Genomic DNA, 230,686 nt, shown 5'->3' with positions numbered 1-230,686 from the left:
CCGGCTGGAGCCGGGTCAACTGGTCATCTTCCCATCCTGGCTGCTGCACGAAGTGACGCCGTTCGAGCCGAAGGGCGATGGCCTGCGAATCACGGTAGCCTTCAACGCACGCTTCCGGATGCACGGCATCGAGCCGCAGAAGTCTCCATTCGCGGCATAAGCTCACAACCTCTTTCAGGATATTTCTTTGGACAAGCACGACCTGCCCGATCCGCGGCTGACCAACCCACGCCAACAGGTGTGGAGTTCATACTGGAAACAGGGGGCATTGCACTCGCTCACCGGCTCGTTCGACGGCAGCTACGGTGGCGCCATCCGCACGTTCTGGGAAGGTGAATTCGCCGCCCTGCAGGAAGACGACCGCGTGCTCGACATCGGCACCGGCAACGGCCCACTGCCGGCCCTGCTGTGCGAACTGCGCCATGACACAGGCATGCCCCGGGTCGATGCCATCGACCTGGCCTCGGTGGCCCCCGGGTGGCTTCAATCGTCACCGCCATCATGCCGCGGGAAGATCCACTTCCACAGCCATGTCTCGGCCGAAGCACTGCCGTTCGACGACGGGACCTTCAGCCTCGGTATCAGTCAGTACGGGCTGGAATACAGCCAGTTGGACCGGTCGATCGCCGAATTGGGACGCGTCATCCGGCCTGGCGGCCGGATCGCGTTGATCATGCATCATGCCGATTCAAGGCTGGCCGCAGTCGCTCGTGAGGAAATACGGCTGATCGGGACACTGCTAGGTCCCGATGGGCTGATGCAGGCGGCCGGAAAGCTCTTCCCCTACCTCGATCTGGCCGCACAGGGGCAACATGAACGCCTGGCCGCCGATCCCATGGCCAGCCAGGCACGTACCGGTTTCAATGTCGCGATGCGCTCGCTGGGCGCTCTCGCGGAGCAGAGCCCTTACCCGGATGTGCTGCTTGAAGTCCAAGAAGCGGTAGCCCGGCGTGTCGACGCGCTGCTTCAGAGGCATCTCACGCTGGACTCGGCCCTGCATGCCCACACCGAACATGTCCGGGCACTGCAAGATTCCGCCTTCCGCAGCGACGAGTTGTGCATGCACGCACTGACCAAGGCCGGGATATCGAACCTCATGCAGCAACTGCAAGCATGCGGATTCGGGGCAATCGATATTGCCCCGATCCACCATCAGTCGCTGCTGGTCGGCCGGACCCTGCTCGCACGCCGCGATTGACGGAGCCGCGATTGTGTCGGCGGCTGACAGCGCCGCCGATCCAGCTCAGAACCCGCCTCGATCCACGTGCTGGCGAGGCATGGTGCGCAGCTGGTCCTGGGTGCTCTCCCGAATCCGGCGGCGCTCGCCTGCCGTCAGGCAGACAGTGGTCTTGCGGTGGCTGCCCGTGGTCTGCTCGCGCCTGCAGACCATCCGGCTGTCCTCGGCGGCCTGGGTCAGGATCGCATTGACCTTTTCCTGATTGTTGAACAGATCGACCTTCTGCTGCTCCGGCATCGAATCAACGCCGCCAGTACGCTGCACCGAGGCCTCCATCCGATCGAGCAGGCCCAGTACCGTCCGCCGATCGTCGGAACTGATCTCCGCGTATTTCTCCGAGCCCAGTTCTTCGCGAATCTGGACAAACTGATCCGTTCCTGAAGCCGTCTGCAGATCCAGCGGCGCCTGCCCCGCATGGACAGCCCCACACAACATCACGGTCAACAGAGCGGGAAAGATGATGGTGCCATGCTTCATGTCACTACTCCTCCTTATGTCCAACACGTGTTCATCGCGATTACCGCAAGGGAGATCACCGGACGTTCCCATTATCGAACGAATACAACCCGTGGGACTTTGCACTGCAGTCAGATCGGCCCCAATCTCGGTTCTGGCTGACACCCTTTAAGCCTGCCCCTGCAGAGGCCGAAAGATTCTCCCAGGCCCCAGTATCCACCATGTCTGCACGTCCCTGCACGTCCGTGCCCCATGGCATGCCTTTTCATCCCTGAAGAAAGATTAACAGGACTTTAATTATCCTCGCCGCACGTCTACCATCGCCGTGAACTTTGCTGTTTCTGGCGGCCGGATATGCGTGCTCCAGCCAACCGGAAGCAGAGGGGAGGTTCAATCTTCTTTGGAGAGAGAGAACGCGCGATGAAAGCAACAACAAATTCCAGGGGCCCTCGAATCATGTCGATCCGTCACAGCCGTAGTCTGAAACGCAGTGCGCTGGCAAGCGCACTTTCCTCAGCCCTCATCTTGAGCGGCGCAGCGCTTGCTCAAGAGGCGCCGCAAGAGTCGCCAGAAACACCTCAGGCACGGCCAACGGCCCAGCAGGAAGCGACTGCACTCGACACCGTGGTGGTCACCGCACGCAAGCGCAGCGAATCCATCATGGAAGTGCCGATGAACATCACGGCCATCTCTGCCGAAGAACTTACCTCCAGGAACCTGACCAGCGTTGGCGAGATCTACCGCACGATCGCCGGCGGCGCCAGCGCGACCGGCCAGCTGATCCTGCGCGGCCTGAGCGGCAGCAACTCACCGTCCCCGGGCACGACCAGTCAGTTCGTCGACGGGATCCCGTTCGGCTCCTCGAATATCTTCGACGTGGAGCGGGTGGAAATTCTGCGCGGACCACAGGGGACTTTGTGGGGATCGAACGCCATTGGCGGCACGGTGCAGATCGTGACCAACAAGCCCAGGACCGACCGGTTCGAACTCTTCGGCAGTCTGCGTGCGAGCAGCGAAAACGATGTATCGGGCCTTGCCAGGCGCATTGAAGCCGGCATCAACGCGCCGTTGATCCAGGACACTTTGGCCCTGCGTGTGGTTGGCAGCACCTACGAGACCCCGGCAAGATCGTCAATGCAGCCACCGGCACCCGGAACAGCACCGGCGGCGAATTGCTGCGGATGCAGTTGCAGTGGGAGCCCAGCGAAGACACGCGTTTCAATCTGGGTTACATCAACCAGTATTCGCGCAGCGAAGGCACCCGTATCGCGGACCGTTCTCGTCCTGGCGGCTACTATGCGCCCAGCTTTACTCCGAACCCCGACTCACCGTGGGGCTACGATGTCGACTACGACGTGGTCCCATGCGATCCGACCTGGGAGCGCCCGGCCTGCTTCACCGGCGGCAACCCGGGCGTGAGCTCCCCGTCCCGCTACACCATCTACGAGATCATGGACCAGTGGTCCAAGGCCAGCACCGACCTGGCTTCGCTGTCGTTCGAACACGACGATCTGTTCGGCATTGCGTCGGTCAGTTATGTCGGCTCCTGGCGCGAGAACAAGGGCAACTCACTGGACAACTGGTCGCGCCTGGACATGGCCGACATGATGAAGACCTGGATCATCAACGAAGACAAAAGCAACCGGGTCACCCACGAGCTGCGCTTCCAGAGCAACGAGCGCCGCGGCGGCTTCGACTGGACCGTTGGCCTGTTTCAGGACCGCTACTGGGAGGGCTACAACCCGAACGCGCAGTGGCAGTATCACGAAGACAGCCCGCAGGGCATCGCGCTGTTCTCCGACTGGAACGACTGGGCCTGGGGACCGTGGTATGAAGAGCAAGGCATCTACAACGTGGGCGACCTTGGCCGCATCCTGTATGGCGACCAGAGCAAGAACTACAACCTGACCTACCACAGCGTCACTAGCAAGGAAGAAGCCGCGTTCGGTGAGCTGAACTACTCATTCGACGCAGGCGCAGGCAGGATCGAAATCACCGGCGGCATCCGCTACTTCCGGCTCGACGATGCCACCAGCTACACGCAGAGTGGCATATGGATCGGACCGGAAGCCACCTCCGCGACCACCGGCGGCCAGGAATCTGGCAACCGCAAGAAACTCAGCGTGGCCTGGATGCCGAACAGCGACATGAACATCTATGCGTTGTATTCGGAAGGTTATCGCCCGGGTGGCAACAATGGTCCGTTGCCCAATGCCTGCCTTGGAGACGAGTTCGCCCCGTCGCACCGCGACCGCTACACCAGCGACAAGATCGACAACTATGAGCTGGGCTTCAAGGCGAACCTGATGGACCGCCGCCTGCGCCTCGCGTCGGCGATCTACAACATCGACTGGACCGATGTCCGCACCAGCATCTACATGCCATCGTGCGGGTTCTCGTTCACCGCCAACGCCGCCAACGCCCGCTCGCGCGGCGTGGAGTTCGAGAGCCAGGTATGGTTGGGCATCAACACCACGCTGACCTTCAATGCGGCCTACACCGACTCGATCATGCTCAACGACGTGCCGGCACTGGGTGCTCAGAAGGGCGACGACATGACCATGGTGCCCAAGTACAACGGCTACCTGGCACTGGACCAAGGCTTCCGCCTGTTCGACCGTGATGCGTTTGCCCGCATCGATGTGGCGACCTACGGGCCATTCAAGTCGCACTTCAATGTCCGCGACGAGGATCGCGCCGAAGGCTACACCACGGTCAACCTGTCCGGCCGCCTCCACCTGTCCGACAGCATGACGCTGGGCCTGTTTGCGAACAACCTGCTGGACAAGGAGTACGTGACCTATCGCTCGGCGCGCAGCCGCACTTCGAGCAGCCAGCCGCTGAACGAAATCTACGGTGATGGGCGCACGATCGGCATGCGTCTGGACCTGCGTTTCGAGTAAGTCCCGCAGCCATTGCAGCACAACAAGAAGGGGCGGTGACTTCGGTCACCGCCCCTTCTGTTTTCCCGCCGATGCCATACTGCACACTGCTGGTCACGTTGATCCATGCAACCGGGCAGTCATCCATGCATGCTGCGACTGCGGCTCAACCTTTCTCCAGCGCGGCCACGATCCGCCGCTGCTCGTCCTTCAAGGCCTGCGGCATGCGCGGGCCGTAGCCGTCGAGATAATCGCCGATGCTGGCGAACTCGGCCTGCCAGCCTTCGCGCTCGAAGCCGAACAGTTTGGCTTCGGCCTCGTCCGACAGGTCGATGCCGTCGAGGTTGAGGTCGGCGCCGGTGGGCAGGTGGCCGATCGGGGTTTCGACCGCATGGGCCTCGCCCTTGACCCGGCCGATCATCCACTCGAGCACACGCAGGTTGTCGCCGAAGCCGGGCCACAGGAAGCTGCCATCGTCGCCTTTGCGGAACCAGTTGACGTGGAAGATCTTCGGAAGCTTCGCGCCGGACGTGTCGAACGACAGCCAGTGGCCAAAATAGTCGGCGAAGTTGTAGCCGCAGAACGGCTTCATCGCCATCGGGTCGCGGCGCATCACGCCTACCGCACCGGTCGCGGCGGCGGTGGTTTCCGAGCCCATCGCGGCGCCGATGAGCACGCCGTGGGTCCAGTCGCGGGCCTCGAACACCAGCGGCACCAGTGAAGGGCGGCGACCGCCGAACACGATCGCGCTGATCGGCACGCCCTGCGGGTCCTCGGCCATCGGCGAGTACGAAGGGCACTGCTTGGCCGAGACGGTGAAGCGCGAGTTCGGGTGCGCGGCGGGGCCTTTCTCCGGGTCGTACGGGTTGCCGCGCCAGTCGGTGGCCGGCTGCTGGCCGTTGCCGAGGCCCTCCCACCACGGCTGGTCGTCGGCGGTCAGGCCGACGTTGGTGAAGATGGTGTCGTGCTGGATCGTCGCCAGCGCGTTCGGGTTCGATTTCGCGGACGTGCCGGGGGCGACGCCGAAGAAGCCGGCCTCGGGATTGATCGCATACAGGCGGCCATCGGCGCCGGGACGCATCCAGCAGATGTCGTCGCCGACGGTCCAGACCTTCCAGCCGGCGTTGCGATAGCCCTCGGGCGGGATCAGCATCGCCAGGTTGGTCTTGCCGCAGGCGGACGGGAATGCGGCGGCGATGTAATGGGTCTCGCCCTGCGGGTTCTCGATGCCGAGGATCAGCATGTGCTCGGCCAGCCAGCCCTCGTTGCGGGCCTGGTGGCTGGCGATGCGCAGCGCGTGGCATTTCTTGCCGAGCAGCGCGTTGCCGCCGTAGCCGGAGCCATAGGACTTGATCGTCAGCTCCTCGGGGAAATGCATGATGAGGCGGCGGTCGGGGTCGAGCTCACCGATCGAATGCAGGCCCCTGACGAACGATCCCTCCTTCTCGATGCGGGCCAGCGCCGCCGCGCCCATGCGGGTCATGATGCGCATGTTGGCGACGACATAGGGGCTGTCGGTGATCTCGACGCCGCAGCGCGACAGCGGCGAGTCGATCGGCCCCATGCAGTACGGGATCACGTACAGCGTGCGCCCGGCCATGCAGCCGTCGAACAAGGCATCGACCTTGGCGTGGGCCTCGGCCGGGGCCATCCAGTGATTGTTGGGGCCGGCGTCATCCTGGGCGGTGGTGCAGACGAAGGTCAGGTGTTCGACGCGGGCGACGTCGTCCGGGTGCGAGCGGTGCAGCCAGCTGTCCGGATGGGTCTTCTCGTTGAGCTTGAGCAGGGTGCCGTCGGCCAGCATCTGCGCGATGAGCGCATCGTTCTCCGCGTCGCTGCCATCGCACCAGTGGATCGTATCGGGCCGGGTCAGCGCGGCGACTTCCGCCACCCAGGTATTCAGCGCCGCAAGCTTGCTATTGGCGGTGCCAGCCTGGTTCACGGGTTTCCGGGCGTCGGCGGACATGGCATTCACGGGCAACTCCTGATCTGTGTCGTACTTCAGTGACTACGGTTTCGATGCTCTAACAAGGCCGCCGGGCACGAATTCAGCCCGGGATGAGCGTGTCCATCATGTGCTCGACGTAGGCCTCGAACTCGTCCTGCTGCATGCGGGTCTGGTGCAGTTGCAGGTTCAGCTGCAGGAAGCCCACATAGGCGGCATACAGCAGCTGCGCGCGGTAGCGGGCATCGGTGCGGCTCAGGCCGACCTGGCGGAACGAGGCGGTCAGGTACTCGAGACGGCGGTCGGAGACACGGCCGATGACCGGCTGCACGGCGGGATGATCCAGCGCCTTGAGCAGCTCGGAGTAGACGATGTGCGACTTGACCTCGTGGGCGACCACGTTGAACAGCGCGCGCAGGCGTTCGCGCGGGTCAGAGATCGGTTCGAGCTGGCCGAACACTTCCTCCTCCTCGAACTTCTCCCAGCGCTCCAGTGCTGCCACCAGCAGGGCGTCGCGGGACGGGAAGTGCCAGTAGAAGCTGCCCTTGGTGACACCGAGACGGCGTGCGAGCGGCTCGACCGCGACCGCGGCCACCCCCTGTTCGGCGATCAGGTCGAGTGCGGCCTGGGCCCAGTCGTCGGCACTCAGGCGGCCACTCCTCTCGGGCTTGATGGGAGCGGGGGCATTCGGGGAAGTGGTCATGGTGTCAAGTGTAACCATACGGATAGGTCGGGGACAGTATGCGGGGCAAGTTTCCGGTTGACAGGTCCCGGGCCGGATCACCATACTCATCCGTATGTTGCTGCCGTGCAACGCTCGCACATCGCCCGGGTCACCGCATCTTCGCGTATGCCCCGGCAGGATGGAGTCCGAATGGCACGAAAGACCGCCACCAGGCGCACGGCCAACCATATGCGTTTCCGTGCATCGTCTTGACCGCCATAGCCGTACCGTTTCCGGAGTGTCGCCATGAGCATCGCGATTCCCTTCATTGTCCTGCTGGTCGTCGGCGTCATCGCCGCCTACCACCGCCTGCGCCTTGCGGTGTGGGTCGCGATCAGCGCCACCGCCCTGGTCGCAGCCTGGCTGCTGGGTGCCAGCCCCGTGGCCAGTATCGTCGCCGGCGTACTGCTGGCCCTGGCCTCGCTACCGCTGCTGATCCCTGCGATCCGCCTGCCGCTGATCACCGCTCCGCTGCTGAAGTTCTACACCAAGATCCTGCCGCCGTTGTCCGAGACTGAACGGGTGGCGCTGGAGGCCGGCACGGTCGGCTGGGAAGGCGAGCTGTTTTCCGGCAAGCCGGACTGGAAGGTGCTGCACGAGCAGCCGAAGCCGACCCTTCGCGAGGATGAGCAGGCCTTCCTCGACGGTCCGGTCGAGGAACTGTGCCGGATGGTCGACGACTGGGACATCACCCATGTCCGCGCCGACCTGCCGCCGGAAATGTGGGACTTCATCAAGAAGAACAAATTCTTCGGCATGATCGTGCCGAAGGAGTACGGCGGCCTCGGCTTCACCGCGCTGGGCAATCACAAGGTGATCCAGAAGCTGGCTTCGGTGTCGAGCGTGGTCAGCTCCACCGTCGGCGTACCGAACTCGCTGGGTCCGGCCGAGCTGCTGATGCACTACGGCACCCAGGAGCAGAAGGACCACTACCTGCCGCGCCTGGCCGACGGCCGCGAGGTGCCCTGCTTCGGCCTGACCGGGCCGTGGGCCGGCTCCGACGCGACCTCGATCCCGGACTTCGGCATCGTCTGCATGGGCGACTGGAACGGCGCCCGCGTGGTCGGCGTGAAGCTGACCTTCGACAAGCGCTACATCACCCTCGCCCCGGTCGCGAGCCTGATCGGCCTGGCCTTCCGCATGTACGATCCGGACGGCATCATCGGCGACAAAAAGGACATCGGCATCACCCTGGCATTGCTGCCGCGCGACACCCCGGGGGTGGAGGTCGGCCGCCGCGCGATGCCGCTCAACTGCACCTTCCAGAACGGCCCGATCCGCGGCATGGACGTGTTCATCCCGCTCAGCCAGCTGATCGGCGGCGAGGCCTATGCCGGCAAGGGCTGGCAGATGCTGGTCGAATGCCTGTCGATCGGCCGCTCGATCACCCTGCCTTCCTCCGCCAGTGGTGGCGCCAAGATGGGCGCGCGGGTGGTCGGCGCCTATGCGCGCATCCGCAAGCAGTTCGGCCTGTCGATCGGCCGCTTCGAGGGCGTCGAGGAAGCGCTCGCCCGCATCGGCGGCCACGCCTATACCATCAGCGCGCTGGCCGAGGCTTCGGCCGCGGCGGTCGCGCGCGGCGAGCTGCCGGCGGTGCCTTCCACCATCTCGAAATACCACTGCACCGAGATGGGCCGCGAGGTCGCCCGCGACACGATGGACATCCTCGGCGGCAAGGGCATCATCCTCGGCCCGCGCAACTTCGCCGGCCGCAACTGGCAGGCGGCGCCGATCATGATCACGGTGGAGGGCGCCAACATTATGACCCGCTCGCTGATGATCTTCGGCCAGGGCGCGATCCTCTGCCATCCATGGGTGCTGAAGGAGATGAAGTCGGCGATGCTGCCGGACGAGCGCGAGCGCCTGCGCGAGTTCGACCGCAACCTGTTCGGCCACATCGGCTTCGCGATCTCCAATGCCGTGCGCTCGTTCTGGTTCGGCCTGACCGCGGCCACAGTCGGCCGCGCGCCCGGCGACACCTACACCCGACGCTACTACCGAAAGCTCAACCGCTACTCGGCGGCACTGGCGCTGTGCGCGGACACCTCGATGCTGCTGCTGGGCGGCAAGCTGAAGTTCAAGGAATCGCTGTCCGGACGCCTGGGCGACGTGCTCAGCAACCTGTACATCGCCAGCAGCCTGCTCAAGCGCTACGAGGACGAGGGCCGCCCAGCCACCGACCAGCCGCTGCTGGCGTGGTCGATCCACAATGCGGTGTACAAGATCGAGAACTCGCTGTCGTCGGCGCTGCGGAACTTCCCGGTACGGCCGGTCGGCTGGTTGCTGTGGTCGCTGGTGTTCCCGCTCGGCCGCCGTGCGCAGTACCCGAGCGATCGCCTCTGCCACAAGGTCGCCTCGCTGCTGATGTCGCCGAACGAGGCCCGCGACCGGCTCGGCGTAGGCGTGTTCACCACCCCATGCGAGAACAATCCCGGCGGCCGCATCGACAGTTACCTGTCGCAGGTGGTGCTGGCCGAACCGGTGGAGCGCAAGTTCCTGAAGGCGCTGAAGAACAGCGACATCGAAGCGCTGGACTTCAGGTCGCAGCTCGACGAGGGCGTGGCCGAGGGCTGGATCACCGCCGAGGAGCGCAAGCAGCTGGAGGCGCTGCGCGAAGTCACCATCGACGCGATCTCGGTCGACGACTTCGATCCCGAGGAACTGCGCTCGGCCGGCTACCGGCGCGAGGCGGACAGCGGCCGCGCCGCGGCCTGACCGCGAAGGCTACGAAGAAGGACGGCGGGGCAACCCGCCGTTCCTGCGTCCGGAGGAGACACCGCATGACCCCTGTCCGGCCGGAACCGGTGGCACCTTTGCTCGCCACCTATCGCAGGATGGCGAAGTGGCCCGCGGGCCACTGGCTGTTCTCGCGTGCGATCTGCCTGAAGGCGCCGTATTTCTCGACCATCCGGCCACGCTTCGTCGCCCTCGAACCCGGCCGCTGCGACGTCCACATGCGCGATCGCCGCGCCGTGCACAACCATATCGGCACCGTGCATGCGATCGCACTGTGCAACCTGGCCGAACTCGCTGGCGGCGTGATGCTCGATGCCAGCCTGCCACGTGGCATGCGCTGGATTCCCAAGGGCATGACAGTCGAATACCTGGCCAAGGCACGCGGGCCGATGCGCGCGATGGCAACGCCGGAACGGCCGATCGAGGCGGCCGAAAGCGGCTACGAACTGCCGGTGAAGGTGGACGTGACCAACGTCGCCGGCGAGGCCGTGTTCCGCGCGCGCATCATGATGTGGGTCTCGCCGAAGCCCTCCGGGCGGTGAGTCACCGATCCGCTGGCAGCTTCTTCTCCTCGCGAATCAGTCCGAACGCGCCGAGGGTGAAGGCCGAGGCGATCACCAGGCCGCCAAGGAACACCGCGTTGGTGCCGGCCATCGACAGCAGCTTGTGCAGCCAGGCGAAGCTCAGGTCGGCGCCGCGATAGATCACCGTGTCGATGGCCGCACCGGCCTTGTAGCGCCATTCGCGGGCAACACGGGTGTAGATGGTCTCGCGCGCGGGCTTGGCCAGACAGAACTCGCTGCTGCGGGTGATGATCTGGACGATGGCGACGATCATCGGCAGCGGCGAGGCCGCCAGCACCGCGTAGCCGAGGATGATCGCGAAACCGGGGATCAGCAGCGCCGGGGCGATGCCGAAGCGCGACAGCAGCAGGCGGGTGATGAACAGCTGCACCAGCAGGGTCAGCGCATTGATCGCCAGGTCGATGGTGGCGTAGTACGCGGTCGCGGCCTGCGGGTCGGGATAGAAGCGGCGCACGATCGCCGCCTGCTCGTTGTACAGCAGGGTGCCGACGCCCACGCCCGTCACCACCAGCAGCGCCATCCAGCGCAGCAGCGGCTCCTGCACGACCAGCCGCAGGCCGGCCCACACCGTGCCACCCATCGGCCGCTCGCCGCTGGTCAGCCGGCGTTCGCGTTCGCGCAGCACCGCCCATCGGCGCAGGCGCAGGATGCAGACCATGCACACGACGAGGAACCCGGCCGAGATCAGCATCAGGTTGGCGATGCCGACACGATCGACCAGGGTGCGGGTCAGGATCGGGCCGAGGAAGGCGCCGACGGTGCCGGCCGCGCCGATGTAGCCGTAGAACTTGCGTGCCTCGGTATTGCTGTACACGTCGGCCATGAAGCTCCAGAACACCGCCACCGCGAACAGGTTGAACACCGTGACCCAGAGGAAGAAGGCCATGCCGCGCCCGGGCATGCCGCTGTCGAACAACACGTAGAACAGCAACAGGGTGGCGATGAAGAAGCCGTAGATGACCGGCAGGAACACCCGCCGTGGCCAGCGGCTGACCAGGGCGCCGTACACCGGCTGCAACACCAGCATGATCAGGAAGGCGCCGGTGAACAGCGCCTGCAGGGTGAACTCGCCCAGGGCGATGCCGCGCGCTGCGAAGAACTGGATCATCGCCGAAGGGAACACCGCGGCGACATCGCTCGACGCGGCCATCGCCTCGCGTACCGGGCGCAGCACGTAGTAGCCGCTGAGCAGGCAGAAGAAGTACAGGAACGACCACCACAGCGCCGGCGATTCGGACAGCGCCGCGCAGAAGCGTCGCAAGGCCGCGATCATGCCGCGGCGCCGGCCCTGCATCTCCGAATCGGTCATCTGCGGCTCCGTCAACACGAGCATGCCGGCGGTGGTCGGGCCGGCTCCGGCGCCGATGCTAGCAGGCCGCAACGTCCGGGATGGCGGCGGCGCCGACCCCGCGAGCATCTGCTCTAATCGAGACCCATACGGTCATCGGACCGTTCCCTGGACCCTCCCGTGTACGACTACATCATCATCGGCGCCGGTTCGGCCGGCTGCGTGCTCGCCAACCGGCTGTCCACCGACCCGGACGTGCGCGTGCTTCTGCTGGAGGCCGGTCCGCGCGACCGGCATCCCTTCATCCACATGCCCGCCGGCATCGCCAAACTGGTCAACAACAAACGCTTGAACTGGGACTACGCCACCGCGCCGGAGCCACGGCTCGACGGCCGCGTGCTGTGGTGGCCCCGCGGCAAGGTGCTGGGCGGGTCGAGCTCGATCAATGCGATGTGCTACACCCGCGGCGTGCCCGGCGACTACGACGAATGGGCCGCGCTCGGCGCCGAGGGCTGGGACTGGGCCGGCGTGCGGCCCTGGTTTCGCCATTCCGAGTGCAACCAGCGCGGTGGCGATGCGCTGCATGGAAGCACGGGCCCGCTGTACGTTTCCGACCTGCGCCACAGCAACCCCCTCTCACATGCCTTCATCGAGGCCGGGGTGCAGGCGGGCCATCCGCTCAACGACGACTTCAATGGCCCGTCGCAAACGGGCTTCGGCCTCTACCAGGTGACCCAGAAAAACGGTGCACGCTGTTCGAGCGCGGTCGCCTACCTCGATCCGGCGCGACCGCGCGGCAACCTCGATATCGTCACCGGCGCGATGGCCGCGCGAATCACCTTCGATCCTGGCCAGGGCGGCGTGCCACGGGCATCGGGGGTGATCTACCGCGCCGGTGGCAAGGCCTTCCACCAGCCGGCCGCACGCGAGGTACTGGTCTGCGGCGGGGCACTGAACTCGCCACAACTGTTGATGCTGTCCGGCATCGGTCCGGCGGACCAGCTTCGCCGGCACGGCATCGAGGTCGTTGCCGATGCACCGCAGGTCGGGGAAAACCTGCAGGACCACCTCGACATCTGCACCCTCTACGCGTGCACGCAGCCGGTCAGCTATGACCGCGCCAGCGACCTGCGGATCGCGTTCGACTATTACCTGCGCGGGCGCGCGGGCATGGGGACCAGCAATGTCGCCGAGGCCGGGGCATTCGTGCGCTCGGCGTTGGCTCTCGACGAACGCGCGGACATCCAGCTGCATTTCGTCCCCGCCCTGCTCGACGACCATGGGCGCAACCGCCTGCCCGGAGACGGCTTCACCGTGCACGCCTGCTTCCTCCGTCCGCGCAGCCGTGGCCGGGTCAGCCTTGTCGGCGCGAGCGCAGCGGACAAGGTGCGGATCGAGGCCAATTACCTGAGCGACCCCGACGGCTTCGACCTGCGGATGATGGTCGAGTGCGCGAAACTCGCGCGCGAACTGGTCGCCCAGCCCGCCTTCGACGGCTACCGCGGCGCGCCGATCTTCCCGGCCCGCGACGATCTCGACGACACCGGGCTGGAAGCCTTCATCCGCGCCAAGGCCGAAACCATCTATCACCCGGTCGGTACCTGCCGGATGGGCAGCGACGAAGCCTCGGTGGTCGATCCACGACTGCGCGTGCGAGGCGTCGATGGCTTGCGCGTGGTCGACGCCTCCGTGATGCCGAGGCTCATCGGCGGCAACACCAACGCGCCGACGATCATGATCGCGGAGCGCGCGGCGGATCTGATCAGGCGGATGTGATCAGAGGCAACCCGTAGCCCGGGTAAGCGGAGCGCACCCGGGACCTGCGTCTACGAACCCGGGTGCGCTCCGCTTACCCGGGCTACCGCCCGCTCCTACACCTACGGTTGACTACGCCAGTTGCCGACCGACATCCCGGGTGCGGCTTTGCCTTACCCGGACTACGTGCCTGCGGCTGGCTGCGCCAGCATCGGCGGCAGCGGGCAATGCAGCACGCCGCAGATGGTGCGAAGCAGTTCGGCTTCGGCCACGGACACGCGGCCGTCATGGCCAACCGCTTCGGTGATCGCCTCCACCAGCACCTGCTTGGCCAGCGGATCGAGGGTATCCAGCGGCTCCCAGACTTCGTCCAGCGCGGTCACCCCTCCTGCCGGCGGCATGTACGGCAGGTGATCGCGCTGAAGCACCCGGTTCAGGCCGGCATTGTAGGCGCGTCGTGCCTCGGCTTCGTCGGCATGGCCGGCGTGGGCGACCACGGCCAGCAAGGTGGCGAACTCTCGGCGGACGCTCTGCGGCTTGCGCCGCCCCATCCGGACGTAACGGGCCGGGTCCAACGACTCGCGTACCTGCACGGTCAGCAACCGCGCCAGGCAGTACTCGAACAGACTGACCTCTCCGTCGGCATAGATCATCGCGTTGGCCGCATCGAGGAAGTTGTCCAGCTCCGGACGCGGGCGCAGCCGCAGCACCGGGAAGGCCATCGACGCCAACGGCAGGCGCAGCATCGGGTGCAGGCCGGGCATCTGGGTGTGGTGGATGTGGCGGGCGCGCTCGGCAACCACCCGGCCCAGCCGCGCGGCGACCTCGTGGAACTGCTTGCTGGCGACCGTTTCGCGCTCGTCCATCAACAACGCCAGCAGCAACGGGACGACACTGTCGCGCTGCCGGGCCAGGTCGTGCAGGGGCTCGGGCATCGCGCTGACGATGGCATCGGCCTGCAGATAGTCGTCGGCATCGGGATGAGCGACCTGGTCGGCGACCTGCTCGGGCACCAGCGTCTGCTCGCTGCCGGCGACGGGCAAGGGAGCGTGCGGCGCAAAGCCCATCCGCACGTCCTCCTCCAGCCCGTTGGGGGGTGCCGCCATCCATTGCTGCGACAGGCCTTCGAGCTGGTCGGCACGAAAGCCGGGCTCCAGCGCCTGGATACGTTCGAGCAGCGGTGGATGGGTCGCGAACATTCCGCTCAGGCCGATACCGTCGCCGAACAGCATGTGGCTGACCTCCTCGGCCTCGCCGCGCGCGGCCAGTCGCGAGCCGTCCTGCAGGCCGCCGATCTTCTTGAGCGCTCCGGCCAGCCCCGCGGTCTGGCGGGTGAACTGCACCGCCGACGCATCGGCCAGGCGTTCCCGGCTGCGGCTGACGCCGGCCTTGATCATGCGGCCGAAGAACAGCCCGATCGAACCGATCACCATCGCGACCAGCGCCGCCACCATCACCGCCGCCACGCCACTGCCACGTCGACCGACGGCGAAACGCCCATGTATCAGCACCTTGCGGCCGATGATCGAGATCATCATGATCCCGAACAGCACCCCGATCAGGCGGATGTTCAACCGCATGTCGCCGTTGAGGATATGGCTGAACTCGTGCGCGATCACGCCCTGCAGCTCGTCGCGGTTGAGTCGCTCCAGTGCGCCCCGGGTCACCGCGACCACCGCATCGGAAGTGGTGTAGCCCGCGGCGAAGGCGTTGATGCCGGCCTCGTGCTCGAGCACATAGACCTTGGGCACCGGCACCCCGGAAGCGATCGCGATCTCCTCGACCACGTTGAGCAGGCGGCGCAGGTTGAGGTCGCGGGTATCCTCCGGCACCGGCACGCCGCCAAGCTGTTGCGCGACCCGCTCGCCACCCGAACCGAGGCTGGCAATGCGGAACAGCGAACCGAGCCCGATCACCGCCAGCGTAGCCACGGTCGCGAAGGCCAATACGCCGGGGGCGGTGCCGACGAACACCGCCACGGCCAGGTCGACCGCCAGCACGATGCCGAGCACCGCCAGCGCGAACAACACCACCAGCCGCGTCGAACTGCGGCGGGCGGCGGCCTGGCTTTCGAAGAAGTTCACTCGAAGTCGTTCACCCGAAGAAGTTCACCCCAGAAAATTCAGAACTGCACCTTCGGCGCCTCGCGGACCTCGGCCTTGTCGACCGGGATGTCCAGCAGCGCAGCCGGGGCGAAGTTGAACATGCCGGCCACCACGCTGGCCGGGAACACCTCGCGCCTGTTGTTGTAGGCCATCACGCTGTCGTTGAAGGCCTGCCGGGCGAACGCAACCTTGTTCTCGGTACTGGTCAGCTCCTCGGTGAGCTGCATCATGTTCTGGCTGGCCTTGAGCTCGGGATAGGCCTCGACCGTGACCAGCAACCGGCCCAGCGCGCCATCGAGCATGCCCTGGGTGCGGGCCAGTTCCGCCATGGCCGTCGGGTCGCCAGGCGCCGCCTTGGCCGCCGCCAGCCCCGACTGGGCCGCGTTGCGGGCCGCGGTGACCGCCTCCAGAGTGCCCTTCTCATGGGCGAGGTAGGCCTTGGCGGTCTCGACCAGATTGGGAATCAGGTCAAATCGCCGCTGCAACTGGACATCGATCTGGGCGAACGCATTCCTGAATGCGTTGCGCGCCATGACCAGGCCGTTGTAAATGCCCACGGCCCAGAACGCGAGCAGCGCAAGCAGACCCAGCAGTATCAGTAAACCCAACATGATCGTCCCTCCCGAACGTACTGGACCCCGGGGCGGGGTCGGCGCAGAATCGAACGCGTTCCAGCATACGCAGGCACTGCGCACGATGAAAGACAAAGCAAGCGGCCGCACCCGTGTTCCAGGACGGCTGGCGGCCCTTTCCGTCCTCCTCACCCTGGCCCTCGGCTCCGCTGCGCAGACGTCGCAATCCTCCCGGACCAGTCCGCTGGACCGCTTCATCGCCGACACGGTCTCGACCACCTCGTCCGCGCCACTGCCACCCGAGTTCGATGTCCAGCGTTTCGAGCGCATGGCCCAGCAGCTGGTCGCGGACCGCAACGTGCCGGCGCTGGCGATGGCGATCGTCCACGAGGGCAAGGTGCTCAGCGCCCGCGGCTACGGCGTCACCGACATGCAGAATGCCAGGCCGGTCGACAGCCACACGGTGTTCCGCCTCGCCTCGCTGTCGAAGGGGTTCGCTTCGACCATGGCCGGGCTGGTCGTCAATGACGGCGCCCTGCGCTGGGACAGCAGGGTCGACCAGTACCTGCCCGACTTCCGCCTCAGCGACCCGCACGCCTCCCAGCAGGTATCGGTGGCCGACCTGCTCAGCCACCGCCTCGGACTGCCGTACAACGCCTACGACCGGGATCTGGAGCGCTACGTCGACTACCGCACGCTGACCCGCAGACTTTCCACCCCCACGCTCAAGTGTCAGCCCGGTACCTGCTATGCCTACCAGAACGTCGCCTTCAGCCTGATCGGCGACATCGTGTTCGCCGCCACCGGCAATTTCTACAGCGAGGAAGTGCAGCGGCGGCTGTTCAAGCCGCTGGGCATGAACGACGCCAGCCTGGGCCTGGAAGGAATCGAGAGCAGCCCCAGCTGGGCGCGCCCGCACGTGCGCACGCGCGGTGGTTGGGTGTCGGTGTCGCCGAAGCCGACCTATTACCAGTTGCCGCCGGCGGCCGGTGTCAACGCCAGCGCCAGCGACATGGCGCAGTGGCTGATCGCGCAGACCGGTCATCGGCCGGACGTGATTGCGCGCCCCCTGCTGGCCACCCTGCATGAGCCACTGGTCGACACCCCCGGCGAAATGCGCGCGTCATGGCGGCGCGAAAGACTCAGCTCGGCCGGCTATGCGCTGGGCTGGCGCGTCTACGACTATGCCGGCCAGCGGATGATCTACCACGGCGGCGCCGTACAGGGCTATCGCGGCATGATCGCGATGCTGCCGCAGCGCGAGCTGGGCGTGGTGGTGGTGTGGAATTCGGAAAGCAGCCTGCCATCGGGCCTGGTGCCGACCATCCTCGATAGCGCGCTCGGACTGCCGGAAGGCAAGTGGCTGGGGATCGACCTGGGCGCGGTCGATCTTCCGGACGACGAACAACCGCAATCGGCCACGGCGGAGTCCCGCATCGCTCGCACCAGCCGTCCCCGCTGATCGCGATCAACATCCAGATCCGGACCCGATCCGGTGGTGACCCGCGCATTCCCGTTCAACGCCTGAAGGCGATCGCAGGGCCATGAAAAAACCCCCTCCCCGCCTGGGCTGCGGGAAGGGGGTCGGACAGCAGTACTACGGTATCGGGATTTTCAGATCATCGGCGCCGGCGTGGCCGGCATGGTGGCGGGAGCGGCCTTCTTGGCGGCGCGCTTCCGGGTCGCCTTCTTCGCGGTCTTCTTCACCGTCTTCTTTGCGGCCTTCTTCGCCGCCGGCTTCTTCGCGGCCTTCTTGGCCGCCTTCTTGGCTACGCGCTTCTTGGTGGCCTTCTTCGCCGGCTTCTTCGCGGCCTTCTTGACTACGCGCTTCTTGGTGGCCTTCTTCGCGGTCTTCTTGGCCGCCTTCTTGGCTACGCGCTTCTTGGTGGCCTTCTTCGCCGGCTTCTTGGCGGCCTTCTTGGCTACGCGCTTCTTGGTGGCCTTCTTCACCGTCTTCTTGGCGGCCTTCTTGGCTACGCGCTTCTTGGTGGCCTTCTTCACCGTCTTCTTGGCGGCTGCCTTGCGGACGGTCTTCTTGGCGGCCTTCTTCACCGTCTTGCGCGCCGTTGCCTTCTTGGCGGCCTTTTTCGCGGTCTTGCGGGCTGCCGGTTTGCGGGCAACTTTCTTGGCTGCCTTCTTGGCAGCAGGTTTCTTCTTCGCAGCTTTCTTGGTGGCCATGATGTGGCTCCTCGTCAGTGGTCGAACGTTGACCGATCGGAAATCGATCGGAGGTGTTGCCCAGTACGAACCAGTGCCGCGGCCGGATGGCCGGCGACAAACCGCCAGCACGCATGACGTGCCGGACGGATGCGTGACAGGCATACGCGCACGCGGCCATGGCCTGCGCGTGATGCCTGGATGAAGAACGGACGCAACCGACCTGTGGCCGATGCGGCCGGGGCATTGGTCGGGCGGGAAAGGACGGAGTGCAAGGTGCAATGCAACCGGGTGGACGATTCTTCGAAGGGCAGGAATCCGATATCCACCGTTTTGAATGTCCGGGCGGAGTTCGGTTGTGGACTGCACGTTGTCGTGATCGCTTTGCTCACTCGTGTTCGCAGGAACCGTCTGCTGGGCGAAACGTAATCACGGTTTTTGCAAGTGTCAACAGCCCCGCAGCGACGGTCACTGCATGTGGACCGCAGGCAGGCAGCCCGCTTCGTCGGCATCGCCTCGAACAAAACATGCTGCACACACGCGAGAAGGTGAAACTGCACGCTCGAATATCGCTGAAAGCAAGTAATTTCAAGGCTTTCACGCACGTGGACAAAAAATCGCCAACATTATTCTCGCGCGCGACGCAGTTCGAGCTGGTCAAATAATAGCCATCCTGGACGATCGAAAGTCGGCTGAACCTTTTCTTTCGACCGCGTTTTTTTTGGCATCGCACAAGTCCAAATGCGCAGGTTTTGCGCGAACTTTCCGACGGCCGCCGACACCTCCATCACCAGGGACAGGATGCATCCCCTCGCTCTTTGGGAAGCCGTCGTGCAATGAAAAGCGCCGGCCACCTTTCGGTGACCGGCGCGATGTTCGCACCCGGTCGGGCTACCGGAACCACCGGCAGCCGATTTTCCTTCTCTCAGTGATCGTCGTCTTCGAGCAGTTCGGCGTAGTCATCCGGGCCGAGCAGCTCGTTCAACTGTTCCGCCTCTTCGATCTCGACCGTGAACAACCAACCTTCGCCGTAGGCATCCTCGTTGATGGTCTCCGGCTTGTCGGCCAGTGCGGCATTGGTCTCGACCACGGTGCCGCTGACCGGCGCGTAGACGTCGGAGGCCGCCTTCACCGACTCGACCACTGCGCAGGCCGTACCGGCTTCTACGCGGTCGCCGACATTCGGCAGCTCGACATAGACCAGGTCGCCGAGCAGGCCCTGGGCGTGATCGGAAATGCCGACGGTGACCTTGCCGTCGCCTTCGACGCGGGCCCACTCGTGGGACTTCATGAACTTCAGATCGCCGGGGATTTCACTCATGACTGGCCTCTGTATATCGGGTGTGGCGGCTGGGGGTGTTGAAACTGGCGCCTAGTGTAGCGGCGCCATCATCTATACGACAGAGTGTGCAGTCCACTTCAGGCCAGGACGCCGTCCTGGGGCTGACCGTCCCTCACGAACGGGAACTTCACCACCCGCACCGGCACTTCTCGACCGCGGATGTCGACGCGCACCCCGCCTTCGACGCCGGCGGCGATCTCACCGGCCGGCACACGGGCGAAGGCGATCGCCTTGCCCAGCGTCGGCGAAAAAGTGCCCGACAGGATCTCGCCCTCGCCATGCGGGGTCAGTACCTTCTGACCGTGGCGCAGCACGCCCTTCTCGTCCATCACCAGGCCGATCATCTGCCGCGGTGCGCCGCTGGCCTTCTGTTGTTCGAGCACGTCGCGGCCGACGAAGTCGCGGTCGCCGTCGAGGGCGACGGTCCAGCCGAGTGCGGCTTCGTACGGGCTCACTCCGTCATCCATGTCCTGGCCGTACAGGTTCATCCCGGCCTCCAGGCGCAGGGTGTCGCGAGCCCCAAGGCCAGCCGGCTTCACGCCCGCCTCAAGCAGTGCGTTCCAGAACGCCACGGCGTCGGCCTCGGGCACGATCACCTCGAAGCCATCCTCGCCGGTGTAGCCGGTGCGGGCGACGAACAGGTCCACGCCGGTCTCGGTCTTCGCTTCGGCGGCAGCGAAACGGGTGAGTTTGCCAACGCGCCCACGATCCTCTTCGCGCAACAGGCCGATCACCCTGTCGCGGGCGGTCGGGCCCTGTACGGCGATCATGCCGAATTCGGGGCGCTCGACGACTTCGACATCGAATGCCGTCGCTTGTGCGGCGATCCAGGCCAGGTCCTTGTCGCGGGTCGCGGCGTTGACGACCAGGCGGAAGAAATCCTCCGACATGTAATAGACGATCAGATCGTCGACCACCCCACCCTGCGGGTTCAGCATGCAGGTATAGAGCGCCTTGCCCGGCTTCTTGAGCTTGTCGACCGAATTGGCGACCAGCCGGCGCAGGAACTCGCGCACCCTGGCGCCGCGCAGGTCGACCACGGTCATGTGGCTGACGTCGAACATGCCGGCATCACGGCGGACCTGGTGATGCTCCTCGATCTGCGAGCCGTAATGGATCGGCATGTCCCAGCCGCCGAAGTCGACCATCTTGGCGCCGAGGGCGCGGTGGGTGTCGTTGAGGATGGTCTTCTGGATCATGGCGGGGTCCGTACGGGAAAGGCGCCATTATCGCAGAGTGGAGCTGCTCCCCCGGCTTCCCCGGGGAAGCCGTTGCCCTTGAGATGACCAGCCTCCTTCCCCTGATCCGAGGAGGAGGCCGGGAAATCTCAAACCGCCTCGACCCGCAACGTCATCCCATCTGTGGCGACCACCTTGACCATCGTGCCGGCCGGCAGGTCGGGACCGGTGACGGTCCAGAACGCGTCGCCGATCTTGACCCGGCCCTCGCCGCCGACGATGTCCCGCTCCAGCGGCAGCGTGCGTCCGATATGGTGCTCGGCGCGCCGGTTCAATCCCGGCCGATCGCTCTGGCGCTCACGGCCCGGACCGCGGAACCACTTCCGGTAGACCTGGATGGAAGCGAAGCTGAGCGCCACGAACGCGGCCACCTGCGCCAGCACCGGCAGATCGAATACCCACACCAGCACGAACACCGCGGCGGCAGCCAAGCCGAGCCAGAGCATGAAGGCGCCCGGCGCAACCGCTTCGGCCGCGAACAGCAACAGCGCTGCCGCGGCCCAGATCACCATCGGCCAAGTCCATTGCATGGCTCAACCTCCGATGCGGGGCGGCGGACCGCCCGCGGCGCCGGATCCCGCTGTGCCAGACGTGTTGCCCAGCGCCTGCTTCGCCAACTCGGCAATGCCGCCGAGCGAGCCGATCATGCCGGCCGACTCCATCGGCATCAGGATGAACTTCTGGTTCGGCGCCTGCGCCAGGGTCTTGAACGCTTCCACGTACTTCTGCGCGACGAAGTAGTTGATCGCCTGCACGTTGCCACGGGCGATCGCGTCGGACACCATCTGCGTCGCCCTGGCTTCGGCCTCGGCCAGGCGCTCGCGGGCCTCGGCCTCCCGATACGCGGCTTCCTTCTCGCCTTCGGCTTCGAGAATCGCCGACTGCTTCTCGCCCTCGGCGCGCAGGATCGCCGACTGGCGATGACCCTCGGCCTCCAGGATCACAGCGCGGCGCTCGCGCTCGGCCTTCATCTGCCGCGCCATCGAATCGATCAGGTCGCGCGGCGGCTGGATGTCGCGGATCTCGATGCGGGTGACCTTGATGCCCCACGGATTGGTGGCCTGGTCGACCACGTTGAGCAGCTGCGCGTTGATGGTCTCGCGATTGCTCAGCGACTCGTCCAGGTCCATCGAACCGATCACGGTACGGATGTTGGTCTGCACCAGCGCGATCGAGGCGATTTCCAGGTTGGAGACCTCGTAGGCGGCCTTGGCCGCGTCGAGTACCTGGAAGAACACCACCCCGTCGACTTTCACCACGGCGTTGTCCTTGGTGATCACGTCCTGGCTCGGGACGTCGAGCACCTGTTCCATCATGTTGACCTTGCGGCCAACGCCGTAGACGACCGGGACCAGGAAGTGCAGCCCGGGCGTCATCGTGTGGGTGTACTTGCCGAACCGCTCAACCGTCCATTCAAAGCCCTGCGGCACCATCCGCACCGCCTTGAACAGGATCACGATACCGGCAAACAGCAGCACCACCGAAAGCAATGTACCGAGCTCCATGGCCCCCCTCCTCTGTATTTGACCGGCCGAGTATAGGGGAAGCCCCGGCCGGACCTGGCCGCCCACCTGCCGCTGCCAATGCTTGCCTGATCTGTCCGGATCTCTTGCCGCTCTTATTGATAATGGTTATCAAATTCACTAAAATTATCGGTCTCTTGCGCACCCGACGCCCACTTCCAAGAACGAAGTACACATATGGACCTCTGCAACCGATTCCCCAGCCGCAGCCTGCTCGCCCTCGCCATCGCCGCGTGCTGTGGCATGGCCCATGCCGAAACCGCCGCAGGCTACGACGACCAGGCCGTCACCCTCGACCACCTGACCGTGGTCGGCAGTGCCGGGAAGGCGCGTGAGGCCGCCGGTTCCGCCGCCTACCTCGATGCCGAAACGCTGGAGAAGCACGACTACCGCGACATCCAGCGCGTGCTGCGCCAGGTCAACGGCGTCTATGCGATCGACGAGGAAGGCTATGGTCTGCGCCCGAACATCGGCATCCGCGGCTCCGGCACCGACCGCAACAGCCGCATCACGGTACTGGAGGACGGCGTGCCGATCGCACCGGCGGTCTACGCCGCACCAGCCGCCTATTACTTCCCGACCGCCTCGCGCATGAACGCGGTGGAAGTGCGCAAGGGCTCGGCCACCATCCGCAGCGGCCCGCGCACCACCGGCGGCACGATCAACCTGATCTCCACCCCGATCCCGCAGCAGGCCTCCGGCCTGGTCGACTTCGCCTACGGCACCGACCAGACCGTGCAGGCGCACGCCTGGGCCGGCGGCAGCACCGACAACATCGGCTGGCTGCTGGAGACCGCGCAGCAGCAGAGCGACGGCTTCAAGCGTCTCGACGGCGGTGGCGACACTGGCTACACGCTGGAGGACTACCTCGGCAAGTTCCGCATCAACACCGGCGCCGACGCACGTTTCTACCAGTCGCTGGAACTGAAGCTGGGCAAGGTCGAGCAGGACAGCGACGAGACCTATCTGGGCCTGACCGAAGCCGATTTCGACGCAGATCCCAACCGTCGCTATGCCGCCTCGCAGAAGGACAACATCAAGACCGATCACGAGCAGGTCGAGCTGCGCCACTACATCGCATTCTCCGACAGTCTCGACCTGACCACGGTCGCCTACGAGAACGAGTTCTCGCGCAACTGGTACAAGCTGGCCAACACCAGCGCCCCCTATGAATGGCTCATCGGCGGCGACAGCCCGGACGATGCGCTGATAGTGCGCAACAACAACCGCAGCTACGTCAGCAAGGGCGTGCAGAGCGTGCTTGGCTGGAGCCTCGACCTGGGCGGTGCGCGGCACGCGCTCGAGTTCGGCGTGCGTTACCACGAGGATCAGGAAGATCGCTTCCAGAGCGACGATCTATACCGCATGGACAACGGCACCATGGTGCTGACCACGCGCAAACCCGCCGGCAGCCAGGACAACCGTATCGGCGACGCCAAGGCGATCGCGGTATACGTGCAGGACGAGATCCGCGCCGGCGACTGGATCGTCACCCCGGGTCTGCGCTACGAATCGATCGACCTGACCCGCACCGATTACGCCAAGCAGCCCGACGGCCGCGACCTGGGCCCGACCCGTGTGCGCAAGTCGTCGGTATCAGAATGGATGCCGGGCCTCGGCGTGACCTGGTTGCTCAGCGACAACTTCAACCTGTTCGCCAGCGCCCACAAGGGCTTCAACCCGCCTGGCCCGGGTTCCGACGCCGATCCGGAGGAAAGCCTCAACATCGAGACCGGCCTGCGCTGGGGCCGCGACAGCTTGCAGACCGAGCTGGTCGGGTTCTGGAACGACTACAGCAACCTGGTCGGCACCTGCACCGAATCGTCCGGCGGCGGCTGCGTGATCGGCGACCAGTTCGACGGCGGCAAGGCGCGGGTGCGCGGCATCGAGGCCAGCGTGGCCTACGACTTCGGCCAGGCCAACGACTGGGTCGTCAACGTGCCGGTACGGCTGGGCTACACCTGGACCGAGGCCGAGTTCCGCAACAGCTTCCAGAGCGGCTTCGAGGAATGGGACACGGTCACGTCCGGCGACAAGCTGCCGTACCTGCCGGAGCAGGCGCTGAACGTGCAGGTCGGCGTCGAGGGTGAGCGCTGGAGGGTGAACCTGGCCGGCAACTACATCGACGACATGCGCACCAATGCCGCCGATACCGATCCGCGCACGGAGTCGGCGTTCGTGGTCGACCTAGCCGCGGGCTACAGGCTGACGCAGCAGGCCGAGCTGTTCGCCCGGGTCGAGAACCTGACCGACGAGACCTGGATCGCCTCGCGCCGCCCGGCCGGAGTGCGCCCGGGGATGCCGCGGCAGACTTACCTGGGTGTGCGAGTCAAGTTCTGACCTGTCATCGCCATTGAAGTCGAGCGAAGGCCGGGAGGGATCCCGGCCTTTGTTTTTTGTCTCTTCTCCCAATCAAGGGAAGAGCGAGCCAGGTCTGTTGGATGAAGGGGCGCCGGGGGCGAAGGCCCTTGGATGCGAATGTCCCCCGGCACCGGCCAGGGCCGGCGCCTCCTCCTTGATTTCGCACCCAAGGGCCTTCGCCCCCGGCGGTCCGACATGACCGGTGGTTCCAGAAGCGCACTCCCAGGAAGGGTCTGCTTCGCGTTCCAGCGTGGCCGCGCGATCCCGACGTGGCCTGCCGGCCTTGACGGCGAAATCAAGGAGGAGGCCGCCGCCACGGGCGGCGGCCGGGGGACATTCGCCGGCAAGGCCGGCAGGTCGCGGCGGGACAGCCAGGTAGCGGCGAGAACTGGCGGGCAGACAAAAGGCTGCGACGCTTTCGCCACCGGGTGCATCCTATTGACCTGAATGCAGCCCGCCTCCTCCTTCGCGATCGACGTACCCGATGACCTGCTGGCCCGTGCCAGGAGCGGAGAACGGGCCGCGTTCGAGCAGCTCTATCGCTGGTTCGAACGCCCCGTGTTCACCCTCGCCCTGCGGATGTGCGGCGACCGCGAAGAGGCGGCCGAGGTACTGCAGGACACCATGCTCAAGGTACTCGGCCGGATCGCCGACTTCCGCGGCGACAACGGCAGCCCGTTCTGGGGCTGGTTGCGCCAGGTGGCGATCAACGAAGCACTGATGAGATTGAGGCACCAGCGGCGGTTCGCCCATGACGTCGCACTCGAAGATGACGGCTGGCTCGAGGACGACGGCCCGCCGCCACCGGCCGCGGCGGATGCCGCACGACTGCAGCGCGCGCTCGCCGGGTTGCCGGCGCTGACCCGCAGCGTGCTGTGGCTTTACCACGCCGAGGGCTACACCCATGAAGAAATCGCCACGCTGATGGATCGCACGGCGAGCTTCTCCAAGTCGCAGGTCGCCCGCGGAGGACGACGCCTGCGGCAACTACTGGAATCCGCGCCGGCGACACGCAGCGCGAACGAAATCAACCCGGAGCCCCACCATGCCTGACCTGGGCCGCCCACACGATCATGACAATGCGTCGCGGCACCCGCCCGGCGACTGGCGCGAGGCGCTGTCTGCCCTGCCGCTCGACACACCGGACGGGGATGGCTGGACACGGCTGGCCGCGCAGTTGCCGATCAGCGGCCATGCGACGCGGGACACCTGCCGCAATGTCGTGCCCGCCCGCCGACCTGCACGGCGACACCGGCGTCCAGTCGCCTGGCTGACCGCTGCCGCGGCACTCCTCGCGCTCGCCGTGGTCCCGCTGCAACTGCTCCGGCAGGCATCGCCGGACGAAACCGTACCCGCACCCGTCTCCGCCGCCGACGCCGACCTCGAGCGCCTGTACGCCGAATCCGCCCGACTCGAAGCGCTTGTAGCGATGGCCCGCGACGACAGCATGACCAGTGCGCAGGCGACATTGCTGACGGCGTCGCTCGACGAGCGCATCGGCGCCATCGACGGCACCCTCGCCCAGCCGGGACTCGATTCCGGACAGCGGATGCAGCTGTGGCAGGCGCGGGTCGAAACGCTGCGCGAACTGGCCGGGGTCGAGACCACGCAACTCTGGCTGTCCGCCCGCGGCGAACACTGGGACACCGCATTGGTCCAGATCGACTGAACCATCGACCCAACACATCCCAACACATCGACTTTCCGCTCATCACGAGGCGACCATGAAAATCACACTCCTGCACGCATTGGCCCTGGCCTGCTCCACCGCGCTGGCGGCAGCATCCGGTCCGGTCCTGGCCGCCGGGCCCGACCCGGCCAAGACACGCGAACTGGAAGCCGCACGCGAGGAACTGGCCAACGCCGCACGGCGAGTGGCCGAGCTGTCGCGCGAACTGGGCATCAACGCCAAGGCAATGGCCATCGAGCAGCGCACGAACGTCAAACCCATGCTTGGTGTGGTGCTGACGACCGACTCCAGTGCCGGCGCGCGCATCGCCGCGGTGACGCCCGACGGCGCCGCGGCTGAAGCCGGCCTGCGCAGCGGCGATCGCGTGGTCAGTGTCAACGGCACCGCGATCGGCGGCAGCGATGCCGGCCAGCGTCTGTCGCACGCCCGTGAGCTGCTGGCCGAGCCGTCCACCGACACGCCGGTGCTGCTCGGCTACGAACGCGACGGGAAACGCGACAGCGTCCGGATCACACCCAGGCCCGGCCGACGCCTGTTCGCCATCGGCGAGATCCCGGACATGAGGGCGACCGGCAATCGCCAGTTCACCCTTGTCCGCAACGGCCACGGCCGGGTGATCGATCTCGACGCCCCCGATTTCGACTTCGATTTCGACCGACACGGTCTTGATGGACTGGCCGCCGGAATCAAAGAACTGGCGATCGCCCCCGAGGTCCGCACGGAGGTCATCCGCCTCAGCCGCGAGGCGTGCAAGGACGGCAAGTGCGTGGCCCCGACGGTAATGGAGGCGTTCCGCTGGAACGGTCTGAACCTCGCCTCGGTGGACCAGGACCTCGGCCGTTACTTCGGCACCGAGGCCGGCGTGCTGGTACTGGGCACCGGACCGCTGCTGGACGGACTGCAGGCCGGCGACGTGATCCGCAAAGTCGACGGCAAGAGCGTCACCACCCCGCGCGAGGCGATGGAAGCACTGCGCGGCAGGGCGTCGGGCGACAAGGTGGCGGTGGAATACCTGCGCGACCGCAAACCCGCCACCGCGCAGATCACCGTGCCCGAACCGCGGGTATTGAACCTGCCGCCCATGCCGCCTGCGTCACCCGCACCGCCGAAGCCGCCCAAGGCGCCATCCGCACCCGATGCGCCTCCTGCTCCGCCATCGCCGCCCGCACCACCGCTTGCGCTGCTGTAACAGAACGATGTCCCGGGCACGATCGACGCCGTGCCCGGGCCACGAACTGCCGCTATCGGTTCCGCGTATCAGCCAGCGGCGATGGCGGTACCGGTTCCACCCACTGCGCGAACACCGCGTCGATCTCGGCGTCTCTCACCGGCTCGCCGTCCTGGACCCGTTGTGCCTGCTCGAACAGCGGCACGATCATCGCCATCCCGTCCACCTTGGTCTTCAGGTGCAGGCCCGGCGGCTGTGACAGCCACGCATCCCAACGTGCGCGGACCTTGGCCCAGTAGCCTTCGGTCGCCTTCCAGTAGGCGTAGGCCGGGGAGAAATCGGTGTCGCTGTCCCGGCGGTAATCGTTGAAACCGAATTCGCGCACGAGGGTGCGCGAGTCGCCATCCGCATCGCGCGCGACCTTGGTGTTGTCCTGCTCGTGAGTCCAGCCTTCGGGCACGATGGTGTGGCGGTTCTCGACGTTGAGTGCGTTGTAGTCCTCGCGCGTGGTGTACTCGCGGCGCGGAAGCGGGCGCCAGCTGCGATCGGAGGTCCAGGTCGCCACACCGTACTTGTGGTTCCAGCGGCCGGTGCCGCAGTAGCGCGGCGCATCGCTGACCTCGTACACACACTGGGTCCATGCGCCGGCGGTCTTCTCCGCCGGGATCGGCTGCACGGTCCAGGTCTGGTCGCCGCTGAACTCGAATCGTGCCGGCGCTTCGTAGATCCAGTCCTGGCGCCAGTGCTTGGTGACGTGGCCGCTCTTCGGCTCGACCAGCAGGTGCTGCAACACGATCCTGTCCGGGCTGTCCTCGACCACGATCACCACCTCGCTGGCGCCGCTGCGTTTGGCCGGCTTGCGTTCGTAACCGGGGGCGAGGATCACGGTCTCGTCGAAGCTGAAGTCGACGTCGTATTCGCCCTGCATGGCGAGGATGGCTTCGCGATCCTGTTCCGGGGCTTCGATGGCAGCTGCATTGGCAGCGGACAATGCGGTCGCGATCAGGATCGCGGCGCTCAGGTGGCTTGCTGTGATGGCGTGCTTCATGTCGATGTTCCAGATTCTGTGGGGGGCGAGGGCTGGCGTGGTGCAGCGCTTACCAGTTCACCGAGAGGCTGATGCCGAGGTTGCGGCCAGGTGCGGTGTAGCGGTCGAGCGAGGCGCTGCTGGCGGCCGCGCCGGCCGGCAGGTCGCCACTGGCCCAGTACTTGCGGTCGGCGAGGTTGAACACGCCGGCATTGACGGTCGCGCCCGGCGCGAAGTCCCAGTGCGCGAGCAGATCGAGCACGCCGTAACCCGGGGTCGCGAACCCGGCCTCCGTGGGCAGGTCGCGTTTGCGCGCGGCAAAGCGGCCGGCCAGCTCGACACCCCAGGCTTCGCGGTCGTAGCCCAGGCCCAGGGTCGCGCGCAATGGGTCGATGCCGGCCAGCGGTGTGCCGTCGGCGCGGTCCTCGCCCTTCGACCAGGCCGCCGCAGCACGCAGCGACCAGCCATCGAGCGCCGAGGCGAACGCATCGAGCATGAGTCCGCCACTGAACTCGATGCCGTAGATCTCGGCATCGGCAACGTTCTGCGACTGGAACACCATCAATCCTTGCGGATTGAAGCCGATGAAGCGCAGCGACTCGATGAAATCGTCGTAGCGGTTGTAGTAGGCCGACAGGCTGGCATGGGCCCTGTCGCCAGCGAAACGCAGGCCGGCCTCGATGCCATCGCTGGTTTCCGGCTTCAGGTCCGGATTGGGAATCGCGGTGTAGCCGAACTGCAGATTGGTGAAACCGAGGTTGACGTCGTTATACGGTGGCGCGCGGAAGCCGTGCGAGTAGCCGGCGAACATCGACCAGTCTCCGGCGAAGCGCCAGACCACGCCGAGTTTGGGCGACACGCTGGTTTCCTTGAGCTCGCTGATCGCGACGCCCGGGTTGTCCTCGGCGAAGATCGGGTCGAGCTCGGGCTTGAGCCGGTAGTGGTCGACACGCAGGCCCGGCACCAGGCTGACCTGGCCTCCTGCAAACGTGATCTCATCCTGCAGGTACAGCGCGGCCGTGGTCGTTTCGCTGTTGGGGAAGTCGCGCACCGGGAACGTATCCGGCGGCATCACCGGCGTACTGACGCCATTCGGGAAGACCACGCGGCCGTCACGCTTCTGGCGCACCCTTTCGCGGGCCAGTTCGAGCCCATAGGTCATCGCATGCGCGACGTTGCCGATGGCGAAGTCCTTGCGCAGGTTGGCCTGCAGGCCATGCTCGCGCTGGTCGAAGTTGAACTGGCGATTGCGCACGTGCGGGCCGGCGGTCGCCGTGGTGCGCGCCTCGCGGGTGTCCTGGGTAGTCTCGCTGTCCTGGCGGTAGACCTTCACGCCCAGGCTGTCGGCGAAGGCGAGGCCGAGCGAATCGGACTCCCAGTCCAGCGACACGCGGGCGCGGGTCTGGTGGTCGTGGCCGGTCATCGCGGTGGTGGTGGCCCCGGTCGGAACACCATTCATCACCTGTGGGCCAAGCGCCGACAGCACATTGGTATGAGTGGTGTCTTCATTGCCCTCGACGGTCAGACGCATGCGGTTGTCGGCGTTGTGCGCGTAGACCAGCTTGGACAGCACGCTGCGGCCGTCGCGATCCTGCGGATTGGGCGCGGTACGGGCGCTGCCGGCGCTGCGGTTCTCGCCCTTGTTGCCGGTTTCCTGACCCTGATGATGACTGGCCGTGACCAGCCCGCTCCAGCGCTCGCCGCCGAAAGCCGCGGTCGCGCTGCCGAACAGGCCTTTCCAGTCGCCGTCGTAGCCGAGCTTGAAACCGAAATAGCCGTCCTTGCCGGCATCGAGATAGTCGGCCGGGTCCTTGCTGATGAGGGCCACCACGCCTCCAAGCGCATCGGAACCATACAGCGCACTCGACGGGCCGCGTACCACCTCGACCGCCTTCAGCGAGTCGAGATCGACGAAGTTGCGGTTGGCATTGGAGAAGCTGCCGATCGAGAACGCGTCCGACACCGGGATGCCGTCGACCTGCAGGCGCACGCGGTTGCCGCCCAGGCCGCGGATGCGGATGTCGCCGATGCCGAAGCGGACCGGATCGGACGTGACGGTGATCGCCGGCTCGTAGCGGAAAAGATCCTTGAGGTCGCGGGTAATGGTCTTGTCCATCTCCTCGCGGTTGATCGCGGTGACCGTGGCCGGCACATCGGCGATGGCGCGCTCGGTGCGGGTGGCGGTGACCACGATCCGCTCGAGATCGGCCGTGGCGCCAGCCGCATCGGCGCCGGCCTCGAAAGCGGCGGCGGTAATCGGCAGCGATGCCAGGACGGCCAGGGCCAGTGAATTCGGGACAAGGAAACGGCGACCGGACTTGCCGGAAGCAGGTGTGCTGTGGACAGACATGCAGATGGACTCGATGTTGGCACCGAGGCGGGCTGGCAGCTGTTCGACAGCAGGCTGGCGGCCTTGGAGAGATTGGGGAAGCGCCATCCTTGACGCACGGCAACGCCGGACTTGCTCAGCGTTGCCTTGGGTTGCTCGCGCGGCGACACCTGTAGCGAAGTTCGCGGGCGTTGATGAAAGAGTGCCTGCCAGCGCGGCGCGTTGGCAGGCGTCGCCTTCCTTGGCGAAGTGCAAGCAGGGCGAGGGAGAGAGAACGCTGCTTGCAGGACCACGAAGCTGTGGACCGACCGGCTACTTGGTCAGGATCAATTTGTCGTTGCGGGTGTGGCGCAGCCGATAGACCTCGCCGCCGTGGCGGATCAGCACTTCACGGGTGCCGCGCAACAGGGCGTCACTGTCCAGCAGCGCACCGCGCGGCAGCCCGGAAGACTCGAGCGGGCGACGATCGAGCTGGGGACGCGGGGTGAACGGGGCGACGGCAGACGAGACAACGGACGGAACGGCAATCGACTGGCGCAGGGACATGGTCGTGGCTCGCTGGGGGTGAGTCACGAATGATAATGGTTCTCATTAACGAGTCAAGGGTTCGTGTTCGTCCCTGCACTTGGCCGCGCGCACTCAACCAATCGCCGCCTTGATCCGCTGCCAGCCCGATTCGTCCATCCGCTCGAGCACCTCCAGAGCCTCCAGGTTCTGCCGCAACTGTTCGTTGTGGGTGGCGCCGAGGATCACGCTGGAGACATGCGGATTGCGCAGGCACCAGGCGATCGCCAGCGGCGCCGGCTGCTCGCCGAGTTCGGCCGCAACACGGGTGAAACGGCGCACGCGCTGCAACCCGTCGCTCTCCGCTCCGAGCAGGTTTTCCTGCAGCCAGGACAGTTCGGGACGCGCGAGCCGGGCCGACTCCGGCATGCCATCGTTGTACTTGCCGGTCAGCACGCCCGAGGCCAGCGGCGACCAGACGGTAGTGCCCATTCCGTACTCGGCGTACAGCGGCGCGTATTCGAGTTCGACCCGCTCGCGGTGCAACAGGTTGTATTGCGGCTGCTCCATCGCAGGTGCATGCAGATGGTGCGCGCGGGCCAGCTTGTGCGCCTCGCGAATCTGCGCGACCGACCATTCCGACGTGCCCCAGTACAGCACCTTGCCCTGACGGACCAGCGCATCCATCGCCTGCACCGTCTCCAGGATCGGCGTGTCCGGGTCGGGGCGGTGGCAGAAGAACAGGTCCAGGTAGTCCACCCGCAGCCGCTCCAGCGCACCGTGGCAGGCATCGGTCAGGTGCTTGCGCGACAGTCCGCACTGGGTCGGGCGCGGATCGGCGACACTGCCGAAGAACGCCTTGCTCGACACGCAGAATCCGTCACGCGGCAGGCGCAGGTCGGCGATGACGTCGCCCATGACCCGCTCGGCCTCGCCGTGGGCATAGCTCTCGGCGTTGTCGAAGTAGTTGATGCCGTTGTCCCAGGCGCAGGCCACCAGGTCGCGGGCGCGGGTGCGGCCGACCTGCGAACCGAGGGTGACCCATGAACCGAAGGACAGGGCGGACAGTTGGAGGCCAGAGGTGCCGAGGCGGCGGTATTGCATGACGATTCCTGGACGCTGGTGGGTGGGGTGATCCCGGGTGCGGACCCGTGACAACGCATAGGCTACAATGCGCGCGCTCTTCCTCCGGGGAGTAGCCCCCGCGCCGGCCCACGGCCCTGCGCGGCGCATCCGTCAACACACTTGGCCAGCCGGCCATGGCGCATGCAGGACCGTCATCCATCCAATGGATACGGACCGGGGCAAGACCGAAGGCAGGCGTCGCGCGTACCCGGGCCGGGCCGGGCCGTGCGTCGTCCGCCTTCGCGACTCGCGAATGCCCGGCCCCGGAGTCGAAATGGACGCACTGCCGTTCTCCACCACCCTGCTTTCGACCGGCGCGGTCGCGCTCGCCGAAATCGGCGACAAGACCCAGTTGCTCGCCTTGCTGCTGGCCGCACGTTTCCGCCGCCCGTGGCCGATCGTGGCCGGCATCCTCGTCGCCACCCTGCTCAATCATGCCGCGGCCGGCTGGATCGGTGCGGCAGCGGCCTCGTGGCTGCGGCCGGACGTGCTGCAGTGGGTCGTGGCCGCAAGCTTCCTCGCGGTGGCGCTGTGGACGCTCAAGCCCGACAGCCTGGACGAAGGAGAGACCCTGCCCGCACGCGGTGCGTTCATCGCTACCACCATCGCCTTCTTCATCGCCGAGATGGGCGACAAGACCCAGGTCGCGACGGTGCTGCTGGCCGCCAGGTACAGCCCGTTGTGGGAAGTGGTGGTCGGCACCACGCTTGGCATGCTGCTGGCCAACGTGCCGGTGGTGGTGCTGGGCAGCCGCTTCGCCGCCCGGCTGCCGCTGAAAGCGGCCCGCTGGACTGCGGCAGCATTGTTCCTGGCCCTCGCCGGTTGGGCGTTCTGGCTCGCATTGGTCAGTTGATCCGGCCGTCCCGAGCGGACCGGTCCGACCTGGCCGTTCCGAGCCGATCGGCGCCAACCGGGCGAACGCCAGCGGCAACCGCTATCCTGCCGAACTATCGCTGCTATCGCCGCCCGGGGACAGGCATGCTTGCAGAAGAGCGCGGTTTGAAGGCCATCGTCTCGACGCTGCTGTCGCGCCCGGACGAGATCATGCTGGAGGTCGGGGCCGGCGGCGAGCTGATGGTCGCCCGTCTGCGCGCGGTCGCCGCCGCCCTGCTGTTGTTGCTGCCGCTGGCCAACATGCTCGGTGGCGGGCGCATCGACGAGAGCCTGATCGGCCTGGCTGGGGCTGTGGTGTTCAACGTGGTCGCGCAGGTCTGGCTGGCGCTGTCGCGACGGCGGCGGCACTTCCGCTGGCTGCCGTTCGTGACCACCGCCGCGGACATCACCACGGTCACCCTGGTGCTGGCGCTGCTGGCCACACAGCACTTGCCGGCAGCGCTCAACAGCCTGATCGTCTGGTGCGGTTACCTGCTCGCGATCGGTTTGACCGCGTTGCGCAGCGATGGCCGGGTGACCCTGCTCGCCGGCGGCCTGGCGCTGGTCCAGTACGGTCTGCTGGCGGTGATCGTGATCGCCATCGCGCCCTCGCCCGAGGCCCTGATCTCCACCGACTACGGCACCGTCACCGCCGGCAGCCAGTGGCAGCGGCTGGTCCTGCTGGTGGTTGCCACCCTGATCGCCGCCATGGTGGTCTATCGGACGCAACAACTGGTGCAGATGTCGGGCACCGACGACATGACCGGCCTGCCCAACCGCACCTGGCTGATCCACCGCATGCCGCAGCTGTTCGAGACCGCCGACGAGGAAGGCTGCAGCCTGACCCTTGCGCTGATCAACCTGGACCGGTTCCGCCGCCTGAACGACGAGATCGGCCTCAGCGGAGCCGACCGGGCGATGGGTCAGTTCGTCGACACCCTCGACGCCATGACCGACAGCGGCGAATGGCTGGCGCGGGTGCGCGGCGACGAGTTCGTGCTGGTATTGCGCAAGCCGATCGGCACCGCCTGGGAGCGGGTCGACGCGATCCGCCGGATCATCGGCGAACATGCCTTCGAATCCGACCGCGGCGGCGAGCCGATGCACCTGCATTTCAGTGCCGGTCTGGCCAGTTATCCCCACGACGGCCGCAGTCTCTCGGCCCTGCTGCGCCGCGCCGACCTGCGCCTGCAGGAAGCCAAGCGAACCGGCCGTAACCGGGTCGTGCTGCGCGAAGGCTGACGGGAGCGCAGCACCGGCAATCTGCTAGTCTGCAGCATCGTTTTCAGCGGCCGGGAGCGCCGCAGGGGGATTGAGTGGAGACATTGACCCGGATCGGGTTCGGCCTGTTCGGCCTGGCCGTCCTGCTTGCCATTGCCTGGGTATTTTCGGCCAACCGCAGGGCAATCAACTGGCGGCTGATCGCAATCGGCCTGGGGCTGCAGCTGCTGATCGCGGGTTTCGTCCTGCTCACACCATGGGGAGCGCACGTGTTCGACGCGCTGTCGACCGGCTTCGTCAAGCTGCTCGGCTTCACCACCCAGGGCGCGCGCTTCATCTTTGGCGACTTCACCGATCCGGACAAGTTCGGCTTCGTGTTCGCGTTCCAGGTGCTGCCGACGATCATCTTTTTCGCCAGCTTCATGAGCGTGCTCTACCACCTCGGGGTGATGCAGAAGATCGTGCAGGGCATGGCCTGGGTGATCACCAAGCTGATGCCGGTGTCCGGCGCGGAAACGCTGTCGGTGTGCGCCAACGCCTTCATCGGCCAGACCGAATCGCCGCTGGTGGTCAAGCCGTACATCTCGAAGATGACCGAATCCGAGCTGTTGACCCTGATGGTCGGCGGCATGGCGACGATCGCCGGCGGCGTGCTCGGCGCCTACGTGATGCTGCTCGGCGGCGGCGATACGGCGCAACAGGCGTTCTATGCCAAGCACCTGATTACCGCCAGCATCATGGCCGCACCGGCGACCCTGATCATCGCCAAGATCCTGGTACCCGAGACCAACACTCCGCTGACCCTCGGCACGGTGCGGATGGATGTCGAGAAGACCACCACCAACGTCATCGATGCCGCTGCCGCCGGCGCTTCCGACGGCCTCAGGCTGGCGCTGAACGTGGGCGCGATGCTGCTGGCCTTCATCGCGCTGATCGCGGTCCTGAACGGTGCCATCGGCTTCGTCTGGGCGTCCCACTTCACCATTCCGGTCGGCTACAGCGACGGGCAATGGAACTTCTATCACTTCCCAAGCTGGCAGGACGGCTGGGCCGCAATGACCGGCCATCGGATCGACCTGAGTCTGCAGACGCTCCTGGGGACGATCCTGTCCCCGCTGGCCTGGGCGATCGGTGTGCCGTGGCAGGACGCCAACACCATCGGCGGACTGATCGGCACCAAGGTGGTGCTCAACGAGTTCGTCGCCTACGTGCAACTGGGCGATATCATCCGCGGCAACGTCGAAGGCGTGACCCTGACCGACCAGGGCCGGCTGATCGCGACGTATGCGCTATGCGGCTTCGCCAACTTCAGCTCGATCGCGATCCAGATCGGCGGCATCGGTGGCATCGCCCCGGACCGCCGCCACGACCTGGCCCGATTCGGCCTGCGCGCGGTGCTCGGCGGCTCCATCGCCACCCTGATGACCGCCACCATCGCCGGTGTGCTGACCCACTTCGCCTGAGGCGACGGAATCTTGTAGCCGGGGCCAGCCCGAAGGGCGCACCCGGAACCATTGTCATCGCCCGGGTTGCTTCGCTCCTTCCGGGCTTCGGATCGAGGGCGGGATTGATGACCGCGAAAAGCAAAGTCGTTGTGGTGGGTTCGTTCAATGTCGACCATGTGTGGTCGACGGACATGCTGCCCCGTCCCGGCGAGACGCTGGCCGGACGCTATCGCAGCGGACCCGGCGGCAAGGGCTTCAACCAGGCGGTCGCCGCGGCGCGTTCGGGAGCGACGACCGCATTCGTCTGCGCGCTCGGCGACGATGCAGGTGGCCGGCTGGCGCGCGAACTGGCCGAAGGCGACGGCATCGCCCTGCATGCCCAGAGCAGCAGCCAGCCGACCGGCACCGCCGGGATCTATGTCGATGCCGACGGCCGCAACAGCATCGTCATCGGGCCGGGGGCCAATGCGGCGCTGTCGCCCGCGCATGTGCGTGCGCAGGATGCCGCTTTCGTCGGCGCCGGCGTGGTCCTGGCGCAACTGGAGTCGCCGGTCGATGCGGTGCTAGAGGCCTTCACCGTCGCCCGCCGGCACGGCGCCAGCGCCCTGCTCAACCCGGCTCCGGCCGATGCCGTGGTGACGCCGGAGTTATGGGCGTTGGCCGACCTGACCACCCCCAATGAAACCGAGTTCTGCATGCAGCTGAAGCGGCTCGGTGCCGATGCCGACCCGGTCACTCTGGCCAGCCAGCCCGACGATGCCCTGCATGCCCTGTGCCGCCAGCTCCTGCCACACGGTACCGTCGTGATCACGCTCGGCGCTGCCGGCTGCTTCGTCTCCCATCCCGCCGGCGACCTGCGTGGCGACACCGCCCCCTGCTACCGCCAGCCGGCGCCGCAAGTGGATGCGATCGATACCACCGGCGCAGGCGATGCCTTCAATGGCGCCCTGGCCGCGGCACTGGCATCGGCGCCCGGCCAGCCCTTCGCCGCCCACGTTCGCCGCGCTGTCGACTACGCAGCGCTTTCCACCGAACGCCACGGCGCGGCCGAAGCCATGCCACGCATGCATGAGCTGGCGGAACGCTTCCCAGACCGCCGGCAATATGAACAAAAAATAAATACGGCCTGACCTGGGCACCCAGCTACCCTTCGTTTTCGTGATGTACGTCGCGAAAAAGAAGAGGGGATGCAGGGATGGCCGGTCGATTCGAGATCACCACTCGCAGCAATGGAGAGTTCCAGTTCAACCTGCGTGCGGGCAACGGCCAGGTCATCCTGACCAGCGAGGGATACCAGGCCAAGGCTTCATGCCTGAACGGCGTCGAGTCGGTCCGCAAGCACAGCGAGCAGGAGGCCTTTTTCGACCGGCTGGTGGCGAAGGATGGCCGCCCCTACTTCACCCTCACGGCCGGCAATGGCCAGGTGATCGGCCACAGCCAGATGTACAGCAGCAAGACCGCGCGCGACAACGGCATCGACTCGGTGATGCTCAATGCGCCGAGCGCGCTGGTGATCGACAAGACCGACGCCGCCGTCGCCTGACCGGCCCGAGCCTGCTCCGCTCCGCTCCGCTCGGACAGCTGTCCTGGCCATGGTCCAGCCCTCCCCGACCCAGTTCAAATTGATAATCATTCGCACTAACATACGCAGCCCCTGCCGTATGGAAGTGCCCGATGCCCCGTCTCTCCCCCTCGCCTGCGCCCTGCTGGCCGCGCTCCCGCTGTCCCCCGTGCTGGCCCAGGGCAGCGCTGACGACAGTGCCGTCGAGCTGGACCGCATCACCGTCTCTGCCAGCACCAGCCGCATTCCCGATTCCGAGGCGGCGCTGCCCAACACCATCACCATCATCGACCGCGAACAGCTGCAACAGCAGCTGGCGATCACCCAGGACGTCACCCAGGTGCTCGCCAACCTGGTGCCTTCGTTCACGCCCGCACGGCAGAAGATGACCAACGGTGGCGAGGCCCTGCGCGGGCGCAAACCGCTGTATCTGGTCGATGGCGTGCCGCAGTCCACGCCGCTGCGCGCGGGCGGCCGCGACAGTCACACCATCGATCCGGCGATGATCGAGCGCATCGAGGTCATTCATGGCGCCAACTCGCTGCAGGGTCTGGGCGCGTCGGGCGGCATCATCAACATCATCACCAAGCGCGCCCCGCGCGGGGATGGCGAAACGTTTCACGACGTCACCCTCGCCGCCAGCAGCACATTGCCGCATGAGGACGACGCCACCGGCTGGCGCGGCGCGTATCTGTTCGGCACCCGAAGCGGCGCGTTCGACTTCGTCGGCGGTGCCTCGTATGCGCATGAAGGTCTGTACTACGACGGCAACGGCAACGCGCTCCCGGTCGACGAAGTTCAGGGCGACCTGATGGATTCGCAAAGCTGGAATCTGTTCGCCAAGGGCGGCTGGGACATCGGCCCCGATCGTCGCCTGCAGCTGAGCCTCAACCGCTACCAGGTCGAGGGCGACGGCGACTACAGCACCGTCGATGGCGATGCCGCCGCCGGCATTCCCGCGACCTCGGCCAAGGGCCGCCCGCCAATGGACCCGCCGCGCAACCTGATGACCCAGGCCGCGCTCGACTACACCGACCGCGACCTCGGCGGCGGCTATCTCCAGGCCCAGCTCTACAAGGCCGACTTCGAGGCCCGCTACGGCGCATCGTCGTGGAACGCATTCTGGGGACCGGGCAGCGACAGCCTGATGGCGCAGTCGCAGAACGTGTCGAAGAAGCTCGGCGCCAAGCTGACCTGGTCGCGCGACGGCATCGGCGAGCTGCCGCTGCGCCTGACCCTGGGTCTGGACGCCTCCCGCGACGAGACCTGGCAGCAACTCGACGGCGACACCGGCGAGTCCTGGTACTGGGTGCCAAAGACGGTGTACACCTCGGTCTCGCCGCTGCTGCAAGCCGAGTACAGGATCGGCCCGGTACTGTTTACCGGCGGCCTGCGCCATGAGCGCGGCAAACTCGACGTCGACGACTACACCACGATGCCGGTCTATGGCAGTCAGCCCGTCGAGGGCGGCAGGCCCAGCACCAGCGAGACCCTGCCCAATTTCGGCATGGTGTGGGAGGCCAGCGACGCATTGAAACTGTATGCCTCGTACTCGGAGGGCTACACGGTCGCCGACATCGGCCGCGTGCTGCGTGCGATCAACGAGCCCGGCAAACGGGTCGACAGCCTGGTCGACCTGCAGCCGGTGGTCGCCGACAACCGTGAGGTCGGTCTGGATTACGACGACGGCCGATGGATCGCGCATCTCGCCGCCTACTGGTCCGACTCCGACCTCGGTTCCCGGCTGTCTTACGACCCGGTCACCCAGGTCTTCAACGTCGCCCGCGAGCGCACCGAGATCCACGGCTTCGAAGGCAATGTCGCGTTCCGGTTTTCCGATGCTGGCCGCATCGGTCTGGCCTACGCCCGCACCCGCGGCCGCTACGACAGCGATGGGGACGACCGTGTCGACAGCAACCTGCCCGGGACCAACATCGGCCCGGATCGCCTGACCGCGTTCTGGACCCAGGTGTGGGCACCCCGCTTCGATACCCGCCTGCAGGCCAGCCACGCCCGTGACCGCGACTTCGACAGCAGCGACGACGACTTCGACGGCTACACCACGGTCGATCTGCTGGGCCGCTACCGGCTGGCGCTGGGCACGCTCAATATCGGCATCGAGAACCTGCTCGACAGGCAGTACATCACCTACTACTCCCAGGTCAGGCCACCGCGCAACGACACCTACACCGCCGGCCGTGGCCGGGTGCTGACAGTGGGCTGGTCGCACCGGTTCTGAGCATCGCGACGGCGCAGGCGTGAACGGTTCCAGCAAGTCATGGTCACGACGTCGCCTGCGGGCGGCGCTGTCGTGGCTGCACCTCTGGCTGGGGCTGGTGGTCGGCAGCATATTCGCCGTGGTCGCGTTGACCGGCAGCGTGCTGGTGTTCCACGTCGAACTGCTGAAGCTGCAGCATCCTCAGCTGACCGGCCATGCGCCGGTCGCCGAGGGTCGTGTGCTCGAACGCATCGTCGATGAGTGGAAACCGCAGGGACTGCGTTCGCTCGATCTGCCGCGCGATGAACTGCCGGTCTGGCAGGGCTATTTCGCGGACGGCCAACGCGGCTATTTCTCGCCTGAGGACGGCCGCCTGCTGCTGGCCCGCAGCCACCACGACGACTGGCTGCTGTGGCTGCACGAACTGCATGTCGAACTGCTCGGCGGCCGGGCCGGCAAGGAAGCGCTCGGGGTCGCCGGATGGATCGCGCTCGGTCTGCTGCTCAGCGGCCTGTACCTGTGGTGGCCCAAGCGCGGGCGGATGCTCGCACAACTGAAGGTCCACGCCGGTCCGCCGGTGCGGCGCTGGCTCAGCTGGCACCGCAGCAGCGGCGTGGTGCTGCTGCCACTGGTGCTGCTGGTCACCCTGACCGGGGTTGGCATGATCTACAGCAACGGTTTCCGCATCGTGCTGGCGGCACTGTTTGGCGGTGCGACCCACACCGCGCCGGCGGCGGCGGGAGCGGCCGGCCGGCCGGACTGGAATCGCGTGCTGGCCGAGGCCGGCACCGCCCTGCCCGGCGCGCGCGTGAGCCGGGTTTCGGTCTCGGCCGATGACGGCGTGATCGGCTTCCGTGCCCGTGCGGCGGGCGAATGGCACCCGTTCGGACGCAGCACCATCCACCTCGACAACAGCGGCCGCCTGCTGCAGGTCGTCGACGCCACCGCCGACCCGGCCGGCACCCGCATCCTCCAGGCAATTTACCCGCTGCATATCGGCGCGGTCGGCGGTGCGACGATGCGCTGGCTGACCCTGCTGGCCGGGCTGATGCCCGTGTTCCTGCTGGTCACCGGCTTCCTGTTCTGGCGGCGCCGACGCGGGAAGTAACTGAACGGCTATCCCGGAGCGGCCACCCGTGCGCGGCTACAATGCGCGCCATGCCGGCCAATGCCTTCCACATCGGTCCCCATCGCATCGCGCCGCGGGTGATCCTCGCGCCGATGGCCGGGGTGACCGACAAACCGTTCCGGGTGCTTTGCAAGCGCCTGGGCGCGGGGCTGTGCGTGTCGGAGATGACCACCTCGGACCCGCGTTTCTGGAATACCGCCAAGTCGCGCCACCGCATGGACCATGATGGCGAGCCCGACCCGATCAGCGTGCAGATCGCCGGCACCGTACCGGAGGTGATGGCCGAGGCCGCGCGCCACAACGTCGCCCACGGCGCGCAGATCATCGACATCAACATGGGTTGCCCGGCCAAGAAGGTCTGCAATGCCTGGGCCGGCTCGGCACTGATGCGCGACGAGGCGCTGGTCGCGCGCATCCTCTCCGCAGTGGTGGATGCCGCCGAAGTACCGGTGACGCTGAAGATCCGCACCGGCTGGGCCGCCGACCGGCGCAATGCAGGAACCATCGCCCGCATCGCCGAGGACAGCGGCATCACCGCGCTCGCCATCCACGGCCGCACCCGCGACCAGCAGTACACCGGCGTGGCCGAGTACGACACCATTGCCGAGGTCAAGGCGTCACTGTCGATCCCGGTATTCGCCAACGGCGACATCGACTCGCCGCAGAAGGCCGCACAAGTGCTCGCCCACACCGGCTGCGACGCAGTACTGGTCGGCCGCGCCGCCCAGGGCCGGCCATGGATCTTCCGCGAGATCGCGCATCATCTCGCCACCGGCGGCTTTCTTCCGCCGCCGACGCTGGAGGAAGTGCGCGACATCCTGCTCGGTCACCTGCGCGACCTGCACGCGTTCTACGGCGAGCAGTCCGGCGTGCGCATCGCCCGCAAGCACCTGGGCTGGTACGCCAAGGATCGTCCCGAGAACACCTCTTTCCGCGCCGTGGTCAACCGCGCCGAGAGCGCCGAGGCGCAGTTGCGCCTGACCCGCGACTACTTCGATGCGCTGGTCGCGGGAGTGGCACCGGAGTTGCCGGTCGCAGCGTGACCAGCCCTCCCCGGGTGCGGCTTCGCCTTACCCGGGCTACGAGTGCCTTCCCGTGGGTACCGGCCAACTTTCCAGAAGCAGGTGGTCCTGCCTTGGTGCGACCTTCCGCGGCATGGATGCCGCGGATGAGCCTACAAGGACGTACTTGCGGCGTGTCGCGCCAAGGCAGGGCCACCTGCTTCCCCGCCGATCTCACAGGGGCGACATAGAATGCCGTGACTCCCGAGCAGATTCCGCCATGAGCGACGCCGACACCACCTGCGACTTCCCTTACCTGCACGGCTTCTCGCCCACCGAACAGGCACGCCTGGTCAAACAGGCGCGGCTGGCCGAATCCACGATCTTCCACAACATCGACTACGGCAGCGCCCGGCGCCTGCTCGAGGTCGGCAGTGGCGTCGGCGCGCAGACCGAAATCCTGCTGCGCCGCTTTCCCGAACTGCACATCACCTGCGTCGACCTCAACGAGAGCCAGCTTGCCGCCGCCGGCGACAACCTCGGCCGGATGCCCTGGCTGCAGGGCCGCTACGAACTGCACCACGCCAACGCCACCGAACTGCCATTCGAACCGCGCAGCTTCGATGCCGCCTTCCTGTGCTGGGTGCTCGAACACGTGCCCGCACCGGCGCGTGTCCTCAACGAAGTCCGCCGGGTGCTGGCGCCCGGCTCGACCGTCTACATCACCGAGGTGATGAACTCCTCGTTCCTGCTCGACCCGTACTCACCCAACACCTGGCGCTACTGGATGGCCTTCAACGACTTCCAGTACGACAGCGGCGGCGATCCGTTCGTCGGCGCCAAGCTCGGCAACCTGCTGCTGGCCGGCGGCTTCCGCGACGTCGCCACCGAGGTCAAGACCTTTTACTTCGACAACCGCGAACCGGCCCGGCGCAAGACCATGATCGCGTTCTGGGAAGAACTGCTGCTGTCTGCCGCCGAACAGCTGATCGCCGCCGGCAAGGTCACCCCCGACGTGGTCGAGGGCATGCGCCAGGAAATGCACCAGGTGCAGAACGACCCCAACGCGGTGTTCTTCTACGCCTTCGTACAGGCGCGCGCGACGGTCTACTGATCGGCCGTGCGCGATCGGGCACCGGCCGGCCCGCTTCCTCTTCTCTCCGTCTCACCAGCCACTCCGGTGGCCGCGGCGGCCGCCGGAGCAGCCTCATCGACCGGCGCGTGCCAGATCCGCTGCCACATGCCCCCCAGCCTGCGACTCGCCTCCCACGGCCACTGCTTCTGCCGCGACGGAATCTCGCGCCAGCGTTCGCCGTCGCGCTCGGCCACCACGAAACGGAAGCTGTAATCGGGTTCCGCTCCCATCCGCAGGTCGCTGAGCACCAGCATCCCGTCGCGCTGCTCGGCCTTCATGAAGCCGTGGTTGAACCAGGCCAGCCGGCGCACAGCGGAGTAGTCCGATACCGTCGCCATGGCGTGCCGGTCGGAGGGATACTCGCGAAACGTCATCGCTCCGCGGTCGACGACCAGCGAACGCTCGCCCTCGACGAAGCCCGATGGCGTCATCGCCACTACCCGCCACAGCAGGATGTTGAACGGCATCGGCACCGAGAACCGCGGCGCGTCCTCCAGTCCCACCGCCGCAAGCGAACGCTCCGCCTCGCGCTCGACCATCGATTTGGCACCCAGCGAGGCCAGCAGGTACAGCGAACTCAGCGACAACCCGACCAGCAGCATCCGTTGCGCCGCCAGCCGTTCGCGCAGGAACCACGCGATCATGCAAGCCAGCAGCAGCCAGACCGTATACAGCGGGTCGATGATGAACACGCTCGACCACATCACCGGCTTGAACGGCAGCGGCCACAGCAACTGGGTGCCGTAGACGGTGAATGCATCGAGCAGCGGATGCGTGCACAAGGCCAGCTGGATCGCCCAGAACCAGCGCCGCGGCGACTCGGCCACCCGCCCGCCACGCCGCCGGCACCATTCCCAGATCATCCAGGCGACCAGCGGCAGCACCAGCAGTGAATGACTGAAGCTGCGGTGCCAGGTCATCCGCAGCACCGGGTCGTCGGTGAGCAGGTTGACCGGCAGCACGTCCAGGTCCGGCAGGGTGCCGAGCGCAGCGCCGGCCAGCAGGGCCGCGCGACGATGCTGCGGCGGTGCGATGGCCGCGGCGACGGCAGCGCCGAGGACGATCTGGGTGAGGGAATCCATGCAGTTGGAGGATGGCGACTCGTAACCGGGAGCGTAACCGCTGTCTGGTGTCCGTGGACATGCCGTCAGTAACGAAATCCCCCTGCTCGATCCCTGGCGCGATAGCGCCAGAGCGCCGACAGCCCGTACAGCACGACCAGCGCCGCCAGGTTCCACAGTTGCGGCGCCACCTCGCCAAGCGAAGCGCCCATCTGGTTCAGCCTCACCATGGCGTTGATTCCCGGCGTGCTTGGCAACAGGGCCGCCAGCCATCGCAGCGCATCCGGCGACGAGGTCACCGGCCACGACAGGTGGGCGAGCATGAACAGCACCAGCGAGGTCGCCACCACGTACTGGAACGCCCGCTCGCGGGTACTGAAGAAGCTGCCCAGCCACAGGCCGAACAGGACCGTGGCGGCGAGGAACAACCCGCCCGCGACCAGCAGTCCCGCCAGGTTGCCGCCGCGCGGATAATCCTGAATCCAAAAGGCGAGGCCGCTGTAGTACAGCAGGCCGAAGGCGCCGATCAGCAGGAAGGCGGTCGCGATACCGGCCAACTCGACCGGCCGCCACGACAGTCGCCGTCCGCGCCTGCGGCGCATCCCGCCGGCAAGCACGCCGATTCCGACCAGCAAGGTCTGATGCACGATCAGTTCCGCCACGCCCGGCACGATGCTGCTGCCGTACCCCTCGCGGGTATTGAACAGCGGTCGTTGCACCAGTTGCAGCGGCACCTGCGTCGGCGCACCGGCGAACCGCGCCTGAACCCGTGCCGCATCCATCGCGAACCCGCGTACCGCATCGCCAACGCCATTGAGCACGGTACTCGCGCGCCCGAGGAAGGCACCGTTGCCATACAGTGCCACCTGCCCCTGCCCGCCGCGCAGGATGTCGCGCTCGAAACCGGCCGGGATCACGACGATGCCTTCCACCCTGCCCTGCCGGACCAGTGCCGCGGCCGCATCGACCGACTCCGTTGCCGCCGCCACCTTCACCGCGCGCACCGCATCGATCGTGCGCAGCAGGTCGCGGCTCATCGGACTGCGATCCTGATCGACGATGGCCACGGGCAATCGGCTTGCCACTTCATGCCGGTATGCGGCCGGATACAGGAACGAATACAGCACCACCGCGCCGATCATCGTGTTGCGTGCATAGCGGTCGGCGAAAACCGCCCGCAGGGTCGCACGCAGAGCGTGCCAGAACGTCCTCACGAGGACTTTCCTCCGGCATGTGCGGGCAACGCGCGCATCACCATCTTCAGGCCCAGCCCGCCCGCGATCACCACGAACAGCAGCAGCATCGCCAACGGCCACAGCGACACCGTCCACGCCGACCCCATGTCCAGTTGCTGCGCCTGCAGCTTCACGTAGTGGCTGAAGGGAAGCAGCGTGCTCCACACGCGAGCGAACAGCGGCGCTTCGAGCATCGGGAAGGTGCCCGCACTGAACGCCATTGCGGTGCCTGCGTACAGCCCCATCACCGATAACGAGGTACCCATGTCGCGTGTCGCGCCGACCAGCAGCAGCGCGACCGCGCCATAGGCCGCGTAGAGCGCCGCCTGCCCGGCCGCCAGCATCAGCAGACTGCCCGCGGGTGCACCACTGCGGGCACAGATCCACAGGATGCCGGCCATGCCATAGAGCATGAACAACGCGATGTACGGGAGCAGTTTGCCGATCACCGCCACCGACATGCGGCCATCGGCGCTGTGGAGCCAGTCGCTGGCGGTTGTGTCGCGGAACTCACGTCCGAACGCGCTGACCATCGCCATCGCCGCAGCCAGCAGCAGCAGCGCGGGGAAGAACAGCCCGAGCAGGAATCGCTCGTAGCTGCGTGCAGCGTTGAACAGGACCGTACCCTGCACCGCGACCGGCACGCCGCGTACGTTTCCAGGACCCGTCTGCAGCGCCACCTCGCGCTGCACCAGACGACGGTTGAACGCATCGACCACATCCCGATATCGCGCGATGCCGACTGGCCAGCGCTGAGATAGCTGGCGTTGTAGTAGGCGAACACGGTGCCGGGCTCCCCGACCTTCACCTCCATGCTGCGTGGCGGCAGATAGACCACGGCATACACCTCCAGCCGACGTACCAGCGACCAGGCCTGCCGGAGGTCGCCTGGGCGGGCGCTGACCCGGAGTCCGGGGCTGGCGTCGAGCCCGCGCAGCAGTTCGCGGCTGGCTTCGGAACGATCCTGGTCGACCACCGCGATCGGCAGTTCGCGGATGCCGCCGGCGCTCAACTGCCAGGCGAGCAGGGCCATCATCAGGCAGGGCAGCCAGGTCGACATGCCCGCTTCCCAGGGATGTCGCCGCAGGAAGACCAGTTCGCGCCGCGTGACCGCCAGCATCCGCTGCATTGCGCCTGCTCCGGTAGTAGTCAGCGCTGCGGCCACCGGAACAGCACGCTCATGCCGGGCCGGAACCCCTCGATCCGCTCGACCGGCCGGGCCCTGACCTCGAAGCTCTTCACGTCGTAGCCGGACGACTGCCGGGTCGCGCGCCAGGTGGCGAAATCGCCGGCCGGGGCGATGTAGTAGATCTCGAACTCGACGTCCTCGCGCTCGAGCGCGGGGATGTGGCCGTTGATGCGCTTGCCGACCGACGCGCCGCCAAACTGATCCTCGCGCAGGTACATGGCCACCCACATCGCATCGAGGTCGACCAGGGTGAACACGGGGTAGCCCGCCGGCACCAGTTCGCCCACGTCGACCAGTCGTGTGCCGATCTCGCCTGCAACCGGCGCATGCCCGGCCACTTCAGCGCGCGCCGCCTGTACTTCCGCCACCGCCGCCTCTGCCTGCCTGACCTGTGCCTGCGCGGCATCGCGATCCTGGCTGCGCGCGCCCGCCAGGGCCTGGTCGTATTGCGCCCGCGCAGCCGCCTGTTGTTCCTCGGCACTGCGCGCCTGCGCCAGCGCCTCGTCACGACGTTGCCGGCTGACCACGCCCTCGGCATGCAGATTCTCGAGACGACGCCAGGTGGCGTGAGCGAAATCGCGCCCGGCCGCCGCGCGTTTCCAGTTCGCTTCGGCGGCCCGGATCTCCTCGCTGCGCGCGCCCTCTTCCGCCTTTTCCGCCTGCGCGCGCGCCGCAGCCAACATCGCCTCGGCCTGTTCGAGTTTGGCTGCGACCTCCGGGCTGTCCAGTTCGAACAGCACCTGCCCCGCTTCGACACGGTCGCCCTCCCGCACCAGCAGGCGCGCCACCCGGGCGGTGATCTTGGCCGCAACCTTCACGCTGTCGGCATCGGCCATCGCCTGGACCCGGTCCGGAGGCGCGCGGAATGCGAGCCAGATCCCGAACCCGAGCACCATCACCACCAGCAGCGGCCACCATCGCCGCGCCCTTGCACCGGGCCCTGCCGCCACTGGCGTTGAAGCATCCCTTTGCAGGTCGTCGTTCATGGCACCAGCACCTTGTCCGCGGTATGGGAATATTCGAGGAAGCGGTGCGCCTGGCCGCCGGCCTCCAGCAGCTGCGCGAGCGCGACGTCGTACGCATACGCCGCCTGCGCCCGCTCGACCCGCACCGCCCCCAACGCCAGCCGGGCATCGACCACATCGAGCGAGGTCGCCATGCCCTCGCGGAACGACAGTTCCTGCAGGCGCAGATTCTCCTCCGCCTCGGCGATCGCACTGTCCAGCAGTCCGAACTGCCGGCGTGCGGTCTCCATCGCGTTCCAGGCACGGGTCATGCCGATCTCGATCCGGTTGCCGGCTTCGCGCAGCCCGGCCTCGGCACGATCGTGCTGCGCGTGCGCCGCGGCAAGCCGCTGCATCCGCCCGCCTCCCGAAAGGAAGGTGTACTTCAGCCCCAGTCCGATCACCCAGTCGGGGTCGGTCAACAGTGCATCACCATGCCGCAGGTCGTACTGGCCGAACGCGAACACCTGCGGCTTGAGTTCCGCGCGATGCACGCGCACCGACTCGCTCGCCTGTTCGGACAGCGCCTGCAGCCGCAGGCGCTGCGGGTGACTGGTAGCCGCTGAGGCGATGAGTGCATCCAGCGTCTCGACCGGAGCATCGTGGACGAACAGCCCCGAGGTCGGCTCGACATCGCCGCCGGCCCGCAACAGCAGGGCCAGCGTGGCGCGGGCGCTTGCAAGATCACCCATCGCGGCCTGGTAGTCGCGCTCGGCTCGATCCCGGGCCACCGTTGCCTGCAACCGTTGCGCACGGGTCGCGATACCTTCCCGCTCAAGCGCGCGCGCATCGGCCAAGTGGCGCTCCAGTCCATCGCGGACGTCGCGGCGCACGTCCACGGCAAGCTCGGCCAGCTGCTGGCCGAAGTACGCTTGCACCAGTTGCACCATCAACGACTGCGATTCCAGCTCACGCTCCGCAGCGCTCTGGCGCAGGGCCGCGGCGGCGGCATTGCGGGCGGCCGGGATGCGTCCGCCGGTATACAGCGGCAGGATCGCGGTCAGCGAGGGGCGCGTGCGCCAGTCGCGAAACTCGAACGTCAATGGCGACTGGATCCCGTAGTCCTCGGCCACGGGCGCCAGCGATCCCAGCGGAAGCTCCAGGGTCTTCTCGAACTGGATGCGACGGACGTCGATACCGATCTCGGGCAGCCGCAAGCGCCGGCTCGCCTCCAGTTCGGCCGCCTTGCCGCGCACTCCGGCTTCCGCCGCCGCCATCGCGTCGGACACCTCCAACAGGCGCCGCTGTGCCTGCTCGAAATCCAGCGGCACGTGTCCGGGCTGCGGTTGTGCCTGTGTGGCGCTGGCGGCGATCAGAGACGGGGCAATCAGAAGCGAAACCCAACATGCGACCCAGGCCCGCCGTCCCCCGCCTCCGATACGCGCCCCGCACTGTCTGGACATCCGCCCCCCGGTCTTCCTCGATCGGCGCGAGCATGCCTGAACACGCGTGGACAGGGCGTTCACCTCGTCATCATGCCCGCCCCACGGCACAGACAGCCACCGCCAGGCGACCTGTTCTTGCATCGGCACCAACTGATAGCAGCCGGGCATCGCCCATTGTCATAACCGCGATGGAATCCTGAAGTAGTCACTGCCGGGGCACGAGAGGCCTGCGCATCCCGCCAGGTACCCGGCACACCCACCAGGAGACCGCCATGAACACCCCCCGCAACTTCGGCGTGCTTTCCCTCGCCGCCATCAGCGTAGCCCTCATCGCCGCGCCCTCCCCCGCATCCGCAGACGAAGCTTCGGTCAAGGCCCTGTCGGAAATTTCCGGCGTCAGCGAGCGCCATGTCCGCATGGTTCTCGGCGCCCGCACCCCGTACCCCGAGTACCGCATCGTCTACGACCGCAAGAAGAAGCAGCTGGAAGAAGCCATCGGCCCCGAGACCTTCAATCGACTGCTGGCCGGTGACAAGGTCGAACTCGCCCCCCGCCAGGCTCCGTCCCAGGCGATCGCGAAGGCTGAAGTCCGGCCCCAGGAACGGCAACCGTGAGGTCAGGCGGACAGGCGCCCACGCCCGGGTGCCTGTCCGCCGATGGCGAGCCGCCGCCGTCTGTCAGGAGTTCACTTGCCAATCACGCTGCGGTGGCCTGCAACCACCCCTCTCCCCCGTTGGGCATCAAGACAGGGGGTGCATGCTCGCGATACCGGAGGCTGGCGTGTCCCGATTCGCAACCACCCACTGGAGCATCATCGTTCATGGACACGACCAGCCTGGGCAATCGCAGGAGGCCCTGGTCGCTATCTGCGAAACCTATCGTCGCCCGGTGCTCAGCTATCTGCGCAGCCGCGGCCACGACACCAGTGACGCCGAGGACCTGACCCAGGAATTCTTCACCCGCCTGATCGAACAGCGCTGGGACCGGCGCGCCGACCCCGGGCGCGGGCGCTTCCGTTCGTTCCTGCTGACCGCGCTCAACCGCTTCCTGAGCAACGAACATGCCGCCCGGGCCGCAGCCTGCCGCGGCGGCGACCTGCGCCAGGTCGAACTCGACGACAACCTCGGCGATCCCTATCCCGGACGTTCCCCCGAACAGGCCTTCAACCATGCCTGGGCCCTGACCGTGCTGCGCAATGCAGGTCATGCACTGGAACGCGAATGCCGCGGTCCCGACAAGGCCGCACTGTACGAAGCGATCAACGGATTCCTGGTCGAGAAGCCCACCGCCGCCGACTACCAGATCGTCGCTCGCCGGCTGGGCATGAAGCCCAACACCGTGGCCGTGCACGTGCACCGGATGCGCCAGCGCCTGCGCGAGCTGGTACAGGCGGAACTGGTGCAGACCGTGACCGACGCCGAAAGCCTGGAGGCTGAACTGGAGGCCCTGCGCGAAATCGTCGGCATCCCTGGCGGATCCAACGTGGCAGCTGGCTGATGACCGGGTCGACGCAACCACCCTGCGGCCCCGGTCCGGCACGACCGTCACGCTGGTGGCGCAACTCCGCGATCGCGCGTGGCATCTTCGACCGCTCAAGGCCGGATGCCGGCAAGACGTCACCGGCACTGCGCACGCTGCGGCCGGAAACCGCGCCGCCTTCGCGTCCCGGTCCAGATCTCGACGACCCGACACAATGCGATCTCGGCGACTACCGGCTGGTGTCGATGATCGGCCGTGGCGGCATGGGCATGGTCTACAAGGCGCGCCAGCTGTCGCTGCAACGCGACGTCGCGATCAAGCTGCTCGACACTGGCATCTGGGCATCACCGGAGCTGATCGCCGGCCTGTACCGTGAAGCCCGCCATGCCGCCCGCCTGCAACACCCGAACATCGTCGCCGTGTATGGCATCGGTGAAAGCCGCGGCCAGGCCTGGTTCGCGATGCAGTACATCGAGGGCTGCACGCTTGCGGAGCAGATCGATCGCGATGGCCCGTTGCCGCCGGCCGATGCGGCACGGATGATCCTGACGGTCGCGGAAGCGGTCCACTACGCGCACCGGCTCGACATCCTGCACCTGGACCTCAAACCGGGAAACCTGCTGATCGATGCCGATGGTCAACCGCACATCACCGACTTCGGCCTCGCCCGTCGCGTAGACAACACCGATGGCGTCGAGAACGACTGTATTTCCGGCACGCCTGGCTACATGGCTCCGGAGCAGGTACAGATCGGACCGCGCCTGAGCCGGACCACCGATGTCTGGGGGCTGGGCGCGATCCTGTACGAGTCGCTGACCGGCAGGCCGCCATTCGAGGGCGACGATACCAAGGAGATCATCCGCAACGTTGCCCAGGCTGCCGTCCGCCGGCCGCGCGGACAGCGCCCGCTGCCGCCCGACCTGGAAGCCATCGTGATGCGCTGCCTGCGCCGCAGGCCGGATCAGCGCTATCGCACCGCTCGGGCCCTGGCCCACGATCTTTCACGGTTCCTCGAAGGCCACCCGGTCAGTGCACGCCCGCTCAATGTCATCCAGCGTGTGATGCAATGGGCCCTGCGCGAGAAGTGGCTGGCATCGGCAACCGGAGTCGCGATCGCCGCGATGCTGGCCGGGATCGTGGCGACATCGATCCAATGGCGACGGGCCGAGGAACAAGCCACCCTTGCCAGTGAAGTCAATTCATTCCTCAACGAAGACGTGCTGGCATCGATCGATCCTTACATCGAACCGGGCACCGAGCCCGCCAGAATCACCGTCATGGCCATGCTTGAAAACGCCGAAGCCCGGCTCGATGGCCAGCGAGTACACAGCCCTGCCGCACGCGCACAGATCGGCTTGACGCTCGGTCGCGCCTACTTCGGGCTCGGACTGTGGGGCACGGCGCGCACGCGACTGGAAAAGGCGCTGTCCGACGCCCGCTTGTCACTGGGGAACGAGGCAGACCTGACGCTCGATATCGAGCAGCAACTCGCGCGCACGGCCACCTTCGACAGCCAGTACACGCGGGCGGAAGAACTTTATCGCCATCTCCTCGAAGCGCGGCGGAAGCATTCCGGCTGGAACAGCCCGATCACCCTTCAGGCCAGACGAGACCATGTCCAGCTGCTTTACGAGACCGGGATGATCGATCTTGCCCTGACCGAACTCGAGTCCGCGCGCCTCGCTGCCGTCACCCATGCGCCCGATCAGGTGGCGGCCATCGACTGGAAGCTGTCCGACCTGTACACAGAAATCAACCGCTGGGAACATGCCGAAACGCTGGCGCGCCGCGCACTGGCTGCGTCCCGTGACGAACTCGGCCCCTACCATCTGCAATATCTGTGGGAGAGCGTGTCGCTGGCCGACATCCTGCTTCTGCGCGGGAAATGGGACGAGGCCGAAACCCGGTTCCGCACGATCCATGACGACCTGACGCGCATCGTCGGTCCCCGGCACCCGATGACGTTGACGATGGCGCATTACCTCGGGCAGATCAGCCTCGAGCGGGGTGACAGCGATTCCGCCCTGACGCAACTCCGGCATGTCCTGCATGAGCGCATCGAAGTCCACGGAGAGGCGCATAAATGGACGCATTACACGATGAACCGGCTCGGCCAGGCGCTGGTGGCCTCACAGCGTCCCGACGAGGCCATCGAACTGCTCGAACACACCCTCCGGCTCGCAAGCGATGCCGGACATCGCAACCAGGCTCACGTGCTGCTTGTGCAGGACAACCTGGCCAGCGCGCACATCATGAAAGGAGAGCTCGACCGGGCCGAAACCCATCTCGAAGAGGCTCTCTCGAATGCATCCAGGACTCTGCCAGCCAACAACTTCAGAAGAGCGATGCTGGAACGCACCATGGGAAGCCTGCGCGAGAAGCAGTCGCGCCCCGAGCAGGCAGAAGTGCATTACCGGTACGCCGCAGATGTGTTTTCCGAGGGGTTTGGCGAGGACCACCCATGGGTGGTCGACCTTCGGACACGGCTACACTGAGCCCCGTGCCACCGTGTCGACCGCCCTGCAGGCTGCCGCGTACGCCGGCTCAGGCCGCATCCGGCAGCGCGTCCGAACCGGTGTCCATCCCCACGAACCGCTCACGCGCCGGCAGCGATACCAGCACGTCGCCGCGATGCGAGAGCAGGCGCAGGGTGCCGTCCGGATCCTCGGCCAGCGCGGTCAGGCTTTCGACCCAGTCGCCGTCATTGGCGTAGATGCAGCCATCGCGTTCGAACAGATCGGCACGATGAATGTGTCCGCAGACGATGCCGTCCAGTCCGCGCCGGCATGCGTCGTCGACCCCGGCCTGGACGAACCGGCCGATATAGCGTTCGGCCGCACCGCTCCGGCGCTTGAGAAACTCGGACAGCGACCAGTAGCGCATGCCCAGCGCGCGGCGCGCATGGTTGAACATCCGGTTGCCGCTGAGGATGCGGTAGTACAACCAGTCGCCGAGTTTTTCCTGCAGGTTGCCGAAATGAGTGATGGCATCGTAGTCATCGCCATGGGTGACCAGCAGGCGGCGGCCGTCGGCGGTGGCGTGGATGGTACGGCGGCGTACCTGCATGCGCGGCAGCGCCAGCCCGCAGAAGCGGCGGATCGGGCGGTCGTGATTGCCGGGCACGTAGATCAGCTCGGTGCCAGCCCGGCGCAGCGCATGCAGGGCCTCGACCACGCGGTTGTGTGCCGCATCCCAGCGCGCGCGGCGCTGCGCCATCCACCACAGATCGACGATGTCGCCGACCATGTACAGGCGATCGCAACGCAGACTGCCGAGAAAATCGGCAAGCTCCGCTGCGTGACAGTGCTTTGAACCCAGATGAACATCAGAAATGAAGACGGCGCGTCGCCGGGGTGGCAACTGCGCTACGGGAGTGGAGACAGTTGCCGGGGGTTCATGCGCGGGCGCCCACGTCTTGCGGGTGGCCGGGAATTCGAAGGTAGCGGGCGCGTTTCTTCGGTCGCAACCTGTCCAGGTCGACCTCGATCAGGCCGTCGACCGAGTCGCTGAAGTCCGGATCGACGCCGAAGGCGAGGAAACGCGCGCCACCCGGTTCGCACAGGTCGGTGTACTGCTTGTAGAGCATCGGCAGGGTCGCGCCGAGCGCATCGAGGTTGTCGCGCAGCACCCGGAACGCGGTGGCGGCGTCAAGCGCCGGATCGAAGTCCGGCGGCGCAGCGCGATACCGGAACGGCCGGTTCGACACCACCTGCCCGGCCTCGCCGCCGTAGTAGCGTGCGTAGTAAGCGACGATCTGTTCGCGTGCCTCGACCGGCAGCGCGGCACTGATCGAGACCGGCCCGAACAGGTAGCGCACATCCGGATGACGGGCGAGATAGGCCCCGATCCCCTGCCACAGGTAGTCGATGCTGCGGCTGCCCCAGTACTCCGGCGCGACGAAGCTGCGCCCCAGCTCCATGCCTTCGAGCAGGCGCGGCACGGTTTCATCGGCATAGCGAAACAGCGATGCGGTGTAGAGCCCGGCCATCCCGCGCATCGGCAGCACATCGGCACCGCGGGCGATGCGGTAGGCGCCGGCGATCCGCGACTGGGCCGCGTCCCAGACCAGGATGTGCTCGTACCAGCCGTCGTACTCGTCGACATCGAGCCGGCGTCCGGTGCCCTCGCCGACCTGGCGGAAAGTCAGCTCGCGCAAGCGGCCGATCTCGCGCAGCAACGGTGCGCCCGTAGCCAGTCGACCGACCCGGATCTGCTTGCCGTCGAAGGTCTCGCCGAGCAGGGTCATGGCTTCGACTCCGGCCCGGATCTGCACCGGGTCGACGCGATCGATCAGCGGTTCCGGCCCGGCCATTGCCGGTCGTTCGTGCCGGGTGCCGATCGAGAACAGTTCGCGCCGTACCCGGCGCAGCACCTCGGTCGGTTTCGCATCCGCCGACAGGTTCAGCGGCCGGCCGATCCGCAGCGCGATCCGGCGCTGGCGGCGGGCGAACATCTCGCGCGCGAGCAAGGCGGTGCCCACCGGCTTGAACAGCGCCGAGGCACCGTAGAAGAACGCCGAATTGCGCGTCTCGACCCGGATCGGCAGCACCGGCGCCCCGGTCGCACGCGCGAAACGCAGGAAGCCGCGCCGCCAGCGCCCGTCGGTGACCCCGCGCAGCCCGAGTCGGGCGACTTCGCCGGCCGGGAACACGATCACGCATTGTTCGGCCTCCAGCGCGGCCTCGACCGCGCGCAGGCTGTCCGCGCCCGGTCGCCCGCCGAGGATTCTCACCGGCAGCAGCAGGTCGTCGAGGCTGTCGATCACCGACAGCAGATCGTTGGCGACGATCCGCACGTCGCGGCGCACGCTGCCGACCAGGTCAAGCAGGGCCAGCGCATCGAGCGCCCCGGACGGATGGTTGGCGACGATCAGCAGCCGCCCGCGGGCCGGGATGCGCGCCCGTTCGGCCGGGTCATGGCTGTAGCGCGTCTGCAGGAAGTCCAATGCCGCGGACACGAAGTCGAAACCACGCAGATGGCCGTTGTCCTCCAGGAAGCGTTCCGCCGCATCCAGCCGCGACCAGCGACCAAGGGTGCGCAGGAGGGGACGGGAGAGTCGGGCGCGGCGCCCGGAGAACCAGTGCGGAAAACGTTGCTGCAGGCGCTGTTCGATCTTGCCCATACGTTTCAAGCGTCACGCCAGCCTTTGGCCGCCTGCGCGCAGCTTCGCGCCAGCCCGCGACAATCAGATGTCGTCCCGGCGACAGAGCCATGACAGTCTCACCGTTATCCCGGCGCTAGCGCTTTACAGCAGCCGAATGGCTGATCAAGCCGGGATGACGGGCAGACGCCTTAATCTCCGGCAACCCCCGTAACATGCACAATGCACCCCGGCCCGCACTTCGGTATCATGCGCGGCCATCCTTTCATCCGAATCGAAGGATAAACATCCTTTTTTGGAGCCGCCGCATGTCCAGCTACCTGTTCACCTCCGAATCCGTGTCCGAAGGCCATCCGGACAAGATCGCCGACCAGATCTCCGATGCCGTCCTCGACGCGATCCTCGCGCAGGACAAGCGTGCGCGCGTCGCTTGCGAGACGATGGTGAAGACCGGTGCCGCGATCGTCGCCGGCGAGGTCACCACCACCGCCTGGGTCGACATCGAGGAGCTGACCCGCAAGGTCATCAACAAGATCGGCTACGACAATTCCAGCGTCGGCTTCGATGGCCACACCTGCGCGATCATCAACATGCTCGGCAAGCAGTCGCCTGACATCGCCGCCGGCGTGGATGGCAGCAAGAAGAAGCAGAAGAAGCCGGAAGAACAGGGCGCCGGCGACCAGGGCCTGATGTTCGGCTACGCCTGCAACGAGGCGCCGGAATTCATGCCCGCGCCGATCTACTACAGCCACCGCCTGGTCGAGCAGCAGGCCAAGGTGCGCAAGAACGGCAAGTTGTCCTGGCTGCGCCCGGACGCCAAGAGCCAGGTCACCCTGCGCTACGACAACGACAACCGCATCATCGGCCTCGACGCGGTGGTGCTGTCGACCCAGCACGACCCGGGCATCAGGCAGAAGGACCTGGTCGAGGCCGTGCGCGAGCACATCCTCAAGCCGGTGCTGCCGAAGAAATGGTACGAGTCGCTGCCGAAGAACAAGGTCCACATCAACCCGACCGGCATCTTCGTGATCGGCGGCCCGGTCGGCGACTGCGGCCTGACCGGACGCAAGATCATCGTCGACACGTACGGCGGCATGGCCCGCCACGGCGGCGGCGCGTTCTCCGGCAAGGACCCGTCCAAGGTCGACCGCTCGGCCGCCTACGCCGCCCGCTACGTGGCCAAGAACGTGGTCGCCGCCGGCCTGGCCGACAAGTGCGAGGTGCAGGTGTCCTACGCCATCGGCGTGGCCGAGCCGACCTCGATCTCGGTCACCACGTTCGGCACCGGCAAGATCAGCGACGACAAGATCGAGAAGCTGATCCGCAAGCACTTCGACCTGCGCCCCTACGGCATCGTCAAGATGCTGGACCTGATCCACCCGATCTACCAGCAGACCGCGGCCTACGGCCACTTCGGCCGCAAGCCGAAGGAAGTCGGCTACATCGATGCCGACGGCAAGAAGCAGACCGCGACCGCCTTCTCCTGGGAGAAGACCGACAAGGCCGAGGAACTGCGCAAGGCAGCCAAGCTGTAACTGGTCCTTGAAGCCCGCCGTTGAACCCTTCTCCCTCACGGGAGAGGGTTGCGGTTGGGGTAAGACACGGGCCGCGCAAGCGGCCCGTGGTCGTTCCGGCTCCGCCAACGCCTCCAATCGCGGCGTCAGGCCGGATCGTCGTGTCGCCGCTCCGGCGCTACCCAAGGCCCGGCTGATGGCGGAGCACGCCCCCAAGCGACCTTGGAACTCCCGTCAGCGACGGGGTGCGACCAGGCGGTATTCCTTGCCGTCGTTGGCGCTGCCCGGTTCAAGACGCGCGCACAGCCGACCGTCATGGCAGAGGGTGACATCGGCCCGGTTGTAGGCGCGCAGCAACTCGAGCTCGACCTGGTTGCGCGCAACCTCGCGCTGCAGATACCACAGCCCGACCGAGCCGATGGCCAGCGCCAGCAGCAGGACCAGCCCGACCGCGGTGGTGACCATCAGCAGCCGCTTCTCCAGCGTCGCCGCCTGACGGGCCAGCTGGGCGAAACCCTGCCCTGCCGCATCGACCTGCTTGCGGCTGTCGCCGGCCGCTCGCTGGAACTCGTTCAGCGAATTGCCGAGCCCGCCCTTGACCGCCTGCGCGACATCGCCGGAGACACGCCCGAGCGCATCGTCGGCAGCCTTGCGGATCTGCTGCGGCGCCTCCTCGACCACGCGTTGCAGGCGCGCGGCATTGTCGCGATTGGCTCGCCCGGTTTCCTCGCTTCGACGCTTGAACAGGTCCAGCAGCTCGGCGGCGCGAACCACGGTTTCCTTCAGATTTTCAGTATTCACACATCATTCTCCGTCCCGGTGCGGGTCGGGCCGGAGTGCGGCGGAGGGACATCGCGCCAACGGCCTGCCCGGCCGCACGATGATCAACGCTGCCTCCCGCCGGGCTTCACCGCTGCAGGGCTTCCTGCTGCCGGCCCTGGGCCTGCTCGGCAGCCTGTTGCAATTGCGCATCCACCCGCATCTCGGCCTCCTCGCGCAGCGCCCGCGCATGATCGGAAGCACCGACGTCGCGGATCGCCCGGTCGAGCGCGGGACCGCCCTGTTCCGCGGCCCGATCGAGATGATCGAACAGCCGGGAGGGGTCCGCGTCGCGAGGCAGGCTGCCGATTTCCGGCGCAGGATCGGGACGGCGCCATTCGGTTCCGCTCAGCACCGCGCCCTGCGCCGAACGCACCGTCGCGTCGATGGCAGTGAAGCGGCCATCGGCGGGATCGCCCATCGAGTAGCGGTACAGATTTTCCGAGAACGCATACGGCTCGCTGCCGATGCGCCGCGCCATCGAGATCGCGAACTCCATGTTCTCGACCGGCTGACCGGATGCCTGGCGCTGCTCGATCCAGCTGCGGTCCTGTTGCGAGGCGGCCTGCACCTGCCCCATGAACGCCCGCATCTGCGTTTCGTTGAACTCGATGACGACCTTGTCGCCCGCCTGGACCGGCCCGCCGCTGGCCCGCGGATCGCCGGCGATCGCGACGTTCAGCATCTCCGCCATCGCACGCTCCTCCGCGGCCTCGTTACGGCCGAGCATGTTGCGCTCCACCCAGCTGGCTTCGGGGCGGTCGGTGTCGACCGTGAAGCGGTAGGCCCGCATGCCGGCAAGCTCGTTGCCGTCGGCGTCGAAACGCTGCACCACCTGCAGGGGCACGTTGCCCGAATACTGCAGATCTGAAGTCCGGGCGTAGGAGCCGTCGGCATAGGTGGTGGTGACGAACTGCCCGGTGTTCGCCGGTCCGGCCAGGTCGGCCTGCAGGCGCAGTTGTTCCGGTCCCAGACCCAACTGCAGCCGGGTCTGCGAATTGAAGTCGGTGCGCTGGATCGTCGCGACCTCGCTGACGCCGGGCGTCTGGTGCGCGACCTCGCCGGTACCGACGAAGTGCGCGAACGCCGCCTGGCCATCGGGCGAGGAGAGGTCGAAACGCGCGGTCTGCAGCATGGAGCTGCCCAGCGCGTCCTGGCGGCCGAGCATCGCGGTCGCGATATCGGACTTCACGCCCACCGCGTTGAACGCCTCCACGGCCTGGTTCGGCCCCATCACCACCCGCACAGAGTCGCCGTCGCGGGTGATCGAATAGCTGACGCCCTCGGCCTCCCTCAGCTGGCTGCTGATCGCGATGTGCCTGAACGTCGCCTCGAAGGCGGTGCCGGCGAAATCCTGCTGATTCAGGGTGACTGTCGCGCCATCCGGGACCGTGGTCGGGTCGAACGGGTTGATCCGCGCGGCCTCGGCGAAATCGCGTCCCTCGCCTGGCAGGATCACCCCGTACTTCACCCGGCTTCCGGCGCTGAGCATGGCCTCGGCCGAGACGCTGCCGGCATCCGCGCTGTGCCTGACCGACGCTGCCACGACTTCCTGCGACAGGCTGACCTCGGTGTTGCCGCCGACCGTGCGCACGCCGCTCTCGACGCTGCCGCCCGCACCGACCCGCACCCCACCCAGCTGCGGCAGCGGCACCGAACCCTGCACCGCGCCCTTGAGGCTGCCGTCGCCCGGATTCCACTCCAGCGCGTGCCCGACGCCGTCGACCTGGCTGGACACGCCGAAGCTGTTGCCCGAAACGCCGGCAGCGGGACTGAAACCACGTTCATCGATGCCGCCGGTCACGCTCATAGGCGCTGGCGGAATATTCAACGCCTCGCCGGCGACCAGCCGCCGGACCGACAGCTGATGCTCCGGATTGGCGGCATCGAGCATCTGCAGGGTGACGCCGTAGCGCCCGGCGATAGCGGCCAGTTCGTCCTCGGCCCGGATGACGTATTCCCGGCTGTCGCTGGTTCCTTCCATGAGAATCCCTTCAAGAATGTGAAATATGAATGGCGAATGCGGATTGTAGCAACGCGCGGTTACCGGTTGCCGACATCCGCGCCTGTCGCCCGCTCCCGGCATCCCGATTCCGAAAAACGATAGAATTACCGCTCGCTTCCGCCGAGGGGCGCTGCGACCGCACGGTACACCGCGCGGCCAGGCTCGGCGGGGCTCAACACGTACCAACGGCGCCCGGTTTGGCGAGGCTTGACGGCCTGCCCTCACCCCTACCCTCTCCCGCAGGTGGGAGAGGCGGAAAAACCGGAGCTACTCCACGATGAACGCTGTACAGAAGACCTTCTCCCAGGACGGCGACTACAAGATCGCCGACATCACCCTGGCCGACTGGGGCCGCAAGGAAATCGACATCGCCGAGCACGAGATGCCGGGCCTGATGTCGATCCGCCGCAAGCATGCAAGTGACGCGCCGCTCAAGGGCGTGCGCGTGACCGGCTCGCTGCACATGACCATCCAGACCGCGGTGCTGATCGAGACGCTGAAGGACATCGGCGCCGACGTGCGCTGGGCCTCGTGCAACATCTTCAGCACCCAGGACCACGCCGCCGCCGCGATCGCCGCCTCCGGCACCCCGGTGTTCGCCTGGAAGGGCGAGACGCTGGAGGAATACTGGGACTGCACCTTGCAGGCACTGAGCTTCCCCGACGGCAAGGGCGGCTTCCTCGGCCCGCAGCTGGTGGTCGACGACGGTGGCGACGTGACCCTGCTGATCCACAAGGGTCTGGAACTGGAGAACGGCTCCAATTGGGTCGACGAAAAGGCCGCCTCGCACGAGGAACAGGTCATCAAGAACCTGCTCAAGCGCGTCGCCAAGGAGCGCCCCGGCTTCTGGACCACCGTGGCCAAGGACTGGAAGGGCGTGTCCGAGGAGACCACCACCGGCGTCCACCGCCTCTACCAGCTGGCTCAGGACGGCAAGCTGCTGGTGCCGGCGATCAACGTCAACGACTCGGTCACCAAGTCCAAGTTCGACAACCTGTACGGCTGCCGCGAGTCGCTGGCCGACGGCCTCAAGCGCGCGATGGACGTGATGCTGGCCGGCAAGGTCGCTGTGGTGTGTGGCTACGGCGACGTGGGCAAGGGCTGCGCGCACTCGCTGCGTGCCTATGGCGCGCGCGTGGTGGTCACCGAAATCGACCCGATCTGCGCCCTGCAGGCGGCGATGGAAGGCTTCGAGGTCAACACCATCGAGAGCACCCTGGGCCGCGGCGACATCTACGTCACCACCACCGGCAACAAGGACATCATCACTGTCGAGCACATGCAGGCGATGAAGGACCAGGCCATCGTCTGCAACATCGGCCACTTCGACAACGAGATCCAGGTCGACGCGCTGTATGCGCTCAAGGGCGTGGAGAAAATCAACATCAAGCCGCAGGTCGACAAGTTCGTGTTCCCGAACGGAAACGCGATCTTCCTGCTCGCAGAGGGCCGCCTGGTCAACCTCGGCTGCGCCACCGGCCACCCCAGCTTCGTGATGAGCAACTCGTTCGCCAACCAGACCCTCGCCCAGATCGACCTGTGGGCGAACAAGGACCAGTACGAGAACAAGGTCTACCTGCTGCCGAAGAAACTCGACGAGGAAGTCGCCCGCCTGCACCTGGAGAAGATCGGCGTCAAGCTGACCAAACTCACCCAGGAACAGGCCGACTACATCGGCGTGCCGGTCGACGGACCGTTCAAGCCGGAGCACTACCGCTATTGATCGAAACGGGGCCGGCCGCGTGCCGGCCCCGTCTTCGCCTCGCGCACGCTCCGGAGCCTGCGGCGTGGATCACGCGCCGCATTATTGGAAGCAGCAAAACCCCCTCTGAACGCGTTCGTTGGATCGGCGTGAATTCAGCTGCGGTTGGCCACTTCAGGACGCGGCTTGCACGCCCGCAGGCGGATCTTGTGCTTGTGCCGATCAAGGCAAGCCACGGACCGCCGCCATGCGTGCGCTGCTGGTGTCCACCCTCGCCTTCGCCACCACCTTTGCGGTTGCGCTGAGCTCTGCGGCGCCCCGCGGCGCCCAGGCCGCAACCGGCGTCGCACGCTGCGCGATGCCCGACGGCACGCATGCCTACACCGACACCGGATGCCGCAGCCTCGGCGGCGCGCACGTGATCCTGTCCACCGAACTATTGAACCGGATCCGGCGCGAACGTCGCCACGAATCGCGACTGACCGGCGAACCGCTGGTCGAGCATGGCCTGCTGGCGGGATCGGTGGCGGTGGCGGCCCGTCGTCCGCTGGCTCACGGTTGCGCGACCACGCCGCGGCAGCTGGCGCTCGACCTGCGCGCGTCCGTGGTGCTGGGAAACGTGAACCGTATCGCCGAGAGCTTCGACTGGGCCGGCATGTCGCACAATCAGGCGATGCAGGTCATGACGCGGATCGAGCAACTGGTGGGACTGGCCGTGGTGGATGCGGAGTATTTCGGTGCGACCATGGGGATGGGTGCACCGGAGGCCGGCGATAGCGGCACCATGCAGGTGATCCTGCAGGACGCCAGCATGCAGAAGGTTGCCGACTTCGACGTTCGCCGCGACAGCGGTTGCTACTTCCTGCGCCACGCATGGATTGCCTGAGCCATTGCCAGAAGCGCCTGCATCACGGCCGCCAGTTCGCATTGCCCTCCCAGAACGCCACGGCCTTGCGATACGCCTCGCGATCCAGCGGCACACCTGATCCGCCCTCCTCCACGCCCAGCGCGTTGCGCATCATGGTGATCGGCGCCATCGGGATTTCCTCCGGCTCGGCGGTGTAGAGGCAGCCGACGATGCCCCAGTCGCCGTCGATGGGTGCGCCCTCCTTCGCCATCTGTTCGGCGCTGTAGAGGATCACGACCAGGTACTCCGCGACCGGCGGTTCGACGCCTTCGAACCAGCGCGCCAGCACCGGCAGCTCGTCCCGGGTGCGCGCTTCGTAGGCGGAGCGCAGCAGCTGCCGGTTGTCGTCGGTGATCGGCACGGTCAGGCAGCGGGTCGAGGTCCAGTTGCGATGCACGTGCAGCCGGCAGAACGGCGCATAGCCGTCGAGCACTTTCAGCGGTGATTCCTCGTTCAAGCGCTGCTCGAACTGCTCCGGCGTGCAGTCCTGGATGGTGTTGCGGCGCGTTTCCTTCGGAAACAGGCGGGCACGGGCGAAGTCGGTGAGGACGATGGACATGGGCGTGCGTTGGCGAAGACGACCCACAGGGTACCGTCCCGCCCTCGGGCGTCGCACTGATGCCGGCGGCACATCCTTCCCCGAGGCCATCGCAAGGCCCTCACCCGTAAAATTTTACATTCATCGCGATAAAGAGATAGACTGCCGCCACCCCCATCCGCGACACCGCGCATGATCCCGATCAGCTTCGAGTTCTATCCGCCCAAGACCGACGAGCAGCGCGCGCAGCTCGAGCGCACCGCGAAGAAGCTCAAGACGCATTCACCCGAGTACGTGAGCGTGACTTTCGGTGCCGGCGGTTCGACCCTGAGCCACACGCCCGAGGCGATCCAGAACCTGTCCACCGCCCACGGCTACAGCGCAGCGCCGCACATCACCTGCATGGGCGGTTCGCGGCAGGAGATACGCGGCCTGCTCAAGCTGTACCGGGCGATGGGCGCGAAGCGGCTGGTGACCCTGCGCGGCGACCTTCCCTCGGGCATGGTCAGCCCGGGCGACCTGCGCTACGCCAACGAACTGGTCGAGTTCATCCGCGCCGAAACCGGCGACCATTTCCACATCGAGGTCGCCGCCTACCCCGAGATGCACCCGCAGGCGCGCGACGCCCACGCGGACATGAAGCACTTCATCGCCAAGGTCCGGGCCGGCGCCGACGGCGCGATCACCCAGTACTTCTACAACGCCGATGCCTACTTCCGCTTCGTCGACGACGTGCGCGCGGCCGGCATCGACATCCCGATCGTGCCCGGGATCATGCCGATCTCGAACTTCAGCCAGATCCGCCGCTTCTCGGAGATGTGCGGCGCCGAGATCCCGCGCTGGGTCGCCCAGCGCATGCTCGCCTATGCCGACGATGCCGAGAGCATCCGCACGTTCGGCGCCGAGGTGGTCGCGCAGCTGTGCCAGCGCCTGATCGACGGCGGCGCGCCGTCGTTGCACTTCTACACGTTGAACCTGGCCAAGCCGACGCAGAGCGTGATCGAACGGTTGCGTTGAGGGGGCAGCGGCGTCCCGGCCAGGATGACGGCGGATACCAGCGGCGCTAGGCTGCCGGGATGCCATCGCCCCGCCTGATCGTCGCCCTGCTCCTGCCTGCGCTGGCGGGCCTGGCATCCGGCTGGCCGGACGACGCCGAAGCACAGATCCGCCGCTGCACCGCGCCCGACGGCACCAGCGTGTTCACCGACCAGCGCTGCGAGGACGTCGACAGCGTCGCCCGCCTGCCCGACATCAGCGGCTCCACCGGCAGCCGTGCCGGCGCGCTGCGTCCGCGCTGCATGCGCAGCGTCGATGAACTGGTGATGGAGATGACCCTGGCCTTCGACGCCCGCGATGGCAACCATCTCGCCGGCCTCTACCACTGGACCGGCATGTCGTCGGGCAGCGGCTATGCGACGATCGAGCGGCTCGACCGCATGGTCCAGCGGCCGTTGGTGGGCATCGTGCCGGTCCTGCCGTCGGAGTCGGAGCCGGAGTCCGCGCCCGCCGCAGCGGCAGACGCGGCCACCGGCCCGGACATGCCATCGGCACCGGAGCGGCACGTCCCGGCATGGGAAACCTGGGCCTGGACCGGTGCTCGCGCCACTGCTGCCGACGATGAGGATCCGGCCATGCCCACGGCCGATGGCGGTACCGCCGCCAGGCATGAGGCAGCAACCACTCCATCGCCGCCGCCGCGCCCACGTCCGCGCCCGGTGGCCCTGCGCATCGAGCAGACCGGGAGCAACGACGCCCACGCCACCAGCACCGTGTTCGGCCTGACCCGCCACTTCGGCTGCTGGTGGATCAGTGGCTGAGGCCCATCGCCAGCGGCCGCGCCACGCGGCAGAATGAGCGACTTTCCCGACACCACGGATGCACGCAATGCAGTACCCCGACTGGATCTGGCACAACGGCGAAATCAAGCGCTGGCAGGATGCGACCACCCACATCATGGCGCATGCGCTGCACTATGGTTCGTCGGTCTTCGAGGGCATCCGCAGCTACGAGACACCGGACGGCCCGGCGATCTTCCGCCTGACCGACCACAACAGGCGCCTGTATGCCTCAGCCCGGATCTACGACATGGAACTGCCGTACGACCTGGCGACGCTCAACGCAGCCTGTCGCGAGGTGATCCGCAGGAACGAGCTGACCCGCGCCTACCTGCGTCCGTTCGCCTGGCGCGGCCTGGGCGGTTTCGGGCTGTCGGCCGACACGCCGATCGAAATGAGCGTGGCCACCTGGTTCATGGGCCCCTACCTCGGCGACGAGGCGCTGGAGACCGGCATCGACGCCTGCGTCTCGAGCTGGCAGCGATTCGCGCCCAACACCATCCCGGCCGGTGCCAAGGCCGGCGGCAACTATCTGTCCGGCCAGCTGATCGCGCGCGAAGCGCGGCGACTGGGCTTCGGCGAGGGCATCGCGCTGGCCTCGACCGGCCTGCTCAGCGAGGGCGCGGGCGAGAATCTGTTCCTGGTGTTCGATGGCGCCCTGCACACCACCCCGGTCAGTGCCGCGTTGCTCAACGGCATCACCCGCAACACCTTGATCACCCTGGCCCGCGATGCTGGCATCGAGGTGATCGAACGCGACCTGCCGCGCGAATACCTGTACCTGTGCGACGAGCTGTTCATGTGCGGCACCGCGGCCGAGATCACGCCGATCCGCTCGGTCGATGGGCGCCAGGTCGGCGCCGGCAAGCCCGGTCCGGTCACCCGCCGCATGCAGGAGCTGTTCTTCGGCCTGTTCGACGGCCGCACGCCGGACAAATACGGCTGGCTGGAGCCGCTCTGAGCGATCACTTCACGCTGTAGCCCACGACATCACCCTGTGGCGCGGGGAAACCGCACCCGTGGCCGTCACGAGGGTCCCCGGGTGCGGCTTCGCCTTACCCGGGCTACTTCAATCGAGGGGTTTACGCTCCTCGCCCGGTACGAAACCCAGCGTCGCCACCACGCCCTCGACTCGGCCCGGGGCAACCCGCACGCTCCAGCCGTACAGCTCGCACAGGCGGCGCACGATCGACAGGCCGATGCCGCCACCCTGCGAATGACCGGCATGACTGCCGCGATAACCCCGCTCGAACAGGCGGGCCGCATCCTCGGGACTGAGGCCGGGGCCGGAATCGATCACCTCGACCGCCTCGGGCAACAGACGCACGATCACCTCGCCCTGCCGGGTGTACTTGACCGCATTGCCGATCAGGTTGCCCAGTGCGACCGACACCGCGGCCTCGGGGGCATCGACCACCAGTTCGCTATGCCCCTCGATCCGCAGCTCCAGCGGCTTGCCGGCGATCTGCGCGCGGTGGACGTCGAGCAGTTGCTCGGCAACCTTTCCGACGTCGGTGGCGCCATGCCCGCGCTCGCTGCGCGACAGCAGCAGCAGCGCGCTGATCAGGTCGGTGCCCTGCTGTTCGGCACGCTGGATGCGCAACAGACGGGCCCGGCTCTTGTCGTCCAGATCGGGCCGCGACAGCAGCAGCTCGACCGCACCCTTGATCACCGCCAGCGGCGTGCGAAGTTCATGGCTGACATCGGAGTTGAACTCGCGATCGCGCTTGACCACCTCGGTCAGGCGGGTCGCGTAGTCGTCCAGCGCCTCGGCCAGCTGACCGACCTCGTCGTCGGGAAAGTGACTGGCCAGTTGCTCCGGCTTCGAACTGCCGCCAGCCTCCTTGAGCCGGCGCGCCAGCTCCGACACCGGGCTCATGACCCGCGACGCCGACCACCAGCCGATCAGCAGCGACAGCAGGGTAAACACCAGTACCGCGCCGTAAATCGCACGATTGAACTGCGCCTCGCCACGCACGGCCTGGGTCATGTCGTAGGCAAGGAAGAACCATTCGTCCGACGTCTTGCGCACCGCCAGCTTGTAGGCGAACGACGAGCCGTCGGGATTGGTGCCGGTGACGTTGTGGATGCCATCGCCGAACTCGTACCAGTCCGGCTCTTCCAGCCGCAGCGTCTCGAAGTTCTCGCGTTTCACCACACGTGCGAGCATCTGCTGCACTGGCAGGTCGGGATTGCGGGTCGGGTCGGAATAGAACCGCCGCGCGTACTCGTCGATGTTGCTGTTCATCACGTCCTCGACCAACTGGTTCTCCACCCGGTTGCGGGTGTAGTTGGTCGCCCATGCGAACAATGCGGTCAGCCCGAAGCCGAGCAGGACGAAGGCCAGGATGATGCGGCTGCGCAGCTGACGGCGGAACCGCCTGCGCCGGCGCAACCGGCGGGGCGTCACATCAACTGCGGTCATCGGGCGCCGCGATGCGATAGCCGATACCGTGACGGGTCTGGATCAGCGGCACTTCGAAGGGCTTGTCGGCCACCGCGCGCAAACCATGGATGTGCACGCGCAGGCTGTCGGAGTCCGGCAGCTCCTCGCCCCAGACCCGGGTCTCCAGCTCCTGCCGGGTGACCACCGCCGGCGAGGCCTCCATCAATGCCTGCAGGATCTTCAACGCAGTCGGATTGAGCTGCAGCAGCTTGCCCTGGCGACGGACCTCGAGCGTGTCGAGGTTGTATTCCAGGTCGGCGACGTTGAGCACCCGGGTCTGCACGCCGCGGCCGCGGCGCGAGAGTGCGTTCAATCGCACTTCGACTTCCTGCAGCGCGAACGGCTTGATCAGGTAGTCGTCGGCACCGGAGTCGAAGCCGGCCAGCTTGTTGTCCAGAGTGTCGCGGGCGGTAAGCATCAGCACCGGGGTCTGCTTGCGCGCCTCGTTGCGCAGCTTGCGGCAGACCTCCAGGCCGTCCATGCCGGGCAGGCTGAGGTCGAGCACGATGGCGTCGAAGTCGTGCACCACGGCCAGATGCAGACCGGTGATGCCATCGGCGGCGAAATCGACGGTGTGGCCGCGATCCTCTAGGAAGTCGCCCAGGTTGGCAGCGATGTCCTGATTGTCCTCGATCACGAGTATGCGCATCACACTTCCTTTCAATGACAAGGTAAGGATGGCGGCCACGTTGGCGCAGCCGCCGCTGGACGATCTGCCGTCGGCCAGCAGCCATTGGACCGGCCCTTTGCCGCACGGTTCCGCCACACGGAGGATCAGTCGATTCTGCCAGAGCCCTCGGTGGACGATGTGGCAAATGCATCCAGGTATGCCACAGCGCAAACAATAAAAGGGCCCAGGGCGGGGTCGCCGCGCCTGGGCCAATAATGCAAGGGGTACTGCCCCGATACCGTAACCTGCTGTATCCAGCCGACTGACTTGGAAGCTGCAGAGCTGCGGCAGGGCAAGCCTACCCCGGATCCGATTAAACCATCGTTAAAGGCACAAGGCGTCAAGCATGCAGCTCGACTAAAAAATCGCCTAAATTCTCCTAAAAATCCTAAACTTCGCCTATCATCTTCCAAAAATAGATCTCTATTTTCGCTTCGCCGCTGCCCGTTTGGCCGCGCGGCGCTTGTGGCGCTGGGCGCTGTAGCTGACGATCTCGGCGGCAATGTCGACCCCGCTCGCCTCTTCGATGCCCTCCAGCCCTGGCGAGGCATTGACCTCCAGCACCAGCGGGCCGCGCGCGGAACGGATCAGGTCGACACCGGCCACACCGAGACCGAGCACGCGCGCCGCACGGATCGCGACATCCTGTTCGGCCTTCGTCGCCTTGATGCCACGCGCACGACCGCCACGGTGCAGGTTGGAGCGAAAGTCGCCCTTCGGTGCCTGCCGCTTCATGGCCGCGACAACCCTGCCGCCAACCACGAAACAGCGCAGGTCCGCGCCCTTGGCCTCGGCCACGAACTCCTGGACCAGGAACTGCGCGTAAAGCCCGCGCAACGCCTCGATCACCCCGCGCGAGGCCGACAGCTTCTCGGTCAACATCACCCCCGCGCCCTGGGTGCCTTCGTTCAACTTGATCACGTGCGGCGGCGGGCCGAGCATCGACAGCAGGTCGTTGGTGTCATCCGGATTGTCGCCAAACACGGTCGCGGGAAGACCGATCCCCTGCGCCGCCAGCATCTGGTGGCTGCGCAGCTTGTCGCGCGCGCGCAGGATGGCGTCGGACGGGTTCGGGGTGAAAGTGTCCATCAACTCGAACTGGCGCAGCACCGCACTGCCATAGCGGGTGACCGATGCGCCGATGCGCGGGATGACGACGTGGTAGCCCGACATCGCCCGACCCTTGTAGTGCATCTGGAAGTCGTCGTTGGCGATGCGCATGTAGCAGCGCAGCGGGTCGAGCACGCGCACGGAATGGCCGAGATCGCGGGCCGCTTCGGCCAGGCGCCGGGTCGAATACAGCTTGGCGTTGCGCGAGAGGATCGCGAACTTCATGACGGAATCACCGGGAAAATTACCGGAAAGGGCCGGGACGGCGGTGGACGACGGCGGCCATGCCCGGCTCAAGCCGGCCATGGAGGAAGGATCGTGCCGGATCGATCGTGAACGTTCCGGCGATGGCGGTGCGCCCCAACAGCATCGGGAACAGCATGCCGCGGCGGTCCGACAGGTTTATTTCAATCTCGCGCTCGACCCCGGCCAGCCGCATCGGAGTGCGCAGGAACACCCGCCGGGTCGCATGGCCGCCGGAGTCGGTGACCTCGCGCTCGTCGAACACCGGCGCGGCGGCTTCGATGCTGTGCCCGGCGGCATCGCCCGGGGTCAACGCGAAGCCGACCCACGGCGCACCGCGCTCGACGAACCGCCACTGCCGGTCGACATGCAATGCCGAGCTGCGCGCGCCGCTGTCGACCTTGGCCCGCACCGCGTCCAGTCCCAGTGCGGGTAAGGCGACCCACTCCCGCCAGCCGAGCACGATCGTGGATGACATCAAGCCTCCGGAAGCACACCGCCAATGAAAAGCGGCGGCCCCGATACACGGGACCGCCGCTGCAATGCTGGAGCGGGTGATGGGAATCGAACCCACGCCATCAGCTTGGGAAGCTGAGGTTCTACCATTGAACTACACCCGCGTGCTGCGAAGTCTACGCCGCGCGCGCGTCATGAAGCAATGCGGCGATGAACACCCGGGCCACGAGGACCCGGGCATCCCCGGCCACGGTCAGAAGCCGCGACCGAGGCTCGCGAACAGCGACACCGCATCCTGGCCGTTCCGCGCGACCGTGCCGGTCAGGCCGATGTCGGCATCCATCCCGAACAGCCTGCTGCGCGCACCGAACACGAGGGTGCCGTAATCCTTGTCGATGGACAGCCCCGGCACCGCGTACGGTGCGGAAGCCGGCAACGACTGCAGGCGGGCGAAGACTTCCTCATCGGCATCCTCGAATTCGCGATCCCAGGTCAGCCGCGCGTACGGTGAGATGTGGCCGTCGACGTTGAACCGGGCCTGCCAGCCGAGCCGGCCGACCAGCGAGTCGACATCGCGCTCGGGATAGGCGAGCGAGGTCGCCAGCGACGGCTGGTCCTCGCGCATCTCGTCGATCTTGATCCGCTGCGAGACCAGCGACAGCACCGGCCCATGGCGCGTCGTGCCGCGGGCGAACTCGTAGCCGGCATCGAGGGCGACGGTCAGGTTGCTGCCATCGGCCGAGCCGCGGTGCAGGCGGGTGGCATCGCCGAGCACGATCTTGCGGTCGAAGTCATGGCTGGACCAGCTGTAACCGACCTGGCCGGTCACCCACGCCTGGCCGTTGCGCCAGCCGAGGTAGCCGCCGAGCGCGGTGTCGTCGATCGAGATGTCGCCATGGTGACGGCCAAAGTCGAGCTTCTGCCGGCCATGTCCGAGGAAGCCGCCGTAGACGAGGTTGCCGCTGCGCCAGTCGAGACCGACGCTGAGCGCCGGGCCGGCACCCTCGCCGTCGACCATCAGGCCGGCACCATCGTCGAACTTCTGGTAATCACCGCGCACGTCGGCCCACAGGCGCATGCCGGAATCCTGCGTGCGGCCGACGACCTGGGCGGCGACGCGATCGGCACGATTGCGGCCGGTCTGGGCTTCGACATGCGGCATCACCGCCGCAAGGCGAGGAGCCTCGATCACCGACACCGCATATTGGGCCAGCACCGCGTGCGCCGAGCTGGTCGGATGCACGCCGTCGGCAAACACATGGGTCCGATCCGCATCCGGGCTCACGTAGGTACCGGGATGGCAGGTGATCGACTGCGCGGTGATCTGCGGCTGGCAGGCGGTGCCGGTGACATTGCTGAAACCGTAGGCGCCCGGATTGGCGCTGATCTCCTGCAGCAGGTGGAAGGTATCCAGCGGGATCACCCGCAGCCCGGACGCAGCCAGGCCGCCGAACAGCGCGTCGTTGTAGGCCGTCGACAGCTGGGTGCCGATCGCCGATGCCTGCGCCCCCTGGGCCAGGAAGCCGGGGGTGCCGCCGATATCGGGAATGGTCGGCACCAGGATGTAGCGCGCGCCGGCCGCCTGCAGGCTGCCGACCAGGCCGATCTGGGCGCTGACCGCGGCACCAATGGTCTGCTCCGCCGGCGCGCCGGCGGTGACCGCGAAGATGTCGTTGGCGCCACCCCACAGGGTGTAAAGGGCATTGGCATCGGCCCGGCCGCCGGTGGTGGACAGGTAGTTGCCGACCTGGGTCGCCAGCGACGGGGTCGGACCCAGGGCGCCGCTGCGGTCGGTCGCCACCATCGCGCCACCGACGGCGTAATTGGTGCCACCCTGGTTCGCGCTGTGAGCCGCTGCGCCGTAGAAGTCGGCCAGATACTCGGCCCAGACCAGGCCCGGGTTGGTGGTGAACTTGCCGAGGATCGCCGCCGACGGTCCGCCGGCCTCCACCAGCGCCGGCCGATAGTGGCCCGAATCGGTCAGGCTGTCGCCAAAGAAGACGGTCTGCGAGAAGGTCTGCGCCATGGCCGGCGTGGCGGCAGCGAGCGCCATTGACGCGACCAACGCGGCGGCCAGCCCGGTGCGGACGGGGGCCTTCATTTCAAGTGTTCTCATCGATATCCCTAATGTCGTTCGGTGGATCAAGCCCAAGGCAGACCGTGGCACAGGCCATCCTTCGGCGGCTCCGCGATTGCGGTCATGGCATGCATGCATCCCTCCGGCATACGCCAGCGGATGGACACAGCATTACAGGCCATGCCGCCATGACTCACGCCGCAGTGCGTCATGAAATACAGCATGGCGGCACCCGGGCAAAGCCCGGGACCACCCTTCACACCCCGCCCCGGCGGCGGGACAATGCCGCCATGGAGATCACCCTCAACGGCGAACCGCGCCGGACCGAAGCCACCACCATCGCCGCCCTGCTCGAAGCCGAAGGCCTGGCCCTGCGCCGGGTCGCGGTGGAGGTCAATGGCGAGATCGTGCCGCGCGGGCGGCATGCCGGACACCCCCTGTCCGAAGGCGACCGCATCGAGATCGTGCACGCACTGGGAGGTGGGTGAGCAGCCATCTTCATTGGCGCATACGCCAATGATGCTCCCAAAGTTCGCGTTGCAAACTTCGGGTTCCAGGCCGTGCCTCCAAATCCCCCGCTCGCGCCTACGGTGCCCACCGCGCCGTTACCCAGGGCCCCAAGGCGCCGGCTACGTGTCCGCAATTCACTGGCCAGACCGGCCAGGCTCGCCACGAGCTCGCCGCAAGAGATGTGATAATGCGCGGATGAACGCCCCCCACCACACCGACCCGCTCGTCATCGCGGGCAAGACCTACGCCTCGCGCCTGCTCACCGGCACCGGAAAATTCAAGGATCTCGAAGAGACCCGCCTCGCCACCGAGGCCGCCGGCGCCGGCATCGTCACCGTCGCCATCCGCCGGACCAACATCGGCCAGAACCCGGACGAGCCCAACCTGCTCGACGTGCTGCCGCCGGAGAAATACACGATCCTGCCCAACACCGCAGGTTGCTACACCGCCGACGACGCGGTGCGCACCTGTCGCCTCGCCCGCGAACTGCTCGACGGCCACAACCTGGTCAAACTGGAAGTACTCGGCGACCAGAAGACCCTGTTCCCGGACGTGATTGCCACCCTCTCCGCTGCCGAAACGCTGGTGAAGGACGGCTTCGACGTGATGGTCTACACCTCCGACGATCCGATCCTGGCCAGGCGACTGGAAGAGATCGGCTGCGTGGCGGTGATGCCGCTGGCGGCGCCGATCGGTTCCGGACTTGGCGTCCAGAACCGCTACAACCTGCTGGAAATCGTCGAGAACGCGAAGGTGCCGATCATCGTCGATGCCGGCGTCGGCACCGCGTCGGATGCCTCGATCGCGATGGAGTTGGGCTGCGATGGCGTGCTGATGAACACCGCCATCGCCGGCGCGAAGGATCCGGTGCTGATGGCGCACGCGATGAAGCTCGCGGTCGAGGCCGGTCGCGCCGCGTTCAAGGCCGGGCGCATCCCGCGCAAGCGCTATGCCTCGGCCTCGAGCCCGGTTGACGGGCTGATCGGCTGATGACCGGAGCGTCCGACAAGCCCTCTGGCAGCAAGGCACCCCCCAAGCCCTTCACCGTCGAGGAAGGCCACCGCAAGATCCGCAGCTTCGTGCTCCGCCAGGGCCGCTTCACCCCGGCCCAGCAGCGTGCATTCGACGAGGCCTGGCCACGCTTCGGCCTCGATTACACGGGCACCCCACGCGACTTCGACGCCGCCTTCGGCCGCGCCGCGCCGCGGGTGCTGGAAATCGGCTTCGGCAACGGCGAGGCGCTGCGCTTCGCTGCCAAGCAGGACCCGAGCCGCGACTACATCGGCATCGAAGTGCACGCGCCCGGCGTCGGCCGCCTGCTCAATGCCCTGGCCGAGGACGGCAGCGACCATGTCCGCATCTATCATCACGACGCGGTCGAGGTGCTGGAGAACGAGATCGCCGACGCCAGCCTCGATGAAATCCGCATCTACTTCCCCGATCCCTGGCACAAGAAGCGCCACCACAAGCGTCGCCTCGTACAGCCCGCGTTCGCGAACCTGATCGTGTCCAAGCTCGCGCCCGGTGGACGCTTGCACCTGGCTACCGATTGGCAGGACTATGCAGAACAGATGTGGGATGTACTCGATGCCACCGCAGACCTGAGCAACCGCGCCGGCCCGCGCGGCTCGGTGCCGCGGCCGGAGTGGCGTCCGCAGACGCATTTCGAGAGCCGTGGGCAGCGGCTCGGGCATGGGGTTTGGGACCTGTTGTACGACAAGGGCGGAACGTAAGTGGACAGGAGCGAGAAGTGAGAGTTTCGATCCCGCAGCCACATGTAGCCGCGATTTTGCCGTTCACTCGTTTCTCACTCCTCTCCACTCTCCACTAGCCTCGAATGGACACCGCACTGACGCTCACCACCGACATGAAGCTCGTCCTCGGGCTGGTGGGCTTCACGATGGTGATGTTCCTGTTCGAGCGCATCCGCGCCGACGTGGTCGCGCTGTGCGTGCTGGTGATGCTGGGACTGTCCGGTCTGGTCGCGCCGACCGAACTGTTCAACGGCTTTTCCGGCCAGGCGGTGATCAGCGTGATCGCCACCATGATCCTCGGTGCCGGGCTTGACCGGACCGGGGCACTGAACCGGCTCGCCGGCTGGCTGCTGCGACGCGCGCACGGTGTCGAACAGCGGCTGATGCTGCTGACCGGCGCGATCGCCGGCCTCAACTCCTCGTTCATGCAGAATCCGGCGGTGATGGCGCTGTACCTGCCGGTGGCCTCGCGGCTGTCCTCGCGCACCGGCCTGTCACTGCCGCGACTGCTGCTGCCGATCGCCGCCGCGATCATCACCGGCAGTGCGCTGACCATGGTCGGCAGTTCGCCGCTGATCCTGCTCAACGACCTGCTGGTCGCGGCCAACAGCAACCTGCCCTCCGGCGCGGCCTCGCTGGAACCGCTGAAGATGTTCGCGCCGATGCCGATCGGCCTGACCCTGCTCGCGGCGGCACTGGTCTATTTCCACTTCGCCGGCAAGAAACTCGAACGCGACGACACCGGCAAGGGGGTAACCCCGGCCCGCACCCAGAGTTACTTCGCCAAGGCCTATGGCATCGAGGGCGATGTCTACGAGTTGACCGTCACCGCCGACAGTCCGCTGGTCGGCATGTCGCTGGGCGAGGCCGAAACCCTGCATGGGGTACCGCTGCTGCTGGCACTGAAGTCCAACAACGAATCGCGACTGGCGCCGCCGGCCGATACCCGCATCTGGGTCGGCAGCGTGCTCGGGGCGATGGGGCCGAAGCAGCAGATCGCCGACTTCGCCCAGAACAACTTCCTGCGCATGACTTCGCGGCTGCGCCACTTCGGCGACCTGTTCAACCCCAGCCGTGCGGGCATTTCCGAGGCGGTGATTCCGCCGACATCGGGCTTCATCGGCAAGAGCGGCCGCGAGCTGGAACTGCGCAAGCAACGCGGCATCAGCCTGCTGGCGATCAACCGCGAAAAGACCGTGCTGCGCGACGAGGTCCGCGACCAGCCGCTGCGCTCGGGCGACATGCTGGTGCTGCACAGCATCTGGACCGACCTGGCCAAGGCCGCCGCCGGCAAGGATCTGGTGGTGGTGACCGACTACCCGAAAGGCGAGCAGCGGCCGCACAAGTTCAAGATCGCGATGTGCATCTTCGCGGTGGCCATGCTGCTGGCGCTGTCGTCGCGGCTGCCGGTGTCGCTGGCGCTGATGACCGGCGTGGCCGGCATGCTGCTCGCCGGCGTGATCCACATCGATGAAGCCTACTCGGCGATCAACTGGAAAACCGTGTTCCTGATGGCTTGCCTGATCCCGCTGGGCTGGGCGATGGATTCCAGCGGCGCGGCGGCCTGGGTCGCCGGCCACAGCATCGAGCAACTGCCCGAAGGCACACCGATTTGGATCATGCAGCTGCTGTTGGGATTGCTGACGACCGCGTTCTCGCTGGTGATCAGTCATGTCGGCGCAACCATCGTCGTCGTGCCGCTGGCGATCAACATCGCCCTGGCGGCTGGCGGCAGCCCGACCGCGTTCGCGCTGATCGTGGCGCTGTCGGCATCCAACAACTTCGTGACCGCATCCAACCCGGTCATCTCGATGATCACCGGCCCTGCGGGCTATACCGGCAAGGAACTGTGGAAGATCGGCGCACCGCTGTCGCTGATATACACCACGATCGCGGTGCTGATGGTGAACCTGCTCTTCTGAGGGAACTCCGCCCCGGCACGCCAGTCAGTGGCGGTGATGGCGTGACCAGTTCCACAGGTGCGCACCGGCCAGCATCAGGCTGCCAGCCACGGTGACGACCGTTTCCCATGCCCCGGGCACCATTTCCACTGCGCCTGCGACGAGGCAGGCCAGCCCCGCCGTCGCCAACGCAAGCAACGCCCGGGGCAGGCGCCGCAACCGGTGCGCTCGCCACAGCGCATGGCCGGACAACGGCACGGCGATGATGACGAAAACCACATGCACCCACTCCTCTTCCGCCCAAGCTCCAAGCAGGGGCAGTGCCGCGGCCAGCAGCGGCAGCGCCAGGCAGTGGAGCAGGCATAGCGTGGACAGGGTGATGGCGGAGGCGTCGAGTAGCGCAGCGGGTGTGCGTGCCATGCCGGAATCTCCAGTTGCTACTTTGCAGCGCGCGCAGCGATTGCTACCGCGCGAAGTCATTGCGAATCACGGGGTCTCGATACCGCATCCACCCAGGCTTCCAGCACCGGCTTCAGGCCGGTATAGCGGCCTCCGTCCCAGCCACTGGCGATGACTTCGCCCTCGCGGTCCACCAGGACCAGGTTGGGCGGTGCCCGGCCGGCCAGCGCGCGCACGGACACCAGCATCCGCGACCGGCGGTAGTCGATCGCCGGCCATGGCATCCGCTGGCGATTCATGTAGCGGCGCATGTCGGCCTCCGATTCGTCGAGGCTGACGTAGACCACCTCGGTATCCGCGCCGGCCGCCTTGAGCGCCGCATGGACGCGCTTGAGCTCCGGCACGAAGGCGTGGCACGGCGCGCACCAGTCGGCACCGAAATAGAGCACGACGACATCCGGCTCGTGCCCCCAACGATGTCGGCTGAATCGCGTCTCGTCCGGGATCACCAGGGCATCCACCAGCGTCTCGCGTAACCCGGGGCTGGCCGCCTGCCCCGTCGCGGCCAGCGGCCACAGCATCAGCAGTGCACAGCACGCCCAGGCCATGAAAGCGTCTCCATGTCCGCGCTCAGAATGCATAGCGGACACCTGCATAGATCGAGCGCGCGAAACGCGGACCATAGACATACTCACTGTCTCGATCGGCCCCGGCTTCCAGGTCCTTCTGGCGCTGGTCGAACAGATTGCGCAACCCGAACGACACATCCCAGCCCCCGCCGTCGGCACCGTGGAAGTGGCGCGTGGCACCGATGTCCACCACCCAGAATTCGGGGCTGCGGTTCAACGTCCCGGTGGTGTTGTTCAGCACCTGCATCCGGCCGGTGTACTTCAGGCCGAGATAGGCATCCCAGTCCCCGTTCGGCGACCAGATGGCCTGTGCCAGTCCGCTCCACTCCGGCGTCTTCAGGTATTCGCGGGTGGCGATGACGGTGTCGCCACCTTCGTCGCGGTCATCGAACACCACCTGCGCCTCGTCATGGCGCGACCGGTACCAGGCCACGCCGGCACTCAGCCGGAAGGCCTCGCCAGGCTGCCAGCCCAGGTTGGTCTCGACTCCCGCCACGCGGGAACCCGATGCGTTGTCGCGCTGCTGGTACAGCCCACCATCGCCGTCGTCGCGGATCTCGCTGAGCACGAAAGTGTCGCGCAGCCGTGTCCACGAGACGGTGGCATCCCAGGTCCAGCGCGGCTCGGCCGGATCGGAGCGCCAATCGAGACCGAACATGCCGGTCGCTGCGCGCTCCTCGACCAGACCCTCCGCGTTGCGGATGTGGATCGGCTCGGCGCCCAGGGTTTCGACGTGCAGGTCTTCGCTGAACACTTCCGGGGCCCGGAAGCCGGTCGACAGCCCGGCACGCAGCTTCAATCTGTCGCTGGCGGCCCAGGCCAGTGCGACACGCGGCGAGAAGATGGCCTTGTCCAATGCCGAATGCCTGTCGGCACGCAGGCCGAGGACCAGGTCGACGTTCTCATCGACGGCCCACTCGTCCTGCACGTAAAGGCCGATGTTGGTGAAGCGTTCGTCACTGACCGGCCCCACCCGGCCACCCACCGCGTTGCGGTTACCGTCACGCACCGACTCACGCTTGTACTGCAGACCAAAGGCAACGGCATGCGCACCGAGATACCAGTTGAACTGACTGTCGAGGTAGTGGAGCGGGTTTTCGGTATGGCCGTACTGGTTCCATGAAACGGATGCCGGACTGCCCGGCACGGTCGGGTCCAGATCGGCCGGATCGAAATCGGGGTCGGCCGGATCGGTGGCCACGTCGCCGAGGCCGCCATAGAAGCTGTCGCGCTCGATCCAGGCGAATGCATAGCCCAGGCTGAAATCGAAACGGTCGCTGACGATCCGCTCCCAGTTCACGCCGCCGCGGTGGTATTTCGTCTCCAGCGACTCGGCGATGTTGGCCCGCCATTCCGGCTGGTCGAGCCGGTTTCCGCCACGGCGCTTTTCGCGGGTGAACTGATAATTGGCGCGCAACATGCTGTCGTCGCCCAGGCTGTACCAGCCCTGCACGCCGAGCATCTGCTGGTCCTTCTCGGTGATCTCGCTGTAGCCGTCGCCGTTGAAGTCGATGGCGTCGTTGCTCGATGCCTGGCCGACCACCGACACACCCAGGCGCCGATCGCCGGACAGCCGGTCGACCCGGCCGTCCAGGTTGTGCTGAGGTTCGCCCTTCTGCACGTCCACGCCATAGCGCAGGAAACCGCCGTTGTTGACCGGTCGCTGCGGGATCAGGTTGATCACGCCGGCCACGGCACCCGGGCCGTACAGCGACGAGCCACCGCCCTTCACCACTTCCACGGTATTGATGAAGGCCGCCGGAATCTGTTCCAGCCCGTACACACTGCCCAGCGTCGACATCAGCGGCACCCCGTCGAACAGCACCTGGTTGTAGGCGCCACCCAGGCCGAGCAGCTGCGCTTCCGAGGTATTGCAGTTCTGGCAGTTACTTTCCACCCGCAGGCCGTTGATCAGTTCGGCTGCGCGGGAGAAGTCCAGCACCGCGCGCAGCTCGATGTCCTCCCCGCGCAGCACCTCGGTGCGCACCGGCACGTCGGACAGCAGCCGCTCACTACGGGTCGCGGTGCTGACCTTCACCTCGACGGCGTCGAGTTCGGTCGCGCGACGACCGAGGTCATCGTTGGCATGGGCCGCGGCGCTCAAGGCCAGGGCCAACGCAGCGGCGATGGGAGACAGGCGGGCGGGGCGGAATGTGAGGTGCGGAGACGTTCGGAAGTTCGGCATCAGGACGGGCGGCGCACCCTTGACGGGCACGGCCGATGGTTGCGGGATTGGACTGAATTGAAATGTTATAACATTTCAATTTCAATGTCCCTGAAGTCATGGGCGTCCCGCCCGACACGTCGCAAGCCACCCGCAAGCCAAGGATCCGCCGATGCTCCAGCCGCAGAACACGCCTGCCCGCCAGCCATTGCCCGTTACCGTTCTTTCCGGCTTCCTCGGTGCCGGCAAGACCGCCCTGCTCAACCATGTCCTCCGCAACCGCGAGGGCCTCAAGGTCGCCGTCATCGTCAACGACATGAGCGAGGTCAACATCGACGCGACGCTGGTGCGCGATGGCGGAGCAGCGCTGAGCCGCACCGAGGAAGCCCTGGTCGAGTTCAGCAACGGCTGCATCTGCTGCACCCTGCGCGACGACCTGATGCAGGAGGTCCGCCGGCTGGCCGATCAGGGCCGTTTCGACTATCTGCTGATCGAGTCGACCGGCATTTCCGAACCGATGCCGGTGGCAGCGACGTTCTCGGTTCGCGACGAACATGGGTTCAGCCTGGCAGACGTGGCACGGCTGGACACGATGGCAACCGTGGTCGATGGCAACCGCTTCCTCGACGACTTCTCGTCCAGCGAGCACCTGGCCGATCGTGGCCAGCAGGCCGGGCCGGACGATACCCGCGGCATCGTCAATCTGCTCGGCGACCAGGTCGAATTCGCCGACGTCATCGTGATCAGCAAGTGCGACATCGCCGACCCCGAGAAACTCGCCCTGACCAAGTCGATGTTGCGGGGCCTGAACCGCGATGCGCGCATCGTCGAATCGCGCAACGGCGATCTGCCGCTGTCCGAGATCCTGGACACGAAGCGCTTCGACTTCGTCCGCGCGCAACTGGCGCCCGGCTGGATGAAGGAACTGCGCGGCGAGCACACGCCGGAAACCGAGGAGTACGGAATATCGAGCTTCGTGTTTCGCGCGCGGCGGCCGTTCCATCCGCTGCGCTTCGATCGCCTGCTCGGCCGCGGCATCGACGGGATGATCCGCGGCAAGGGCTTTTTCTGGCTGGCCGGCCGGATGGACTGGGTCGGCGAGCTGGCAGTCGTGGGCGGTTCGACGCAGACCCAGGCGGCCGGGTTCTGGTTCGCGGCCCGGCATCGCGTCGACATCGGCCAGGTCGGCACACCCCCACCGACGATCGAGTCGACACTGGCACCGTTGACCGCGCAAGGCTGGGCCCGGGTGCAAAGTGCCCGCTGGTCGGCGCCACCGCCATCACCGGAAGAGGTGCCCGACCCCCGCGAGTACCAGGCCATGCAACGCCTGTGGCACCCGCTGTGGGGCGACCGGCGCCAGGAACTGGCGATCATCGGCATCCGGATGGACGAAGCCCGTGCCCGCGCCGAACTCGAAGCCTGTCTGCTGAGCGACGAAGAGATGGCGGCCGGGCCCGACGGCTGGCTCGATCTGTCCGATCCGTTCCCGGCATGGCGCAGATAGCGGAGAACCGCTTATCCCGACGACAGGCGGCGCGGGGCCGGGGCGGGATTGCCGGCCCTATCCCTCGCCCAGCCACATCGCACCGTCGCCGCTGGCCTACACCGCGATCGCGGTGTTGCTGGTCGACCTGTTGTCCTGGGAAGTCGGCGACTTGGGCTGACGAGAAGCCGCGTGTCGTCAAAGCGACGGCACGCGGCCTGCCTGTTTCCGTGCGTCTCAACCATCGCCACACCTGCTCGCACTGCCGCGGCAGGGAATCGCGCGCAGGTACTCGTAGATGGCGCGCTTGTCGCGTTCGGTCATGCCCCGGTACACCGGCCACGGCATCACCTGCAGCAGGTCGGCTTCCTGCGAGGGCACGAACGGTGGACGGCCCTTCAAGTCCGCACCGGTATTCAGCACGAACAGGAACTGCTCAAGGGTCAGTCCGGCCGGCCGCTCGCGTTCGGGGTGAGGTTGCGCGAGATGAACGGACCGAACTCGGTACCGCCAGCGAGGAAGCCGTCGACGTTGGTCACCGTCGGCTGCCCCAGGAACGGATCGCCACCGGCCACGTACGGCGGACTGGTGTGGCAATCGGTGCAGGCGCCCTGGCCGTTGACGATGTAGCTGCCCAGGCCGACCAGTTGCGGGTTCTTGCCAACCATGTTGAGCGGTACCGGATTGATGGCATAACCCTTGCGGACCTTGGCGGCCTCGCCGGCACCGGGTTGCTGGGCGGACGCGGTCGCGACAGTGCCAAGGGCAGTGAGCAGCGCGACCAGCACGAGTGTGGATTTCATCGATAAGTCCTCGCTAATGGGAACGGGCCTGCGCGTCCCCCCTCGCGCTTGCACTCCGTATCCAACGGTCACCTGCAGCCGCGTCGGCCTACCGTTGGTCGGTTGCCGCGCACAGGGTCGAGGCGCTGTCACCCTGTCGGCACATCAGCCCCTCTGGATCCGGCCCCTACCCTCCCACCAGCCACACCGCCCCGTCGCGCACTTCCACGGCGACCGGCCGCAGCGCGTCGCCACGGCAAGGACCGGCCACGCATTCGCCTTTCTCCAGTTCGAAGCTGGCACCGTGGGCGGCGCAGACCAGCAGGCCGTCCTTGCTGCGCAGGAACTGGCCTGGCGCCCAGTCGAGACGGCGACCGGCATGGGGACAGATGTTGAGCCAGGCACGCACCGCATCGCCGTCGCGCAACAACAGTAGTGATTCGGCATCGCCGTCGAGCACGGCCTCGACTTCGGCCAGGGCGCCGTCCGGCAGGCGTTCGAGATCAAGAAGTGGCTGGGCGGTCATGTCGGCGTGGCAGCTCGCAACGGCGGGGGTTCGAAGCAGGCAGACAGGCCTGGATTCCTCCTGCCGCCACATTCGATTAACGAATTCATTACACGGTCATATGGCCGGCGCCCGATACTCGCGCCTCGGCAATGTTGCCGGATTGTGTCACGACTACCTGACAACGACCGATGTTCGCCCACACCTTCCGTTTCGACCATGCCCGCTTCCAGGACCGAATCCGCGCCGCGGCTTCGCCACGCAAGCCGCGCCAGCGCTGGCTGCGTATTGCCTGTGGTGCGGTCGGGCTGGTGCTGCTGGCACTGCTGGTCATGTTCAGCGTGGTGGTCGGTGCGGCGATGATCGCCGCCGGCCTGCTGTACCGATGGTGGCAACGGCGCGGCAAGCCGGTCGCGCGCGCAGGCAACGTCGTCGACGGCGAGTACCGCGTGGTCGACCGCAACAGCACCGGCGATGTCCGACCGGAGCGTGACGTGCTGGAACACGACGGACTCGTACACGACGGACCGGGACACGATGGACTGGAGCGCGACCGCCGCCCTCCGGTAGGCTGAGCGCCCCGCCGGCACCGTCGCCGGCCCGATGAGAGCCTTGCCCATGGTCGACGTCATCCCGGCGCCGGCAACACCGCGCATCCCGGTCCACGGCCACGACGAGCTCCGTGCCTCCAGCCTGTATTTTCCGGTCCGCCGCATCTATTGCGTCGGCCGCAACTTCGCCGACCACGCGCGCGAAATGGGCGCTACCGTGCCGACCGGCAAGGCCGACCGCGGCCAACCGGTGTTCTTTCTCAAGCCCGCCGATGCGCTGGTGCTGGACGGTCGGGTTCCCTACCCGCCCGGCACCGGAGAGCTGCACCATGAGGTCGAACTGGTGGTGGCGCTCGGCACGGACGCTCCGCCCGGCATGCTTGCGCCGGATGCGGCCGGCTCGCTGGTCTACGGCTATGGCCTCGGCCTCGACCTGACCCGCCGCGACCTGCAGGCGGCGGCCAAGGCCAAGGGGCTGCCGTGGGACACCGGCAAATCGTTCGACTTCTCCGCACCGGTCGGTCCGCTGGTACCGGCAGCGGAAATCGGCGCGCTGGCCGGGCGCACGATCGCGCTGGCGGTCAATGGCGAAACCCGCCAGCGCGGTTCGCTCGACGACCTGATCTGGACCGTGCCGGAAATTCTGCACGAGTTGTCGAAGTTGTATGCCCTGCGCGCAGGCGACCTGGTGTTCATGGGCACTCCGGCTGGGGTCGGTCCGCTGCAAGCCGGCGACAGCTACGAGGCGACGCTCGATGGCCTGCCGGCACTGGCCGGACGGATCCTGCCCCCGGCCACAGGCTGAGTATTTGCCCCTGCCTGCCACCGCGCGCTTTGCGGTAGCCTGTCGCGACTCAAATCCACCTGGAGTACGCCGCATGGGAATGGTCAGCGAGTTCAAGGAATTCATTGCACGGGGCAACGTGATCGACCTTGCCGTGGCAGTGGTGATCGGTGCCGCATTCGGCAAGATCGTTACCGCCCTGGTCGACGGCATCATCATGCCGGTTATCGGCGGACTGACCGGTGGCGCGAGCGTCAGCGACTGGAAGTACGTGCTCAGCCCGGCCACGGTCGACGCGGCCGGCGCCGAGGTGGCCGAAGTCGCGATCCAGTACGGCGCCTTCATCCAGACCGTCATCGACTTCCTGCTGATCGCGTTCGTGATCTTCCTCTTCATCAAGGCCTACAACCGGCTGAAGAAGGCCGAGGTTCCGGCCGAGGAAGCGCCGGCCGAGCCGGCCGAGGAAGTGCTGTTGCTGCGCGAGATCCGCGATTCGCTGAAGAAATAGGGCTCTTCTCCCAAGTGCGGGAACGTAAACGCGGAAGTCGGAGGCCCTGCCTTTGCGAGACCTTCCGAAACATGGATGTTTCGGATGAGCCCCCATGGATGGGTTCACGGCGTGTCTCGTAAAGGCAGGGCCTCCGACTTCTGGACACGTTGTCGGCGCCCGAAGAAGACTTGCCGAAGCAACGAGCTTTCACGCTCGCGAAAGGCGACGGGCGGCGACTCCTTCCGAAGCCGCCATCCCCAGAGCGAGAAACAGGCTATCGGCATGCAGCCATGAGCGGCATTCAAGACTGCGACCAAAAACCGTCAAGTCACGCATGACTTGAGACACCCCGGCACGAAGCCGCGAGTTGCTAAGCTCGCGGCTTCGTCTTTTCCAGCCCGAGGTTTACCGAATGCGCGCACCGCTGCTGGCTCAAGTGCACTACACGCAACAAGTCGTGAGCGTCTGGCGGCGTTTTTGGGCGCAGTTCGACGTTGCTCGTCGTCGCCATGGCGACTGCCATGCCTCCTCCTCACGCCTTGATCTGCACCCAGATCCACCACCCTCCATCTCACGATTTGTCACGCGCAGTGCACTAGCCACGTCCCTGCTGATCACCGCCGGCGCCGCCGCCCCCGCATTCGCCGCGCAACCCGGGCCAACGGTCATTCCCGACAGCGCGATGGCCACCGCCGCCACCCTGCGCGAGCAGGGACTGGCCAGCGACCTGGCCTACCGGGTCACCGAATCGCTGACCACCGAGATCGGCCCGCGCCTGGCCGGCAGCGAGGCCGATGCCCGGGCAGTGGCCTGGGCGGTGGCCAAATTCAAGGAGCTCGGCTACGACAAGGTCTGGACCGAGCCGGTGACCTTTCCGAAGTGGGAACGCCGCAGTGAGAGTGCACGGGTACTCGGTCCGCATGCACAGCCGCTGACCATCACCGCCCTGGGCGGCAGTCCGGCCGGCACGGTCGAAGGCGAGGTGGTGCGTTTCGCCGACCTGGCCGCACTGGAAGCTGTCCCGGCCGGTTCGCTGGCCGGCAAGATCGCCTTTGTGGATTACAAGATGGAGCGTGCCCGCGACGGCAGTGGCTACGGCCCCGGCAGCCGCGTGCGCAGCGGCGGCCCGTCGGCCGCGATCCGCGCCGGCGCCGCGGCGTTCATCATGCGCTCGGCCGGCACCGATTCGCACCGCATGCCGCATACCGGCATCACCCGCTTCGACGAAGGCCTGACCCCGATCCCCGCGGCCGCGCTGTCGGTGCCCGATGCCGAGCAGCTGACCCGCCTGCTTGCGCTCGGCCCGACCCGGCTGCAGTTGGCGCTGGACTGCGGCTGGGACGGCGAATACACCTCGCAGAACGTGATCGGCCAGATCGACGGCAGCGAGCGGCCGGAGGAAGTGGTGGTGATCGGCGGTCACCTCGATTCCTGGGACCTGGGCACCGGCGCGGTCGACGATGCCGCCGGTGTCGGCATCACCATGGCCGCCGGAGCGCTGATCGGCAAGCTCGGCAAGTCAGATGGCGGGCGCCCCGCACGCAGCATCCGGGTGATCGCCTGGGCCAACGAGGAACAAGGCCTGCACGGCGGCCGCGCCTATGCCGAGGCGCACGAGGAAGACATCGAACTGCACGTGATCGGTGCCGAAAGCGACTTCGGTGCCGGCCGCATATATGGCTACTCCAGCTCGGCGCCGGACTATGCGGCCGATGCCGAGCGCCGCATCGCCGAGGCGCTCGCACCGCTTGGCATCGAGCACCTGCCAGGCCAGGGCGGCCCCGGTCCGGACCTGATCCCGTTCGTGGAGAAAGGCCTGGCCTGGGCGCGACTGGCCCAGGACGGCACCGACTATTTCGATCTGCACCACACCCCGGACGACACCTTCGACAAGATCGACCCCGCAGCGCTGGCGCAGAACGTTGCCGCCTATGCCGTGTTCGCCTACCTCGCCGCTTCGGCCGAAGGCGGCTTCGGCAGCGCGCCGAAGCAAGGGGAATAGCAGCGCGCTCAATCGAGCAAGGTACTGCGCAGGGTGCGCGATTCCCTGCCCAGCACGTCGCTCACGGCCGCGCGCAGTGCCGCGCGGCTGACCTGGCGCTTCCGCATCAGCTTCCGCACCACGTCGTCCAGGCTGTGGTCGCCGGCGGCGCGGATTTCGGCATCGAGGTCGGCGAACAGCACGACCGCGCGCGCGGTGACCTTGCCGCTGGCGCGGCTGGTCTGCAGCCGGATGACGCCGCGGCCGTGCGCGCGCATCCAGTCGAGCGCCTTGTCGGCGCGGCGCCGGCTGAGCAGGCCGGCACGGCGTGTCAGCTCGATCGAGTAGTACTCGGCCAGACCTTCCACGATCCAGTCGTCGCCTGCGTCCGCGGACAGACGCGTGACGACGTGGACGAGTTCATGTGCCGGGGTGCTGCTGCCGTTGCCGCTGATCAACGGCCGCTCGACATGCAGGTAGATGGATTGCGGTCCCGACAGACCACCGCGCCACATCGGGTCGCCGGCCTGGACCACCAGCAACCGCGACGGCAACTTCCCGAAGGCACGTTGCGCTTCCGGGGCGATCGCGGTGACGAAGGCCAGCAGGTCGCCGAAACGGGCGCCCTGGCCGACCGGCGCGGCCACCGCAATCCTGCTTCCGGCGATGGTGTCGCGGCGGACCCCGATCCGGCCAAACAGCATCCAGCCCTTCGGGCGGTCCATGCGCCGTTCGCTGTCGACCACCACGAAGGTCTTGCCGTCGCCTGTCGATGAATACGGAGTCACTGCGCTCCAGCCCTCCGGCAGCACGAAGCGCAGGCGAGCACGCGAATCGGCGCCGCGGGTGACAGTCGCCTGCATCGGCGGAAACAGGTCGTCGCCACGCAGCAGTGCCCAATCATCGGTGATCCGCGCATCGAAACCGTCGCCTCGACGGCGATGGTCGATGCGCACCCGGTAGCGGAACGTACCGCCCTGCGCTGGCGGCGTCCAGGTGACAAGCTCGCCGTCGCGCTCGATTTCGCCGTTGCCGCGCAGGTCGCGATAGCGTGCCTGCGGCAGCGCCATCTTCAGACGGATCAAACGCCCATCGACGGGTTTGGTCGCGATCACCACCTGCGCGTCGCCACGCGCGGGCAGCAGCTCGACCCTGTAGTCGACCGCGAACGACCCGCGCGCGATGGCCGCACCCGGAACGGAAGAGAGCAGTAGCAGTAGCAGGAACAGGACGGGACGGGACATGAATGTCAGGACTGGCTTCATGGTTTCATCCATTGCCGGGCACTGGCGCATACCGGTGCCGATCATCACGCGTGCAAGCTGAACCGGAAGTCGACCTGGCTCAGTGCCGCGACCGCCAGGCGGCCAGCAGCACGGCGGTGGCGGAGGCGACGTTGAGGCTTTCGACCGCGCCGGTGCCCGGGATCGACAGGCTCAGGTCGCAGGCGCCGGCAAAAGCACGATCCATGCCTTCGCCCTCGGCGCCGAGCACGTAGACCAGCCGTTCCGGCAGCGCAGTGGCGAACAGGTCGGTACCGTCTTCGACCACGGTCGCGGCAAGGCTGAAGCCGGCGCCGCGCAGCTGGGCGACGGCATTGTCGGCACGCCCCAGGCGCACCAGCGGCACCGCTTCGGCGCCGCCTTCGGCCACCCGCGCAGCGGCACCCGACAGGGCCAGCGTCGAATGGCCGGGCAGCAACACCGCCGACACGCCGAAGTGGGCGGCCGAGCGCAGGATCGCGCCCAGGTTGTGGGGGTTGCCGACACCGTCCAGCCACAATGCGCATTGCGGTCCATCCGGCAACTGCTGCAGCCAGGTCGACAGCGACAGCGGTGCCTCCCGCAACACGTCGGCCACCACGCCCTCGTGATGACTGCTGGCGGCCAACCGGCGCAGGTCGTCCTCATCGACCACGCGGTAGCCGATGCGGTGGGCCACGCACCACTTCAACAGCGGCTGCAACTCGGGGATGCGGGATTCGGCCAGATACAGCTTGCGCAAGGCTTCGGGTCGACGTGCGAACATCGCCCGCACCGCGTTCAAACCATACAGGCGCAGCTCGCGTGCACCCGCGTCGCGCGCCCCGGCATCGCGTACATCTGCATCGTGCGCTCCTGTGCCATGCGTGCCGGCGTCGTTGCCGCCGGCCTGCTGTCGCCGGTCATGCTGCCGGCGACGCTGCCAGGGTGAATCCTTCCCGTTCATGCGCCTGTGTCATCGCCTTTCTTGCGCCGCTCCCAGAACCCTGCATTGCGGATGCCCAGCGCTTCCGGGTCGAACTCCGGATCCTGGCCGGCTTTCTTCTGCCGCTCATAGTCGCGCAACGCAGCCAGGGCCGGTTTCTGCAGGATCAGGATCGCGATGATGTTGAGCCACGCCATCAGGCCGACGCCGATGTCGCCCAGGTCCCAAGCGGTGCCGACGCGGCCGATCGCAGCATAGGTGACCGCGGCCATGATGCCGATGCGCAGCACGAACACCATCCACGGCCGGTGCACCTTGCGGTTGATGTAGGCGATGTTGGTCTCGGCCATGTAGTAGTAGGCGATCAGGGTGGTGAAGGCGAAGAACAGCAGCGCCAGCGCTACGAACGACTTGCCGAACCCCGGCAGCACCGACTCGATCGCATGCTGGGCGAACTCGGGGCCATGCTCGACACCGGCCAGGTTGGTCACCAGGTTGGCGGCATGCAGGCCGGTCGCCGGATCGATGGCACTGGCCGGATCGTAGACGTTGTACATGCCGGTCGACAGGATCACGAAGGCAGTGGCAGAGCACACCAGCAAGGTATCGACATAGACCGAAAAAGCCTGCACGTAGCCCTGCTTGGCCGGGTGCGAGACCTCGGCTGCGGCAGCGGCGTGCGGGCCGGTGCCCTGGCCGGCTTCGTTGGAATAGATGCCGCGCTTGACGCCCCACTGCACCGCCAGACCGACCACCGCACCGAACCCGGCCTCCATGCCGAACGCACTCTTGATGATCAGGGTGAACACCTCCGGCACCTGCTGGATGTTGATGAACACGATCACCAGCGCGACCAGCATGTAGGCCAGCGCCATGAACGGCACCACCACCTGGGCGAAATGGGCGATGCGTTTGACGCCGCCAAAGATGATGAAACCCAGAACCACCACCACGCCGGCCGCGGTCACCGCCGGCGCGATGCCCCAGGCTTCGTTCAGCCCCTTGGCGATGCTGTTGGCCTGGATGCCAGGCAACAGGAAGCCGGTCGCGACCACGGTCACCACCGCGAAAATCCATGCATACCACTTCAGTCCCAGCCCCTTTTCGATGTAGTAGGCCGGGCCGCCGCGGTACTGGCCGTTGTCGTCTTTCTCCTTGTAGATCTGTCCGAGTGCCGATTCGACATAGGCGGTCGAGGCGCCGAGGAAGGCGACCACCCACATCCAGAACACCGCACCCGGTCCACCGAAGGCGATCGCGGTCGCCACGCCGGCGATATTGCCGGTGCCGACACGACCGGACAGCGAAATCGCCAGCGCCTGGAACGAGGACACGCCCGCCTGCGAGGCCTGGCCGCTGAACAGCAACCGGATCATCTCCTTCACGCCGCGCACCTGCATGAAGCGGGTCCGGATCGAGAAGTACAGGCCCGCGCCGAGGCACAGGTAGACCAGCGGCGGACTCCAGATGATGTCGTTGAGCAAGGTGACCAGTTTGTCCACGTTATCGACTCCCCTCTCGAATCTCCGGGGCCGGCCCGGCAAAGAAGGGGCCACGATACCCGGAATCGGTAGCGGAGTGGACCGTGGTGGCTGGGCATGACGCCCTGGTGCGGCAACCCGGGCGATCCCGCGCCCGGGATTCTCTGCGCCCGTCAGGCACGAAAGTTCCCGGCCTCATTCGTCCCGGACGCGCTCGGCCGGGGACTTGTTCAACGGCTTGCTACAGGAACCGCGCCGCCCCGGCGCAGGTGATCAGTTCAAGTGCCCCGCCGTGCTTTTCGAGTCCGGCCGACAGGGCACGACTGGAGGCGTCGGTGTCGGCCGTATCCAGCACCACCACCCGCTTCCCCTGCCCCGCCATCGTGACGACCCGTTCGACCAGGAACCCGTCCGGTTTCAGGAACGGTTTCACGAACGGCTCGCGCGGTGCATCGCGGCGAGCCAAAGCCAGCAGCCCCGGGTCGATGCCGTCATGGTGGAACAATACGTCGGCCTGGTTCATCACCCGCAACGCGCGCAAGGTCAACTGCTCCGGGTCGCCATCGGCAACGATCAGGGCCACGCCGCCGGCGCCAGTGACCGGCGCGTCGAGTGCGGCCAGCAGCGCCCGTTCGGCGGCATCGTCCTGGTCGGCTCGCAACAATGCCGGCACCGGGCCGTCGATGATCGCGTCGTACCAGCGACGGCGTTGCGCAAGCTCGGGAAAACGCTGACGGATCGCGTCGCGATGGCGTGCGAACAGGTTTGCGAGCCGGCCCCATGACGCATCCAGCTGTGTTTCCAGCTGCGCACGCAGCCGGCGGGCCAGCATCGGCGCGGCACCGGAAGAGGAGATCGCGACCAGCAGTGGCGCGCGGTCGACGATCGCCGGGACCTGGAAGGTGGACAAGGCCGCGTCGTCGACGATGTTGGCCAGTCGCTTGCGCTGTCCGGCCTCGGCGGCCAGCCGCGCGTTGAAAACCCCGTCATCGGTCGCGGCGACCACCAGCCAGAACGCATCGAGCCAGTCCGGGTCGAATGCCTGCGGGCGATGTTCCAGCCGTGCTGCGGCATGCCAGCGTGCCAGCGTGGCGCCCAGCTCCGGCGCGCACACGCACACCCGCGCACCGGCATGGAGCAGGGCCTCGACCTTGCGCGTGGCGACTTCGCCAGCGCCGACGACCAGCACCTCGCGGCCGCGCAGATCGGCGAACAGCGGGTAAAGCGGCATGAGGGGCTCCCGTTGGCGAGGGGCTCGCGGTGACTTATGTTGCATGGCAACATGCAGTGAAGAGCCACGTCAAGCCGACCGAACCAAGCCCCCATCACGATGCTGCGCGTCCTCCTCGTCAACGATACCGACAAGCCGGTCGCCGATCTCAAGGGCGCACTCGAGGCTGCCGGTTACGAGGTGCTGCCGCATGCGGCGGCAGCCGGCCTGCTCAAGGCAGTGGAGCAGCTGCAGCCGGACGTGATCATCCTCGACGTCGACTCTCCTTCGCGCGACACCCTGGAGCAGTTGGCGATGCTCGACCGGCATGCGCCCAAGCCGGTGGTGATGTTCAGTGCCGACGGCAACGACCAGTTGATCCGCGACGCACTGGGTGCCGGCGTCGCCGCCTACGTGGTGGACGGATTGGCGCCGTCGCGGCTGGCACCGATCCTGAGCGTGGCGATGGCGCGCTTCGAGCAGCAGACACATGCCCGCCATCGGCTCGACGATCTCGAACGGAAACTGCGCGATCGCAAGGATGTCGACCGCGCCAAGGGCCTGCTGATGGACAAACGCGGCATGAGCGAAGCGGAGGCCTACACGGCCCTGCGCCAGCAGGCGATGAAACAGGGTGTGAAGCTGGCCGACGTGGCCCGCCGGATCATCGCCATGGCCGATCTGCTGGGGTGAACATGCTGGGACGAAGCCGATGAATGTGATCGACCACCACGGGGCATGCATGCTGGATGTGGGCTTCGTGCCGCTGATCGACGCGGCGCCGCTGGTCGCGGCCGTCCGCCTGGGCCTGGACCGCAAGCATGGCATCCGCCTGCGCCTGCACCGGCAGGCCTCGTGGGCGGCGATCCGCGACCGCCTGCTGTCGGGCGAACTGGACGCGGTGCACGCGATGGCGGCGCTGGTCCATGGCGTGCAGGCTGGCATCGGCGGCCCGCAGGCCGACCTGGCGATCCTGCTCGGACTCAACCAGAACGGCCAGGCGATCACCCTGTCGCCTGCGCTGGCAGCCCGGCATGTCGATGGCGAACCACTGGCCGACCTGCTGCGCTCGCTGCCGCGGCGGCCGGTGCTGGCGCAGACCTTCCCGACCGGCACGCATGCACTGTGGCTGTACTACTGGCTGGCCGCGCAAGCCGTGGATCCGATGCGCGATATCGAAGCGGTCAGCCTGCCGCCGTCGCAGATGCCGCAGGCGCTGGCGGCCGGCGAACTGGACGGCTTCTGCGCCGGCGAACCCTGGGGTGCGCAGGCCGAAGCGATCGGCGCCGGCCGGCGGGTGATCCGCAGCGGACGCATCTGGTCGGGCCATCCGGAAAAGGTGCTGGCCTGCCGGCGCGAGTTCGCCGCGCTGCAACCCGATGTCGCGCGGGCCCTGACCACGGCCGTGCTGGAAGCCTGCCGCTGGCTGGACGAACCCGGGCATCGCCGCGATGCGGTGGCCTGGCTGGCGGCACCCGACGCGATCGGCCTGCCGGAGGAACGCCTTGCGGCGTGCCTGCTGGCGGGTGCGGACGAACCGGCCGGCGAGATGATGCGCTTTCATGCCGGAGGCGAAGCCAACTTTCCGTGGCTGTCGGATGCGCGATGGTTCCTGCGACAGTTCCGCCGCTGGGGCTGGTTGCCCGAAGCCGGTGCATCCAATGAGGACGACCGGCTGCGCGATGTACTGCGCCTCGACACGTATCGGGAGGCTGCGCGCGCGCTTGGCATCCTTCTGCCCGCAAGCGACAGCCGGAACAGTGTTCCGCACGATGACAACACCTTGGCCTGACCGCACGCAGGCCCGATCAGTCGTAGCCCGGCAAGCGGAACACGTCCAGCTATCCAGCACTCGGTCCCGGGTGCGCTTCGCTTGCCCGGACTGCGAGGTGTTGATGCACCGCACAAACATGATGCAGTCCTGCGCCGATGTTGTGCATTGCGCGGGGGCGCATCCGCTGCGCAACGCTGCGTGATGTCGCCAATGCCTTGAATCGCATCGTGTTTCATATGAAACGATTGCCACGCAAATCCTGGCACGCTGATTGCTAGACAAGGGATGCGGGCACAACGGCGTGACCGCGACAACCAGCTTCCGTCGCCGGGCCAACGACGGTCCTGCCACGCAGACAACGGCGTCTTTCCGGTGCGAGCCGGAAGGCGCCGTTTTTGTTTCGAAGCTTCGCTTCGACCCCCCACCGCGTCGCTGCCGGCACAACCGGTGGCGACACCTTCAGGAGATGGCGTGCATGAATCGATCCTTCTGGCAGTCCGGGCACACACCCACACTGCTGTCGGCGTTCCTCTACTTCGACCTGAGCTTCATGGTCTGGTACCTGTTGGGACCGTTGCAGGTGCAGATCGCGCAGGCATTGGCACTGGATACCCAGCAACGCGCGCTGATGGTGGCGGTGCCGATCCTGTGCGGCGCGGTGCTGAGATTGTTCCTCGGCCTGCTCGCCGATCGCATCGGCGCACGCGCCACCGGTCTACTGGCGCAGGTTATGGTGATCATTGCGCTGCTGGTGGCGTGGTCGCTGGGCGTGCACAGTTTCGGCCAGGTGCTGTTGCTGGGGGTGATGCTCGGCGTGGCCGGTGCCTCGTTCGCGGTCGCACTGCCACTCGCCTCGCGCTGGTATCCGCCCGAGCACCAGGGCACCGCGCTCGGCATCGCCGGTGCCGGCAATTCCGGCACCGTGCTGGCGGCACTGTTCGCGCCGGCGCTGGCCGCGGCCTTCGGCTACCAGAACGTATTCGGGCTGGCCTGCATTCCATTGGCGGTGGTCCTGGCCATCTTCTTCCTGTATGCGAAAGACGCACCGGTGGAGGTGCCGCGCAAGGGCCTGGCCGACTACGGCCGCGTGCTGGTCGGCAATCGCGACTCGTGGTGGTTCATGTTCTTCTACGCAATCACCTTCGGCGGCTTCGTCGGCTTCGCCAGCGTGCTGCCGGGCTATTTCCATGACGAGTTCGGCTTCGCGCCCAAGATCGCCGGCTGGGCAACCGCGGCCTGCGTGCTGGCCGGTTCGGCCATGCGCCCGCTCGGTGGCGTGATCGCCGACCGCATCGGCGGCACACGCTCGTTGCAGATGGTCTATGTCGCGGTGAGCGTGCTGGTGGCCGCCACCGCGCTTGGCACCGGCGGCGCGGCGACAACGGTGGCGCTGTTCGTGGTCGCGCTGTTGTGCCTGGGAGCCGGCAACGGTGCGGTGTTCCAGCTGGTGCCGCAGCGCTTCGGCAGCGACATCGGCCTGATGACCGGACTGATCGGCATGGCCGGTGGCGTCGGCGGCTTCGTGCTGGCGGCGGGCATGGGTGTGATCAAGCAGCAGTCCGGCAGCTACTCGATCGGCCTGTGGCTGTTCGCCGCCGTGGCACTGTCTGCGTCGCTGTGCCTGGTGGGCGTCAAGCAGCGCTGGCGCATGCACTGGGCCGCGACGGGCACCGCACGGGTATGAGGACGGACATGCAGATCCAAGTCGACCCGCTGACCGGCCCTGAGATCGCCGCGTTGCTGCGCGAGCACCTGGACGAGATGCACCGGATCTCGCCACCGGAGAGCGTGCATGCACTGGACCTCGACCGCCTGCGAACACCGGAGGTCACTTTCTGGAGCGCATGGAGCGACGGCGAGCTGCTCGGTTGCATCGCCCTCAAGCAGCTCGACCGGGGCCATGGCGAGATCAAATCGATGCGCACCTCGGTGCGGCACCAGCGCCGGGGCGTGGCGTCGGCGCTGCTGCGCCACCTGCTGGAGGAAGCGCAACGGCGCGGCTACCGGCAGTTGAGCCTGGAGACCGGTACGCAACCCGAATTCAGCGCGGCGCGCACCCTGTACGCACGCTACGGATTCCAAACCTGCGGGCCGTTCGCGCAGTACGCCGAGGATCCGCATAGCGCGTTCATGACGCGGATGCTGCAACCCGCGAGGCAGGCCCCGCATGCACGGGAACAAGCACGGTGAAACCGGCAGCCCCCACCTGCCCAGGCTGGAGACAGAGGAAGAAATGAAGAAGCCCAGGCTCGTCGTGATCGGCAATGGCATGGCCGGCATCCGCACGCTTGAGGAGCTGCTCAAGCTGCAGCCGGACATGTACGAGATCACCGTGTTCGGGGCCGAGCCGCACCCGAACTACAACCGCATCCTGCTGTCGCCGGTGCTGGCCGGCGAGCAGGCGTTCAAGGACATCATCCTCAACCCGCTGTCCTGGTACGAGGAGAACGGCATCCGCCTGCACGTCGGCAAGGAGGTGGTGAAGATCGACCGCATCCGCCGCCGCGTGATCGCCGCCGACGGCACCGAGGCCGAGTACGACCGCCTGCTGGTCGCCACCGGTTCCGAACCTTTCATCCTGCCGGTCCCCGGCAAGGATCTGCAGGGGGTGATCAGCTACCGCGACATCCACGACACCCGGACCATGATCGACACCGCACAGGTGAAGAAGAGTGCGGTGGTGATCGGCGGCGGCCTGCTCGGCCTCGAGGCCGCCAACGGCCTGAAACTGCGAGGCATGGACGTGACCGTCGTCCACCTGGCCGGCTGGCTGCTCGAACGCCAGCTCGACCCGACCGCGGGACAGATGCTGGAGAAGTCGCTCACCGAGCGCGGGCTGAAGTTCCGCCTCAACACCTCGACCACCGAGCTGGTCGGCAACCCGGACGGCGAGGTCACCGCGGTGCGCTTCTCCGACGGTGACGAGGTGCCGGCCGACCTGGTGGTGATGGCCGCCGGCATCCGCCCCAACACCCGACTCGCGCAGGAGGCCGGCATCCACTGCAACCGCGGCATCGTCGTCAACGACACTTTGCAGACCTACGACCCGCGCGTGTACGCGGTCGGTGAATGCGTCAGCCATCGCGGCATCGCCTACGGCCTGGTCGCGCCGCTGTTCGAGCAGGCCAAGGTCTGCGCCAACCACCTGGCGACCTTCGGCATCGGTATCTACAAGGGTTCGGTGGCCTCGACTAAGCTCAAGGTCACCGGCATCGACCTGTTCTCGGCCGGAGACTTCATGGGCGGCGAAGGCACCGAGGAAGTGGTGCTTTCGGACCCGTCCGACGGCCTGTACAAGAAGCTCGTCCTGCAAGGCGACAAACTGGTCGGCGCCTGCCTGTACGGCGATACCGGCGACGGGGGCTGGTACTTCAGGCTGATCAAGGATGGTACCCCGGTCGATGAATTCCGCGACCAGCTGATGTTCGGCGAGAACGCGATCGGCGACGCCGGCACCGGCGGCCAGGACCGCATCGCGAAGATGGCCGACGGCGACGAGGTCTGCGGCTGCAATGGCGTGTGCAAGGGCACGATCGTCAAGGCGGTTCGCGAGCAGGGCCTGTTTACCGTCGACGAGGTCAAGAAGCACACCAAGGCGGCCAGCTCCTGCGGGTCGTGCACCGGACTGGTCGAGCAGATCCTGATGAACTGCCTCGGTTCCAGCTTCCAGGAGACGCCGAAGACCAAGGCCGTGTGCGGTTGCACAGACCTCAGCCACGGCGAGGTGCGCAAGGCGATCCGCGAACACCACCTGGTCACCCATGCGCAGGCCTACGAGAAGATGGGCTGGCGCACGCCCAACGGCTGCGCGACCTGCCGCCCGGCGGTCAACTACTACATGCTCTCGACCTGGCCGCGCGAGGCGGCGGACGATCCGCAGAGTCGTTTCATCAACGAGCGCGCCCACGCCAACATCCAGAAGGACGGCACTTTCTCGGTGGTGCCGCAGATGAAGGGCGGGGTGACCAACCCGTCCGAGTTGCGCCGCATCGCCGACGTCGCCGACAAGTACGAAATCCCGATGGTCAAGGTCACCGGCGGCCAGCGCATCGACCTGCTCGGGGTGAAGAAGGAGGATCTGGTCGACGTCTGGCGTGATCTCGGCATGAAGTCCGGCCACGCCTACGGCAAGTCGATCCGCACGGTGAAGACCTGCGTCGGCAGCGAGTTCTGCCGCTTCGGCACCCAGAACAGCACCCAGATGGGCATCGAACTGGAAACGATGCTGGCCAACATGTGGAGTCCGCACAAGGTCAAGCTGGCGGTGTCCGGCTGTCCGCGCAACTGCGCCGAGTCGGGGATCAAGGACGTCGGCATCATCGCGGTCGATTCGGGCTGGGAGATCCACGTCGGCGGCAACGGCGGCATCAAGACCGAGGTTGCGCAGTTCCTGGCCAAGGTGAAGACCGGCGACGAGGTGAAGGAGCTGGTCGGCGCCTTCCTGCAGCTGTACCGCGAGGAGGCCTACTACCTCGACCGCACCGTGCACTACATCGCCCGTGTCGGACTCGACTACGTCAGGCAGAAGGTGATCGAGGACGCCGGCAATCGCCGCGCGCTGTTCGAGCGCCTGCTGTACGCGCTGGAAGGGCTGCCCGACCCCTGGGCGGAGCGCGTACGGCAGGCGCAACCCCCACGCGAGTACACGCGGCTGCGCCCGGACCGTCGCATTGCCGCCGTGCTGGAGGATTGAGATGAGCGATGCAGGAAAGTGGATCCAGGTCTGCGCGCTCGACGACATCCCGGTGCTCGGCGCACGCGTGATCGAACGCATGGGTGATGACGACATCGCGCTGTTCCGCCCCGCGGCCGATCGCGTGTTCGCGCTGGCCGATCGCTGCCCCCACAAAGGTGGTCCGCTGTCGCAGGGAATTGTCGCCGGCGACACCGTGACCTGCCCGTTGCATGGCTGGAACATCGAGCTGGAAAGCGGCAATGCCTGTGCGCCGGACGTGGGGTGCGCGCGCGGCTTCCCGGTGCGGGTGGTCGATGGCCGGGTGTGGTTGCCGCTGGAGGCGCTGGAAGAAGCCACGCCTGCCGAAGAAGAGGAGACCACTGCGTGATGGGAACAGCTCCGCGAAAGCCCACTCTTGCTCGTCATTCCCGCGAAAGCGGGTTGCCTTATCGTGCCGCCGCAGGCGGCTATCCATGGACTTTGTTATTTCATGGCATGACGTCCATGGATCCCCGCCTTCGCGGGGATGACGGGTTTGTTGAGGCCGCCTGATGGATGGTGCCGGCCCCGCTCGCTCCGCGCGCACGGTCACGCGCTCGACCTGCTGCTACTGCGGCGTCGGCTGCGGCGTGCTGATCGAGAGCGAGGGCGAGCGTATCGTCGGCGTCGCGGGCGATCCGCAACACCCGGCCAACCACGGCCGCCTGTGCAGCAAGGGCCGCACCCTGGCCGAAACCGCGCGCAACCTGCACGGCCGCGTGCTGCAACCGGAACTGCGCGCGCAGCGCCACGAGCAGCGTCGCCCGGTCGACTGGGGCTTGGCGCTGGACACCGTGTCCGCGCGCCTGGCCGACATCATCGAGCGGCACGGGCCGGACTCGGTTGCCTTCTACATCTCCGGGCAGTTGCTGACCGAGGACTACTACGTCTTCAACAAACTGGCCAAGGGTCTGATCGGCACCAACAACATCGACACCAACTCGCGGCTGTGCATGTCCAGCGCGGTGACCGGCTACAAGCTCGCGTTCGGCGCCGACGGTCCACCGACCTGCTACGAGGACCTCGAGCACGCGAAGACCGTGTTGTTCGCCGGCAGCAACGCCGCCTACGCACATCCGGTGCTGTTCCGACGGCTGGAGGAAGCGCGCGAGCGCGACCCGGACGTGCGCTGGATCGTGATCGACCCGCGCCGCACCGATACCGCGGCAATGGCCGACCTGCACCTGGCCATCCAGCCCGGCACCGACGTCGCCCTGTTCAACGGCATGCTCCACCACCTGATCTGGGAAGGATGGGTGGACGCGGACTTCATCGCCCACCACACCACCGGCTTCGACGAACTCAAGCAGCTGCTGCGCGACTACACCCCGCGCATGGCCGCCGAGATTTGCGGTATTTCCGCTGCCGACCTCATCACCGCCGCCGAGTGGTTCGGCCGCAGCCCTGCCACGCTGTCGCTGTACTGCATGGGCCTGAACCAGTCCGCACACGGCACTGACAAGAACCTCGCCCTGATCCAGCTGCATCTGGCCACGCGCCAGCTCGGCCGGCCCGGTGCCGGTCCGTTCTCGCTGACCGGGCAGCCCAACGCGATGGGCGGGCGCGAGGTCGGCGGCATGGCGACCATGCTGGCCGCACACCGCGATATCACCAACGCCACCCACCGTGCCGAGGTCGAGCAGCTATGGAAACTGGCCCCGGGCAGCCTGTCGCCGCGCCCCGGACTGGCGGCGGTGGAACTGTTCGAGGCGGTGCGCAGCGGCAAGGTCAAGGCGGTATGGATCGCCTGCACCAATCCGGTGCATTCGATGCCCGACATCGCCCGCGTGCGCGACGCCCTGCAGCGCGCCGAGTACGTGATCGTGCAGGAGGCCTTCCGCGACACCGACACCGTGCCCTACGCCGACGTGCTGCTGCCGGCCACCACCTGGGGCGAGAAGGATGGCACCGTCACCAACTCCGAGCGCCGCATCTCGCGCGTGCGCGCGGCGGTGCCGGCGCCGGGGCAGGCGCGGCATGACTGGTGGATCGTGCGCGAGGTCGCGCGCCGGATCGAGGCGCGCCTGGCCGGGCCGGGCACCGGGCCGATGTTCGCCTTCGATACGCCGGCACAGATCTTCGACGAGCACACCGCGTTGACCATCGGCCGCGACCTCGACATCGGCGGCCTCGATCATGCGCGCCTGGAGGCCGATGGCCCGCAGCAGTGGCCATTCCCCAGCGGCAGCCGGCAGGGCCAGGCGCGCCGCTATGCCGACGGCCGCTTCGCCACCGCCGACGGCCGTGCATGCTTCCATGTCACGCCATTCCGGCCGGTGGCCGAACCGATTTCCGCACGCTACCCGCTGCGCCTGCTGACCGGCCGCCTGCGCGACCAGTGGCACGGCATGTCGCGCACGGGCCGCGTACCGCAATTGTTCGCCCACAGCCCCGAACCGTCGCTGCACATGCATCCCGACGATGCCGCGCGTCGCGGCCTCAAGGCCGGCGAACTGGTGCGCGTGGCCAGCGCCCGCGGCGAGCTGGTACTGCCGCTGGAGCCGAGCGACGAGGTCGGCTCCGGCACCGTATTCGCCGCAATGCACTGGAGCGGCCAGTTCCTGTCCAGCGGCGGCATCAACGAGGTCAGCCAACCGGCCACCGACAGCCGTTCGCAGCAACCGGAGTTGAAGCACGCCGCGGTGCGCGTGGAGAAGGCCGGTTTCGGCTGGCACCTGCAGGCCGCGCGCCGCGGCGACGTGCTGGCGATGCGCAAAGCGGTGCAACCGCTACTCAAGGCGTGTGGTTATGCGGGCATCGGCCTGCATGTCGAACGTACCGTCGAAGCGGACGCATTCGACGGTCCGGCCTGGCTGGTGCTGCGCATCGCCGCCGACGCGCCAATGCCGATGCAATGGCTGCAGGCATTGGACGATGCACTGGATCTCGCCGCCGGCCCCGACACCCTCGAGTACCGCGATGCCCGCCGCGGCCTGCTCAAGCGCGTGGCCTGGCGTGCCGATGACAACACCAGCTTCATCGACGGCCTGCTCTGGACCGAAACCGGGTCCGGTGCAGTCTTCGGGTCATTGCTGCAACGCGTCCTGTCAGGCCACCCCTGGCAGGGCTCGCGGCTGGCGGCGTTCTCCACTGCGGCCGTCGACGTCGTCCGCGACCCGGTGGTCTGCGTCTGCCGCCAGGTCGCCGAATCGACGATCCGCGAGTGCGTCGCGATGGGTGCCGGCGTCGCCGAACTCAAACAACAACTGGGCTGCGGCACCGTCTGCGGCTCCTGCATTCCGCAGCTCACCCGGCTTGCCCGGCAAGCACAACCGGCATGAGCCATTGCAGTTGGAGAAATTCAACACTGTCATCCCCGCGAAGGCGGAGATGACGTCATCTGAAACGGAGTGCCGCTGATGTCCGCGATGCAAGCCAAACCCGAGGTCACCCTGCTCTCCGCCGGCCCCGGCGACCTCGACCTGCTCACGCTCAAGGCAGTCAAGGCACTGGCGGCGGCCGAAGTGCTGCTGGTCGACGAACTGGTCAATCCGGACATCGTCGAATTCGCTGCCCGAGCGCGGGTGATCCGTGTCGGCAAACGCGCCGGCTGTCGCTCCACCCCGCAGGACTTCATCTGCCGGCTGATGCGCCGCTACGCCCTGCAGGGCCTGCGGGTGGTACGGGTCAAGGGCGGCGACGCGCTGCTGTTCGGCCGCGCCGGCGAGGAGATCGAATTCCTGCAGGCCGCCGGCATCCGCGTCCGGGTCATCAACGGCATCAGCGCCGCCTTCGCCGCCGCCGCCGCGCTGGGGGTGTCGCTGACCCATCGCGACCACTGCCACGGCGTCACCTTCGTCACCGCCCACACCCACGACCACGGCGAGCCCGACTGGGCCGCGCTCGCCCGCAGCGGCACCACGCTCGCCATCTACATGGGCATGCGCCGCATCCAGTCGCTGGCTGCGTGCCTTGCCATGCACATGCATGCCGACACCCCGGTCGCCATCGTCCAGTCCGCCAGCCAGCCCGGCGAGCAGCGTCGACTCACCACCCTGGCCGCACTGACCCAGGCTCCACCGGAATTCGTACCGCAACAGCCCGGTGTGATCCTGGTCGGTACCGTGCTGTCCGATGTCGCGCGGGTGGGAGGTCAGGCCAGCCCACCCACTTCCGGCGTCTGCTTCTCCAGCGCCTCCAGCTCGTTCTTCACCGCATCCGGCGAGCGGGTATAGCGCGCCAGCAACACATAGAACACCGGCACCACGAACAGCGACAGCAGGGTCGAGAACGACACGCCGGCGATCACCACCACACCGATCGTCGAACGGCTGGCCGAGCCGGGGCCGCCGGCGATCACCAGCGGCAGCGCACCGGCCACGGTCGCGATCGAGGTCATCAGGATCGGCCGCAGGCGGACGCCGGCAGCTTCGACGACCGCCTCGTGGATGCTGCGTCCCGCATCGCGCAACTGGTTGGCGAACTCGACGATCAGGATGCCGTTCTTGGCCGCCAGGCCGACCAGCATGACGATGCCGATCTGGCTGAACAGGTTCAACGTGCCGCCAGTGACGATCAGGCCGAGCAACGCGCCCAGCACGCCCAGCGGCACCGTCAGCATGATCACGAACGGGTGGATGAAACTCTCGAACTGCGCCGCCAGCACCAGGTAGACGATCAGCAGGGCCATCGCGAAAGTCAGTATCACCGCGCTGCCGGCCTTCTGGAACTCGCGCGATTCACCCTTCCAGTCGATCTGGGCGTATTCAGGCAGTTCCTCGTCCGCGATCCCGGTGATCCAGTCGATCGCATCGCCAAGGCGATAACCCTCGGCGAGGCCGGCGCTGATGGTGATCGCACGCAGTCGGTTGAAGCGGTTGAGGCTGCCCGGCTCAGCCAGTTCGGTCAGCGTGACCAGGTTCGACAGCGGCACCAGCTCGCCGTTGCGGGCACGGACCTGGATCTTCTCGAGATCGGCCGGGGTGGCGCGTGCCGGTTTGTCGGCCTGCACGATCACGTCGTATTCCTCGCCGTCCTGGACGAAGGTGGTGACGCGACGGCTGCCCATCATCGTTTCCAGCGCGCGGCCGACCGCGCTCACGCTCACACCGAGGTCGGCGGCGCGCTGGCTGTCGATCCGCACCCGCATCTGCGGACGGGTTTCCTTGTAGTCGGAATCCGCGCCGTACAGGTTGGGGTTCTCGTCCATTCGGGCGAGGATGCGATCGCGCCAGTCGGCCAGCTCCTCGTAGTTGGGTCCGCCGAGCACCATCTGCAGCGGCTGGCCGCCACTGCGCACCAGGCCGGTACGCACGCGCGGCATCGCGCGTACGCCGGTCAGCTGGGACAGCTCGCTGCGCAGGTGATCGACCACTTCGTTCGTGCTCAGGTCACGTTCGCGCCAGTCGGACAGGAACACGATCACGTTGCCGGTGTGCATCTCCTCGCTGACGCCCCAGCTGCCTGGCACGCGGGTGTTGGCGCGCTGGATCGGACGCTTCCCATTGCCGTCGCCAGCGATCTGCTCGGCCATGATCTGCTCGACCTGCTGGATCTGGTCGACGGTGTAGTCGAAACCCGCACCCTCCGGTCCGACGATCGAGATGAAGAAGGCGCCGCGGTCCTCGGCCGGCGCCAGTTCGGTCGGGAGCACCCGCATCAACAAGCCTATCGCCACCACCGCAACCACCATCAACCCACCGAACAGCCATGGTTTCTCGACGCTGTGGTCGAGAAAGCGGCGATAGCGCACGCCCAGGCCGTCGAGCCGCGCGGTGATCCAGCGATGCACGCGGTTGGAGTTCTCCTCGCTGTGCGGGCGCACCAGCTTGGAGGCCATCATCGGACTCAACGTCAGCGCGACGAAGGCCGAGATCGCGACCGCGCCGGCCAGCGCCACCGACAGCTCACGGAACAGGCGCCCGGTGTTGCCCTCCATGAAGCCGATCGGCAGGAACACCGCCACCAGCACCGCGGTGGTCGCGATCACCGCGAACGCGACCTGCTTGGTGCCGCGCTTGGCTGCGACCAGCTTCGGCTCGCCCAGGTCGGTGCGGCGCTGGATGTTCTCCAGCACCACGATCGCGTCGTCGACCACCAGGCCGATGCACAGCACCACCGCCAGCAGGGTCAGCAGGTTGATCGAGAAACCGAACGCGTACAGCGGGATGAAAGCGGCGACCAGGCACACCGGCACCGTCACCGCCGGCACCAGCGCGGCACGGAAACTGCCGAGGAACAGCCAGATCACCAGCAGCACCAGGATGATCGCCTCGACCAGGGTGTGGTAGACGCGATCGATCGCCGCTTCGATGAACAGCGTGCTGTCGAAGGCGACGAAGATGTCGGTACCCTGCGGCAGGGTCGGCTGGATGCGCTCGGCCTCGGCGCGGGCGGCGCGCGCCACCTCCAGCGCGTTCGCGGTCGAGGTCTTGTTGATGCCCAGGCCGATGTTCGGCTCGCCATTGCTGCGGTAGTAGGCGCGGCGCTCGGCCGAGGCCAGGTCGACCCGGGCCACGTCGCCCAACCGCACCACGTAGCCGTCGTCGCCCTTGCGCAGCGGAATGCCGACGAAGTCCTCGGGCGCAAGGTAACTGCGCGCCAGGCGCAGGGTGAAATCGCGTGCGCTCGACTCGATCCGTCCGGCCGGCAGCTCGACGTTCTCCGCGCGCAGCGCATCCTCGACATCATTGGCGGTGATGTTGCGGGCTGCCATTGCGTCGCTGTCGAGCCAGACCCGCATCGCATAGCGCTGCTGGCCGCCGACCCGCACCGTGGACACGCCATCGAGACTCGACAGGCGGTCGACCACGTAGCGCTCGGCGTAGTCGCTCAGCTCCAGCGTATCCATCGTGGTGCTGCTCATGTTGAGCCAGATCACCGTGTCCGAATCGCTGTCGGCCTTCTCCACCTCGGGCGGATCGGCTTCGTCGGGCATGCGGTCGGCAACGCCACTGACCTTGTCCCGCACGTCGTTGGCGGCGGCCTCGATGTCGCGGTCCAGGGTGAACTCGATGGTCACGCTGGAGCGGCCGTTGACGCTGCGCGATGAGATCGTCTCCACGCCCTCGATGCCCGACAACGCGTCCTCCAGCACCTGGGTGACGCGGGTCTCGACCACCGCCGCGGATGCTCCCGGATAACGCACGTCCACCGACACCACAGGCGGGTCGATGGCCGGCAACTCGCGCAGGGTCAGGCGTGAGAACGAGATCACGCCGAGCACGATCAGCAACAGGCTCATCACGGTGGCGAACACCGGGCGCTTGATCGAGAGTTCGGAGAAGTTCATTGCTCAGGACCTGTCAACGCTGTTGGGATGGGACACGTTGCCGTGCCCGGTCGCCAGGGGGACCTGCATCCGCATCGGGCAACGCACCTTCACGGACTCGGCTGCCCGGCCTCAGCTTGCCGGTCCCATCGACGACGATGCGGTTGCCGGCCTCCAGGCCAGAGGCGATCTCGACCTGGCCTTCGCGCCGCGAGCCGACGCTGACATCGACGCGCTCGACGGTGCCCTCATCGGTGACCCGGAACACATACGAACTGTTGCCGACCTGCACCACCGAAATTTCCGGCGCCACCACCGCCAGCCGCTCCGGACGGCTCAAGGTCACCTGCAGCAGCATGCCCGGGCGCAATGCGCGGTCGGCATTGTCGAAGTCTCCGCGCACGGTCACCGCGCGGGTCGCCGGATCGATACGCGCGTCGATGGTGCTGACCACCCCCTCGAAACCGCGCTCGGGCCAGGCATTCGTGCGCCCGTCCAGTCGCTGACCAACCGCCAGGTGGGCCAGATGCGATTCCGGCACCGGAAAATCGACGTAGACGCGACGGGTGTCGTCCAGGGTTGCGATCGGCGTGCCCGGGGTGACCAGCGCACCGGGACTGACCTGGCGGATGCCGAGCACACCGGAGAACGGTGCCCGGATCACGCGGTCGCCGAGCTGGGCGCGGATCTGCTGCACGCGCGCGCGCGCGGCGTCACGGGTCGCGCGCTGGGCATCGTATTGCGAGGCCGCGATCAATTGTTGCCGGGCCAGCTCGTCCTGGCGCTTGTACAGGCGGTCGGCCTCATCGGCAGCTGCCAGCGCCTCGGTCAATGCGGCCTGCTGGACGTCGCCGCTGAGGGTGACCAGCGGCGCCCCGGCCGCGACCTCCTGGCCACTTTCGAAATGCACCCGCTGCACGGTCTCGCTGACCTTGGCCGTGACCGTGACCGACTCGTGCGCCTTGACCGTGCCCAACGCCTGCACCGTATCGCTCCAGGACTGCATCTGCAGCTCGACGGTGGTGACCGGGATCGCCGGCATCGCATCGGCACCCCCTTGTTCGCCACGGCTGCAGGCGGCCAGGCCGGCGACCAGCAGCAGCGCGCCGGTCAGGCAGGCCAGGCGGCGGACGGCAGGAGCGTTGCGGTGAGGAAACATGCGGGTCTCGATGATGGTGGAGAGGAATACGGCCCGAAAGCCGGCTGATCGACAAGTCTGACACCGGCAGCCAACGCACGCGTGGGCTATTAGTTGACACCTTTGGTCGGATGCCGCCGGATTTGGCAAAGGCGCTGCCTGGGGCCGGAGAACCGTGTCCCTCGCCCGCGGCCCGGAAGCAGTGTGGCACCCTCCGCCTGCCGCGGAGATGACGTTCATGAACAGCATGCGCGTACCTCTGGAGGTCTTCGCGCAGGCGTGCCGCCCGCGGTGCAAACCGTACAGGCATGGCTGGCCGGCCGCGACCCGGCCGATGGAGATGCAATTCTGCTGCTTCGACCCGGCGATGGCGCGACAGTACCGTCAGGCGCCGGTCACGCGGGGATGAGCGGCCTCCCGGCACCATGCGGTGCCGGGAACGGCCGGGACCGACGGGCCGCGCTTACCAGCCCTGCATGGTTGCGCCTTCGCTGCGCGGCAGGCGGACTTGCCGTCGCAATACCCGGGAATCGCGCAGGGTGTACTCCACCTCGACCGGCTCGCCCCAGAAGCGCAATGCGTGTTCCCGCGCGTCCGCCGGCAGCGGCGCCAGGGGCAGCCCGTCCGCATCGCGCGCCACCAGGGTGCCGCCCTCGCTGTCGATGCGACCGCGGCAAGCCTGTCGCACCTGCAGCCAGCCATCGCCCGCCGCTTCGAAGCAGCGGCTGTCGGCAACATCCTCGCGCAGCACCTGCACCTGCACCGGACACTGCACGTTCAACGGCCACTGCTCCGGCCAGTCGCGATCGACATCCTCGTACCATTGTTCGTCGAAGCGCAGCCTCCACCCGCCCCCGGCACTGTTGAGGACCTCATCCCACAGTTGGCCCGGCGGTACCGGCTCGACCCCGACACCCGCATGGGCCTCAACCGACTCCACGGCGCAGAACCGCAACGCCTGCGCCGCCGCAGTGCCCTTCGCCTGCAACGGCGGATACGGATAACCGATGCTGGCGACTTCGAAACTCGCCAGCGCCGCCTGCCCGACATAGTCGAAATCCGACAGGATGCCGGGATCCGCGGCATGTCTTGTTCCGACCAGGGTCCCGCCTTCGGTCATTCCATCGATATTGCGGAAATCCCACTGTTGCGGAACCCGGGTACTCCGGTAGCGGTACAGGCGCACCGCCGCCACCGGCTCGGCCGCGGCCAGCTCGACCACCCACTGGAACCGACGCCGCTCCCAGCTCAGACGCGGCACGTCCTCCAGCAATGGCGCGGTCTCTTCGTCGGGCCGGGCCCCGAACAGGCGTGCATGGGGAATCTGCCGCCCGGACGCATCCAGCGGCACGGCATGGAACTCGAACCCGGAGTCCGGATCATCGGCCGGTGGCGGCTGTTTCAGAGTCAGTCGTCTTCCGGCCCAGACGATCCGCGGCGCCTCCCCATGCCGCGGTTGCTGCCCGGCCGCCACCGTTTCAGCGCCGTCCCAGGCATAGGTTTCGACCTCCAGCGACAGGCGCACCCGGTCCAATGCCTGCAATGCCTCCGCCTTCAGGTCCAACGGCAAGCGCAAGGGAAACTTCTGCGCGCTCTCATCGACTTCGTCACCGCCGTTGAGTAACCAGCTGCGCCCCAGAGCGATCGGCAACGATTCCACCCCCTGCAGCGGCTGGCCCGACCTGTCGAGCAGCTCGGAGCCGGTCAACCGGCCCATCACCAACGGCCGCATCGCAGGGGCATCGGTCCGCGCCTGCGGCGGAGCCAGTTGCGCACCCAGGGCCAGCGTCGGCCGCGAGTGACGGTAGTCGGCCGGCTTGAGCATCATCACCAGACCGCGTTGCATCCCGGCCAGATCCGCTCCGTCCAGCATCCATGGGAGCAACCGGCCCTCGACCTGCGGATCGAGTTCGTAACCTTCGCCTTCGTCGGGCTCGCCGGCGAACGGCGGCTCTGCCAGAAGCGACTCGTACCCACGCTCGTGCTCGTGCGCGAGTTCGATCGGATGTTCCAGCCAGCTCCCCAGCCCGGGCAGGTGACGCAGGTTGACCATGTACAGACGCGTCCTCACCTCGGGCTCATCGTCGATGGACGGCACCAGCAATCGCAGCCAGGCTTCAAGCGGCAAGCCGTCATGCCGGCGTACCACCTGCCGCCCTTCAACCTGCAACTGCCCGCTCTCGCCACGGACGTCCAGAAACGCCTCGCCGGCAGAGAGCTGGAGCACCTGCAGCTCCCATCGCATGGGGTCGGCTCCGGACAGGTTGTCGACGAAGCGCAGGCGCTGCCCGCGGCGCAGCCGCTTCGGCAGGACGAACGGCCTCATTCCGGTTGCCTGCTGCAAGTCGAACTGTTGCGCCATTCGCGGATTGCGCGTCGTGATCCGCTCCCACGCCACCTTGTCGACCGCTGACAGGTCCAGCACCCGCCCCTTGGCATCCAGGCTCAGTTCGAAGCCGGCACCCAGCACGCGCGCCATCTCCGCATCGTCGGGATCGTCCATGTCCAGCTCCAGGGTGGACTTGCTGTATCCGCCACCCAGCATCTTCATCCACAGCAGGCGTACGCGCTGGGTGATCCGGCCTGCTCCGTCGGTCCGCTGGCTCACGGCGTTGAGTGTTTTCTGGCGCAGGCTGGCACTGCTGCCATGGTTTGAAACCTGCAGCTGCAGGTCGACCAGATAGACATCCTCGTCGCCGGCATTCCCGCCGGCCCGGGCGCCCCCGGCAGCGACGGACATCGCCACCGTCAATACAAGCGCCAGCATCCTCGCGAGCCCATTCCCGCACCGATCTTCCATCAACAGCTCCCTGGTTTCGTTATCGCGCCGAATGAAGCGCTTTGTGGTTGTCCTGCGCGCGCCCTCGAGGAGGACGCGCAAAAGCATGTTTCCGCCACCGCGCTCCAGAAAGCAGAACGCCGACACGAGGCCGGCGCTCCGGGGACTGCGTGGGCAGGTTGGGCTTACGCGGCCTTCTGCCACTCGCCCAGTGCGGCCAGGCCGTTGTCGCGGGCGCGCTCGTAGACGGTCTGCTGCGCGGCGGCGACGTTGTTGACGATGTCCTGCGACCACAGCTTCAGCGCGGCCTGCTGCATCGCGCGGCCGTAGGAGAACGACAGCGGCCACGGGTTCGGGCCCATGCGATTGATCATGTCCAGGTGTGCGGTGGCGGCTTCGTCGGACTGACCGCCGGACAGGAACACAATGCCCGTCAGGGTCGCCGGCACGGTCGACTTGAGGCACTGCAGGGTCGCTGCGGCCACTTCCTCGACGCTGGCGTCTTCACCGCTGGTGGTACCCGGCAGCACCATCGAGGCCTTCAGGATGGTGCCCTCCAGCATCACGTTATGGTCGTACAGCGAGGCGAACAGCGAGCGCAGCACGGCCTCGGTGACCTGGAAGCACTCGTCGATGTCGTGGCTGCCGTCCATGATCACTTCCGGCTCGACCATCGGCACCAGGCCCTGCTCCTGGCACAGCGCGGCATAGCGGGCCAGCGCGTGGGCGTTGGCGTCGATGCAGGTGCCGGTCGGGATGTCGTCGCCGATGTTGATCACCGCGCGCCACTTGGCGAAGCGGGCACCGAGCCTGTAGTACTCCTCCAGCCGGGTGCGCAGGCCATCCAGGCCTTCGGTGACCAGCTCGCCGGGGCAGCCGGCCAGGGCGTGGGCGCCCTTGTCGACCTTGATGCCCGGAATCATGCCGGCATCGGTCATGACCTTGGCGAACGGCACGCCATCCTTCGTCGACTGGCGCAGGGTTTCGTCGTACAGGATCGCGCCGGAGATGTAGTCGCTCAGCTTCGGCGTGGTGAGCAGCAGCTCGCGATAGGCGCGGCGGTTTTCCTCGGTGTTCTCGACGCCGACGCCGGCGAAGCGCTTGGCGATCGTGCCGGTGGACTCGTCGATGGCGATGATGCCCTTGCCCGGGGCGACCATGGCCTGGGCGGTTTCGGCAAGCTGTTCGATGCTCATGGGTGTCCTGCAGGAGGCGGGTGGGAAGTCGCGCATTATAGCCTTGACCGGGTGACTTCGCCGCATCCGCATCGCCTGCAATCAAAGACTTGCAAACCAGACGGGGCGAATTTCAATACCAGTCGCTTATGCCGGCGGGAGGCGCCGGCTGGCAACTGACAAGCTGGCTACAGTTCCCCCAGCCCCTCGGCCTCGCCGTCCGGGCCGACCTGCAGCAGGCGCAGGGTGTTGGTGGCGCCGCGATGTTCCATGCGCTCGCCGCTGGTGAAGGCCACCCGCTCGCCGGGTTCCAGCAGGCCAGCCTGGACCAGGCGCGCGATCGAGCCGCGGCCGGCCTCGCCCGGGGTCTGGCCACGGCTGTCGTAGTCGATCGGGAACACGTCGCGCATCATCGCCATGCGCCGGCGCGCGCCGGCGTGGCGCGAGAATGCGTAGATCGGCGCTCCTGAGCGGAACCGCGACAGGAAACGCGCGGTGCCGCCGGACTCGGTCATCGCCACGATCGCGCGCAGGCCGATGTGCTCGGTCAGGAACATCGCGGCCATCGCGATCGCCTGGTCGACACGTTGCAGGTTGCGCGGCGCGGCTTCGAAATCGGTGTCGTGAGCGAACTGACGCTCGGCGCCAAGGCAGATGCGCACCATCGCCTCGACCGCCTTGACCGGGTAGCGGCCGGCGGCGGATTCGGCCGACAGCATTACCGCGTCGGTGCCGTCGATGACCGCATTGGCAACGTCGAGCACCTCGGCACGGGTCGGGATCGGGCTTTCCACCATCGACTGCAGCATCTGGGTGGCGGTGATCACGACCTTGTTGCGCGCCAGCGACTCCTTGATGATCTTCTTCTGCAGGCCGGGCAACTCGGCATCGCCGATCTCCACGCCGAGGTCGCCACGCGCGACCATCACCACGTCGCTGGCGTCGACGATCTCGGTGAGGTTGGCGATCGCCTCGGCGCGTTCGACCTTGGCCACCATCGCCGCATCGCAACCGGCTTCGCGGGCGACGCGGCGCGCTTCGTCCATGTCGGCGGCATTGCGGCAGAACGACACCGCGATGAAATCGACGTTGGCCTCGGCGGCGACCTTGATCAGTTCGCGATCGCGCTCGGTCAGCGCGCCCAGCGACAGCCCGCCGCCGAGCTTGTTCAGGCCCTTGCGATCGGACAGCACGCCGTCATTGAGCACGATGCAATGTATGCGCGCGCCTTCCACGCGCTCGACGCGCAGTTGCATCAGGCCGTCGTCGAGCAGCAGGGTGTCGCCCGGGGCGACATCGCCGGGCAGGTCGAGGTAGCTGACCCCGACCTCGCGCGCATTGCCCATGGGCGCGTCTTCGCTCGCGACCAGGTCGAAGGCATCACCGGTCTTCAATTCGACCCTGCCTTCGGCGAAACGCTCGATGCGGATCTTCGGTCCCGGCAGGTCGGCGAGGATGCCGACTTCGGTACCGACCCGCTTCGCCGCCGCACGCACGGCCTCGGCCCGCGCCAGCTGGGAGGACGGATCGCCGTGGGAGAAGTTCAGGCGCACCACGTCGACACCGGCCTTGAGCAGTTGGTCGAGCATGCCCGGCGGGTCGGTGGCCGGGCCAAGGGTTGCAAGGATCTTGGTGCGACGTTGTTGCGTGGTCATTGTGTTGCGGGCCTCCCGATGAGCCCCGCGACGCTAGCACAGCTGATCGTCGATTCGGGTTGAATGACGCTTGGAAAAACACCCTCGATGCAGGCTCGCGATGCACTGGTATGGAATGTCCGCGGCCAAAAAAGACCAGCGTGGCCGGGCGGCGGATATTTCACCGCGCCCGCGATTTCGGCTAGCGTGCATCGACAGTGTCCACCCGGCCGGCGCCGGCCGGCACGCCATCCACCGGGGTAGCCATGCTCAACCGTCTCTCACGCCCTGCCGTCCGCCTGGTCGAACGCTGGCTGCCGGATGCCTACCTGCTGGTGTTGCTGCTGACCCTGGTCGCGGCGACGGCGGCGATGCTGGTCGAACGGCAGACGCCACTGGCGGTGCTGCGGATGTGGGGCGGCGGCTTCTGGGAGTTGCTGGCGTTCTCGATGCAGATGCTGCTGGTGCTGGTGACCGGCTTCATGCTCGCCAGCACGCCGCCGGTGAAGCATGGCCTGCAATGGCTGGCGAAGCTGGCGCGCGGTCCGGGCATGGCCATCGTGCTGGTCAGCCTGGTATCGCTGACGGCGAGCTGGATCAACTGGGGCTTCGGCCTGGTGGTCGGCGCGCTGTTCGCGCGCGAACTGGCGGCGCAGGTGCGGGTCGATTACCGGTTGCTGGTGGCCAGTGCATATTCCGGCTTCGTGGTCTGGCATGGCGGCCTGGCCGGCTCGATCCCGCTGACCATCGCGACCGAAGGCCACTTCATGGCCGGGGCGATGGGCGTGGTGCCGACCTCGCAAACGATCTTCGCGTTCTACAACCTCGCCATCGTCGCGCTGCTGTTCGTGCTGGTGCCGCTGGTCAACCGCTGGATGCTGCCGGCGCCGGAGGAATCGGTGTTCCACCGGCCCGGGTCCGGACACAGCGACGGGAAACCTGTGCCGCCGCCGCAGGGACCGCGCCAGCCTGCCGATCGCCTCGAGGACAGCCGCCTGCTGGCCTGGCTGGTCGGACTGGCCGGGATCGGCTTCCTTGTCGACCATTTCATCGGCGGCGGCGGTCTGAACCTCAACATCGTCAACTTCGGCTTCCTGATGCTGGCGATCGTCCTGCACGGCACCCCGCGCCGGCTGCTGGCCAGTCTGCAACTGGCGATCAAGGGCGGCGCCGGCATCGTCATCCAGTTCCCGTTCTATGCCGGGATCATGGCAATCATGGTCAAGTCGGGGCTGGCGGCAACGCTGTCGCAGTCTTTCGTTTCGGTAGCCGATGCAGACACCCTGCCGTTCTGGAGCTTCATCGCCGGTGGCGTGCTGAACGTGTTCGTGCCCTCCGGCGGTGGTCAGTGGGCGGTACAGGCACCGATCATGGTGCCAGCCGCCGAAGCGCTGGGCGCCGACGTGGCGAAGGTCGCGATGGGCGTGGCCTGGGGCGATGCCTGGACCAATCTGATCCAGCCGTTCTGGGCGCTGCCGATGCTCGCACTGGCCGGATTGAAGGCACGCGACATCATGGGCTTCTGCCTGATCCAGCTGGTTGTCACCGGCGTGGTGATCGGCGGTTGCCTGCTGTTGCTGTGATGCGGCTGCCGGCAATCAATCCAGATAGGCCGGGAATTTCGGCAAGGATTCGAAATCCTTCCGGTCGTGCTGAATGACGAAACGCGCACCGGTATTCTCCACGATCGCCTCGACACGATTCATCGAGGCAAGCGTATCGGCGCGGTCGACATTGATCCGGGGCACGCGCTGCCCGTGCCGGTTGGCATGGGTGTGGTACAGGTCGCCGGAGAGGATGACCGTGCCGGCCTCGGCCAGCGAGATTTCGAGCGATTGATGGCCTGGCGTATGGCCCGGTGTTTTCAGGATGCGCACGGTGCCGTCGCCGAACACATCGTGGTCTCCGTCGATCTGCTGGCGTTTTGCGGACATCAGGGCCGAGAACGAGTCCTGATCGACACCGAACGGTGCCGGATCCTGCATCGCCCAGGCCACCGACGCGTTGCTGGTGATCCAGGTCGAGTCGCTGAACAGATTCGCATTGCCGGTGTGGTCGAAATGCAGGTGCGAGAAGGCCACGTAGGTGATGTCGGCCGGACGCAACCCGATCCGATCGAGCTGCTCTACCAGCCGCACATCGACATGCATCGTCAGGCTGTCCCCGAAGTTCACGCCGTCCTCGTGCTCCGCCATCGCGTCGCCCAGGCCGGTATCCCACATCAACGTGCCCTTGGGATGACGCACCAGGAAACAGGTATCGACCAGCGACTCGGGCTTGCCGTCGTATTCGCCGGTATCCGAGAACATGGTCATGTCCCTGAACTCCAGGCGGCCGCAATCGAGCGCGTACAGCCGCACGCCATCGACTTCGTCCGCCGCCGATGCCGGCATCGCGGCCAACGCCGCTGTGAGGGAAACAAACAAGGGAATGCTGCGCGTCATCACGGGCTCCACGATCGGTAGGGCCCCAATCTAGTCCTGCCAGCCGGCGCGAAACGCTCGAAATCGTGCGCGAACCGATCAGGCCGCTGACACGCGCGATGGTTCGATCCCGTAGCGCTCGCCGAAGCGCTTCACGAAGCTCGACACCGACGCATACCCGACCCGGTGCGCGACCGTCTTCACCGGCAGCGACGTGCCCTGCAGCAGCATCAGCGCATGCGCCAGCCGGGCGTCGGCAACGACATTGCGCAATGACGTCCCTTCCGCCGCGAGGCGTCGGCGCAGCGTGGCTCCGCTCATGTCCAGCGCCGATTCCAGCAGATCCGAGCGCCAGTCGCGGGCCGGGTCGCCTGCAACCAGTCCGCGGATGCGCTGTGCGAGCGTCGGCGCTGGCGGTTTCAATACCCCGACATGCCCGCGCGAACACAGCCCCAGCACGGCGCCCACCAGCGCATAGCGCGCCTGGGTATCGTTTCCGGTCGCGATCGCATCGCACCACGCCTCCAGATCCGCGGCGAAGTCGCCCAACGGCTCGACTGCCACGCCATCGGCGATCGCATGACGGGTGTCCGGCAGCAGCAGCCGCGCCGCATCCAGAAGCTCCTGTCCCAGGGTGATGCAGACGGAAAGATAGGGGCGTCCCCGGGTTTCGTCCGGAACATTCTCGACATCCAGCATGCGCGCACCCGGGACCAGCAGCAGCTGGCCCGGCTCGACGCTTCGCCATTCGCCGCCACGATCGCGCACCCGTTTGATGCCTTCCAGCAGCACCGTGATGATGGCGCTGTCGATCTGCACGGCGCTCAATGCATGGGCGGCACGTGCGCGGACCCGCAGATACGGGGTGTCGCCTTCATGTTGCGCCAATGCAGACAGGCGGGACAGGAGCGCGCCTGGCTCCCGGGTCGATGCGCTCATCCCTGCCTGCTCCTTACCAAAGCCGCGACGCAGGACGGATCAACGACCAGGACACGCTCGGCGCTCATCAATCGATACGCGCCCAACTGTCACCGTCGAAGGCCATGATGTCCTTGCTGCCGATCGACCACAGCACGCCATCGGAGGCGCTGAGGCGATAGCAGCTATCCGGCAAATCTTCACCGAAATCGACCGCCAGGAGCTTGTCCTGGTCGAGTGTGAACAGTCCGTACATGGTCGATAGATACAGCTTGTCCTGATACCAGGCGAGATCCCAGATATCGTCGATCATGCTTGCATGATCGATGACCTCCCAACTGTCGCCACGCCCGCCAAGCAGCAGTCCCTTGCGACCCGAAGCATAGACCGTGCCGTCATCCGCACAGAGCACCCGGGTCAGCACGATGTTGGTGGGACTCGGTTTCTGCTGCCAGGCACTGCCGTCGTAGTGCCATATCTCGCCATCCCAACCCACAGCATAAATATCCGTTTCGGAGAATCCATCCACTGCCTCGAAACCGACCACTGCATGGCTGTCTGTCGCCGGGCGGGCACCCTCGTCGATGGAACGCCATTGATGGGCATCGTCCCGGCGCCAAACCTGGCGGTTCATCCCGACGGCATACACATGTTCGCCGATGGTGCGTACCCCGCGCAGCGGGCCACGCGCTCTGATGGCGTCCGGACTTGTGCCGATCTGCTCTTCATGGAGATCGCCGCTACCGGCCAGCTTGACCTGGCCGTAAAGGCCCACGGCACACATCTGTTGCATGGGCTTTCTGGCAATGGCCATGCCCGCGATCGGCCATGACGTTTTCCCAAGGTCGCGCCAGGTGCCCGCATCCCACTCCGAGAAGTAGGCATGTGAAATCTTTTCACGATCCAGTTCATCGCCGCTCATCGCGACATAGGTCAAGTCATGAAAACGCACGGCCCCTGTGGCGAAGGAGAAAGTGTGGGTCCAATGTCCGGGCATTTCAGCATTCCTTCCTGTAGAAGTTATCGTCCATCACCGCTTCCGGCGCCGGATATCAGCCCCGCGCCTTCAGCGCCGCCACTGCCGGCAACTCCTTGCCTTCGAGGAATTCGAGGAACGCGCCGCCGCCGGTGGAGATGTAGCTGACGTCATCGGCGATGCCGTACTTGTCGACCGCGGCCAGGGTGTCGCCACCGCCGGCGATCGAGAATGCGTTGCCCGCGGCGATCGCACGCGCCAGGGCCTCGGTGCCCTTGCCGAAGGCGTCGAACTCGAACACGCCGACCGGGCCGTTCCAGACCACGGTGCCGGCCTTGCCGATCAGTTCGGCATAGGCCTTGGCGGTGTCCGGGCCGATGTCGAGGATCATCTCGTCGGCACCGACCGCATCGACCGGCTTGACCGTGGCCGGCGCATCGGCGGCGAAGGCCGGAGCGACGACCACGTCGGCCGGCAACGGAATGTCGGCGCCGCGCGCCCTGGCATCGGCCATGATCTGCTTTGCCGTATCGACCAGGTCCATTTCGACCAACGACTTGCCGACGCCGTAGCCCATCGCGGCGATGAAGGTGTTGGCGATGCCGCCGCCGACGATCAGCTGGTCGACCTTGCCCACCAGCGACGACAGCAGCTCCAGCTTGGTGCTGACCTTGGAGCCGGCGACGATCGCCAGCAGTGGCCGCGCCGGGTTGTCGAGCGCCTTCGCAAGTGCATCGAGCTCGGCCATCAGCAGCGGGCCGCCGGCGGCAACCGTGGCGTGGCGGATCGCGCCGTGGGTCGAGGCCTGGGCACGGTGCGCGGTGCCGAACGCGTCCATCACGAACACGTCGCACAGCGCGGCGTATTGCTTCGACAGCGCCTCGTCATCGGCCTTCTCGCCGACGTTCATGCGGCAGTTTTCCAGCAGCACCAGCTGACCCGGCGCAACCTCGACACCGTCGACCCAATCGCGCACCAGCGGCACCTCGATGCCGAGCAGTTCGGACAACCGCTTCGCGACCGGCGCAAGCGAATCGGCCTCGCTCCACTGCCCTTCCTTCGGCCGGCCCAGGTGCGAGGTGACCATCACTGCCGCGCCCTTTTCCAATGCCAGCTTCATCGTCGGCAGCGCGGCGAGGATGCGCTGCTCGGAAGTGATCCGGCCATCGCTGATCGGCACGTTGAGGTCTTCGCGAATCAGCACGCGCTGGCCGGCGAGGTCGAGGTCGGTCATGCGGAGGATGGGCATGGACAGCTCCTGGATTAAGGACGCGCAGAATGGAGGCACGCGCAACGCGCGAGCCCGCTATTGTCGCGGCCCGGCCTCCGGATTGAAACCGCAGGGCTCAGGAACTGTTATCGGATGGGCCGGACCCGGCCTCGTCCCCGTGGCCCTCCCGGCTGGCGACCGTGTCGGTTTCCGGAGGCGCAGCCGCGGTCCCTTCCGGAGACTGCGATGGCCCGCGTCCCGGGCGCAGCAGGCTCAATGCGAACCCGGCCACCACCAGGGCACCGAGCACCAGCAGGCTCCAGAGCAGCCAGGACGTCCAATCCCGTACCGGCGCCAGCGCGGCGTCGCCCGCCAGCACCCTCGATGTTCCCAGCCAGGCCGCCGCGGGCTGCCAGTCGTCTCCCTGTTGCGCGCGCAGCGTCTCGACCAGCCGCGGCAACGGTGAGTCCGCGCGACGGGCACGCGTGCTGCCGGCCGCGAGCACGTACGGCGGAGCACCCTGCGCCAGGAACACGACCACCTCCGGGGCGTACCCGAACCGCAGCGCCGGTTCGCCATTGACCGGCCCGTTCGCGCTCAGGCGCCAGTAGCGGTCGCGAAGCACCATGGGCAGTTCGCGTGCGGCGGAGCGACCTCCGTTCCCGGCACCGACCTGGTAGGTCATCCACGGGCCGGTGCGTAGCTGCCAGTCCGCATCGGTCGAGTCGCGGCTTTCCAGCCGCCATTCGACGGCATGGTTGCCAGACAGGGCGACGTCCACCTGCCGGATCGGAAAGCGTCCGTCGAGGGTGTATTCGTGGACCCGCCCGTCCGCCGATGCCGCGCGTGCGGGTGCGCGTTCGACCCATTGCAGGGCGGCCTTGGCCGGGGGCGGAGCGAATATCGCCTTGAGGGCGGTGATCTCGACCACCTGGTCGGGGCGGTCGGGTGTCAGCCGCAGATAGCGCGCACGCTGGTGGTGCGGCAGCAGGCCGAAAAGCTCGATGCGGCGATGCAGGAGGCGCCGCCCTTCGCGCTGGAGATCGATCAGCCGCCCGCGCGCCGCCAGCGACTGCCAGTGATCCAGATCGTCACTGGCCTCGACCCGGTAGCCGAGATCGAGCGCATCGGTTGCGTTCCATTCGAACTCGAGCGCGACCACGGCTTCACGTACCCGGCTCAGGTCGACCAGCAACGCGGTGCCCGCGGCCGGATCCGGCGCGGTGCCGCCACGCACCTCGACCCGGCGCAGGCGACCGTCTTCATCGGCCTCACTGACCAGCTCCCAACGCCGTGCCGCGCCGGGAGCCGGTGCAGGCAGCGTGAACCATGACAGGGCCAGTCGCCGCGGTGACTGCGCCAGCGGCTGCTCCGGTTCGAAGACCGCAGCGGGGACGGACAGGCCTTCGCCATCGAACACCTCCAGGTCGCGCATCCGCGGGTCCTGGATCCGGCGATAGACCGACTCGTCCAGCGTTGCCCGGTAGGCACCGCCATCGTCCCGGGACAGCGTCAGCGGCCATTCCCAGCCGTAGCCTTCCGGTCCTGTCGCCATCGCGATCGATGGCAGCAGCAGCGCGGCCAGGCATGCACGGACCAACAACGACGCAATCGTGTTCATGCGACCTCCCCGGTGTTGTCCGGCCTGGACCCGGGTGACCGTGGCGGTGCGGGTGCGAAGTAACCCACCGCGGTACACAACAGGCCGTAGGCGATGAACGATACGATGCCGAGCAGGTTGCCGAGGTGCTGGCGGTCGATCAGCACCAGCTTCGCCAGCACCACGGCCATCAACACAGCACCCGCCAGCCACAGCGTGCGCTGGCCGCGGCGCGAACCGAATATCCAGCCAAGCACGCCAAGCATGCTCCAGACCACGGTCAACGCCGTCTGCACCAGGCTGCTGGAGAACATCCCCGCACCCCATTCGACGCTTCCCCAGTGATGGGTCGCGCGCAGGGTGATGGCACTGACCAGCACGAACCCGGTCGCCGCCACCGCCGGCATGCGCCAGGTATGCAGGGTGGAGCCGACCGGCGTCGCCCGCATTCCCGCGGCCACCACAACCAGCACGGCAACCTGGAACAGGTCCAGCGGGTTGAGCAGCGGCAGCCACGGCAACGGAGCGCTATTACCCGGGAGCTTCAATCCGGCCAGGAACACGATCGCGAGGAGCAGCAGGAACCCGCACTGCAACGGCGCGCGCCATTGACCGAAGCGCTGCGTCAGCGGCCATGCCACCCAGGCCGGTCGCCACTGCAGGGCGGCCGCGACCGCCAGCCATGGCAGCGCCGCGAGCGCGATGCGCCATCCATCGCCCAGTTGGAGCCGTAGGGCGAGTTCGTGCAGGCCGAGCCCGAGCGCCAGCGGCCACGCGGCCAGCCACGCCGCATGCGCCCATCCCGGCGCCGGTCCTGCCTGCTTGCGCATGCCATGCAGCGCATACCCCCCCAGCACCGCATACAGTGCCCAGGCGAGCGCGCCCAGGCCGGCGAACGGATGCGCATGCGCGGCGTCCTGCGCCAGCGCCAGCGGCAATGCCGCCGCCAGCCCGGCCACCACGGTCCAGGCCAGGGCCGGTGCCGCGATGCGACGCTGGAACAGCGCCGCCAGAGCGGTACTGGCCGCAACACACATCAGGACGACATCGGCACGTTGTTCCGCGGCGATGAAACGGTCGATCTCGTTCAGGCCGTTCCCACACCACCAGGCCAATCCCCACAGGTAGTACGGCATCGACTGCGGGCGCTGGCCGGCGTGCCAGTAACTCCAGGCGCTGGCAAAGCCGGCCAGCGCGATCAACAAGGCACCGGTGAAACCGGCGTTGGCCACGGCCATCGTCGGGGCGGCCCCCGGGTAACCGATCATGAAGCTCGCCGCAGCCGCCAGCTGCAGCAATACGCCCGCGACCTGCGGCAGCCGTCGCTGCTGCCGCAGTCCCAGCCATGCCAGCGCCGCACCCTCAAGCGCGAACACGCTGGCCGTGGCCTGTGCCGAAAGCGCCAGCGGCACCGCCAGCGTCGCGAAGCCGACCGCCAGCACCGCGTAGGGGGCCACCAGCGCGGCGAAGTGCTCGCGACGCCGCAACGCCCACGCCAGCGCGGCATAGATCGCGGCCAGGCCGAGCGCGCAGAACGCCAACGCCATCCGCTGCCCTTCGAGCAGGCCGGCCTGCAGCGAAAACGCCACCAGCGGCATGCCGAAGACCAGGCAACCATCGACCAGGTCGCGATGCCCGGCCGGGCGACGGCGTGCGTACAGGATCGGAATCAGCAGGTAGAACGCGAAGAACAGCAGCAGGAACGGTTCGGTCGAGGCGAAGTCCTCGCTGCGGTAGCGCAGCACGCCCCACAGCGTGCCGATGCCGAAGGTGAACACGAAACCGAGCAGGTTCAGCGCGCGCCACGGTCGCCACCAGGCGATCGCGAAGATCGCCGCGTTGAGCACGGCGTAATAGCCGAACAGCGCGACATGGTTGCCGCCGCCCGTGGAAAGCCACAGCGGTGCAAGGAACCCGGCGAGGATGCCCAGTATCGCCAGCGCGACCGAATTCTGGGCCACGGCCAGCACGCCCGCACCGGCCACCAGCACGATGCTCAGCGCGAACGCGGCGCCCGGTGGCAGCAATGGATACAGCTTGAACGCGGCAAACACGACCAGCAGCAACACGCCGATCGCCCCACCCTGCAGGCTCAGGCCGAAGCTGCGCCGACGTTCGCGCTGGCGCCAGCCGAACACCAGCGCGGCCAGCCCCGCCGCGGCGACGCCGGCCAGGCGCAACTGGATCGGAAAGCTCATCCAGCCCTGATCGCTGGCGTACTTGAGCAATGCCGCGACGCCGGCGAACAACACCAGCATGCCGACCTTGACCGGCACGTTGCCCTCGGTGAACCAGCGCTTCACCGCACGCACGAGCACATCGAGTGGATCGGGACCCGGGCGGACGGGCGCAGGCCCGGCGACAGGTGGCGGGGACGACGCGGCCGCGGGCGCACGCGGCAGCGGCGGCGGCATCGGAGCAGGGGGTGGCGTGGCCGGCGCGGGACGCGCAGGCTGCTCTGGAGCGGCCTGTTCTGGAGCGGCCTGCTCTGAAGCCGCCTGTTCTGGAGCAGCCTGTTCTGGAGCAGGCGACCGCGGAGCCGGGGCTGGCGCGACTGACGGCGGAGCATCGGGCCTCATGGCCGCAGCCTTCGCAAGCGTCGCCCCGGTATCGGACACGGTGCTCCGCGCGGTCCGGAGCGATGCGACCTGGTTCTCGAGGACGGCGACCCTTGACCGCAATCCGGCGATCAGGACCAGCGCCACGACCAGCAACACCGGCACCAGCAGTACCGCCAGCACCAGCAGCACGATCAATCCTTCCATTGCATCCGCCCATCCCGTTCAGCTGCTAGCGAGGCTACACCACCGGCGGGGCGGCGGCATCGGTTTTGTCAAGGTTCTACTCGCTCCACTTTCCACCACATATCGTGTTGACGGATCGGCATTACCCCACTATGTTGAGTCCGTCGGTGCTGCACCGGTCCTCGTGGCCGGCGCAGCTTAAAAGGGAAGTCCGGTGCGGTACCCGCCTTCGAAAGGCGGACCAAAGCCGGCGCTGCCCCGCAGCGGTAGTGGAAACGAAACCCGTCATGGCACTGGGGCACGGCCCTGGGAAGCGGTGGGGAGTAGGCAAAGGTTAAGGAGAGAGTGAAGAGAAGTGAGTGAAGAGTAAAAGGCGGTTCGCCACTCTTTTCTCACTCCTCTTCACTCTTTTCTCGCCCATGTCCAGAGCCCGAAGACCTGCCGACAGCCGCGCGCAGCACACCGCGCGGTGACCGGCCAGGGAGTCTCCGGGGGGAGGCGGTCGGTGTCGCGGCGAAGGTCCGGGGTTCCGGTCCGAATGCCGGTGCCGGGCTCTCCACCGGCACCCTGCCCGTCTCGGGCCGTGCGACACCCCGCTTCCATCCTGCAGATTCCGCGCCCGCGGGGGCGTGGCTGAATCGGCGACCGTCATCGCCGATGCCGTCATGTCCCCGTGCGTCGCCCTCGAGGGAAGGGTGGCGACCCGTGCGCCCTGCACTGGAGCCCCACAATGAACACCGACGCCCCCGAAACAGCGACGACCACCTCCGCGACCGCTGTCGCCGAACCGCCTGCCACCCCACGCTCGGTTGATGGCCCGACCGGCAACGGCTTCGCCCTGACCCCGCCGGCCGCCAACCTGACCATGACGGTGACCAAGCGCAATGGCCGACGCGAACCGGTCGACGTCAACAAGATCGTGCGCGCGGTGACCCGCTGCGCCGAGGACCTGTATTCGGTCGATCCGATGCGGGTGGCCACGCGCACCATCTCCGGCCTCTACGACGGCGCGACCACCCGCGAGCTCGACGAACTGTCGATCCGCACCGCCGCCCTGCTCACCGCCGAGGAACCCGAGTACGGTCGCCTTGCCGCGCGCCTGCTGGCCGGGGTGATCGAGAAAGAAGTCGCCGCGATCGACATCAACGCGTTCTCGCAGTCGGTGCAGCGCGGTCACGAACTGGGCGTGATCAACGACCGCCTGCTTGGCTTCGTGCAGGACAACGCGCGCAAGCTCAACGACGCGATCGACAACTCGCTCAACAACCGCTTCGATTATTTTGGCCTGCGCACGCTCTACGACCGCTACCTGCTGCGTCATCCGACCGCGCGTTCGGTGATCGAGACGCCGCAGCAGTTCTTCCTGCGCGTCGCATGCGCGCTGAGCGAGGACGTCGGCGACGCGCTGGCGCTGTACCGGCGCATGGCCCAGCTCGACTACATCCCGAGTTCGCCGACGCTGTTCAACTCCGGCACCACCCACGAGCAGCTGTCGAGCTGCTTCCTGCTCGACTCGCCCGAGGACTCGCTTGAGAGCATCTACAAGCGCTACATGGACGTGGCCAAGCTGAGCAAGTTCAGCGGCGGCATCGGCCTGAGCTACACCCGCATCCGTTCGCACGGTTCGCTGATCCGTTCGACGAATGGATTGAGCAACGGCATCGTGCCGTGGCTGAAGACGCTCGACGCCTCGGTTGCCGCGGTCAACCAGGGCGGCAAGCGCAAGGGCGCGGCCTGCGTCTACCTCGAACCCTGGCATGCCGACGTCGAGGAGTTCCTGGAACTGCGCGACAACACCGGCGACGAGGCGCGGCGCACCCACAACCTCAACCTCGCCAACTGGATTCCGGACGAGTTCATGCGCCGGGTCGAGGCCGACGGCGAATGGTCGCTGTTCGATCCACACAAGGTGCCGCAGCTGACCGACCTGTGGGGCGATGCTTTCGACACCGCCTACCGCGCCGCCGAAGCGGCCGGACTGGCACAGAAAAAGGTGAAGGCGCGCGAGCTGTACTCACGGATGATGCGCAGCCTGGCGCAGACCGGCAACGGCTGGATGAACTTCAAGGACAAGTCCAACCGCGCCTGCAACCAGACCCTGCGCGAGGGCAACGTGGTGCACCTGTCGAACCTGTGTACCGAGATCCTCGAGGTCACCTCGCAGGACGAAACCGCGGTCTGCAACCTCGGTTCGGTCAACCTGTCGCACCACGTCGAGCTTTTCGAGGAAGGTCCGGTACACGGCAAGGCCGGTCGCTTCGACTTCGAGAAGCTGGCCGAAACCGTGCGCCTGGCCGTGCGCCAGCTCGACCGCGTCATCGACCTCAACTTCTACCCGATCGAGACCGCGCGCCGCGCCAACCTCAGGTGGCGCCCGGTCGGGCTCGGGGTGATGGGCCTGCAGGACGTGTTCTTCAAACTGCGGCTGCCGTTCGATTCCGAGCCGGCACGGGCATTGTCGAAGCAGATCGCCGAGCACATCTATTTCCACGCGCTGTCGGCGTCGAACGAGCTGGCGGTCGAACGCGGCAGACATCCCGGCTTCGACGACACTCGCGCATCAACCGGCGAGCTGCAGTTCGAGGCCTGGGGCGTGGCGCCGTCGGACGCTCTCGGCTGGGACGCCCTGCGCACGCGCATCCGCGAGCACGGCCTGCGCAACTCGCTGCTGATCGCGATTGCGCCGACCGCGACGATCGCCTCGATCGCCGGTTGCTACGAGTGCATCGAGCCGCAGGTGTCGAACCTGTTCAAGCGCGAGACGCTGTCGGGCGACTTCATCGTCGTCAACCGCTACCTGGTCGAGGAGTTGAAGACCCTCGGGATGTGGACACCGGAGCTGCGCGACGCAATCAAGATGTCGGAAGGCTCGATCCAGGGCGTCGACGCGATCCCGGAGTCGCTGCGCGCGGTCTACCGCACCGCCTGGGAACTGCCGATGCGCTCGCTGATCGACATGGCCGCCGAGCGCGGCGCCTTCATCGACCAAAGCCAGTCGCTGAACCTGTTCATCGAGAGCCCGAACATCGGCCAGCTGTCGTCGATGTACATGTACGCGTGGAAGAAGGGGTTGAAGACGACCTATTACCTGCGCTCGCGACCGGCAACGAAGATCGCCAAGTCGACGGTGAGCAACATCGCGCCGGCCGCGGCGGTGGCGTGTTCGCTCGAGAACCCTGAGAGCTGCGAAGCCTGCCAGTAGCCGCCAATCAGAAGCCCCTCTCCCGCCTGCGGGAGAGGGGTTGGGGTGAGGGCCGCCTCGCGCCCTGCCCTCATCCGCCCTACGGGCACCTTCTCCCGCAAGCGGGAGAAGGGACTCCTCCAGAGGAATTCCTGCATGTCCGACAACACCTCCCCCCACCTGCTCGACCCCGGCTTCGACCTCACCCTGCGGCCGATGCGCTACCCGCGGTTCTACGAGATGTACCGCGACGCGATCCGCAACACCTGGACCGTCGAGGAGGTCGACTTCTCACTCGACGTCAACGACCTGCGGCACAAGTTCGGCCCGGCCGAGCGGCACCTGATCGAGCGGCTGGTCGCGTTCTTCGCCACCGGCGATTCGATCGTCGCCAACAACCTGGTGCTGAACCTGTACCAGCACATCAACGCGCCCGAGGCGCGCATGTACCTGTCGCGGCAGCTATACGAGGAAGCGCTGCACGTGCAGTTCTACCTGACCCTGCTCGACACCTACCTGCCCGACCCGGCCGCGCGCGCAAAAGCATTCGACGCGGTCGAGAACATCCCGTCGATCCGGGCCAAGGCCGATTTCTGCTTCAAGTGGATGGACTCGATCCAGGGCCTGCAACGCATCGAAACCATCGAACAGCGCCGGCAGTTCCTGCTCAACCTGATCTGTTTCGCCTGCTGCATCGAGGGGCTGTTCTTCTTCGCCGCCTTCGCCTACGTCTACTACCTGCGCTCGCGCGGGCTGCTGCACGGACTGGCCTCGGGCACCAACTGGGTGTTCCGCGACGAGAGTTGCCACATGGCGTTCGCGTTCGAAGTGATCGACACCGTGCGCAAGGAAGAACCCGCGCTGTTCGACGACGAGCTGAAACAGCAGGTCGTCGCGATGCTGGAAGAAGCCGTCGACTGCGAGATGCAGTTCGCGCAGGACGTGCTGTCCGGCGGAGTGGTCGGGCTGTCGCTGAAGGACATGCGCCAGTACCTCGAATACTGCGCCGACCAGCGCCTGGGCCAGCTCGGCCTGCCAAAGCGCTTCGGTTCGACCAACCCGTTCGGCTTCATGGATCTTCAAGACGTGCAGGAGGTGACCAACTTCTTCGAGCGCAGGGTGTCGGCCTATCAGGTCGGTGTCAGCGGAGAGGTCGCGTTCGACGCCGCGTTCTGATCTCCGCAGCGGCCGGTGGCAGGGATGCCCCGGTCGCGCCGCTGAGCCGGCGACCGCCTGCAGCCGTGATATGCGTCATTGTCGGGCGACGGCCGGCGCGGTAGCGTAGGCCCAACGTCCCACTGAGTTCGCCCGCCTCCTTGGCCCGCCCGGAACGTCCATGGACCCTGCGTCGGCGCTTCGCCCGGCTGCTGCTGTTTGCCGCCGCGGTCCCGGCCGTGCTGTTCAGCGCGGTGCTGATCTGGCAGCAATACCAGGCCGAACGCGACTCCCTCGGCGATCGACTCGGGCTGTCGGCCGGCCTGACGTCATCCAGCATCGACGACTATGTCCATAGCCGCCTGGCCAGCCTCATCGTGCTGGCGCAGACCCGCGATGTCGCGTCGGATGCCTGGCCGGACGACCTCGCCCGCCTGCTCGACGCCTCGCCTGGACTGCTCAGTGCCCTGGTAACCGATCACGAAGGGCGGGTGCTGGCGCACGCAATGACCGGGCCGGACACCGGTGCCAGCCCCTCCAACGTCAGCGACCGCGAGTACTTCGCCGCCCCTGCCCGCACCCTGCAACCATACGTTTCCAACGCCTTCCGCGGACGCGCGCTGGGCACCGACCCGCTGGTGGCGATATCCGCGCCGATCGTCCGCGATGGCCGTTTCATGGGTGTGATCGAAGCGTCGATCCATGTCGAGACGTTCGCCAGTCGGCGCAGCCAGGCCTTCCATGCCCGCGGCTACGAAATGCTGCTGCTGGATCGCCGCAACCAGGTCATTCACACCACGCCGGGGCTGTCCTATGAGTTCCTCCAGGTCGTCAGCGATCCGCGCCTGACGCTGTCAGAGCCGGCGCCCTTGAATACCGCACGCAGCCGTTTCAAACACGACATCATGAATGGCGGCGGCGCCTTCGTCGCACGTGCGCGTATGGAGAGCGGCTGGGTCCTCGTGCTGCTGGCTCCCGATCGGCCATTGCTGGAAACCATCGGCCGCAGCACGCTGGCCCTGATCGCCCTGCTGATCGTGACCAGCCTTGGTGTAATCGCCGCCGTCTGGATCCAGCTCAGGGACCTGGCCGCCGGTACCGGACGCCTGCTCGACACATTGCGCAACTTCGCCGTAGGCACGCCGCTCGATGCCGACAGTGCACGCGGCATGCCCATGGAACTGCGACCGATCGCCGGCGCGATCGGAGAATTGTCCGACCGTCTCAACCACGCCTACGGCGAGCTCAACGATGCCTTGCAGGCACAGCGAGAGCTGGCCACATCACTGCAGCGGGTGGTCGAGGAGCGCGATCAGGAAATCGCCGCGCGTACCGCTGATCTGCGCAACGCCGTCGATGAGCTCGAGCGCATCGCCAGCATCGACGCCCTTACCGGCGCGCTCAACGTACGCGGCTTCCGGCGCGAGATCGGTGAACTGGTCGAGGACCCCGCGCATGCGGAAACCGAGATCGGCGCACTGATCATCGACATCGACCACTTCAAGACCTACAACGACCGCTATGGCCATCCGGCCGGCGACACCGTGCTCAAGCGTGTCGCCGGCATCATGCATGGCCTGCTGCGCGTCCCCGGCGATACGCTGGCACGCGTCGGCGGCGAGGAGTTCGTGGTCCTGCTGCGCGACACCAGCGCCACGATCACCCGCGAGGTGGCGGAACGCTTCCGCGATGCGGTTCGCGACGCCTGCATCCCGCACGAAGACGGCTTGGGCGGCCGGGTGACCATCAGCATCGGCATCGCCAGCCAGCCATCACCCGAATTCATGGATCGCCTGCTATCCCGGGCAGACGAGGCGCTCTACCGGGCAAAACGCGGCGGGCGCGACCGGGTCAGCGAGTAGGCCCGTCAAGGCCTGCCAACCGGGCCGCGCCCGTCAGGTTTCAGGTGCGGGGCGGATCAGCCGGCGATGACGCGGGCCATCTCCAGGCACTTGTTGGAGTAGCCCCACTCGTTGTCGTACCAGCTGACCAGCTTGACGAAGGTCCCGTCCAGGGCGATGCCGGCATCGGCGTCGAATACCGAGGTGCAGGTCTCGCCGCGGAAGTCGGTGGCGACCACCTTGTCCTCGGTGTAGCCGAGGATGCCCTTCAACGCACCCTGCGACTGCGCCTTCATCTCGGCGCAGATCTCGGCGTAGCTAGCGTCCTTCTCCAGCTCCACGGTCAGGTCGACCACCGACACGTCGCTGGTCGGCACGCGGAAAGCCATGCCGGTCAGCTTGCCGTTGAGTTCCGGCAGCACCTTGCCGACCGCCTTGGCCGCGCCGGTCGACGACGGGATGATGTTCTCGAGGATGCCGCGTCCGCCGCGCCAGTCCTTCATGCTCGGACCGTCGACGGTCTTCTGGGTCGCGGTGGCGGCGTGCACGGTGGTCATCAGACCGCGCTTGATGCCCCACTTGTCGTTGATCACCTTGGCCAGCGGCGCCAGGCAGTTGGTGGTGCACGAGGCGTTGGAGATGATGGCCTCGCCCTTGTACTCGGTGTGGTTGACGCCGTAGACGAACATCGGGGTGTCGTCCTTCGACGGTGCCGACTGGATCACCTTCTTGGCGCCGGCATCGATGTGCTTCTGGCAGGTTTCCTTGGTCAGGAACAGGCCGGTCGACTCGATCACCACCTCGGCGCCGATGTCGTCCCACTTCAGGTTGGCCGGGTCGCGCTCGGCGGTCAGGCGGATCTTCTTGCCGTTGACAATCAGGTCGCCGCCTTCCACCGATACCTGGCCCTTGAAGCGGCCGTGCACGGAGTCGTAGCTGAGCATGTAGGCCAGGTAGTCCGGCTCCAGCAGGTCGTTGATGCCGACGATCTCGATTTCGCCTGCGAAGTTCTGGATCGCCGAACGGAATACGTTGCGTCCGATGCGGCCGAAACCGTTGATGCCTACCTTGATGGTCATTGCTGGAAGCTCCTGCGGCCGCGCCAGGCGGCAGTTGACGGGGAATGCGCATTCTAGCAGGGAAGCTGTCCGCGGCCGCGGAAACGGCCTGATTTGACCATGGTCAAACGACCGCCCCAAGCCGGGGCGGATAGTGGCGTCATCCACCAAGAGGAACCTACCCACATGTACATGCACAAAGGACTTGTCTGCAGCGCCATCGGCCTCATCCTCGGCACCGCCGCCCTGCCCGCCCTTGCCCAGTCCGCGGGCGAATGGACCCTCGGCGTCGGCGCCCATGTCGTCGATCCCAAGTCGGACAACGGCAGCCTGATCGGCGGCAGCGTGCCGATCAGGGTCGACAGCGACGTCAAGCCGACGATCACCTTCGAATACTTCCTCCGCGATGGCCTCGGCCTGGAAGTGCTGGCCGCCTGGCCGTTCGAGCACGACATCGAGATTCCCGGCGTCGGCAAGGCCGGCAGCACCCGGCACCTGCCGCCGACGGTGTCTCTGCAGTACCACTTCAACCATCGCGGCACCGTCTCGCCGTTCGTGGGTGCCGGCATCAACTACACGACTTTCTTCAGCGAGAAGACCCGTGGTCCGCTGGCCGGCAGCAAGCTGTCGCTGGACGATTCGTGGGGCCTGGCCGCGCACGTCGGCATCGACTTCACGGTCGGCGAGCGCAGCGCGATCCGGATCGATGCCCGCTGGATCGACATCGACACCGACGTGAAGATCGACGGCGCCAAGGTCGGCACGGCCAACATCGACCCTGTGGTCTACGGGGCCGCCTACGTGAAGCGCTTCTAGCCGTCCGCAGCGCGTCATGCGGACACCGGCGACAGCCTTGGCAGCGGGTCATATCGGCTACAGTGGCCGGCATGACCCGCCTGCTTTCCTGCCTGCTCGCCATCGCTCTGCTCATCCCCGTCCCGGTTGCGGCCTGGGGGCCGCTTGGCCACCGTCTGATCGCCGGACTGGCCTGGGACGGGATGACGCCCGAAGCCCGCGCCGAAGCACTGGCCCTGCTCGAAGGCGAGGACGACCCGACCCTGGCCGGCATCGCCAACTGGGCCGATCAGCTGCGCGCAGAGGATCCCGACCTGGGCCGCCGCAGCGCGCGCTGGCACTACGTGAACATTGCCGAGGACGACTGCCACTACATCGCCGCCCGCCACTGCAAGGGCGGCAACTGTGTGGTCGAGGCGATCAACGACCAGGCCGCGATCCTCGCCGACCGCAGCCGGCCGCGCGCCGAACGCCTGCAGGCGCTCAAGTTCGTCGTCCACTTCGTTGGCGACGTGCACCAGCCGTTGCACGCCGGCCATGGCCACGACAAGGGCGGCAATACCGTCCAGATCAGCATCGACGACGGCAGTCGCGACGGACGCGGCAGCAACCTGCATGCGCTGTGGGACAGCGGCCTGCTCAACAGCGCCCGCCTCGACGAGGCGCAGTGGCTGGCACGGCTGCGGACGCTGCCGGCGCCTGTTCACGCGCCCGCTACCGGCTCGGCGGCAAGGTGGGCGGAAGCTTCGTGCAGCGCGGTCATCCAGCCCGGTTTCTACCCGGCCGGGCCGAAGGTCGGAAGGCGCTACATGGACCAGTGGCGGCCGGTTGCCGAGGCACAGTTGCGTGCGGGAGGGCAGCGGCTGGCAGACATGCTCAACGCCGCGCTGGCGAGTTCGCAAGGGAATTAAGGCCGCCCACCCGGCTTCCGGGAGTCAACGAATCCCGGCTGCGACTCCTGATTGGAGCGGTCGAATGGATGGCAGGACAAAATGCCCAATGGATGGCAGGAAACAGTTCTTCTAGAGTTTGTCGCAATCACAGCCTGACCCACCCTTCACTACCGGGGTAGGCACGATGCTCGAACCGACAAAACGCACGACGCGACAGGGGCCGCACTGGGCCTGGCGGCTGCGTCGCCACCTGGGCTGGGTGCTGGCGATCAAGATCGCCTTCATCGCCCTGCTGTTCGCGTTCTTCTTCTCCGGCGGGCAACGTCCCGACATCGACGCCGGCGAGGTCTCCGACCGTCTCCAACTGCACAGGTGATTTCCATGCCCGACTTGTACGTGGTCGATCTGTCCCGCCTGCAATTCGCCATCACCGCGCTTTACCACTTCCTGTTCGTGCCGCTGACGCTCGGGCTGGCGCTGATCATGGCGATCATGGAAAGCGTCTACGTGATGACCGGGCGCGAGATCTGGAAGCAGATGACCAAGTTCTGGGGCATCCTGTTCGGCATCAACTTCGCCATGGGTGTCGCCACCGGCATCACCATGGAGTTCCAGTTCGGCACCAACTGGGCCTACTACTCGCACTACGTCGGCGACATCTTCGGTGCGCCGCTGGCGATCGAAGGGTTGATGGCGTTCTTCCTGGAGAGCACCTTCGTCGGCCTGTTCTTCTTCGGCTGGAACCGGCTGTCGAAACTGCAGCACCTGACCGTGACCTGGCTGACCGCGATCGGCGCCAACCTGTCGGCACTGTGGATCCTGATCGCCAACGGCTGGATGCAGTACCCGGTCGGCGCCGAGTTCAACTTCGAGACGATGCGGATGGAGGTAACCGACTTCGCCGCGGTGCTGTTCAATCCGGTCGCACAATCCAAGTTCGTGCATACGGTCAGCGCCGGCTATGTCACCGGGGCGATGTTCGTGCTGTCGATAAGCGCCTGGTATCTGCTCAAGGGGCGCAACGTGGAGTTCGCGAAACGCTCGATGGCGGTCGCGGCCAGCTTCGGCCTGGCCTCGGCGTTATCAGTGGTGGTGCTCGGCGACGAGAGCGGCTACACCGCTTCGGAAAACCAGCAGATGAAGGTGGCCGCTATCGAGGCCGAGTGGCATACCCAGGCACCGCCGGCCTCGTTCACCTTGTTCGGTTTTCCGGACATGGAGAAGCGCGAGACCGTCGCCGGCATCCACATCCCGTGGGCACTGGGCCTGATCGCGACCCGGTCGCTGGACGAGCAGGTGCCCGGCATCCACGAGCTGGTCGAACAGAACCGCGAGCGCATCCGCCGCGGCATCCAGGCCCATGCCGCGTTGCAGGCGGTGCGCGCCGACCCGGACGATCCGGACAAGCGCAATCTCTTCCTTGCCCTGCGCCACGACCTGGGCTTCGGCCTGCTGACATTGCGCTACGTCGACGACCCGGCCAAGGCCGACGAGGCGGTCATCGACCGTGCCGCATGGAGCACGGTGCCCAACGTGCCGGTGCTGTTCTGGTCGTTCCGGATCATGGTCGGGCTCGGCTTCTACTTCATCCTGCTGTTCGGCTACGCCTTCTACCTGGTTTCCCGGCGCCGGTTCGATCGCCCGCGCTTCCTGCGCCTGGCACTGTGGAGCCTGCCACTGCCGTGGGTTGCGGCCGAGCTGGGCTGGATCGTCGCCGAATACGGCCGCCAGCCGTGGGCGATCGATGGCGTGTTGCCGACCTTCCTGGGCGTGTCCTCGACCAGCGCCGGACAGGTCACCGCCAGCCTGATCGGCTTCGTGGTGCTCTACACCGCGCTGGCAGTCGTCGATGTCGTGCTGATGAAGCGCATGATCAAGGCCGGTCCCGATGGACTCAACGTGTGGCCGCTCGATCGCATCGGCGACGGTTCCATCTCCCCCTCCCAGCCCTGACGGAGCCCGGCCATGTTCGATTACGAAACCCTTCGCGTGATCTGGTGGCTGCTGCTGGGCGTGCTGCTCATCGGCTTCGCCGTGAGCGACGGTTACGACCTCGGGGTGGGCGCGATCGTTCGCCTGCTCGGTCACGACGACGTCGAGCGACGCATGGTCCTGGAGTCGATCGAACCGCACTGGGAGGGCCACCAGGTCTGGTTCATCCTCGGCGGCGGCGCAATCTTCGCAGCCTGGCCGCTGCTGTACGCGGCGTCGTTCTCGGGATTCTATTTCGCGATGTTCCTGGTGCTGCTGGCGTTGATCCTGCGCCCGGTCGGCTTCAACTTCCGCAACAAGCTGCCATCAAGGCGCTGGCGCGGAACCTGGGACTGGGCGCTGACCATAGCCGGCGTGGTGCCGGCACTGGTGTTCGGCGTGGCCTTCGGCAACCTGTTCCTGGGCGTGCCGTTCCACATGACCGAGAACCTGCTGCCGGTCTACGACGGTTCGTTCTTCGGACTGTTCCACCCCTTCGCGTTGCTGGCCGGTGTGGTCAGCCTGGCGATGCTGGTCATGCACGGCGCCACCTTCGCGGCGATGAAGATCGAGGATCCGGTTGGCCTGCGCGCCCGCCGTATCGCACGGATCACCGCACTGGTGACACTGGTTGCCTTCATCGCAGCCGGACTTTGGCTGACGGTGATGGGCGGACACGAGATTGTGGGGACTGCGGCCACGCTGGGGCCGTCCAATCCGCTGCAGAAGCAGGTGGAGGTGGCCAACGGTACATGGCTGTCGCATCACCGCGAGAATCCGTGGACGCTGCTGGCACCGGTGCTGGCGGTGACGGGACTGGTGGCGGTCGCGCTGCTGCGCCAGCGCCGCCTGGCCTTCGTCGCCAGCGCCATCGCGGTGGCCGCGATCATCTTCACCGCCGGCCTGGCGCTGTTCCCGTTCCTGCTGCCCTCGGCGACCGACCCGTCGCACGGACTGACCGTATGGGATGCGTCGTCGAGCCCGCGCACGCTCGGCATCATGCTGCTGGCGACGGTGGTGCTGCTGCCGATCGTACTGGTCTACAGCACCTGGGCGTTCCGGGTGATGCGCGGGCAGGTCACCCACGCGCACGTGGCCGAATCCGAGGAGGGTTACTGATGTGGTACTTCACCTGGATCCTGGGGCTGGCCTTCGCCAGCGCCTTCGCGATCCTCAATGCGATGTGGTACGAGATGCATGCCGAGCGGACGGAAGGTCGCCCGGACCGTCCGCCCGGGACCTGATGGCCCGCATCGTCTCACTGCTGCTGGCGCTGACGTTGTCGGCAGCGCTACTGATACTGCCGGCGATGCGGGCGCGCGAACTGACCTCCGCCGGCCATGGCTTGCTGATGCCGCTGCTGATCTTGGTATGTGCACTGTTCGTGCATGGCCTCGGCCTGCGTCCACAACGGCGCTGGGCGCAGGCGATGTTGTCGCCCTGGCTGCTGTGGCCGGCTTCGCTGGTGCTGGCGGCGACATGGTGGTGGCTCAGCTGAACCCCGCCGATGGGCCGAGCCGCTGGCCGGGTTGCTTCGACGGATTGAAGAACACCGGCCTGAAGCGCTCGCGCCGGCCCCGCCGTCGAGCACCCGCAGCGCGCTGCCCGCATGCCAACGCACATGCTCGCGCTTGAAGAATCCCGCCAGGGCGTTGCGTTGTCGTGGCATCGACATGACGGCGCCTCAGAGATGCGACCGCGCCCAACGCACTATTTCGCCGCCTGGCAAGGCGCCGGACATGCGCGCCAGCTCGCGCCCGGCCCTGAACAGCACCAGGGTCGGGATGCTGCGGATGCCGAAGCGTGCGCCGAGTTCCGGCTGCGCCTGGGTGTCGACCTTGGCCAGCCGCATCGTGGGCTCGAGTTGCGCGGCGGCGGCCTCGAAATGCGGCGCCATCGTCCGGCACGGGCCGCACCATGGCGCCCAGAAGTCGACCAGCAGCGGCAGATCGCTGCGGACCGCGTGCGCCTCGAACGCGGTGGTGGATTCCAGTGCCAGCGGGTGCGCGGTGAACAGCGGCTGGTGGCAGCGTCCGCACCCGGGCGCGTCGCCGAGGCGTCCGGCCGGCACGTTGTTGATCGCCATGCAGTGCGGGCAGGCGATTTTCATTGGCATGACTCCCGGCGGTGTGTTCATGGCATGTTGCCGCAGCCGGCATGGATGGCACCATCGCCGCCCTTCACCGCCGGCAGCACGGCAAGCGCGACCAGGCCGGCGACGCGGGGCCTGGTCGGGATCATTCGGAAACTTCCCGGCGACGATGCAGGAGGGCGTAGTACAGCAGCGGGATCACGACCAGGGTCAGCACGGTCGAGACCAGGATGCCGAAGATCAGCGACACCGCCAGTCCGTTGAAGATCGGGTCGTCGAGGATGAAGAACGCGCCCAGCATCGCCGCCAGGCCGGTCAACGCGATCGGCTTGGCCCGCACCGCGCAGGCATCGATCACCGCCTGCTCCGGCCGCGCACCTTCGGCGACGGCCTGGTTGATGAAGTCCACCAGCAGGATCGAGTTGCGCACGATGATGCCGGCCAGGGCGATCATGCCGATCATCGACGTCGCGGTGAACTGCGCGCCGAGCAGCGCATGCCCCGGCATCACCCCGATCACGGTCAGCGGAATCGGCGCCATGATCACCAGCGGCACCAGGTAACTGCGGAACTGCGCGACCACCAGCAGGTAGATCAGCACCATGCCGGCGGCGTAGGCGATGCCCATGTCGCGGAAGGTCTCGTAGGTGATCTGCCATTCGCCATCCCATTTCACCGCGAAGTGGCTGGTGTCCTCGGGCTGGCTGATGAAGTGCTGGCGAAGCCTGTGGCCACCGACTTCCTCGCGGCGCAGCTGGCCGACCAGGTCGAACATGCCATACAGCGGACTGTCGAGCCGGCTGGCCTCGTCGCCGGTCACGTACACCACCGGCAGCAGGTCCTTGTGATGGATCGCGCCGTCCCAGGCCGGACGCTCGACCGTGACCAGTTCCGACAGCGGCACCAGCTGCCCCTCCCCGCCACGCACGCGCAATGCCAGCAGCCGTTCGAGGCCGGCCTGGTCGGCCACCGGCAGGCGCAGGCGCACCGGACGCGGGTACTTGGATCGCCCGTCCTGCACCCAGGTCGCATCCAGTCCCCCGATCGCCGCGGCCAGGGCGTCGGCGATCGCCGCCTGCGGCACGCCCAGGCGCGATGCACGGACGCGATCGACCACCAGGACCTCGCGCGGTGCATCACTCTCCACGGTGGTGTCGATGTCGACGATGCCCCCGGTCGCGGCGAAGCGACGCGCCAGTTCGAGCGCCAGTTCGCGGCTGCGCGCATGGTCGGGGCCATACAGTTCGGCAACCAGCGGCGCCAGCACCGGCGGCCCCGGCGGCACCTCGACGACCTTGACCGAAGCGCCATGTGCACCACCGATCGCGGCCAATGCCGGACGCAGCGCGCGGGCGATCTCGTGGCTCTGGCGATGGCGGTCGTGCTTGTCGACCAGGTTGACCTGCAGGTCGCCGACGTTGCTGCCGCTGCGCAGGAAGTACTGGCGGACCAGGCCATTGAAGTTGATCGGCGCGGCAGTGCCGGCATAGCCCTGGTAGTCGAGGACCTCCGGCACCGTGTCCACCACCGCGGCCAGCTCGCCCAGCAGCGCGTTGGTGTCCTCCAGGGTGCGCCCCTCGGGCAGGTCGACCACCACCTGCAGTTCGGACTTGTTGTCGAACGGCAGCATCTTCAGCACGACCCATTCCAGTACCGCCAGCGATGCCGCCAGCACCACCAGCGCCGCCATGCCGGCAAACAGCATGCGCCGGCGCCGGCCGCCGCGAGCGGGATCGAGGAACGGACGCATGACCCGGCCGAACAGCCGGTGCAGGCGGGATTCGCCGCCGTCCGCTGCCGCCGCCGGTGCGTGCGCCACGTGCCGCGAGAGCAGCTTCAGCGACAGCCACGGCGTCACCACGAGCGCGATGGCCAGCGACAGCAGCATGCCGGCCGAGGCGTTGATCGGGATCGGCCGCATATACGGCCCCATCAACCCGGATACGAATGCCATCGGCATCAATGCCGCGATCACGGTGAAGGTGGCGAGGATGGTGGGACCGCCGACTTCGTCGACGGCCGGGGGAATCGCCTCGCGCAGGCTCCTGCCCCGGCCATCCTTCCCACCGATGGTCATGTGCCGATGGATGTTCTCCACCACCACGATCGCATCGTCGACCAGGATGCCGATCGAGAAGATCAACGCGAACAGCGACACGCGGTTGAGGGTGAACCCCATCGCCCACGACGCGAACAAGGTCACCGCCAGGGTCAGCACGACCGCGCTGCCGACCACGATCGCCTCGCGCCAGCCCAGCGCGAACAGCACCAGCAGCAGCACCGAGCCGGTGGCGAAGACCAGCTTCTGGATCAGCTTCTGCGCCTTGTCGGTCGCGGTGCGTCCGTAGTCGCGGGTGATGGTGACGCTGACGCCGTCCGGAATCAGCTCGCCCTGCAACTGCGCCATCCGGCGCTCGACCGCTCCGGTAATGTCGGCGGCGTTGCTGCCCGGCTTCTTGGCGATCGCGATGGTGACTGCGGGGGCGACGCCCTGTGCCGGTCCCGCGCGTCCCGCCGGTGCACCGTGCCAGACATACCGGGCGGGAACATCACCGCCGGCCCGCACCTCGGCCACGTCGGCCAGTCGCAGCGGGCGCCCCCCGCTCAGTCCGATCACCAGTCCGGCAACATCGTCGGCATCGGCGAGAAACGTGCCGGCGGTCACCGGCACCGCGCCCTCGCCGGCGATCCGTTCGCCGGCATGGCGCACCACGTTGGCCGCCTGCAGCGACTGCGCGATATCAGCCAGGGTCAGGCCATGGGCGGCCAGCCTCGCCGGATCCAGCGTGACCGCGACCACCCGGTCCGGCGCGCCGATGGTGTAGACATCACGGGTGCCGCGGATGCGCTTGATCTCGGTTTCCAGCGAATGCGCGACCTCGGCCAGGTCCGTTGCATTCCGCCGTGGATCGTCGGTCCACAGCGTCAGGCTCATCACCGGCACGTCGTCGATGCCCTTGGGCTTGATCAGCGGCGTACCGACGCCCAGGCCCGCGGGCATCCAGTCCTGGTTGGAATAGACCTGGTTGTACAGGCGCACGATCGCCGGCTGCCGCGCAACGCCGACGGTGTATTCGACCGTCAGCACGGCCATGCCGGGCCGGCTGATCGAGTAGATGTGCTTGATGCCCTCGATCTCCGAGAGCTTCTGTTCCAGCGGCGTGGCCACCAGTTGCTCGACGTCGCGCGCGCTCGCCCCGGGCAGCGGTACGAACACGTTGGCCATGGTCACGTCGATCTGCGGTTCTTCCTCGCGCGGTGTGATCGATACCGCGACCAGGCCCAGCAGCAGGCCCAGCAACGCCAGGATCGGGGTCAGCGGGTTGGCCTGGAAAGCCGCGGCAAGCCGGCCGGACAATCCCAGGCGGACGGGCGGCTGCGGCCCGGTCATGGCCGGGCCCCACCCGCCTCGCGCTGTGCCGCCAGCGCCTGGAGCGCGGCCACCGGATCGGTTGCGATGCGTTCGCCGGGCTTCAGCCCCGCCAGCACTTCGACTTCATCGCTCTCGACTTCATCGCTCTCGACACCGCCGTCCCCGACATGAGCGCCACTGCGCCGCCCGAGCCGGACCTGGCGCAGGCTGAGGCGGTCATCGGCCAGCACGTAGACGCCGCTGACCTCGCCGCGTTGCACCAGTGCCGAGTACGGCACCCGCACGACCCCCTGATCCGCGTCCTGCTCGGTCGCAGCCGGGAACAGCACTTTCGCGGTGACCCCCGGTTGCGGTGCCGGCTGTCCGGACTGTTCCAGGTCCGGCAGCAGAACACGCACGCCCACGCTATGGGTGGCCGGCTCGGCCGCCGGAAACACGATCAGCCGTGCCGCCTCGACCCGGCGGCCGTCATCCAGCATGACGATGGCCCGTCCAGCCGCGCGGATCGCCGCGGCCTCGGACTGCGGCACCTGGACTTCGATGCGCAACGCACCCGGCGCATGCATCGAAAACAATGATTGGCCGGGCACGACGGTCTCGCCCGGCTCGACCCGGCGTGCACTGACGATGCCGGCGAACGGCGCCCGCACCACGGTGTACTCGGTCTGCCTGCCGGCCTGCGCCAGGTCCGCGCGCGCGGCATCGCGCGCGGCCATCGCACTGTCGCGTGCGGCGCGGGCCTGGTCCAGCTGGGCACGCGAAACGTACTGGCTATCCTCCAACGCAGCGAAGCGCCGGTAGTTGCTTTCGGCTTCGACGACGGCCGCCTCGGCGGCGCGCAGGGCTGCCTGCGCCATGCGGGCGCCGGCCTGCTGCTCGACCTCCGTGATGCGCAGCAGCACCTGGCCCTGCTCCACGCGGTCGTCGACGTCGACGGTGATCGTGGTGATACGGCCGCCGGTCTGTGCCGACAGATCGGCCTGCTGCACGGCCTCGACCACGCCGTCCCAGCCACGGCCGCCGATGCCACGGCCGGCTTCCACCGTCATCGTCTCCAGTTGCGCCAATGGCGGCATCGACTCCGGACCGGAATCGTCGGAGCAACCGGCCAGGGCCACCAGCAATCCGGCCAGCACGGCCGGGACATGGAACCGGGTCCTCATGCGCGACGATTCCTTCAACGGAAGGCGCAGCCGCTGCCGACGCCGAGCCTGCGCAACAGCATCGCCGCCGGACAGAAGCCGGTGAAGCTGGCCTGCAACAGATTCAGGCCGACGAAAGCCGTCAGCAGCCACCACCAGGGCGAGACGAGCTGGGTCAGCGCCACGCTGGCGAGGATCATCACGCCGGCGAACGCCATCACGGCACGGTCGAGATTCATGGTCTTTCTCCTCATGGATGTGTTCGGTGTGAACGTACGATTCGATGCACGCTCAGCGTCCGTGCGGCTTCAGCCGTTCGATGCCGAGCAGGGAGAGCACGTGTTTCTCGATCACCGGCTCGGACGTGCCGTGCCGCATCTTGAACAGGAAGTACTTTTCGAAAGCGATCTTGGCCAGGTGCACCCAGCGCCCTTCCCTGGCCCAGGTCACGTTGCGCGGCGGGATCTGCGGCAAGGCGACGAAGGCGATGCCGGAATCGCCCATGTCGGCCAGGCACACCGCGTTCCAGGTGCCCTCGAACGTCGCCGGCTCGCCCTTCAGTTCGGCGGCGATGTTGCGCACGATGGTGGTCACCATCGATTCGATCATGAAGCCGGTCTTGGGTGCGCCGGTGGCGACCGGGGTCGCCTCCACCGGCGGGATCGCGACGCAGACGCCGGCCGAGAAGATCTCCGGGTAGCGGGTGTTGCGCTGGTGCCTGTCGACGGTGACGAAGCCTCGCGGGTTGCACAGCCCCTCCACCGCGGCCACGGCATCGACACCCCTGAACGCCGGCAGCAGCATCGCGTAGCTGAAATCCAGCGCATGCTCGCGACGCACGGCGCCGGCGTCGTCGTGCTCCAGCACCGTCATCGTCCCGGCGTCGACCTGCTGCACCTTGGCGTTGGTGATCCACTTGATGTGGCGCTGGCGCAGCTCCGACTCCATCAGGCCCTTGGAATCGCCGACGCCGCCCAGCCCCATGTGCCCGACGTACGGCTCGCTGGTCACGAAGGTCATCGGCACCCGGTCGCGCAGTTTCCGCTTCCGCAGATCGGCATCGAGGATCAGCGCGAACTCGTAGGCGGGGCCGAAGCAGCTCGCGCCCTGCACCGCGCCGATCACGACCGGGCCCGGGTCGTCCAGGAACGCCTGATAGGCCTCCCAGGCCCGCTGCGCGTGCGCGGTGGTGCAGACCGACTGGGTGTGGCCGCCATCCGGCCCCATGCCCGGCACTTCGTCGAAGGCGAGCTTGGGACCGGTGCAGATCAACAGGTAGTCGTATTCGTGCTCCGTACCGTCGGCGGCATGCACGCGCTTGTGCTCGGGATCGATGCGCAGGGCGGCGTGGGGCACGAAGCCGATGTGCTTGTTCGCCAGCGGTTCGGTCGCATCGAACGTGAAGTCCTCAGCCTTGCGCCAGCCCACCGCGAGCCAAGGGTTGGATGGCGTAAAGCTGAAGCGTTCGCCATCGCCGATCACCGTGATGGGGTGCGCAGGACCCAGCGCTTCGCGCAGCTCGTAGGCTGCGCTCATGCCGGCAAGGCCGGCACCAAGTACGAGGAAGTTGGCCATGGCAGTGCTCCCGAGCGGTGGACCCGATGCTCCTCCAGCGGCCGGGAGGGTTGTTGACCCCGGTCAAGGGCGGCGGAGATCGCGACTTGCCATTAATTTAGATGTTACTTATATTAGTGTCAACTAATATTTTGTGCGTGCAGCCCACCGGCACCGGGCAGCAGCCCCGCCCGTGGCGCCGCCTGGCTCCGGCAAGGCAGGCCCGATCACCGATGGCATCATTGGCCGGGCCGCTGCCGGCCTAACCTTCGTTTTCCGTTGACTCGAAAGAGCGCCATCACCGAGATGCCCGGAACCATCCACCCGCCAACCCCGCCCAGCGCCGAACAGATGCGCGCCCACGCAGGCGACGCCACGCGCCTGCTGAAGGCGCTGGCCAACGAGCGGCGGCTGATGATCCTGTGCATGCTGGTCGAGGGCGAGCGCTCGGTCGGCGATCTCAACGCACACCTGGAACTGAGCCAGTCCGCGTTGTCTCAACACCTGGCCGTACTCAGGGAGGACGGTCTGGTCAGTACCCGCCGCGAGGCCCAGACCATCTACTACGCACTGGCCGAAGGACCGGCACGGCACATCATCGACACCCTGCACCGGATCTATTGCGCAGGCGACCCGTCACTTCGCGGGTGAACGAACATGCACGACCGGCCCAGGATCGAACCGTTCTTCCATGAGGGCACCGGCACCTGGTCCTACGTGGTCAGCCGCGGCACCGACGCGGTGATCATCGATCCGGTGCTGGACTACGAGCCTGCCTCGGGCCGCATCTCGACCGCCTCTGCCCGGCGTCTGCTCGACCATGTCGGGCGCGAAGGACTCCGCGTGCACCGGATCCTCGAAACCCACGCCCACGCCGACCACCTCAGTGCGGCCGCCTTCCTGCGCGCCAGCACCGGCGCCCCGGTCGCGATCGGGGCCGGCATCCGTGCGGTACAGGCAAACTTCGCGGGAGTATTTCAGCTGGCACCCACGGACCCGGTGCTCACCGACGCCTTCGACACGCTGCTGCGTGACGGCGACACGATCGAGGCCGGCGCGCTGCGTTTCGAGGTCATGGCCACCCCGGGTCACACTGCCGACAGCCTGGCCTACCGGATCGACGATCATGTGTTCGTCGGCGACACCCTGTTCGCTCCGGATGTCGGCGCCGCCCGCTGCGACTTTCCCGGCGGCGATGCCGAATCGCTTTACGCCGCGATCCAGCGCCTGTACGCACTGCCCGACTCCACCACGCTGTGGCTGTGCCATGACTACCCGAGCGGCGGCCGGGCACCACGCGCCAGCGTCAGTGTCGGCGAAAGCAAACTGGAAAACCGCATGCTGCGTGGCGACACGTCATTGCAGGCCTTCGTTGAGGCACGCCGCACACGCGATGCCGCACTGCCCGCCCCGAAACTGCTCTATCCCTCCCTGCAGGTGAACATCCGTGGCGGACGCCTCCCGCCCGCCGCCTCGAATGGCCAGCGCTACCTGACGACGCCGCTCAGGATCGAGCTTCCCGCGGAAGGCCTGGTCGAAGACAGTCCGTAGACGCCGCTCCGACGGCCTATCGAATCCATCGCCGCGACCACTTCCGCGGTGATGCAGCATCGGGTTGTCGGCTGCCGGCACCACAGGCAAGCTGTGAGCATGCTGCGTCGACCGTCCGGCCCGTGACCGAAACCGAAACCGAATTGATCCTCGCGTTGCTGCTGTTGCTGGTGGCAACGCTGTATTCCTCTGTCGGCCACGCCGGTGCCAGCGGCTATATCGCGGCGATGGCGTTGCTCGGGCTGGCGCCGGAACAGATCCGTCCAACCGCGCTGGCGCTCAACCTGCTGGTCGGCGGCATCGGTCTGTTCCGCTTCTGGCGTGGCGGCCACGTGCGATGGCGCAACGTGCTGCCGTTCGTGCTGGCCTCGGCGCCGGCGGCATTCCTCGCCGCACAGGTGCAGTTGCCGAAAGAGAGTTTCTCGATGCTGCTCGGCGCGGTACTGCTGGTCGCCGCGATCGGGGTATTCCGCCACGCCTCGCATGCCGAGGAAGAGGACGCTACTGCCGCCGGTCATCGGGTGCCGTGGATCCCCGGCCTGCTGGCCGGCGCCGTCATCGGCACCCTGTCCGGCCTGACCGGCACCGGCGGCGCGATCTTCCTGACCCCGCTGCTGCTGTTCGCCCGCTGGATGCCGACCCGCGAGGCCAGCGGCACCTCGGTCGCGTTCGTCTGGATCAACTCGCTGACCGCGCTGGCCGGGCTGATGCACGCCACCGGCACCCTGCCCACGGCCCTGCCGCTGTGGCTGGGCGCAGTCGCCGTCGGCGCGTTGATCGGCACCCAGATGGGCCTGAGCTGGCTGCCGACAAAAATGCTTCGCCGCGCGCTCGGCGTGGTGTTGCTGATCGCGGCGGCGAAGCTGTTTTTTGCTTGAGTCTGCTCCCCGGGTGCGCTTCGCTTACCCGGGCTACGACTGTCCCGGGGCGGCCGGCATCATGTTGACGGTCGGCACTTCGGCTGCAGGCGCGTCGGGAGCGAAGTCCACCGGCACCCTCACCCGTCCCGGCACAGCCACACCGTTCTCGGTGGCCGGATTGAATGTCCAGGTGCGTGCCGCTTCGATCGAGACCTGGTCGAATACGCCCGCTGGCTCGGCCTTTTCGACTTCAACGCCAGTAACCCGTCCCTGCGCATCGACATCCAGCAGCAGCACCACCCGGCCTCCGATGTTTTCCTTCGCCGCCGCAGCCGGGTATTTCGGTGGCGGCGTCTTCTCTTGCGAAGATGTCCCGGCCTCTTCCCGATGCGCTATGGCATCGGCATGCTGCACGACCAGTCCAAGTTCAAACCCCTTGCCCGGGCGGCCATTGGCATTGCCACCGATCGTGATCCCGGAGTCCTCTCCAACCTTGACGATCAGACTCGGTGCCGCCTGAAGTTCTCCATCGCGCAGGATGCGACTGGCGATGTCATAGGTTTCGTCGTCACGCGAGGTGATAGTCAGCGCGACTTGCCAATGCTGGCCGTTGAGGTTGAACGGATATATCACCTCGCGCCCCGGCATGACGCGCCCGGACGTCGTTTCTTCATGACCATCCAGACGGGCACGCAGGCCGATTACATGTTCGCCCTGAGCCGTCATCGCGGTTCCGGCTACCGTGACAGCACGCTCCGGCTGCGCCGCCCATGCCACCGCACCCGTTGCGATGGCAAGTGCGGTGACCAGTACGGCGCCGGTGGCGATGCGTTTGGTTGATTTCGGGTTCTGCTTCAACATCTCGATCCTCTCCCTGAGTGGATGGCTGAAACCCCAGTGGCAGCCGATAGGCAACGGCTGGCTGGCCAGCTGGGTGTGGAGCATCGCCTCGCCGTAGGCGCGACGGTGGTGCGGGTGGCGCGAAAGCACGCGCTGGTCGCAGGCCAGTTCCTGGTCGTGGCGAAAGTGGCGCGCGGCGAGGTGGACGAGCGGGTTGAACCAGTGGATGCAGCGCAACAGAGCGACGAGCGCATTGAGGTGCAGGTCGCCGCGGCGGATGTGGGTGCGCTCGTGCAGTTGCATCAGCGCGCGCTGATCGGTGCTGTAGCGGTCGTCGAAATCGGCCGGAACCACGATCCGCGGCCGCAGCAGGCCGATCGCGGCCGGCAATCCGGCTATGGTCGTGGCCTGGTGGCTGCCGTCGTCCCGGCGCCGCAACGGTCCGAGTGCCTGGGAAAATGCGCGTTGCTGCAACAGCAGACGCAGGCCCATCGCGATGGTCCCTGACACCCAGGCGACGGCCAGCACCGGCACGAAGTCGAACGATGCGGTTTCCGTCGGCACGACGATGGCATCGACAATCGGGATGATGGCGAACATCGGCAGCACCCCCGTCACCGCTTCCCGCGCCGGCAAGAGCACCGCGACCAGCACCGCCGGCACCATCAGCCAGGCGGCATAGGCCACGCCGGCTCCGAACACCTGCCGTAGCGACCGCCGCACCAGCAGCACCACGACAATAGCCGCACCGGCGGCCAGCGTAGTCTCCAGCAACAGCCCGATCAGGTCAGCGGCGTTCATCGTCGAGCCCATCCAGCAATGCGCGCAGCTCGCGGATGTCCTTCGCACTCAGCTTGTGCTGCTGGCTGAAGTGCGCGACCAGCGGCGCAACGCGGCCATCGAACAGGCGTTCGAGCAGGCCCTCGCTCTCGCCCTGCACCCAGTCCTCGCGGCGCAGCGCAGGCGAATACAAATATCGACGGCCTTCCTTTTCGGCCGTGATCGCGCCTTTCTTCAGCAGGCGGTTGAGCAGGGTCTTGATGGTCGGCTCCTGCCACTGGCGGGCGTTGGCGAGCGCTTCCACCACCTCGTCGGAGGACTGCGGCGCCCGCGTCCACAGCACTTCCATCACTGCCGATTCGGCTTCACTGATCCTCATTTCCGCACCACCGTTTACGTTCGTAATTTAAAATCAGATTACGCTCGTAAACGATTATGTCAAGCCCCGCCCGATCCGCCGTCACCAGATGCATCCGCGTGGAGGCGCTAGGCTTGCACGATGACCGACAACACCGCTCCCATGACTACACCGTCTCTCGATGCCGTCGTCGATCGCATATTGACTGTCGTGCAGGGCCCGCTGCGGGTGGGCGCACCACTCGGCCTCGGCAAGCCGCACCGGCTGCTCAATGCGCTGTATGCCCGGATAGAAAAAGACGCCTCGCGCCCGCTGCGGATCTGCACCGCGCTGTCGCTCGATCCGCCACCGGCAAGCGGCAAGGGACTGGAAGGCCGCTTTCTCGGTCCCTTCGTCAAGCGCCACTTCGGCGACGACTACCCGCGCCTGACCTACGTACAGGCGATGCGGCGCGATGCCCTGCCCGCCCATGTCGAGGTCGAGGAGTTCTACATGCAGTCCGGCGCGATGCTGGGCTCGACGCAGGCACAGCGCCGCTATGCCAGCCTCAATTACACCCAGGTCGCACCCGCACTGGCCGATCGCGAGATCAACGTCGTCGTGCAGAAGGTCGCGCGCGAACCCGGTGGCACCCGGCTGTCGTTGTCGAGCAACACCGACCTCACTTTCGACCTGTTGGCGGCGTTCGAAGCCGAGGGACTTCCTCGCCCGTTGATGGTGGCCGAGGTCGATCCCGAACTGCCATGGCTGGACGGCAGCGCGGCGGTGGCCGCGGACTTCTTCGACATCGTGGCCGAACCGCCTGGGCCGCACCCGAAGCTGTTCGGGCTGCCGCGCCAGCCGGTCAACGACATCGACTACGCGATCGGCTTCCATGCCAGCACCCTGGTCAAGGACGGCGGCACCCTGCAGATCGGCATCGGCGCGCTGGCCGACGCGCTGTGCCATGCGCTGGCCCTGCGCCACACCGACAACGCCGCCTACCGGCGCGTGCTGGCCGCGCTCGGCTCACCGGCCGCCGATGACCCGGCGCTTGGCGGCTTCGAACGCGGCCTGTATGGCTGCAGCGAAATGATCAACGAAGGCTTCCGCCGGTTGGTGGAAGCAGGGGTGATCCGGCGCAAGGTCATCGACGATGTCGACCTCATGCAACGCGATGCCGATGGCCGCATGAGCGATGCCGACCGCGAGCGGCTCGAACGCGAGGGCCAGTTCCTGCACGGTGCGTTCTACCTCGGTTCCACCGAGTTCTACCAGTGGCTGCGCGACATGCCGGACGAAGTTCGGCGGGCGGTCGGCATGTGCCCGGTCAGTGCGGTCAATGAACTGTATGGCGGCCACGAAACGCTGGAGCGCCTGCAACGCCGAGACGCGCGTTTCTTCAACAGCTGCATGATGGCGACCGCGCTCGGCGCCGCGGTGTCCGACGCGCTCGACGACGGCCGGGTGGTGTCCGGCGTCGGCGGCCAGTACAACTTCGTCGCGATGGCACATGCGCTGCCGCGCTCGCGTTCGGCACTGATGTTCCGCGCGGTGCGCGAAAGCGGCGGACGCTCGACATCCAACGTGGTCTGGAACTACGGCCACACCACCATCCCGCGCCACCTGCGCGATGTGTACATCACCGAGTACGGCATCGCCGACATCCGCGGGGCGACCGACGAGGACTGCATCGCAGCGATGGCCCGCATCGCCGACGCACGATTCCAGGACGATCTGCTCGAGCAGGCGAAGTCGGCCGGAAAAATTGCGGCTGATTTCACCCTGCAGGAAGGCGCGCGTGGCAACACCCGCGAATCACTGCGAAAAAGGCTCGCGCCGCTGCGCCACGACGGCACCCTGCCGGACTATCCGCTCGGCAGCGACTTCACCGAGGTCGAGCAGCGCCTGGTCCGCGCCCTGGCCTGGCTCAAGGACGCCACCGCCAGCCGCGGCGGAAAACTGCGCGCCGTGTTGCGCGCGATGACGACGCCTGCCAGCACCGACTCCGAGGCGCTGCAGCGAATGGACCTGGTCGAACCCGCCGGCTTCACCGCGCGGCTGGAATCACGCCTGCTATCGCTGGCGCTGCGCAATACCGGTCGACCCGCTGCCAAAGCCATTGGCCCCCGCCTTCGCGGGGGTGACGATCAGTGATTGCAACGATCGGTGATTGCCCGGAGCGACCATGATCGACATCAATCGTGGCGCAACGCCGTGATCGGGTCCAACTGCGCGGCCTGCCGTGCCGGGTACACGCCGAAGCCCAGGCCGACCAGCGCGCAGAAGGCAACCGACACGAGGATCGGCAGTGGCGCCCATGCCACCTGCCAGTCGGCGAACAGTGCGATCGCGTAGGCCAGCGCGGTCCCGAACGCGAGACCGAGCAGGGCGCCGGCGATGCAGATCACGGTGGCCTCGCGCAGGAACTGGGCAACGACATCGCCGCGGCGGGCACCCAGCGCGCGCAACAGTCCGATCTCGCGCCGCCGTTCGAGCACGTTGGCGAGCATGATGTTCATGATGCCGATGCCGCCGACCAACAGGCTGACACCGGCGATCGCAGCCATCACGATGCGGAAGATGCGCTGGGTCTTCTGGTGCTGCTGGAACAACTGCTGCGGTACAACCAGGCGGTAGTCCGACGCTCCGGCGTGGCGCTGCGCGAGCACGCCCGACAATGCCTTCGCACCGTCCACCAGCTGTTCCGGTTGCGCCAGCCGCAGCAGGAAACGATCGATCTCGTCCTCGGCCGGCTGGAAGCGGAAGCGTGCGCGAGCACTCTGCAGCGGGATGAACACGCGGTTGCTCTCCAGCCCCAGCTGCACGCCTTCGAACTGGTCCTTGCCGAGGTCGCGATCGGCCAGCACGCCGATCACTTCCAGCCACACGTGGTTGACCTTGACATGCCTGCCCAGTGCATCGCCGTCCGGGAACAGCGCCGCCGCGGCCTGGTGGCCAAGCACGGCCACCGCGGCCAGGCGCGCCTCGTCACCGGCGTCGAACAACCGCCCCTGTGCGACCTTCAATGACGACAGATCGAAATAATCGGCACTGACGCCGCTGGCCTCGGCATTGCTCTGGCCGTCGTCGCTGAACACCGAATGGGTCCGGACCGGCTTCTCGGCGGCGAAGCGTTCGGCGCCCGGCACCACCTGCAGCGCCGCACGGGCATCGTCGACGCTCAGGCCGAGGCTGCGCGTGCGGGTTTCCTTCAACGTCTGCTCATCCTGCGCCACCGCCTCGGCGATCAGGTTGTGCAGGCCGAGACTCTCGACCATCTGCAACGCCTCGCGCCGGCTGCCCTCGCCCACTGCCTGCATGGCGACGATCGCGCCAACGCCGAAGATCAGGCCGAGCAGGGTCAGCAGGGTGCGCAGACGGCGGCGCCACAGCTCCTCGATGGCCTCGCGCCAGATCAGCGGCAGGCGACGCAGCAATGCGCTCATGCGTCTTCCCCAGCCATGTCATCGGCACCGGCATTGGCATTGGCATTGGCATTGGCATCCATAGCGGTGGTGGTGGTGGAAGTGGTGCCAAGGCCGGCGCCGGCCAGCACCACCCGGTCACCCGGCCGCAACCCCTTGACCACCTGCGAACGGGCCGGGCCACGCACCCCGAGTTCGACCGTGCGCTCGACGACATCGCCGCCATCGAGCACGGCCACGCGGCTGACGCCGTCCTCACTGGCCAGGGCGATGTTGGGCACGCTGATCGCCTCGTCCGCGTCCAGCAACACCACCCGTGCCGCCATCCGCTGGCCGGGCACCCAGCCGAACCGGCGCACCGCTTCCGCATCCAGCGGCGCCTTCATCGACACGTACTTGACCGGATTGTTGCGACCAACCGTCTTGGCGCTGCTGGCCACCCACGACAAGCGGGTGGTGACTTCCTGGTCGGGCCGGCCGAGCGGATGCACGAGCACCTCCTGTCCGGCTTCCAGCCCCTGCGCGAGCAGTTGTGGCAGGCTCAGTTCGACTTCCAGCGAAGCGATGTCGGGCAGGCTGCCGAACTCGTTGCCGGCCCACATCGCGCTGCCGATCGCGGGCTTTTCTCCGGTCCAGTTGGCGGTCAGCATGAACACGCCGTCGTGCGGTGCGCGCAGCTCGAGCGCATCGAGATCGTCCTGCTTGGTTTTCGCGTTCAACTGGTAGGTCGCGCGCTGGGCATCGAGCACCGCCAGTTCGGCACCACCACGCTGTTCCGCCTGTCCCTGCTTCCACTCCAGCACGCCCTGCTTGACGCCGAGGAACTCGGTGTCCTGCACGGCATCCAGCAGTTCGTTGCGCGACAGCGTGGTCAGGTCGGCGCTGGCATAGCGTTCGGCGATGCCCAGTTCGGTACGGACCTGGGTCAGATCGACCGCGACCCGGCCCTGCCCGGCCACAAGCTCGGCCTGCTTGGCCTGCCGCGCCAGTGCGTTGCGCTGCAGGTCGATCCGTGCCTGCTCCAGATCCAGTTCACCGGAAGGCGCGATGAAGCGTGCGACCAGCTCGCCTTTGCCGACATGGCTGCCGTCGGCCACCACCCATTCGAGCTGGCGCTGCGACCATTGCGCGCCCGGCACCTTCAGCGGCGTGGCCTGGCCGGATTTCAGCTCGCCCTCGACCTCCATTTCCAGCCGCAGCGGTGCCGCGTGCACCTGTTCGATGACCGGGCGATCGGCATCAACGCCGCACCCGGGCAATGCTAAGGCCAGCCACAGGATCGCGCCGCCGCGGAGAGGCCCCGTCATGGTCGGGCCTCGCGTCCATTGGCCGCGCCCGGCATCGCCAGTTCGACCCGCACCGCCTGCCCGGGCTTGAGACCGGATGCCACCGCATCGAGAGTGATGTCCAGATCGACCACCGGCACCGGCTGCAGGCGCGACTTGCTGCGCACCGCCTGGCCGATGCCGGTGATGCGGCCGCGCATCGCGCTGCCCGCACCGCCCTCGATTACGACCCGCACCGGTGCACCGACCGAGACCCGCAGCAGGTCGCGCTCGGGCAGGGTCGCGGTGACGGCCAGGGTCGTCGCATCCGGGATCTCGGCCACGGTCTGGCCGCGCCAGACCTGCGAACCGACATCGAACTTCTCTCCGTTCCAGCTGCTCCGGTGAATCATCAGGCCGTCGCGTGGCGCGGCGACCTGCATCGCAACCATGTCGTGCTGGAGCTGTCCGATCTCGGCCTCCAGCCGCTCGACCTCGGATGCCAGCACGCGCATTTCCTGCCGGCGCTGCTCCGATGCCAGGCGTTCGCGCTCGCCGGCGAGCGCCTCACGCCGGGCGGCGGCCTCGCGCTCGATCACCAGCTTGCGGTACTGCACGCCGGCGATCAGCTCCTCGGGCTGTTCGGCCTTGCGCTGCGCCTTCTCCCGGTTGGCGAGCGCCTCGGCGGTGGACACCCGTTCGTTGCGCTCGCGCTCGGCATGGTCGAGCCTGAGCGTGTCGAGTTGGGTCTGTTTCTCGTTGAGTTCGCTCTGCTTGGCGGTCAGCCGCTTCATCAGCTCGGAACTGTCAAAGGCAAGCACCGGCTGGCCCTGCTTCACCGGGCTGCCGTCCGGCGCGAACTGGCTGATGTTGTACTGCCACAGCCCGTCGACCGCCGGCGGCATCAAGGCCGAACGGCTGCGCGCATAGACCTCGCCATCCATGCGCAGGTCGGCAGCCTGCACGCCGCCTGCCAGAACCGCCGCCGCGATGGCCACGCAAAACCGCAAAGTCATGGCGCTGCTCCCGCCGCCGCCACGGTCTCGTCGGACGCCGCCATCACCCGCACGCTCATGCCCGGCAGCAGTCCACCGGGCTCAGCATCGTCGAAATCGATGTCGATCATGAAGTAACGGCCATCGCCCCATTCGGGCCGGACCTCAGGTACGCCGGAGATGCTGGCGATGCGGCCGTCGACTTCGACGTCAGGCAGGGCGTCGAAGCGCAACGACACCGCCTGTCCGGCTTCCAGGCCCTGCCGGTCCGGCTCCAGTGCCCAGGCCCGCACGAGCTTGTGGCCATCGCTGACCACTTCGCCGACCTTGAAGCCCGGCCAGGCGCTGGAGCCCTCATCGAAACGGTTGCCGCTGCGCGGATCGTAGCCGTGCACCAGCACGCCCTCGCGATCGGCCCTGACCTCGGCGGTGGCGACCTGCATGGCGTGATGGTCGCGCTGCATCGCCAGCCGCCCGACCTCCAGCGCACCGTCCTCGCGGCGGCGCTGGACCGCGGCACGGGCATCCTCCAGCTCCCTGCGCTTGAGCGCGGCCTCGCGCGTCGTGCGTTCCAGTTCGCCCTGGTAGCGGTCGAAGTCCAGTCCGGACACCAGCTCGCGCGGGAGGGCCGCGTCGATCCGCGCGGTCGCCAGCCGGGCCTGGGCATCGATCAGGGCCAGTTCGGCGTCGACGCGCTTGACCTCCAGTTCGGCGACCTCCTTGGCAATCTTCGCCGTCGCCTGTTCGATCTGCGCGGTCAGGTCGCGTACCTGGGTCGCGGACGGACCGGCGTCGATGCGCAACACCACCTGCCCCTTCTCGACCCGCTCGCCTTCCGGCGCGTAGTAGCGCAGCGCCACCGGCGAGATGTTGGACGGTGGTACGTGGATGCCCTGTGCCTCCGCTGCCCGCACCTCGCCGGTCAGCACCACCGCCATGGCCGGGCATGGCAATGCCAGCGATACGGCCAGCAACAACCCTGCGACGGGACGGGACTCAGCGCACATGGTCATGCTCGATCCTCCCGTCGCGCAGGCGCACTTCGCGCGGCGCGCGGACGGCGATGTCATTGTCGTGGGTCACCATCACCACGGTCTGCCCATCGGCGTGGACCTCGTCGATCAATGCCAGCACGTCGCTGGCGGATTTCGAATCGAGGTTGCCGGTTGGCTCGTCGGCCAGCAGCACGGTCGGCCGCATCAGCAGTGCGCGGGCGATCGCGGCGCGTTGCATCTGCCCGCCGGACAGTTCGTTGGGACGGTGGTCGTGCCGCTCTGCCAGGCCAACACGTTCGAGCAGGTGCAGGGCATGTTCGCGGGCATCGGCCGGCGGGCTGCGGTTGAAGCGCAGCGGCAACAGCACGTTCTCCAGCACGGTCAGCCGCGGCAGCAGGTGGAAGCTCTGGAACACGAAGCCGATGCGGCGGTTGCGGATGTCGCTGGTGTCCTCGTCATCGAGGTGAGCCACGTCGCGGCCGTCGATCAGGTACTGGCCCTGATCGGGCCGATCGAGGCAGCCGAGGATGTTGAGCAGGCTCGATTTGCCGGAACCCGACGGGCCGGTCAGGGTCACGTACGATCCTGCCTCGATCGTCAGGTCGACCCCGGCCAGCGCGTGCACGGACTGGCCGTTCATGTCGTAGCGGCGATGGATTCCAGCCAGTTCGATCACGCGACGGTCCCTGCCCCGCAACCGGGACGCCTCCTGGAACCTGCATGGATGCAGGAAACGGCCAAGACGTCGCATGTGTCATCGCGGTACTCCCGCCCCTGTCCTGCCCCCTGTCCCATCCCGTTCTTCTCTCCCTTGCCCACCCTGTCCGGGTGGTGCAGCCACCGAGCCTACCGACGCGCACTGAGCAACGTCAACGCGCCGACCGGGACTCGGACAGCGGCATTGCGCCGCAAGTTCCCCGGACAACGACCCCGGATGGAGGTGGCAATGATGGGTTCGCCTTCGGCTCTACCCATCCTGCGGGCTGAAACAGGGTCCGAAAGAGGAACGGCGCCGCATGGGCGCCGTTCTCCATCAGGCAAACGTAAGGCTTACAGCCCTTTTGCCGCCTCGACGACCTTCTCGACGGTGAAGCCGAAGTGCGGCATCAACTGCTGGATCGGGGCCGAGGCACCGAAGGTGTCGATGCCGATCACGGCACCATCGAGGCCGACGTACTTGCGCCAGAAGTCCGACATGCCAGCTTCGACCGCGACGCGCCTACGGCAGGCATTCGGCAGCACCGATTCCTTGTAGTCAGCATCCTGGCGGTCGAACACGTCGCTGGACGGCATCGAGACCACGCGAGCCTTGTCGCCGATCTGTTCGGCGGCCTTGACCGCGAGCCCGACCTCGGAGCCGGTCGCGATCAGGATGATCTCCGGCGCGCCGACCGAATCCTTCAGCACGTAAGCACCGCGAGCGATGTCGGCGACCTGCGCTTCGCTGCGCGGCTGGTGGTCGAGGTTCTGGCGCGAGAACACCAGGCAGCTCGGGGCATCGTTACGGACGATCGCGGCCTTCCATGCCACTGCCGACTCGACCGCATCGCACGGACGCCAGACGTCGTTGTCGGGGATGTAGCGCAAGGACGCCAGGTGCTCGACCGGCTGGTGGGTCGGGCCGTCCTCGCCGAGGCCGATCGAGTCATGGGTGTAGACGTGGATCGCATGCGCGCCCATCAGCGCGCTCATGCGTACCGCATTGCGGGCATAGTCGCTGAACACCAGGAAGGTGGCGTCGTACGGAATGAACCCGCCGTGCAGGCTCAGGCCGTTGCTGATCGCGGTCATCGCGAACTCGCGCACGCCGAAGTAGATGTAGTTGGCGTCGGCGTCGTCAGTGGCGACCGACTTGCTGCCCTTCCACAGGGTCAGGTTGGAATGGGCGAGGTCGGCCGAACCGCCGACCAGCTCCGGCAGCAACGGCGCGAACGCCTCGATCGCCATCTGCGAGGCCTTGCGCGATGCGACCACCGGGCCGTCGGCCTGCAACTTCGCGATGTAGGCGTCGGCATCGGCGAGGAAAGTTTCCGGCAACGTGGCGTTGGCGCGGCGCTGCAGTTCGGCAGCCTGTTCGGGGAACTGCCTGGCATAGCCGTCGAACAGCGCGCCCCACTCCGCCTCGCGCGCGGCGCCGGCTTCCGCGGCATTCCATGCGTCCTGGATCTCCTGCGGAACGACGAAGGCGTCGTGCGCCCAGCCCAGGGCCTCGCGGGTCGCCTTGACCTCGTCCGCACCCAATGCCGCACCGTGGCTGGACTCCTTGCCGGCCTTGTTCGGCGAGCCAAAGCCGATCGTGGTCCGGCAGCAGACCAGGGTCGGCTTGTCGCTGGACTTCAGCGCGGCCTCGATCGCCCGCCTGACCTCGTCGGGATCATGACCGTCGACACCGCGGATCACGTTCCAGCCATAGGCCTCGAAGCGGGCCGGGGTGTCGTCGGTGAACCAGCCATCGGTATTGCCGTCGATCGAGATCTTGTTGTCGTCCCAGAATGCGACCAGCTTGCCCAGGCCCCAGGTGCCGGCCAGCGAAGCGGCCTCGTGGCTGATGCCTTCCATCAGGCAGCCGTCGCCCATGAACACCCAGGTGCGGTGATCGACGACCGGAAACTCCGGGCGGTTGAAGCGCTGCGCGAGCAACTTCTCGGCCAATGCCATGCCGACCGCGTTGGCGAACCCCTGGCCGAGCGGGCCGGTGGTGGTCTCCACACCCGGGGTCATGAAGTTCTCCGGGTGGCCCGGGGTCCTGCTGTCGAGCTGGCGGAAGTTCTTCAGCTCGTCGAGCGGCAGGTCGTAGCCGGCCAGGTGCAGCAGCGCGTACTGCAGCATCGAGCCATGGCCGTTGGAGAGGATGAAGCGGTCGCGGTTGAACCACTTCGGATTGTCCGGATTGTGGCTTAGGTAGTCGTTCCACAGTACTTCGGCGATGTCGGCCATGCCCATTGGCATGCCGGGATGACCGGAGTTGGCGGCCTGGACCGCGTCGATGGCGAGGAATCGGATGGCGTTCGCGAGATCGCGGCGGCTGGGCGTCGTCATGGTGTCGGGCAGGTCTTGGGAAGCGGCGGAGGCGCCCGCGACGCGGCGGCCGGCGGGTCCGAACGGGGTCCGGACCGGGCCTGGCGAGACGGCGGGCGCGCTATTGTCCCATCCGGAAGCGGCGCTGTCGCCCCGCCGCAGCCACTTGCAGCAGAAAATCCCTGCCGGTCAGTCCGCGTCCGGCGAGTATGTCGCGGTTGCGATCCCCGCCCGGGCCTCGCTGCGGCCGATCACCACCGAGCCGGCCATGTCGCCGCCGACATTGACCACGGTGCGGCACATGTCGAGGAAGCGGTCGACACCGAGGATCAGGCCGATGCCCTCTGGCGGGATGCCGAACATCACCAGGATCATCGCGATCACCGGCAGCGAGCCGCCCGGCACGCTGGCGGCGCCTATACCGCCGAGGATGCACAGCATCAGGACCAGCACCTGCTGTCCCAGCGACAGGTCCACCCCGAAGAACTGGGCCAGGAACAGCACGGTGATACCCTCGAACAGGGCAGTGCCATTCATGTTGGCGGTGGCGCCGAGGGTGCAGACGAAGCGGACCACGCGGCGCGGCACCCCGAGGTTCTCCTCGGTGACCTTGAGCGTGGTCGGCAGGGTCGCGCTGGAGGAGGAGGTCGAGAATGCGGTCAGCAGGGCCGGCTCGGCGCCACGGAAGAACGCCAGCGGCGACATGCCACCGAAGACCCGCAGCAGCAGCGGGATCACGATGAAGAAATGGATGCCCAGCGCCAGCACCACGGTGCCGACGAAGCGCGCCAGCTGCACCAGCACCTCGAAGCCGAGCTTGGCGGTGATCGAGAACAGCAGCGCGGCGACCGCGTACGGGGCCAGCTGGATCACCCAGCCGATCAGCTTCAGGCAGATATCGTAGACGCCCTGCACCGCGGACACGAAGCTGCGGGTGCCATCGCTGCGGACCACGGTGGCGGCGATGCCGAACATCAGGGCGAAGAACATCACCGCGATCAGGTCGCCGTTGGCGGCGGCCTGCACCGGGTTGCGCGGCACGATGTTGAGCAGGATCTGGATGCCGGACACGCCCTCGCGCCTGCCGGCGACCTCGGCGGCGCGCTCGGACGAAGCGGCGAGCAGGGTCTGGCCGACCTCCTGAGGCAGGCCGCGGCCGGGTTCGAGCAGGTTCACGCAGACCAGGCCGATGGTCACCGCCACCGTGGTCACCGCGAGAATCCAGAGCAGGGTCTTGCCGCCGATGCGGCCGAGCGAGCGGGGATCGCCGATTTCAACCACGCCCAACACCAGCGCCGAGAACACCAGCGGCATCACCAGCATGAACAGCAGGCGCAGGAACAGCTGGCCAACCGGGTCGGTGACGTAATGGATCAGGCCGTCGAGCCAGCCGGCCTGGCCGGCGAAGAAATTGGCGAGGACACCGGCGCCAGCGCCGACGATGAAGCCGATCAGCATGCGGGTGTGCAGGGGCATGCCGCCTGGTTTGCCGTGGGTCTCGGTCATGGGACTCGCTTGGGTCGGGACCGGGCGAGCTTAGCAAACCGCGCCAGCTGCAGGCCGGGCCGTGTTGGCGTCATTCGCGCGGATACAGTGGCGGCAGCGGCGATGCTTCGGGCTCGACAACCGCCTTCCAGCGTGGCCCGTGCACGAATGCCGTGCGCAGCTGGTCGCGTGCCCCGGGACCGTCGCCGCCGGCCCAGCGCGCGCGCTGCATGGCCTCGACCGCCTGCCGTTGCGCAGGGTCGTCGAGGCGGACGATCACCGCGTCGACGGTCGCGACGGGCGGTTGTGCCATCGCGCACAGCGCTTCGGCCACGTCCTCGAAACTGCCCATGTCGAGCGCTTGGCGCAGCACCGACGGGTCCGGGCGCACCGCCACACCATCCACGGTGGCGGCTCTCGCTTTCGCTGTCGCCATCGGCTGGCGACGGTGCAGGCCCCACAACAATGTGGCCAGCCACAGCATCGCGAACAGCGCAGCGGCGGCGGCCCAGTAACGGGCATTGCCGTCATCGGCCGACGCCGGGACTTCGATGCGGTCCGAGGGGCGAGGCGAGACGACAGGCGTCGGCGCGGAGGCATCGGTGGTCGGTGCCATCTTCGCCAACGCATCTCCGGCGTCGGCCCGCACCGTCCACGACAATGCCGGCAGGGTCGCCGAGCGTGTCTGGCCGGCCGCCACGTCCCACCAGTCCATGCGCACGCCGGACAGCTGCACCTCCCCGGCACGGTCGGGCACCAGCGAGAAGCTGCGGGTGAGCTTTACCCGCGGCCGGCCGTCTACGAAGGTCTCGTCGATCTGCGGCCGCTCGGCGAACACCTGCACGCCATCGATCGGCGGCAATTCCAGTTCCGGCATCTGGGTCGCGGTGGCGCCGTCGGCAAGTGCTTCGATGGTCAGGGTGGCGGCATGCCCCTGGCGCAAGCCGGACGGGTTGGCGCGATAGCGCAACTGCAGGTCATGCAGCGGCAACCAGGGCTGTGGGGCATCGGCCGGAATCGACTGGACCTGCAAGGCATGGGCCGGGGCCTGCGCCTGCAGCCGATTGCCGCGGCGGCCGCCAAACATGTCGTCGAAGAAGCTGGCGGCGCTGCGACCCTCGAAGGTCGCACCCGGTACCCGCAGCTCACCGCTGTGCTCGGGAATCAGCATGTAGCGGCGCTCGATCACCTGGTAGCGGCGGCCACCCATCGTGCGCGAATACTGCGCGTCGTTGCCGACGCGCTGGAATGCGACACCGTCCGGGATCGGCTGGTCGAGGGTACCGGTGACGATCGGCACCGCCGCGTACAGGCGCACCACCCAGCCCACCGACTGCTGCACGTAGGGCCGCGAATGATCGGGGCCGCTCTCGATGAAGACATCTTCGCCGGCGCCAGCGACAGGGCGGTCGTCGGCCGGCGTGACCACCAGCGACAGCGGCGAAGTCCGTTCGTTGCCGACCCGGATCGCCGGCACGGTCAGTACGCCGTCGCGACGCGGTTTCAGCGCCACCGCGAACAGGCTGCGCCGGTTGCCGCGGCGACTGGTGTGGCCGCTGAGCCCGAACTCGGTTTCCAGTGGCGCGTAGTCGGGGGATGCGCTGGCGGTCGCATCGGTCTCGATGTTGAGGGTGACGGTTTCGCCCAGCGCGATGCGGTCACGGTCGAGCCAGGCACGGGTGGCCGCACCGGCATGGCCAGCGAGCAGTCCCAGCAACAGGAACAGGACGAACCGGCCCGGGAACGACGGCAGATGCGTCGACGACTGACTCATCGGTTGGAACCTCCGGGGCCGCCCTGCCAGCGGCGGCGCTCGTATTCGATACGGAATTTCTCACGCAACAGGCCGCCCGGATCGTCCGGGACCCGGCGCAACCAGGCTTCATTGGCGATCCGCCGTTCGCGCTCGGCCGGAGTTTCGGACGCTTCCGCCATGCCCGCCCCGGCCTCCTCCTCACTGCCCTCCTCCTCCAGCGCCTGCTGCATGCGCTGGCGCTGGGCTTCGTCGGCTGCCTGCTGGGCTTCGCGGTCATCGGCGGATGCGGCTTCCGCCGGCGTGTCATCGCCACCGTCCGCATCATCCTGCCGGCTCGACCGATCAGCGTCATCGGCCGATTCGCCTTCGGCGCCGGGATCGGGCTGGCCCTGCGAGTCGCTCGTATCGGCCGGTCCCGGCTCCGGGGTTTCGCCCCCCTGCTGCTCGGAGTCCTGCTCGCCGGAAGGGTCTTCCTGTTCGTTCTGGCCGCCACCGTCCTGCTGCGGCTGGCGCTGCATGACCGCCTCTACCGCCGCGCGGTTGGCGATGGCGTCCTCCATCCCGGGCTGCAGTTGCAAAGCACGGTCGTAGGCTTCGAGCGCCTGCGGGTACTGTCCGGCCTTGGCCAGGGCATTGCCGCGGTTGTAATGGCCAGTAGCGGAATCGACCCCGGCATAGCCTTCGGCCGCGGTCGCGTAATCCTCGCGGCGGTAGGCCTCGGCGGCTCCGGTCAGGCGGCGGTGCTCGACCTGATCGCCGCGACGCCACCAGTCCGCGGCCTGCACGGGCGCCATCGGCAGCCACAGCGCGAACACCAGCACCGCCAAAGTCGCGCCACGGCGGAATGCCAACAGCAACAACAGCATCACCGGCGGCAGCAGCCAGAACCCTTCGTCGAGCCACGCGCTGCCGGCATGGGCCTGCTCGCTGGCATCGGCGACGTCGGCATTGAGCACGCCCAGGCTTTCAAGGTCATTGTCTTCGGCCGCAAGCCGGGCATAGCGGCCGCCTCCGGCGCTGGCGACGCGGCGCAGTTCGACCTCGTCGAAGCGCGCGCTCGCGGCCCTGCCGTCGATGGCCCGATAGGCCACGCCGCCACTGCGGCCCAGTCCAAGTACGGCGACCTCGAATCCGTCGGCACGGGCCGACGCGGCGGCTTCGGTCGCGCGATCGTCGGCGCCGCCGGTCATCAGCAGGATCCGGCCACGCTCGAAACCGGCCTGCCGCATCAGCCGTACCGCGGCCTCGATCGCGCGGTCGGCGCGCTGGCCGTCGACCGGCATGATGTCGGGGGCGAGCGCATCGATGAACAGCGCGACATTGGCCGCGTCATCGGTGATCGGAGCGACCGTGAAGGCATCGCCTGCAAACGCCAGCAGGCCGATCGGGCCTTCCTCGCGCGTGGACAACAGGGTGACGAGCTTGGCCCGCGCCTGCGCCAGTCGTGACGGCGGCGGATCAGCGGCGAGCATCGCACCCGACAGGTCCAACGCCACCACCAGCGGGACGCGGCCCTGCCACAGTGGCTGTTCGACCTGACGCCAGCTCGGGCCGGCCAGGGCCAGTATCGCCAGCGTGTAGGCGAGCACGCCGGCCAGCAGGCCCAATCCATGCCGCCAGTGCCGGCGCGGCGCTGCAACGCCATCGAGCAGGTGCGGCAACAGGTGTGGATCGATCACGCTGCGCCAGACATCGGCCCGGCGCCGCCGCCACGCCCAGGCCCAGGCCAGCAGCGGCAGTAGCAGCAATGCCCACAGCCAGCCCGGGCGAAGCAGGTGCAGCGCGGACAGCTCGGGAAGCAGGATCATTGCCCTGTCCTCCCAAGAGCCGGCCCAGGATCTGCGCGCCGCCTGTGCGGCCCCAGCAGGAACGACAACAGGGCCAGCACGAACGCGGCCGACAGCGGCCACGCATAGCGTTCGATCCGCGGTCGCAATGCCGGTCCGGGGCGCTCGACCGGCTCGAGACGGTCGATCTCGGCATAGATGCCGGCCAACTGGGCGGTGTCGCGGGCGCGGAAGAAACGGCCGCCGGTCTGCTCGGCGATCGCACGCAGGGCGTTCTCGTCGATTTCGTCGCCACCACCCGGCATTGGCAACTGGAAACCGAACACCGACAGCACGCCGTCGCCACCGAATGCGACCGTGTGCACGCGCACGCCGTTGTCGCGCGCCAGCTCGGCGGCTTTCAGCGGCTCCAGCAGGCCGGCGGTGTTGACGCCATCGGTCAGCAGGATCAGCACGCGCTTGCCCTCGGGCTGCTCGCGCAGGCGCTTGACCGCGAGGCCGATCGCATCGCCGATCGCGGTTTCCTGACCGGCCAGGCCAACCACGCTGTCCTGCAGCTGCTGGCGTACGGACTCATGGTCGAGGGTCAGCGGGGTCAGGGTGTAGGCGCGGCGGCCGAACACCAGCAGCCCGACCCGGTCGCCGACACGGCGGTCGAGAAAGTCGGCCAGCACCGCCTTGGCCGCGGTCAGACGGTCGACCGGGCGTCCACCGAGACTCATGTCCGGCTCCTGCATGCTGCCCGACAGGTCCAGCGCCAGCATCAGGTCGCGCGCCGACTGCGGCGGCTGCACCGGCTCGCCGAGCTGCTGCGGCCGGGCCGCGGCCACGCAGAGCAGGATCCAGGCCAGCCAGAGCAACAGGCCCGGCCCGAGACCGGGGCGGCCCCGCCTTCCCCCTCCCGCAACCTCGGCCAGTCGCGCCGCATGCGGCAGGCGCAGGGCCGGCGAAGATACCGGCGCGGCCGGCAACAGCCACAACACCAGCAAAGGAAGGGGGATGGCCAGCAGCCACAGCGGCCAGACCAGCTGCAATTCCGGCCACGAAGCCAGCCATGGCGACGACACCGACACAGGCAGCAGGGACATGCTCATCGCAGCCCCATCCATTCGAGGAAGCGGGCCCGCACCAGCGGCCGCAGCTGCGCCACCTGCTCCGGGTCGACTTCCCGGCGATAGCCGCCGTCGAGCAGCAGGTTGCCGAGTTCGCCATCGAAACGCGGCAGCGACTGTCCCTGGTCGAGGAACGCGCGCCAGGCCGCATCCTTCAGACGGTCGGCATTCGCGTCGCGCGAACGGGCCGCGCGACGCAACAGTTCGGACATCGCCGCGACCTGTGCCGCCGGGGTCGGCGCAGCATCGACCATGCCGTCGAACAGGGCGGCGATCCGCTCGCGATGACGGCGCCGGCGGCGCAGCCACCATCCGAAACCCGCCAGCAGCGCCAGTATCCCCAGCGCCAGCAGCCACCAGCCCGGTGCCGGCGGCCACCACGACGGTGCCGACGGCTGATGGATATCGCGCAGGATCAGTGTTGCGACAACCATCACGCCACCAGTGGCCGCGCCCGGCCCAGCAGCGGCAGCCAGGCATCGCTGTCGCCATCGCTGGACAAGGCCATGGCGCGTACGCCGCGAGCCGGCAGCCGTTCGAGGGCGGCCTCCACCGGCACCTTGAATGCCTGGTTCCAGCGCGAGCGCAGCGCAGCGCTGCCCAGATCCAGCTCCAGCCGCGAATCCCCCTGTCTCGCCCCCTCCACTCCAGCACGGAACGGCAACAGCGCCCTCGGCGGATCGGTTTCCAGCGGGTCGGTCAGCAACAGCACGATCACTTCGTGATGTTGGGCCAGTACCGGCCAGCGACGTTCCGGGATCGCCGCCACGCTGGCCGGATCGGCCAGCACCACCAACCGCGAACCTGGACGCAACAGGCGTTCGGCATGCTCCAGCGCCACCGCAAGCCCGGCATCGTCGGCCGGCGCGTGCCGGTACCAGCGCACCAGCGCATCGAGCACCCGCAGGACCCCGCGGGTGCCGGACGCCGGCGTGACCGGCGGTTCGGACACGCTGCCGCGCAGGGCCGCAATACGGTCGCCATCACGGGCCGCGGCCCAGGCCGCGATCGCGCCCACGCGTGCCGCCTGCACCGACTTGAAACGCACCCGGGTGCCGAAATACAGCGACGGCCGGGTATCGCCGACGATCAGGGTCAGGCGCTCACGCTCGGCCTGGTACAGCTTGGTGTGCGCGCGCCCGGTGCGGGCGGTGAGTCGCCAATCGATGTGGCGGGCATCGTCGCCGGCCACGTATTCACGCGACTCGGCGTATTCCATCCCGCGCCCGCGCAACGGCGACAGCGCATGGCCACTGCCGCCAAAGCGGCCTTTCCGCGCACGATGGCGACCCGTCGCGCTGCCACGCAACGCGACCAGCTCGGCCAGCGTCGGTTCGATGCCATTGTCGGCAGGTGCGCTCATGCCTTGCTCGAACAATCTTCGTGGACCCGGGCCGGTGCGGATGAGCACGGACAAGGCCTGTCGTATCCGGCGCCTGCCTTGCCCGCGTTCATCCGCGTGATCGGTGGCCAAATAATCACTCAGGGCAGCGGAACCAACCGCAACAGCTCGGTGACCAGGCGGGCGCCATCCCAGCCTTCGGCGGTCGCCTCGTAGCTGGGCAGCACGCGGTGGCGCAGCACGTCGGGGGCAACTCCGCGCACGTCGTCCGGCGTCACGTAGTCACGCCCGGCCAGCCAGGCATGCGCGCGCGCGCAACGCTCCAGCGCGATCGAACCACGCGGGCTCGCACCCCAGGCGATGCGGCGACCGAGGGCGGCGTCATAGCGGGCCGCATCACGCGAGGCCAGCACCAGCTCGATCAGGTAGCGCTCGACCGCCGGCGCGACGTGCAAGTCGAGCACGGCGGCGCGGGCGGCGAACACATCCTCGATCGGGATGCGCTCGACCATCGCAGGCTTGTGTTGCATCGTCTCGCGTGCACGCTCGCGCGCCAGCCGCAGGATCTCGGTTTCGGCTTCCGCCTCCGGATAGCCGATGTGTACGTGCATCAGGAAGCGGTCGAGCTGGGCTTCGGGCAACGGAAAGGTGCCCTCCTGCTCGATCGGATTCTGGGTCGCCATCACCAGGAACAGCTGTGGCAACGGATAGGTCGCCCGGCCCACCGTCACCTGGCGCTCGCCCATCGCCTCCAGCAACGCCGACTGCACCTTGGCCGGTGCGCGGTTGATCTCGTCGGCGAGCAGGATCGGGTGGAACACCGGTCCGGGCTGGAACTCGAAGCGCCCGTCCTGAGGACGCCAGACCTCGGTGCCGGTCAGGTCGGCGGGCAGCAGGTCGGGGGTGAACTGGACGCGGGCAAAGTCCGCCTCCAGCCGCGAGGCCAGTGCGCGGATCGCGGTCGTCTTGGCCAGGCCGGGCGCGCCCTCGACCAGCAGATGGCCATCGGCCAGCAGGGCGATCAGCAGGCGTTCGATCAGCGCTGCCTGGCCGACGATCTCCGCCGACAGCGCATCGCGCAGGGCCTTGAAGGTGTCGTGAAGACGAGTGCCGCTGGCCGTCTCGGCCGTCATGCTGTCCATCGTGTTCTCGGCTCGTGGGGAGTGCCCCAGTTTGACCTGTTTCGGTGCCGTCGGTTCAACGGCTCCCGCCCGATCAGCTTCATCGATGATTCAAACAGGGGCCAAAGCCCATGAAAAAAGGGCCCAAGGGCCCTTTTTTCATCCTGCCGGATCATCCGGCATCGACTCAGTCACGCTGTTCGACGCGGAGCACCTTTGGCGTCACCATGATCAACAGTTCGGCCTTGTCCTTGTTGCGGCCCTTCTTCTTGAACAGGTTGCCGAGGAACGGGATGTCACCCAGGAAGGGCACCTTGGTGATGTCCTCGCGATTGACGAACTCGTAGACACCGCCGACAACCACCGTCTGCCCGTCCTCGACAAGCACCGCCGTATTGACCTCGCGCTTGGCGATCTGCGGTACCTGACCGATGCCCGAACTGATGAAGCCCTCGATCTCGTCCTTCTTGACGTTCATGTTGAGGAACACGCGGCCGTCATGGGTAATGGTCGGGGTGACCTTGAGCTCAAGCAGCACGTCCTTGAACTCGACGGTGGGCGTCGGCACGGTACCCTGCCCGGCTGGTCGGATAGTGACATAGCCCACTTCCTGGCCCTGCCGGATCACCGCCTCACGCTGATTGCTCGTGACCACGCGGGGATTGGAGATCACCTCGCCGCGGCCCTGCTGCTGCATGGCGGAAAGCTCGATGTCCAACGCATAGCCGGCATTGAGGATCGACAGTGCAACCGAGCCCGCCGGGTCAGTCACACCAAGATTGCTCATGAGCCCTCGCGTGAGCTCCCAGGTCTGACCGGGGCCCGCGGTAACAGCCGAATTCTGGCTGTCGATATTGTTCTCGATGGAGCTGTTGAACCACACGTCTCCGTCGCGGGTATACCCGGAGATACCGAACCTGGCACCCAGCTCGCGCGCGAAGGTATCGGTGGCGATCACCACCCGCGCCTCGATCAGAACCTGGTCGACCGGACGGTCGATGACCCGGATCAGCTCGCGCATCTGCACGATCTTCTTCGGGATGTCGCTGATCATCAGGGTATTGGTGCGCTCATCGGCAACAATGCGGCCACGCGGCGACAGGAATCCGTTGTCATTCTGGTTCGTAGCGGACTGACCTCTTTCGCCACCGCTCTGTATTCCCTTGGCCTCGGTCAGTGCCTTGTAGATCTGCGCGGCGTTGTGATAGTTGATCTGGATATATTCAGTCGCCAGGTCGACACGGTTATCGAGGGCGATGCGGGCATCTTCCTTGTCCTGCTCGTACTTGGCGATCTCGGCCTGTGGTGCGACCCACACCACGTTGCCGGTGCGGCGCTTGTCCAGCCCCTTGGCCTGCAGGACCAGATCCAGGGCCTGGTCCCATGGCACGTTGACCAGGCGCAGGGTGACGTTGCCCTGCACGGTGTCGGCGGCAACGACGTTGAGACCGGACTCTTCGGCGATCAGCTGCAGCACCGTGCGCACCGGCACGTCCTGGAAGTTGAAGGTCACCGGTCGGCCACCATAGTTCCTCTGGGCGCTGCCACTGCCGACCGCCCCGGTCGAGGTGGCGGCGCCGACCGCGCGACCGGCCGGCGCTGCCGCGCTCGGCACGATCTCGACGATGTAATCGGTTCCGCTCTGGTAGGCCATCGACTCGTAGTTGCCCTTGGTGCTCAGGGTCAACATGGTGCCGTTGCCCGAGTTGCGGGCATCAATGCGCTGCACCGGGGTGGCGAAGTCGGTGACGTTGAGCGGGCGCTGCAGGCTGGCCGGCAATTCGGCGTTGCCGACGTTGATGGTCACTGTCGAGCCGTTGCTGCGGAGATCCGGAGCGGCACCCTCGCCGCTGAAGCTCAGGACCAGCCGGCCGGCACCGCCGTCGCCGCGCTTGAAGTCGATCTTCGACACTTCGATGGCATCGGGCAGGCGCTTGGCCGGATCGGTACCGGATACCGGCGTGGCCTGTCCGATCACGAACGGGGCAACGACAGGCGCCGGCTCCTGTGCGTGGACGGCGCTGAACGCCGCAATCGCGCCGACGGCAACACCGAGCCCGGCACTGCGCATGGATGTTGCGCGCCGGGCCGGCCGCGGGCTGTTGGCGTTGAATACGGTCATCGTGCTATCCCCCAAACTCATTGATCTTCCAACGCGACGGATGACGGGCGTTCAAGCCAGCCCCCCGCACCATCCGGCACAAGTTCCACCAACTCGATGCGATCTTCATGGACGGCGGTCACGCGACCGTCGCTCTGCCCCATGTAGGCACCGGGCCGTACCCGATACGTCACCTTGTCCGGCGCCATCACCAGCGCCACGATGCTGCCGCCACTGCCAAGCGTGCCGACCATGTCCAGACTGTCGAGCGGGAATTGCTCGAGCGTCTGCTTGCGACGGGTCGAATCCGGGCGTGGCCCACTGTTGCCGTCTTCGTCGCGGAAGGCGCGGCTGAACGGGTCGCGCATGCCCTGCGCGGCGTACTCGAACGTCTCGAACTGCTGCATCACCGGCAACGGGTCCAGCGGCGGTGCTGGCCGTGCCTTGACCTCGGCGATCCACTTGTCGAGGTTCGGCGCATCACCCGGTGTACTGGTGATCCCGCGCCCACAACCTGCCAGAACGATCAACATCGCGCCTGCGAGCAACATCCGCGGCAGAGGATGAACGGCAGAGGTATTTGGAATATGCATTCTCACGCTCTCCCTTTCATTTACTACCGGCCTGGGCCGCCTGCTGCTCGGCGACTTCTTCTTCGTCGAGATAGCGATAGGTCTTGACCGTGCCGACCAGTTCAAGCGGGCTGTTGGGCAGGATCGGAGCATTCTTGTCCTTGCCCTTGGGCTGCAGCGAAATGTCGTGCATGGTCATGATGACCACGCGCGGCAGCGAGGCGACACCGCTGACGAAGGAACCGAACTGGTGGTAGGAACCCACCATGCGCAACTCGATCGGCTTCTCGGCGTAGAACTCGCGCGGCTGCTCGGGTCCGGGCTGGAACAGCTCGTTGCTGATGCCGGTGGCCAGCGCGGTCTGCGAAATGTCGACGATCAGATCCGGCATCTCGGTCTTGCTCGGCAACTGGCGCAGCATCTGCTGGAGCTGCTGCTCCATCTGCGCGAGCTGTTGCTTGAGCGGTTCGAGGTTGGCCGCACGGCTCTGCTTCGTCTCGAATTCGGTCCGCAGCTCGGATTCGGTCCGCTCCAGCCGTTCCAACTGCTCGCGCTGGTCGCTGATGAACAGGTACCAGGCCAGACCGACGATGATCAGGCCCATGATCACGCAGAAGCCGATCTTGGCCTGCTGCGGCCAGCTTCCCATGTTGTTGAAATCGAGCTCCCGCAGGGAGACCTTTTTCTTGCTCATGACGCAGCTCCTGTTGCGGGTTCGGCGGGAGCGGCTTCTCCAGCCTCATCCGCGGCCGGCTCGGCGCTGTCGGCTTGCTCCGCAGGCGCGGATTCGCCGCTCGGTTCCCCCGTCGCAGGCGCGCCGGATGCCTCCATCAGGCTCGCAGGCGCTGCGGCTCCGGTTGTGGCCCCGTCTGTCAGCGGCTCCTCATCCAGGTTGATCTCGCCACCTTCATCCTCTCCGGCATTCGGATTGGCAAGAGTGACCTGCAGCTTGAACTCGTACGGCAACCCCTTGTCTTCGCCCTTGGCCTCGATGACCGACAGATCGGGCCTGGTCATCCAGCCGGAGCCTTCGAGGTTGCGCATATAGGTACTGACCCGCGAGTTCGACTGCGCGCGGCCGGTCAGACTCAGGGTCTTGTCGTCCTGCTTGATCGCAGTCAGGATCACGCCGTCGGGAATGGTGCGGACCAGCGAGTCGAACAGGTGCACCATCTGCGAGCGGTTGGCCTGCAGATCTTCGATGACTTCCTTGCGTGCCAACAGCCGGCCCTTGGTTTTTTCCAGCTCCTCGATTTCCTTGATCTGCTTGTCGACCTCGGTGATCTGCTGCTTGAGGAAACCGTTGCGGGCGTTCTGGCCGCTGATCTGGCCGTTGTAGTAGCTGATGATGAGGAAGGAGAGCGCGATCGCGCCCAGCGCGGCCAGCGCCACCATCACGCCGAACTCTTTCTGCCGCTGCTTGCGACGGTCGACGCGCCATGGGAGCAGATTGATTCTTGCCATCAGTCGAAGCTCCTCAAGGCAAGGCCACAGGCGATCATCAGCGCCGGCGCGTCCTGCGCCAGGGCGTGGGCCTGGACACGTGGGCCGAGGGTCATGTTCGCGAGCGGGTTGGCGACCATCGTCGGCACACCCAGTTGCTCCTCGACCATCTGGGCGATGCCCGGGATCGAGGCGCAGCCGCCGGCGATCACGATCTGGTCGACACGGTTGAACTCACTGCCGGCGTAGAAGAACTGCAGCAGGCGGCTGACCTGCTGGGCCATCGCCTCCTTGAACGGCTCCAGGACCTCGACCTCGTAGCTTTCCGGCAATCCGCCCTGGCGTTTGGCCAGGCCGGCCTCCTCGTAGCTCAGGCCGTAGCGGCGCATGACTTCGTCAGTCAGCTGCTTGCCGCCGAACACCTGTTCGCGGTTGTAGATGCTGCGCCCGTTGCGGATCACGTTGAGGGTGGTCATGGTCGCGCCGGCATCGATCAGCGCGACCAGGCCGTCACGCGGCCCGCTCAGCTGCTCGGCAATCAGGGCGAACGCGTTCTCGACCGCGAACGCCTCCACGTCCATGACCTTCGGGATCAGCCCGCCCAGTTCCAGCGCGGAGGCGCGGACCTCGACGTTCTCGGCGCGCGAAGCGGCAAGCAGGACCTGCACGGTCTCGGCGCTGCCCGGCACCGGGCCGAGTACCTCGAAGTCGAGGTTCACTTCCTCGATCGGGTACGGCACATAGTTGACGGCTTCCAGCTCGATCGCCGACTCCATGTCGTCGTCGTCCAGATCGGCCTGCATCGGGATCACCTTGGTGATCACCGACGACCCCGCCACAGCGGCGGCGGCATGGCGGGCCCGGGTCCCGGACCGCGATACGGCGCGCTTGATCGCCTGGCCGACGGCCTCGACCTCGACCAGGTTCTTCTCGATCACTGCGTTCGGCGGCAGTGGCTCCACGGCGTAATGCTCGACGCGGTAGCGACTCCCGGACCTCGACAGCTGCAGCAGCTTGACTGCAGTCGAACTGATGTCCACGCCGACGAGAGCCGGCTGGCTTTTTGTGATGACACCCACGATCTTCTCCCCATGCCACAAGCGCTTACGCGCACTTCGTGTGGCCCCGTCTTAGATAACGGACTTTTGAGAGGCTGGCAACCACTTCATGCAGAATCTGCCCCTCGTCGTCACTTTATGGCCGCTGTCGACGGCCTGAACCCCCTCCCCCTGACTGGCCCGGCGCTCCCGGGCGAGTCATCTATACTGCCCGCCCGTACTCATCTGCAACCCGGAACCGGATCACGATGTCACGAATTCGACGCTTGCTGCGCTGGGCGCTGGCGGCCCTGGTTGGCGCGGCGGTGCTGGCCGCCATCGCTTTGGGCATTGTGTATTACTCCATCGTGCCCAAGCTTCCCGATGTCGAGACCCTGCGCACCGTCGAGCTGCAGGAGCCGATGTACGTTCATGCGCGCGACGGCCAGCTGATCGCCCAGTTCGGTGAAATGCGTCGCGTTCCGGTGAAGATCGACGAGGTGCCGGAGCGCCTCAAGCAGGCCTTCATCGCGATCGAGGATGCCCGCTTCTACGACCACCATGGCGTCGACTACAAGGGCGTCGCCCGCGCGATCTGGCTGCTGGCCACCACCGACGACAAGCGCGTGCCCGGCGGTTCGACCATCACCCAGCAGGTCGCGCGCCAGTTTTTCCTCGACTCCGAGTACAGCTACATGCGCAAACTGCGCGAGATGCTGCTGGCGATGCGGATGGAGCGCGAGCTGAGCAAGGACGAGATCCTTGAGCTGTACCTCAACAAGAGCTTCTTCGGTCATCGCAACTATGGCGTCATCGCGGCCGCACAGTTCTACTACGGCAAGTCCATGGAAGAGCTGGACCTGGACGAGATGGCCTCGCTGGCCGGCATTCCGAAGTTCCCCTCCAGCGGCAATCCGCTCAGCAACCCCGAGCGCGCTCGCGAGCGCCGCGACTACATCCTGCAACGGATGGAGGAACTCAGGTTCGTGACTCCGGCCGAGGCCGCTGCAGCCCGGGCAACGCCCATGCACGCCGCCGCCCACGATGCCCCCATCGAGGTCTATGCTCCGTTCGTGGCCGAGATGGTGCGCCAGGAGATGGTCGCCCGCTACGGTGCCGAGGCGTTGACCCAGGGCTACCGTGTCACCACCACCATCGACCCTGTCCTGCAGACCGCAGCCGACAAGGCCGTGCGCACCGGGCTTGAGATCTACGATCGCCGCCATGGCTGGCATGGCGTCGAACAGCACTTCGAACTGGCGGCCGACGAGAATGCCGCCACCGTGGCCGCGCGCATGAGTGCCATCCCGGCCCAGGTCGACCTGGTGCCGGCGATCGTGCTGTCCAGCTCGACGGGGCAGGCTCAACTTGTCCTGCGCAACGGCAGCCTGGTCGAGGTGACCCGCAAGAACAGCTATGGCGATCGCGACCCGGGCAGCCTGCTCAAGCGCGGTGACCTGGTCCGGCTCAAGCGCACGCCGGTGGCAAGCCCCGAGGTACCGGAAGGCCTGCCGGCCCCACCGCCCAGTTACACCTATGCGCTGGACCAGGTACCGCGGGCCCAGGCCGCGCTGGTCTCGCTGGAGCCGATCAATGGCGCCCTGCGTGCGCTGTCCGGCGGATACAGCTTTGCCGGCAACGAGTTCAACCGTGCCACCCAGGCCCGCCGCCAGCCCGGTTCCGCCTTCAAGCCGTTCCTGTACGCGGCCGCGTTGGACAAGGGGTTCAACCCGGCCTCGATCGTGCTCGATGCGCCGGTGGTGTTCAGGCAACGCAACGGTACGGTCTGGCGCCCGAAGAACGCGACCGGCAACTTCGCCGGTCCGATGCGCCTGCGCGAAGCACTGGTGCAATCGCGCAACCTGGTCTCGGTGCGCCTGCTGGACGCGATCGGCGTCGAGTATGCCCGCAAGTACATCGCCAATTTCGGCTTCGAAGAGGCACAGCTGCCGCCCAACCTGTCGATGTCGCTGGGCACCGCCTCGCTGACCCCGCTGTCGGTGGCCGTGGGCTATGCCGCGTTCGCCAACGGCGGTTTCCGCATCACTCCATGGTTCATCGACGAGGTCCACGACCGCAATGGCGCGGTGCTGTTCAAGGAAACACCGGCCACGGCCTGCCCGAGCTGCGGCGTCAGTGGCAATGCAGCCGCTGTCAGCCAGGTCGTCGACGGGTTCAATTTCGGCCCGACGGCAACAGCGAGGCCTGCCGCTCCATCGCCGGATGCCGGCACCCAGGCACCGGAGGTCGACGAGAACGCCCCGCGCGCCCCGCGCGCGATCGACAACCGCACCGCCTATCAGATGGTCTCGATGATGCGCGACGTGGTCCAGCGCGGCACCGGTACAGCGGCCAGGGTGCTCGACCGCGAGGACGTCGGCGGCAAGACAGGTTCGACCAACGACCACCGCGACGCCTGGTTCTCCGGATTTGGCGGTCCCTATGTCACTACCGCCTGGGTCGGCCGCGACAACTTCCAATCGCTCGGGTACCGCGAATACGGTGGCCGTGCGGCATTGCCGATCTGGATCGACTATATGCGCGTGGCGCTGGAGGGCCAGCCGATCACACAGATCGTGCCGCCCGATGGCATGGTCAAGGTCTCGGTATCGGCCGACGGCCGGCTGCTGCCCAACGGCGGCGGTCTTACCGAGTGGGTCAAGACCGAGGACCTGGAGCGGATGCAGAGCTTCATCGATTTCAGCGACTACGACGACGAACCGGCCGAGGCGGCATTCGACATCTTCTAGCGTGATGTCCCACAAATAACCGGGAACCTCGTTGGGACACCGGGATCGCCGGGGGCGTGCTAGGGTTGTCCCGCCGGCGGCCAACGCCGGCCCCGGCGACCCTTCATCGCCGGCGTCGTGCCAACCGCGGAGGTCGCCATGCCCCACGCCCGCCAGCACGTTCATCACGCCCAAATGCACGCCCAGACCCGGACCCGCGAGCGTCGCCGGCATCTTGCCCACGAAGCTGCGCGACTGATGGCCGAGAGTGGCATGCGCGACTACCACCAGGCCAAGCTCAAGGCCGCCCAGCGGCTCGGGATCTTCGATGACGCCTCGCTGCCGCGCAACCGGGAGATCGAAGAGGCGCTGCGCGAGTACCAGCGCCTGTTTGCCGGCCCTGGCCATGCCGAAGGCCTGCGCGCCCGTCGCGAGGCTGCGTTGCGGGCGTTGGAGTTCCTGCAGGCGTTCTCGCCACGACTGGTCGGGGCGGTGCTGGATGGCATCGCCGATGCTCACTCATCCGTGCAACTGCATGCCTACAGCGACGACGCCGAAGCGGTAATGCGTTTCCTTGAACAGCACGGTATTCCGGCCGAGTCGCGCATGCGTCGGCTGCGGCTCGACCCGGATCGGACCGCCGACCTGCCGGTCTGGGTGTTCAGCGCCGAGGAGCTGACCTTCGACATCACCGTGTTGCCATTCGCCGCGCTGCGCCAGGCGCCGCTGTCGAGCGTCGACGGCCGACCGATGAAACGGGCCTCGGCATCCCAGCTGCGCGAGCTGCTGATCAAAGAGGAAATTGCCAGCTACGAGCAACAAGCCATCCGTTAAGACATCACAGCGTGACCCCACTCTTGCTTCACGGACACCCCGAATAAACAACTTCATCCGCAAACTAAGGTGAACCAGTAGTCCCTCTGTTTAATCTATAAGAGGCAAGATCAAACCTCATAGCTTGAAATCCGGCCGACTTAACATTGGTGCTGTTGCCACTCGGTCCACCTGGTGACGTTAACGCCACTGTGACTGCAATTGACAAATTGCGTTGCACATGCGCTCCCCCAGTCCGCTTCGCACGAGCGGAGCGCGTTGGCCCCCGCTTCCGCCTCGGTGCTTCCGGTATTAAGCGAATCCTTTCCGGGCACTGGAGCCCCGTTTTCGATCACTCGCGCTACCGCAGCACATTGATTGCTGTAGGACAGCATCAATCTGCACGAGCCGCCTTTGTCCTGGCAATGAGATATGACACCTTTTCTTGCCTTCCCCTTGGAAGGGTAGCCGTACGTCGTATACCAGGTAGCAGTGCGATCATCGTAAGCCAGTGCGCCGAAAGTACGCTCCACATGCATCTGATTACGGGCCACTGGCGATGTACACATCGGTATGACCACCACAGGTCTCTGAGCCTGGGCGGGTTGTGGCTGGAAAAGGATCGCTACACCCGCGATCACTGCCATAAAAGCAACGGGGATCGCAATCATCGAGTGCTTCATGCGCTAAAGCCCAAGAGCTCCTTTCAAGCGCCTCAAACTCGCCCCCTTCTCTTTGCGTGGCTGTTCGGTCTGCGCCCCATCTTCAATTTCCGCACGGGGATCACATCGAACCTTCCGGCCCACGTGATCGCCCACTGCCTCCCCCACTTGCGCGCCAATGGACGTGCCGCTGCCACCGAACTTATTGCCTATAAGTCCACCAGCAGCAATTCCTGCACCAGCTAAGGTACCGCCAGAGGAGTCCGAACAACCCGTAATATCCTCTGACTCCGACACGTGAACCTTCGGCCCGTGCACGGCGGGTTCGGTGGTGGCTTGCCCCCCTGGATCTGTGTCCTGCGCAAACGCGACGCCCGGAGTACCGATCAGTGCTACCCAGAGTAACAAGACCAGATTTCGCATCACGACATCCTCCTTAATTAATCATGCAAGCCATCCTAACTTTGATTCTATACCATCGAAAATCAGCTACCGTCAATCACTACACAACCCCGCCCCACCTCCTCGATAAAGCACTCACGCCTACAGCAACGATGCCGAAGCGGTGATGCGTTTCCTTGAGCAACACGACGTCCCGGCCGAATCGCGCACGCGCCGGCTGCGACTGGATCTGGAACGCAGCGCCGACCTGCCGGCCTGGGTGTTCAGCACCGAAGAGCTGGCATTCGATGTTGCCGTGCTGCCGTTGACCACGCTGAGCCAAGCCCGCTCTCCAGCGTCGATGGCCTGCTGATGAAGCAGGCATCGGCGGCGCAGTTGCGGGAATCGCTTGTGGCAGACGAGATCGAAGCTTACGAGCGCCCGTGACAGCGGATCATCCCGGCTTCGGCTGCTACTGGAACCCCAGCGACAGTTCAGCATTCGCAACAGCTGGCCTGGCTGAGCCGAGCGGGACGTTTGTGCAGGTAATCCCCGCCTAGGCTCGCCCGTTCAGGCACCCAGCTCCTCCGCCCGCAATGCGTATCCATATCGCCAGCCGGATCATGGAACTGCCGCTCCTCAGCCTGCTGGCGCGGCCGCTGTATCGTCGTTATTTCCGGCGTCCCTATCGGCACGGCAACATCTATCTCGGGGTCTATGACCAGTACGAGGAGGCACTGGCAGCGGCACGGGCACTCACGTCCGAACGCCTTCCGCCGACCTACGACGTCGAAGCGGCCGGCGGCTTGTACCTGTCGCAGCTCAGGCGTCTGCGCACCTGCGACTACGCGGCGCTGTTCTGGCTGGAGCAGGCCATTGCCGGCGGCACACGGCGGGTCTTCGACCTGGGCGGCCATATCGGCCTCGCCTACTATGCCTTCGACCGCTATCTCGGTCTGCCCGACGATCTCGACTGGTGCGTGCTCGATGTCCCGCAGGTCATGGAGGCCGGTCGCCACCACGCCCGCGAGCACGACCCCAAGCAGCGGTTGCGCTTCGCTACCGGCCCCGCCGATGCCGACGGCTGCGACTTTCTCCTGAGCACCGGCGCGTTGCAATACCTCGACTACAGCCTGCCCGACCTGCTCGCCGGCCTGGCGTCACCGCCTGCACACGTGCTGTTCAACCTGAGCCCGATGCATCCGCAACGGAGTTTCTTCACCCTGCAGAACCTCGGCATCGCCATCTGCCCATACCGGGTAATGGGCATCGCCGAGCTGACAGCCCGGATGCAGGCACTGGGCTACGAGGTTCGCGACCGCTGGGAGTTGCCCGAGCGCCACGTGCGCATTCCGTTCGCGCCGGAATACGCCATCGACCGCTACTACGGCTTCTATTTCCAGCGCGTGCCAGCCGGCGCCCGGAAAGCAGAACGCCCCGCGGGGCGGGGCGTTCAGGGCGACTGCCATGAGGGCGATGCTCAGCGCTTGTCGACCGGCACGTAGTCGCGGACGTCGGCACCGGTGTAGATCTGGCGCGGGCGGCCGATCTTGTTCTCCGGGTCGACCTGCTGCTCCAGCCAGTGTGCGACCCAACCGGCGGTGCGGCCGATCGCGAACATGACGGTGAACATCTCGGTCGGGATCTTCAGCGCCTTGTAGATGATGCCGCTGTAGAAGTCGACGTTCGGATACAGTTTGCGCTGGATGAAGTAGTCGTCCTTCAGCGCGGCCTCTTCCAGCTTCATCGCCACATCCAGCAGCGGATCGTCGACACCCAGTTCGTCCAGCACCTTGTGGGTCATCTCCCGGATGATCTTCGCGCGCGGGTCGAAGTTCTTGTAGACGCGGTGGCCGAAGCCCATCAGGCGGAAGCCGGACGTCTTGTCCTTGGCCTTGGCGATCGCCGACTCGACGTTGTCCGGGCTGCCGATCTCCTCCAGCATCTTCAGCACCGCCTCGTTGGCGCCGCCGTGCGCCGGGCCCCACAGCGCGGTGATGCCGGCGGCAACCGAAGCATACGGATTGGCGCCGGTGGACCCGACCAGGCGCACGGTCGAGGTCGAGGCGTTCTGCTCGTGGTCGGCGTGCAGGATGAACAGCAGGTCCAGCGCCTTGGCCACGACCGGGTTCAGTTCCAGCGGCTCGCTCGGCACCTCGAACATCATGTGCAGGTAGCGGCTGACGTAGTCGAGGTTGTTGCGCGGGAACCGGATCGGCCAGCCGATCGAATAACGGTAGGCGGCGGCGGCCAGGGTCGGCATCTTCGCCAGCAGGCGGATCGCGGCCAGGCGGCGCTGTTCCGGATCTTCCTGGTCGAGGGTGTCGTGGTAGAACGCCGACAGCGAGGCCACGGTGCCGGCCAGCATCGCCATCGGGTGGGCGTCGTACTGGAAACCCTGCAGGAAGTTCTTGAGGCGCTCGTGCATCATCGTGTGATGCGTGACCTCGTGCTCGAACGCGGCGAACTCGGCCGCGTTCGGCAGCTCGCCGTTCATCAGCAGATAGGCGACTTCCAGGAAGCTGGACTTCTCGGCCAACTGCTCGATCGGGTAGCCGCGATACAGCAGCACGCCGGCGTCGCCGTCGATATAGGTGATCGCCGATTTGCAGCTGGCGGTGGCGGTGAAGCCGGGGTCGTAGGTGAAACAGCCGGTTTCCTTCGGCAGGCGGCCGATGTCGATGCACGGCGCGCCCAGGGTCGGATGCTGTACGGGAAGGACGACGTTCTTGTCGCCGGCGGCAAGGGTGACCTCGGCAAGGCCAGACTTGGTCGAATCGGACACGGAATACTCCTCATGTCGACATGCGGGCACGGGGCCCGGGCACGTAGGGGGGACAGGATCGCAGCCGACAATGGCCGGACCACAACCGGTGAATTATCGCATAACCCTGCGCCGGCGCAGGGTTGGACCAAAGTCACAGGCGAAGGAGCCGGGGTTGGAGCAAAGCCCAAGGGCCGGGCAGAAACGACGCACCAACGCCAAAAGCCCGCCAGATGGCGGGCTATGGACCTTCAAATCGCGGGACAGCCTGTCTTTGCAGGTGCGATACGGCTGAGAAGCTTGATTCCGGCCTGATCAGCCGTTCGACTGCCGTGAAGCACTTCGCCAGGATGTTGCAACGGCAAACGTGCTCGCGCTATACGCAAGCACGTCGACCGCATTACTTCTTCGCGTAGCGGTTGCGGAACTTGTCGATGCGACCGCCGGTATCCATGATCTTGTGCTTGCCCGTGTAGAACGGGTGCGATGCGGACGAAATATCGACCTTGATCAGCGGGTACTCGTTGCCGTCCTCGAACTTCACCGTCTCTTTGCTGTCGAGGGTGGAGCGAGTCAGGAACTGGAAGTCGGTGGTCACGTCTTGGAACACGACTTCGCGGTATTCGGGATGGATGCCGGCCTTCATGGCACTCACCAATCTGAGCTGAGGGAAGCGGGGCAGTATAGCGGCGCCCCTGCCCCCAGGCAAGTACATTGATTGTCGGCCCGGCCGGTGTTCAGCCGGCCGCCACCGCCGCCCGGATCATCGCCTCGAACCGGGCCTGGTCGTAGCGCATCAGGATACGGACGTTGTCCGGCCGGCCGCTCTGGCGGCGCCAGTCGACCACGGTGGAACCGCGACTGTGACGGCCTTCCAAAGCCACCGCCATCGGACGGGGCTCGACCTGCTCCGCCCCGTCCGGCTGCAGTGCCCAGGCCATGGCCAGGGCATCGGCACAGAACCAGCGGTCGCCGCGGCGGTCCTCGGACCACTCGCGGGTCTGTCGCGACACCGCCTCATAAAACCGCGCCCGGTCGGTCGGAACCGCCAGCCACTCGCGCACCTCGGCATGGTGGAGACTGTGGGCGACGGTGGCCTCCCAGTCGGCGAGATCCGCCATCGGGAAGGCCTCGAACACGATGTGCGCGGCCTCGGGATCGAAATGGATGTTGAACTCGGCCGAGGCGGTGATGTTGCCCTGTGCGGTCACCGCGCCGCCCATCACCACCAGGCGGGCGATGCGTCCGGGCAACGTCGGGTCCAGCCGCAATGCCAGCGCCAGGTTGGTCAACGGACCGAGTGCGACCAGCACCAGTCGGCCGGAATGTTCGTGCGAGAGGCGGATGATCGCCAAAGCCGCATGCTCGGCTCCGGCTTCGCGCGTGGACGGGGTGTAGCCGGTGTCGCCGAGGCCATCCTTGCCGTGCACGTCGGCGGCATCGGGCGCGGGGTGCAGCAGCGGTGTCGGGCAACCGGCGAACACCGGCGCGTCGCTGTCGGCGACCTCGCAGATCTTCAGCGCGTTGCGCACGGTATGGCCGAGGCCGACGTTGCCGGCGGCGATGGTCAGGCCGACCACCTCGTGGCGGTCATCGTTGAAGGCCATCAACAGGGCGAGGGCGTCGTCGACGCCCGGGTCGGTATCGATCAGTAATGGAATCTTCTTCATTCACCGATTATGCGCAGATTTGGGCGGCCGGAGTACACACGGTCGGGCGACAACATCATCGTGGTGCCGACGATTGCAGGCCGGGCGGATGCTTCGACAACCAGTGACGCGTGCGCTGCAGATAATCACCAGGCGCCAACGGTGCGTAGTCGAGGTAGGTGCGTCCCCGCGCCGCATGCGGCACCGCCGGTTCGATCTGGGTGCCCTCATGCCACTCGTTGAACGAAGTGATCGCGATGTACGGCGCGCCGCTGGCCAAGGCTGCGGCGAACATTTCGTCGTAATAGCGTCCACCATCACGGTCATGGGTATTGGCGCCGTTCCACGGCCGCACCCGCGCATCGATGTAGCCGGGACCGACCGACGGCACGAAACGCAGACCATTGTCCGCCGCCCAGCGCTGCAGCGCCGGCCAGTGTTCCGGGGTCGAGCCGTAGGTGAAGCCTCGGCTGGCGAAATAGGTGTAGAACCCATCGAAGCCGCCGTCGCGGAAGAAGGCGTGCTCGTCTGCCTCGACCCAGAGCCCGATCACCTCGGCGTCGAACGCGCCGCCACGCAGGCTGAGGTCGCCATCATCGCGCAACAGCCGCGCCCAATCAGCGGCCGGGAGATGATAAGAGTCGTAGACGAAGAAAAGTGGCCGGCCACTGTCCGGGGCACGATGGAACGCAGGGTGATCCCCAAACCGCTCGACGATACGCACGATCGCCGCGCGCGCGGCAACGATGTCAGGACGTGCGGCCGGTTCGATCTGGAAACACACGCGCAGGCCATGGCGCGCGGCGGCATCGAACAAGAGCGGCAGACTGCGCGCACTCGGGTCATCCTCGCCCAGCCAGGTCACCGCGACGATGCCGATGCCGGCCTGCGCGATCATCCGCATGTGCGCCTCGACCACGGACGGATCGGCGCTGGAGTACTCGCCCAGCGCGGGATAGAAATCAGCGGCGATATCGCCATTGCCGGGAATGTCCGGCCGATCGGGATCGTCCGGGTTGAACTTGAGCACCGGATGCGACCAGTGCAGGCGTTCTCCGTCGATCTCAGGACTGCCATACCAGTTGTAGTAGAAAACGATCGCATGCGGGTTCACCGCCACGGCTGTCGGTGCGCGCGGGTTGCTGACACAGGCAGCCAGCAGCGCCGCCAGCGCCAGCAGCAAGCCGGCACCTGTCCGGCTCATCGCGCCGGGCCCGGGTCCAGCGGACGCATCTCCGGCATGCCGAGCAGCTCGATCTCGGCCAGCGAGAACTGTTGCGGGTCGCTGGCTTCGGTGATGACGAGCCGGTAGTGGCGATACTTCGCGGAGGCATCGAGTCGGAACGGCCGGGTGTAGCGCGCCCACTCGAAGCTCTCGCCGCTGCGGCGATCCAGTTCCTGCCAGGTGCTGCCGTCGTCGGAACCTTCGAGGATCCAGCCGGCCGGGTGGCCGCCGGTGCTGCCGGAGGTGAGCGTGTAGAAGCTCATCGCCACAGCCGGTGTCGCGTCGAATGCATATGTCACCGACGCCGGCGGTGCGCCGGTGAAGACGACCTCGGTACGCGAGGTGTTGTCGAACAGGTCACCTGCTTTCACCGCGGACACGCTTGCCGAGACAGTACCGCGGCCAGGGCCGGTAAGGTCGGCCAGCGGCGCTGGGGGCGCATCGCCCGCAGTCAGCGATGGCGGCAGGGCCGACGTTTCGCTGCCCCACGTGCCGGGTTCGGCCCCCATCTTGAAGTCGATGCGTCCGCCCTCGGCCAGCAGCCTGTGCGGGATGACGGTGCGGTTCCAGACCTTGCCATTCACGGTGACGCCGGTTACGTAAATGTTGTCGCGGCTGTTCTCCGGCGCGCTGATCACCAGCTTCCTGCCGTTCTCAAGGTGCACGGTGGCCCGGGTGAACAGCGGCGAGCCGATCACCAGGTGCTCGCTGCCCATCTGCAGCGGATAGAAGCCTAGCGCGGCGAACAGCCACCACGTCGACGACTCGCCATTGTCCTCGTCACCGGGATAGCCCTGGCCGATTTCCGAGCCGACGTACATGCGGGCCAGGGTTTCGCGGACGATTTCCTGCGTGCGCCAGGGCTGACCGGCGTACAGGTACATCCATGGCACGTGGTGGGCGACCTGGTTGGAGAAGCCCCATTGGCCCATGCGCACATCGCGGGCTTCGACGATTTCGTGGATCACCCGGCCGTAGGAGCCGGGATAAGCCGCAGTCTCGGGCGTTGAGAAATACTGGTCGAGCTTGCGCGCCAGACCGTCACGGCCGCCATAGAGATTGGCCAACCCCTGGCCGTCGTGCGGCACGAGAAAGGCGAAACCCCATCCGTTGGTTTCGGTGTAGTCGTGGTCGTGGCCCCAGACCTCGGGGTTGTAGTCGCCTGCGGCCGACTTCCACGTGCCGTCGATCGAGCGGCCCTGGAAGAAGCCGATCGCCGGGTCGAACATGTGGCTGTAGTTGAGCGCGCGGCTGCGGTAGTACTCGCTCTCGGCCTCCAGCCGGTCCCGCGCAACGGGGGCCGCCGGATCTTCCGCCATCGCCGCCAGCATGTTGGCGATGCCGTAGTCGTTGATGTAGCCCTCCAGCGCCCAGGAAACGCCCTCGCCCACCGAGCTCGGCACGTAGCCGATGAACGGCGCCACGTCCATGCCCTTGCGGCCGATGTTGTCGTTCGGCGGCACGACGGCGGCGTTCTTGATCATCGCCGCGTAGGTGGAGGCGACGTCGATGCCCTCGACCCCTTTCACGTACGCGTCGGCGAACGAGACGTCCGAGCTGGTGCCGGTCATCAGGTTGGCATAGCCGGGCGAGGACCAGCGGGGCACCCATCCACCATCGTGGTAATGCTGGACGAAGCCGTTGACCATCTCCGCGGCCTGACGGGGCGCAAGCAGCGAATAGGCCGCCCATGTAGTGCGGTAGGTGTCCCAGAAGCCGTTGTTGACGTAGACCTTGCCGTCGACGACCGGCGCGCCGGTCTGCGTCTCGGTCGTGCCTTCGGCGATGTCGTTGCTGGCGGAGGACTGCACCGCGTGCTTCCAGACCGGAGCCTGATTGTTGCCGACATTCTCATGCCCGGCGTTCGGGTACAGGAACAGGCGGTAGAGGTTGGAGTACAGCGTAGTGAGCTGGTCCGGGCTGGCACCCTCGACCTCGATCACGCCGAGTTTTTCGTCCCAGGCCTGCCGTGCGCGCTCGCGCACGTCCTCGAAGCTGTCGCTGTCGGCGATCTGCAGCGCGAGGTTGTGCTTCGCCTGTTCGACGCTGATCAGCGAAGTGGCGATGCGCATCGTGACCGAGCGGTCCACGCCGACATCGAAACGGTAGTAGCCGGGTACGTTGACCCGCGGCCCCTGGTCCTTCGGCCCATCGGTGGCAACCAACTTGCCGCCGGCGGCGACCGGGCGGTCGAACTTCGCGTAGACGAACATGCGGCCGGCGCCATTGGACAATCCGCTGCGGGTGTCGGTGTAGCCGGTCAGCTCGCTGCTGTCGGGCGACAAGGACAAGCCGCCGCGGTCGTCGACGTTGTCGAAGATCAGGCTGGCGTCGTCGCCGGGAAAGGTGAACCGGAACATGGCTGCGTGATCGGTCGGCGCGATCTCGGCGACGATGCCGTTGTCGAGCTCGACGCGGTAATGATGCGGCCGGGCGACTTCGTTCTCGTGCCGGAACGACACCGCGCGATCGGCGCGGTTGGCGCTGGGCTCGCCGTTGGCGATCGACGGCATCACCTGGAAGGTCTGCCGGTCACCCATCCACGGGCTGGTCTCGTGGCTCAACGTCAGCGCCTGCAGCCGCGGCAGGTTCCGCTCGTCGTTGCGCTTGCTGTACTCGTAGAACCAGCTCAGTGAACCGGCGTCGGTGACCGGCGCCCAGAAGTTGAACCCGTGCGGCATCGCGGTGGCGGGGATGGTGTTGCCGCGCGAGAAGGCACCGCTGGAATTGGTGCCGCGGGTGGTCAGCACGTGGTCGCTGGGACGCTTCGGCGTTGCAGCAACCGGCACATCGGCAGCACCGCCGTCGAAGAGCCGGATATCGTCGATCCATCCACGGAAGGTGGCGGGGCCGAACGGTGCCTCGATGCCGACCAGGATCCGTTCGATCGTCTTGCCCGCGGCCACCTCGCCGATGCGCGCCTGCTTGTGGTTCCACTGATTGGTGTAGAGGGACTTCGACGCCCCCTGCCCGCGCGGCGACAACATGAAGCCGTGCTGGTCCAGCGCGCCGAGGTCGGACAGCCAGGTGCCGTCGGAGAACGCCAGGTCAACGGCGACGTAGGTGCTGGGATAGCGCGGAGCCTGCTCCAGACCCGACCCGGAGTCGCCATCCATGAACCGCGGGAAGATCCGGTAGGACAGCTCCATCGCAGCCGTCACCGGAATGCTGACTTCGAATACCGCATGCAAGGCATGCCCGCCGTCACTGCCGTTGATTCCCCCGGCGTACTCAAGCGAGCGCACGCCGGTGAATCCCGCCTGCGTCCGGGCGGTGTACGCGGCGTCGGGGCCATCGGCGTGGCGGAGAGCCATGTCCACGTCCTTGGCCCGTTCGATCCGGCCTTCGATGAGCGCGGGATCGCCGTCTTCGAAGGACGACCAGAAGTATTCCGTCGCCGGCGCGGCGGACGGTGCGGCCGGAGCTTGCGCTCCGGACTGCGGCGAGCATCCGGCGAATGCAACGGCGAACAGGGCCACGCCGGTCGCGGCGCGCCAGCGGGGAGAACGGAATGGCGTCGAGATCATTGGACTGCTCGCTCCGGGCATGCGGCGACCTCAGCGCAATACGTTCAGCACTTCGTGGCAGGCGCCCATGGTGTGGTAGTCGGTCTTGCCGGCCGGGCTCTTCTCGTCGCCGTACTTGCGGTTGTCGGCGTCGAGGATCCGGTACCAGGCACCGTGTTCGTGGTCGACCATGTGTGCCCACGCGTAGGCCCACAAGCGGTCGTACCAGTCCCAGTACTTCGCCTCGCCGGTGCGGTGCGCAAGCAGCGCGGCCGCGGCCAGGGATTCGGCCTGGACCCAGAAATACTTGTCGTCGTCGCAGGCGTAGGCCGCGCCCTCGACCCGGGCGCTGCCGCTGGCGGCGTCGCGCAGGCCCTCGTACGCGAACCCGTAGACCATGCCGCCGCGTGCGTCGTCCCATGAATGCGCGAGCGCGGTGTCGAACAACCGGCGTGCGGTCGGCACCAACCATTCGACCTCCTCGCCCAATCCAGAAACATGACGGTCGAGGATCAACAGCAGCTTGGCCCATTCGGTCTGATGGCCGGGCTGGAAACCCCACGGGCGAAACAGGTGCTTGGGGTCGTCGAGGTGGTAGGTCCAATCGACCTTCCAGTCGGCGTCGTAATGCTCCCAGACCAGGCCACCGGCCTGTGCGGCCTGGCGCCGGGTCATGTGGTCGGCCAGCAGCAGCGCGCGGTCGAGGTAGCGGTGTTCGCCACTGGCTTCGTACGCGGCCAGCATCGCCTCGCACATGTGCATGTTGGCGTTCTGGCCACGGTAGTCGCTGAAGTTCCAGTCGGCGTCGGCCTCATCGCGGTACAGACCGGGGCCGGGTTCCCAGAAGTGCGTTTCCAGCAATTCCCAGGTCTCGTCCATCCACGCGCGCGCTTCCTCGATCCCGACCTTGAGCCCGCACGAATACGCGAGCAGCACGAAGGCGACCCCGTAGCAGTGGTGGGTCGCGTCCTCGACCTTGCCGTCGCGCAGGGTCCAGGCGTAGCCGCCGGTCTCCGGGCTGCGATGGGCCGTACGCAGATAATCCAGGCCGTGGCGCACGGAAGCGAGGTACTGCTTGCGCAACGCTTCGTCCTCGCCGAATTCGCGCGCAGCCATCGCGTAGTTGAAGACGAAGCGGGTGCTGCTGACCAGGTGACGGTGACCGCGGTCGTAAACCGTGCCATCGTCCTTGAAGTAGTGGAAGAAACCACCGTCCGGATCGATACAGCGCGGATGGTAGAACGCCATCGTCTTCGCGATGTGGGCGCGCAGTACTTCGGGGGACCGGAAGTCGGGCATGGTTTCAGGCGGCGTGATTTCAGGCGGCATTCTCGTACTGATCCTTGAGCAACTGCTGTACTTCGGCGCGTTCCGGCATTGCTGCGAACGCACCGCTGCGGGTCACGGCGAGCGCGCCGACCGCGGCGGCGAAACGCAGCGTACGTTCGACCGCGTCGCGATCGTGGACGAATCCAGGCAGGCGCTTGGCATCAACGCCGATCTCCGCCAGGTGGGACAAAAGGCCGCCGACGAACGCATCGCCGGCCGCGGTGGTATCGATCGCCTTGACCCGGAATCCGGCCAGTTCGCCACTGTCGTTGCGGCTGTGCCAGCGCAATGGCGCGCCACCGTCGGTGATGATTGCCCAGTGCGCGGCACCGGAGAACAACCGGTCCAGTACCGCGCGCTCGCCCGCCTCGCCGCCACCGAAACCAGCCGCAAGGTATTCGAGTTCGTTGCGCGCGAGCTTGACCACGTCGGCGGCCTCCAGCGCCTGCCACAGGCGCGGACGCGGATCGACGCCCACAGGCCAGAGTACCGGGCGCAGGTTGAGATCCATGCTCACCAGCACGCCGCTGTCGCGCGCCATCTGCATGCCATGCAACGTGGCCTCGGCGATCGCTTCCTCGGTCAGACTGTTGGAACAGACATGAAACGCACCGGCGTCGGCAAAGCAGCCCGGTTCGAAGTGCCTGGCGCGGAACAGCAGGTCGGCCGCCGGCGGGCGATAGAAGCTGAAGCTGCGTTCGCCCTCGTGGTCCAGCGCGACGAAGGCCAGCGCGGTTCGGGCCGCATCGGTGCGCACGACATGATCGGTACCGACACCCGCCGCCCGAAGGCTTTCAAGCAGGAAGTCGCCGAACATCTCGGCCCCGAGCATGCCGACGAACTGCGTCGGAACCCCGAGCCGGGCCGCCGCCACCGCGACGTTGGCGGGCGCACCGCCGGCATGCTGGACGAACGTACGCGGGGTATCCGGCGTCGCCACCGGCCCGGCGTAGAAGTCGATGAGGGCCTCGCCGAAACAGATGATCGTGTGCATGCCGACCTCAGCCCTGCCCACCATTGATACCGCCCAGGCGCGAACCTCGCCAGCCGTACCAGAGGATGTAGGCGTAACACAGGATCGAGACGAAGAACGCGTACTGCAGCGCCCGCGTCTCGCTGGCGGTGTGCGCATTGAAGATGTCGACGAACAGGCCCTGCAGCGGCGGGATCACCGCGCCACCGACGATCGCCATCACCAGCAGGCTGGATGCCTTCTCGGTCATGGGCCCGAGACGCTCGATGGCGAGGGTGAACACGGTCGGGAACATGATCGAGTTGAACAACCCGACTGCGACCACACTCCACAGCGCGACATCGCCCAGGGTGTTCATCGTCACCAGCAGCAGGACGATATTGATCGCCGCGGCCATGGGCAACACCTGACGTGGGTTGGCGCGCATCAACAAGGCGGCACCGGCGAAGCGGCCGATCATTGCCGCGCCGTGGTAGTAGGACAGGTACAGCGAGGCATCGCGCCCGCTCATCGCGCCGATGTCCGGCCGCGATACGTAGGTGACCATGAAGTGGGCCACGGTGACCTCGACGCCCACGTAGAAGAATATCGCCAGCACCCCCCAGCGCACGTGCGGCAGGCGCAGCACCTCGCCGAAACCATGTGGCCGGGAGTCGGCCTGCTCGGTCGCCTCGAACAGCGCCGGCAGGCGGAAGAAGTACACTGCGGCGGCGAGCGCCAGCAAGGTCGCAGCCACGCCGATATAGAGCGGTTGCACGGTCTGCACCCGTTGTTCGGCCGGCAATGACGCCAGTTGCTCGGCGCTGAGCAGGGTCGCGCTGAAGATCAGTATGCCGGCCACGTACGGGCCGATGGTGTGGCCGAGCGAGTTGACGGCCTGGGCGAAGTTGAGCCGGCTGGCGGCGCGCTGTGGCGCACCCAGCAGGCTCACGTAGGGGTTGGCCGCGACCTGCAGTACCACCACCCCGGTGGCGAGGATGAACAGTGCCGGCAGGAACAGGTTGAACGACGCCATCTGTGCCGCCGGCAACACCAGCATTGCACCGGCGCCGGCGATCAGCAGGCCGATCATGATGCCGTGCTTGTAGCCGACCTTCGCCACCAGGCGTCCAGCCGGTAGTGCCATCACGAAATACGCGCCGAAGAAAGCCGAGTCCAGCAGCATCGAGCGCGCGTGGGTCAGCTCGAACACCGATTGCAGGTGCGGGATCAGCACCCCGTTGAGTTCGGTGATGAACCCCCACATGAAGAAGATCGCGGTCATCGCGATCAATGCCATGCGCGTGCTGTTCACGGGCGTGGCGGCGGCCGGCGGGCTTTCGATTTGGGCAGGCGTGCTCATGCGGGAGGACACTCTCTCTCGGTCGGGTGCCGTTTCAATGGCGTCTTGATGGAGGGCTGTTGAATGGAAGACGGATCCGGCTCATTGCCGCGACTCCCCGCAGCTGCCACGGACCATCAATTGCACCGGTGCGACTATCCGGCGCGGCGCGGCATCGGGGTCGCTCACCCGTTCGAGCAGCAATTCCGCAGCCAGGCGACCGCAGGCGCGCGGTTGCGCAGCCAGGGTCGTCAAAGGCGGGGTGGACAGCGCAGCCTCGTTGATGTCATCGAAGCCGGTCACGGCAAAATCGCGCCCCGGGTGCACGCCACGGGCACCAAGGCCGAGCATCAGGCCGAGGGCGACGTTGTCGTTGTAGCAGACCGCCGCGGTCGAACCGGGCGCCCGCTCGAACAGCTCGGCGGTGCGCGCGGCGGCATCGACACGGGTCGGACTGGATTCGATCAGCCAGGTGTCTTCCGGCTCGATTCCTGCCTTGCGCATCGCTTCCAGATAACCCTGGCGGCGCTGCCGGCACGAGCTCGAGTCGGCATGACCGCCGAAGAACGCGATACGGCGATGGCCGCGTGCAAGCAGATGTTCGGTGGCCAGGCGTGCGCCGCGCTGGTTGTCGAGGGCGAGGAAATCCCAGTCGTGGCCGGAAAGCTCCCGGTTGAACACCAGTACCGGCATGCGCGCGCCGAGCAGTCGCTTCAGCTCGGCGCCGTCGCTGTGCTCGGCCGGCGACAGGATGATCCCGGCCGGGCATGCTCGACCAGCGAGGCCAGCACCGCCTCCTGCCGCTGCGGCGATTCGGCGGTGCTGCCTAGAAGGGTTACGTAGCGACCCTCGCCCAACGCCTCGTCGACACCGGCAGCGAACTCGGCGAAGAACGGGTTGGACAGATCGTTGATCACCAACGCCACCGACGATGAGGTCTGCCGGCGCAGGTTGGCCGCGGCACGGTTGTAGACGTAGCGCTGGCGCTTGAGTTCGGCCTCGACCCGGGCACGCGTGTCGGCATGGACCAGCGGGCTGCCGCGCAGCACCAGCGACACGGTCGCTCGCGAAACCCCACAACCCTTGGCGATGTCGGTGACGGTGACGGCCTTGCGTCTGGACCTGGTTGCAGTCATCGGAGTCTCCTTTCTACGTGTCCTTGGATACAACCGATTATTGCCTATCTGGATCGATTCAATATTGTCCCTGCGGGCGGCATCGCTGCGCCCCCTGCCCCGGCCGCGCCGTCGCACGGTCCGCCATGGGCTCGCAATCAGTCGCCGGCTGCGCGTCGCTGGGCTCATGTCGATCTGTCAGCGCCTGGCATCCGCTGCCGAAGGGCAGGCCATCGCCGGCGTGGCGGACGTGGCGACACCCCAATCCGACGGCTCGCTGCCGAGTACGAAGCCCAGTTCGCCGCCTTCGCGCAGTTGCGACCAGTCCAGCCACACCTGGTCGACCGGCTCGCCGTTGAAGTGCACACGCTGCGGGTACTGCAACGCATTGCCACCCGCACCCGGTGCGACCACGCGCAATGTCTTGCCATCACCGAGGTCGAGCTCGACCCGCTCGAAGCGCGGCGCATGCAGCAGCAACTCACCACTGCCCGGCATCAGCGGATACAGGCCGATTGCAGTGAACAGGTACCAGGCCGACATCGTGCCGAGGTCATCGTTGCCGGTGACGCCATTGGGCGCATTGGTGAACAGCGTCTGCGCGGCGCGCACCACGATCGCGGTCCTGGCCGGCTCGCCGAGCATGGTGTACATCCATGGCACGTGCATGGTCGGCTCGTTGTTGGGATTGAAGCGGAACTGCCCGTAGTAGTCATAGGGGCCGGCGACCCACTCCGCGCGCGCCCGCTGCGGGTCCTCGCGCAACACGTCGAGGGCGAAGAAGGCATCCAGGCGCTCGAGGGTGCGCGCCCGCCCCCCCATGGCCTCGGCCAGACCCGACGCATCCTGCGGCACCAGCCACTGGTACTGCCAGGCGGTGCCCTCATGGAAGCCGTAGTGCGAGCGCGGGCTGTAGAGGCCGGTCGGCGGTGTAAACCAGCGCCCACCCTCCAGCCGCGGTCGCGGGAAGCCGGTGAAACCGCTTTCCGATTCCTCCAGCGCCGGATCCCAGACCTCACGCCAGTTGCCACCGCGCCGGCGCAGGTCGGCCGCGTCCCCGGCATGGCCCAGCGCCTCGGCCATCTGCGACAGGGCACAGTCGGCGACGGCGTACTCGAACGTTGCCGAGCCGGCATGGTGCGGATCCACGTCCATGCCCTTGGACGGGAAGGCGCGGTCGAACTGGACGAAGCCGTTGGCGAGGTAGCTCGGATTGCCGCTGCGACCGGCATGGCGCGAGTTCAGCGGCGGCACTTCGTAGGCATTCTGGCGAAGCGCCGCCCAGGCCTGCGCTTCGCGCCCTTCCAGCGCACCAAAACGCCACAGGTCGACCAGGAATGGCGTGACCGGATCGCCGGTCATCACATTGGTCTCGAAGTTCGCGTAACCCCAACGCGGCAACCAACCACCCTGCTCATGGATCGCCAGCACCGAGCGGGCGATGTCGCGGGACCGCTCCGGTCGCAGGATCGCCAGCAGCTGATTCTGCGACCGGTAGGTGTCCCAGAGCGAGAAGTACTCGTAATAGGTCCAGCCGTCAGCGACGTGGATGTTGTCGTCGTAGCCGCGATAGCGGCCGTCGGCGTCGTTGCCGGTCAGTGGTTGCAACAGGGCATGATAGAGCGCGGTGTAGAACACCGTGCGGTCATCGCTGCTGCCACCCTCGATCCGCACCGAAGCCAGTTCCTTGCGCCAGGCATCCTGGGCCGTCTCGCGCATGGCATCGAAACCGATCAGCTTGCCGTTCTTCATGCCATCGGCGCGCAGGTTGATGCGTGCGCCCTCGGCATCGACGTGCGAGATTGCGCTGATTGCGGTCACCGCCCTGCCCTTGGACAGGTCGAAGCTGAGCCAGGCGCCGTTCCAGGGATCATGCTCGCCTTCCATGCTGAAGCGCGAGCCGGCCGTGCCGCCGGCCTGGCCCCAGGTGCCGAACGACTTGAACGGGCGGTCGAACTCGATCCGGAACCAGGTGCTGTACTGGTGCCCGCCACAGAAGCTCATCGTGGTGACCTTGCCTTCCACCGCGCGGTCGCCGACCACCTCGATGGCGCTGCCGATGACGCGATGCCGTGCATTGGCCTGGCTGACGTTGACCAGCACGTGGCCTTCGGTCTCGTCCGCGGGAAATGTGTAACGCTCGGCCGCGGCGTGGGTCAGCGCGGTCGCCTCGGCATCGATGCCCGCATGCGGGCCATAACCGGTATCGGTCAAGCGGACCTTGTAGTAGCCCGCCTTGCCAATCTCGCCGTCGTGGGTGTAGCTGGCGCCGTACTTGCGGTGATCGAAAGTGGCGGCCTCGGTGGTATCGAAGGTGGCGCCCGGGCCAATCGTGCCGACCACCGGCAACACCGAAACCTGCCCGCCCTGTTCCCAGCAGCCGGCGCCGGAGATGAAGGAATGGCCGAAGCCGTGGATCTTCGGGTCGTCGTAGCGCCAACCCGAATAGTGCTCGCCGATCGGCGAAACCTGGATCAGGCCGAACGGCGCCGACGCACCGGGGAAGGTGTTGCCGTCGTCCTTGCTGCCGATGAAGGTGTTGACCATCGTGGCCAGGTCTTCGACTGATGAGGCCAGGGCCGGCAACGGCAGCGACAACGCGGCAACAAGCATGAGCGCACGCAGGCCACGGGCGGGGAAGGTCGACGAAAAGTTATCGGGCACGGCTCGGCTACCTCTGTATTTCGGGCGGTTGCAGGCAGCCGCCGCATTCGGATCGTCCACGGGCCACTGCTGCAGCCTGCGGTTTCAAGCGTGGGGGAAGAAAAACGAGCCCGGTGCGGGACCGGGCTCCAACCCGAGGGAGGGGAAAGTCCAGATTTGTCACGATCTAAAGTTCCATTCCGATGAGGGCGACAGCCTGTGCTGCCGTTCGACTTCCTGCCTAGATCGATCTAAATCAATCATAGCCGGGACAGCATTGCATTCTGCAGTGCAGCATGAGGTGGTCCATCGGCCGGGCTTTGTCCCGCTGTTGTCGGGGCATGGACGCACGCCCCCAGACTCCCGAAATGACAGCGCGCGATACCTGTCAGGCTTCGGTCAGCAAGCTGGATCGATACAACTCCTGCCTTGAGGCAACACGGTTCCGTCCATCGAGGACTCCACCTGGGGATAGCACCGCAACAGGAAATCATGCTGCGCGGCAACATGCACTGCCGTCCGAGTCGTGCTAAATCTCTGCCCGCGCAATCTTGGATCGATCTAAGCAGCTCGCAGCCACCATGGGGGATTCCATACCGACTGCCAACCGGACGGCGTCGGGCTTGCATGCTCAAGGTCAGGTATCCCACAAACTCGCGCCGTCTTTGAATTAGATCGATTTAATTTGCTATCGCCGTTCAAGGATGCCCATCAAATTCCTGCGGAGGGAGGCATTGAGATGATGAAATACCAGCGGCACACCCCGACGTTGCTCGCGCTTGCGCTCGCGACTTCGCTTTATGGTCCGGCTGCGATGGCCCAGGCCCAGGAGCCGTCATCGGTAGATGACGCCAACGAGCAGGCCACCGATCTCGACGCGGTTACGGTCACCGGCTATCGCTACGCGATCGAGAAGAGCCTCGAGCAGAAGCGCAACGCCAACGCGATCGTCGACGTCATCACCGCCGAAGACGTCAGCAAGTTTCCCGACAAGAACGTCGCCGACGCGTTGCAGCGCGTGCCGGGCGTGATCATCACCCGCGACGGCGGCGAAGGCCACAGAGTCCAGGTCCGCGGCCTGCAGCCGGACCTCACCCTGACCCAGCTCAACGGCAACTACATCGCCTCGTCCGAAACCAACGACGAGGCATCGCGCTCGTTCAACTACGCGCTGATGCCGGCGCACATGCTGGGCAGCGCGGAACTGTTCAAGACCCCGGAAGCGCGCCTCGACGAGGGCGGCATCGGCGGCACCGTGATCCTGCACAGCCGCCGTCCGCTGGACATGGAGCCCAACTCTGGCTTCGTCTCGGCCGAGGGCACCTACTCCGACACCAGCAAGACCACCGACCCACAGCTGTCGGCGATGTACTCCTGGCACAGCGAGGACAATCGCTTCGGCTTTCTGGTGAACGCAACCAAACAGAAGCGCACCAACCGCAGCATCGGGGCAAGCACCGAGAACTGGATCTGGTACAGCGATGACAACTCGCGTCCCGCGGTCGACGTCAACGGCAACGCGCTCGACCCGCAACCGGCAAAATGGTGGGGTGGCTCGGGTTTCAACGACCAGCACGGCAACCACTATTCCGATTTCTTCATGCCGACTTCGGTCAATTTCGGCATCCGCGAGGAGGAGCGCGAGCGCACCGGCACCCAGCTGACCTTCCAGTTCAGGCCGACCGACGACCTGACCCTGACCGCCAACTACTTCCGCTTCGACTTGCAGGGCGATTACGTCTTCAACCAGCTGAAGATTCCGGAATGGAACCTCGCCCGCATCAACTGGGACGGCAACTGGCCGGGCGGCCGCCTGCTCAACGGGTTGACCTTCGACCCCAGCGGCACCATCGTCACCGGCGCGGAATACGAGAAGATCGCCGGCAAGCAGTACTACTGCAGCGAAGCGGAGGCCGCGGCAGGTGGGCAAGCCCCGGGCGGCTGGGGTCCGGACGATTGCACCGTGCCGACGCCGCAGCTCACCGGCACCTACAGCCGTGAGAAGACCAAGTCGGAGACCTTCGACATCGGGATGGAGTGGAACGCCGGCGACCTGCTGCGCATCTCCGCCAAGGGCGGCCGGACCAAGTCCTCGGGCGGCCCGTCGATGAACTTCCGAATGTCGGCCAAGCCGCGCCGCTTCGTCGACGGCGCATGGCAGGCCGGCAACACCTACAGCGCCTGGGACCTGAGCGGCACGCCGACAGCGACGTTCTCGCCCGACCTGCAGGAGATGCTGATGTCCGGCATCGCCGAGATCGACATCGGTTCGACCGACTCGTCCTGGATGGAAACAGATCTCTCACAGGACTACTTCCAGATCGACGTCACCAGGCTGTTCGAAACCGGCTGGCTGGAATCGCTGCAGTTCGGCACCAAATTCCGCGATGGCAAGGTTCATCGCAATACCGGCAACACCTATTGGGTCTGTCAGGGCGAGGACCCGACCGATTACGACAAGCGCTACCAGACCGGCTGCGATCCCGAGGCGGGCATCGCCCAATCGGGCTTCTTCCTGTCCCGGCCGATCACCAACATTCCGGGTGGCTTTAATGCCAACGTCTTCCCGGGCATCAACTACCCGGCCTATATCGACCATCTCAACAGCCGCTACGGCGGCGCCCAGCGCCGTCGGGAGCCCGACTTCATCTACGACGTCAGCGAAGAAATCCACGCCGGCTATCTGCAAGCCAATTTCCGCACCGACCGTCTGCGCGGCAACCTCGGCGTGAGGGTGGTGCGCACCAACCAGAAGGCTCAATCCACCGACTCTGTCGAAAGGTTCCTGTACCTGCTGGAGAAGGACGCGAGCGGCAATCTGCTGCCATGCGACGCCAACAACCCGCCACCCGGACGGCAGTGCCAAGGCGGCTACGTGTGGGCAGATGCCCGTGAGAAGACATTCGCACTCGCATCGCTGGACAAGAGCTACACCGACGTCCTGCCCAGCTTCAACATCGCCTGGGACATCACCTACGACCTGGTGTTGCGCGGTGCCGCGTCCAAGACCATCGCACGGCCAGCCTTCTCGAACATTGCCCGCCCCGGCGGCCTGCAGTTCTACACCGAGGAATACAGCAATGACCGCGGTGTGATCGGCGGCAGCGTCAATCCTGGCTGGTACGGCAACGGCAGCAACAAGGGCCTGGAGCCGTTCGAGGCCACCCAATACGATCTCGGCCTGGAGTGGTACTACCAGCCGGGCGCGGTCGTCGGCGTGGGCCTGTTCCACAAGGACGTCAAGAACTTCACCGTGCCGGCGGTCTTCGATCAGCAACTGGATATCGATGGCGAAACGGTGACGGTCCAGGACTTCTCGACCCAGGTCAACGGCCGCGATGGCATCTCGCAGGGTGTCGAAGTGTTCGCGCAGCACAGCTTCGACTTCGGCCTGGGCTTGCAGGCCAACTACACCTACAACAAGACCAACGAGGCCGCCGTCGTCCTCCCCGACGGCAGGGAGATCGGCAAGTCGCCGCTGATCGGCAGCGCGAAGACCCAGGCCAACTTCACGGTGTTCTACGAAACCGGGAAGTTCCTGGCGCGTGCATCGTACAACCGTCGCGGCGAAGTGGTGGGCGGCCTCCACAACGGCCAGAACCTCTACACCGAGCCATACCAGCAGATCGACCTGAATGTCGGCTACAACATCCTGGAGAACCTGGCATTGACCGGTTCGGTGTTGAACCTGACCAAGGAGGAGTCGCGCACCCACCTGGGCAACGACACCAAGGCCCGCCTCTGGTCCAACGGTTACTCCGGTCGCATCTACTACCTGGGCCTGACCTACAAGTTCTGAGCCCCCCTGCCCCCTCGTGCCCGATGGCAAGAGGGGGTACTTTCTCGCATCAATCCGCATTTTCCTGAGGATCCGCCGTGACGATCAGCGACAACCGGATCAGGAACGTCGTTGTCGTCGGCGGCGGCAGCGCCGGCTGGATGGCGGCGGCGACGCTGGCCACCTACCTCGGCAAGGGCGCCTCCATCCGCCTGGTCGAATCCGAGGAAATCGGCATCGTCGGCGTGGGCGAGGCCAGCGTCCCGCACATGAAGACCTTCAACAGCGAGATGCTGGGCATCAAGGAGGTCGATTTCGTCACCCATACCCAGGGCACGTTCAAGCTGGGTATCGAGTTCAGGAACTGGGGCCGCATCGGCGACAGCTACATCCACGGCTTCGGCAAGATCGGCCAGGGCATCGGGCCGTTGCCGTTCCACCAGTTCTGGCTGAAGCTGTTCCTCGCCGGACGCGCGGCCGACATCGGCGCCTATTCGCTGCAGACCGTGGCGGCGCCGCAGGGCAAGTTCATGGTCAGCCCGGGCAACGCGCCCGCGGGCTCGCCGCTGTCCGACATCGCCTACGCCTATCACTTCGATGCCGGCCTGTACGCGCGCTTCCTGCGCAATCTTTCGGAAAAGCGCGGCGTGAAGCGCACAGAAGGCAAGATCGTCGACGTGATCCAGCGTGCCGAGGACGGCTTCATCGAAGCAGTCCTGATGGAAGGCGGCGAGCGCATCGAGGGCGAGCTGTTCATCGACTGCTCGGGCTTCCGCGGCCTGCTGATCGAGCAGGCGCTCAAGACCGGCTACGTCGACTGGAGCCAGTGGCTGCCCTGCGACCGGGCGATGGCCGTGCCGTGCGAGAACGTCGGCCCGCCGACGCCGTACACGCGTTCGACCGCGCTGAAGGCCGGCTGGCAGTGGCGCATCCCGCTGCAGCACCGCACGGGCAACGGCTATGTCTATTCGAGCCAGCACATCAGTGACGACGAGGCCGCCGCGGCCCTGCTCACCAACCTCGACGGCAAGGCGCTCGCCGACCCGCGCGCGCTGCGCTTCACCACCGGCATGCGCCGGAAGTTCTGGAACAGAAACGTGATTGCGCTGGGCCTGGCCAGCGGCTTCCTGGAACCGCTGGAATCGACCAGCATCTACCTGGTCCAGTCCGGCCTCGGCCGTTTGCTCAGTCTGTTCCCCGGCCGCGATTTCGATCCGCTGCTGGCCGAGCGCTTCAACCGCGAGTCCACGTTCGAATACGAACGCACCCGCGACTTCCTGATCCTGCACTACAACGCGACCGAGCGCGACGACACCCCGTTCTGGGACTACTGCCGCACGATGCCGATCCCGGACACCCTGCGCGAGGCCATCGACCTGTTCCGCAGCGACGGCCGCTACTTCCGCAACGGCGAGGACTTCTTCGCACTGCCGAGCTGGGTGCAGGTGATGCTCGGCCAGCGCATCGTGCCTCGCGGCTACCATCCGATCGTCGACGAGATGCCCGAGGACGATCTGGTCGCGCACGTCGAGCACATGCGCCAGGTAATCGCGAACTGTGTCACCGCGATGCCGCTGCACCAGGACTTCATCGACCAGTACTGCAAGGCGCCGAAGACATGACCGACATGCCCAACGCTTCCCGCCGCGCGCGGCTGATTCCATGCCTGATCGCCGGACTTTCCCTTGCGATATCGAGCGCGGTGGCCATCGCCAGCCCGCCCGCCGAACTCAGCCTGCACGAGGGCTGGCAGTTCCGCCTGGTTCCCGGCGACGAGCAGGCCGAGGGACGCGCACAAGCCACCGAATGGCGCGCGGCCACCGTGCCGGGCACGGTCCATACCGACCTGCTCGCGCACGGGCTTATTCCCGACCCCTACGTCGGCGCACCCGAAGCCGGCCTGCAATGGATCGGGCTGGCCGACTGGGAGTACCGGACCGAATTCGATGTCCCCGCCGACGTGCTCGATGATGCGCGCAGCGATTTGGTGTTCGAAGGCCTCGACACCTTCGCCGAGGTTCATCTCAACGGCGAGAAGATCCTCGACGCCAACAACTTCTTCCGCACCTGGCGCGTGCCGGTGCAGGGCAAGCTGCATGAGACCGGCAACGAACTGCGCGTGGTACTGCATTCACCGATCAACCGGATGCTGCCGCAGGTGCAGGCGATGCCGCACAAGATCGCCGGCAACTACCCCTCGCCGTATGGCGACGAGCCGCGCGATGCGATGACCGCCAACTTCGTTCGCAAGCCCGGTTACCACTATGGCTGGGATTGGGGCCCCCGCTACGTCACCGCCGGAGTGTGGAAGCCGGTGAAGCTGCAGAGCTGGAACGCGGTGCGGATCGACGACCTGCACATCCGCCAGGACACGATCACCGCCGAGCGCGCCGAACTGGTCGTGCACGTCGGCCTCGATGCCGCTCGCGCCGGCACCTACGAATTACGCTTGTGGCAGACCACGCCCGACGGCAAGCGCAAGCGCGTCGCCCGGCAGCGCATCGAAGTCACCGAAGGCAGCAACACCATCACCGTGCCGTTGCAGGTCGACGAGCCTCGGCGCTGGTTCCCGGTCGGCTACGGCGCGCAGCCGCTGTACCGCTTCGAGGCGGAAGTGCTGGATGGCCGCAGGACGGTTGCCAGTGCCAGCAGGCGCACCGGCCTGCGCAGCGTTGAGTTGCGGCTCGATCCCGACGAGACCGGCCGGAGCTTTTATTTCGAGATCAATGGCATCCCGGTGTTCGCCAAGGGCGCCAACTTCATCCCGTTCGACATGTTCGAACCACGCGTGAGCGAGGCGCAACTGCGCCGCGTGCTGCAGTCCGCGGTCGACGCCAACATGAACATGGTCCGCGGCTGGGGCGGCGGTTATTACCCGAGCGATACCTTCTTCGACATCGCCGATGAGCTGGGCCTGCTGATATGGCAGGACTTCATGTTCGGCGGCGGCATGCAGCCGGCCTACGACCCCGAATTCCGCGCAAACGTGGTCGCCGAGGCCCGCGACCAGGTGCGACGCATCCGCAACCACCCCAGCGTGGTGCTGTGGTGCGGCAACAACGAAGAAGAGATCGCCTGGAAGAACTGGGGCCATGGCAAGACCCTGAAGGAAGCCGACCCCGTGTTCGCCGGGAAGGTCTGGGACGGCTACGTCCAGTTGTTCGGCCACGACCTGCGCCAGGTCGTCGCGGAAGAGGCCGGCGGCATCGCCTACTGGTCCAGCTCGCCCAGCGACGACCTCGCCGAAGTCGCCGACATCCCGACTGGCGGCAACATGCATTACTGGCAGATCTGGGGCAATCAGGCGCTTCCACCGGTGGCCTACCTCGACATCACCCCGCGCTTCATGGCCGAGTACGGCCTGCAGGGCTGGCCCGTCCAGCGCACCATCGATGCATTCGCCAGGCGCGAGGAACAGGGCATCGATACGCCGGTGATCGAGGCGCACCAGAAGTTCATGGCCGGCAAGGGCAACGAGCGCCTGCTGCATTACGTACGCATGGAATTCGGCGAGCCGAAGGACTTCGACGACTTCGTCTACCTGAGCCAGGTGACGCAAGCCGAGGGCATCGAACTGGCCGCGTTGCACCACCGCCGCAGCCGGCCGTACACGATGGGCACGCTGTACTGGCAGCTCAACGACGTATGGCCGGGCGCATCGTGGTCGAGCATGGATTGGTTCGGGCGCTGGAAGGCGCTGCACTTCCACGCCCGCCGCTTCTTCGCCCCGGTCGCCGTCTCCGCATTGCGCAAGGACGCAGAGACCCGCGTGCACCTGCTGTCCGATCGCACCCATGAATCGCAGGGCGAGCTGCGCATGCGGGTGATCGGGCTGGATGGCAACGTGCTTCGGGACGAACGGCAGTCGGTCACGCTGCCGCCGCTGTCATCGACACTGGTTGCGCACTACGCCGATACCGAGCTGCTGGGTGGTGCGGACCCGGCCACGACCGCGGTGGTGTTCGATCTCGAGGTCGAAGGCGAGCCACCGTCGCGCCGCGTGGTCTGGTTCAGCGCCGCGAAGGAAATCGACTGGAGCACTCCCGATCTTCAGACCGAGTTGAACCTGGACGGTGACGGCTACGTGCTCACGCTGCGCAGCAAATCGATCGCACGTGCGGTGTGGATCGACTTCGGCGACCTCGATGTCGAGCTGGCCGACAATGCGCTGACTTTGCTGCCGGGTGAAGCCATGACCGTCAGGATGACGTCTGCTGCAAGTCTGGACGCGCTTCATAGCGCACTGAGCGTGCGTTCGCTGGCCGACGCGGTGCGGTGATTTGTAGGAGCGCCCTTGGGCGCGATGACGATCGGCAAGCCCGTCGAGGCCAAGACCGCTGCTACAGTTTCTGGGCCGGATCAATCATCGTGCAAGGCGGCCCGCAGCGCCGCGACCCTGTCGCGGTCGCTCTGCCGCCAGTCCGGTTCCAGTCCGGGTAAGCCGGTAGTACGGTGGCGCATCGCCGAGCACCGCATCGCCCCGGCCGAGGCATGGAACTCATCGGCATTGCTGCGCTCCCGCAGCAACCCGAGGTTGTCGGGAGTGACGCCGGCGCCGGCCATTACCTTGATCCGCCCCGCCGCCTGCCGGACCAGCGTGGCGATGGTCGCGGCGCCGGCCAGCGCGTTCGCCTGCCCACCCGAGGTCAGCACCCGTTCGCAACCGAGCTGGATCGCCGCTTCCAGGGCGCGCGACCGGTCGCGCGCAGTGTCGAGCGCGCGATGGAAGGTGATCCCGAGCGGGCCGGCCGCTTCGACCAGTGCGTGGCAGGTGTCCTTGTCGACCTCGCCGTCGGCATCCATCGCGCCGATCACCACGCCGTCGCAGCCCAACCGTACGCAGGTTTCGATGTCGCGCAGCATCACCTCACGCTCGAAGTCGTCGTAGAGAAAATCACCGCCGCGCGGGCGGATCAGCACGTACAGCGGGATGCTCAACTTGTCGCGCGCGACCGCGATGGTGCCGAAGGACGGCGTGCAACCGCCTTCGCCGAGGTTCTCGCACAACTCGACGCGATCGGCACCACCGTCCTGCGCGGCCAGCGCCGAGGCCAGCGAGTTCGCCGCGATCTCCAGCAACGGCGCGCTCATGCCGGCGGCGGCGTGTAGACCGCACCGGCCTCGTGCAGGGTATCGTGCGGGCCGGCGCCGCCATCGTGAGCGGCGTAGACGAAGCCCTCGTGCAGGGCGAACGCGCCAACTTCACCGCTCTTGTTCATCGCCAGGAAGCAGACTTGCAACCGCTTGCTCGCCTCCGGCCGCTTGCGCACCACCCGTTCGATCGCCTCGCGACATGCCTCTTCCGGCGAACGGCCCTGGCGCATCAGTTCGACGACCAGGAAGCTGGCAGCGTTGCGGATCATCTCCTCGCCGACGCCCGAGGCGGTGGCGGCGCCAACCTCGTTGTCGACGTACAGGCCGGCGCCGACGATCGGACTGTCGCCGACCCGGCCATGCATCTTCCAGGCCATGCCGCTGGTGGTGCAGGCGCCGGCGAGTTTGCCGCCGGCGTCGATGGCAAGGATGCCGAGGGTGTCGTGGTTGCTCTTGTCGCCGGGGAGCTGGTCCTTGAACCGCTGCTCGCGTTCGACATTGATCCGCGGGTCGTATTTCGATGTCTTCAGCCACTCGCGCCAGGCCTGGCGTGCCTCATCGGTCAGCAGCGGCGTCTTCTCGAAGCCCTGTGCGAGCGCGAACTGCTGCGCCCCCTGTCCGACCAGCATCACGTGCGGGGTCTTCTCCATTACCGCACGCGCGACCGAGACCGGGTGCAGGATGTCCTCCAGCGCGGCAACTGCGCCGCAGCGGCCATCGCCGTCCATGATGCTGGCATCGAGGGTCAGCACGCCGTCGCGGTCGGGGTTGCCGCAGCGGCCGACGGTGGGGTTGCACAGGTCGGCCTCGGCCCAGCGCGCGCCGGCCTCCACGGCATCTAGTGCGTTGCCACCGGCGCCAAGCACCTTCCACGCCGCCGCATTGGCGCCGACGCCGAAGTCCCATGTCGAAACCACCCGTGCACCGCTGCTACCACTTCGCGCCAATGCAGCCTGCGGCAATGACAACACCCCAGCCCCCAGTGCGGCACCCTGCAGAAACCGTCGACGATCCATGCTTCCTCCCATGATCCGGTGGCCGGCGCTTGAGCCGGCCGATCCGGACGGGCTGCTTGCGCCATCAACGATGAGGGTGGCAGCGTATTTGTATCGATAGAAAATGACCAGCCACGAGGGCGGAACATCACACTTCCGGCGCAGCCACGGCTGGGGCAGGGTGGAAAAGCTCTTCGCCCAATAGAGGGGAAAGCATCAGGTCTGATGGATGCCCGGGGCGCCGGAGGCGAAGGCCCTTGGATGCGAATGTCCCCCGGCACCGGCCAGGGCCGGCGCCTCCTCCTTGATTTCGCACCCAAGGGCCTTCGCCCCCGGCGTTCGGACATGACCGGTGGTTCCAGAAGCGCACTCCCGGGGGGATCTGCTTTGCGTTCCTGCGTGGCCGCGCGATCCGACGTGGCCTGCCGGCCTTGACGGCGAAATCAAGGAGGAGGCCGCCGCCGCAGGTGGCGGCCGGGGGACATTCGCCGTCAAGGCCGGCAGGTCGCGTCGGGACAGCCAGGTAGCGGCGACAACCGACGATAGAACGCAAGCGGCAGCGTCCACGCCTTCGCTGAAGGCACGCTCCTCCTGACTTGAGAGAAGAACCGCAAAACAGGCCGGCGGCCTGTCGTGCATCGATTACGGGCTCAGTGCCATGGCCTGTCGGCGACACGGCCGGGGCGCGGATCTCACGCCGCCGCGTAGCGCGCCGCGCCGCCGACCCAGCGCGCGACGATGCGTGCGGCCAGTTCCGGCGAAGTTTCCATCAGCCGCTCGCCGATCTCATGCACGCGCGGCAACAGATCCGCATCGCGGATCAGGTCGGCGACGCGGAACGCGGCCAGCCCGGTCTGGCGGGTGCCGAGCAGTTCGCCCGGGCCGCGCAGTTCCAGATCCTTCTCGGCGATGACGAAGCCGTCCTGGGTCTGGCGCATCGTTTCCAGCCGCTGCCTGGCCAGTTTCGACAGCGGCGGCTGGTACAGCAGCACGCAGTTGGAGGCCGCTCGACCCCGCCCGACCCGGCCACGCAGCTGATGCAGCTGGGCGAGGCCGAGACGCTCGGCATTCTCGATGATCATCAACGAGGCATTGGGCACGTCGACGCCGACCTCGATCACGGTGGTCGCGACCAGCAGATCGGTTTCGCCGTCCTTGAACGCGCGCATCGCGGCCTGCTTTTCCGTCGCCTTCATCCGACCGTGGACGAGACCCACGCGCAGCCCTTCGAGCTGCGCAGACAACTCCTCGTACGTCGTCTGCGCGGCCTGGGCAACGACTTCATCGCTGTCATCGATCAGAGTGCAGACCCAGTACGCCTGCCGGCCCTCGGCGCAGGCCGAACGAATGCGTTCGACCAGCTCGGGCCGGCGCCCGGCGCTGAGTGCGACCGTCTGCACCGGCGTGCGGCCCGGCGGCAGTTCATCGATCGCGGACACGTCGAGGTCGGCATAGGCCGCCATCGCCAGCGTGCGCGGAATCGGGGTCGCGGTCATCACCAACTGATGCGGGACAACAGCATGCTCGCCGATACTGCCGCCGGCCCCCTTGTCGCGCAGGGCGAGGCGCTGGTGGACGCCGAAGCGGTGCTGCTCGTCGACGATCGCCAGCGCCAGGTCGTGGAACCCGACCCCCTGCTGCATCAGAGCATGGGTGCCGACCACCACCTGCGCCTCACCGGAAGCGACTTCCTCCAGCACCCTGGTGCGCGCCTTGCCGGTGACCTTGCCGGCCAGCCAGGCCACACGCACGCCCAGCGGCTCCAACCAGCCCCGCAGGTTCGACAGGTGCTGCTCGGCCAGCAGCTCGGTCGGTGCCATCAACGCCGCCTGTTTGCCGGACTCGACCGCGAGCATCGCCGCCAGTGCCGCGACCACGGTCTTGCCGGAGCCGACATCGCCCTGCACCAGCCGCAGCATCGGCCGCGACAGGGCCAGGTCCCTGCGGATCTGCTCGAACACACGCCGCTGCGCGCCGGTCAGCTTGAATGGCAACGCCGCCTGCAGCCGTTTCGCAAGCGCGCCCTTCTTCAAGACCGGCGCCGCATGCGCCTGCTGCGCCAGCCGCTGTCGGCGCAGGCTCAGGTGGTGGGCGAGCAATTCCTCGATCGCCAGCCGCCGCTGCGCCGGGTGGGTGCCGGCCAGCAGGGCGTTGAGATCGGTGTCCGGTGGCGGCCGGTGCACGGTCAGCAGCGCCTCGCGCAGCGATGGCAGGTGCAATTGCCGGCGCAGTTCCGCCGGCAGCAGCTCCAGCGCCACCTCGTCCGGCAGGCGCTCGAGCGCGGCAGTGATCATCCGCCGCAGCGAAGCCGGGCCGATGCCCTCGATCGCCGGGTAGACCGGGTCGAGCCGCTCGCCGAGCGCCTCGTCGGCGTGCTCATCGAGGACACGATAGCTGGGATGCACGATCTCCAGTCCATGGTGGCCGGGGCGCGGAGTGCCGTAGCAGCGCACCCGCGCGCCGACGCGGAACTGGTTGACCTGCTGCGAGCGGAAATGGAAGAAGCGCAGGACGAGCGTCGCCTGCGAATCGTCGCCAATCGCGACCCGCAGCATCGGCCGGTAACGGAAACCGCGCTCGACCGCCTCGACCCGCCCCTCGACCTGCGCGGCCATGCCCGGCACCAGCGCGCCGATCGGGGTGATCGCAGTGCGGTCCTCATACTGCCGCGGCAGGTGCAACCACAGATCCTGCAGGCTCTCGATTCCGCGCGCCGCGAGTTTTTCCGCCACCTTCGCACCCACCCCGGGCAGGGCGGTCAACGGCGGCTGGTCGGGGGCGATGGCGGGACCATCATTGGGTGTCGGCATCGGCACAGGATGCCGTGAACAGCCGGATGGTGGAACCGGGAGATGGCAGTGCCGGGGGTCGGAAAACCTCCCGGTATCCGAAAGCGGACTGGCTATCCCGTGATCACCGGCCAACTGCCGGGAGGCTGCAGGCCACGCCGAAGGCCGATTCCGCGTCGCGGGGGTTCCGGAGGGTCTCGCAAAGCGATGGCTGCCTGCTTCCCCGTGTACGACAAAAAAGTGGGCCCTACTCCAGGACCAGGATCGCATCGACCTCGAACGCCGCGCCCTTGGGCAGGCCGGCGACTTCGATCGTGGAGCGCGCCGGATACGGCGCCTCGAAATACTCGCCCATCACTGCATTGACCGCGGCGAAATCGCGCAGGTCGGTCAGGTACAGCCCAGCCGCACCACCTGTGCCAGCGAGCCGCCGGCCGCCTCGCAGACCGCCTTGAGATTGTCGAACGAGCGCCGCGCCTGTGCGCCGATGTCGCCGTCGACGATTTCGCCACTGGCCGGGTCGAGCGGGATCTGGCCGGACAGGTAGACGGTGTTGCCGGCGCGCACGGCCTGCGAGTACGGGCCGATCGCGGCCGGGGCATTGTCGGTGTGGATGATGGTCCGGGGCATGGGTGGGCTATGTGTGCAGGGTGGCCATAGAGGGTAATCAAATCGATACCAGAGTAAATGGTTCTTCGCCTAATCGAGGGAAAAGCGCCGGGTCTGTTGGATGACCGGGGCGCTGGGGGCGAAGGCCCTCGGATGCGAATGTCCCCCGGCACCGGCCAAGGCCGGCGCCTCCTCCTTGATTTCGCACCCGAGGGCCTTCGCCCCAGGCGTTCGGACATCGCCGATGCCCGGCGCTTGCAAAAGGCGGAATTCCGCGGAGGATCGGCTTTGCGTTCCAGCTTAGCCGCGCGACCCGACGTGGCCTGCCGGCCTTGACGGCGAAATCAAGGAGGAGGCCGCCGCCACGGGCGGCGGCCGGGGGACATTCGCCGTCAAGGCCGGCAGGTCGCGTCGGGACAGCCAGGCAGCGGCGAGAATCGGCGGTCGATCGCACGCGGCAGCGTCCGCGCTTTCGCTACGCTCGGGATAACAGGTTGTTGTCATTCCCTGTTCCCCCTTTGCCAGACCCTCAGATCCGCTGCACCGCCAACACCACCTGCAACCTGCGCACACGCCGGATCACGTCGGCCAGGTGGCGACGGTCGGCAACCTCGATCGAGAACTTCATACCCGCGACATGGGTATCGCGTTCCAGATATTCGACCCGATCGATGTTCGACTCCGCATCGGCCACCGCGGCCGCGACCTGGGCCAGCGCACCGGGGCGGTTGTCGACCTCGATCCGCAACGCGGCGGCGAAATCACCGGACACCTTGCGATCCCACCCGATCGGCACCCAGCGGTCGGGCGACTTGCGGTACTCGGCCACGTTCGGGCAATCCATCCGGTGCACCACCACGCCCTTGCCGGCGGTGTGGTAGCCCATGATCTCGTCGCCGGGGATCGGCAGGCAGCAGTGGGCGAAGCTGATCACACCGCGTTCGGCACCGGTGATCAGTATCTTGTCGTCCGGCCGTGGTGCGCGCACCGCCTTGCGCCGCTCCAGGGCATCCGGGGTCTCACGGGCCAGCGCCTGTGCGACCTGGCTGGGCATGCGATTGCCGAGCGCGATCTCGGCCAGCAGCGCCTCCAGGCGCGGGAACCGGTGTTCGGCCAGGTACGTCTCGATGCGCGCCTGCGGCACCCTGTCGAGCGAGGTATCGAGACCTTCCAGCGCGCGGTCGAGCATGCGATGCCCCAGTTGCACCGCATCCTCGTGGCCAATCTGCTTGAGCTGCTGACGGATAGCGGTGCGTGCCTTGCCGGACACCACGAATTCCAGCCATTGCGGCTTGGGCGCCGACGACCTGGCAGTGATGATCTCGACCCGTTGTCCACTGGCCAGCCGGGTGCGCAGCGGCGACAGTTTGCCGTCCACGCGTGCAGCCACGGACTGGTTGCCGACATCGGTATGCACGGCGTAGGCGAAGTCGAGTGCGGTCGAATTGCGCGGCAACGACAGGATGTCGCCCTTGGGCGTGAACAGGTAGACCTCATCCGGGAACAGGTCGACCTTGACGTTCTCCAGGAACTCCAGCGACGAGCCGGCCGCGTGCTGGCTTTCGACCAGGCCGGCGATCCAGCTGTGGGCACGGCTCTGGGCACTGTTCGGCCCCTCGCCGCCGTCCTTGTAGGACCAGTGCGCGGCAATGCCCTTCTCGGCGATCAGGTCCATTTCCTCGGTACGGATCTGCACCTCGACCGGCGAGCCGTAGGGCCCGAACAACACCGTGTGCAACGATTGGTAGCCGTTGGCCTTGGGGATGGCGATGAAATCGCGGAAACGCGCGTCGAGCGGCTTGTAGGTGGCGTGTACCACGCCGAGTGCGTGGTAGCAGTCCGGCACCGTACGCGCCACGATGCGAAAGCCGAACACGTCCATCACCTGGGTGAAGCTTTTGTGTTCGGCTCGCATCTTGGTGTAGATGCTCCATGGCGACTTGACCCGGCTGATCAGCCGGTGTTGCAGCTTGTCCTTGGCCAGGCGCTGGGCCAGATTGGCCTCGATCTGCACCAGCGCCTCGCGACGGACCACCGGCTGGGTGCGGATGCGCTTCTCGATCACCGCATGGCGCCATGGGTGCAGCGCGCGGAAGCCGAGGTCCTGCAGCTCGGCCTTGATCAGGTTCATGCCCAGTCGCTGTGCGATCGGGGCATAGATCTCCAGCGTCTCGCGGGCGATGCGCTCCCGGGCGTCGGCGCCCTGTGCGCCGAGCGTACGCATGTTGTGCAGGCGATCGGCGAGCTTGATCAGGATGACGCGCAGATCACGCGACATCGCCAGCAGCATCTTGCGGAAGCTTTCGGCAGCGGCCTCGGCACGGTCGCGGAACTGCAGCTTGTCCAGCTTGGTGACGCCATCGACCAGTTCGGCCACGGTCTCGCCGAACTCGTCGGCCAGGCATTGCCGGGTCAGCGGCGTGTCCTCGATGGTGTCGTGCAGGATCGCCGCGATCAGGGTCTCGGCATCCATTCCCTGCTCGGCCAGCACCCGCGCCACTGCGACCGGATGGGTGATGTAAGGCTCGCCGGACTTGCGGGTCTGGCCGGCGTGGGCGGCGGCACCAACAGCCCAGGCGCGGCGCAGCCGCAGTCGCTGGGTCTCATCGAGGTAGCCGGCGGCCCGCTCCATTTCCTGCATGTAGTCCGGCAGGGCGTCGAAATCGGCCGCCGGCATGCCCGTACCTCCCCCGGCGGGCATGTGCTCCGTCGGAACCTGGCGACCGGGTGTGGCGGGATGGGCGGACATGGCAGGAATTTAACAGGTTCGGGCAGGCTGCCGGACCAGTCCGGCCTGGAAGCGGGGCGGACTTCCAAAAAACAAACGGCCCCGCCGAAGCGGGGCCGTTGATGGCAATGGGCAGAGCCCGGCCGGATCAGTCGTCGCTCTTCGACATGTCCTCGTCGGCGACCACTTCCGCGGCAGCCCACTCGAGGGCTTCGCGCTCCTTGCGCGCGCGCTCGGCCTTCTCGACCGCCTCGATGTACCCGGCATCGACCTGGCGCGCGGCGATCTCTCGCAGTGCCAGCACGGTCGGCTTGTCGCTGTTTTCGGTGTTGTCGAGCATCGGCTCGACGTTGTTGGCCAGCTGGCGCGCGCGCTTGGCGGCCAACATGACCAGTTCGAAGCGGTTGTCGACCACTTCCAGGCAATCTTCTACGGTGATGCGTGCCATGGGGCTCCTGGCGGCGGGGCGCCGTCATGCGGACTGGGGACTGCTCAGTCTAGCGCTCCGGCCAAGCCGAAGCAAGCCCACCCTTTTGAAATCAGTCAGTTAGCCCTATGCCAATGGGGCCGTCCTGCTTACTTTCCCTCGTCCGCCAGCAGCGCGCCGATCAGCTTGCCGTGCCGGGCCACCTGCATCTCCCGGCGCAGGCGGCTGGCGGTGAACACCGCGCACATCTCGTCCACCGCCACCGCGAAGTGCTCATTGACGATCACGTAGTCGAATTCACCGTAGTGGCTCATCTCCTCGCGTGCAGCCAACAGGCGCTGGGCGATCACCTCATCGCTGTCCTGGCCGCGGTTGCGCATGCGCTGTTCGAGCGCAGCGCGCGAAGGCGGCAGGATGAACACGCTGATCGCGCCCGGCACCTGCTTGCGGACCTGCCGCGCGCCCTGCCAGTCGATCTCCAGCAGCACGTCGCGGCCGGCGGCCAGCATCGGCTCGACCGACTGTCGCGCGGTGCCCTTCCAGTCGCCATGCACGCGGGCATGCTCGAAGAAGTCGCCGGCATCGATCATGCGCTGGAACTCCGCCTCGCTGACGAAGTGGTAATGCTCGGCATGGCGTTCACCGGGGCGCGGCGCGCGCGAGGTGAACGAGATCGACAGGCAGATATTCGGATCGCGCGCGAGCACCGCGTTGACGATGCTGGATTTTCCGGCCCCCGAAGGAGCGGCGACGATGAAGAGGGTTCCACGCATAGGGGCTATGCAATCACTTTGTTCATTCCCTTCTCCCGCTTGCGGGAGAAGGTGCCCGAAGGGCGGATGAGGGGCTTCCGGCGCAGGTTCTGCCCTCACCCCAACCCTCTCCCGCACGCGGGAGAGGGAGCCTGAATTACTCGATGTTCTGGATCTGTTCGCGTATCTGGTCGATCAGCACCTTGAGCTCGACTGCGGCGGCCGAGCTGCGGGCATCGACGGACTTGGAGCCGAGGGTGTTGGCCTCGCGGTTGAACTCCTGCAGCAGGAAGTCGAGCCGGCGGCCGACGGCCTCGCGCAGCTTCAGCACGCGGCGTGCTTCGCCGATGTGCGCGGTGAGGCGGTCGAGTTCCTCGTCGACGTCGAGCTTCTGCAGCCACATCACCAGTTCCTGCTCCAGTCGGCCGGGCTCGACCGGCTGCGCCAGGTCGGCAAGGCGTGCCTCCAGCTTCTGGCGCTGGCTGTCGCGGATCACCGGCATCAGTTCGCGCAGGGTGGCCACGTGGCCCTCGATCGCGTCCAGCCGCTCGCCGATGAAGGCGGCCAGCTTGGCGCCTTCGCGTTCGCGCGCGGCGACGAATTCATCCAGCGCCTGGTCGAGCAGTACAAGCGCCTCGGCCTGCAGTGCAGCCGGGTCGGCAGCCGGGGCCTGCAGTACGCCAGGCAGTTGCAGCAGTTGGGCGAACTCGGTGTGCAGGCCGGGAAAGCGCGAGGAAAGGTCCAGCGCCAGTTCGCTGAGTTCGCGCAGGCGGGTCGGATCGGTCTTCAGCGCCGCCTCGCCTTCCGGTGCGCGCAGGCGCAGCGCGACGTCGAGCTTGCCGCGCGACAGCCGGGCCTGGATGCGTTCGCGCAGGGCCGGTTCCAGCGGCCGCAGGTCATCGTGCAGGCGCACGCCGATCTCGAGGTAGCGGTGGTTGACCGAGCGCAGCTCGCAGGCCAGCGCGCCCCACGGAGTGTTGCGCTCGCCGTTGGCGAAGGCGGTCATGCTGCGGATCATGCGGTGTTCTGCGGTGCCTGACGGCCGTGAAGTATGCCACCGATGGCCTGCATTGAGGCCGGCCCGGCTAGAATCGCTATCCCCACCAGGCACGTGCCCACCATGACCGACCAGCCTTCCACCACTCCCATGCGCCCGAGCGGCCGCGCCCCCGGCCAGCTGCGCGAGGTCCGGATCGAGCGCGGCTTCACCCGTCATGCGGAAGGCTCGGTCCTGGTCAGCTTCGGCGACACCCGGGTGCTGTGCACGGCCAGCGTCGAGAACCGGGTACCGGCATTCCTGCGCGGCAAGGGCGAGGGCTGGGTCACCGCCGAGTACGGCATGCTGCCGCGCGCCACCCACACCCGTGGCGACCGTGAGGCCGCACGCGGCAAGCAGGGCGGGCGTACGCTGGAGATCCAGCGCCTGATCGGCCGGAGCTTGCGCGCCTGCGTCGATCGCGACCTGCTCGGCGAGCGCACCATCACCCTCGACTGCGACGTGCTGCAGGCCGATGGCGGCACCCGCACCGCCGCGATCACCGGCGCCTACGTGGCCCTGGTCGATGCGGTCAACGGCCTGATCAAGAGCGGCGCGATCAAGCCCAAGGGCAGGCGCACACCGGTATTCGGCGCGGTGGCCGCGGTCTCGGTCGGCATCTGGAAAGGCGTGCCGGTGCTCGACCTCGACTACGCCGAGGACAGCGACTGCGACACCGACATGAACGTGGTGATGAACGACGGCGGCGGCTTCATCGAACTGCAGGGCACAGCCGAGGGTCATGCCTTCCGCCGCGAGGAACTGGAAGCGATGACCGCGCTGGCCGAACGCGGCATCGCCGAACTGATTGCCAAGCAGCGCGAGGCGTTGGCGCAGTGAGCCTGCGGCGCATCGTCGTCGCCAGCGGCAATCCGGGCAAGCTGGCCGAATTCAACCAGCTGCTCGGCGGCAGTGGCGTCGAGTTCATCGCCCAGGGCGAGCTGGGGGTGGAGGACATCGAGGAAACCGGCCTGAGCTTCGTCGAGAACGCCCTGCTCAAGGCCCGCCACGCGGCGCGCGTGACCGGCCTGCCGGCGCTGGCCGACGACTCGGGCATCTGCGTGGACGCCCTCGACGGTGCCCCCGGCCTGTACTCGGCCCGCTATGCGGGCGAGCCAAGCGATGCCAAGCGCAACATCGAAAAACTGCTTGCCAAACTTGCCGGCCTGCCCGACCACCGCCGCGGCGCCCACTTCCACTGCACTTTGGTCCTGCTGCGACACCCGATCGACCCGCGCCCGCTGGTCGCCGAGGGCGAATGGCACGGGCGCATCCTCGAAGCCCCGCGCGGCGACGGCGGCTTCGGCTACGACCCGGTGTTCTTCGACCCCGGCCTCGGCAAGGCCGCCGCCGAGCTGCCGCCGGAGGTGAAGAACCGAATCAGCCATCGCGGATTGGCGTTGGCGGAACTGAAGAAGCGGCTGGTCGTCTAGCTCGTCGCGAGGCAGGGAAGCAATACCCGTTTCGGGCACCGCTCCATCCGAAGTCGACACCCCAAAGCATCGCCACCCTCCGAGTGGGACAATACAAACCATGTCCCTCGCCCTGCCGCCACTGTCGCTGTACGTGCACCTGCCCTGGTGTGTGCGCAAATGCCCGTATTGCGACTTCAACTCGCACGAGGGGCGCGGGCCGCTACCGTTCGACGGCTACGTCGACGCGCTGATCCGCGACCTCGACTTCGACCTGCCGCTGGTCTGGGGCCGCACCGTGCACAGCGTGTTCTTCGGCGGCGGCACGCCGAGCCTGTTTCCGCCGGAGACCATCAACCGCTTCCTGCAGGAGGCCAGCGCGCGGCTGCGCTTCGCACCCGGCTGCGAGATCACCCTGGAGACAAACCCCGGCACCGCCGAGCACGGCCGCTTCGAGCTGTACCGCGAGGCCGGGGTGAACCGGCTCAGCTTCGGCATCCAGAGCTTCGACGACGGCTGCCTGCAGCGGCTCGGACGCATCCACGACAGCAACGAGGCCGAAGCCGCGGTCAGGCTGGCCCGGGATGCCGGCTTCGACAACTTCAACCTCGACCTGATGTATGCGCTGCCAGAGCAGACCCTGGCGATGGCCGAGCGCGACCTGGAGCGCGCCATCGCCCTGCAGCCGACGCACATCAGCCATTACCAGCTCACCCTGGAGCCGAACACGCTGTTCGCGGTGAAGCCGCCGCCCGGCATTCCCGACGACGACGCCAGTTGGGACATCCAGGAGCGCTGCCAGGCCCTGCTGGCCGAGGCCGGCTACGCCCAGTACGAAGTCAGCGCCTACGCCCGCCCGGGCCGCCAGTGCGTGCACAATCTCAACTACTGGCATTACGGCGACTATCTCGGGATCGGCGCCGGCGCGCACGGCAAGATCACCCTGCCCGCATCCGCAGATGCGCCGCCGGCGCAGGTGGCCGGCGCGCGGATCGACCGGGATGGAACGGTGTTGCGCCGATGGAAGCAAAAACACCCGGCGCGTTACCAGGCCGACGCCGGCACCGCCGCCGCGATCGGTGGCGGCGAGGCGGTGGCGCCCGCGCAACGTCCCTTCGAGTTCATGCTCAATGCGCTGCGCCTGGTCGACGGCTTCCGCCTGGGCGAGTTCATCGCCCGCACCGGTCTCGACGTCGAGGCCATCCGTCCCCGGCTGGATGACGCCATCGCCCGTGGGTGGCTGGAACGCGACGGCACCACGCTGCGCCCGACCCCCCGGGGCCGGCAGTTCACCAACGACCTGGTTTCCCTGTTCCTTGAGGACGCGCCCGCAACGCCTTCCGGCAGCAGCGTCCCGATGCCTGACGCTCCCGGCGAAGTCATCCGCTGACCGTACGACGGTCGGCCAACCGCCCCTGCCTGTCCTGCCCGGCTTGCGTCTGACGTTCCTAGAGTTCAGGCTCGGCTTCAAGATCCGGGAGCGAGAGGCCCCGCGGAAGCCCGGGCCGGGGCCTCGATACCGGCGGACTGCCGCCACCCATCTCACCCGGCCTGGGCACACAGGGCATGTCAGCCAGATTGGACTCCAACGCCACACCACCCTCTGCCTGGAATCTCGCCTCTGCCGATCTGCCGCGGCGGGTGCGAACGGCATTGGAGCGGCTGTACGCCCTGACCGCGGAGAACCTTGGCCGGCAACTCGAGAACACGCTCGGCGATTTCGAGAAGCAACTGTTCAAGCTGGCCGAACAGGCCCGCAACCCCGCGCGGCAAGCCGACCATTTCGAGGCCCTGCGGCGGGTCCGGCTGCACCGCGGCGAACTGCAACCGCGCTTTCTTGGCGCGCTGGAAGCGGCACTGGCCTCCATCCGCGTGCCGGCCACCGGCAGCGCCGAGGCAGACTCCGATCCGGGCCTTGACGAGTTGCGCCTGGTCGACGATGCCGAGGTCAGCGAGGACAACGTCCTCGACGCGATCGCCACCCGCCACGAGTCGCGATCGGGCCTGCCGCTGATGCTGCTCGGCCAGCGTTTCGGCGTGCTTGCCGGTGCGCCGGCGTTCGATGCCAGCCACCTGCCGGTCGGTCCGCGCCAGCTGTGCCGACTGCTGGCCGAATCCAGTCGCGTGCTCCAGCTCGAACCGGAAGCCCGGCTGCTGCTTTTCGAAAGCTTCAACCACCACACGATGAATGGCTACTCGCAGCTGGCAGAGGCGATGAACGCATTGTTGGCGCGCGAGAACATCCTGCCCGGCCTGTCCTATGTGCCGCTGCGGGCGCGGCCCGCTGAACAGGTTGAAGAGCACACCCACGCGCCCGCGCAGGAACACGAGCCCGAGGCCGTGGCACCACCGCCGCGCCGGCGCAGGCCACCGCAGCCGCTTGCGCCGGCCTCGCAGCGGCCGCATACGCACTGGTGGGGCCAGGCCGGCGAGGAAACCGGCAGCGGCGGCGATGAGACTGACGACAACGCCGACTACCAGGCGCTGCAGGAACTGCTGTCCAGCCGCCGCGAAGCTCTCGAAAAAGCGCATCCGGCCGCCGGTGCGCCGGAGCAGGTACCGCTGCCGACACCCGACCTGGTCGCCGCGCTGGCCGCCCAGCAGGACGCCCTGTCGCCTGCCGAGCAAAAGCCACGCACCATCGCCGATCTCAAGCGGGCGCTGCTGGCCCGGGGCCGGCAACAACATGGCCGGGCCACACGGCTGTCGAACGAAGACGAGGACACCTTCGAGCTGCTCGGCCTGCTGTTCACCGAAATCGGCCGCGAGCTGCGCGAAGGCACCACCAGCCACAGCCTGCTCGAACGCCTGCAGGTACCGCTGCTGCGCCTGGCCCTGCTCGACCGCGCCTTCCTGGTCCGCCATCAGCACCCGGCACGGCAGCTGCTCAACACCGTCGCCGAGGCCGGCGCCCGCTGGATGGCCGAGGACGACGGCGATCCACGCCTGGAACGGCAGTTGCGACAAGCCGTCGAACACGTGGTCCGCAACTACCAGGGCGACGAGGCGGTCTTCGAGACCGCGAACACTTCATTGCAGGGCCATCTGCAGCAGCTGGCCCGCAAGGCGGAACTGAGCGAGCGCCGCCATGTCGAGGCAGCGCGCGGCAAGGAAAAGCTGATCGTGGCCCGACGCCGCTCCGCCGACACGATCGCGCAGGCCGTGGCGGGACTGCAGCTTCCACGTTTCATCCAACGCCTGCTCGAACAGGCCTGGGCCGACGTGCTGACCCTGACCCTGCTGCGCCATGGCGAGGACTCGGAGGAATGGGCGCAGTACGCCGGAATGACCTCCATCCTGGCCACCTCCGGCACTGGCGGTGCGCCGCCGGAAGGGCTGGAAGCCGAGATCGGGCAGGCGCTGGCCCAGGTCGGCTACCACCCGGGCGAAGCCGCGCAGATCGCCCGCCACCTTGCCCGCGGGCACGACGACGAAACCGAGAACCCGACATCACGCACCGAACTGGTCATGAAGCTCAAGTCGCACGTGCGGCTGGGCGACGACGCCGGTACTCCGCAGGGCACACCGGTGCCGCCGCGCAATCCACGCGAACAGGCCTGCTACGAACATCTGCGCACGTTGCCGTTCGGCACCTGGATGGAGTTCGTGCTGAACCAGCAGGGCGACATGGTCCGCCGCCGGATCGCCTGGTTCAGCACCGTCACCGACCGCATGCTGTTCGTCAACCAGCGCGGCCAGCGCGTCGACGAACAATCGCTGGACCAGGTGTCGCGGCTGATGGCACAGGAGCAGGCCCGCATCGTCACCGCCGATCGCGGCCACCTCATCGATCGCGCCTGGCAGGCCACGCTGAGCGCGCTACGCAACTTCGCCGGCATGCCGGACCGACCGCAGGGAGCCACTTCGTGAGTTCAACATCGCCCAGGGAGTTCCGTCGCGCCCAGCGCCAGCGCGTGCGTGGCACGATCCTGGTCACCGATTCCATGACCGACATGGGCGTCGGTCGGGTCGGCAACCTGTCGGAAAGCGGCATGCTGCTGATCGCCCACTCGCCGCTGGTCGACGATGCGCTGTACCAGTTCCGCTTCAACCTCGGCCCCGGCGCCTCCGGCACGATCGAGGCTGGGGCGCATCTGCTCTGGCAGGACCGCGCCAGCGCACCCGGACAGGTATGGGCTGGATTCCGCTTCATCACCCTGCTCGACAGCCAGTTGCACAGGCTGCGCGACTGGCTCGCCACGAACAACCAGCGCCGTCACGCCTGACCGCTTGCCCGCGCGGAAACCCGGGCAAGCCGGCAGGCCGGGCCCGGGGAGAAATCTCGCGCTGAAGCCCCGGATGCGTTGCGGTCATCCAATGGACGGCCAGAGCACGCCAGCAGTCTGCCGGAAGCCGGTGGCCGTGGTTCCGCCGGGATGACTCCCGTGTTCACCTCATCCACCGCGATGGAACATCACGGTCTGCGGCCTGTGCAACGCGAATCCCTGGCCGTAATCCACGCCCAGTTCGACCAGGGCGCGGGCGATCCGCTCGTCGTCGACCCATTCGGCCACCACCTTCAGGCCGCGACGGTGGCCGATATCGCTGATCGCACGCACGATCGCCTCGCTCATCGGGTCGTCCAGCATGTCGCGGATGAAACTGCCGTCGATCTTGATGAAATCGACCGGCAGGTTCTTCAGATAGCCGAACGAGGACATGCCGGCGCCGAAGTCGTCCAGCGCGAAACTGCAACCGACCCTATGCAAACGCTCGATCAAACGCACTACCGGTGACAGGTTGCGCACCGCAACGGTTTCGGTGATCTCGAAACAGACCCTGGACGGGTCGACCTGGTGCCGTTCGAGCAGGTCGAGGATATGGTCGGCGAGGGTTTCATCCTCGATGCTGGCACCGGACAGATTGATGGTCGCCATTTCCAGGGCGGCGCCGTCCGGATGCAATCGATCGAAATTGGCGATCACGGTATCGATTACCCAGCGGTCGATCATCGGCATCAGCCCGTAGCGCTCGGCCGCGGGCAGGAAGGCACCGGGCATCGTCTGCCGCCCGTCCTCGCCGCGGAACCGCAGCAGGATCTCAAGCCTGACCCCGGCGCCCTGCGGCGCGGCCAACGGCCGGACCTCCTGGTACTTGAGCATCAGTTGCTGTTCGTCGATCGCCCAGCGCAGACGATTGGCCCACTCCATCTCGCTCTCGCGGCGGGTCGCGTCGTCGTCCTGCGCCGAATAGAGGTGAACGCGGTTGCGGCCGCTTTCCTTGGCGATGTAGCAGGCGGTATCGGCCTGCGCCAGCAGATCGTCGAGAGTGGCCTCGGCATGCTCGATCATCACCACGCCGATACTGGCCGTGATGGTGTAGGAACGCTGCTCCCAGACGAACACATAGCCGTCGATGTGGCGGCGGATGCGCTCACCCAACTGTTCGGCGCTGGCGCGATCATGGACATCGGCGACCAGCACGCCGAATTCGTCGCCCCCAAGCCGTGCCAGCACGTCATCGGCGCGCAACAGCTCGCGCATGATCATCGCCAACTGCACCAGCAGCTGGTCGCCGGCGATATGACCGGAGGTGTCGTTGATCAGCTTGAACTGGTCCAGATCGATGTAGAACAGCGCGCCGACCGTCCCGTTCCTGCCGGCAGCGCCAAGCGCACGGGCGAGCCGACGCTCGAATTCGCGGCGGTTGTACAGCTCGGTCAGGGCGTCATGGCTGGCCTGGTAACTCAGCAGCTCGGTCAACTGGCGCTGTTCGGAGATGTCGCTGGCCACCATCAGCAGCATCTGCCGGCCATCGAGTTCGACCGGCTTGATCGATACGCTGGCCCAGAAGCGCCGGGCCTCCCCGGTGCGCAGCACCGCCTCGATCCCCTGACAGCCATGCGGGTCGGAACCCTGTAGCCGTGCCTGAAGCTCGACATCCTCGAACAGGTCCGACAGGCTGCGCTCGCCGACCCGGCCTCCGAGACGGTCGCGCGCTGCCTGGTTGGCGTAACGGATCCGCCCGTTGCCGGCCTCGGCCAATATCACCAGCGCGGGCAGCAGCTCGTTGAGGGCGCGGAAGCGCTCCTTGCTCTCGCGGTAGCGCCGGCTCAACTGCCAGCCCCGGTCCAGCGCGCGGCGGTGGGTCCCGGCCAGCGAACCCACCAGCAGCGCCAGCAGCAGACTGATCAACAGGCCAGGCACCAGGGCCGTGTCGCCCCAGGGGGAAGCCGCACCCGGTGGCGCCAGCTCGGCCACGCGAATCCGCCAGATCCGCCCCCCGTAGCCAATATCGGAGGTGCGGATCGCACGGCCATCCCCGAGCCGCCCGCTGTCCTGGCCGACCCGGGCCGGATCCCGCTCGATGGCCGTCGTCAGCGCAGGGTGCGAGTCGTACAGCAGCACCGGGACGGAACCGCTGACATCCTCCACCGCGACGTGCAGGTCGCGCAGCGTGGCAGCCGGCAACGCCCACTCGATCAGGCTGCCGGCATGGAACGAGACCGCCAGCGAACCGACGATGCGCTGGCGTCGCTCCTGGATGTTGGCGGGCGGCGGACCGGCGGAGAAGAACGGCAGGCGCAGGGTCACGCCTTCGCCCGGCCCGCCGCCACCCTCGAACTGGACCAGAGGAAACGGCGCCGACATCACCACTTCGTCGGTATCGCGTGACAGTTCGGCCGCGCGCAGGTTGGGGGGCTGGGTGGAAATATCCAGCCCCAGCAGCGATTCGTTGCCGGCTCGTGGCGCCACCAGGGTGGTGATGAAACTCGGGCCCGTGGGGTGCGAACGCAACTCGGAATAGGCCAGCGCCTGCAGGCTCGGCAGATGCCGGCGCGGCTTCAGATTGGCGTAGAGGTTCTGGAAATCCTCGTCACTCACCGCTTCCGAGGTCAGGTACAGGCTCTGCAACGAGCGCACCAGCAACCCGCAGCTGCGCAGCTGCGACAGCACCGCCACTTCGCTGCGCTCGGCCAGCTTGCTGAACGCCTCATCGCGTTCGGTGCGGATCTTATCCAGCTGCAGCTTCGACACCCATAACGTCGGCATCAGGCCCAGCAACAGCGCGGCCAGGCTCGGCAGCCAGACGCTCCAGCGACTGAATGAGCCCGGGACCGGTGGCACCTGCGTGATCGATGAGAATCCGTCAGAATCCCTTGGCTTTCCCAAGAGACATCCTCCATGCCCGCGACCAGTCCGTCGATCTTATACCGTCAGCACCTCGACATCGTTCAGCAGCGCGCGACCGCTGCATTGGAACGGGGTGGATTCGACCATCTGCTCGTGCCCAGCGGCACCCTGCACTACCAGGCTTTCGACGACCGCGACTACCCCTATGCGGTCAACCCGCACTTCAAGGCCTGGGCTCCGCTGACCCGCAACCCCGGCAGTTGGCTGGTATTCACGCCGGGCCACAAGCCGAAACTCGTATACCTGCAGCCACACGACTACTGGCACGTGGTGCCGGAAGCACCGGACGGCCATTGGGTCGAGCATTTCGACATCAAGATCATCCGCGATGCCAACGATGCGCAGCAGCACCTGCCGAAGAACTCCACGCGCTGCGCGATCCTCGGTGAGCCGCAAAGCTCGCTTGGCAAGTACGGCGCCTACAAGCCCAACAACCCGGCCCCGGTGCTCGACTACCTGCACTACCACCGCTCGTTCAAGACGCCGTACGAAGTGGAGATGATGCGCGAGGCCAACCGCACCGGCGTGCATGCGCACCGCGCTGCCGAGCGCGCCTTCCGCGCCGGCGCCAGCGAATTCGGCATCCACCTGGCCTACTGCCAGGCCGCGCGCCAGGACGCCAACGACCTGCCCTACAGCAACATCGTCGCCCTCAACGAGCACGGCGCGATCCTGCACTACACCGAGCGCGACCGGCTGCCGCCGAAGGACATCCGCAGCTTCCTGATCGACGCCGGCGCCAGCCATGCCGGCTACGCCAGCGACATCACCCGCAGCTATGCCACCGACACCGGCGGCGAATTCCAGGCATTGATCGACGCCGTCGACGCCGCGCAGCGGAAGATGTGCGACCAGGTCCGCGCCGGCACAGACTACAAACGGATCCATATCGACGCCCACCTCGCGCTGGCCGGCATCCTGCGCGACGCGGGCGTGTTGAAGGTGTCGCCGGAGACGGCGCTGGAGACCGGGGTCAGCAGCGCGTTCTTCCCACACGGCATCGGCCATGGCATCGGCCTGCAGGTGCACGACGTGGCCGGATTCGCCGCCAGCGACAGCGGCGGCAGCATCGACAAACCCGCTGGCCACCCCTACCTGCGCCTGACCCGGATGCTGGAACCGGGCATGGCGGTCACCATCGAGCCGGGGATCTACTTCATCGACATGCTGCTCGACGAAGTGAAGAAGAATGGTCACGCCGACGCGGTGAACTGGGACAAGGTCGAGGCGTTGAAGCCCTACGGCGGCATCCGCATCGAGGATGATGTGGTATGCACCGACGGCGAGCCGGAGAACCTGACCCGCGAGGCATTTGCAGCCGCCGCCTGATCGCTGCGCCGGCTGGGAATACGCCAGCCGGAGCTTCGTAGCCCGGGTAAGGCGGAGCCGCACCCGGGACGAAGGTGGCAAAACCTGCCCGGATTGGGCGGATGGACTCACCGGTTCCCGAGTGCGGCTTCGCCTTACCCGGGCTACGGGTCCGACTCCGGTGCAGTCAGCGCGCCTCCATCAGCGCCTCGATCTCGTCCGCGCTGCGCGCCAGGCCATCGGTGAGCACCTTGTGCCCGTCCTTCGTGACCAGCACGTCGTCCTCGGTGCGGATGCCGATGCCGCGCCATTTCGCCGCCACGTGGGTGTCGTCGGGTGAAACGTAAAGGCCGGGTTCGATGGTGAACACCATCCCCGGCTCGAGCAGGCGCGATTCGCCGTCGATGCGGTATTCGCCGACGTCGTGCACGTCCAGGCCGATCCAGTGTCCGGTCTTGTGCCGGTAGTAGCGCTTGTAGCTGCCATCGGCGATGTTCTTTCGAAGGCTGCCCTTGAGCAGGCCGAGTCGCAGCAAACCCTCGGTCAGGGTTTCCACCGCAGCTTCGTGGCCGGCTTCATACGGCACGCCGGGCCGGGCCTGGGCCAGCGCCGCGGCTTGCGCATCACCCACCAGGTCGTGCAGCAGGCGCTGCTCCTTCGTGAAGCGGCCGTTGGCGGGGAAAGTGCGGGTGATGTCCGCTGCATAACCCCGGTACTCGGCGCCGGCATCGATCAACACCAGGTCGCCGTCGCATATCGGGCCCTTGTTGGCGACGTAGTGCAGCACACAGGCATTGGCACCGGCACCGACGATGCTGCCGTAGGCCGGCTCGGCGTCGTGGCTGCGAAACACCCGCTCCAGCTCCGCCTGCAGTTGGTACTCGTGCATGCCGGGGCGCACCGCGCGCATTGCCGCTTCGTGCGCACGCACACTGATGTCGGCGGCGCGTTGCATCAGCCGCAGTTCGTCGCGGTCCTTGAACAGCCGCATCTCGTCGAGCAGGTGGCCGAGTTCGAGGAACTCGTGCGGGGGCTGCGCGCCATGCCGCACCTGCGCGCGCACCCGGTTGACCCAGCCGATCAGTTTGAGGTCGAACTCCTGGTCGCGACCGAAGTGGTAGTAGACGCGGGTACGTCCTTCCAGCAGGCCGGGCAGGATGTCGTCGAGGTCGCCAATCGGATAGGCATCGTCGAAGTCGAAGGCCTCCACCGCGCCCTCCGGGCCATGACGCGGACCATCCCAGCCCTCGCGCTCGGGGTCGCGTTCGCGGCAGAACAGCAGCGCCTCGCCGTGGCGGCGGCCCGGCACCAATACCAGCACCGCCTCGGGCTCGGGAAAGCCGGTCAGATACTGGAGGTCAGAGTCCTGTCGATACGGGTAGTGGGTATCGCGGCTGCGGATGCGCTCGGCGGCGGCCGGCAGCACCAGGATCGCATCCTCGCCCGCCATGCGCATCAGTTGCCTGCGCCGACGTACGTGGTTCTTGTTGGGAATACTCAGGGGCTTCTGCATCGACAGGCCAGTGCGTCAGTTCAACCGCTGCCGGTGCTGCGCCGCCAGCACGCAGTCGCCGTGCAGCAGCAGCGTGGCCACCCGCACGAACTCCTCGATCTCGACCAGCGCTTCCTCGTCGGAATCGTCGCCGTCCTCCTGCGCCTGGGCGGCGGCAAGGCGGGCCAGGTCGGCCAATGCTTCCCGGCCCTCCTCGGACAAAGAGGACTCGGCACCAGTGGCCATGCCGAACGCGCCGATGAAGCCGCGGCACCAGTCGAACAGCGCGCCGCTGCGCTCGGCCAGGTTGGCATCCGAGTCGGGCAGCAGCAGCTCGAAGCCGAAGCCGCGGTCGCCAAGCTGGGTTTCGGTGGCGCGGGCCAGGCGATCTAACACGGAGCCCTTCTCGGGGGCAGGCAGACTGTCATCGAGCAGCAGCCGCGAAAGCCAGTCAGGCTTCAGTGCCCCACCACCAGCCAGCCAGCCGCACAGGCTGCCATGCAGCTCCGAGCCCGACACCGCCAGCGACAGGTGGCGGGCCTCGGCATCGACCTCGTTGAGAGCTGGCAATTGTTCTGGAAAAACCGACACGGGCGACTCGTGATTCTGCAGGGCCAGCGAGAAGTGTACTAAGAGCCCGCTCAAAGTCTCCATCCGGCTCCCGCCCCGCGGCCCGGGGCAGCCTTTGTCCTGCGCGGCGATCCCGGGTGAAACGTCATCCGTGTATGGTCCCGGCCACCCGGTGGGCGGCCTGCCGCTCGGTAGCGCGAAAATTGGCGCACCAGCCACGGCCTGCCTACACTGACCGGACCCGACAGGATCCCGCACCGATGCCCCGACGGTCGCTCCCCGACCCGGTCCACTCGCCTACAGCCCGGATCGCCAACGGCCTGCGCGGGCGACTGTGCATGGCATGGCTGGCCGGCGCGGCATTGTGGCTGGCCTGTCCGATGGCAGGTGCCGCCATCCGCGACCACTATTTCACTTCGCTGGGCAGCGAACACGGGCTGGCGCAGGCCACCGTGCAGGCGTTGGTCGAAGACCCGCAGGGCTTCATCTGGGTGGGTACCCAGGGCGGACTCCACCGCTACGACGGCGACCGTTATCAGTTGTTCCGGCACGACCCCCGCGATCCGGCCAGCCTTCCCGACAGCAGCATTACCGCGCTGGCGGTATCCGGCGAGCACAGCTTGTGGATCGGCTCCAATTCCGAGTATGTGGCCCGGCTGGACCTGGACAGCGGCCAGATCCAGCGCTTCGCATCGACCGTCGGTGCCGGACACCGCCCGCGCCGGGTCAATGCGCTGCTGGCACGCCCCGGGCGATTGTGGGTGGCCACCGGCGAGGGGCTGGAGTGGCTCGAACCGGCCACCGGTACGCGGACCCGGGTGCTGGCCTTCGACGCGCCGCCACCACAGCGCCAGGGCCGCCAGACCCTGGTGGCCGACCGTGGCGGCACGGTCTGGCATGCCACCTCGCTCGGCCTGTTCAAGGTGACGGCATCCGATGTCGTGGAACGGGTCGGGCCGGCCGAACCGGTCCTGAGTCTGGCCATCGATCATGAAGGACAATTGCTGATCGGCCGCACGGACGGCCTCTACCGGTTGGCTGGAGACGGTCGTGAGCATCAGCGCGTCTGGCCGGACACCGACGAGGCGTTCGACGCACCGGCACCGATCCAGGCCATCGTCGAGGCCCCCGACCACCACCTGTGGCTTGCGATCAATGACAACGGCCTGATCCGACTGGACCCGGACAGCGGCACATTCCAGCACGTGCAGGAAGAGCCGATGATCCGGGACAGCCTGCCCGAAAGCGGCATCAATACCCTGATGGTCGACCGCGGCGGAATGCTGTGGATCGGCGGCTCGTTCCGCGGCGTTGCGATCACCGACCCGCGCGGCAGCCGGTTCCGCTACATCTATAACCTCGACCGGCAGGACCGCTACAGCATTACCGCGAGCAACAGCGTCCGCGCCATCCACGAAGACCCCGACGGCGACTACTGGATCGCCACGGACAACAACCGGTTCTGGCGCTACGACCCACACGCCGACGACTTCGAGGAATGGAGCGATCGACTGGCGACGTTGTTCCCGGCCGACACTGCGCCGGTGCGCGTGCTGGCCATCGCCGACGCGGGCCATGGCCGCATGTGGCTGGCGACCAGCATGGGACTGGTCCGCTTCGATCCGACCGCGGACGAACTCGAACTCCATCCGCTCGGCGACTACGCAGGCACGCCGCTGCGCAGTATGCTGATCGACAGTCGCGGCGACCTCTGGCTGGGCACCTCCAACATCGGCGCCTTGCACGTGCCGCGCGACGGCGGCCGCATCGTCCACTACGCCCCTCGCGGCGGCAGGCGCCCCGACAACGACGCTGGACGTCACCTGCCCGGCCGCACCGTGCACGCGTTGCTGGAAGACCGCAACGGCCGGATCTGGTTCGGTACCGGCGACGGGCTGGCCCTGCTCGATCCCGGAAATGGGCGCCTGCGCCACTTCCATCATGGAGTGGACGCGCCTGACAGTCTTTCCGGCAACCTGGTCCGCGCGTTGCGCCTGGATCGCAACGGAACGGTCTGGGTGGGCACCCGCTCCGGCCTGAGCCGGGTCGTCGAAGGAGATGGCGATGCGTTGAACGGCACGGTCCGCTTCGATCACCCGCTCACCGCCCGCCTGGCCGATCAGCCGGTCCCGATGGTGTTCTCGATCGAGGAAGACGAGGACGGACAACTCTGGATCGGCAGCGACACCGGCATGCTGCGCTTCGACCCGGCCAGCGGCCACACCCGCCACTACGGCCTGGCCGATGGCCTGCAGGATCTGGAGTTCAACGGCGGCGCCTCCACCCGCCTTCGCGATGGCCGGCTGGTCTTTGGCGGCGTTCGCGGCCTCAACGTGTTCGCCCCCGACCGCATCCTCGACTCGGCTTACACCCCGCCGCTGCGACTGTTGTCCACCCGCATCGGCACCCAGGCGGCAGACGACGGCACCATCCTGTGGCAGCCGCAGGCGCTGCGGGTGCCGGGCGGCACCGATATGCTGCGTCTGCGCATCGGGGCGCTCGACTACGCACCCACCGCAGCGCTGCGTTACCGCTATCGCATGGACGGATTCGATCGCAGCTGGATCGACAATGGCGACCAGGCCGACATCACCTACACCCGGCTGCCGCCCGGCCAGTACACTTTCCGCGCCCAGGCCACCAATCGCGACGGAGTCTGGAACTCGACCGAGCTGCAACTGCCGGTCCACGTGGCGCCGCCGCTGTGGCGCCACCCGCTGACCCTCGGCATGGCCGCCCTGATAGGCCTTGGCACCGCCTTGGTCGCAGGCTGGCGCTGGCGTCGCAACCACCGCCGCGAACAGGGCTGGCTACAGCAACTGCGCGAACGCGAAGAACGCCTCAAACTGGCGCTGTGGGCCTCCGGTGAACAGTTCTGGGACTACGACCTGGGCCGCGGACAACTGCACTGGATGCGCGTCCACGATGCCGACGGCAACGCCCCGCAGATCACCACCCACACCCAGGTCAACACCACCCACGAGGTGCATGCCGACGATCTCAAGCAAGTTGCCGAACAGCTCCGCCGCCATCTGCGCGGCGACACCGCACTGTTCCTGTCCGAACATCGCTCGCGCACGCCCGAAGGCGGCTGGGCATGGATGCGTGCCCGCGGCCGCGTGGTCGAACGCGATGCCCAGGGCCGGGCGGTGCGCGTGGCGGGCACCGCCCGCGACATCACCCGCAGCCGCAGCGCCGAGCGCGAACGCCGCATCGCCAGCGAGGTCCTGCGCAGCATGGCCGAGGCGGTCGCGGTGTTCGATTGCGAATTCAACTTCATTTCGATCAACCCGGCGTTCGAGCGCATGACCGGCTACGGCGCCGACGAGGTCATCGGCCAACCGACCAACCTGCTCGACAGCCCGCGACACCTGCCCGAGTTCTATCGGGAGCTGCAGGACGAACTCGAGCACAATGGGCACTGGTCCGGCGAGCTGTGGCAGCAGCGCAAGGACGGCAAAGAGTTCCTGTGTTCTCTGCAATGTACGGCGGTGCGCGAAGCCGGGGGCAGGATCGGCCACTACGTGGCGGTGCTGGCCGACATCACCGACCAGAAGCGCGCCGAGCAGGAACTGCGCTACCTCGCCAACTACGACACCCTCACCAACCTGCCCAACCGAGCCCTGTTGTCGGAACGGTTGTCGCGGGCGATCGTCCGCGCCCGCCGCAACAACCGCAGGATCGCAATCCTGTTCCTCGACCTGGACCGCTTCAAGGACATCAACGACTCGCTCGGCCATGCCGCCGGAGACCGCATCCTGCGCGCCGCCGCCAATCGCCTGCAACAGACCGTCGGCCCCGACCATACCGTCGCCCGCCTTGGTGGCGACGAGTTCACCGTGGTGCTGGAGGACCTGGACAGCATCGAGCAGGCCGAGCAGGTCGCATCCGAACTGCTGGAGGCGTTCGAAACCGCACTCGACTTCGACGAACGCCACGACGTCTCGATTTCTCCATCGATCGGCATCGCCGTGTACCCGGACCATGCCCGGGTCCCGACCGATCTGCTCAAGCACGCCGACACCGCGATGTACCAGGCCAAGGCCGCCGGACGCCGCACCTGGATGCGCTACCACGACACCATGGACGTGGAAATCCGGCGCCGCGCCACCATCACCGCCGCACTGCGCAGGGTGCTCGACCGCGGCGAACTGCAACTGGTCTACCAGCCCCAGCTCTCGCTGCGCGAGCAACGCATCACCGGCGTCGAGGCGCTGCTGCGCTGGCACAGCGAAGAGCACGGCTTGATCCCGCCCGCACAGTTCATCCCGCTGGCCGAAGAAACTGGCCTGATCCTGGAGATCGGCGAATGGGCATTGCGCGAGGCCTGCATGCGGCTGATGCAATGGCGCCACCAGGGCCATACCGACATCACCATGGCGGTCAACGTCTCGGCACTTCAGCTGCTGCGGGGCAACCTGCCCAGGGTGGTCGCGCGCGCGCTGCAGGACACCGGCATCCCGCCCGCACAGCTCGAACTGGAACTGACAGAGAGCGTGATCATGGCCAACGCCGAACAGGGTGCGGCCACCCTCGGCGCCCTGCGCATGCTGGGCGTGAAGCTGGCGGTGGACGACTTCGGCACCGGCTACTCGTCGCTGTCCTACCTCAAGCGCCTGCCGATCACCTCGCTCAAGATCGACAAGGAGTTCATCGACGACCTCGGCCACGACTCCGACGATGCCGCCATCACCAGCACCGTCATCACCATGGCCCACTCGCTGGGCCTGACCGTGGTTGCCGAAGGCGTCGAAGACGAGGCCCAGATGCGCTTCCTGCTCGATAACGGCTGCGACGAGATCCAGGGCTACTGGCTGTCGCGACCGCTCGATGCCTCGGCCTGCGCGGCGTTCCTGCGCCGGTGGCCGTCTCGTGACGATGCTCCCACGGCACATGCACCGCCGCGCCATACCGCTTGACCGCACGCATGGCGCTGCCTATCGTGCCGCAATGGACCATGCCGAACTCCTTGCCCAGCTGCAGGCTCTGGCGACCCGCGTCGAGCAGCTCGCCGATCGTGCCCGTCGCCAGGCCGAGGAGAACCGCAGCCTTCGCCAGCAGCAGGAGCAGCTGGTCGGCGAACGCTCGGCCCTGCTGGCCAAGAACGAGCAAGCCCGGATCCGGGTCGAGGCGATGATCGCGCGCCTTAAGTCTTTGGAGCAGCACACCTGATGACACGCCCCAACACCCCGGTCAGCATCCGCCTGCTCGACCGTGAGTACACCGTGGGCTGCGAACCCGACGAGCGCGACAACCTGCTTGCCGCCGCCAAGCTGCTCGACGGCAAGATGCGCGAGGTCCGCGGCAGCAACCGCATGGCCGCGCTCGACCGCGTGGCGGTGCTTGCCGCGCTCAATCTCGCCCACGAACTGCAGCAGCAGCGTAGCGACGACGACCGCGTCGGCCGCGAACTCTCGCGCACCCTGACCGAGCTCAACCGCAGGCTTGACGGTCTGTTCGACGACAGCGCCGGCTGAATCGTTTTTCATGAACGCTTTCCCTCGTCCCTACCGACGAGCGGACTCGTCGGTCGCTTCCGCCGCGCTATACTCCGTCCACGTCCTCTGCTGTGAACGACGGCGTACGCAAACATTCGCCTTGTCCCTTAATCGCGACCGCGGGGGCGCTACGAAGACCCGGAGTGCAAGTCCGCCATGCAGCGGAAAGCCCGACGGCCTCCAGGCGTCCCCACTTGAACCCCGGGTTCAAGGTCGTTTCGTACGCATCGCCATTGGCGGAGGACTTCTAGATTTCCGCGCGCAGCGCCCCAGTGGCGCTGTTCGCGTATTCGGCCCGTCTCCCGGGCTTGAGGCTTCTTTTCTTTATCGGCAAGCCGGCGGGAACCGCTCCGGATGAACCCAGAGTCCGACCCTCCCTTCCACGCAGCCCAGCGCCGCCAGCTCCGCGAGGACCTGCGCATGCGCCGCCGTGCCCTGTCCGCCGCCGCCCGCGTGAGCGCGGCCGAGCGGCTAGCCGACCGCCTGCTCGACCTGCCCTTCGCTCCCCGCTCGGGCCACGTTGCCGGCTACTGGGCCAACGATGGTGAGATCGACCTTCATCCCTGGCAACTGCGACTGCCGGCTACCTGTACCTACTGTCTGCCGGTGCTGGGTGAAGATCGCCGCCTGCGTTTCGCCCCATGGCGCCCGGATGCCCCACTGGTGCCCAATCGCTTCGGCATCCCCGAACCTGACATCCCCACTTCTGCCCTGCTCGATGCTGTCGATATGGCACTGGTGATACTGCCACTGGTCGGTTTCGGCGCGACCGGCCAGCGGCTGGGCATGGGCGGTGGCTGGTACGATCGCAGCCTCGAATTCCGTCGCGACCGCCCGGGCCCGCCCTGGCTGGTCGGTGCCGCGTTCGAACTGCAGCGTTGCGATACGCTGGAAGCCGAACCCTGGGACGTGCCTCTCGACGCTGTCTGCACCGAGTCGGCGACCCACGATTTCCGTACCGGGACCTGACACGACCAAGCACGATGACCGCACGCTCGACGACTGCACGCCGCCGCTACTGGCTGATGAAATCCGAACCCAACGCCTTCTCGATCGATGACCTCGAACGGGTCGGCATCGAACCGTGGAACGGCGTGCGCAACTACCAGGCACGCAATTTCATGCGCGATGGCATGAAGGTTGGCGACGGCATCCTGTTCTACCACTCGAACTGCGCCGTGCCCGGCATCGTCGGCGTCGCCTCGGTTGCCAGTCACGCCTACCCGGACGAAACCCAGTTCGACCCGATGTCCGACTACTACGATCCGAAAAGCACGCGCGAGGAGCCGCGCTGGCAACTGGTCGACGTCGCCTTCGAACGCAAGCTCGGACGCACGATTCCCCTCGACGAGATCAAGCAGCATGCCGACCGTCTCGGGGAGGAATTCCCCCTGGTCCGCCGCGGCAATCGCCTGTCGGTGTTTCCGGTCACCGCCGCGCAGTGGAAGCACCTGCTCTCCCTCGAATGATCAGCTCCCTCGACCCAAGCATGGCCACGACCCTGCTTTTCACCCCCAACTCCTAGTCTCCAGCCCTGGCCGTATCACCCATGTCCGAATCCAAACGTCTGGCCGCCGAAAAAGCCATCGAATACGTCGAGGACGGCATGATCGTCGGCGTCGGCACCGGCTCCACCGTCGCCTACTTCATCGACGCCCTCGCCCGCATCAAGGACCGCATCCAGGCCACGGTGTCCAGCTCCGAGCGGAGCACCGAACTCCTGCGCGGCCACGGCATCGAGGTACTCGACCTCAATGCCACCGGCTCGCTGTCGCTGTACGTCGATGGTGCCGACGAATGCGACCCTCACAAGCGCCTGATCAAGGGTGGCGGTGCCGCGCTGACCCGCGAAAAGATCATCGCCGAGGCCAGCGAAAAGTTCGTCTGCATCGTCGACCCGAGCAAGCGCGTCGATGTGCTCGGCAAGTTTCCGCTGCCAGTCGAGGTCATCCCGATGGCCCGCAGCCTGGCCGCACGCCAGATCCTCGCCCTCACCGGCGGCCAGCCGGTCTGGCGGCAGAACTCGGAAGGCGCGCCGGTGGTCACCGACAACGGCAACTGGGTGCTCGACATCCACAACCTGTCGATCACCGACCCGGTCGGCATCGAGCAGGCGATCAACCAGATCCCCGGCGTGGTCAGCGTCGGCCTGTTCGCCCGCCGCCCCGCCGACGTGGTGATCGTCGGCGGCGAACCTCCGCTGGTACTGTAGAACCACGATGCGCCGGCACGCTTCCGTCATCGCGTGCGGAATCGTGCTGGCGCTCGCCGCCGGTACCGGCACGGGCGCGCCGCCGGTAGCCCTTGATCCGGTCTTCGTGCCTCCCGTCAGGCAGCTTTCGCCGACACTGCAAGCGCTCAAACGGGAATTCGCAAGCATCGTCGCGCGGCGTGACATGGACGACCTGCTCGCCCACATCCGGCCCGACAGCAAGCTCAGCTTCGGCGGCGACCACGGGCAAGTCCGGGGCTCTTTTTTGATTCTTCGCCCAATCGAGGGGAAAGCGCCGGGTCTGTTGGATGACCGGGGCGCGGGGGGCAAAGGCCCTTGGATGCGAATGTCCCCCGGCACGGGCCCTGGCCGGCGCCTCCTCCTTGATTTCGCACCCAAGGGCCTTTGCCCCCGCGTTCCGACATGGCCGGTGGTTCCAGACAGGGAATCCCGGGGAGGACGGCTTCGCGTTCCAGCTTGACCGCGCGATCCGACGAGGCCTGCCGGCCTTGACGGCGAAATCAAGGAGGCCGCCGCCGCCACGGGCGGCGGCCGGGGGACATTCGCCGTCAAGGCTGGCAGGTCGCGTCGGGACAGCCAGGTAACGGCGAAACCGGCGATCGAACGCAGGCAGCGGCGTCTACGCCAACGCCTTCGTCGAAGGCGAGTTCCTTCTCAATTGGGAGAAGAATCTCTTTGGGCGACCCGACGTCCGTCGAGCGCCGAAATCGAGCCGCCGGAGGTCCTGCTGTTGCGGTGTCTGCTTGACGGGGACGCTTACGATGGCGGCTGGGTATTTTTGATTGGCGCAAAAGAAGAAGGCCGCCCCTGATGAGGGGGCGGCCTTCGGTGTAAATGTTCAGCGATGACCTACTCTTGCATGGCTTAGGCCACACTACCATCGGCGCAGCTGCGTTTCACTTCCGAGTTCGGAATGGGATCGGGTGGTACCACAGCGCTATGGTCGCTGAACAAGCTGGTGAAGCGGCGCAGGGAGACAGAAGTACCTTGCGTCCAGCTTGCATGGGGTGGGAAGTAGCGAGTGTGAGATGAATGCCATCGACGTATCGTCGAGGATAAAGCACTTTTTTGAAGAGTCCGCACAGGGATGTGCGGGACATTCGCGAATGGACGCGCAAACAAAAAAGCCACTTGAGGTTATATGGTCAAGCCGCACGGATCATTAGTATCAGTTAGCTCAACGCATTGCTGCGCTTACACACCTGACCTATCAACCACGTAGTCTTCATGGTTCCTTTAGGGGACTTGTGTCCCGGGAGATCTCATCTTGAGGCGCGCTTCCCGCTTAGATGCTTTCAGCGGTTATCGCTTCCGAACATAGCTACCCGGCAGTGCCACTGGCGTGACAACCGGAACACCAGAGGTTCGTCCACTCCGGTCCTCTCGTACTAGGAGCAGCCCCTCTCAAATCTCCAACGCCCATGGCAGATAGGGACCGAACTGTCTCACGACGTTCTGAACCCAGCTCGCGTACCACTTTAAATGGCGAACAGCCATACCCTTGGGACCGACTACAGCCCCAGGATGTGATGAGCCGACATCGAGGTGCCAAACACCGCCGTCGATATGAACTCTTGGGCGGTATCAGCCTGTTATCCCCGGAGTACCTTTTATCCGTTGAGCGATGGCCCTTCCATACAGAACCACCGGATCACTAAGACCTACTTTCGTACCTGCTTGATCCGTCGATCTTGCAGTCAAGCACGCTTATGCCTTTGCACACAGTGCGCGATGTCCGACCGCGCTGAGCGTACCTTCGTGCTCCTCCGTTACTCTTTGGGAGGAGACCGCCCCAGTCAAACTACCCACCATACACGGTCCCCGACCCGGATTACGGGCCCAGGTTAGAACGTCAAGCACGACAGGGTGGTATTTCAAGGATGGCTCCACCACAACTGGCGTCATGGTTTCAAAGCCTCCCACCTATCCTACACAGACGAACTCAACGTTCAGTGTAAAGCTATAGTAAAGGTTCACGGGGTCTTTCCGTCTTGCCACGGGAACGCTGCATCTTCACAGCGATTTCAATTTCACTGAGTCTCGGGTGGAGACAGCGCCGCTGTCGTTACGCCATTCGTGCAGGTCGGAACTTACCCGACAAGGAATTTCGCTACCTTAGGACCGTTATAGTTACGGCCGCCGTTTACCGGGGCTTCGATCAAGAGCTTCGCCTTGCGGCTGACCCCATCAATTAACCTTCCGGCACCGGGCAGGCGTCACACCCTATACGTCCACTTTCGTGTTTGCAGAGTGCTGTGTTTTTGATAAACAGTCGCAGCGGCCTGGTCACTGCGACCCCCGCCAGCTATAGCTCGCACGAGCCACCAGCAGGGGTGCACCTTCTCCCGAAGTTACGGTGCCATGTTGCCTAGTTCCTTCACCCGAGTTCTCTCAAGCGCCTGAGAATTCTCATCCTGCCCACCTGTGTCGGTTTACGGTACGGTCTGCGTAAGCTGAAGCTTAGGAGCTTTTCCTGGAAGCGTGGCATCAATCACTTCGCTCTAATGAGCTCGTCTCGGTGCTCGGTGTTAAAGGGTCCCGGATTTGCCTAAGACCCACACCTACCGCCTTTCCCCGGGACAACCAACGCCCGGTAGACCTAGCCTTCTCCGTCCCTCCATCGCACTTACGCGAGGTGCTGGAATATTAACCAGCTTCCCATCGACTACGCATTTCTGCCTCGCCTTAGGGGCCGACTCACCCTGCGCCGATTAACGTTGCGCAAGGAAACCTTGGGCTTTCGGCGTGCGGGCTTTTCACCCGCATTATCGTTACTCATGTCAGCATTCGCACTTCCGATACCTCCAGCAGACCTCTCGATCCACCTTCAACGGCTTACGGAACGCTCCTCTACCGCGCATCACCAAAGTGATGCACCCCAAGCTTCGGTTCTGTGCTTAGCCCCGTTAAATCTTCCCCGCAGACCGACTCGACCAGTGAGCTATTACGCTTTCTTTAAAGGGTGGCTGCTTCTAAGCCAACCTCCTGGCTGTCTGTGCCTTTCCACATGGTTTTCCACTTAGCACAAAATTGGGGACCTTAGCTGTGGGTCTGGGTTGTTTCCCTTTTCACGACGGACGTTAGCACCCGCCGTGTGTCTCCCATGCAGTCTGTCCTGGTATTCGGAGTTTGCCATGGTTTGGTAAGTCGCGATGACCCCCTAGCCATAACAGTGCTCTACCCCCAGGAAGATTCACATGAGGCGCTACCTAAATAGCTTTCGAGGAGAACCAGCTATCTCCGGGTTCGATTAGCTTTTCACTCCTAATCACACCTCATCCCCTACCTTTGCAACGGGAGTGGGTTCGGGCCTCCAGTTGATGTTACTCAACCTTCACCCTGGGCATGACTAGATCACCCGGTTTCGGGTCTATTGCCCGCGACTATGCGCCCTATTCAGACTCGGTTTCCCTTCGCCTCCCCTATACGGTTAAGCTTGCCACGAACAATAAGTCGCTGACCCATTATACAAAAGGTACGCAGTCACCCCGAAGGGCTCCTACTGCTTGTACGCACACGGTTTCAGGGTCTATTTCACTCCCTTCACCAGGGTTCTTTTCGCCTTTCCCTCACGGTACTGGTTCACTATCGGTCGGTCAGGAGTATTTAGCCTTGGAGGATGGTCC

At 66.8% G+C, this 230,686-nt stretch carries 176 protein-coding genes, 1 tRNA gene, 2 rRNA genes, 1 other RNA gene, 6 pseudogenes and 2 riboswitches (2 of these 188 running past the window's edge); of the genes and pseudogenes, 84 read left to right on the top strand and 102 right to left on the bottom strand.

Translation table 11 applies throughout. From position 1 onward, the window contains the following. Both FKV23_RS03645 and FKV23_RS03640 read left to right on the top strand, forming a co-directional pair. A protein-coding gene (locus FKV23_RS03645) for a putative 2OG-Fe(II) oxygenase (protein ID WP_141622633.1) crosses the window boundary here: on the top strand, positions 1 to 160 show its end. Its footprint begins 524 nt before the window's first position; only the last 160 of its 684 coding nucleotides appear in the window; its start codon lies beyond the left edge, outside the window; its stop codon occupies positions 158 to 160. A 27-nt stretch (positions 161 to 187) separates the two neighbouring features. Next, positions 188 to 1,198: a class I SAM-dependent methyltransferase gene (locus tag FKV23_RS03640; RefSeq protein ID WP_167284937.1), complete on the top strand. Its 1,011-nt coding sequence runs from the start codon at positions 188 to 190 to the stop codon at positions 1,196 to 1,198. Between the two features lie 45 nt (positions 1,199 to 1,243). Here the strand turns inward: FKV23_RS03640 and FKV23_RS03635 are convergent, their stop codons facing one another. Beyond that, positions 1,244 to 1,714, bottom strand: a complete 471-nt coding sequence (locus FKV23_RS03635) for a hypothetical protein (protein ID WP_244244084.1) — start codon at positions 1,712 to 1,714, stop codon at positions 1,244 to 1,246. Positions 1,715 to 2,047: 333 nt separating this feature from the next. On the opposite strand from FKV23_RS03635, the pseudogene FKV23_RS17695 reads away from it, so the two are divergent. Together FKV23_RS17695 and FKV23_RS17305 are read left to right on the top strand one after the other, a co-directional pair. Next, positions 2,048 to 2,626 (top strand): annotated as a pseudogene (locus FKV23_RS17695) (TonB-dependent receptor plug domain-containing protein); the annotation flags it as partial. Positions 2,627 to 2,874: 248 nt separating this feature from the next. Then, a complete protein-coding gene (locus tag FKV23_RS17305) occupies positions 2,875 to 4,596 on the top strand; it encodes a TonB-dependent receptor (RefSeq protein ID WP_341867571.1) in 1,722 nt (573 codons plus the stop codon). Positions 4,597 to 4,741: 145 nt separating this feature from the next. On the opposite strand, the gene FKV23_RS03625 is transcribed toward FKV23_RS17305, so the two are convergent. After that, positions 4,742 to 6,541, bottom strand: a complete 1,800-nt coding sequence (locus tag FKV23_RS03625) for a phosphoenolpyruvate carboxykinase (GTP) (RefSeq protein WP_141625019.1) — start codon at positions 6,539 to 6,541, stop codon at positions 4,742 to 4,744. Between the two features lie 82 nt (positions 6,542 to 6,623). After that, positions 6,624 to 7,241: a TetR/AcrR family transcriptional regulator gene (locus tag FKV23_RS03620; protein ID WP_407067642.1), complete on the bottom strand. Its 618-nt coding sequence runs from the start codon at positions 7,239 to 7,241 to the stop codon at positions 6,624 to 6,626. Between the two features lie 249 nt (positions 7,242 to 7,490). Between FKV23_RS03620 and FKV23_RS03615 the strand changes: the two genes are divergently transcribed. Beyond that, positions 7,491 to 9,959: an acyl-CoA dehydrogenase gene (locus FKV23_RS03615; RefSeq protein ID WP_141622630.1), complete on the top strand. Its 2,469-nt coding sequence runs from the start codon at positions 7,491 to 7,493 to the stop codon at positions 9,957 to 9,959. Positions 9,960 to 10,024: 65 nt separating this feature from the next. After that, entirely contained in the window at positions 10,025 to 10,522 is a 498-nt protein-coding gene (locus tag FKV23_RS03610) for a hotdog fold domain-containing protein (RefSeq protein ID WP_141622629.1), read from the top strand. Position 10,523: 1 nt separating this feature from the next. Here the strand turns inward: FKV23_RS03610 and FKV23_RS03605 are convergent, their stop codons facing one another. Continuing rightward, complete coding sequence (locus FKV23_RS03605; RefSeq protein ID WP_141625018.1) at positions 10,524 to 11,837, bottom strand: NTP/NDP exchange transporter; 1,314 nt, start codon at positions 11,835 to 11,837, stop codon at positions 10,524 to 10,526. Positions 11,838 to 12,032: 195 nt separating this feature from the next. Between FKV23_RS03605 and FKV23_RS03600 the strand changes: the two genes are divergently transcribed. Then, positions 12,033 to 13,628, top strand: a complete 1,596-nt coding sequence (locus FKV23_RS03600) for a GMC family oxidoreductase (protein ID WP_141622628.1) — start codon at positions 12,033 to 12,035, stop codon at positions 13,626 to 13,628. 161 nt (positions 13,629 to 13,789) lie between these two features. On the opposite strand, the gene FKV23_RS03595 is transcribed toward FKV23_RS03600, so the two are convergent. Continuing rightward, entirely contained in the window at positions 13,790 to 15,691 is a 1,902-nt protein-coding gene (locus FKV23_RS03595) for a M48 family metallopeptidase (protein WP_141622627.1), read from the bottom strand. 38 nt (positions 15,692 to 15,729) lie between these two features. Next, a complete protein-coding gene (locus FKV23_RS03590) occupies positions 15,730 to 16,320 on the bottom strand; it encodes a LemA family protein (protein WP_208543273.1) in 591 nt (196 codons plus the stop codon). An 88-nt stretch (positions 16,321 to 16,408) separates the two neighbouring features. On the opposite strand from FKV23_RS03590, the gene FKV23_RS03585 reads away from it, so the two are divergent. Continuing rightward, positions 16,409 to 17,746, top strand: coding sequence for a serine hydrolase domain-containing protein (locus tag FKV23_RS03585; protein WP_141622625.1), 1,338 nt, complete (start codon positions 16,409 to 16,411; stop codon positions 17,744 to 17,746). 180 nt (positions 17,747 to 17,926) lie between these two features. Further along, positions 17,927 to 18,463, top strand: a pseudogene (locus tag FKV23_RS17460) (hypothetical protein); the annotation flags it as partial. A gap of 903 nt (positions 18,464 to 19,366) precedes the next feature. Here the strand turns inward: FKV23_RS17460 and gcvH are convergent. The 4 genes from gcvH to FKV23_RS03560 form a co-directional block, all read right to left on the bottom strand. Next, complete coding sequence (gcvH, locus tag FKV23_RS03575) at positions 19,367 to 19,762, bottom strand: glycine cleavage system protein GcvH (protein ID WP_141622623.1); 396 nt, start codon at positions 19,760 to 19,762, stop codon at positions 19,367 to 19,369. 98 nt (positions 19,763 to 19,860) lie between these two features. Further along, positions 19,861 to 20,982, bottom strand: coding sequence for a glycine cleavage system aminomethyltransferase GcvT (gcvT, locus tag FKV23_RS03570; RefSeq protein WP_141622622.1), 1,122 nt, complete (start codon positions 20,980 to 20,982; stop codon positions 19,861 to 19,863). Between the two features lie 128 nt (positions 20,983 to 21,110). Further along, a complete protein-coding gene (locus tag FKV23_RS03565) occupies positions 21,111 to 21,551 on the bottom strand; it encodes an NfeD family protein (RefSeq protein ID WP_141622621.1) in 441 nt (146 codons plus the stop codon). A gap of 3 nt (positions 21,552 to 21,554) precedes the next feature. Then, positions 21,555 to 22,526, bottom strand: a complete 972-nt coding sequence (locus FKV23_RS03560) for an SPFH domain-containing protein (protein WP_141622620.1) — start codon at positions 22,524 to 22,526, stop codon at positions 21,555 to 21,557. A 195-nt stretch (positions 22,527 to 22,721) separates the two neighbouring features. Between FKV23_RS03560 and FKV23_RS03555 the strand changes: the two genes are divergently transcribed. The 4 genes from FKV23_RS03555 (at position 22,722) to FKV23_RS03540 (ending at position 27,784) form a co-directional block, all read left to right on the top strand. Continuing rightward, positions 22,722 to 24,884 carry a TonB-dependent receptor family protein gene (locus FKV23_RS03555; RefSeq protein WP_141622619.1) on the top strand — a complete coding sequence of 721 codons (2,163 nt, stop codon included), beginning with the start codon at positions 22,722 to 22,724 and terminating at the stop codon, positions 24,882 to 24,884. A gap of 468 nt (positions 24,885 to 25,352) precedes the next feature. Then, a complete protein-coding gene (locus FKV23_RS03550) occupies positions 25,353 to 25,958 on the top strand; it encodes an RNA polymerase sigma factor (protein WP_141622618.1) in 606 nt (201 codons plus the stop codon). Continuing rightward, entirely contained in the window at positions 25,951 to 26,574 is a 624-nt protein-coding gene (locus tag FKV23_RS03545; protein WP_141622617.1) for a hypothetical protein, read from the top strand. Before FKV23_RS03550 ends, FKV23_RS03545 begins: the two co-directional genes overlap by 8 nt. A gap of 55 nt (positions 26,575 to 26,629) precedes the next feature. Then, the gene (locus FKV23_RS03540) at positions 26,630 to 27,784 is read left to right on the top strand and encodes a PDZ domain-containing protein (RefSeq protein WP_141622616.1); all 1,155 of its coding nucleotides are present in this window, start codon (positions 26,630 to 26,632) and stop codon (positions 27,782 to 27,784) included. Between the two features lie 52 nt (positions 27,785 to 27,836). Here FKV23_RS03540 and FKV23_RS03535 read toward each other — a convergent pair whose 3' ends face one another. The 4 genes from FKV23_RS03535 to FKV23_RS03520 form a co-directional block, all read right to left on the bottom strand. Next, a complete protein-coding gene (locus tag FKV23_RS03535; RefSeq protein ID WP_141622615.1) occupies positions 27,837 to 28,811 on the bottom strand; it encodes a DUF6607 family protein in 975 nt (324 codons plus the stop codon). A 49-nt stretch (positions 28,812 to 28,860) separates the two neighbouring features. Then, positions 28,861 to 31,140 (bottom strand): TonB-dependent hemoglobin/transferrin/lactoferrin family receptor, encoded by a 2,280-nt coding sequence (locus tag FKV23_RS03530; RefSeq protein ID WP_141622614.1) that lies wholly within the window; start codon positions 31,138 to 31,140, stop codon positions 28,861 to 28,863. A gap of 291 nt (positions 31,141 to 31,431) precedes the next feature. Further along, the gene (gene hemP, locus FKV23_RS17455; RefSeq protein ID WP_407067666.1) at positions 31,432 to 31,560 is read right to left on the bottom strand and encodes a hemin uptake protein HemP; all 129 of its coding nucleotides are present in this window, start codon (positions 31,558 to 31,560) and stop codon (positions 31,432 to 31,434) included. Between the two features lie 198 nt (positions 31,561 to 31,758). Then, the gene (locus FKV23_RS03520; RefSeq protein WP_141622612.1) at positions 31,759 to 32,727 is read right to left on the bottom strand and encodes an aldo/keto reductase; all 969 of its coding nucleotides are present in this window, start codon (positions 32,725 to 32,727) and stop codon (positions 31,759 to 31,761) included. 295 nt (positions 32,728 to 33,022) lie between these two features. Here FKV23_RS03520 and FKV23_RS03515 point away from each other — a divergent pair, with 295 nt between their 5' ends. The 9 genes from FKV23_RS03515 (at position 33,023) to FKV23_RS03475 (ending at position 43,310) form a co-directional block, all read left to right on the top strand. After that, complete coding sequence (locus FKV23_RS03515; RefSeq protein ID WP_141622611.1) at positions 33,023 to 33,601, top strand: TMEM165/GDT1 family protein; 579 nt, start codon at positions 33,023 to 33,025, stop codon at positions 33,599 to 33,601. Between the two features lie 125 nt (positions 33,602 to 33,726). Further along, positions 33,727 to 34,863 (top strand): GGDEF domain-containing protein, encoded by a 1,137-nt coding sequence (locus tag FKV23_RS03510; RefSeq protein ID WP_141622610.1) that lies wholly within the window; start codon positions 33,727 to 33,729, stop codon positions 34,861 to 34,863. Between the two features lie 74 nt (positions 34,864 to 34,937). Beyond that, entirely contained in the window at positions 34,938 to 36,305 is a 1,368-nt protein-coding gene (locus FKV23_RS03505) for a NupC/NupG family nucleoside CNT transporter (protein WP_141622609.1), read from the top strand. 107 nt (positions 36,306 to 36,412) lie between these two features. Further along, positions 36,413 to 37,417, top strand: coding sequence for a ribokinase (locus FKV23_RS03500; protein ID WP_167284934.1), 1,005 nt, complete (start codon positions 36,413 to 36,415; stop codon positions 37,415 to 37,417). 65 nt (positions 37,418 to 37,482) lie between these two features. Beyond that, on the top strand, positions 37,483 to 37,830 hold the full coding sequence (locus tag FKV23_RS03495) for a YegP family protein (RefSeq protein WP_141622607.1): 348 nt from the start codon (positions 37,483 to 37,485) through the stop codon (positions 37,828 to 37,830). A 118-nt stretch (positions 37,831 to 37,948) separates the two neighbouring features. After that, positions 37,949 to 40,087 (top strand): TonB-dependent receptor, encoded by a 2,139-nt coding sequence (locus FKV23_RS03490; RefSeq protein WP_167284932.1) that lies wholly within the window; start codon positions 37,949 to 37,951, stop codon positions 40,085 to 40,087. Positions 40,088 to 40,106: 19 nt separating this feature from the next. Continuing rightward, positions 40,107 to 41,174 (top strand): PepSY-associated TM helix domain-containing protein, encoded by a 1,068-nt coding sequence (locus FKV23_RS03485; protein ID WP_141622605.1) that lies wholly within the window; start codon positions 40,107 to 40,109, stop codon positions 41,172 to 41,174. A gap of 50 nt (positions 41,175 to 41,224) precedes the next feature. Further along, positions 41,225 to 42,238, top strand: a complete 1,014-nt coding sequence (gene dusB / locus FKV23_RS03480) for a tRNA dihydrouridine synthase DusB (protein WP_141622604.1) — start codon at positions 41,225 to 41,227, stop codon at positions 42,236 to 42,238. 238 nt (positions 42,239 to 42,476) lie between these two features. Beyond that, entirely contained in the window at positions 42,477 to 43,310 is an 834-nt protein-coding gene (locus FKV23_RS03475) for a class I SAM-dependent methyltransferase (RefSeq protein WP_141622603.1), read from the top strand. Here the strand turns inward: FKV23_RS03475 and FKV23_RS03470 are convergent. The 6 genes and pseudogenes from FKV23_RS03470 to FKV23_RS03450 form a co-directional block, all read right to left on the bottom strand. Next, positions 43,304 to 44,413 (bottom strand): metal-dependent hydrolase, encoded by a 1,110-nt coding sequence (locus tag FKV23_RS03470; protein WP_141622602.1) that lies wholly within the window; start codon positions 44,411 to 44,413, stop codon positions 43,304 to 43,306. The two genes, FKV23_RS03475 and FKV23_RS03470, sit on opposite strands and share 7 nt — an antisense overlap. A gap of 65 nt (positions 44,414 to 44,478) precedes the next feature. Continuing rightward, positions 44,479 to 45,606 carry an ABC transporter permease gene (locus FKV23_RS03465; protein ID WP_141622601.1) on the bottom strand — a complete coding sequence of 376 codons (1,128 nt, stop codon included), beginning with the start codon at positions 45,604 to 45,606 and terminating at the stop codon, positions 44,479 to 44,481. Then, complete coding sequence (locus tag FKV23_RS03460; RefSeq protein WP_279633032.1) at positions 45,603 to 46,346, bottom strand: ABC transporter permease; 744 nt, start codon at positions 46,344 to 46,346, stop codon at positions 45,603 to 45,605. Before FKV23_RS03460 ends, FKV23_RS03465 begins: the two co-directional genes overlap by 4 nt. A gap of 80 nt (positions 46,347 to 46,426) precedes the next feature. Continuing rightward, positions 46,427 to 46,660: pseudogene (locus FKV23_RS17650) on the bottom strand (ABC transporter permease); the annotation flags it as partial. 116 nt (positions 46,661 to 46,776) lie between these two features. After that, the gene (locus FKV23_RS03455) at positions 46,777 to 47,802 is read right to left on the bottom strand and encodes an HlyD family secretion protein (RefSeq protein ID WP_141622600.1); all 1,026 of its coding nucleotides are present in this window, start codon (positions 47,800 to 47,802) and stop codon (positions 46,777 to 46,779) included. Next, the gene (locus tag FKV23_RS03450) at positions 47,799 to 49,199 is read right to left on the bottom strand and encodes a TolC family protein (RefSeq protein ID WP_244244147.1); all 1,401 of its coding nucleotides are present in this window, start codon (positions 49,197 to 49,199) and stop codon (positions 47,799 to 47,801) included. Before FKV23_RS03450 ends, FKV23_RS03455 begins: the two co-directional genes overlap by 4 nt. A 278-nt stretch (positions 49,200 to 49,477) precedes the next feature. Between FKV23_RS03450 and FKV23_RS17110 the strand changes: the two genes are divergently transcribed. The 3 genes from FKV23_RS17110 to FKV23_RS03440 all read left to right on the top strand — a co-directional run bounded on the left by FKV23_RS17110 (position 49,478) and on the right by FKV23_RS03440 (position 53,179). Further along, positions 49,478 to 49,819 carry a hypothetical protein gene (locus FKV23_RS17110; protein WP_167284930.1) on the top strand — a complete coding sequence of 114 codons (342 nt, stop codon included), beginning with the start codon at positions 49,478 to 49,480 and terminating at the stop codon, positions 49,817 to 49,819. 166 nt (positions 49,820 to 49,985) lie between these two features. After that, entirely contained in the window at positions 49,986 to 50,702 is a 717-nt protein-coding gene (locus FKV23_RS03445) for an RNA polymerase sigma factor (protein WP_167284929.1), read from the top strand. After that, positions 50,702 to 53,179 carry a serine/threonine-protein kinase gene (locus tag FKV23_RS03440; RefSeq protein WP_141622598.1) on the top strand — a complete coding sequence of 826 codons (2,478 nt, stop codon included), beginning with the start codon at positions 50,702 to 50,704 and terminating at the stop codon, positions 53,177 to 53,179. The genes FKV23_RS03445 and FKV23_RS03440 overlap by 1 nt, the downstream gene beginning before the upstream one ends. Positions 53,180 to 53,228: 49 nt before the next feature. Here FKV23_RS03440 and FKV23_RS03435 read toward each other — a convergent pair whose 3' ends face one another. Then, positions 53,229 to 54,044 carry a UDP-2,3-diacylglucosamine diphosphatase gene (locus FKV23_RS03435; RefSeq protein WP_141622597.1) on the bottom strand — a complete coding sequence of 272 codons (816 nt, stop codon included), beginning with the start codon at positions 54,042 to 54,044 and terminating at the stop codon, positions 53,229 to 53,231. 34 nt (positions 54,045 to 54,078) lie between these two features. Beyond that, complete coding sequence (locus FKV23_RS03430; protein WP_141625016.1) at positions 54,079 to 55,806, bottom strand: lysophospholipid acyltransferase family protein; 1,728 nt, start codon at positions 55,804 to 55,806, stop codon at positions 54,079 to 54,081. Positions 55,807 to 56,093: 287 nt separating this feature from the next. Between FKV23_RS03430 and metK the strand changes: the two genes are divergently transcribed. Next, complete coding sequence (gene metK / locus FKV23_RS03425) at positions 56,094 to 57,320, top strand: methionine adenosyltransferase (protein WP_141622596.1); 1,227 nt, start codon at positions 56,094 to 56,096, stop codon at positions 57,318 to 57,320. A gap of 213 nt (positions 57,321 to 57,533) precedes the next feature. Here the strand turns inward: metK and FKV23_RS03420 are convergent, their stop codons facing one another. Together FKV23_RS03420 and FKV23_RS03415 are read right to left on the bottom strand one after the other, a co-directional pair. Continuing rightward, the gene (locus tag FKV23_RS03420; protein WP_141622595.1) at positions 57,534 to 58,100 is read right to left on the bottom strand and encodes a hypothetical protein; all 567 of its coding nucleotides are present in this window, start codon (positions 58,098 to 58,100) and stop codon (positions 57,534 to 57,536) included. A 106-nt stretch (positions 58,101 to 58,206) separates the two neighbouring features. Beyond that, positions 58,207 to 60,102 carry a LysM peptidoglycan-binding domain-containing protein gene (locus tag FKV23_RS03415; RefSeq protein WP_141622594.1) on the bottom strand — a complete coding sequence of 632 codons (1,896 nt, stop codon included), beginning with the start codon at positions 60,100 to 60,102 and terminating at the stop codon, positions 58,207 to 58,209. A 137-nt stretch (positions 60,103 to 60,239) separates the two neighbouring features. Then, positions 60,240 to 60,324: riboswitch (S-adenosyl-L-homocysteine riboswitch) on the top strand. Between the two features lie 76 nt (positions 60,325 to 60,400). Between FKV23_RS03415 and ahcY the strand changes: the two genes are divergently transcribed. Further along, on the top strand, positions 60,401 to 61,846 hold the full coding sequence (gene ahcY / locus FKV23_RS03410; protein ID WP_141622593.1) for an adenosylhomocysteinase: 1,446 nt from the start codon (positions 60,401 to 60,403) through the stop codon (positions 61,844 to 61,846). Between the two features lie 226 nt (positions 61,847 to 62,072). Then, the gene (locus FKV23_RS03405) at positions 62,073 to 62,711 is read left to right on the top strand and encodes a hypothetical protein (RefSeq protein WP_141622592.1); all 639 of its coding nucleotides are present in this window, start codon (positions 62,073 to 62,075) and stop codon (positions 62,709 to 62,711) included. A gap of 22 nt (positions 62,712 to 62,733) precedes the next feature. Here the strand turns inward: FKV23_RS03405 and FKV23_RS03400 are convergent, their stop codons facing one another. Further along, positions 62,734 to 63,291 (bottom strand): DUF3228 family protein, encoded by a 558-nt coding sequence (locus FKV23_RS03400; RefSeq protein WP_141622591.1) that lies wholly within the window; start codon positions 63,289 to 63,291, stop codon positions 62,734 to 62,736. Positions 63,292 to 63,462: 171 nt separating this feature from the next. Here FKV23_RS03400 and metF point away from each other — a divergent pair, with 171 nt between their 5' ends. From metF to FKV23_RS03385, 3 genes are read left to right on the top strand one after another with little or no spacing between them, the layout of a single operon-like run. After that, positions 63,463 to 64,287, top strand: a complete 825-nt coding sequence (gene metF / locus FKV23_RS03395; protein WP_141622590.1) for a methylenetetrahydrofolate reductase [NAD(P)H] — start codon at positions 63,463 to 63,465, stop codon at positions 64,285 to 64,287. 59 nt (positions 64,288 to 64,346) lie between these two features. After that, positions 64,347 to 65,087, top strand: a complete 741-nt coding sequence (locus FKV23_RS03390) for a hypothetical protein (protein ID WP_141622589.1) — start codon at positions 64,347 to 64,349, stop codon at positions 65,085 to 65,087. Between the two features lie 58 nt (positions 65,088 to 65,145). Then, positions 65,146 to 66,066: a branched-chain amino acid transaminase gene (locus FKV23_RS03385; protein ID WP_141622588.1), complete on the top strand. Its 921-nt coding sequence runs from the start codon at positions 65,146 to 65,148 to the stop codon at positions 66,064 to 66,066. Positions 66,067 to 66,174: 108 nt separating this feature from the next. On the opposite strand, the gene FKV23_RS03380 is transcribed toward FKV23_RS03385, so the two are convergent. From FKV23_RS03380 to FKV23_RS03355, 6 genes are all read right to left on the bottom strand, one after another. Further along, positions 66,175 to 67,530 (bottom strand): sensor histidine kinase, encoded by a 1,356-nt coding sequence (locus FKV23_RS03380; protein ID WP_141622587.1) that lies wholly within the window; start codon positions 67,528 to 67,530, stop codon positions 66,175 to 66,177. Beyond that, the gene (locus FKV23_RS03375) at positions 67,517 to 68,200 is read right to left on the bottom strand and encodes a response regulator transcription factor (RefSeq protein WP_141622586.1); all 684 of its coding nucleotides are present in this window, start codon (positions 68,198 to 68,200) and stop codon (positions 67,517 to 67,519) included. The genes FKV23_RS03380 and FKV23_RS03375 overlap by 14 nt, the downstream gene beginning before the upstream one ends. A gap of 444 nt (positions 68,201 to 68,644) precedes the next feature. Then, on the bottom strand, positions 68,645 to 69,556 hold the full coding sequence (rimK, locus tag FKV23_RS03370; RefSeq protein WP_141622585.1) for a 30S ribosomal protein S6--L-glutamate ligase: 912 nt from the start codon (positions 69,554 to 69,556) through the stop codon (positions 68,645 to 68,647). Positions 69,557 to 69,575: 19 nt separating this feature from the next. Further along, a complete protein-coding gene (locus FKV23_RS03365) occupies positions 69,576 to 70,052 on the bottom strand; it encodes an ATP-dependent zinc protease family protein (RefSeq protein WP_141622584.1) in 477 nt (158 codons plus the stop codon). Between the two features lie 68 nt (positions 70,053 to 70,120). Then, a tRNA-Gly gene (locus tag FKV23_RS03360) sits at positions 70,121 to 70,194 on the bottom strand. An 89-nt stretch (positions 70,195 to 70,283) separates the two neighbouring features. Next, positions 70,284 to 72,131, bottom strand: a complete 1,848-nt coding sequence (locus tag FKV23_RS03355) for an autotransporter domain-containing protein (protein WP_167284928.1) — start codon at positions 72,129 to 72,131, stop codon at positions 70,284 to 70,286. 266 nt (positions 72,132 to 72,397) lie between these two features. Here FKV23_RS03355 and thiS point away from each other — a divergent pair, with 266 nt between their 5' ends. The 4 genes from thiS to FKV23_RS03335 all read left to right on the top strand — a co-directional run bounded on the left by thiS (position 72,398) and on the right by FKV23_RS03335 (position 76,293). Continuing rightward, positions 72,398 to 72,595, top strand: a complete 198-nt coding sequence (gene thiS, locus FKV23_RS03350) for a sulfur carrier protein ThiS (RefSeq protein WP_141622583.1) — start codon at positions 72,398 to 72,400, stop codon at positions 72,593 to 72,595. Positions 72,596 to 72,812: 217 nt separating this feature from the next. Next, complete coding sequence (locus FKV23_RS03345; RefSeq protein WP_141622582.1) at positions 72,813 to 73,607, top strand: thiazole synthase; 795 nt, start codon at positions 72,813 to 72,815, stop codon at positions 73,605 to 73,607. Further along, on the top strand, positions 73,607 to 74,350 hold the full coding sequence (trmB, locus tag FKV23_RS03340) for a tRNA (guanosine(46)-N7)-methyltransferase TrmB (protein ID WP_141622581.1): 744 nt from the start codon (positions 73,607 to 73,609) through the stop codon (positions 74,348 to 74,350). Before FKV23_RS03345 ends, trmB begins: the two co-directional genes overlap by 1 nt. A gap of 104 nt (positions 74,351 to 74,454) precedes the next feature. Continuing rightward, on the top strand, positions 74,455 to 76,293 hold the full coding sequence (locus FKV23_RS03335; RefSeq protein WP_141622580.1) for an SLC13 family permease: 1,839 nt from the start codon (positions 74,455 to 74,457) through the stop codon (positions 76,291 to 76,293). Positions 76,294 to 76,317: 24 nt separating this feature from the next. Here FKV23_RS03335 and FKV23_RS03330 read toward each other — a convergent pair whose 3' ends face one another. Genes FKV23_RS03330 through FKV23_RS03320 form a run of 3 tightly spaced genes read right to left on the bottom strand, consistent with a single transcriptional unit; the run spans position 76,318 to position 79,485 of the window. Further along, on the bottom strand, positions 76,318 to 76,692 hold the full coding sequence (locus FKV23_RS03330) for a MerC family mercury resistance protein (protein ID WP_141622579.1): 375 nt from the start codon (positions 76,690 to 76,692) through the stop codon (positions 76,318 to 76,320). Positions 76,693 to 76,748: 56 nt separating this feature from the next. Continuing rightward, positions 76,749 to 77,279, bottom strand: coding sequence for a thioredoxin-like domain-containing protein (locus FKV23_RS03325; protein WP_141622578.1), 531 nt, complete (start codon positions 77,277 to 77,279; stop codon positions 76,749 to 76,751). 22 nt (positions 77,280 to 77,301) lie between these two features. Next, positions 77,302 to 79,485 (bottom strand): TonB-dependent receptor plug domain-containing protein, encoded by a 2,184-nt coding sequence (locus tag FKV23_RS03320; protein WP_141622577.1) that lies wholly within the window; start codon positions 79,483 to 79,485, stop codon positions 77,302 to 77,304. Positions 79,486 to 79,636: 151 nt separating this feature from the next. Here FKV23_RS03320 and FKV23_RS03315 point away from each other — a divergent pair, with 151 nt between their 5' ends. Further along, positions 79,637 to 80,971: a GTP-binding protein gene (locus FKV23_RS03315; protein ID WP_141622576.1), complete on the top strand. Its 1,335-nt coding sequence runs from the start codon at positions 79,637 to 79,639 to the stop codon at positions 80,969 to 80,971. A gap of 216 nt (positions 80,972 to 81,187) precedes the next feature. Here FKV23_RS03315 and FKV23_RS17105 read toward each other — a convergent pair whose 3' ends face one another. The 3 genes from FKV23_RS17105 to FKV23_RS03305 form a co-directional block, all read right to left on the bottom strand. Further along, positions 81,188 to 81,373 (bottom strand): hypothetical protein, encoded by a 186-nt coding sequence (locus FKV23_RS17105; protein ID WP_167284927.1) that lies wholly within the window; start codon positions 81,371 to 81,373, stop codon positions 81,188 to 81,190. Positions 81,374 to 81,393: 20 nt separating this feature from the next. Next, complete coding sequence (locus FKV23_RS03310) at positions 81,394 to 81,753, bottom strand: hypothetical protein (protein ID WP_141622575.1); 360 nt, start codon at positions 81,751 to 81,753, stop codon at positions 81,394 to 81,396. Positions 81,754 to 81,919: 166 nt separating this feature from the next. Then, positions 81,920 to 82,258, bottom strand: coding sequence for a Rieske (2Fe-2S) protein (locus FKV23_RS03305; RefSeq protein WP_141622574.1), 339 nt, complete (start codon positions 82,256 to 82,258; stop codon positions 81,920 to 81,922). Positions 82,259 to 82,428: 170 nt separating this feature from the next. Between FKV23_RS03305 and FKV23_RS03300 the strand changes: the two genes are divergently transcribed. The 4 genes from FKV23_RS03300 to FKV23_RS03285 all read left to right on the top strand — a co-directional run bounded on the left by FKV23_RS03300 (position 82,429) and on the right by FKV23_RS03285 (position 86,064). Beyond that, positions 82,429 to 82,812, top strand: a complete 384-nt coding sequence (locus FKV23_RS03300) for a hypothetical protein (protein ID WP_208543227.1) — start codon at positions 82,429 to 82,431, stop codon at positions 82,810 to 82,812. Positions 82,813 to 82,855: 43 nt separating this feature from the next. Next, positions 82,856 to 83,593: a fumarylacetoacetate hydrolase family protein gene (locus tag FKV23_RS03295; protein WP_141622573.1), complete on the top strand. Its 738-nt coding sequence runs from the start codon at positions 82,856 to 82,858 to the stop codon at positions 83,591 to 83,593. A 73-nt stretch (positions 83,594 to 83,666) separates the two neighbouring features. Further along, positions 83,667 to 84,080: a large-conductance mechanosensitive channel protein MscL gene (gene mscL / locus FKV23_RS03290; RefSeq protein ID WP_141622572.1), complete on the top strand. Its 414-nt coding sequence runs from the start codon at positions 83,667 to 83,669 to the stop codon at positions 84,078 to 84,080. Positions 84,081 to 84,630: 550 nt separating this feature from the next. Further along, positions 84,631 to 86,064 carry a M28 family peptidase gene (locus FKV23_RS03285; protein WP_407067665.1) on the top strand — a complete coding sequence of 478 codons (1,434 nt, stop codon included), beginning with the start codon at positions 84,631 to 84,633 and terminating at the stop codon, positions 86,062 to 86,064. Positions 86,065 to 86,072: 8 nt separating this feature from the next. Here FKV23_RS03285 and FKV23_RS03280 read toward each other — a convergent pair whose 3' ends face one another. From FKV23_RS03280 to FKV23_RS03265, 4 genes are all read right to left on the bottom strand, one after another. Continuing rightward, positions 86,073 to 87,287 (bottom strand): hypothetical protein, encoded by a 1,215-nt coding sequence (locus tag FKV23_RS03280; RefSeq protein ID WP_141622570.1) that lies wholly within the window; start codon positions 87,285 to 87,287, stop codon positions 86,073 to 86,075. A gap of 100 nt (positions 87,288 to 87,387) precedes the next feature. Beyond that, positions 87,388 to 88,251 carry a TrmH family RNA methyltransferase gene (locus FKV23_RS03275; RefSeq protein WP_141622569.1) on the bottom strand — a complete coding sequence of 288 codons (864 nt, stop codon included), beginning with the start codon at positions 88,249 to 88,251 and terminating at the stop codon, positions 87,388 to 87,390. Then, positions 88,248 to 89,732: an alanine/glycine:cation symporter family protein gene (locus tag FKV23_RS03270; RefSeq protein ID WP_141622568.1), complete on the bottom strand. Its 1,485-nt coding sequence runs from the start codon at positions 89,730 to 89,732 to the stop codon at positions 88,248 to 88,250. The genes FKV23_RS03275 and FKV23_RS03270 overlap by 4 nt, the downstream gene beginning before the upstream one ends. 220 nt (positions 89,733 to 89,952) lie before the next feature. Beyond that, positions 89,953 to 90,942 carry an NAD(P)-dependent oxidoreductase gene (locus FKV23_RS03265; protein ID WP_141622567.1) on the bottom strand — a complete coding sequence of 330 codons (990 nt, stop codon included), beginning with the start codon at positions 90,940 to 90,942 and terminating at the stop codon, positions 89,953 to 89,955. Positions 90,943 to 91,044: 102 nt separating this feature from the next. Between FKV23_RS03265 and FKV23_RS03260 the strand changes: the two genes are divergently transcribed. The 8 genes from FKV23_RS03260 (at position 91,045) to cobA (ending at position 101,584) form a co-directional block, all read left to right on the top strand. After that, positions 91,045 to 91,614, top strand: a complete 570-nt coding sequence (locus FKV23_RS03260) for an ANTAR domain-containing response regulator (protein ID WP_208543271.1) — start codon at positions 91,045 to 91,047, stop codon at positions 91,612 to 91,614. Positions 91,615 to 91,633: 19 nt separating this feature from the next. Further along, the gene (locus tag FKV23_RS03255) at positions 91,634 to 92,713 is read left to right on the top strand and encodes a CmpA/NrtA family ABC transporter substrate-binding protein (protein ID WP_244244083.1); all 1,080 of its coding nucleotides are present in this window, start codon (positions 91,634 to 91,636) and stop codon (positions 92,711 to 92,713) included. A gap of 496 nt (positions 92,714 to 93,209) precedes the next feature. Continuing rightward, a complete protein-coding gene (locus FKV23_RS03250) occupies positions 93,210 to 94,379 on the top strand; it encodes a nitrate/nitrite transporter (RefSeq protein WP_208543270.1) in 1,170 nt (389 codons plus the stop codon). 8 nt (positions 94,380 to 94,387) lie between these two features. Further along, complete coding sequence (locus tag FKV23_RS03245; protein WP_141622564.1) at positions 94,388 to 94,885, top strand: GNAT family N-acetyltransferase; 498 nt, start codon at positions 94,388 to 94,390, stop codon at positions 94,883 to 94,885. A gap of 43 nt (positions 94,886 to 94,928) precedes the next feature. Continuing rightward, on the top strand, positions 94,929 to 97,388 hold the full coding sequence (gene nirB / locus FKV23_RS03240) for a nitrite reductase large subunit NirB (RefSeq protein WP_141622563.1): 2,460 nt from the start codon (positions 94,929 to 94,931) through the stop codon (positions 97,386 to 97,388). A gap of 1 nt (position 97,389) precedes the next feature. Further along, positions 97,390 to 97,758 carry a nitrite reductase small subunit NirD gene (nirD, locus tag FKV23_RS03235; RefSeq protein WP_141622562.1) on the top strand — a complete coding sequence of 123 codons (369 nt, stop codon included), beginning with the start codon at positions 97,390 to 97,392 and terminating at the stop codon, positions 97,756 to 97,758. A 163-nt stretch (positions 97,759 to 97,921) separates the two neighbouring features. After that, complete coding sequence (locus FKV23_RS03230) at positions 97,922 to 100,690, top strand: nitrate reductase (protein ID WP_141622561.1); 2,769 nt, start codon at positions 97,922 to 97,924, stop codon at positions 100,688 to 100,690. A 78-nt stretch (positions 100,691 to 100,768) separates the two neighbouring features. Continuing rightward, positions 100,769 to 101,584 carry a uroporphyrinogen-III C-methyltransferase gene (gene cobA / locus FKV23_RS03225; RefSeq protein ID WP_141622560.1) on the top strand — a complete coding sequence of 272 codons (816 nt, stop codon included), beginning with the start codon at positions 100,769 to 100,771 and terminating at the stop codon, positions 101,582 to 101,584. Here cobA and FKV23_RS03220 read toward each other — a convergent pair. From FKV23_RS03220 to pyk, 5 genes are all read right to left on the bottom strand, one after another. Next, positions 101,503 to 104,640, bottom strand: coding sequence for an efflux RND transporter permease subunit (locus FKV23_RS03220; RefSeq protein WP_141622559.1), 3,138 nt, complete (start codon positions 104,638 to 104,640; stop codon positions 101,503 to 101,505). The genes cobA and FKV23_RS03220 overlap by 82 nt on opposite strands. A gap of 13 nt (positions 104,641 to 104,653) precedes the next feature. Next, a complete protein-coding gene (locus FKV23_RS03215; RefSeq protein WP_141622558.1) occupies positions 104,654 to 105,778 on the bottom strand; it encodes an efflux RND transporter periplasmic adaptor subunit in 1,125 nt (374 codons plus the stop codon). A 442-nt stretch (positions 105,779 to 106,220) separates the two neighbouring features. Then, positions 106,221 to 108,524 (bottom strand): hypothetical protein, encoded by a 2,304-nt coding sequence (locus FKV23_RS03210; RefSeq protein WP_141622557.1) that lies wholly within the window; start codon positions 108,522 to 108,524, stop codon positions 106,221 to 106,223. A gap of 197 nt (positions 108,525 to 108,721) precedes the next feature. Beyond that, the gene (locus FKV23_RS03205) at positions 108,722 to 109,732 is read right to left on the bottom strand and encodes a class I fructose-bisphosphate aldolase (protein ID WP_141622556.1); all 1,011 of its coding nucleotides are present in this window, start codon (positions 109,730 to 109,732) and stop codon (positions 108,722 to 108,724) included. A gap of 167 nt (positions 109,733 to 109,899) precedes the next feature. After that, positions 109,900 to 111,366 carry a pyruvate kinase gene (pyk, locus tag FKV23_RS03200; protein WP_141622555.1) on the bottom strand — a complete coding sequence of 489 codons (1,467 nt, stop codon included), beginning with the start codon at positions 111,364 to 111,366 and terminating at the stop codon, positions 109,900 to 109,902. Between the two features lie 245 nt (positions 111,367 to 111,611). Here pyk and FKV23_RS03195 point away from each other — a divergent pair, with 245 nt between their 5' ends. Beyond that, entirely contained in the window at positions 111,612 to 112,928 is a 1,317-nt protein-coding gene (locus FKV23_RS03195; protein WP_141622554.1) for a short-chain fatty acid transporter, read from the top strand. 15 nt (positions 112,929 to 112,943) lie between these two features. Here FKV23_RS03195 and FKV23_RS03190 read toward each other — a convergent pair whose 3' ends face one another. The 6 genes from FKV23_RS03190 to FKV23_RS03165 form a co-directional block, all read right to left on the bottom strand. Next, on the bottom strand, positions 112,944 to 113,789 hold the full coding sequence (locus FKV23_RS03190; protein ID WP_141622553.1) for an N-acyl homoserine lactonase family protein: 846 nt from the start codon (positions 113,787 to 113,789) through the stop codon (positions 112,944 to 112,946). A gap of 78 nt (positions 113,790 to 113,867) precedes the next feature. Then, positions 113,868 to 114,707, bottom strand: coding sequence for a helix-turn-helix transcriptional regulator (locus tag FKV23_RS03185; protein ID WP_141622552.1), 840 nt, complete (start codon positions 114,705 to 114,707; stop codon positions 113,868 to 113,870). A gap of 67 nt (positions 114,708 to 114,774) precedes the next feature. Beyond that, the gene (locus FKV23_RS03180; protein WP_141622551.1) at positions 114,775 to 115,683 is read right to left on the bottom strand and encodes a WD40/YVTN/BNR-like repeat-containing protein; all 909 of its coding nucleotides are present in this window, start codon (positions 115,681 to 115,683) and stop codon (positions 114,775 to 114,777) included. A 55-nt stretch (positions 115,684 to 115,738) separates the two neighbouring features. Continuing rightward, a complete protein-coding gene (locus FKV23_RS03175; protein WP_141622550.1) occupies positions 115,739 to 116,911 on the bottom strand; it encodes a phosphoglycerate kinase in 1,173 nt (390 codons plus the stop codon). 97 nt (positions 116,912 to 117,008) lie between these two features. Beyond that, a complete protein-coding gene (locus FKV23_RS03170; RefSeq protein ID WP_141622549.1) occupies positions 117,009 to 118,493 on the bottom strand; it encodes a DUF3999 domain-containing protein in 1,485 nt (494 codons plus the stop codon). Then, positions 118,490 to 121,237 (bottom strand): DUF2339 domain-containing protein, encoded by a 2,748-nt coding sequence (locus FKV23_RS03165; protein ID WP_141622548.1) that lies wholly within the window; start codon positions 121,235 to 121,237, stop codon positions 118,490 to 118,492. Before FKV23_RS03165 ends, FKV23_RS03170 begins: the two co-directional genes overlap by 4 nt. A gap of 127 nt (positions 121,238 to 121,364) precedes the next feature. After that, positions 121,365 to 121,676, top strand: a riboswitch (cobalamin riboswitch). 405 nt (positions 121,677 to 122,081) lie between these two features. Between FKV23_RS03165 and FKV23_RS03160 the strand changes: the two genes are divergently transcribed. The 3 genes from FKV23_RS03160 (at position 122,082) to FKV23_RS03150 (ending at position 127,414) form a co-directional block, all read left to right on the top strand. Further along, positions 122,082 to 124,418: a ribonucleoside-diphosphate reductase subunit alpha gene (locus FKV23_RS03160; protein ID WP_208543268.1), complete on the top strand. Its 2,337-nt coding sequence runs from the start codon at positions 122,082 to 122,084 to the stop codon at positions 124,416 to 124,418. 135 nt (positions 124,419 to 124,553) lie between these two features. Continuing rightward, entirely contained in the window at positions 124,554 to 125,573 is a 1,020-nt protein-coding gene (locus FKV23_RS03155; protein WP_141622546.1) for a ribonucleotide-diphosphate reductase subunit beta, read from the top strand. 140 nt (positions 125,574 to 125,713) lie between these two features. Beyond that, the gene (locus FKV23_RS03150; protein WP_141622545.1) at positions 125,714 to 127,414 is read left to right on the top strand and encodes a sensor domain-containing diguanylate cyclase; all 1,701 of its coding nucleotides are present in this window, start codon (positions 125,714 to 125,716) and stop codon (positions 127,412 to 127,414) included. A gap of 56 nt (positions 127,415 to 127,470) precedes the next feature. On the opposite strand, the gene gap is transcribed toward FKV23_RS03150, so the two are convergent. Continuing rightward, positions 127,471 to 128,472, bottom strand: coding sequence for a type I glyceraldehyde-3-phosphate dehydrogenase (gap, locus tag FKV23_RS03145; RefSeq protein ID WP_141622544.1), 1,002 nt, complete (start codon positions 128,470 to 128,472; stop codon positions 127,471 to 127,473). Positions 128,473 to 128,637: 165 nt separating this feature from the next. On the opposite strand from gap, the gene FKV23_RS03140 reads away from it, so the two are divergent. The 7 genes from FKV23_RS03140 (at position 128,638) to FKV23_RS03110 (ending at position 133,608) form a co-directional block, all read left to right on the top strand. Then, on the top strand, positions 128,638 to 129,267 hold the full coding sequence (locus FKV23_RS03140) for an OmpW/AlkL family protein (protein ID WP_407067641.1): 630 nt from the start codon (positions 128,638 to 128,640) through the stop codon (positions 129,265 to 129,267). Between the two features lie 71 nt (positions 129,268 to 129,338). Next, the gene (locus tag FKV23_RS03135) at positions 129,339 to 130,157 is read left to right on the top strand and encodes a S1/P1 nuclease (protein ID WP_141622543.1); all 819 of its coding nucleotides are present in this window, start codon (positions 129,339 to 129,341) and stop codon (positions 130,155 to 130,157) included. A 166-nt stretch (positions 130,158 to 130,323) separates the two neighbouring features. Beyond that, the gene (gene cydP, locus FKV23_RS03130) at positions 130,324 to 130,515 is read left to right on the top strand and encodes a cytochrome oxidase putative small subunit CydP (RefSeq protein ID WP_141622542.1); all 192 of its coding nucleotides are present in this window, start codon (positions 130,324 to 130,326) and stop codon (positions 130,513 to 130,515) included. 5 nt (positions 130,516 to 130,520) lie between these two features. Continuing rightward, the gene (locus tag FKV23_RS03125) at positions 130,521 to 132,092 is read left to right on the top strand and encodes a cytochrome ubiquinol oxidase subunit I (RefSeq protein ID WP_141622541.1); all 1,572 of its coding nucleotides are present in this window, start codon (positions 130,521 to 130,523) and stop codon (positions 132,090 to 132,092) included. Positions 132,093 to 132,104: 12 nt separating this feature from the next. After that, complete coding sequence (gene cydB / locus FKV23_RS03120) at positions 132,105 to 133,229, top strand: cytochrome d ubiquinol oxidase subunit II (protein WP_141622540.1); 1,125 nt, start codon at positions 132,105 to 132,107, stop codon at positions 133,227 to 133,229. Further along, on the top strand, positions 133,229 to 133,354 hold the full coding sequence (gene cydX / locus FKV23_RS03115) for a cytochrome bd-I oxidase subunit CydX (RefSeq protein WP_141622539.1): 126 nt from the start codon (positions 133,229 to 133,231) through the stop codon (positions 133,352 to 133,354). The genes cydB and cydX overlap by 1 nt, the downstream gene beginning before the upstream one ends. Continuing rightward, positions 133,354 to 133,608, top strand: coding sequence for a cyd operon YbgE family protein (locus tag FKV23_RS03110; RefSeq protein ID WP_141622538.1), 255 nt, complete (start codon positions 133,354 to 133,356; stop codon positions 133,606 to 133,608). Before cydX ends, FKV23_RS03110 begins: the two co-directional genes overlap by 1 nt. Before the next feature lie 186 nt (positions 133,609 to 133,794). On the opposite strand, the gene trxC is transcribed toward FKV23_RS03110, so the two are convergent. The 5 genes from trxC to FKV23_RS03085 all read right to left on the bottom strand — a co-directional run bounded on the left by trxC (position 133,795) and on the right by FKV23_RS03085 (position 140,292). Beyond that, on the bottom strand, positions 133,795 to 134,226 hold the full coding sequence (trxC, locus tag FKV23_RS03105; protein ID WP_407067640.1) for a thioredoxin TrxC: 432 nt from the start codon (positions 134,224 to 134,226) through the stop codon (positions 133,795 to 133,797). 121 nt (positions 134,227 to 134,347) lie between these two features. Next, on the bottom strand, positions 134,348 to 137,593 hold the full coding sequence (locus FKV23_RS03100; RefSeq protein ID WP_141622536.1) for an efflux RND transporter permease subunit: 3,246 nt from the start codon (positions 137,591 to 137,593) through the stop codon (positions 134,348 to 134,350). Continuing rightward, the gene (locus FKV23_RS03095; RefSeq protein WP_141622535.1) at positions 137,590 to 138,738 is read right to left on the bottom strand and encodes an efflux RND transporter periplasmic adaptor subunit; all 1,149 of its coding nucleotides are present in this window, start codon (positions 138,736 to 138,738) and stop codon (positions 137,590 to 137,592) included. The genes FKV23_RS03100 and FKV23_RS03095 overlap by 4 nt, the downstream gene beginning before the upstream one ends. A gap of 14 nt (positions 138,739 to 138,752) precedes the next feature. Further along, entirely contained in the window at positions 138,753 to 138,956 is a 204-nt protein-coding gene (locus FKV23_RS03090) for a YgaP family membrane protein (RefSeq protein WP_141622534.1), read from the bottom strand. Positions 138,957 to 139,008: 52 nt separating this feature from the next. After that, positions 139,009 to 140,292, bottom strand: coding sequence for an NAD(P)/FAD-dependent oxidoreductase (locus tag FKV23_RS03085; protein WP_141622533.1), 1,284 nt, complete (start codon positions 140,290 to 140,292; stop codon positions 139,009 to 139,011). Positions 140,293 to 140,577: 285 nt separating this feature from the next. On the opposite strand from FKV23_RS03085, the gene FKV23_RS03080 reads away from it, so the two are divergent. From FKV23_RS03080 to FKV23_RS03070, 3 genes are all read left to right on the top strand, one after another. Beyond that, positions 140,578 to 140,922: an ArsR/SmtB family transcription factor gene (locus FKV23_RS03080; RefSeq protein WP_141622532.1), complete on the top strand. Its 345-nt coding sequence runs from the start codon at positions 140,578 to 140,580 to the stop codon at positions 140,920 to 140,922. Positions 140,923 to 140,928: 6 nt separating this feature from the next. Continuing rightward, positions 140,929 to 141,822 carry an MBL fold metallo-hydrolase gene (locus FKV23_RS03075; protein ID WP_141622531.1) on the top strand — a complete coding sequence of 298 codons (894 nt, stop codon included), beginning with the start codon at positions 140,929 to 140,931 and terminating at the stop codon, positions 141,820 to 141,822. 122 nt (positions 141,823 to 141,944) lie between these two features. Then, a complete protein-coding gene (locus FKV23_RS03070) occupies positions 141,945 to 142,700 on the top strand; it encodes a sulfite exporter TauE/SafE family protein (RefSeq protein ID WP_167284926.1) in 756 nt (251 codons plus the stop codon). 33 nt (positions 142,701 to 142,733) lie between these two features. On the opposite strand, the gene FKV23_RS17450 is transcribed toward FKV23_RS03070, so the two are convergent. Both FKV23_RS17450 and FKV23_RS03060 read right to left on the bottom strand, forming a co-directional pair. Further along, positions 142,734 to 144,323, bottom strand: coding sequence for a TonB family protein (locus tag FKV23_RS17450; protein ID WP_244244082.1), 1,590 nt, complete (start codon positions 144,321 to 144,323; stop codon positions 142,734 to 142,736). Next, on the bottom strand, positions 144,310 to 144,681 hold the full coding sequence (locus FKV23_RS03060; protein WP_141622528.1) for a BlaI/MecI/CopY family transcriptional regulator: 372 nt from the start codon (positions 144,679 to 144,681) through the stop codon (positions 144,310 to 144,312). Before FKV23_RS03060 ends, FKV23_RS17450 begins: the two co-directional genes overlap by 14 nt. A gap of 141 nt (positions 144,682 to 144,822) precedes the next feature. Between FKV23_RS03060 and FKV23_RS03055 the strand changes: the two genes are divergently transcribed. Then, positions 144,823 to 146,796 carry an acetyl-CoA hydrolase/transferase C-terminal domain-containing protein gene (locus tag FKV23_RS03055; RefSeq protein ID WP_141622527.1) on the top strand — a complete coding sequence of 658 codons (1,974 nt, stop codon included), beginning with the start codon at positions 144,823 to 144,825 and terminating at the stop codon, positions 146,794 to 146,796. Between the two features lie 41 nt (positions 146,797 to 146,837). Here the strand turns inward: FKV23_RS03055 and FKV23_RS03050 are convergent, their stop codons facing one another. The 18 genes from FKV23_RS03050 to FKV23_RS02965 form a co-directional block, all read right to left on the bottom strand. Further along, complete coding sequence (locus FKV23_RS03050; RefSeq protein WP_141622526.1) at positions 146,838 to 148,088, bottom strand: ABC transporter permease; 1,251 nt, start codon at positions 148,086 to 148,088, stop codon at positions 146,838 to 146,840. After that, complete coding sequence (locus tag FKV23_RS03045; RefSeq protein WP_208543226.1) at positions 148,085 to 149,374, bottom strand: efflux RND transporter periplasmic adaptor subunit; 1,290 nt, start codon at positions 149,372 to 149,374, stop codon at positions 148,085 to 148,087. Before FKV23_RS03045 ends, FKV23_RS03050 begins: the two co-directional genes overlap by 4 nt. Beyond that, a complete protein-coding gene (locus FKV23_RS03040) occupies positions 149,371 to 150,348 on the bottom strand; it encodes an HlyD family secretion protein (protein ID WP_141622525.1) in 978 nt (325 codons plus the stop codon). The genes FKV23_RS03045 and FKV23_RS03040 overlap by 4 nt, the downstream gene beginning before the upstream one ends. Continuing rightward, a complete protein-coding gene (locus tag FKV23_RS03035; RefSeq protein WP_167284924.1) occupies positions 150,345 to 151,340 on the bottom strand; it encodes an HlyD family secretion protein in 996 nt (331 codons plus the stop codon). The genes FKV23_RS03040 and FKV23_RS03035 overlap by 4 nt, the downstream gene beginning before the upstream one ends. Then, a complete protein-coding gene (locus FKV23_RS03030) occupies positions 151,324 to 151,998 on the bottom strand; it encodes an ABC transporter ATP-binding protein (protein ID WP_141622523.1) in 675 nt (224 codons plus the stop codon). Before FKV23_RS03030 ends, FKV23_RS03035 begins: the two co-directional genes overlap by 17 nt. A 374-nt stretch (positions 151,999 to 152,372) precedes the next feature. Next, complete coding sequence (gene tkt / locus FKV23_RS03025) at positions 152,373 to 154,361, bottom strand: transketolase (RefSeq protein ID WP_141622522.1); 1,989 nt, start codon at positions 154,359 to 154,361, stop codon at positions 152,373 to 152,375. 168 nt (positions 154,362 to 154,529) lie between these two features. After that, positions 154,530 to 155,846: a dicarboxylate/amino acid:cation symporter gene (locus tag FKV23_RS03020; RefSeq protein ID WP_208543224.1), complete on the bottom strand. Its 1,317-nt coding sequence runs from the start codon at positions 155,844 to 155,846 to the stop codon at positions 154,530 to 154,532. 70 nt (positions 155,847 to 155,916) lie between these two features. Further along, positions 155,917 to 157,599, bottom strand: coding sequence for a BatD family protein (locus tag FKV23_RS03015; protein ID WP_141622521.1), 1,683 nt, complete (start codon positions 157,597 to 157,599; stop codon positions 155,917 to 155,919). Beyond that, the gene (locus FKV23_RS03010; protein WP_141622520.1) at positions 157,596 to 159,389 is read right to left on the bottom strand and encodes a VWA domain-containing protein; all 1,794 of its coding nucleotides are present in this window, start codon (positions 159,387 to 159,389) and stop codon (positions 157,596 to 157,598) included. Before FKV23_RS03010 ends, FKV23_RS03015 begins: the two co-directional genes overlap by 4 nt. Then, on the bottom strand, positions 159,386 to 160,456 hold the full coding sequence (locus FKV23_RS03005; RefSeq protein WP_141625011.1) for a vWA domain-containing protein: 1,071 nt from the start codon (positions 160,454 to 160,456) through the stop codon (positions 159,386 to 159,388). The genes FKV23_RS03010 and FKV23_RS03005 overlap by 4 nt, the downstream gene beginning before the upstream one ends. A 2-nt stretch (positions 160,457 to 160,458) precedes the next feature. Then, positions 160,459 to 160,914, bottom strand: coding sequence for a DUF4381 domain-containing protein (locus FKV23_RS03000; protein ID WP_141622519.1), 456 nt, complete (start codon positions 160,912 to 160,914; stop codon positions 160,459 to 160,461). Next, a complete protein-coding gene (locus tag FKV23_RS02995; RefSeq protein WP_141622518.1) occupies positions 160,914 to 161,843 on the bottom strand; it encodes a DUF58 domain-containing protein in 930 nt (309 codons plus the stop codon). The genes FKV23_RS03000 and FKV23_RS02995 overlap by 1 nt, the downstream gene beginning before the upstream one ends. A gap of 119 nt (positions 161,844 to 161,962) precedes the next feature. Continuing rightward, a complete protein-coding gene (locus FKV23_RS02990) occupies positions 161,963 to 162,964 on the bottom strand; it encodes an AAA family ATPase (RefSeq protein ID WP_141622517.1) in 1,002 nt (333 codons plus the stop codon). Positions 162,965 to 163,130: 166 nt separating this feature from the next. Next, complete coding sequence (locus FKV23_RS02985; RefSeq protein ID WP_141622516.1) at positions 163,131 to 165,065, bottom strand: type IV pilus secretin PilQ; 1,935 nt, start codon at positions 165,063 to 165,065, stop codon at positions 163,131 to 163,133. A gap of 17 nt (positions 165,066 to 165,082) precedes the next feature. Next, complete coding sequence (locus FKV23_RS02980) at positions 165,083 to 165,595, bottom strand: pilus assembly protein PilP (protein WP_141625010.1); 513 nt, start codon at positions 165,593 to 165,595, stop codon at positions 165,083 to 165,085. Positions 165,596 to 165,653: 58 nt separating this feature from the next. After that, positions 165,654 to 166,310 (bottom strand): type IV pilus inner membrane component PilO, encoded by a 657-nt coding sequence (locus FKV23_RS02975; protein ID WP_141622515.1) that lies wholly within the window; start codon positions 166,308 to 166,310, stop codon positions 165,654 to 165,656. After that, positions 166,307 to 167,080, bottom strand: a complete 774-nt coding sequence (locus FKV23_RS02970) for a PilN domain-containing protein (protein ID WP_141622514.1) — start codon at positions 167,078 to 167,080, stop codon at positions 166,307 to 166,309. Before FKV23_RS02970 ends, FKV23_RS02975 begins: the two co-directional genes overlap by 4 nt. Further along, a complete protein-coding gene (locus tag FKV23_RS02965; RefSeq protein ID WP_141622513.1) occupies positions 167,080 to 168,138 on the bottom strand; it encodes a pilus assembly protein PilM in 1,059 nt (352 codons plus the stop codon). The genes FKV23_RS02970 and FKV23_RS02965 overlap by 1 nt, the downstream gene beginning before the upstream one ends. Positions 168,139 to 168,365: 227 nt before the next feature. Here FKV23_RS02965 and FKV23_RS02960 point away from each other — a divergent pair, with 227 nt between their 5' ends. Both FKV23_RS02960 and FKV23_RS02955 read left to right on the top strand, forming a co-directional pair. Next, positions 168,366 to 170,846, top strand: coding sequence for a penicillin-binding protein 1A (locus tag FKV23_RS02960; protein WP_141622512.1), 2,481 nt, complete (start codon positions 168,366 to 168,368; stop codon positions 170,844 to 170,846). A 138-nt stretch (positions 170,847 to 170,984) separates the two neighbouring features. Beyond that, a complete protein-coding gene (locus FKV23_RS02955) occupies positions 170,985 to 171,659 on the top strand; it encodes a hypothetical protein (protein ID WP_141622511.1) in 675 nt (224 codons plus the stop codon). Between the two features lie 140 nt (positions 171,660 to 171,799). On the opposite strand, the gene FKV23_RS17750 is transcribed toward FKV23_RS02955, so the two are convergent. Then, positions 171,800 to 172,177, bottom strand: coding sequence for a DUF4189 domain-containing protein (locus FKV23_RS17750; RefSeq protein WP_407067664.1), 378 nt, complete (start codon positions 172,175 to 172,177; stop codon positions 171,800 to 171,802). 691 nt (positions 172,178 to 172,868) lie between these two features. Here FKV23_RS17750 and FKV23_RS17745 point away from each other — a divergent pair. Both FKV23_RS17745 and FKV23_RS02940 read left to right on the top strand, forming a co-directional pair. After that, positions 172,869 to 173,054, top strand: a complete 186-nt coding sequence (locus tag FKV23_RS17745) for a hypothetical protein (protein WP_141622509.1) — start codon at positions 172,869 to 172,871, stop codon at positions 173,052 to 173,054. A gap of 250 nt (positions 173,055 to 173,304) precedes the next feature. After that, positions 173,305 to 174,186 (top strand): methyltransferase, TIGR04325 family, encoded by an 882-nt coding sequence (locus FKV23_RS02940; protein WP_167284919.1) that lies wholly within the window; start codon positions 173,305 to 173,307, stop codon positions 174,184 to 174,186. On the opposite strand, the gene FKV23_RS02935 is transcribed toward FKV23_RS02940, so the two are convergent. The 8 genes from FKV23_RS02935 to FKV23_RS02900 all read right to left on the bottom strand — a co-directional run bounded on the left by FKV23_RS02935 (position 174,162) and on the right by FKV23_RS02900 (position 185,391). Further along, positions 174,162 to 175,466 (bottom strand): citrate synthase, encoded by a 1,305-nt coding sequence (locus FKV23_RS02935; RefSeq protein ID WP_141622507.1) that lies wholly within the window; start codon positions 175,464 to 175,466, stop codon positions 174,162 to 174,164. The two genes, FKV23_RS02940 and FKV23_RS02935, sit on opposite strands and share 25 nt — an antisense overlap. Positions 175,467 to 175,845: 379 nt before the next feature. Further along, positions 175,846 to 176,091, bottom strand: coding sequence for a type B 50S ribosomal protein L31 (locus FKV23_RS02930; RefSeq protein ID WP_141625009.1), 246 nt, complete (start codon positions 176,089 to 176,091; stop codon positions 175,846 to 175,848). 91 nt (positions 176,092 to 176,182) lie between these two features. Further along, complete coding sequence (locus FKV23_RS02925) at positions 176,183 to 177,115, bottom strand: nucleoside hydrolase (RefSeq protein WP_141622506.1); 933 nt, start codon at positions 177,113 to 177,115, stop codon at positions 176,183 to 176,185. A gap of 55 nt (positions 177,116 to 177,170) precedes the next feature. Further along, positions 177,171 to 178,298, bottom strand: a complete 1,128-nt coding sequence (locus tag FKV23_RS02920) for a glycoside hydrolase family 71/99 protein (RefSeq protein WP_141622505.1) — start codon at positions 178,296 to 178,298, stop codon at positions 177,171 to 177,173. Continuing rightward, entirely contained in the window at positions 178,295 to 181,846 is a 3,552-nt protein-coding gene (locus FKV23_RS02915; RefSeq protein ID WP_208543223.1) for a GH92 family glycosyl hydrolase, read from the bottom strand. The genes FKV23_RS02920 and FKV23_RS02915 overlap by 4 nt, the downstream gene beginning before the upstream one ends. A gap of 30 nt (positions 181,847 to 181,876) precedes the next feature. Continuing rightward, on the bottom strand, positions 181,877 to 183,154 hold the full coding sequence (locus FKV23_RS02910) for an AGE family epimerase/isomerase (RefSeq protein WP_141622503.1): 1,278 nt from the start codon (positions 183,152 to 183,154) through the stop codon (positions 181,877 to 181,879). After that, positions 183,144 to 184,148: a carbohydrate kinase family protein gene (locus tag FKV23_RS02905; RefSeq protein WP_141622502.1), complete on the bottom strand. Its 1,005-nt coding sequence runs from the start codon at positions 184,146 to 184,148 to the stop codon at positions 183,144 to 183,146. Before FKV23_RS02905 ends, FKV23_RS02910 begins: the two co-directional genes overlap by 11 nt. Before the next feature lie 7 nt (positions 184,149 to 184,155). Continuing rightward, positions 184,156 to 185,391: a sugar MFS transporter gene (locus FKV23_RS02900; RefSeq protein ID WP_244244081.1), complete on the bottom strand. Its 1,236-nt coding sequence runs from the start codon at positions 185,389 to 185,391 to the stop codon at positions 184,156 to 184,158. Between FKV23_RS02900 and FKV23_RS17095 the strand changes: the two genes are divergently transcribed. Next, positions 185,372 to 185,518, top strand: coding sequence for a hypothetical protein (locus tag FKV23_RS17095; protein WP_167284827.1), 147 nt, complete (start codon positions 185,372 to 185,374; stop codon positions 185,516 to 185,518). The genes FKV23_RS02900 and FKV23_RS17095 overlap by 20 nt on opposite strands. A gap of 32 nt (positions 185,519 to 185,550) precedes the next feature. On the opposite strand, the pseudogene FKV23_RS02895 reads toward FKV23_RS17095, so the two are convergent. Further along, positions 185,551 to 186,584 (bottom strand): annotated as a pseudogene (locus FKV23_RS02895) (LacI family DNA-binding transcriptional regulator). Between the two features lie 177 nt (positions 186,585 to 186,761). Continuing rightward, a complete protein-coding gene (locus tag FKV23_RS02890) occupies positions 186,762 to 189,176 on the bottom strand; it encodes a GH92 family glycosyl hydrolase (RefSeq protein WP_141625007.1) in 2,415 nt (804 codons plus the stop codon). A gap of 772 nt (positions 189,177 to 189,948) precedes the next feature. Here FKV23_RS02890 and FKV23_RS02885 point away from each other — a divergent pair. The 3 genes from FKV23_RS02885 (at position 189,949) to FKV23_RS02875 (ending at position 197,263) form a co-directional block, all read left to right on the top strand. Then, a complete protein-coding gene (locus FKV23_RS02885) occupies positions 189,949 to 193,005 on the top strand; it encodes a TonB-dependent receptor (RefSeq protein WP_141625006.1) in 3,057 nt (1,018 codons plus the stop codon). A gap of 83 nt (positions 193,006 to 193,088) precedes the next feature. Further along, the gene (locus FKV23_RS02880) at positions 193,089 to 194,606 is read left to right on the top strand and encodes a tryptophan halogenase family protein (protein ID WP_141625005.1); all 1,518 of its coding nucleotides are present in this window, start codon (positions 193,089 to 193,091) and stop codon (positions 194,604 to 194,606) included. Positions 194,607 to 194,611: 5 nt separating this feature from the next. Further along, positions 194,612 to 197,263 (top strand): beta-mannosidase, encoded by a 2,652-nt coding sequence (locus FKV23_RS02875; protein ID WP_141625004.1) that lies wholly within the window; start codon positions 194,612 to 194,614, stop codon positions 197,261 to 197,263. An 80-nt stretch (positions 197,264 to 197,343) separates the two neighbouring features. On the opposite strand, the gene FKV23_RS02870 is transcribed toward FKV23_RS02875, so the two are convergent. From FKV23_RS02870 to FKV23_RS02835, 8 genes and pseudogenes are all read right to left on the bottom strand, one after another. Then, positions 197,344 to 198,075 carry a copper homeostasis protein CutC gene (locus FKV23_RS02870; RefSeq protein ID WP_141622501.1) on the bottom strand — a complete coding sequence of 244 codons (732 nt, stop codon included), beginning with the start codon at positions 198,073 to 198,075 and terminating at the stop codon, positions 197,344 to 197,346. Further along, on the bottom strand, positions 198,072 to 199,094 hold the full coding sequence (locus tag FKV23_RS02865; RefSeq protein WP_141622500.1) for a N(4)-(beta-N-acetylglucosaminyl)-L-asparaginase: 1,023 nt from the start codon (positions 199,092 to 199,094) through the stop codon (positions 198,072 to 198,074). Before FKV23_RS02865 ends, FKV23_RS02870 begins: the two co-directional genes overlap by 4 nt. A 671-nt stretch (positions 199,095 to 199,765) precedes the next feature. Continuing rightward, positions 199,766 to 201,883, bottom strand: a complete 2,118-nt coding sequence (gene recG / locus FKV23_RS02860; RefSeq protein ID WP_141622499.1) for an ATP-dependent DNA helicase RecG — start codon at positions 201,881 to 201,883, stop codon at positions 199,766 to 199,768. A gap of 226 nt (positions 201,884 to 202,109) precedes the next feature. Further along, positions 202,110 to 202,492: pseudogene (locus FKV23_RS02855) on the bottom strand (RidA family protein). 508 nt (positions 202,493 to 203,000) lie between these two features. Continuing rightward, positions 203,001 to 205,148: a RelA/SpoT family protein gene (locus FKV23_RS02850; protein ID WP_244244079.1), complete on the bottom strand. Its 2,148-nt coding sequence runs from the start codon at positions 205,146 to 205,148 to the stop codon at positions 203,001 to 203,003. A 199-nt stretch (positions 205,149 to 205,347) separates the two neighbouring features. Beyond that, positions 205,348 to 205,647, bottom strand: coding sequence for a DNA-directed RNA polymerase subunit omega (gene rpoZ, locus FKV23_RS02845; RefSeq protein WP_141622498.1), 300 nt, complete (start codon positions 205,645 to 205,647; stop codon positions 205,348 to 205,350). Between the two features lie 128 nt (positions 205,648 to 205,775). Continuing rightward, positions 205,776 to 206,399 (bottom strand): guanylate kinase, encoded by a 624-nt coding sequence (gene gmk / locus FKV23_RS02840; protein ID WP_141622497.1) that lies wholly within the window; start codon positions 206,397 to 206,399, stop codon positions 205,776 to 205,778. Between the two features lie 136 nt (positions 206,400 to 206,535). Further along, positions 206,536 to 207,396, bottom strand: a complete 861-nt coding sequence (locus FKV23_RS02835) for a YicC/YloC family endoribonuclease (protein WP_141622496.1) — start codon at positions 207,394 to 207,396, stop codon at positions 206,536 to 206,538. 129 nt (positions 207,397 to 207,525) lie between these two features. On the opposite strand from FKV23_RS02835, the gene rph reads away from it, so the two are divergent. From rph to FKV23_RS02810, 5 genes and pseudogenes are all read left to right on the top strand, one after another. Continuing rightward, positions 207,526 to 208,254 carry a ribonuclease PH gene (rph, locus tag FKV23_RS02830; RefSeq protein ID WP_141625001.1) on the top strand — a complete coding sequence of 243 codons (729 nt, stop codon included), beginning with the start codon at positions 207,526 to 207,528 and terminating at the stop codon, positions 208,252 to 208,254. Between the two features lie 2 nt (positions 208,255 to 208,256). Continuing rightward, complete coding sequence (gene rdgB / locus FKV23_RS02825) at positions 208,257 to 208,847, top strand: RdgB/HAM1 family non-canonical purine NTP pyrophosphatase (protein WP_141625002.1); 591 nt, start codon at positions 208,257 to 208,259, stop codon at positions 208,845 to 208,847. Positions 208,848 to 208,947: 100 nt separating this feature from the next. Next, positions 208,948 to 210,144: pseudogene (hemW, locus tag FKV23_RS02820) on the top strand (radical SAM family heme chaperone HemW); the annotation flags it as partial. 248 nt (positions 210,145 to 210,392) lie between these two features. After that, positions 210,393 to 212,696: a DUF1631 family protein gene (locus FKV23_RS02815; protein WP_141622494.1), complete on the top strand. Its 2,304-nt coding sequence runs from the start codon at positions 210,393 to 210,395 to the stop codon at positions 212,694 to 212,696. Then, positions 212,693 to 213,052 (top strand): PilZ domain-containing protein, encoded by a 360-nt coding sequence (locus FKV23_RS02810; protein WP_141622493.1) that lies wholly within the window; start codon positions 212,693 to 212,695, stop codon positions 213,050 to 213,052. Before FKV23_RS02815 ends, FKV23_RS02810 begins: the two co-directional genes overlap by 4 nt. 168 nt (positions 213,053 to 213,220) lie before the next feature. Here FKV23_RS02810 and FKV23_RS02805 read toward each other — a convergent pair whose 3' ends face one another. After that, on the bottom strand, positions 213,221 to 215,893 hold the full coding sequence (locus tag FKV23_RS02805) for a bifunctional diguanylate cyclase/phosphodiesterase (protein ID WP_244244078.1): 2,673 nt from the start codon (positions 215,891 to 215,893) through the stop codon (positions 213,221 to 213,223). Between the two features lie 57 nt (positions 215,894 to 215,950). Between FKV23_RS02805 and pepQ the strand changes: the two genes are divergently transcribed. Beyond that, a complete protein-coding gene (gene pepQ / locus FKV23_RS02800) occupies positions 215,951 to 217,288 on the top strand; it encodes a Xaa-Pro dipeptidase (protein ID WP_141622492.1) in 1,338 nt (445 codons plus the stop codon). Positions 217,289 to 217,454: 166 nt separating this feature from the next. Here pepQ and FKV23_RS02795 read toward each other — a convergent pair whose 3' ends face one another. Together FKV23_RS02795 and FKV23_RS02790 are read right to left on the bottom strand one after the other, a co-directional pair. Then, positions 217,455 to 218,780 (bottom strand): aminopeptidase P N-terminal domain-containing protein, encoded by a 1,326-nt coding sequence (locus FKV23_RS02795; protein ID WP_141622491.1) that lies wholly within the window; start codon positions 218,778 to 218,780, stop codon positions 217,455 to 217,457. A 15-nt stretch (positions 218,781 to 218,795) separates the two neighbouring features. Continuing rightward, positions 218,796 to 219,350 (bottom strand): UPF0149 family protein, encoded by a 555-nt coding sequence (locus tag FKV23_RS02790; protein WP_244244077.1) that lies wholly within the window; start codon positions 219,348 to 219,350, stop codon positions 218,796 to 218,798. A gap of 239 nt (positions 219,351 to 219,589) precedes the next feature. Between FKV23_RS02790 and FKV23_RS02785 the strand changes: the two genes are divergently transcribed. From FKV23_RS02785 to rpiA, 7 genes are all read left to right on the top strand, one after another. Next, entirely contained in the window at positions 219,590 to 224,248 is a 4,659-nt protein-coding gene (locus FKV23_RS02785) for an EAL domain-containing protein (RefSeq protein ID WP_167284916.1), read from the top strand. 31 nt (positions 224,249 to 224,279) lie between these two features. Continuing rightward, positions 224,280 to 224,501: a TIGR02449 family protein gene (locus tag FKV23_RS02780; protein WP_141622488.1), complete on the top strand. Its 222-nt coding sequence runs from the start codon at positions 224,280 to 224,282 to the stop codon at positions 224,499 to 224,501. Further along, positions 224,501 to 224,806, top strand: a complete 306-nt coding sequence (locus FKV23_RS02775; protein ID WP_141622487.1) for a cell division protein ZapA — start codon at positions 224,501 to 224,503, stop codon at positions 224,804 to 224,806. The genes FKV23_RS02780 and FKV23_RS02775 overlap by 1 nt, the downstream gene beginning before the upstream one ends. Positions 224,807 to 224,887: 81 nt before the next feature. Next, positions 224,888 to 225,074, top strand: a non-coding RNA gene (gene ssrS, locus FKV23_RS02770) — 6S RNA. A 107-nt stretch (positions 225,075 to 225,181) separates the two neighbouring features. Continuing rightward, positions 225,182 to 225,796, top strand: a complete 615-nt coding sequence (locus FKV23_RS02765; protein ID WP_141622486.1) for a 5-formyltetrahydrofolate cyclo-ligase — start codon at positions 225,182 to 225,184, stop codon at positions 225,794 to 225,796. 14 nt (positions 225,797 to 225,810) lie between these two features. Beyond that, the gene (locus FKV23_RS02760; protein ID WP_141622485.1) at positions 225,811 to 226,296 is read left to right on the top strand and encodes an EVE domain-containing protein; all 486 of its coding nucleotides are present in this window, start codon (positions 225,811 to 225,813) and stop codon (positions 226,294 to 226,296) included. 80 nt (positions 226,297 to 226,376) lie between these two features. After that, positions 226,377 to 227,039, top strand: coding sequence for a ribose-5-phosphate isomerase RpiA (rpiA, locus tag FKV23_RS02755; RefSeq protein ID WP_141622484.1), 663 nt, complete (start codon positions 226,377 to 226,379; stop codon positions 227,037 to 227,039). 857 nt (positions 227,040 to 227,896) lie between these two features. On the opposite strand, the gene rrf is transcribed toward rpiA, so the two are convergent. Both rrf and FKV23_RS02745 read right to left on the bottom strand, forming a co-directional pair. Further along, a 5S ribosomal RNA gene (rrf, locus tag FKV23_RS02750) occupies positions 227,897 to 228,011 on the bottom strand. Between the two features lie 190 nt (positions 228,012 to 228,201). Further along, positions 228,202 to 230,686 (bottom strand): 23S ribosomal RNA (locus FKV23_RS02745) (it continues 395 nt past the right edge of the window).

The sequence above is a fragment of the Lysobacter alkalisoli genome, from assembly GCF_006547045.1.
GTDB classification, from domain to species: Bacteria; Pseudomonadota; Gammaproteobacteria; order Xanthomonadales; family Xanthomonadaceae; genus Marilutibacter; species Marilutibacter alkalisoli.
Note: the sequence above shows the minus strand (reverse complement) of the source record. Positions and strands in the feature narration are given on the sequence as shown.

Bases quoted from the DNA above. Each gene is read 5' to 3' on its own strand.
- FKV23_RS03220 (WP_141622559.1), bottom strand. From the start codon at position 104,640: ATGAACTTCTCCGAACTCTCGATCAAGCGCCCGGTGTTCGCCACCGTG.
- FKV23_RS02985 (WP_141622516.1), bottom strand. From the start codon at position 165,065: ATGACCGTATTCAACGCCAACAGCCCGCGGCCGGCCCGGCGCGCAACA.
- FKV23_RS02775 (WP_141622487.1), top strand. From the start codon at position 224,501: ATGACACGCCCCAACACCCCGGTCAGCATCCGCCTGCTCGACCGTGAG.
- metK (WP_141622596.1), top strand. From the start codon at position 56,094: ATGTCCAGCTACCTGTTCACCTCCGAATCCGTGTCCGAAGGCCATCCG.
- FKV23_RS03610 (WP_141622629.1), top strand. From the start codon at position 10,025: ATGACCCCTGTCCGGCCGGAACCGGTGGCACCTTTGCTCGCCACCTAT.
- FKV23_RS17745 (WP_141622509.1), top strand. From the start codon at position 172,869: ATGCGTTTCCTTGAGCAACACGACGTCCCGGCCGAATCGCGCACGCGC.
- rimK (WP_141622585.1), bottom strand. From the start codon at position 69,556: ATGAAGTTCGCGATCCTCTCGCGCAACGCCAAGCTGTATTCGACCCGG.
- FKV23_RS03195 (WP_141622554.1), top strand. From the start codon at position 111,612: ATGCTCAACCGTCTCTCACGCCCTGCCGTCCGCCTGGTCGAACGCTGG.
- FKV23_RS03010 (WP_141622520.1), bottom strand. From the start codon at position 159,389: ATGATCCTGCTTCCCGAGCTGTCCGCGCTGCACCTGCTTCGCCCGGGC.
- pyk (WP_141622555.1), bottom strand. From the start codon at position 111,366: ATGACCACGCAACAACGTCGCACCAAGATCCTTGCAACCCTTGGCCCG.
- FKV23_RS03310 (WP_141622575.1), bottom strand. From the start codon at position 81,753: ATGAAATCCACACTCGTGCTGGTCGCGCTGCTCACTGCCCTTGGCACT.
- FKV23_RS02890 (WP_141625007.1), bottom strand. From the start codon at position 189,176: ATGCTTGTTGCCGCGTTGTCGCTGCCGTTGCCGGCCCTGGCCTCATCA.
- FKV23_RS03380 (WP_141622587.1), bottom strand. From the start codon at position 67,530: ATGACCGCAGTTGATGTGACGCCCCGCCGGTTGCGCCGGCGCAGGCGG.
- FKV23_RS02970 (WP_141622514.1), bottom strand. From the start codon at position 167,080: ATGGCAAGAATCAATCTGCTCCCATGGCGCGTCGACCGTCGCAAGCAG.
- FKV23_RS02900 (WP_244244081.1), bottom strand. From the start codon at position 185,391: ATGACCGCGATCTTCTTCATGTGGGGGTTCATCACCGAACTCAACGGG.
- FKV23_RS02980 (WP_141625010.1), bottom strand. From the start codon at position 165,595: ATGTTGCTCGCAGGCGCGATGTTGATCGTTCTGGCAGGTTGTGGGCGC.
- gcvT (WP_141622622.1), bottom strand. From the start codon at position 20,982: ATGATCCAGAAGACCATCCTCAACGACACCCACCGCGCCCTCGGCGCC.
- FKV23_RS02995 (WP_141622518.1), bottom strand. From the start codon at position 161,843: ATGAGCGCACCTGCCGACAATGGCATCGAACCGACGCTGGCCGAGCTG.
- FKV23_RS02760 (WP_141622485.1), top strand. From the start codon at position 225,811: ATGACCGCACGCTCGACGACTGCACGCCGCCGCTACTGGCTGATGAAA.
- cydX (WP_141622539.1), top strand. From the start codon at position 133,229: ATGTGGTACTTCACCTGGATCCTGGGGCTGGCCTTCGCCAGCGCCTTC.
- FKV23_RS02885 (WP_141625006.1), top strand. From the start codon at position 189,949: ATGAAATACCAGCGGCACACCCCGACGTTGCTCGCGCTTGCGCTCGCG.
- FKV23_RS03155 (WP_141622546.1), top strand. From the start codon at position 124,554: ATGTCCGACAACACCTCCCCCCACCTGCTCGACCCCGGCTTCGACCTC.
- FKV23_RS03265 (WP_141622567.1), bottom strand. From the start codon at position 90,942: ATGCCGCTTTACCCGCTGTTCGCCGATCTGCGCGGCCGCGAGGTGCTG.
- FKV23_RS02990 (WP_141622517.1), bottom strand. From the start codon at position 162,964: ATGGACAGCATGACGGCCGAGACGGCCAGCGGCACTCGTCTTCACGAC.
- FKV23_RS03330 (WP_141622579.1), bottom strand. From the start codon at position 76,692: ATGGCACGCACACCCGCTGCGCTACTCGACGCCTCCGCCATCACCCTG.
- rpoZ (WP_141622498.1), bottom strand. From the start codon at position 205,647: ATGGCACGCATCACCGTAGAAGATTGCCTGGAAGTGGTCGACAACCGC.
- FKV23_RS02875 (WP_141625004.1), top strand. From the start codon at position 194,612: ATGCCCAACGCTTCCCGCCGCGCGCGGCTGATTCCATGCCTGATCGCC.
- FKV23_RS03430 (WP_141625016.1), bottom strand. From the start codon at position 55,806: ATGGGCAAGATCGAACAGCGCCTGCAGCAACGTTTTCCGCACTGGTTC.
- FKV23_RS03555 (WP_141622619.1), top strand. From the start codon at position 22,722: ATGGACCTCTGCAACCGATTCCCCAGCCGCAGCCTGCTCGCCCTCGCC.
- ahcY (WP_141622593.1), top strand. From the start codon at position 60,401: ATGAACGCTGTACAGAAGACCTTCTCCCAGGACGGCGACTACAAGATC.
- FKV23_RS03210 (WP_141622557.1), bottom strand. From the start codon at position 108,524: ATGCTGGCGCTTGTATTGACGGTGGCGATGTCCGTCGCTGCCGGGGGC.
- FKV23_RS03095 (WP_141622535.1), bottom strand. From the start codon at position 138,738: ATGAGGACCCGGTTCCATGTCCCGGCCGTGCTGGCCGGATTGCTGGTG.
- FKV23_RS03215 (WP_141622558.1), bottom strand. From the start codon at position 105,778: ATGTTTCCTCACCGCAACGCTCCTGCCGTCCGCCGCCTGGCCTGCCTG.
- FKV23_RS03400 (WP_141622591.1), bottom strand. From the start codon at position 63,291: ATGTCCATCGTCCTCACCGACTTCGCCCGTGCCCGCCTGTTTCCGAAG.
- FKV23_RS03305 (WP_141622574.1), bottom strand. From the start codon at position 82,258: ATGACCGCCCAGCCACTTCTTGATCTCGAACGCCTGCCGGACGGCGCC.
- FKV23_RS03180 (WP_141622551.1), bottom strand. From the start codon at position 115,683: ATGCCCGGACATTGGACCCACACTTTCTCCTTCGCCACAGGGGCCGTG.
- nirD (WP_141622562.1), top strand. From the start codon at position 97,390: ATGAGCGATGCAGGAAAGTGGATCCAGGTCTGCGCGCTCGACGACATC.
- FKV23_RS02975 (WP_141622515.1), bottom strand. From the start codon at position 166,310: ATGAGCAAGAAAAAGGTCTCCCTGCGGGAGCTCGATTTCAACAACATG.
- FKV23_RS03140 (WP_407067641.1), top strand. From the start codon at position 128,638: ATGTACATGCACAAAGGACTTGTCTGCAGCGCCATCGGCCTCATCCTC.
- FKV23_RS02930 (WP_141625009.1), bottom strand. From the start codon at position 176,091: ATGAAGGCCGGCATCCATCCCGAATACCGCGAAGTCGTGTTCCAAGAC.
- FKV23_RS03470 (WP_141622602.1), bottom strand. From the start codon at position 44,413: ATGGATTCCCTCACCCAGATCGTCCTCGGCGCTGCCGTCGCCGCGGCC.
- FKV23_RS03335 (WP_141622580.1), top strand. From the start codon at position 74,455: ATGGACACCGCACTGACGCTCACCACCGACATGAAGCTCGTCCTCGGG.
- FKV23_RS03475 (WP_141622603.1), top strand. From the start codon at position 42,477: ATGAGCGACGCCGACACCACCTGCGACTTCCCTTACCTGCACGGCTTC.
- FKV23_RS03170 (WP_141622549.1), bottom strand. From the start codon at position 118,493: ATGAACACGATTGCGTCGTTGTTGGTCCGTGCATGCCTGGCCGCGCTG.
- FKV23_RS03125 (WP_141622541.1), top strand. From the start codon at position 130,521: ATGCCCGACTTGTACGTGGTCGATCTGTCCCGCCTGCAATTCGCCATC.
- mscL (WP_141622572.1), top strand. From the start codon at position 83,667: ATGGGAATGGTCAGCGAGTTCAAGGAATTCATTGCACGGGGCAACGTG.
- FKV23_RS03625 (WP_141625019.1), bottom strand. From the start codon at position 6,541: ATGTCCGCCGACGCCCGGAAACCCGTGAACCAGGCTGGCACCGCCAAT.
- FKV23_RS03190 (WP_141622553.1), bottom strand. From the start codon at position 113,789: ATGACGCGCAGCATTCCCTTGTTTGTTTCCCTCACAGCGGCGTTGGCC.
- FKV23_RS03015 (WP_141622521.1), bottom strand. From the start codon at position 157,599: ATGAGTCAGTCGTCGACGCATCTGCCGTCGTTCCCGGGCCGGTTCGTC.
- metF (WP_141622590.1), top strand. From the start codon at position 63,463: ATGATCCCGATCAGCTTCGAGTTCTATCCGCCCAAGACCGACGAGCAG.
- FKV23_RS03375 (WP_141622586.1), bottom strand. From the start codon at position 68,200: ATGCGCATACTCGTGATCGAGGACAATCAGGACATCGCTGCCAACCTG.
- FKV23_RS03205 (WP_141622556.1), bottom strand. From the start codon at position 109,732: ATGAGCATCGAACAGCTTGCCGAAACCGCCCAGGCCATGGTCGCCCCG.
- FKV23_RS03060 (WP_141622528.1), bottom strand. From the start codon at position 144,681: ATGAGGATCAGTGAAGCCGAATCGGCAGTGATGGAAGTGCTGTGGACG.
- FKV23_RS03280 (WP_141622570.1), bottom strand. From the start codon at position 87,287: ATGTCCCGTCCCGTCCTGTTCCTGCTACTGCTACTGCTCTCTTCCGTT.
- FKV23_RS03635 (WP_244244084.1), bottom strand. From the start codon at position 1,714: ATGAAGCATGGCACCATCATCTTTCCCGCTCTGTTGACCGTGATGTTG.
- FKV23_RS03100 (WP_141622536.1), bottom strand. From the start codon at position 137,593: ATGACCGGGCCGCAGCCGCCCGTCCGCCTGGGATTGTCCGGCCGGCTT.
- FKV23_RS02905 (WP_141622502.1), bottom strand. From the start codon at position 184,148: ATGCACACGATCATCTGTTTCGGCGAGGCCCTCATCGACTTCTACGCC.
- FKV23_RS02785 (WP_167284916.1), top strand. From the start codon at position 219,590: ATGCCCCGACGGTCGCTCCCCGACCCGGTCCACTCGCCTACAGCCCGG.
- trmB (WP_141622581.1), top strand. From the start codon at position 73,607: ATGACCGGAGCGTCCGACAAGCCCTCTGGCAGCAAGGCACCCCCCAAG.
- FKV23_RS03000 (WP_141622519.1), bottom strand. From the start codon at position 160,914: ATGGTTGTCGCAACACTGATCCTGCGCGATATCCATCAGCCGTCGGCA.
- FKV23_RS03455 (WP_141622600.1), bottom strand. From the start codon at position 47,802: ATGAACGACGACCTGCAAAGGGATGCTTCAACGCCAGTGGCGGCAGGG.
- rpiA (WP_141622484.1), top strand. From the start codon at position 226,377: ATGTCCGAATCCAAACGTCTGGCCGCCGAAAAAGCCATCGAATACGTC.
- FKV23_RS03050 (WP_141622526.1), bottom strand. From the start codon at position 148,088: ATGAGCGCATTGCTGCGTCGCCTGCCGCTGATCTGGCGCGAGGCCATC.
- FKV23_RS02765 (WP_141622486.1), top strand. From the start codon at position 225,182: ATGAACCCAGAGTCCGACCCTCCCTTCCACGCAGCCCAGCGCCGCCAG.
- FKV23_RS03110 (WP_141622538.1), top strand. From the start codon at position 133,354: ATGGCCCGCATCGTCTCACTGCTGCTGGCGCTGACGTTGTCGGCAGCG.
- FKV23_RS03075 (WP_141622531.1), top strand. From the start codon at position 140,929: ATGCACGACCGGCCCAGGATCGAACCGTTCTTCCATGAGGGCACCGGC.
- FKV23_RS02920 (WP_141622505.1), bottom strand. From the start codon at position 178,298: ATGAGCCGGACAGGTGCCGGCTTGCTGCTGGCGCTGGCGGCGCTGCTG.
- FKV23_RS02815 (WP_141622494.1), top strand. From the start codon at position 210,393: ATGTCAGCCAGATTGGACTCCAACGCCACACCACCCTCTGCCTGGAAT.
- FKV23_RS02865 (WP_141622500.1), bottom strand. From the start codon at position 199,094: ATGGATCGTCGACGGTTTCTGCAGGGTGCCGCACTGGGGGCTGGGGTG.
- FKV23_RS03245 (WP_141622564.1), top strand. From the start codon at position 94,388: ATGCAGATCCAAGTCGACCCGCTGACCGGCCCTGAGATCGCCGCGTTG.
- FKV23_RS03415 (WP_141622594.1), bottom strand. From the start codon at position 60,102: ATGGAAGGAACCAGCGACAGCCGGGAATACGTCATCCGGGCCGAGGAC.
- FKV23_RS03040 (WP_141622525.1), bottom strand. From the start codon at position 150,348: ATGACTTTGCGGTTTTGCGTGGCCATCGCGGCGGCGGTTCTGGCAGGC.
- FKV23_RS17750 (WP_407067664.1), bottom strand. From the start codon at position 172,177: ATGCATGTGGAGCGTACTTTCGGCGCACTGGCTTACGATGATCGCACT.
- FKV23_RS03175 (WP_141622550.1), bottom strand. From the start codon at position 116,911: ATGCCCATCCTCCGCATGACCGACCTCGACCTCGCCGGCCAGCGCGTG.
- FKV23_RS02835 (WP_141622496.1), bottom strand. From the start codon at position 207,396: ATGATCCGCAGCATGACCGCCTTCGCCAACGGCGAGCGCAACACTCCG.
- FKV23_RS02910 (WP_141622503.1), bottom strand. From the start codon at position 183,154: ATGCCGCCTGAAATCACGCCGCCTGAAACCATGCCCGACTTCCGGTCC.
- rph (WP_141625001.1), top strand. From the start codon at position 207,526: ATGCGCCCGAGCGGCCGCGCCCCCGGCCAGCTGCGCGAGGTCCGGATC.
- FKV23_RS03500 (WP_167284934.1), top strand. From the start codon at position 36,413: ATGACCGCGAAAAGCAAAGTCGTTGTGGTGGGTTCGTTCAATGTCGAC.
- FKV23_RS03365 (WP_141622584.1), bottom strand. From the start codon at position 70,052: ATGTCATCCACGATCGTGCTCGGCTGGCGGGAGTGGGTCGCCTTACCC.
- FKV23_RS03325 (WP_141622578.1), bottom strand. From the start codon at position 77,279: ATGGCCTGGGCGTGCTGTGCACTGCTGATGCTGTGGCCGCTGGCCGCG.
- FKV23_RS03535 (WP_141622615.1), bottom strand. From the start codon at position 28,811: ATGAAGCACGCCATCACAGCAAGCCACCTGAGCGCCGCGATCCTGATC.
- FKV23_RS02780 (WP_141622488.1), top strand. From the start codon at position 224,280: ATGGACCATGCCGAACTCCTTGCCCAGCTGCAGGCTCTGGCGACCCGC.
- FKV23_RS03160 (WP_208543268.1), top strand. From the start codon at position 122,082: ATGACGGTGACCAAGCGCAATGGCCGACGCGAACCGGTCGACGTCAAC.
- FKV23_RS03085 (WP_141622533.1), bottom strand. From the start codon at position 140,292: ATGGCCAACTTCCTCGTACTTGGTGCCGGCCTTGCCGGCATGAGCGCA.
- FKV23_RS03545 (WP_141622617.1), top strand. From the start codon at position 25,951: ATGCCTGACCTGGGCCGCCCACACGATCATGACAATGCGTCGCGGCAC.
- FKV23_RS03135 (WP_141622543.1), top strand. From the start codon at position 129,339: ATGACCCGCCTGCTTTCCTGCCTGCTCGCCATCGCTCTGCTCATCCCC.
- FKV23_RS03300 (WP_208543227.1), top strand. From the start codon at position 82,429: ATGTTCGCCCACACCTTCCGTTTCGACCATGCCCGCTTCCAGGACCGA.
- FKV23_RS03035 (WP_167284924.1), bottom strand. From the start codon at position 151,340: ATGACCATGTGCGCTGAGTCCCGTCCCGTCGCAGGGTTGTTGCTGGCC.
- trxC (WP_407067640.1), bottom strand. From the start codon at position 134,226: ATGCCAATGAAAATCGCCTGCCCGCACTGCATGGCGATCAACAACGTG.
- nirB (WP_141622563.1), top strand. From the start codon at position 94,929: ATGAAGAAGCCCAGGCTCGTCGTGATCGGCAATGGCATGGCCGGCATC.
- dusB (WP_141622604.1), top strand. From the start codon at position 41,225: ATGCCGGCCAATGCCTTCCACATCGGTCCCCATCGCATCGCGCCGCGG.
- gap (WP_141622544.1), bottom strand. From the start codon at position 128,472: ATGACCATCAAGGTAGGCATCAACGGTTTCGGCCGCATCGGACGCAAC.
- FKV23_RS02960 (WP_141622512.1), top strand. From the start codon at position 168,366: ATGTCACGAATTCGACGCTTGCTGCGCTGGGCGCTGGCGGCCCTGGTT.
- FKV23_RS02955 (WP_141622511.1), top strand. From the start codon at position 170,985: ATGCCCCACGCCCGCCAGCACGTTCATCACGCCCAAATGCACGCCCAG.
- FKV23_RS03295 (WP_141622573.1), top strand. From the start codon at position 82,856: ATGGTCGACGTCATCCCGGCGCCGGCAACACCGCGCATCCCGGTCCAC.
- FKV23_RS03020 (WP_208543224.1), bottom strand. From the start codon at position 155,846: ATGACCGAGACCCACGGCAAACCAGGCGGCATGCCCCTGCACACCCGC.
- FKV23_RS03080 (WP_141622532.1), top strand. From the start codon at position 140,578: ATGCCCGGAACCATCCACCCGCCAACCCCGCCCAGCGCCGAACAGATG.
- FKV23_RS03515 (WP_141622611.1), top strand. From the start codon at position 33,023: ATGGACGCACTGCCGTTCTCCACCACCCTGCTTTCGACCGGCGCGGTC.
- FKV23_RS03495 (WP_141622607.1), top strand. From the start codon at position 37,483: ATGGCCGGTCGATTCGAGATCACCACTCGCAGCAATGGAGAGTTCCAG.
- FKV23_RS03620 (WP_407067642.1), bottom strand. From the start codon at position 7,241: ATGGTTACACTTGACACCATGACCACTTCCCCGAATGCCCCCGCTCCC.
- tkt (WP_141622522.1), bottom strand. From the start codon at position 154,361: ATGACGACGCCCAGCCGCCGCGATCTCGCGAACGCCATCCGATTCCTC.
- FKV23_RS03405 (WP_141622592.1), top strand. From the start codon at position 62,073: ATGCGTGCGCTGCTGGTGTCCACCCTCGCCTTCGCCACCACCTTTGCG.
- FKV23_RS17095 (WP_167284827.1), top strand. From the start codon at position 185,372: ATGAAGAAGATCGCGGTCATCGCGATCAATGCCATGCGCGTGCTGTTC.
- FKV23_RS03255 (WP_244244083.1), top strand. From the start codon at position 91,634: ATGAATGTGATCGACCACCACGGGGCATGCATGCTGGATGTGGGCTTC.
- FKV23_RS03520 (WP_141622612.1), bottom strand. From the start codon at position 32,727: ATGCAATACCGCCGCCTCGGCACCTCTGGCCTCCAACTGTCCGCCCTG.
- FKV23_RS03345 (WP_141622582.1), top strand. From the start codon at position 72,813: ATGAACGCCCCCCACCACACCGACCCGCTCGTCATCGCGGGCAAGACC.
- FKV23_RS03320 (WP_141622577.1), bottom strand. From the start codon at position 79,485: ATGCCGAACTTCCGAACGTCTCCGCACCTCACATTCCGCCCCGCCCGC.
- FKV23_RS03510 (WP_141622610.1), top strand. From the start codon at position 33,727: ATGCTTGCAGAAGAGCGCGGTTTGAAGGCCATCGTCTCGACGCTGCTG.
- FKV23_RS03605 (WP_141625018.1), bottom strand. From the start codon at position 11,837: ATGATCGCGGCCTTGCGACGCTTCTGCGCGGCGCTGTCCGAATCGCCG.
- FKV23_RS03055 (WP_141622527.1), top strand. From the start codon at position 144,823: ATGACTACACCGTCTCTCGATGCCGTCGTCGATCGCATATTGACTGTC.
- FKV23_RS17305 (WP_341867571.1), top strand. From the start codon at position 2,875: ATGCAGTTGCAGTGGGAGCCCAGCGAAGACACGCGTTTCAATCTGGGT.
- FKV23_RS02795 (WP_141622491.1), bottom strand. From the start codon at position 218,780: ATGCAGAAGCCCCTGAGTATTCCCAACAAGAACCACGTACGTCGGCGC.
- FKV23_RS02850 (WP_244244079.1), bottom strand. From the start codon at position 205,148: ATGCCGGCGGCCGATTTCGACGCCCTGCCGGACTACATGCAGGAAATG.
- FKV23_RS02915 (WP_208543223.1), bottom strand. From the start codon at position 181,846: ATGATCTCGACGCCATTCCGTTCTCCCCGCTGGCGCGCCGCGACCGGC.
- gmk (WP_141622497.1), bottom strand. From the start codon at position 206,399: ATGCGTGGAACCCTCTTCATCGTCGCCGCTCCTTCGGGGGCCGGAAAA.
- FKV23_RS03565 (WP_141622621.1), bottom strand. From the start codon at position 21,551: ATGCAATGGACTTGGCCGATGGTGATCTGGGCCGCGGCAGCGCTGTTG.
- FKV23_RS02925 (WP_141622506.1), bottom strand. From the start codon at position 177,115: ATGAAGAAGATTCCATTACTGATCGATACCGACCCGGGCGTCGACGAC.
- FKV23_RS03560 (WP_141622620.1), bottom strand. From the start codon at position 22,526: ATGGAGCTCGGTACATTGCTTTCGGTGGTGCTGCTGTTTGCCGGTATC.
- FKV23_RS03090 (WP_141622534.1), bottom strand. From the start codon at position 138,956: ATGAATCTCGACCGTGCCGTGATGGCGTTCGCCGGCGTGATGATCCTC.
- FKV23_RS03005 (WP_141625011.1), bottom strand. From the start codon at position 160,456: ATGTCCCTGCTGCCTGTGTCGGTGTCGTCGCCATGGCTGGCTTCGTGG.
- FKV23_RS03230 (WP_141622561.1), top strand. From the start codon at position 97,922: ATGGATGGTGCCGGCCCCGCTCGCTCCGCGCGCACGGTCACGCGCTCG.
- FKV23_RS03585 (WP_141622625.1), top strand. From the start codon at position 16,409: ATGAAAGACAAAGCAAGCGGCCGCACCCGTGTTCCAGGACGGCTGGCG.
- FKV23_RS03530 (WP_141622614.1), bottom strand. From the start codon at position 31,140: ATGTCTGTCCACAGCACACCTGCTTCCGGCAAGTCCGGTCGCCGTTTC.
- FKV23_RS03165 (WP_141622548.1), bottom strand. From the start codon at position 121,237: ATGGAAGGATTGATCGTGCTGCTGGTGCTGGCGGTACTGCTGGTGCCG.
- FKV23_RS03045 (WP_208543226.1), bottom strand. From the start codon at position 149,374: ATGACGGGGCCTCTCCGCGGCGGCGCGATCCTGTGGCTGGCCTTAGCA.
- FKV23_RS17450 (WP_244244082.1), bottom strand. From the start codon at position 144,323: ATGAACGCCGCTGACCTGATCGGGCTGTTGCTGGAGACTACGCTGGCC.
- cydB (WP_141622540.1), top strand. From the start codon at position 132,105: ATGTTCGATTACGAAACCCTTCGCGTGATCTGGTGGCTGCTGCTGGGC.
- thiS (WP_141622583.1), top strand. From the start codon at position 72,398: ATGGAGATCACCCTCAACGGCGAACCGCGCCGGACCGAAGCCACCACC.
- recG (WP_141622499.1), bottom strand. From the start codon at position 201,883: ATGCCGACACCCAATGATGGTCCCGCCATCGCCCCCGACCAGCCGCCG.
- FKV23_RS03185 (WP_141622552.1), bottom strand. From the start codon at position 114,707: ATGAGCGCATCGACCCGGGAGCCAGGCGCGCTCCTGTCCCGCCTGTCT.
- pepQ (WP_141622492.1), top strand. From the start codon at position 215,951: ATGCCCGCGACCAGTCCGTCGATCTTATACCGTCAGCACCTCGACATC.
- FKV23_RS03615 (WP_141622630.1), top strand. From the start codon at position 7,491: ATGAGCATCGCGATTCCCTTCATTGTCCTGCTGGTCGTCGGCGTCATC.
- FKV23_RS03385 (WP_141622588.1), top strand. From the start codon at position 65,146: ATGCACGCAATGCAGTACCCCGACTGGATCTGGCACAACGGCGAAATC.
- gcvH (WP_141622623.1), bottom strand. From the start codon at position 19,762: ATGAGTGAAATCCCCGGCGATCTGAAGTTCATGAAGTCCCACGAGTGG.
- FKV23_RS02870 (WP_141622501.1), bottom strand. From the start codon at position 198,075: ATGAGCGCGCCGTTGCTGGAGATCGCGGCGAACTCGCTGGCCTCGGCG.
- FKV23_RS03315 (WP_141622576.1), top strand. From the start codon at position 79,637: ATGCTCCAGCCGCAGAACACGCCTGCCCGCCAGCCATTGCCCGTTACC.
- FKV23_RS03540 (WP_141622616.1), top strand. From the start codon at position 26,630: ATGAAAATCACACTCCTGCACGCATTGGCCCTGGCCTGCTCCACCGCG.
- FKV23_RS03390 (WP_141622589.1), top strand. From the start codon at position 64,347: ATGCCATCGCCCCGCCTGATCGTCGCCCTGCTCCTGCCTGCGCTGGCG.
- FKV23_RS03355 (WP_167284928.1), bottom strand. From the start codon at position 72,131: ATGAAGGCCCCCGTCCGCACCGGGCTGGCCGCCGCGTTGGTCGCGTCA.
- cydP (WP_141622542.1), top strand. From the start codon at position 130,324: ATGCTCGAACCGACAAAACGCACGACGCGACAGGGGCCGCACTGGGCC.
- FKV23_RS02940 (WP_167284919.1), top strand. From the start codon at position 173,305: ATGGAACTGCCGCTCCTCAGCCTGCTGGCGCGGCCGCTGTATCGTCGT.
- cobA (WP_141622560.1), top strand. From the start codon at position 100,769: ATGTCCGCGATGCAAGCCAAACCCGAGGTCACCCTGCTCTCCGCCGGC.
- FKV23_RS03275 (WP_141622569.1), bottom strand. From the start codon at position 88,251: ATGAACGGGAAGGATTCACCCTGGCAGCGTCGCCGGCAGCATGACCGG.
- FKV23_RS17110 (WP_167284930.1), top strand. From the start codon at position 49,478: ATGAACACCCCCCGCAACTTCGGCGTGCTTTCCCTCGCCGCCATCAGC.
- FKV23_RS03440 (WP_141622598.1), top strand. From the start codon at position 50,702: ATGACCGGGTCGACGCAACCACCCTGCGGCCCCGGTCCGGCACGACCG.
- FKV23_RS03490 (WP_167284932.1), top strand. From the start codon at position 37,949: ATGGAAGTGCCCGATGCCCCGTCTCTCCCCCTCGCCTGCGCCCTGCTG.
- FKV23_RS03550 (WP_141622618.1), top strand. From the start codon at position 25,353: ATGCAGCCCGCCTCCTCCTTCGCGATCGACGTACCCGATGACCTGCTG.